This window comes from Actinopolyspora sp. BKK2, from assembly GCF_011291845.1.
Lineage (GTDB): Bacteria > Actinomycetota > Actinomycetes > Mycobacteriales > Pseudonocardiaceae > Actinopolyspora > Actinopolyspora saharensis.
Genome location: NZ_JAANTE010000001.1, coordinates 1 through 228,414 on the forward strand (window position 1 = coordinate 1; position 228,414 = coordinate 228,414).

At 69.4% G+C, this 228,414-nt stretch carries 206 protein-coding genes, 1 tRNA gene, 1 rRNA gene and 9 pseudogenes (1 of these 217 only partly in view); 125 read left to right on the top strand and 92 right to left on the bottom strand.

Annotation, left to right across the window (positions count from 1 at the left end):
- The first annotated feature begins 254 nt into the window (after positions 1-254).
- The 15 genes from rrf (at position 255) to G9Q41_RS00080 (ending at position 16,327) form a co-directional block, all read left to right on the top strand.
- Positions 255-372: ribosomal RNA gene (gene rrf / locus G9Q41_RS00010) — 5S ribosomal RNA — on the top strand.
- A 715-nt stretch (positions 373-1,087) separates the two neighbouring features.
- Entirely contained in the window at positions 1,088-1,834 is a 747-nt protein-coding gene (locus G9Q41_RS21655; RefSeq protein WP_242686989.1) for a hypothetical protein, read from the top strand.
- A 44-nt stretch (positions 1,835-1,878) separates the two neighbouring features.
- On the top strand, positions 1,879-2,913 hold the full coding sequence (locus G9Q41_RS00020; protein WP_165631673.1) for an HAD-IIA family hydrolase: 1,035 nt from the start codon (positions 1,879-1,881) through the stop codon (positions 2,911-2,913).
- 234 nt (positions 2,914-3,147) lie between these two features.
- A complete protein-coding gene (locus G9Q41_RS00025; protein ID WP_092521776.1) occupies positions 3,148-3,390 on the top strand; it encodes a hypothetical protein in 243 nt (80 codons plus the stop codon).
- Positions 3,391-3,394: 4 nt separating this feature from the next.
- Positions 3,395-4,267, top strand: coding sequence for a TlyA family RNA methyltransferase (locus tag G9Q41_RS00030; protein WP_245695647.1), 873 nt, complete (start codon positions 3,395-3,397; stop codon positions 4,265-4,267).
- Positions 4,264-5,157 carry an NAD kinase gene (locus G9Q41_RS00035; RefSeq protein ID WP_092521774.1) on the top strand — a complete coding sequence of 298 codons (894 nt, stop codon included), beginning with the start codon at positions 4,264-4,266 and terminating at the stop codon, positions 5,155-5,157. The genes G9Q41_RS00030 and G9Q41_RS00035 overlap by 4 nt, the downstream gene beginning before the upstream one ends.
- Before the next feature lie 118 nt (positions 5,158-5,275).
- Entirely contained in the window at positions 5,276-7,054 is a 1,779-nt protein-coding gene (gene recN / locus G9Q41_RS00040; RefSeq protein WP_165631672.1) for a DNA repair protein RecN, read from the top strand.
- A gap of 194 nt (positions 7,055-7,248) precedes the next feature.
- Complete coding sequence (gene steA / locus G9Q41_RS00045) at positions 7,249-8,445, top strand: putative cytokinetic ring protein SteA (RefSeq protein ID WP_165631671.1); 1,197 nt, start codon at positions 7,249-7,251, stop codon at positions 8,443-8,445.
- A 341-nt stretch (positions 8,446-8,786) separates the two neighbouring features.
- On the top strand, positions 8,787-10,493 hold the full coding sequence (locus G9Q41_RS00050) for a CTP synthase (protein WP_092521771.1): 1,707 nt from the start codon (positions 8,787-8,789) through the stop codon (positions 10,491-10,493).
- A gap of 252 nt (positions 10,494-10,745) precedes the next feature.
- Positions 10,746-11,414, top strand: a complete 669-nt coding sequence (locus G9Q41_RS00055; protein WP_092521770.1) for an NUDIX hydrolase — start codon at positions 10,746-10,748, stop codon at positions 11,412-11,414.
- Positions 11,415-11,724: 310 nt separating this feature from the next.
- On the top strand, positions 11,725-12,666 hold the full coding sequence (xerD, locus tag G9Q41_RS00060; protein WP_165631670.1) for a site-specific tyrosine recombinase XerD: 942 nt from the start codon (positions 11,725-11,727) through the stop codon (positions 12,664-12,666).
- Between the two features lie 165 nt (positions 12,667-12,831).
- A complete protein-coding gene (locus G9Q41_RS00065) occupies positions 12,832-13,779 on the top strand; it encodes a ParA family protein (protein WP_092521768.1) in 948 nt (315 codons plus the stop codon).
- 295 nt (positions 13,780-14,074) lie between these two features.
- Positions 14,075-14,899, top strand: a complete 825-nt coding sequence (locus G9Q41_RS00070) for a segregation/condensation protein A (protein WP_092522786.1) — start codon at positions 14,075-14,077, stop codon at positions 14,897-14,899.
- Positions 14,896-15,558 carry an SMC-Scp complex subunit ScpB gene (gene scpB, locus G9Q41_RS00075; protein ID WP_165631669.1) on the top strand — a complete coding sequence of 221 codons (663 nt, stop codon included), beginning with the start codon at positions 14,896-14,898 and terminating at the stop codon, positions 15,556-15,558. Before G9Q41_RS00070 ends, scpB begins: the two co-directional genes overlap by 4 nt.
- Entirely contained in the window at positions 15,542-16,327 is a 786-nt protein-coding gene (locus tag G9Q41_RS00080) for a pseudouridine synthase (RefSeq protein ID WP_092521766.1), read from the top strand. Before scpB ends, G9Q41_RS00080 begins: the two co-directional genes overlap by 17 nt.
- A gap of 56 nt (positions 16,328-16,383) precedes the next feature.
- Here G9Q41_RS00080 and G9Q41_RS00085 read toward each other — a convergent pair whose 3' ends face one another.
- Together G9Q41_RS00085 and G9Q41_RS00090 are read right to left on the bottom strand one after the other, a co-directional pair.
- Positions 16,384-17,562 carry a cation:proton antiporter gene (locus G9Q41_RS00085; RefSeq protein WP_165631668.1) on the bottom strand — a complete coding sequence of 393 codons (1,179 nt, stop codon included), beginning with the start codon at positions 17,560-17,562 and terminating at the stop codon, positions 16,384-16,386.
- Positions 17,563-17,599: 37 nt separating this feature from the next.
- Positions 17,600-18,082 (bottom strand): cation:proton antiporter regulatory subunit, encoded by a 483-nt coding sequence (locus G9Q41_RS00090; RefSeq protein WP_165631667.1) that lies wholly within the window; start codon positions 18,080-18,082, stop codon positions 17,600-17,602.
- Positions 18,083-18,285: 203 nt separating this feature from the next.
- Here G9Q41_RS00090 and cmk point away from each other — a divergent pair, with 203 nt between their 5' ends.
- The 4 genes from cmk to G9Q41_RS00110 all read left to right on the top strand — a co-directional run bounded on the left by cmk (position 18,286) and on the right by G9Q41_RS00110 (position 22,080).
- Positions 18,286-19,011 carry a (d)CMP kinase gene (cmk, locus tag G9Q41_RS00095; protein WP_165631666.1) on the top strand — a complete coding sequence of 242 codons (726 nt, stop codon included), beginning with the start codon at positions 18,286-18,288 and terminating at the stop codon, positions 19,009-19,011.
- 92 nt (positions 19,012-19,103) lie between these two features.
- On the top strand, positions 19,104-19,700 hold the full coding sequence (locus tag G9Q41_RS00100; protein ID WP_242686990.1) for a lysophospholipid acyltransferase family protein: 597 nt from the start codon (positions 19,104-19,106) through the stop codon (positions 19,698-19,700).
- A gap of 13 nt (positions 19,701-19,713) precedes the next feature.
- Entirely contained in the window at positions 19,714-21,159 is a 1,446-nt protein-coding gene (gene der / locus G9Q41_RS00105) for a ribosome biogenesis GTPase Der (protein ID WP_092521761.1), read from the top strand.
- An 87-nt stretch (positions 21,160-21,246) separates the two neighbouring features.
- A complete protein-coding gene (locus G9Q41_RS00110; RefSeq protein WP_165631664.1) occupies positions 21,247-22,080 on the top strand; it encodes an aldo/keto reductase in 834 nt (277 codons plus the stop codon).
- 96 nt (positions 22,081-22,176) lie between these two features.
- Here the strand turns inward: G9Q41_RS00110 and G9Q41_RS00115 are convergent, their stop codons facing one another.
- The 4 genes from G9Q41_RS00115 to cutA form a co-directional block, all read right to left on the bottom strand.
- A complete protein-coding gene (locus tag G9Q41_RS00115; protein ID WP_165631663.1) occupies positions 22,177-24,288 on the bottom strand; it encodes a prolyl oligopeptidase family serine peptidase in 2,112 nt (703 codons plus the stop codon).
- A gap of 97 nt (positions 24,289-24,385) precedes the next feature.
- Positions 24,386-25,666, bottom strand: coding sequence for a nucleoside transporter C-terminal domain-containing protein (locus tag G9Q41_RS00120; RefSeq protein WP_092521758.1), 1,281 nt, complete (start codon positions 25,664-25,666; stop codon positions 24,386-24,388).
- 301 nt (positions 25,667-25,967) lie between these two features.
- Positions 25,968-26,279, bottom strand: coding sequence for a hypothetical protein (locus G9Q41_RS00125; protein WP_092521757.1), 312 nt, complete (start codon positions 26,277-26,279; stop codon positions 25,968-25,970).
- 199 nt (positions 26,280-26,478) lie between these two features.
- Positions 26,479-26,796 (bottom strand): divalent-cation tolerance protein CutA, encoded by a 318-nt coding sequence (cutA, locus tag G9Q41_RS00130; RefSeq protein ID WP_092521756.1) that lies wholly within the window; start codon positions 26,794-26,796, stop codon positions 26,479-26,481.
- Between the two features lie 159 nt (positions 26,797-26,955).
- On the opposite strand from cutA, the gene G9Q41_RS00135 reads away from it, so the two are divergent.
- The 7 genes from G9Q41_RS00135 (at position 26,956) to G9Q41_RS00165 (ending at position 37,973) form a co-directional block, all read left to right on the top strand.
- Positions 26,956-27,171 carry a DUF2795 domain-containing protein gene (locus tag G9Q41_RS00135; RefSeq protein WP_092521755.1) on the top strand — a complete coding sequence of 72 codons (216 nt, stop codon included), beginning with the start codon at positions 26,956-26,958 and terminating at the stop codon, positions 27,169-27,171.
- A 66-nt stretch (positions 27,172-27,237) separates the two neighbouring features.
- Positions 27,238-27,525, top strand: a complete 288-nt coding sequence (locus tag G9Q41_RS00140; protein ID WP_092521754.1) for a 4a-hydroxytetrahydrobiopterin dehydratase — start codon at positions 27,238-27,240, stop codon at positions 27,523-27,525.
- Positions 27,526-28,538: 1,013 nt separating this feature from the next.
- Positions 28,539-33,110 (top strand): glutamate synthase large subunit, encoded by a 4,572-nt coding sequence (gltB, locus tag G9Q41_RS00145; RefSeq protein ID WP_165631662.1) that lies wholly within the window; start codon positions 28,539-28,541, stop codon positions 33,108-33,110.
- Positions 33,103-34,554 (top strand): glutamate synthase subunit beta, encoded by a 1,452-nt coding sequence (locus tag G9Q41_RS00150; protein WP_165631661.1) that lies wholly within the window; start codon positions 33,103-33,105, stop codon positions 34,552-34,554. The genes gltB and G9Q41_RS00150 overlap by 8 nt, the downstream gene beginning before the upstream one ends.
- A gap of 593 nt (positions 34,555-35,147) precedes the next feature.
- Positions 35,148-36,287, top strand: coding sequence for a S1 family peptidase (locus tag G9Q41_RS00155; protein ID WP_092521752.1), 1,140 nt, complete (start codon positions 35,148-35,150; stop codon positions 36,285-36,287).
- Positions 36,288-36,458: 171 nt separating this feature from the next.
- Positions 36,459-36,914: an Rrf2 family transcriptional regulator gene (locus G9Q41_RS00160; protein WP_092521751.1), complete on the top strand. Its 456-nt coding sequence runs from the start codon at positions 36,459-36,461 to the stop codon at positions 36,912-36,914.
- 138 nt (positions 36,915-37,052) lie between these two features.
- On the top strand, positions 37,053-37,973 hold the full coding sequence (locus tag G9Q41_RS00165; protein WP_165631660.1) for a sulfite exporter TauE/SafE family protein: 921 nt from the start codon (positions 37,053-37,055) through the stop codon (positions 37,971-37,973).
- Positions 37,974-38,081: 108 nt separating this feature from the next.
- Here the strand turns inward: G9Q41_RS00165 and G9Q41_RS21660 are convergent, their stop codons facing one another.
- The gene (locus G9Q41_RS21660) at positions 38,082-38,576 is read right to left on the bottom strand and encodes a MarR family transcriptional regulator (RefSeq protein WP_175455006.1); all 495 of its coding nucleotides are present in this window, start codon (positions 38,574-38,576) and stop codon (positions 38,082-38,084) included.
- Positions 38,577-38,742: 166 nt separating this feature from the next.
- Between G9Q41_RS21660 and wrbA the strand changes: the two genes are divergently transcribed.
- The 3 genes from wrbA to G9Q41_RS00185 all read left to right on the top strand — a co-directional run bounded on the left by wrbA (position 38,743) and on the right by G9Q41_RS00185 (position 41,224).
- Positions 38,743-39,357: an NAD(P)H:quinone oxidoreductase gene (gene wrbA, locus G9Q41_RS00175; protein WP_092521750.1), complete on the top strand. Its 615-nt coding sequence runs from the start codon at positions 38,743-38,745 to the stop codon at positions 39,355-39,357.
- 284 nt (positions 39,358-39,641) lie between these two features.
- Positions 39,642-40,610, top strand: a complete 969-nt coding sequence (locus tag G9Q41_RS00180; protein WP_092521749.1) for a ring-cleaving dioxygenase — start codon at positions 39,642-39,644, stop codon at positions 40,608-40,610.
- On the top strand, positions 40,607-41,224 hold the full coding sequence (locus tag G9Q41_RS00185; protein ID WP_165631659.1) for an alpha/beta hydrolase: 618 nt from the start codon (positions 40,607-40,609) through the stop codon (positions 41,222-41,224). Before G9Q41_RS00180 ends, G9Q41_RS00185 begins: the two co-directional genes overlap by 4 nt.
- Before the next feature lie 34 nt (positions 41,225-41,258).
- Here G9Q41_RS00185 and G9Q41_RS00190 read toward each other — a convergent pair whose 3' ends face one another.
- Positions 41,259-42,464: a hypothetical protein gene (locus G9Q41_RS00190; protein ID WP_165631658.1), complete on the bottom strand. Its 1,206-nt coding sequence runs from the start codon at positions 42,462-42,464 to the stop codon at positions 41,259-41,261.
- Positions 42,465-42,762: 298 nt separating this feature from the next.
- On the opposite strand from G9Q41_RS00190, the gene cysC reads away from it, so the two are divergent.
- The 9 genes from cysC (at position 42,763) to G9Q41_RS00235 (ending at position 51,730) form a co-directional block, all read left to right on the top strand.
- Positions 42,763-43,371 (top strand): adenylyl-sulfate kinase, encoded by a 609-nt coding sequence (cysC, locus tag G9Q41_RS00195; RefSeq protein ID WP_207630439.1) that lies wholly within the window; start codon positions 42,763-42,765, stop codon positions 43,369-43,371.
- Between the two features lie 633 nt (positions 43,372-44,004).
- Complete coding sequence (locus tag G9Q41_RS00200) at positions 44,005-44,826, top strand: CoA-transferase (RefSeq protein ID WP_092522780.1); 822 nt, start codon at positions 44,005-44,007, stop codon at positions 44,824-44,826.
- Positions 44,823-45,623 carry a CoA-transferase gene (locus G9Q41_RS00205; protein ID WP_165631656.1) on the top strand — a complete coding sequence of 267 codons (801 nt, stop codon included), beginning with the start codon at positions 44,823-44,825 and terminating at the stop codon, positions 45,621-45,623. The genes G9Q41_RS00200 and G9Q41_RS00205 overlap by 4 nt, the downstream gene beginning before the upstream one ends.
- Complete coding sequence (locus G9Q41_RS00210) at positions 45,620-46,801, top strand: thiolase family protein (protein WP_165631655.1); 1,182 nt, start codon at positions 45,620-45,622, stop codon at positions 46,799-46,801. Before G9Q41_RS00205 ends, G9Q41_RS00210 begins: the two co-directional genes overlap by 4 nt.
- A gap of 142 nt (positions 46,802-46,943) precedes the next feature.
- A complete protein-coding gene (gene pcaH / locus G9Q41_RS00215; protein ID WP_165631654.1) occupies positions 46,944-47,699 on the top strand; it encodes a protocatechuate 3,4-dioxygenase subunit beta in 756 nt (251 codons plus the stop codon).
- A complete protein-coding gene (gene pcaG, locus G9Q41_RS00220; protein WP_092521742.1) occupies positions 47,689-48,261 on the top strand; it encodes a protocatechuate 3,4-dioxygenase subunit alpha in 573 nt (190 codons plus the stop codon). The genes pcaH and pcaG overlap by 11 nt, the downstream gene beginning before the upstream one ends.
- Before the next feature lie 126 nt (positions 48,262-48,387).
- Entirely contained in the window at positions 48,388-49,734 is a 1,347-nt protein-coding gene (pcaB, locus tag G9Q41_RS00225) for a 3-carboxy-cis,cis-muconate cycloisomerase (RefSeq protein ID WP_165631653.1), read from the top strand.
- A complete protein-coding gene (gene pcaD / locus G9Q41_RS00230) occupies positions 49,718-50,908 on the top strand; it encodes a 3-oxoadipate enol-lactonase (RefSeq protein WP_165631652.1) in 1,191 nt (396 codons plus the stop codon). The genes pcaB and pcaD overlap by 17 nt, the downstream gene beginning before the upstream one ends.
- 21 nt (positions 50,909-50,929) lie before the next feature.
- On the top strand, positions 50,930-51,730 hold the full coding sequence (locus G9Q41_RS00235) for an IclR family transcriptional regulator (protein WP_165631743.1): 801 nt from the start codon (positions 50,930-50,932) through the stop codon (positions 51,728-51,730).
- Positions 51,731-51,775: 45 nt separating this feature from the next.
- Here the strand turns inward: G9Q41_RS00235 and G9Q41_RS00240 are convergent, their stop codons facing one another.
- Positions 51,776-52,057 (bottom strand): hypothetical protein, encoded by a 282-nt coding sequence (locus G9Q41_RS00240; protein ID WP_347567449.1) that lies wholly within the window; start codon positions 52,055-52,057, stop codon positions 51,776-51,778.
- Positions 52,058-52,240: 183 nt separating this feature from the next.
- Between G9Q41_RS00240 and G9Q41_RS00245 the strand changes: the two genes are divergently transcribed.
- Positions 52,241-53,056 (top strand): helix-turn-helix transcriptional regulator, encoded by an 816-nt coding sequence (locus G9Q41_RS00245; protein WP_242686992.1) that lies wholly within the window; start codon positions 52,241-52,243, stop codon positions 53,054-53,056.
- Positions 53,057-53,075: 19 nt separating this feature from the next.
- Positions 53,076-53,288 (top strand): DUF397 domain-containing protein, encoded by a 213-nt coding sequence (locus G9Q41_RS00250; protein ID WP_165631649.1) that lies wholly within the window; start codon positions 53,076-53,078, stop codon positions 53,286-53,288.
- Between the two features lie 125 nt (positions 53,289-53,413).
- On the opposite strand, the gene G9Q41_RS00255 is transcribed toward G9Q41_RS00250, so the two are convergent.
- The 4 genes from G9Q41_RS00255 to G9Q41_RS00270 form a co-directional block, all read right to left on the bottom strand.
- Positions 53,414-54,388 carry an NAD-dependent epimerase/dehydratase family protein gene (locus G9Q41_RS00255; RefSeq protein ID WP_165631648.1) on the bottom strand — a complete coding sequence of 325 codons (975 nt, stop codon included), beginning with the start codon at positions 54,386-54,388 and terminating at the stop codon, positions 53,414-53,416.
- A gap of 108 nt (positions 54,389-54,496) precedes the next feature.
- A complete protein-coding gene (locus G9Q41_RS00260) occupies positions 54,497-55,060 on the bottom strand; it encodes a TetR/AcrR family transcriptional regulator (protein WP_207630438.1) in 564 nt (187 codons plus the stop codon).
- 223 nt (positions 55,061-55,283) lie between these two features.
- Positions 55,284-57,254, bottom strand: a complete 1,971-nt coding sequence (locus G9Q41_RS00265) for an ABC transporter ATP-binding protein (RefSeq protein WP_165631647.1) — start codon at positions 57,252-57,254, stop codon at positions 55,284-55,286.
- A gap of 83 nt (positions 57,255-57,337) precedes the next feature.
- Complete coding sequence (locus G9Q41_RS00270) at positions 57,338-57,790, bottom strand: MarR family transcriptional regulator (protein ID WP_165631646.1); 453 nt, start codon at positions 57,788-57,790, stop codon at positions 57,338-57,340.
- Positions 57,791-58,188: 398 nt separating this feature from the next.
- Between G9Q41_RS00270 and G9Q41_RS00275 the strand changes: the two genes are divergently transcribed.
- From G9Q41_RS00275 to G9Q41_RS00290, 4 genes are read left to right on the top strand one after another with little or no spacing between them, the layout of a single operon-like run.
- Positions 58,189-58,773 (top strand): non-oxidative hydroxyarylic acid decarboxylases subunit B, encoded by a 585-nt coding sequence (locus tag G9Q41_RS00275; protein ID WP_092521737.1) that lies wholly within the window; start codon positions 58,189-58,191, stop codon positions 58,771-58,773.
- A 38-nt stretch (positions 58,774-58,811) separates the two neighbouring features.
- Positions 58,812-60,251, top strand: coding sequence for a non-oxidative hydroxyarylic acid decarboxylases subunit C (locus tag G9Q41_RS00280; RefSeq protein ID WP_165631645.1), 1,440 nt, complete (start codon positions 58,812-58,814; stop codon positions 60,249-60,251).
- A 35-nt stretch (positions 60,252-60,286) separates the two neighbouring features.
- The gene (locus tag G9Q41_RS00285; RefSeq protein WP_165631644.1) at positions 60,287-60,529 is read left to right on the top strand and encodes a non-oxidative hydroxyarylic acid decarboxylases subunit D; all 243 of its coding nucleotides are present in this window, start codon (positions 60,287-60,289) and stop codon (positions 60,527-60,529) included.
- The gene (locus G9Q41_RS00290; protein WP_092521734.1) at positions 60,526-60,828 is read left to right on the top strand and encodes a hypothetical protein; all 303 of its coding nucleotides are present in this window, start codon (positions 60,526-60,528) and stop codon (positions 60,826-60,828) included. The genes G9Q41_RS00285 and G9Q41_RS00290 overlap by 4 nt, the downstream gene beginning before the upstream one ends.
- Here the strand turns inward: G9Q41_RS00290 and G9Q41_RS00295 are convergent.
- Together G9Q41_RS00295 and G9Q41_RS00300 are read right to left on the bottom strand one after the other, a co-directional pair.
- Positions 60,810-63,272, bottom strand: coding sequence for a Tex family protein (locus G9Q41_RS00295; protein ID WP_207630437.1), 2,463 nt, complete (start codon positions 63,270-63,272; stop codon positions 60,810-60,812). The genes G9Q41_RS00290 and G9Q41_RS00295 overlap by 19 nt on opposite strands.
- Before the next feature lie 142 nt (positions 63,273-63,414).
- On the bottom strand, positions 63,415-65,232 hold the full coding sequence (locus tag G9Q41_RS00300) for a transketolase (protein ID WP_165631642.1): 1,818 nt from the start codon (positions 65,230-65,232) through the stop codon (positions 63,415-63,417).
- A 217-nt stretch (positions 65,233-65,449) separates the two neighbouring features.
- On the opposite strand from G9Q41_RS00300, the gene G9Q41_RS00305 reads away from it, so the two are divergent.
- The 10 genes and pseudogenes from G9Q41_RS00305 (at position 65,450) to G9Q41_RS00345 (ending at position 75,981) form a co-directional block, all read left to right on the top strand.
- A complete protein-coding gene (locus tag G9Q41_RS00305) occupies positions 65,450-66,334 on the top strand; it encodes a hypothetical protein (protein WP_242686993.1) in 885 nt (294 codons plus the stop codon).
- 17 nt (positions 66,335-66,351) lie between these two features.
- Positions 66,352-67,167, top strand: coding sequence for a PRC-barrel domain-containing protein (locus G9Q41_RS00310; protein ID WP_165631641.1), 816 nt, complete (start codon positions 66,352-66,354; stop codon positions 67,165-67,167).
- Positions 67,168-67,323: 156 nt separating this feature from the next.
- Positions 67,324-68,178: pseudogene (hpnC, locus tag G9Q41_RS22495) on the top strand (squalene synthase HpnC); the annotation flags it as partial.
- A gap of 3 nt (positions 68,179-68,181) precedes the next feature.
- Positions 68,182-69,093, top strand: coding sequence for a presqualene diphosphate synthase HpnD (hpnD, locus tag G9Q41_RS22500; protein WP_347567454.1), 912 nt, complete (start codon positions 68,182-68,184; stop codon positions 69,091-69,093).
- Complete coding sequence (gene hpnE / locus G9Q41_RS00320) at positions 69,090-70,448, top strand: hydroxysqualene dehydroxylase HpnE (protein ID WP_165631640.1); 1,359 nt, start codon at positions 69,090-69,092, stop codon at positions 70,446-70,448. The genes hpnD and hpnE overlap by 4 nt, the downstream gene beginning before the upstream one ends.
- A 3-nt stretch (positions 70,449-70,451) precedes the next feature.
- Positions 70,452-71,462, top strand: a complete 1,011-nt coding sequence (locus G9Q41_RS00325; RefSeq protein ID WP_165631639.1) for a polyprenyl synthetase family protein — start codon at positions 70,452-70,454, stop codon at positions 71,460-71,462.
- 146 nt (positions 71,463-71,608) lie between these two features.
- Positions 71,609-73,474, top strand: coding sequence for a squalene--hopene cyclase (shc, locus tag G9Q41_RS00330; protein WP_165631739.1), 1,866 nt, complete (start codon positions 71,609-71,611; stop codon positions 73,472-73,474).
- 8 nt (positions 73,475-73,482) lie between these two features.
- Positions 73,483-74,103 (top strand): hypothetical protein, encoded by a 621-nt coding sequence (locus G9Q41_RS00335; RefSeq protein ID WP_165631638.1) that lies wholly within the window; start codon positions 73,483-73,485, stop codon positions 74,101-74,103.
- Complete coding sequence (hpnH, locus tag G9Q41_RS00340) at positions 74,103-75,104, top strand: adenosyl-hopene transferase HpnH (protein WP_165631637.1); 1,002 nt, start codon at positions 74,103-74,105, stop codon at positions 75,102-75,104. Before G9Q41_RS00335 ends, hpnH begins: the two co-directional genes overlap by 1 nt.
- Before the next feature lie 175 nt (positions 75,105-75,279).
- Positions 75,280-75,981 (top strand): VC0807 family protein, encoded by a 702-nt coding sequence (locus G9Q41_RS00345; RefSeq protein WP_165631636.1) that lies wholly within the window; start codon positions 75,280-75,282, stop codon positions 75,979-75,981.
- Positions 75,982-76,063: 82 nt separating this feature from the next.
- Here G9Q41_RS00345 and G9Q41_RS00350 read toward each other — a convergent pair whose 3' ends face one another.
- The 4 genes from G9Q41_RS00350 to fdxA all read right to left on the bottom strand — a co-directional run bounded on the left by G9Q41_RS00350 (position 76,064) and on the right by fdxA (position 80,738).
- Complete coding sequence (locus tag G9Q41_RS00350) at positions 76,064-76,831, bottom strand: SDR family NAD(P)-dependent oxidoreductase (RefSeq protein WP_165631635.1); 768 nt, start codon at positions 76,829-76,831, stop codon at positions 76,064-76,066.
- Entirely contained in the window at positions 76,822-77,745 is a 924-nt protein-coding gene (locus tag G9Q41_RS00355) for a DMT family transporter (protein ID WP_092521725.1), read from the bottom strand. The genes G9Q41_RS00350 and G9Q41_RS00355 overlap by 10 nt, the downstream gene beginning before the upstream one ends.
- Positions 77,742-80,237 (bottom strand): WS/DGAT domain-containing protein, encoded by a 2,496-nt coding sequence (locus G9Q41_RS00360; protein ID WP_165631634.1) that lies wholly within the window; start codon positions 80,235-80,237, stop codon positions 77,742-77,744. Before G9Q41_RS00360 ends, G9Q41_RS00355 begins: the two co-directional genes overlap by 4 nt.
- A 177-nt stretch (positions 80,238-80,414) precedes the next feature.
- The gene (gene fdxA, locus G9Q41_RS00365) at positions 80,415-80,738 is read right to left on the bottom strand and encodes a ferredoxin (protein WP_092521723.1); all 324 of its coding nucleotides are present in this window, start codon (positions 80,736-80,738) and stop codon (positions 80,415-80,417) included.
- Between the two features lie 231 nt (positions 80,739-80,969).
- Between fdxA and G9Q41_RS00370 the strand changes: the two genes are divergently transcribed.
- Positions 80,970-81,764 (top strand): DeoR/GlpR family DNA-binding transcription regulator, encoded by a 795-nt coding sequence (locus G9Q41_RS00370; protein WP_092521722.1) that lies wholly within the window; start codon positions 80,970-80,972, stop codon positions 81,762-81,764.
- Between the two features lie 109 nt (positions 81,765-81,873).
- On the opposite strand, the gene G9Q41_RS00375 is transcribed toward G9Q41_RS00370, so the two are convergent.
- Complete coding sequence (locus G9Q41_RS00375; protein ID WP_165631633.1) at positions 81,874-82,272, bottom strand: DUF2267 domain-containing protein; 399 nt, start codon at positions 82,270-82,272, stop codon at positions 81,874-81,876.
- A gap of 99 nt (positions 82,273-82,371) precedes the next feature.
- Positions 82,372-83,028, bottom strand: coding sequence for a class I SAM-dependent methyltransferase (locus tag G9Q41_RS00380; protein WP_165631632.1), 657 nt, complete (start codon positions 83,026-83,028; stop codon positions 82,372-82,374).
- A gap of 154 nt (positions 83,029-83,182) precedes the next feature.
- Here G9Q41_RS00380 and G9Q41_RS00385 point away from each other — a divergent pair, with 154 nt between their 5' ends.
- Together G9Q41_RS00385 and G9Q41_RS00390 are read left to right on the top strand one after the other, a co-directional pair.
- Positions 83,183-84,841, top strand: a complete 1,659-nt coding sequence (locus G9Q41_RS00385) for a cytochrome bc complex cytochrome b subunit (protein ID WP_092522769.1) — start codon at positions 83,183-83,185, stop codon at positions 84,839-84,841.
- Between the two features lie 333 nt (positions 84,842-85,174).
- Positions 85,175-85,606, top strand: coding sequence for an SPW repeat protein (locus tag G9Q41_RS00390; RefSeq protein WP_092521719.1), 432 nt, complete (start codon positions 85,175-85,177; stop codon positions 85,604-85,606).
- A 94-nt stretch (positions 85,607-85,700) separates the two neighbouring features.
- On the opposite strand, the gene G9Q41_RS00395 is transcribed toward G9Q41_RS00390, so the two are convergent.
- Positions 85,701-86,144 carry a universal stress protein gene (locus tag G9Q41_RS00395; protein ID WP_092522767.1) on the bottom strand — a complete coding sequence of 148 codons (444 nt, stop codon included), beginning with the start codon at positions 86,142-86,144 and terminating at the stop codon, positions 85,701-85,703.
- A 299-nt stretch (positions 86,145-86,443) separates the two neighbouring features.
- Here G9Q41_RS00395 and G9Q41_RS00400 point away from each other — a divergent pair, with 299 nt between their 5' ends.
- Both G9Q41_RS00400 and G9Q41_RS00405 read left to right on the top strand, forming a co-directional pair.
- Positions 86,444-86,761, top strand: a complete 318-nt coding sequence (locus G9Q41_RS00400) for a hypothetical protein (protein WP_092521718.1) — start codon at positions 86,444-86,446, stop codon at positions 86,759-86,761.
- A gap of 194 nt (positions 86,762-86,955) precedes the next feature.
- On the top strand, positions 86,956-87,978 hold the full coding sequence (locus tag G9Q41_RS00405) for a DUF5914 domain-containing protein (RefSeq protein WP_207630436.1): 1,023 nt from the start codon (positions 86,956-86,958) through the stop codon (positions 87,976-87,978).
- Between the two features lie 52 nt (positions 87,979-88,030).
- On the opposite strand, the gene G9Q41_RS00410 is transcribed toward G9Q41_RS00405, so the two are convergent.
- The 8 genes from G9Q41_RS00410 to G9Q41_RS00445 all read right to left on the bottom strand — a co-directional run bounded on the left by G9Q41_RS00410 (position 88,031) and on the right by G9Q41_RS00445 (position 97,903).
- The gene (locus tag G9Q41_RS00410; protein ID WP_347567453.1) at positions 88,031-89,566 is read right to left on the bottom strand and encodes an NAD(P)/FAD-dependent oxidoreductase; all 1,536 of its coding nucleotides are present in this window, start codon (positions 89,564-89,566) and stop codon (positions 88,031-88,033) included.
- A gap of 71 nt (positions 89,567-89,637) precedes the next feature.
- Positions 89,638-90,450 (bottom strand): class I SAM-dependent methyltransferase, encoded by an 813-nt coding sequence (locus G9Q41_RS00415; RefSeq protein WP_242686996.1) that lies wholly within the window; start codon positions 90,448-90,450, stop codon positions 89,638-89,640.
- On the bottom strand, positions 90,422-91,000 hold the full coding sequence (gene idi / locus G9Q41_RS00420) for an isopentenyl-diphosphate Delta-isomerase (RefSeq protein WP_165631631.1): 579 nt from the start codon (positions 90,998-91,000) through the stop codon (positions 90,422-90,424). Before idi ends, G9Q41_RS00415 begins: the two co-directional genes overlap by 29 nt.
- A 3-nt stretch (positions 91,001-91,003) precedes the next feature.
- Complete coding sequence (locus tag G9Q41_RS00425) at positions 91,004-91,990, bottom strand: phytoene/squalene synthase family protein (protein WP_165631630.1); 987 nt, start codon at positions 91,988-91,990, stop codon at positions 91,004-91,006.
- Positions 91,987-93,516: a phytoene desaturase family protein gene (gene crtI / locus G9Q41_RS00430; protein ID WP_165631629.1), complete on the bottom strand. Its 1,530-nt coding sequence runs from the start codon at positions 93,514-93,516 to the stop codon at positions 91,987-91,989. Before crtI ends, G9Q41_RS00425 begins: the two co-directional genes overlap by 4 nt.
- Before the next feature lie 255 nt (positions 93,517-93,771).
- Positions 93,772-95,652 (bottom strand): helix-turn-helix domain-containing protein, encoded by a 1,881-nt coding sequence (locus G9Q41_RS00435; protein ID WP_165631628.1) that lies wholly within the window; start codon positions 95,650-95,652, stop codon positions 93,772-93,774.
- Between the two features lie 82 nt (positions 95,653-95,734).
- The gene (locus G9Q41_RS00440; RefSeq protein WP_165631627.1) at positions 95,735-97,078 is read right to left on the bottom strand and encodes an MFS transporter; all 1,344 of its coding nucleotides are present in this window, start codon (positions 97,076-97,078) and stop codon (positions 95,735-95,737) included.
- 45 nt (positions 97,079-97,123) lie between these two features.
- Positions 97,124-97,903 carry a 3-hydroxybutyrate dehydrogenase gene (locus G9Q41_RS00445; RefSeq protein ID WP_092521712.1) on the bottom strand — a complete coding sequence of 260 codons (780 nt, stop codon included), beginning with the start codon at positions 97,901-97,903 and terminating at the stop codon, positions 97,124-97,126.
- 383 nt (positions 97,904-98,286) lie between these two features.
- Between G9Q41_RS00445 and G9Q41_RS00450 the strand changes: the two genes are divergently transcribed.
- Positions 98,287-98,928: a DUF5134 domain-containing protein gene (locus G9Q41_RS00450; protein WP_165631626.1), complete on the top strand. Its 642-nt coding sequence runs from the start codon at positions 98,287-98,289 to the stop codon at positions 98,926-98,928.
- 267 nt (positions 98,929-99,195) lie between these two features.
- The gene (locus G9Q41_RS00455; protein ID WP_347567448.1) at positions 99,196-101,001 is read left to right on the top strand and encodes a cytochrome c oxidase assembly protein; all 1,806 of its coding nucleotides are present in this window, start codon (positions 99,196-99,198) and stop codon (positions 100,999-101,001) included.
- 166 nt (positions 101,002-101,167) lie between these two features.
- On the opposite strand, the gene G9Q41_RS00460 is transcribed toward G9Q41_RS00455, so the two are convergent.
- The 4 genes from G9Q41_RS00460 to selA all read right to left on the bottom strand — a co-directional run bounded on the left by G9Q41_RS00460 (position 101,168) and on the right by selA (position 108,106).
- Positions 101,168-103,708 carry an ATP-dependent Clp protease ATP-binding subunit gene (locus G9Q41_RS00460; protein WP_092521710.1) on the bottom strand — a complete coding sequence of 847 codons (2,541 nt, stop codon included), beginning with the start codon at positions 103,706-103,708 and terminating at the stop codon, positions 101,168-101,170.
- Positions 103,709-103,855: 147 nt separating this feature from the next.
- On the bottom strand, positions 103,856-104,869 hold the full coding sequence (locus tag G9Q41_RS00465; protein ID WP_092521709.1) for a Ku protein: 1,014 nt from the start codon (positions 104,867-104,869) through the stop codon (positions 103,856-103,858).
- A gap of 145 nt (positions 104,870-105,014) precedes the next feature.
- Entirely contained in the window at positions 105,015-106,787 is a 1,773-nt protein-coding gene (selB, locus tag G9Q41_RS00470) for a selenocysteine-specific translation elongation factor (RefSeq protein WP_092521708.1), read from the bottom strand.
- A complete protein-coding gene (gene selA, locus G9Q41_RS00475; protein WP_092521707.1) occupies positions 106,784-108,106 on the bottom strand; it encodes an L-seryl-tRNA(Sec) selenium transferase in 1,323 nt (440 codons plus the stop codon). The genes selB and selA overlap by 4 nt, the downstream gene beginning before the upstream one ends.
- Positions 108,107-108,295: 189 nt before the next feature.
- Between selA and G9Q41_RS00480 the strand changes: the two genes are divergently transcribed.
- The 3 genes from G9Q41_RS00480 to G9Q41_RS00490 all read left to right on the top strand — a co-directional run bounded on the left by G9Q41_RS00480 (position 108,296) and on the right by G9Q41_RS00490 (position 111,294).
- On the top strand, positions 108,296-109,081 hold the full coding sequence (locus G9Q41_RS00480) for a hypothetical protein (RefSeq protein ID WP_165631625.1): 786 nt from the start codon (positions 108,296-108,298) through the stop codon (positions 109,079-109,081).
- 127 nt (positions 109,082-109,208) lie between these two features.
- On the top strand, positions 109,209-110,600 hold the full coding sequence (locus G9Q41_RS00485) for a selenium-binding protein SBP56-related protein (RefSeq protein ID WP_092521705.1): 1,392 nt from the start codon (positions 109,209-109,211) through the stop codon (positions 110,598-110,600).
- Positions 110,601-110,754: 154 nt separating this feature from the next.
- Positions 110,755-111,294 carry a DUF1992 domain-containing protein gene (locus G9Q41_RS00490; protein ID WP_092522759.1) on the top strand — a complete coding sequence of 180 codons (540 nt, stop codon included), beginning with the start codon at positions 110,755-110,757 and terminating at the stop codon, positions 111,292-111,294.
- 36 nt (positions 111,295-111,330) lie between these two features.
- On the opposite strand, the gene G9Q41_RS00495 is transcribed toward G9Q41_RS00490, so the two are convergent.
- A tRNA-Sec gene (locus tag G9Q41_RS00495) sits at positions 111,331-111,426 on the bottom strand.
- 60 nt (positions 111,427-111,486) lie between these two features.
- Here G9Q41_RS00495 and selD point away from each other — a divergent pair.
- Both selD and G9Q41_RS00505 read left to right on the top strand, forming a co-directional pair.
- Complete coding sequence (gene selD, locus G9Q41_RS00500; protein WP_092521704.1) at positions 111,487-112,494, top strand: selenide, water dikinase SelD; 1,008 nt, start codon at positions 111,487-111,489, stop codon at positions 112,492-112,494.
- Between the two features lie 50 nt (positions 112,495-112,544).
- Positions 112,545-113,303, top strand: coding sequence for a nucleotidyltransferase domain-containing protein (locus tag G9Q41_RS00505; protein ID WP_165631624.1), 759 nt, complete (start codon positions 112,545-112,547; stop codon positions 113,301-113,303).
- Positions 113,304-113,336: 33 nt separating this feature from the next.
- On the opposite strand, the gene G9Q41_RS00510 is transcribed toward G9Q41_RS00505, so the two are convergent.
- A complete protein-coding gene (locus tag G9Q41_RS00510) occupies positions 113,337-114,023 on the bottom strand; it encodes a TetR family transcriptional regulator (RefSeq protein ID WP_092521702.1) in 687 nt (228 codons plus the stop codon).
- Positions 114,024-114,127: 104 nt separating this feature from the next.
- On the opposite strand from G9Q41_RS00510, the gene G9Q41_RS00515 reads away from it, so the two are divergent.
- Positions 114,128-115,828: an MFS transporter gene (locus G9Q41_RS00515; RefSeq protein WP_165631623.1), complete on the top strand. Its 1,701-nt coding sequence runs from the start codon at positions 114,128-114,130 to the stop codon at positions 115,826-115,828.
- Positions 115,829-115,873: 45 nt separating this feature from the next.
- On the opposite strand, the gene G9Q41_RS00520 is transcribed toward G9Q41_RS00515, so the two are convergent.
- The gene (locus G9Q41_RS00520; RefSeq protein WP_092521700.1) at positions 115,874-116,065 is read right to left on the bottom strand and encodes a DUF397 domain-containing protein; all 192 of its coding nucleotides are present in this window, start codon (positions 116,063-116,065) and stop codon (positions 115,874-115,876) included.
- Entirely contained in the window at positions 116,053-116,934 is an 882-nt protein-coding gene (locus G9Q41_RS00525; RefSeq protein ID WP_165631622.1) for a helix-turn-helix transcriptional regulator, read from the bottom strand. Before G9Q41_RS00525 ends, G9Q41_RS00520 begins: the two co-directional genes overlap by 13 nt.
- Positions 116,935-117,095: 161 nt before the next feature.
- Between G9Q41_RS00525 and G9Q41_RS00530 the strand changes: the two genes are divergently transcribed.
- On the top strand, positions 117,096-117,323 hold the full coding sequence (locus tag G9Q41_RS00530) for a hypothetical protein (protein ID WP_092521698.1): 228 nt from the start codon (positions 117,096-117,098) through the stop codon (positions 117,321-117,323).
- Positions 117,324-117,590: 267 nt separating this feature from the next.
- On the opposite strand, the gene G9Q41_RS00535 is transcribed toward G9Q41_RS00530, so the two are convergent.
- The 5 genes from G9Q41_RS00535 to G9Q41_RS00555 form a co-directional block, all read right to left on the bottom strand.
- A complete protein-coding gene (locus G9Q41_RS00535) occupies positions 117,591-118,373 on the bottom strand; it encodes an ESX secretion-associated protein EspG (protein ID WP_092521697.1) in 783 nt (260 codons plus the stop codon).
- An 85-nt stretch (positions 118,374-118,458) separates the two neighbouring features.
- Entirely contained in the window at positions 118,459-119,679 is a 1,221-nt protein-coding gene (locus G9Q41_RS22175; RefSeq protein ID WP_165631621.1) for a hypothetical protein, read from the bottom strand.
- Between the two features lie 12 nt (positions 119,680-119,691).
- A complete protein-coding gene (locus G9Q41_RS00545; RefSeq protein ID WP_092521693.1) occupies positions 119,692-120,270 on the bottom strand; it encodes a DUF3558 domain-containing protein in 579 nt (192 codons plus the stop codon).
- A gap of 45 nt (positions 120,271-120,315) precedes the next feature.
- A complete protein-coding gene (locus tag G9Q41_RS00550; RefSeq protein WP_092521692.1) occupies positions 120,316-120,897 on the bottom strand; it encodes a DUF3558 domain-containing protein in 582 nt (193 codons plus the stop codon).
- Positions 120,890-121,432 (bottom strand): hypothetical protein, encoded by a 543-nt coding sequence (locus G9Q41_RS00555; protein WP_092521691.1) that lies wholly within the window; start codon positions 121,430-121,432, stop codon positions 120,890-120,892. Before G9Q41_RS00555 ends, G9Q41_RS00550 begins: the two co-directional genes overlap by 8 nt.
- A 249-nt stretch (positions 121,433-121,681) precedes the next feature.
- On the opposite strand from G9Q41_RS00555, the gene fdh reads away from it, so the two are divergent.
- The 9 genes from fdh to G9Q41_RS00605 all read left to right on the top strand — a co-directional run bounded on the left by fdh (position 121,682) and on the right by G9Q41_RS00605 (position 133,009).
- Positions 121,682-125,023 (top strand): formate dehydrogenase, encoded by a 3,342-nt coding sequence (gene fdh, locus G9Q41_RS00565; RefSeq protein WP_139186517.1) that lies wholly within the window; start codon positions 121,682-121,684, stop codon positions 125,021-125,023.
- Positions 125,013-125,933, top strand: a complete 921-nt coding sequence (locus tag G9Q41_RS00570; protein WP_092521688.1) for a 4Fe-4S dicluster domain-containing protein — start codon at positions 125,013-125,015, stop codon at positions 125,931-125,933. Before fdh ends, G9Q41_RS00570 begins: the two co-directional genes overlap by 11 nt.
- A complete protein-coding gene (gene nrfD, locus G9Q41_RS00575; RefSeq protein WP_165631620.1) occupies positions 125,930-126,886 on the top strand; it encodes an NrfD/PsrC family molybdoenzyme membrane anchor subunit in 957 nt (318 codons plus the stop codon). The genes G9Q41_RS00570 and nrfD overlap by 4 nt, the downstream gene beginning before the upstream one ends.
- Before the next feature lie 128 nt (positions 126,887-127,014).
- Positions 127,015-127,626, top strand: a complete 612-nt coding sequence (locus G9Q41_RS00580; protein WP_092521686.1) for an N-acetyltransferase — start codon at positions 127,015-127,017, stop codon at positions 127,624-127,626.
- A 133-nt stretch (positions 127,627-127,759) separates the two neighbouring features.
- Positions 127,760-128,752 carry a ring-cleaving dioxygenase gene (locus G9Q41_RS00585; RefSeq protein ID WP_165631619.1) on the top strand — a complete coding sequence of 331 codons (993 nt, stop codon included), beginning with the start codon at positions 127,760-127,762 and terminating at the stop codon, positions 128,750-128,752.
- A gap of 106 nt (positions 128,753-128,858) precedes the next feature.
- The gene (locus tag G9Q41_RS00590) at positions 128,859-129,797 is read left to right on the top strand and encodes a DUF5996 family protein (RefSeq protein ID WP_165631618.1); all 939 of its coding nucleotides are present in this window, start codon (positions 128,859-128,861) and stop codon (positions 129,795-129,797) included.
- Between the two features lie 840 nt (positions 129,798-130,637).
- Positions 130,638-130,874 (top strand): hypothetical protein, encoded by a 237-nt coding sequence (locus G9Q41_RS00595; protein WP_165631617.1) that lies wholly within the window; start codon positions 130,638-130,640, stop codon positions 130,872-130,874.
- A gap of 15 nt (positions 130,875-130,889) precedes the next feature.
- Entirely contained in the window at positions 130,890-132,251 is a 1,362-nt protein-coding gene (locus tag G9Q41_RS00600; RefSeq protein WP_207630431.1) for a MurT ligase domain-containing protein, read from the top strand.
- Positions 132,248-133,009, top strand: coding sequence for a glutamine amidotransferase (locus G9Q41_RS00605; RefSeq protein WP_207630430.1), 762 nt, complete (start codon positions 132,248-132,250; stop codon positions 133,007-133,009). Before G9Q41_RS00600 ends, G9Q41_RS00605 begins: the two co-directional genes overlap by 4 nt.
- A gap of 287 nt (positions 133,010-133,296) precedes the next feature.
- Here the strand turns inward: G9Q41_RS00605 and murJ are convergent, their stop codons facing one another.
- Positions 133,297-134,937 (bottom strand): murein biosynthesis integral membrane protein MurJ, encoded by a 1,641-nt coding sequence (murJ, locus tag G9Q41_RS00610; protein WP_165631616.1) that lies wholly within the window; start codon positions 134,935-134,937, stop codon positions 133,297-133,299.
- A 196-nt stretch (positions 134,938-135,133) separates the two neighbouring features.
- Here murJ and G9Q41_RS00615 point away from each other — a divergent pair, with 196 nt between their 5' ends.
- Entirely contained in the window at positions 135,134-135,529 is a 396-nt protein-coding gene (locus tag G9Q41_RS00615) for a hypothetical protein (RefSeq protein ID WP_092521680.1), read from the top strand.
- A gap of 77 nt (positions 135,530-135,606) precedes the next feature.
- Here G9Q41_RS00615 and G9Q41_RS00620 read toward each other — a convergent pair whose 3' ends face one another.
- Positions 135,607-136,761, bottom strand: a complete 1,155-nt coding sequence (locus G9Q41_RS00620) for an acyl-CoA dehydrogenase (RefSeq protein ID WP_092521679.1) — start codon at positions 136,759-136,761, stop codon at positions 135,607-135,609.
- A gap of 160 nt (positions 136,762-136,921) precedes the next feature.
- On the opposite strand from G9Q41_RS00620, the gene G9Q41_RS00625 reads away from it, so the two are divergent.
- The 4 genes from G9Q41_RS00625 to G9Q41_RS00640 all read left to right on the top strand — a co-directional run bounded on the left by G9Q41_RS00625 (position 136,922) and on the right by G9Q41_RS00640 (position 140,504).
- On the top strand, positions 136,922-137,689 hold the full coding sequence (locus tag G9Q41_RS00625; RefSeq protein ID WP_092521678.1) for a TetR family transcriptional regulator: 768 nt from the start codon (positions 136,922-136,924) through the stop codon (positions 137,687-137,689).
- 264 nt (positions 137,690-137,953) lie between these two features.
- Complete coding sequence (locus G9Q41_RS00630) at positions 137,954-138,811, top strand: NAD(P)H-binding protein (protein WP_165631615.1); 858 nt, start codon at positions 137,954-137,956, stop codon at positions 138,809-138,811.
- Between the two features lie 87 nt (positions 138,812-138,898).
- Positions 138,899-139,096, top strand: a complete 198-nt coding sequence (locus tag G9Q41_RS00635; RefSeq protein WP_207630429.1) for a hypothetical protein — start codon at positions 138,899-138,901, stop codon at positions 139,094-139,096.
- A 619-nt stretch (positions 139,097-139,715) separates the two neighbouring features.
- Entirely contained in the window at positions 139,716-140,504 is a 789-nt protein-coding gene (locus tag G9Q41_RS00640) for a tyrosine-protein phosphatase (RefSeq protein ID WP_207630428.1), read from the top strand.
- A 308-nt stretch (positions 140,505-140,812) separates the two neighbouring features.
- On the opposite strand, the pseudogene G9Q41_RS22505 reads toward G9Q41_RS00640, so the two are convergent.
- Positions 140,813-141,278: pseudogene (locus G9Q41_RS22505) on the bottom strand (GNAT family N-acetyltransferase).
- A 410-nt stretch (positions 141,279-141,688) separates the two neighbouring features.
- Here G9Q41_RS22505 and G9Q41_RS00650 point away from each other — a divergent pair.
- The 3 genes from G9Q41_RS00650 to G9Q41_RS00660 all read left to right on the top strand — a co-directional run bounded on the left by G9Q41_RS00650 (position 141,689) and on the right by G9Q41_RS00660 (position 143,302).
- A complete protein-coding gene (locus G9Q41_RS00650) occupies positions 141,689-142,048 on the top strand; it encodes a hypothetical protein (protein WP_165631613.1) in 360 nt (119 codons plus the stop codon).
- Between the two features lie 273 nt (positions 142,049-142,321).
- A complete protein-coding gene (locus G9Q41_RS00655) occupies positions 142,322-142,672 on the top strand; it encodes a DUF4440 domain-containing protein (protein WP_175455002.1) in 351 nt (116 codons plus the stop codon).
- Positions 142,673-143,080: 408 nt separating this feature from the next.
- Positions 143,081-143,302, top strand: coding sequence for a hypothetical protein (locus G9Q41_RS00660; RefSeq protein WP_165631612.1), 222 nt, complete (start codon positions 143,081-143,083; stop codon positions 143,300-143,302).
- Positions 143,303-143,312: 10 nt separating this feature from the next.
- Here the strand turns inward: G9Q41_RS00660 and G9Q41_RS00665 are convergent, their stop codons facing one another.
- Positions 143,313-144,266, bottom strand: coding sequence for a tyrosine-type recombinase/integrase (locus G9Q41_RS00665; RefSeq protein WP_165631611.1), 954 nt, complete (start codon positions 144,264-144,266; stop codon positions 143,313-143,315).
- Between the two features lie 230 nt (positions 144,267-144,496).
- Between G9Q41_RS00665 and G9Q41_RS00670 the strand changes: the two genes are divergently transcribed.
- Entirely contained in the window at positions 144,497-145,993 is a 1,497-nt protein-coding gene (locus G9Q41_RS00670) for a potassium/proton antiporter (RefSeq protein ID WP_092521672.1), read from the top strand.
- A 235-nt stretch (positions 145,994-146,228) separates the two neighbouring features.
- Here the strand turns inward: G9Q41_RS00670 and G9Q41_RS00675 are convergent, their stop codons facing one another.
- The 4 genes from G9Q41_RS00675 to G9Q41_RS00690 all read right to left on the bottom strand — a co-directional run bounded on the left by G9Q41_RS00675 (position 146,229) and on the right by G9Q41_RS00690 (position 152,011).
- Positions 146,229-146,564, bottom strand: a complete 336-nt coding sequence (locus G9Q41_RS00675; protein WP_139186515.1) for a hypothetical protein — start codon at positions 146,562-146,564, stop codon at positions 146,229-146,231.
- Positions 146,565-146,744: 180 nt separating this feature from the next.
- Positions 146,745-149,837: a Tn3 family transposase gene (locus tag G9Q41_RS00680; protein WP_092521670.1), complete on the bottom strand. Its 3,093-nt coding sequence runs from the start codon at positions 149,835-149,837 to the stop codon at positions 146,745-146,747.
- 364 nt (positions 149,838-150,201) lie between these two features.
- Positions 150,202-151,101, bottom strand: a complete 900-nt coding sequence (locus G9Q41_RS00685) for a serine hydrolase (RefSeq protein WP_017974747.1) — start codon at positions 151,099-151,101, stop codon at positions 150,202-150,204.
- Between the two features lie 31 nt (positions 151,102-151,132).
- Entirely contained in the window at positions 151,133-152,011 is an 879-nt protein-coding gene (locus tag G9Q41_RS00690) for a LysR family transcriptional regulator (protein WP_165631610.1), read from the bottom strand.
- 109 nt (positions 152,012-152,120) lie between these two features.
- Here G9Q41_RS00690 and bla point away from each other — a divergent pair, with 109 nt between their 5' ends.
- The 4 genes from bla (at position 152,121) to G9Q41_RS00710 (ending at position 154,897) form a co-directional block, all read left to right on the top strand.
- Positions 152,121-153,011 carry a class A beta-lactamase gene (gene bla, locus G9Q41_RS00695; RefSeq protein WP_165631609.1) on the top strand — a complete coding sequence of 297 codons (891 nt, stop codon included), beginning with the start codon at positions 152,121-152,123 and terminating at the stop codon, positions 153,009-153,011.
- A 102-nt stretch (positions 153,012-153,113) separates the two neighbouring features.
- The gene (locus tag G9Q41_RS00700) at positions 153,114-153,626 is read left to right on the top strand and encodes a DinB family protein (protein ID WP_165631608.1); all 513 of its coding nucleotides are present in this window, start codon (positions 153,114-153,116) and stop codon (positions 153,624-153,626) included.
- A 132-nt stretch (positions 153,627-153,758) separates the two neighbouring features.
- Positions 153,759-154,127, top strand: a complete 369-nt coding sequence (locus G9Q41_RS00705) for a metalloregulator ArsR/SmtB family transcription factor (RefSeq protein ID WP_092521665.1) — start codon at positions 153,759-153,761, stop codon at positions 154,125-154,127.
- The gene (locus G9Q41_RS00710; RefSeq protein ID WP_207630424.1) at positions 154,124-154,897 is read left to right on the top strand and encodes a cation transporter; all 774 of its coding nucleotides are present in this window, start codon (positions 154,124-154,126) and stop codon (positions 154,895-154,897) included. Before G9Q41_RS00705 ends, G9Q41_RS00710 begins: the two co-directional genes overlap by 4 nt.
- 100 nt (positions 154,898-154,997) lie before the next feature.
- On the opposite strand, the gene G9Q41_RS00715 is transcribed toward G9Q41_RS00710, so the two are convergent.
- Together G9Q41_RS00715 and G9Q41_RS00720 are read right to left on the bottom strand one after the other, a co-directional pair.
- Positions 154,998-156,080, bottom strand: a complete 1,083-nt coding sequence (locus G9Q41_RS00715) for a hypothetical protein (RefSeq protein WP_207630423.1) — start codon at positions 156,078-156,080, stop codon at positions 154,998-155,000.
- 101 nt (positions 156,081-156,181) lie between these two features.
- Positions 156,182-156,799, bottom strand: coding sequence for a class I SAM-dependent methyltransferase (locus G9Q41_RS00720; RefSeq protein WP_092521664.1), 618 nt, complete (start codon positions 156,797-156,799; stop codon positions 156,182-156,184).
- A gap of 341 nt (positions 156,800-157,140) precedes the next feature.
- On the opposite strand from G9Q41_RS00720, the gene G9Q41_RS00725 reads away from it, so the two are divergent.
- The 3 genes from G9Q41_RS00725 to G9Q41_RS00735 all read left to right on the top strand — a co-directional run bounded on the left by G9Q41_RS00725 (position 157,141) and on the right by G9Q41_RS00735 (position 160,454).
- The gene (locus G9Q41_RS00725) at positions 157,141-158,580 is read left to right on the top strand and encodes a sodium/glutamate symporter (protein WP_165631607.1); all 1,440 of its coding nucleotides are present in this window, start codon (positions 157,141-157,143) and stop codon (positions 158,578-158,580) included.
- 238 nt (positions 158,581-158,818) lie between these two features.
- A complete protein-coding gene (locus G9Q41_RS00730) occupies positions 158,819-159,835 on the top strand; it encodes a GlxA family transcriptional regulator (protein ID WP_165631606.1) in 1,017 nt (338 codons plus the stop codon).
- A complete protein-coding gene (locus G9Q41_RS00735) occupies positions 159,810-160,454 on the top strand; it encodes a DJ-1/PfpI family protein (protein ID WP_165631605.1) in 645 nt (214 codons plus the stop codon). The genes G9Q41_RS00730 and G9Q41_RS00735 overlap by 26 nt, the downstream gene beginning before the upstream one ends.
- Positions 160,455-160,531: 77 nt before the next feature.
- On the opposite strand, the gene G9Q41_RS00740 is transcribed toward G9Q41_RS00735, so the two are convergent.
- The 4 genes from G9Q41_RS00740 to G9Q41_RS00755 all read right to left on the bottom strand — a co-directional run bounded on the left by G9Q41_RS00740 (position 160,532) and on the right by G9Q41_RS00755 (position 162,707).
- The gene (locus tag G9Q41_RS00740; protein ID WP_165631604.1) at positions 160,532-160,687 is read right to left on the bottom strand and encodes a hypothetical protein; all 156 of its coding nucleotides are present in this window, start codon (positions 160,685-160,687) and stop codon (positions 160,532-160,534) included.
- A gap of 132 nt (positions 160,688-160,819) precedes the next feature.
- Entirely contained in the window at positions 160,820-161,251 is a 432-nt protein-coding gene (locus G9Q41_RS00745; RefSeq protein WP_165631603.1) for an arsenate reductase ArsC, read from the bottom strand.
- A complete protein-coding gene (gene arsB, locus G9Q41_RS00750; RefSeq protein ID WP_165631729.1) occupies positions 161,248-162,294 on the bottom strand; it encodes an ACR3 family arsenite efflux transporter in 1,047 nt (348 codons plus the stop codon). Before arsB ends, G9Q41_RS00745 begins: the two co-directional genes overlap by 4 nt.
- A gap of 47 nt (positions 162,295-162,341) precedes the next feature.
- Complete coding sequence (locus G9Q41_RS00755) at positions 162,342-162,707, bottom strand: metalloregulator ArsR/SmtB family transcription factor (RefSeq protein WP_165631602.1); 366 nt, start codon at positions 162,705-162,707, stop codon at positions 162,342-162,344.
- An 85-nt stretch (positions 162,708-162,792) separates the two neighbouring features.
- Here G9Q41_RS00755 and G9Q41_RS00760 point away from each other — a divergent pair, with 85 nt between their 5' ends.
- The 5 genes from G9Q41_RS00760 (at position 162,793) to G9Q41_RS00780 (ending at position 167,871) form a co-directional block, all read left to right on the top strand.
- Complete coding sequence (locus tag G9Q41_RS00760) at positions 162,793-163,230, top strand: ArsI/CadI family heavy metal resistance metalloenzyme (RefSeq protein WP_165631601.1); 438 nt, start codon at positions 162,793-162,795, stop codon at positions 163,228-163,230.
- 181 nt (positions 163,231-163,411) lie between these two features.
- Positions 163,412-164,167: an SDR family oxidoreductase gene (locus tag G9Q41_RS00765; protein ID WP_165631600.1), complete on the top strand. Its 756-nt coding sequence runs from the start codon at positions 163,412-163,414 to the stop codon at positions 164,165-164,167.
- Positions 164,168-164,308: 141 nt separating this feature from the next.
- A complete protein-coding gene (locus G9Q41_RS00770; protein ID WP_165631599.1) occupies positions 164,309-165,184 on the top strand; it encodes a LysR family transcriptional regulator in 876 nt (291 codons plus the stop codon).
- Positions 165,185-165,435: 251 nt separating this feature from the next.
- Positions 165,436-166,716 (top strand): APC family permease, encoded by a 1,281-nt coding sequence (locus G9Q41_RS00775; RefSeq protein ID WP_092521658.1) that lies wholly within the window; start codon positions 165,436-165,438, stop codon positions 166,714-166,716.
- A 108-nt stretch (positions 166,717-166,824) separates the two neighbouring features.
- On the top strand, positions 166,825-167,871 hold the full coding sequence (locus G9Q41_RS00780) for a biotin/lipoate A/B protein ligase family protein (protein WP_165631728.1): 1,047 nt from the start codon (positions 166,825-166,827) through the stop codon (positions 167,869-167,871).
- A 10-nt stretch (positions 167,872-167,881) separates the two neighbouring features.
- Here G9Q41_RS00780 and G9Q41_RS00785 read toward each other — a convergent pair whose 3' ends face one another.
- From G9Q41_RS00785 to G9Q41_RS00795, 3 genes are all read right to left on the bottom strand, one after another.
- Positions 167,882-168,115: a DUF5703 family protein gene (locus G9Q41_RS00785; protein WP_092521657.1), complete on the bottom strand. Its 234-nt coding sequence runs from the start codon at positions 168,113-168,115 to the stop codon at positions 167,882-167,884.
- The gene (locus tag G9Q41_RS00790) at positions 168,112-169,113 is read right to left on the bottom strand and encodes a hypothetical protein (RefSeq protein WP_165631598.1); all 1,002 of its coding nucleotides are present in this window, start codon (positions 169,111-169,113) and stop codon (positions 168,112-168,114) included. The genes G9Q41_RS00785 and G9Q41_RS00790 overlap by 4 nt, the downstream gene beginning before the upstream one ends.
- A 110-nt stretch (positions 169,114-169,223) precedes the next feature.
- Positions 169,224-170,144 carry an aldo/keto reductase gene (locus G9Q41_RS00795; RefSeq protein WP_092522737.1) on the bottom strand — a complete coding sequence of 307 codons (921 nt, stop codon included), beginning with the start codon at positions 170,142-170,144 and terminating at the stop codon, positions 169,224-169,226.
- Between the two features lie 286 nt (positions 170,145-170,430).
- On the opposite strand from G9Q41_RS00795, the gene G9Q41_RS00800 reads away from it, so the two are divergent.
- The 6 genes from G9Q41_RS00800 to G9Q41_RS00825 all read left to right on the top strand — a co-directional run bounded on the left by G9Q41_RS00800 (position 170,431) and on the right by G9Q41_RS00825 (position 175,993).
- On the top strand, positions 170,431-171,279 hold the full coding sequence (locus G9Q41_RS00800) for an undecaprenyl-diphosphate phosphatase (RefSeq protein WP_217637729.1): 849 nt from the start codon (positions 170,431-170,433) through the stop codon (positions 171,277-171,279).
- Between the two features lie 79 nt (positions 171,280-171,358).
- Positions 171,359-172,045 carry a histidine phosphatase family protein gene (locus tag G9Q41_RS00805; RefSeq protein ID WP_092521655.1) on the top strand — a complete coding sequence of 229 codons (687 nt, stop codon included), beginning with the start codon at positions 171,359-171,361 and terminating at the stop codon, positions 172,043-172,045.
- Entirely contained in the window at positions 172,042-172,512 is a 471-nt protein-coding gene (locus tag G9Q41_RS00810) for a DUF6314 family protein (protein WP_347567447.1), read from the top strand. The genes G9Q41_RS00805 and G9Q41_RS00810 overlap by 4 nt, the downstream gene beginning before the upstream one ends.
- A 48-nt stretch (positions 172,513-172,560) precedes the next feature.
- Entirely contained in the window at positions 172,561-173,277 is a 717-nt protein-coding gene (locus tag G9Q41_RS00815) for a M24 family metallopeptidase (protein ID WP_207630422.1), read from the top strand.
- A 72-nt stretch (positions 173,278-173,349) separates the two neighbouring features.
- Positions 173,350-174,159, top strand: a complete 810-nt coding sequence (locus G9Q41_RS00820; protein ID WP_165631596.1) for an aminoglycoside adenylyltransferase family protein — start codon at positions 173,350-173,352, stop codon at positions 174,157-174,159.
- A gap of 649 nt (positions 174,160-174,808) precedes the next feature.
- On the top strand, positions 174,809-175,993 hold the full coding sequence (locus G9Q41_RS00825) for a macrolide family glycosyltransferase (RefSeq protein WP_092521652.1): 1,185 nt from the start codon (positions 174,809-174,811) through the stop codon (positions 175,991-175,993).
- Between the two features lie 17 nt (positions 175,994-176,010).
- Here the strand turns inward: G9Q41_RS00825 and G9Q41_RS00830 are convergent, their stop codons facing one another.
- From G9Q41_RS00830 to G9Q41_RS00855, 6 genes are all read right to left on the bottom strand, one after another.
- On the bottom strand, positions 176,011-177,426 hold the full coding sequence (locus G9Q41_RS00830) for a ferrous iron transporter B (RefSeq protein ID WP_165631595.1): 1,416 nt from the start codon (positions 177,424-177,426) through the stop codon (positions 176,011-176,013).
- The gene (locus tag G9Q41_RS00835) at positions 177,423-178,253 is read right to left on the bottom strand and encodes a FeoB small GTPase domain-containing protein (protein WP_092521650.1); all 831 of its coding nucleotides are present in this window, start codon (positions 178,251-178,253) and stop codon (positions 177,423-177,425) included. Before G9Q41_RS00835 ends, G9Q41_RS00830 begins: the two co-directional genes overlap by 4 nt.
- Positions 178,250-178,495 carry a FeoA family protein gene (locus G9Q41_RS00840; protein ID WP_092522730.1) on the bottom strand — a complete coding sequence of 82 codons (246 nt, stop codon included), beginning with the start codon at positions 178,493-178,495 and terminating at the stop codon, positions 178,250-178,252. The genes G9Q41_RS00835 and G9Q41_RS00840 overlap by 4 nt, the downstream gene beginning before the upstream one ends.
- A 244-nt stretch (positions 178,496-178,739) precedes the next feature.
- Entirely contained in the window at positions 178,740-180,200 is a 1,461-nt protein-coding gene (locus G9Q41_RS00845; RefSeq protein WP_347567446.1) for a glycosyltransferase family 39 protein, read from the bottom strand.
- Between the two features lie 194 nt (positions 180,201-180,394).
- Positions 180,395-180,799, bottom strand: coding sequence for a hypothetical protein (locus G9Q41_RS00850; protein WP_242686997.1), 405 nt, complete (start codon positions 180,797-180,799; stop codon positions 180,395-180,397).
- Between the two features lie 403 nt (positions 180,800-181,202).
- Positions 181,203-181,604 carry a RidA family protein gene (locus G9Q41_RS00855; RefSeq protein WP_165631592.1) on the bottom strand — a complete coding sequence of 134 codons (402 nt, stop codon included), beginning with the start codon at positions 181,602-181,604 and terminating at the stop codon, positions 181,203-181,205.
- Positions 181,605-182,001: 397 nt separating this feature from the next.
- On the opposite strand from G9Q41_RS00855, the gene G9Q41_RS00860 reads away from it, so the two are divergent.
- The 4 genes from G9Q41_RS00860 to G9Q41_RS00875 all read left to right on the top strand — a co-directional run bounded on the left by G9Q41_RS00860 (position 182,002) and on the right by G9Q41_RS00875 (position 184,800).
- Positions 182,002-182,478 (top strand): hypothetical protein, encoded by a 477-nt coding sequence (locus tag G9Q41_RS00860; RefSeq protein ID WP_092521646.1) that lies wholly within the window; start codon positions 182,002-182,004, stop codon positions 182,476-182,478.
- Positions 182,479-183,146: 668 nt separating this feature from the next.
- Positions 183,147-183,437: a helix-turn-helix transcriptional regulator gene (locus G9Q41_RS00865; protein ID WP_092521645.1), complete on the top strand. Its 291-nt coding sequence runs from the start codon at positions 183,147-183,149 to the stop codon at positions 183,435-183,437.
- Positions 183,434-183,631, top strand: a complete 198-nt coding sequence (locus G9Q41_RS00870) for a hypothetical protein (protein WP_165631591.1) — start codon at positions 183,434-183,436, stop codon at positions 183,629-183,631. The genes G9Q41_RS00865 and G9Q41_RS00870 overlap by 4 nt, the downstream gene beginning before the upstream one ends.
- Positions 183,632-183,777: 146 nt before the next feature.
- The gene (locus G9Q41_RS00875) at positions 183,778-184,800 is read left to right on the top strand and encodes a hypothetical protein (protein ID WP_165631590.1); all 1,023 of its coding nucleotides are present in this window, start codon (positions 183,778-183,780) and stop codon (positions 184,798-184,800) included.
- A gap of 34 nt (positions 184,801-184,834) precedes the next feature.
- Here G9Q41_RS00875 and G9Q41_RS00880 read toward each other — a convergent pair whose 3' ends face one another.
- Entirely contained in the window at positions 184,835-185,305 is a 471-nt protein-coding gene (locus tag G9Q41_RS00880) for a MarR family transcriptional regulator (RefSeq protein WP_092521643.1), read from the bottom strand.
- A gap of 319 nt (positions 185,306-185,624) precedes the next feature.
- Between G9Q41_RS00880 and G9Q41_RS00885 the strand changes: the two genes are divergently transcribed.
- Positions 185,625-186,143 (top strand): phenolic acid decarboxylase, encoded by a 519-nt coding sequence (locus G9Q41_RS00885; protein WP_165631589.1) that lies wholly within the window; start codon positions 185,625-185,627, stop codon positions 186,141-186,143.
- Here G9Q41_RS00885 and G9Q41_RS00890 read toward each other — a convergent pair.
- Together G9Q41_RS00890 and G9Q41_RS00895 are read right to left on the bottom strand one after the other, a co-directional pair.
- A complete protein-coding gene (locus G9Q41_RS00890) occupies positions 186,136-186,492 on the bottom strand; it encodes a MerR family transcriptional regulator (protein ID WP_092521641.1) in 357 nt (118 codons plus the stop codon). The genes G9Q41_RS00885 and G9Q41_RS00890 overlap by 8 nt on opposite strands.
- 53 nt (positions 186,493-186,545) lie before the next feature.
- Positions 186,546-186,992, bottom strand: coding sequence for an Hsp20/alpha crystallin family protein (locus G9Q41_RS00895; protein ID WP_092521640.1), 447 nt, complete (start codon positions 186,990-186,992; stop codon positions 186,546-186,548).
- Positions 186,993-187,492: 500 nt separating this feature from the next.
- Here G9Q41_RS00895 and G9Q41_RS00900 point away from each other — a divergent pair, with 500 nt between their 5' ends.
- A complete protein-coding gene (locus G9Q41_RS00900; protein WP_165631588.1) occupies positions 187,493-189,775 on the top strand; it encodes a glycoside hydrolase family 3 C-terminal domain-containing protein in 2,283 nt (760 codons plus the stop codon).
- Positions 189,776-189,842: 67 nt separating this feature from the next.
- Here G9Q41_RS00900 and G9Q41_RS00905 read toward each other — a convergent pair whose 3' ends face one another.
- From G9Q41_RS00905 to G9Q41_RS00920, 4 genes are all read right to left on the bottom strand, one after another.
- On the bottom strand, positions 189,843-190,661 hold the full coding sequence (locus G9Q41_RS00905) for an alpha/beta hydrolase (protein WP_347567445.1): 819 nt from the start codon (positions 190,659-190,661) through the stop codon (positions 189,843-189,845).
- 117 nt (positions 190,662-190,778) lie between these two features.
- Positions 190,779-191,795 carry an alcohol dehydrogenase catalytic domain-containing protein gene (locus G9Q41_RS00910; RefSeq protein ID WP_092521638.1) on the bottom strand — a complete coding sequence of 339 codons (1,017 nt, stop codon included), beginning with the start codon at positions 191,793-191,795 and terminating at the stop codon, positions 190,779-190,781.
- Positions 191,796-191,932: 137 nt separating this feature from the next.
- Positions 191,933-193,135, bottom strand: coding sequence for an MFS transporter (locus G9Q41_RS00915; protein ID WP_242686999.1), 1,203 nt, complete (start codon positions 193,133-193,135; stop codon positions 191,933-191,935).
- 536 nt (positions 193,136-193,671) lie between these two features.
- Positions 193,672-194,892, bottom strand: coding sequence for a GDSL-type esterase/lipase family protein (locus G9Q41_RS00920; protein WP_165631586.1), 1,221 nt, complete (start codon positions 194,890-194,892; stop codon positions 193,672-193,674).
- A 576-nt stretch (positions 194,893-195,468) separates the two neighbouring features.
- Between G9Q41_RS00920 and G9Q41_RS00925 the strand changes: the two are divergent.
- Positions 195,469-196,683, top strand: a pseudogene (locus tag G9Q41_RS00925) (glycoside hydrolase family 43 protein); the annotation flags it as partial.
- A gap of 96 nt (positions 196,684-196,779) precedes the next feature.
- Here G9Q41_RS00925 and G9Q41_RS00930 read toward each other — a convergent pair.
- Complete coding sequence (locus G9Q41_RS00930; RefSeq protein WP_165631584.1) at positions 196,780-197,826, bottom strand: LacI family DNA-binding transcriptional regulator; 1,047 nt, start codon at positions 197,824-197,826, stop codon at positions 196,780-196,782.
- Between the two features lie 152 nt (positions 197,827-197,978).
- Positions 197,979-200,780: a beta-L-arabinofuranosidase domain-containing protein gene (locus G9Q41_RS00935; protein ID WP_165631583.1), complete on the bottom strand. Its 2,802-nt coding sequence runs from the start codon at positions 200,778-200,780 to the stop codon at positions 197,979-197,981.
- A gap of 364 nt (positions 200,781-201,144) precedes the next feature.
- Here G9Q41_RS00935 and G9Q41_RS00940 point away from each other — a divergent pair, with 364 nt between their 5' ends.
- Entirely contained in the window at positions 201,145-201,951 is an 807-nt protein-coding gene (locus G9Q41_RS00940; RefSeq protein WP_092521633.1) for an SAM-dependent methyltransferase, read from the top strand.
- 288 nt (positions 201,952-202,239) lie between these two features.
- The gene (locus G9Q41_RS00945) at positions 202,240-203,100 is read left to right on the top strand and encodes an NPP1 family protein (protein ID WP_242687000.1); all 861 of its coding nucleotides are present in this window, start codon (positions 202,240-202,242) and stop codon (positions 203,098-203,100) included.
- Positions 203,101-203,202: 102 nt separating this feature from the next.
- Here G9Q41_RS00945 and G9Q41_RS00950 read toward each other — a convergent pair whose 3' ends face one another.
- From G9Q41_RS00950 to G9Q41_RS00960, 3 genes are all read right to left on the bottom strand, one after another.
- Entirely contained in the window at positions 203,203-203,481 is a 279-nt protein-coding gene (locus tag G9Q41_RS00950; protein WP_092521631.1) for a hypothetical protein, read from the bottom strand.
- Between the two features lie 590 nt (positions 203,482-204,071).
- Positions 204,072-205,199: a hypothetical protein gene (locus G9Q41_RS00955; protein ID WP_242687001.1), complete on the bottom strand. Its 1,128-nt coding sequence runs from the start codon at positions 205,197-205,199 to the stop codon at positions 204,072-204,074.
- A 714-nt stretch (positions 205,200-205,913) separates the two neighbouring features.
- On the bottom strand, positions 205,914-206,813 hold the full coding sequence (locus G9Q41_RS00960) for a sulfite exporter TauE/SafE family protein (protein ID WP_165631581.1): 900 nt from the start codon (positions 206,811-206,813) through the stop codon (positions 205,914-205,916).
- Between the two features lie 108 nt (positions 206,814-206,921).
- Here G9Q41_RS00960 and G9Q41_RS00965 point away from each other — a divergent pair, with 108 nt between their 5' ends.
- The gene (locus tag G9Q41_RS00965; protein WP_165631580.1) at positions 206,922-207,194 is read left to right on the top strand and encodes an Rrf2 family transcriptional regulator; all 273 of its coding nucleotides are present in this window, start codon (positions 206,922-206,924) and stop codon (positions 207,192-207,194) included.
- Positions 207,195-207,228: 34 nt separating this feature from the next.
- Here the strand turns inward: G9Q41_RS00965 and G9Q41_RS00970 are convergent, their stop codons facing one another.
- On the bottom strand, positions 207,229-207,420 hold the full coding sequence (locus G9Q41_RS00970) for a hypothetical protein (protein WP_242687002.1): 192 nt from the start codon (positions 207,418-207,420) through the stop codon (positions 207,229-207,231).
- Positions 207,421-207,444: 24 nt separating this feature from the next.
- Between G9Q41_RS00970 and G9Q41_RS21670 the strand changes: the two are divergent.
- Positions 207,445-207,555, top strand: a pseudogene (locus tag G9Q41_RS21670) (IS5/IS1182 family transposase); the annotation flags it as partial.
- A 210-nt stretch (positions 207,556-207,765) separates the two neighbouring features.
- Here the strand turns inward: G9Q41_RS21670 and G9Q41_RS00980 are convergent.
- Both G9Q41_RS00980 and G9Q41_RS00985 read right to left on the bottom strand, forming a co-directional pair.
- Positions 207,766-208,998, bottom strand: a complete 1,233-nt coding sequence (locus G9Q41_RS00980) for an alpha/beta hydrolase-fold protein (RefSeq protein WP_165631578.1) — start codon at positions 208,996-208,998, stop codon at positions 207,766-207,768.
- 240 nt (positions 208,999-209,238) lie between these two features.
- The gene (locus tag G9Q41_RS00985) at positions 209,239-211,263 is read right to left on the bottom strand and encodes a S9 family peptidase (protein ID WP_165631577.1); all 2,025 of its coding nucleotides are present in this window, start codon (positions 211,261-211,263) and stop codon (positions 209,239-209,241) included.
- A 296-nt stretch (positions 211,264-211,559) separates the two neighbouring features.
- Between G9Q41_RS00985 and G9Q41_RS00990 the strand changes: the two genes are divergently transcribed.
- Complete coding sequence (locus tag G9Q41_RS00990) at positions 211,560-212,777, top strand: helix-turn-helix domain-containing protein (protein WP_165631576.1); 1,218 nt, start codon at positions 211,560-211,562, stop codon at positions 212,775-212,777.
- Positions 212,778-212,818: 41 nt separating this feature from the next.
- Here G9Q41_RS00990 and G9Q41_RS00995 read toward each other — a convergent pair whose 3' ends face one another.
- Entirely contained in the window at positions 212,819-213,085 is a 267-nt protein-coding gene (locus G9Q41_RS00995) for a hypothetical protein (protein ID WP_165631575.1), read from the bottom strand.
- Between the two features lie 189 nt (positions 213,086-213,274).
- Positions 213,275-213,439 carry a hypothetical protein gene (locus G9Q41_RS01000; RefSeq protein ID WP_165638168.1) on the bottom strand — a complete coding sequence of 55 codons (165 nt, stop codon included), beginning with the start codon at positions 213,437-213,439 and terminating at the stop codon, positions 213,275-213,277.
- A gap of 297 nt (positions 213,440-213,736) precedes the next feature.
- Between G9Q41_RS01000 and G9Q41_RS22510 the strand changes: the two are divergent.
- Both G9Q41_RS22510 and G9Q41_RS22515 read left to right on the top strand, forming a co-directional pair.
- Positions 213,737-213,937: pseudogene (locus tag G9Q41_RS22510) on the top strand (Tn3 family transposase); the annotation flags it as partial.
- 88 nt (positions 213,938-214,025) lie between these two features.
- A pseudogene (locus G9Q41_RS22515) lies at positions 214,026-214,163 on the top strand (hypothetical protein); the annotation flags it as partial.
- Positions 214,164-214,318: 155 nt separating this feature from the next.
- Here the strand turns inward: G9Q41_RS22515 and G9Q41_RS01010 are convergent.
- The 3 genes and pseudogenes from G9Q41_RS01010 to G9Q41_RS01020 all read right to left on the bottom strand — a co-directional run bounded on the left by G9Q41_RS01010 (position 214,319) and on the right by G9Q41_RS01020 (position 216,679).
- Positions 214,319-215,023: an alpha/beta hydrolase gene (locus G9Q41_RS01010; protein ID WP_165631574.1), complete on the bottom strand. Its 705-nt coding sequence runs from the start codon at positions 215,021-215,023 to the stop codon at positions 214,319-214,321.
- Positions 215,024-215,164: 141 nt separating this feature from the next.
- Positions 215,165-215,410: pseudogene (locus tag G9Q41_RS01015) on the bottom strand (leucine zipper domain-containing protein); the annotation flags it as partial.
- Between the two features lie 696 nt (positions 215,411-216,106).
- The gene (locus G9Q41_RS01020) at positions 216,107-216,679 is read right to left on the bottom strand and encodes a TetR/AcrR family transcriptional regulator (RefSeq protein WP_165631573.1); all 573 of its coding nucleotides are present in this window, start codon (positions 216,677-216,679) and stop codon (positions 216,107-216,109) included.
- Positions 216,680-216,819: 140 nt separating this feature from the next.
- Between G9Q41_RS01020 and G9Q41_RS01025 the strand changes: the two genes are divergently transcribed.
- The gene (locus tag G9Q41_RS01025) at positions 216,820-217,557 is read left to right on the top strand and encodes an SDR family oxidoreductase (protein WP_092521624.1); all 738 of its coding nucleotides are present in this window, start codon (positions 216,820-216,822) and stop codon (positions 217,555-217,557) included.
- 169 nt (positions 217,558-217,726) lie between these two features.
- Positions 217,727-217,897: pseudogene (locus G9Q41_RS01030) on the top strand (transcriptional regulator); the annotation flags it as partial.
- A gap of 109 nt (positions 217,898-218,006) precedes the next feature.
- On the opposite strand, the gene nhaC reads toward G9Q41_RS01030, so the two are convergent.
- Positions 218,007-219,482 carry a Na+/H+ antiporter NhaC gene (gene nhaC, locus G9Q41_RS01035; protein WP_165631572.1) on the bottom strand — a complete coding sequence of 492 codons (1,476 nt, stop codon included), beginning with the start codon at positions 219,480-219,482 and terminating at the stop codon, positions 218,007-218,009.
- A 42-nt stretch (positions 219,483-219,524) separates the two neighbouring features.
- A complete protein-coding gene (locus tag G9Q41_RS01040; RefSeq protein WP_092521621.1) occupies positions 219,525-220,682 on the bottom strand; it encodes an aminotransferase class I/II-fold pyridoxal phosphate-dependent enzyme in 1,158 nt (385 codons plus the stop codon).
- A 268-nt stretch (positions 220,683-220,950) separates the two neighbouring features.
- On the opposite strand from G9Q41_RS01040, the gene G9Q41_RS01045 reads away from it, so the two are divergent.
- Entirely contained in the window at positions 220,951-221,673 is a 723-nt protein-coding gene (locus G9Q41_RS01045) for a VOC family protein (RefSeq protein ID WP_165631726.1), read from the top strand.
- A gap of 123 nt (positions 221,674-221,796) precedes the next feature.
- Here G9Q41_RS01045 and G9Q41_RS01050 read toward each other — a convergent pair whose 3' ends face one another.
- Together G9Q41_RS01050 and G9Q41_RS01055 are read right to left on the bottom strand one after the other, a co-directional pair.
- Positions 221,797-222,873 (bottom strand): hypothetical protein, encoded by a 1,077-nt coding sequence (locus G9Q41_RS01050; RefSeq protein WP_207630418.1) that lies wholly within the window; start codon positions 222,871-222,873, stop codon positions 221,797-221,799.
- Between the two features lie 182 nt (positions 222,874-223,055).
- Positions 223,056-223,445 (bottom strand): SdpI family protein, encoded by a 390-nt coding sequence (locus G9Q41_RS01055; protein ID WP_165631571.1) that lies wholly within the window; start codon positions 223,443-223,445, stop codon positions 223,056-223,058.
- Positions 223,446-223,663: 218 nt separating this feature from the next.
- On the opposite strand from G9Q41_RS01055, the gene G9Q41_RS01060 reads away from it, so the two are divergent.
- The gene (locus G9Q41_RS01060) at positions 223,664-224,491 is read left to right on the top strand and encodes a methyltransferase (protein WP_092521618.1); all 828 of its coding nucleotides are present in this window, start codon (positions 223,664-223,666) and stop codon (positions 224,489-224,491) included.
- A gap of 77 nt (positions 224,492-224,568) precedes the next feature.
- Here the strand turns inward: G9Q41_RS01060 and G9Q41_RS22520 are convergent.
- Positions 224,569-224,762 (bottom strand): annotated as a pseudogene (locus G9Q41_RS22520) (glyoxalase); the annotation flags it as partial.
- Positions 224,763-225,091: 329 nt separating this feature from the next.
- Between G9Q41_RS22520 and G9Q41_RS01070 the strand changes: the two are divergent.
- Both G9Q41_RS01070 and G9Q41_RS01075 read left to right on the top strand, forming a co-directional pair.
- Positions 225,092-225,733: a TetR/AcrR family transcriptional regulator gene (locus G9Q41_RS01070; protein ID WP_347567444.1), complete on the top strand. Its 642-nt coding sequence runs from the start codon at positions 225,092-225,094 to the stop codon at positions 225,731-225,733.
- Positions 225,730-226,431 carry a hypothetical protein gene (locus tag G9Q41_RS01075; RefSeq protein WP_165631569.1) on the top strand — a complete coding sequence of 234 codons (702 nt, stop codon included), beginning with the start codon at positions 225,730-225,732 and terminating at the stop codon, positions 226,429-226,431. The genes G9Q41_RS01070 and G9Q41_RS01075 overlap by 4 nt, the downstream gene beginning before the upstream one ends.
- A 66-nt stretch (positions 226,432-226,497) precedes the next feature.
- Here G9Q41_RS01075 and G9Q41_RS01080 read toward each other — a convergent pair whose 3' ends face one another.
- Positions 226,498-227,184 carry a hypothetical protein gene (locus G9Q41_RS01080; protein ID WP_165631568.1) on the bottom strand — a complete coding sequence of 229 codons (687 nt, stop codon included), beginning with the start codon at positions 227,182-227,184 and terminating at the stop codon, positions 226,498-226,500.
- A gap of 382 nt (positions 227,185-227,566) precedes the next feature.
- On the opposite strand from G9Q41_RS01080, the gene G9Q41_RS01085 reads away from it, so the two are divergent.
- A protein-coding gene (locus tag G9Q41_RS01085) for a Tn3 family transposase (protein ID WP_165631567.1) crosses the window boundary here: on the top strand, positions 227,567-228,414 show its 5' portion. The gene runs 2,080 nt beyond the window's last position; only the first 848 of its 2,928 coding nucleotides appear in the window; its start codon is at positions 227,567-227,569; the stop codon falls past the right edge of the window.

The window sequence follows — 228,414 nt, forward strand, 5'->3', positions numbered from 1 at the left end:
TGTGGGATAAGGCCCCCAGCAGATGACTGGGTTGATAGGCCCGACATGCACGCACAGCAATGTGTTCAGTGGACGGGTACTAACCGGCCGAACGACGAACCCCCCACACACCCACGCACACCCCCACAAAGGGGGGGCACGGGTCAGCACACAACGATGCCCGCCACCACACCCACCACCACCACACCGTTCCACAACTGGACACGGTCCAACCCCACCAACACATGCGGGTGTAATTCCCCCACTGTGTTTGGGTCGGTGGCTACAGCGGAGGGGACACGCCCGGTGCCCATCCCGAACCCGGAAGCTAAGCCCTCCAGCGCCTAAGGTACTGCACCCCCACGGGTGTGGGAGACTCGGACACCGCCGACCCAACCCCCCAAACTGTGCCCACCCCCCGACGCGAGGGGTGGGCACAAACGTGTGCCACGTCCACACGCCCACAACGTAGTGCGCCACCAGACCACAGTGAACTGGGAAACGATCGGCACTACCGGCGGCAACACTGCTGCTCGTATGCGGTTAAGCTGGTGTTGTTATTCGTATTGTTCTTCGGGGAGGTCCGGTGTCCGGTTCTGACGACAGGCGTGGTGCTCGGAGTCGTGGAAACGACACCGGTAGCGGACGTGAACAGGGTAAGCGTTCGAATCACGTGAGCAAACCCGAACGTGGCGACTCCCGTGCGCCGAAGGGGAGTCGCACGACTCAACAGAGCGGTCGGTCCCAGGGACGGGACGACAAGCGGGGGGATCGTTCGCGCGCGGAACCGAGACGTGATGACCGACGTCGCACCGAGCAGCGGGGCGACCGGCGACAGGATCGCGGCCCCGAGAGGGGACGGAACGGAAAAGCGGGGCACTCCCGCAACGATGGAAGACGTTCCGCGGGAGGTGGAAAACCTCCGCACGGCACCGGGAAGTCCGCTGCGGGTGGTGGGCGCGACGACGCCTCCAAGGGTGACTTCCGCAAGGGGCCTGCACGTGGACGAGGATCCGGCAAGAACGCCGCGCCCAACGCCGCAGCAGAGGGGCGAGCAAAGGCGCCGAAACTTCCGGAGGGAGCGGACGCGGCACATCTGGATCCGGAGGTGCGCCGGGACTTCCGCTCGCTGCCGAAGATGGTCGCGGAGGACGTCGGCGCCCACGTGGTGGCAGCGGGCATGTTGCTGGACTCGGATCCGGAACAGGCCCTGGAGCACGCTCGCTACGCGCGCAAGAAGGCGTCGCGAACACCGGCGGCCCGGGAGGCGAACGGGATAGCGGCCTACCACGTCGGAAACTGGAGCGAGGCGCTTTCCGAGCTTCGTGCGGCCCGCCGCATGGGCGGCCAGTCACACGTCGCCATCATCGCCGACTGCGAGCGTGCCCTGGGCAGACCGCAACGTGCTCTGGACTTGCTCCGTTCCGAGGACGTTTCGGAGTTGTCCAAGGACGAGCAGATCGAGTTGCGAATCGTGGGCGCGGGGGCCCGTCGTGATCTGGGCCAACTGGAGGCCGCCGTGGTCGCCCTCCAGATTCCCGAACTGGACCCGCAGCGCAAGGAGTCGTGGAGCGTACGGCTGTTCTACGCCTACGCCGACAACCTGGTCGCGGCGGGGCGCAACGAGGAGGCCTTCACCTGGTTCGTTCACGCGGCCAACGCCGACGACGAGGAGACCACCGATGCCCCGGAGAGGTTGGACGAGCTCGTCCCGGTGCTCGGTGGGCCGGAAGAAGCCGAAAAGCTGGTGGAGCAGGCCGACGCGGACGTCGCGACCGATACCGAGGGCTCGAACAGGGACGAGGACGGCCAGGCGGACACTTCACGTGACGTCGACCTCGGTGTTTGGGACTGACCGAACCGGTCGAGTCGTCTCCGAGGCCCGGAGAGGGAACGAGTATGTCGCAAGCACTCGATGAGGGCCACGACGCGCTGCTGCTCGATCTGGACGGTACGTTGTACCGGGGTGGTACCGCGATCCCCGGCGCGGAGGCCGCGGTCTCGCGAGTGCGCGCGAACGGGGGAACCCTCCGGTACGTCACCAACAACGCGTCCAAGCCACCGGAGGCTGTGGTCGAGAAGTTGAACTCACTCTCGATCCCGGCCACGCTCACCGAGGTGAGCACGAGTGCTCAAGCCGGGGCAGCGCTGCTCGCCGAGCGGATCGAACAGGGTGCTTCCGTACTGGTGCTCGGAACCGCCGCGCTGGCGGACGAACTCGCCGCGGTCGGGTTGCGCCCCGTCCGTGAGGCGGAAACGGGCCCGAGCGCGGTCCTGCAGGGGCACTCCGAGAGCACGAGCTGGGCCGACCTCGCCGAGGCCTGCCTCGCCATCCGCGCCGGAGCCGACTGGGTCGCCTGCAATCGGGACGCCACCCTGCCTACCGAACGGGGCCAGCTGCCCGGCAACGGCGCCCTGGTGCACGCGCTGGAGATGGCGACCGGACGGACTCCGGAGGTCGCGGGGAAACCGGAGCGCCCCCTGGTGGACAGGGCCGCGGATTCCGCTGGGGCGATCAATCCCCTGTTCGTGGGAGACCGGCTGGAAACCGACATCGCGGGTGCTCGACGTGCCGGTATGGCGTCGTTGTTGGTGTTCACCGGGGTGAGCGGGCCGCGGGAGCTGCTCGCCGCCCCCGAGGGGCAACGCCCCGAGCACGTGGCCGCCGATCTGACGGCGCTGTCCGCGCCGGCGGAGGAGTCGGTGGTCGCGGAGCAGTCGGCCTGGAACGTCGAAGTGGATGCGACCGGGCTGACCCTCACGACTGTCGGGGAGTTCGCGGCTGAGCCCGAAGCTCTCGGGGGAGGTGCGCTGTCGGCCCTGCGCGCGTTGTGCGCGGCCTGGTGGCGCGTCAGCAGTGGCGATGATGTCCGGGTGCGCGCCGGGGACGACGTGGCCAAGTCCGTCCTGCACGGGTTGGGAATGCAGGACTAGAAGCACGGCGTTGGTGCTGCGGCGTTCGCAGGCTTTCGCGCACGGTGGAGCAGTCCCGCGCGCCCCGTTCTCCGCGGCCGCGGGCCGCTGCGTCCCGACTTCGCTCGTGCCACGGTGCTCTTGTAGTCCGATAGCGTGGTAGTGACGTTCACGAAGCTCGAGCTCTTTTCGGCTGTGGCGTTCGACTGCTGTGATTGGTGTCACTTATCTTGGTGTGAATGAGGCGGGAAGGTAATGGCTTCTACGGGGCAGCCTGCGGGTGGAGAGCTCGGCCCGGCCGAATCCGCTGACGGGGTCACCAAGCGGGTCCAGGAGGCCGAAGAGGCCGTTCGGCGCTGTGTGGACGCCTTGGAAGGCTTGGACGACGTTCCGGTCTCCGAACACGTCGCGCGGTTCGACGCGGTGCACGAGGCTTTGACGCATGCGCTGAACCAGGCCGACGAGCTGTTGTCCGGATCTAGTGGTAGCGGGAGTTGAGGCGGTGCCTCGTAAAGCACGGTTGGACTCGGAACTGGTGCGGCGGAAACTCGCTCGCTCACGCGAGCACGCCGCCGAGTTGATTTCCGCGGGGCGCGTCACGGTACGCGGTTTCATCGCGCACAAACCCGCGACCTCGGTGGAGGAGAACGCCTCGATCGTGGTCGCGGAGGACGTCGAGGACCCGAAGTGGGCTTCCCGAGGGGCCTACAAGCTGTTGGGCGCTCTGGAGTCCTTCGAGAACGAGGGCCTCGAGGTCAAGGGACGCCGTTGCCTGGACGCGGGCTCCTCCACGGGCGGTTTCACCGATGTGCTGCTGCGCAGGGACGTCCGCGAGGTTGTCGCCGTCGACGTCGGTTACGGGCAGTTGGAGTGGAAGCTGCGTACCGACGAGCGGGTGGTGGTGCGCGAGCGGAGAAACGTGCGGAACCTGAGTCTCGCCGACATCGGGGAACCGGTCGACCTGGTGGTGGCGGATCTTTCCTTCATCTCGCTGCGCCTGGTCCTGCCCGCCATGAGCGAGTGCGTGCACAGTGAGTCCGATCTGGTGCTCATGGTCAAACCGCAGTTCGAGGTGGGCAAGGAACGTCTCGGGTCCGGTGGGGTGGTACGTGATCCCGCCCTGCGCGCCGAGGCCGTCGTGGGGGTGATCGGTGCGGCGGGCGAGCACGGACTGCGTCCGCGGGCGGTGGTTCCCAGCCCGTTGCCCGGGCCTTCCGGGAACGTGGAGTACTTCGTGTGGTTGAACCGGCGACCGACGGAGTCCCGCCCTGACGTGACCACCATGGTTACCGAGGCCGTGACCGCTTCCTCCGGGGACTCGGAGGACGGAGTGCAGGCCTCCGCGAAGGACCGCGAAGAGGGTGACGGCCTGTGAACCGCGACGTGCTTCTCGTGCTCCACACGGGCAGGCAGTACAACCTCGGCACGGCCGAGAAGGTGGCCGGCAGGCTGATCGGTGCCGGTATGCGGGTCAGAGTGCTCGCCGAGGAGGCACCGCAGCTGAGCCCGACCTGTTACAGCAGGGTCGTCGCTCCGGGACCGCTGGCCGCCGAGGGCACCGAGCTGGTGCTGGTCCTGGGGGGAGACGGCACGCTGCTGCGTGCTTCCGAGCTCGCCAGGATGGCTGGTGTGCCGGTTTTCGGGGTGAACCTGGGCAGGGTCGGCTTTCTGGCCGGGGCCGACTTCGACGCGCTGGATGAGGCCGTCGATGCGGTGGTCGAGGGGCGCTACCACGTCGACGAGCGGATGACCATCGACGTCACCGCGCGGCTCGGCAACCAGGTTCTCGCCACGACCTGGGCACTCAACGAGGCCAGCGTCGAGAAGAGCAGCAGGGAGCGCATCCTCGACGTCGTCGTGGAAGTGGACGGCCACCCGGTTTCGACGTTCGGCTGTGACGGGGTCCTGTGCTCGACGCCCACGGGATCGACGGCCTACGCCTTCTCCGCCGGAGGACCGGTGGTCTGGCCGGAGGTGGAGGCCCTGCTCGTCGTCCCGAGCAACGCGCACGCCCTGTTCGCCCGCCCGCTGGTGCTGGCACGCGATTCGGTGCTGGCCCTGGAAGTCGATCACAACGGTCACGACGCCGTGCTGTGCTGTGACGGCCAACGGCACTTCGACCTCCCGGCCGGGGCACGTGTCGAGGTGCTCGCCTCGGAGAAGCCGCTGCGTCTGGTGCGCTTGCACGACACCTCGTTCACGGACCGGTTGGTGCGCAAGTTCGAGCTGCCGGTGCACGGGTGGCGCGGTCCTGTTTCCGAGTAGGAGGGCGCGGCGGGGGCGCACGGCGAGTGCGCGGACCGAGCGGGTTCGCTGACCTCGAGGAGCTTGATCCGGGCGATGGGCCCCCCACGCTTCGACGCTTCCAGCTAGGGTGCGTGCTGTGTTGGCGGAGATGCACATCCAAGGGCTGGGCGTGATAGACGGCGCCACCCTCGAACTGCACCCGGGCTTGACCGTGGTGACGGGTGAGACCGGAGCGGGCAAGACGATGGTCGTCACCGGGCTCCACCTGCTGAGCGGGGGGCGTGCGGACAGCTCCCGGGTGCGAAACGGTGCTTCGCGGGCGGTCGTCGAGGGGCGTTTCGCGGTGGAGCTCGACTCCGGAGCCGCCGGAGTCGCCGGCGATGCGGGAGCCGAACCCGATGACGACGGCAGTTTGATCGCGGTGCGCAGTGTCAACGCGCAGGGCAGGTCGCGGGCGCACCTCGGGGGGCGTTCGGTGCCGAACTCGGTGCTGTCCGAACTCGCTGATCAGGTGCTGGCCGTGCACGGTCAGAACGATCAGCTTCGGCTGTTGCGTACTGGTGAGCAGCGTTCCGCCCTGGACAGGTTCGCCGGAGCCGCCGTCGAGAAGCCCCTGGCGGAGTACCGCAGGGTCCGTTCCGAGTGGATCGAGGTGGTCCGGGAACTCGCAGATCGCAGGCAGCGCTCCCGCGAGCTGGAGCGCGAGGCCGACCTCCTGAGGCACGGCCTCTCCGAGATCGAGACGTTGGCCCCGCAGCCGGGGGAGGACGCGGAGCTGACCGAGCGGGCGCGTCGGCTCTCCGACATCGACCAGCTGCGCGAGGTGGCCACTGGCGCTCTGTCCTCGGTGAGCGGTGCCACTGAGGAGGACCCGGACTCGACCGGGGCGGTCACGCTGGTCGGGCAGGCGCGGCGACTGCTCGGTTCGGCGGAGGACCCGCGGCTTCGCGAGTTGGAGGGCAGGCTCGCGGAGGCCGCTGCGGTGCTGAGCGATGTGGGTGCGGACCTGAGCGGCTATCTGGAGGACCTCCAGGCTGATCCGGCCGAGCTCGAACGGGTCCTGGCCCGCCAGGCGGAGCTCAAGCAGTTGACGAGGAAGTACGCCGAGAACGTCGACGGTGTGCTCGAGTGGGCCGAACAGGCCCGCGAGCGCCTCCGGGGGATGGACACCTCCGAGGAGGCCCTGGCCGAACTGGCCGCGCAGCGGGACCGACTGGCCGAGCAGCTCGTCGAGCACGCGCGCACGCTCACCGAGGCCCGTGTCGAAGCGGCCAAACGCCTGGCCAAGGCGGTCACCGACGAGTTGGCCGGGCTCGCCATGGCCCAGGCCGAGTTCGACGTGTCGGTGACCCCGAACAGGGCGGGCGGTTCGGACTCCGAGGCGATCACCTTGGACGGGGAGTCGGTGCACGCAGGCCCTGACGGCGTCGACGACGTGGAGATGTTGCTGCGCTCGCATCCGGGCGGTCCCGCGCTTCCCCTGCACAAGGGGGCTTCGGGGGGTGAACTCTCCCGGGTGATGCTGGGGCTGGAGGTCGTCCTCGCGGACGCCGACACCGTGCCCACGCTCGTTTTCGACGAGGTCGACGCGGGGGTCGGTGGTCGGGCTGCGGTGGAGATCGGTCGCAGGCTCGCGCGGCTCTCCCGCAGCCACCAGGTGGTGGTGGTGACGCACCTGCCTCAGGTGGCCGCTTACGCCGATCGTCACCTCGTGGTGGACAAGGCCGCGGGGACGAGCGGTTTCACGCACAGCGATGTACGCGTCGTGGCCGACGAACAGCGGGTTTCCGAGCTGGCCCGGATGTTGGCCGGACTCGACTCCACCGAGACCGGACGCGCCCACGCCGAGGAGCTGCTCGCGGTGGCGGATAGGTACAAGGCGGAGCACGCGGGCGAGGCCCCCCGGCAGGAGTGACCGGACCGCCCCGGACCGTCCCGTCCGGTGGAGCGGTTCTCGTGCAACCACGTGCGACCGTCCCCCGCCCGGAGGCCCTCCGGGCGGGGGACGGTCGTTTTTCGTCACCGCGGTTTCCGCGAGTGCACGGGAGCCGCGGGAGGTGCTCGGCGTGGCGCAACAGCGCTACGTGGCTGTTTTGTCACCATCGGTATATGCGACTCAGTGGCCTGCTCGGAAGTCAGCAGGAGACATTGCCGGGAATAACCGGGACCGCTCGTCTGCAGCGACGCGACGGTGCGCTTCCGCAACGTATCGCTGCCAGGGACATCGTTTTCCTCGATCGGGTCGATCTCGATCGTCGTACCGCGGAGACGCTGGTCGCCCACGAGGTCTCCGCGGTGATCAATGCCTCCTCCTCCATCTCGGGAAAGTATCCGAACCTCGGGCCGGAGGTGTTGCTGGCCGCTGGGGTCAAACTGATCGACGACGTGGGGCCCGAAGCCCTTCGCGGGCTCAGGGACGGTGCCACTGTGCGGCTGCACAGCGGTGGGGTCTTCCTGCGCGGGAAGCGCGGCGAGGAGCTGCTCGTGCACGGTTCGGAGCAGGACGCCGAGACCGTCGCCGCCCGCATGAGCGAAGCCAAGTCCGCGATGTCGGCGCGGGTGGCGGAGTTCTCGACCAACACCGCCGAGTTCCTGCGCAGGGAGCGCATGCTCGTGCTGGACGGCATCGGGGTGCCCGAGGTCCGGGTCGAGATGTTGGGGCGTCACGTGCTCGTGCTGGCTCCGGGTGAGGGGCACGCGGTCGAGCTCGGGCGGCTGCGCCGGTACGTGCGCGAGCACTGCCCGGTGCTGATCGGCGTCTCGGAGGGGGCGGACACGCTGCGCGCCCACGGCCTGACGCCCGATGTGATCGTGGGTGATCCCACACTGCTGACCGAGCGGACGCTCGGGGAAGCGGGCGAGGTGGTCATTCCAGCGGGACCCGACGGACACGCGCCCGGGACGGCCCGCGTTCAGGAGCTCGGGATCGGAGCGGTGACCTTTCCCGCGGGCGGGAATCCGGAGGACCTGGCCCTGTTGCTGGCTGACGTGCACGGAGCGGCGCTCGTGGTGATCGCGGGATCCAGGGCGAGCCTGGAGGAGTTTCTCGACCGTGAGCGGAGTCTGAGCAATCCTTCCACGTTCCTGACCCGCATGCGCCTGGCCGGAAAAGTCGTGGACGGCTCGGCGGCGATGGAGTTCGAGCGCAGTCGCCTGTCGAACATCGTGTTTCTCGTGCTGGCGTTCGGCGTGTTGCTGATGGGGCTCCTCGCGCTGGCCGCGTCCGGGGTCGGCGCTCCCTACCTCACCGTCCTCGGGGGGTTCGCGGAGGCGGTTCTCGAGTTCTGCACGGGGATGATCACCTAGCTCGCTGCTTGTGGTGTGCCGGGCGGCGTGCGCACGTGACAGCCGCCCGGCTGGACCCGGCGCGATTGGGGGAGGGAGCGTCGCACCGGGCCGGCTCGGTTGTACTTCGTCCCGGACGAGCATGCACGACAACTGCGCGTAGCGGCATAATTCGGAAGGCTGATTTTCTGGTTACCCAGCGTGTGCGCAGCGTGGAACCGGGCGTGCGACGAGTCCGGTGGGGTCAACTGCGCTCCGCCGAACCAGTGAGATATGCTGAAGTCCCGTGGGAGCGGCGGTGTCAGCGTTCCTGCCAGCACAAACACCTGCACGGTGACGGCATCGACCACGGGGAGCTTTTCTTGGTGCCGCAAGCACGGACGATCAAGCATGTATTCGTAACAGGAGGAGTTTCCTCCTCACTCGGCAAAGGGCTCACGGCTTCCAGCCTGGGCGAATTGCTCACCTCCCGCGGACTGCGGGTGACCATGCAAAAGCTCGACCCGTATCTCAACGTTGATCCGGGAACGATGAATCCGTTCCAGCACGGCGAGGTATTCGTCACGGACGACGGGGCCGAGACAGATCTCGACATCGGGCACTACGAGCGTTTCCTCGATCGGGCTCTGACGCGCAACGCCAACATCACCACCGGTCAGGTGTATTCCACCGTGATCGCGAAGGAACGGCGTGGCGAGTATCTCGGGGACACCGTTCAGGTCATCCCGCACATCACGGACCAGATCAAGGCTCGGGTTCGCGCGATGGCCGAGCCCGACGAGAACGGCCAGACGCCGGACGTCGTGATCACCGAGATCGGCGGAACGATCGGCGACATCGAGTCCCTTCCGTTCCTGGAGGCGTGCCGGCAGCTTCGGCACGACGTCGGTCGTGACCACTGCTTTTTCCTGCACGTTTCCCTGGTTCCCTACCTCGCCCCCTCCGGCGAGCTCAAGACGAAACCGACCCAGCACTCGGTCAAGGAGTTGCGCAACATCGGGATCGCCCCGGACGCGCTGGTGTGCCGGGCCGACCGCGAGCTGTCCTCCGAGCTCAAGAACAAGATCGCCCTGATGTGCGATGTCGACTCCGACGGGGTCGTGGCGTGCCCCGACGCCTCGTCGATCTACGACATCCCCCGGGTGCTGCACGGTGAGGGGCTGGACGCCTACCTGGTCCGCAGGCTCGGACTGCCCTTCCGGGACGTGGACTGGTCGGTCTGGAGCGATCTGCTCGAGCGCGTGCACAGTCCGACCGAGACGGTGCGGATAGCCCTGGTCGGCAAGTACGTGGATCTGCCGGACGCCTACCTCTCGGTCACGGAGGCGCTGCGGGCGGGGGGATTCGCCCACCGCGCCAAGGTGGAGATCAACTGGGTGCCCTCGGACGACTGCGAGGGCGAAGCGGCCGCGGCCCGCGCCCTGTCCGGAATGGACGGAGTGTTGATCCCCGGCGGGTTCGGGGTGCGTGGAATCGAGGGCAAGCTCGGCGCGATCGAGTACGCCAGGACGAACAGCATTCCCGTGCTGGGGCTGTGCCTGGGCCTGCAGTGCATGGTCATCGAGGCCGCGCGTGATCTGGCCGAACTGCCCAATGCCAACTCCACGGAGTTCGCGAGTTCCTGTCGGCATCCGGTGATCAGCACGATGGCCGATCAGCACGACGTGGTCAGCGGCGAGCGCGACATGGGCGGAACCATGCGGCTGGGAACCTATCCGGCGGTGCTGCAGGAGGGCTCGATCGTGGCCGAGGCCTACGACAGCCTCCGGGTGTCCGAACGGCACCGGCACCGCTACGAGGTGAACAACTCCTACAGGCAGCGTTTGAGCGACGCGGGGATCGTGTTCTCCGGAACATCGCCGGACGAACGTCTCGTCGAGTTCCTCGAGCTGCCGCGGGAGCAGCACCCGTTCTTCGTCGGAACCCAGGCCCATCCGGAGCTGACCAGCAGGCCGACCCGTCCACACCCGCTGTTCAGCTCGTTCGTGCGTGCCGCGTTGGACTACCGGGCCGCCGAGAGGCTGCCGGTCGAACTTCCCGAGTCCGCTCAGACGACGGCCGGCGCCTGAGCGGATCCGCTCCTCGAGGCTTTCCGCCCGGCCCGCACGAGGTGGCACTCGGCGGAGTTCCCGGTCGTTCCGTGATCGGGGCCCCGACATCGGGTAGCGTCGTGCTGCACGACGTCGGGGCCGCCCGTGCGGGAGCGCACGCCGGGGCCGCGGCGGGGCGAGTTGCTCGTGCGGGGTCTTCGGCGGCTGCCCGCGCCGAGAACCACACCGGTCGTCCGCACGCACGACAGGAAAGCACCAGTCAGGAGCGAGATGTCCGCGAACTCCGGGCCCGCGGAAGGGCCGATCAGCCGTACCAACGGTCGGCACCCGTTCACGACGCTGTCCACCTCCGACGTCTACGTCGGCAATATCCTGGCGTTGCGCAGTGACGAGGTCGCGATGCCCGGCGGAGGGCGCTCCCGCAGGGAGGTCGTCGAGCACCCCGGGGCCGTCGCGGTGGTCGCGCTGGACGAGTGGGACAGAGTGGTTCTCGTCCACCAGTACCGCTACCCGCTGGGGCGCAGGCTGTGGGAGCTGCCTGCCGGGCTGCTCGACGTGCGCGGGGAGTCCCCCCGGAACACCGCGCAGCGCGAGCTGGCCGAGGAGGTCGGTCTCGCCGCGCGGGACTGGTCGGTGTTGGTGGACGTGGCTGCTTCGCCCGGATTCACCGACCAGGCCGAACGGGTCTACCTGGCCCGTGGGCTGAGCGAGGTCGCTCGTCCGGAACCGGTCGCCGACGAGGAGGCCGATCTCGTCGTGGACAGAGTGCCGCTCGACCGGGCGGTCGAATCGGTCTTCGCGGGGGAGATCGTCAACGCTCCGGCCGTTTCGGGCCTGCTGGCGGCCAGGGCCGTGCGGGACGGGCACGTTCGCCCCAGATCCGGTGACGCGGAGTGGACGGACCGGCCGACCCGCTTCGCCGCCAGATCCGCGGACTGACCGGTGTGCTCCGTGCTCCCGCCGCGGGTCGGTCGTTCGCAGCGATTACCGGGGGACCCGCTCTGTCCCGTGAGTCCCCCGCTTCGGGAGCGGTTCCGCTGAGCGGGCGGGATCGTCCTCCCGGGAGCAACGTGGGACGCCCCGCGGTGGTGCCCGAGCAGATCGGGTGGTGTGCCGGTGTTGCCCGAGCCGGGAAATGACGAACCGGTCGGGTGGCTCGCCCGGAAAGGCCCGGTGAGGGCGCCAAGGACGCAGTCCCGTCAGAACGCGCGCCCCGGGCGCGGCCGGTCCCCGCAGCAGGAGCGTCCCGATGGTGGATCTCGACGAACTTCCGGAAGAGTTGCGCCGGGTGTTCGGTGCCTATCTGAATCATCTCGTGGTGGAACGCGGCACCGCTTCGAGTACCTTGGAGGCGTACACGCGCGATCTGCGTCGGTACGGGGGGTATCTGGTCGAATCCGGTGTCGGGACGTTGCGGGAGATCTCCCCCGAACTGGTGGGCGAGTTCCTCGCCACGCTGCGCACCGGGGAGCACGGCGGAGTCGCGTTGGCCCCGGCCTCGGCGGCGCGCACGATCGTGGCGGTTCGCGGGCTGCACAGGTTCGCCTTCGTGGAGGGACACGTCCAGCACGATCCGGCGAGCGAGGTCACTCCGCCCGCTCTGCCGCGCAGACTGCCCAAGGCGCTGTCCCTGGACGAGGTGCTGCGCCTGTTGGACAGCGGAACGATCGGCGGCCCCCGCGGGCTGCGGGATCGCGCTCTGCTGGAGTTGCTGTACTCCAGCGGGGCCCGCATATCCGAGGTGGTGGGGCTCGACGTGGACGATGTGGACACGCACGAGCGCACGGTGCTGCTCGACGGAAAGGGGGGTGGTCAACGTCGAGTCCCCGTAGGACGTCCCGCGTTGGAGGCGGTGGAGGCCTACCTCGTCCGGGCGCGGCCGAGTCTGGCGACGGGGAAAGCGCAGGCTGCTGCGCTGTTCCTCAACGTCAGGGGAGGTAGACTGTCCAGGCAGAGTGCCTGGAGCGTCCTGAAAGCGGCCGCCACCAGGGCGGGGTTGACGAGCTCGGTCTCGCCGCACACCTTGCGGCACTCCTTCGCCACTCACCTGTTGGAGGGAGGGGCGGATGTCCGGGTCGTGCAGGAGCTTCTCGGGCACGCGTCCGTCGCGACGACTCAGGTGTACACAATGGTCACCATGAACACGCTGCGCGAGGTGTACGCCACGACGCATCCTCGCGCCCACGACTGAGTCCGAAAGTATCCGGTGGCCCGTCGCTGACGGGTCGCGCGGCGACGTGAAGCTTTTCGCCGTGGCAACGGCGAGGCGCGTTGCCGCCGTGTGCGCGTGCCGCCTAGGCTGCGCACCGAAGAGGTTTCTCGAACGCCGTCGCACAACTAAGGAGTCACCACCGCCATGTCGACGCCGCAGCCCTCCGCCGGTGGGCGGTACCGGGGCGCGGTCGACCTGAGCATCACCCCGGACGCTTCGGAGCTGGCCAACGGGGAGGTCCCCGACAGCGATCCGATCGGTGGAAACGTCGGCCCCACCGGGAGGCCACGTCGGCACATTCCCGAGCCTTCTCCTCTGGAGACGCACGGCCCAGCCACTGTACTGGCGATGTGCAACCAGAAGGGCGGTGTCGGCAAGACCACCTCCACCATCAATCTGGGGGCCGCGCTCGCCGAGTACGGGCGCAAGGTGCTGCTGGTCGATTTCGATCCGCAAGGTGCACTGTCGGTCGGCCTCGGGGTGCAACCGCACCAGCTGGAGCAAACCATCTACAACGTCCTCATGGAGCGTTCGACGGGTCTGCGGGAAGTGATCAGATCGACCAGCGTGGCAGGTATGGACCTGCTGCCGAGCAACATCGATCTGTCGGCGGCGGAGGTTCAGCTCGTCGCCGAGGTCGGCAGGGAGCAATCTCTGGAAAGGGGGTTGCGTCCCGTGCTCGCGGAGTACGATTTCGTGTTGATCGACTGCCAGCCCTCGCTCGGGCTGCTCACGGTCAACGCCCTGGCCGCGGCCCACGGCGTGATGATCCCGCTGGAATGTGAGTTCTTCAGTCTGCGCGGTGTCGCGTTACTCATCGACACGATCGAGAAGGTGCGGGAGAGACTGAATCCGGATCTGGAGATCAGCGGGATTCTGGCGACCATGTTCGATCCGCGTACACTTCACTCGCGTGAAGTGATGTCCCGGGTGGTCGAGGCCTTCGGCGATATCGTGTTCGACAGCGTGATCAACCGCACGGTGCGCTTCCCGGAAACCACCGTCGCGGGGGAGCCGATCACCCGTTGGGCGCCGCGATCCTCCGGTTCGAAGGCGTACCGCTCGCTGGCCCGCGAAGTCATCGCCCGGTGAGCGGTTCCGGGCCGCGGGCTCGAATCCCTCCGGCCGCGTCGGCGGCCGGTGCGGTGCTTCCGGCTCGGGAAGTGCTGCGAGCACCCCACTGCGCGTGCGGTGCCGCCGCGGCCCCTTCCGCGCGGCGCTCGTGCGGGGCGGTCCCGACGTCGGTGGGCCGCTTCCCGGGCGGGCGCGCGGGGAACCGGCGGGAGGGATCGCCGACCGGGACGGAAAGGGCTTTGTGGTCTGGTAATGAGGAGATGTGAGCGAGGCACGAATCGCTGAGGGCGAGACGTCGCAGGAGCTTCCGGAGCTGGCGGAGGCGCAGGAGTCGCCCGGCGGGCGCTTCACGGTGCGGCTCGAGAATTTCGAGGGGCCCTTCGACCTGCTGCTGCAGCTCATCTCGCAGCACCAGCTCGATGTCACCGAGGTGGCGCTGCACCGCGTGACCGATGACTTCATCGCCTACACCAAGGAGCTGGGGCAGCGTTCCGACCTCGACGAGACGAGCGAGTTCCTCGTGGTCGCGGCCACCCTGCTCGATCTCAAGGCGGCTCGACTGGTTCCGGCTGCCGAGGTCGAGGACGAGGAGGACCTGGCACTGCTGGAGGCGCGGGATCTCCTGTTCGCCCGGCTGCTGCAGTACCGGGCCTACAAGCGGGTGGCCGAGTTGTTCAGACAGCTGGAGGCAGGCGCGCTGCGCAGGTATCCGCGCGCGGTTTCGCTGGAGCAGCGCTATCTCGACCTGATGCCGGAAGTGGTGCTCGGCGTCGACGCGGACGGACTGGCCGAGGTGGCCGCGGCGGTGTTCCGCCCCGCCCCTCCTCCGGAGGTCTCGCTCGAGCACCTGCACCAGCACCAGGTGTCGGTGCGCGAACACGCCGCCGTGCTGCGCGTGATGCTCGCGGAGCGGGGCAGCGCGAGCTTCACCGAGGTGGTCCGGGACTGCACGGCCACCATCGAGGTGATCGCGCGGTTTTTGGCCCTGCTCGAGTTGTTCCGGGAAACCGTTGTGATGTTCGAACAGTCCGCTCCGCTGGACGAGCTGCTGGTGCGCTGGGTGGGGGGCAGCGCGGAGGAGGCCCGCTCGGTTGCGGCGGAGGAGCGGGAGAGCGCAGAGGAAGAGGATTACGGGTGAACGAAGGGGAGCGGACCGGTGAGTCCGGCGTTCCGGAGGAGGACGCGTCCCGCGGCGGTGCGCAGGGCGGTTCCGCGAGCGCCACCGGGGGGAGCGAGTGGCCCGACCTGAGCTCCGAGCGGGCCCTCAGAGCGGCTTTGGAGGCGCTGCTGCTGGTCGTGGACGTGCCGGCCGGGGAAGAGCTGCTGGCCGAGAGCGTGGACCAGCCCGTGGAACGGGTGCGGGAGGCGCTGCACGGGCTCGCAGAGAGCTACGCGGCCGCGGGCAGCGGGATCGACCTGCGCAAGGTCGGCGAGGGGTGGAGGTTCTACACCCGCGACGTCTACGCGCCCGTGGTGGAGCGCTACCTGCTCGACGGGCAGCGTGCCAAGCTCACCAAGGCGGCGCTGGAAACCCTCGCGGTGATCGCCTACCGGCAACCGGTGACTCGCTCGAAGGTGGCTGCCGTGCGCGGTGTTAACGTGGACGGGGTAATACGTACTCTGTTGGCGCGTGGACTCATCCACGAGGCCGGTACGGATCCCGAATCAGGCGGCACCGCTTACTGTACGACGGAGTTGTTCCTCGAACGGCTCGGTCTGTCCTCGTTGCGGGATCTGCCGCCGTTGGCCCCGTTGTTGCCCGAAGTGGATGCGATCGATGATGTCTCAGAAACGTGATTCGACAGGCTCGAACACCGATACCCGGGAGAGGGAAGAAGCCGGTGTCCGGCTGCAGAAAGTGCTGTCGCAGGCCGGGGTCGCTTCCCGGCGCGCGGCCGAGGAAATGATCAACGAGGGGCGCGTGGAGGTCGACGGTGTTCCCGTGACCACCCTCGGAACCCGGGTGGACCCCTCCAGCTCGGTGATCCACGTGGACGGCACGAGGATCGTGGTCGACCAGGAGGCCACGCACCTGCTGCTGAACAAACCCGCGGGGATCCTGTCGACGATGTCCGACGAGCAGGACCGCCCCTGCATCGGTGACTACCTGCCCAAGCGGAACGGGCGGCTGTTCCACATCGGCCGTCTGGACTTCAACACCGAGGGGTTGCTGCTGATCAGCAACGACGGGGAGCTGGCCAATCGGCTCATGCACCCCTCCTACCGGGTGCCCAAGACCTACCTCGCCGAGCTGCAGGGACCGATTCCCAAGGACCTGGGGCGCACGGTCAAGGAGGGCATCGAGCTCGAGGACGGGCTGGCTCGGGTCGACTCCTTCAAGATGATCGACCGCAACGACAGCGGAACGCGCACCATGGTGCAGGTCGTGCTGCACGAGGGGCGCAAGCGCATCGTGCGCCGCTTGTTCAAGGAAGCGGGCTACCCGGTGCAGCGGCTGGTGCGCACGGGCATCGGTTCGGTGCGCCTGACCAACGAGCGCCCGGGGGCGATTCGTCCGCTGGACAACAAGGAGCTCGGATCGCTGTACCGCGCCGTGGGGCTGTGACCGCCGTGGGGCTGTGACCTCGGGCGCGTTCGCGCGCTCGTGCAGTCCGGAGGGGGTCACGTCCGCGCGTCGGCGCGCGAGTCGACCACCCGTTGCGCCACCGGCTCCACGAGCCGGGCGGCCACGGGGCCGATGACCGCCATCAGCAGTACGTAGGTGGTGGACAGCGCTGCCAGCTGACCGGTGACCGCCCCGGATCCCACCGCGAGTCCGGCGATGACGATGGAGAACTCGCCCCGGGCTATGAGAGCCGCCCCGGCCCTGGCGCGCCCCATCCGCCGAATGCCCTGCTTGCGCGCGGCCAGCCAGCCGGTGACGAACTTCGTGGTCGTGGTCAGCACCACCAGCAGCAGCGCGAAGGGCAGTACGGGCGGGATGGCCGAGGGGTCGGTGTTGAGTCCGAACACCACGAAGAACACCGCGGCGAACAGGTCGCGCAGCGGAGTCAGCATTCTGGTGGCGTTGGTCGCCGTGGACCCCGAGATCGCGATGCCGAGCAGGAAGGCCCCCACCGCCGCCGAGACCTGCAACTGGGAGGCGACTCCCGCCACGAGCAGTGCCGCTCCCAGCAGGCGCAGCAGGAACACCTCGGGGTCCGGACTGTCCACCAGCGCCGACACGTAGCGCCCGTAGCGCAGCGCCAGGACCAGCACCAGGCTGACCGCAAGCAGAGACACGCCGACCGTGCCGAGGCCTCCGACGAGACCGACACCGGCCAGCAGAGCGGTCAGTATCGGCAGGTAAACGGCCATGGCCAGGTCCTCGAACACGAGGATCGACAGCACCACCGGGGTTTCCCTGTTGCCGAGCCTGCCGAGGTCGCCGAGGACCTTGGCGATGATCCCGGAGGAGGAGATGTAGGTGACCCCGGCGAGCACGATGGCCGCCGTCGGCCCCCAGCCGAGCATGACGGCGACCAGGGCTCCCGGGATCGCGTTGAGCGCCACGTCGATCAAACCCGCCGACCAGGAGCGCCGCAGCCCGGTGACCAGCTCGCCTGCCGAGTACTCCAGGCCGAGCAGCAGCAGGAGCAGCACGACACCGATCTCCGAGGCGAGCTCGGTGAACGGCTCGATCCCCGTCAGCGGGATCACCCCGCCCTGACCGAAGGCCAATCCGCCGATCAGGTAGAGCGGAACGGGGGAAACACCGATTCGCCAGGCGAGCCGGCCGAGTATTCCCAGCCCGAAGAAGACGGCTCCCAGCTCGATCAGCGCGCTCGCCGTGTGTTGCACCTGCTTCCTCTCGCCGACCGGCCCGCGCCGGATCCGCTCAGCCGTTCTCCAGGATCTCGTTGGCCGCGCGGAGCCCCTCGGCGGTGCCGACCACGACCACGAGGTCGTCTCCGGCGAACACGAAATCCGGGCGGGGGGAGGGGTGCACCGAGCCGTCCCGGATGACGGCGACGATCGAGACCGAGGTCCTGCTGCGCATCTCGGTCTCGCCCAGGCTCCGCCCGTCGTAGGGGGAACCGCTCACGAGGGGCAACTGCCAGGTGGTGACCCCGGTGACCTCGCGCTGCTGCTCGGTCAGCTTGCCCACCAGCTGCGGCGCTCCGAGGAGGTTGGCGAGGGTGCTGGTCTCCTCCCCGGTCAGGTCGGTCGCGGCGCAGATCTTGTCCGGATCCTGCGGATCCGACACGATCAGTTCCATTCGACCGTCCCGATACGTGATCACCCCGATTCTGCGTCCCGAACCGGTGGTGAATTCCTGCTGCGTGCCCAGCCCCGGCAGCGGGGTCACGGTGACGTCCACGCCCTCGATCCTAGGATCTTGCCGCCGGGACGGGCACCCCCACCGGTCGGAATTGCGCGGATCGTGCTCGGCCCCGGCGCCACCGCGGAGGAGTTCGTGGGGACGCGATTGAGTGGTCCCGTTCGCGGACAGGCAGAATGAGGGGTCGGTCGGTTAGTCCGACCGAGCGATGCGATCCGGCACGGTAGAGGAGGTCGTCCGAGGTGTCCCAGCCCGAGCTCAACGGAATCGTGGCGGTTGACGGGCCGTCGGGGACGGGGAAATCCACGACCGCTCGCAGGCTCGCCGGCTCGCTGAGGGCTGCTTATCTGGACACCGGGGCGATGTACCGTGCCGTGACCTCGGCCGTGCTGCGTACCGGGGTTTCCCCCGAGGATCCGGAGGAAGTGGCCCGCGTCGTGCGGGATTCCCGCGTGGTGATGCGCATGGACCCGGAGCTTCCCGGGGTGCTGCTCGACGGCGACGACGTCGGCGATGAGATCAGGGGTGAGGCGGTGACCGGGGCCGTTTCCGCCGTCTCGGCGGTGTCCGAGGTGCGCGAGATGCTGGTGGCCGAGCAGCGCAGGTTGATCACCGCGGTCACCGGGTCCGGTGGCGGGGTCGTCGTCGAGGGGCGCGATGTCGGGACGGTGGTGGTGCCGGAGGCCGGGCTGAAGGTGTACCTCACCGCTTCCTCGGACGCCAGGGCGCAGCGCAGGTCGACGCAGGACGCCGCCGCGGGGCGCGCCTCCGATCCGCAGCGGGTGCACGCCGACGTGCGCCGCAGGGACGCGCTCGACTCGAACAGGCAGGTCGCGCCGTTGCGGATGGCCGAGGACGCCGTCCTGGTGGACACCACTGAGCTGGACGTCGAACAGGTGCTGGGGCGGTTGCACGAGCTCGTCGAGGAGCGGGGGCTGCTGGTGGCGTCGGAACGGACGGGCAAATGAGCTCGGCGGGGAGTCGTTGGCGACGCGGTCGGTCCGAACCGGGTATGCTGCCCGCGGGGAGTTCCGCCGGGTTGCGCCGATTCGGTCGCGCGATGGGCGGGGCCGTACTGCGGTCGGTCTACCGGATCCGCGTTCGGCACGCCGAGCGGTTTCCGGAGAGTGGCCCCGTGGTGCTCGTCGCCAACCACAGCTCTCTCGTGGACGGCCCCGTGCTGTTCGGTGTACTGCCGCGCGGTGCCGCGTTTCTGGTCAAGCACGAGCTGTTCCACGGCGTTCTCGGGTGGGTGCTGCGTAAACTGGGTCAGATACCGGTTCGGAGGGGAGCTCCCGACCGCGGTGCGCTCTCGGTCGCGACTCGGGTGCTGCGTTCCGGCGGCGTGCTCGGAGTGTTTCCCGAGGGGACTCGCGAGGGCGGAATGGCCGACGCACGGCACGGAGCGGCCTGGCTGGCACGTTCCACCGGGGCACGGCTCGTTCCGGTCGCCTGCAGGGGAACGGCTCCGGTGTCGGGGCGGCGTCGTTTCCGCCCCGAGGTGGACGTCCTGGTCGGCGAACCCGTCGATCCGCCCGAAGTTCGCGGCAGGGCCGGGCTGGCCGCGGCGACCGAACGAATACGCACCGAGCTGGCCGGACTGCTCGCGGAGCTGGACGGGCCCGGGTCCGGTTTCGACACCGAGACGACTACGTGAGAGGTAACGAGGCGTGAGCGAAGAGCCGCTTGCCGACGCCAGTGACGGCGCCGGCCTCGACGGCACCTGGTCCGACGAAGCGGACTGGGCCGATTACGACGATGTGGACGAGCAACACGAGGACGAGGAGTCGACGGCGGGGCAACCCGTGCTCGCGGTCGTGGGCAGGCCCAACGTCGGCAAGTCGACCCTGGTGAACCGGTTGCTGGGGCGTCGCCAGGCAGTGGTCAAGGACACCCCCGGCGTCACGCGGGACAGGGTGAGCTACGACGCCGTGTGGAACGGGCGCAGCTTCACGATCGTCGACACCGGTGGCTGGGACCCGGACGCCGAGGGCGTCTACGCGAGTGTGACCTCCCAGGCGGAGATGGCCATGTCCGCGGCCGACGCGATTCTGCTCGTGGTCGACGCGAACGTGGGGTCCAGCGCCACCGACGAGGCCGCGGCCAAGGTGCTGCGCCGTTCCAAGCGTCCGGTGCTGGTCGTGGCCAACAAGGTCGACGACCAGCGCGCGGAGGCCGAGGTCGCGGAGCTGTGGTCGCTGGGACTGGGGCAGCCTTATCCGGTCAGCGCGCTGCACGGGCGCGGATCGGGGGACCTGCTGGACGAGGTGCTGCGCGCGTTCCCCGAGACCCCGCGCGAGCGGTTCGGCGGAGGCGGTGGTCCGCGCCGGGTGGCCCTGGTCGGAAAGCCCAACGTGGGCAAGTCCAGCATGCTCAACAAGCTGGTCGGCGAGCAGCGCGCCGTCGTCGACGAGACCTCGGGAACCACGGTGGATCCCGTCGATTCGCTGGTGGAGCTGGACGGCGAGGTGTGGCGTTTCGTGGACACCGCCGGACTGCGCAGGCGGGTCAAGACGGCGGACGGGACGGAGTACTACGCCTCCCTGCGCACCAAGGCGGCCATCGAGGCCGCTGAGGTGGTCATCGTGCTCATCGACGGGTCGAACCCGTTGACCGAGCAGGACCTGCGCATCATCAGCATGGTCATCGAGTCGGGCAGGGCACTGGTGATCGCCTACAACAAGTGGGACCTGGTCGACGAGGACCGCAGGAGGAGCCTGGAGAAGGAGATCGACCGCGATCTCGTGCAGGTTCGCTGGGCCGAGCGGGTCAACGTCTCGGCCGAGACCGGTCGGGCCATCGGCAAGCTGGCCCCTTCGCTGCGCCGGGCCCTGGAGTCGTGGGATCAGCGCATCTCCACGGGCAGGATCAACTCCTGGATCTCGGACATCGTGGCGGCGCAGCCGCCTCCGGTCCGGGGCGGCAAGCAGTCCAAGATCATGTTCGCGACCCAGGCGCACACGCGTCCGCCCACCCTCGTGCTGTTCAGCTCGGGATTCATCGAGGCGGGGTACCGCAGGTTCCTGGAGCGCAGATTCCGGGAATCCTTCGGGTTCGAGGGATCGCCGGTGCGCGTGGTCGTCCGGGTCAAGGAGAGCAAGAGCATGCGGAAGTAGCGGCGGTGCCTGCTCGACCACCGTGTTCGGCCGGGAGGTGCACGCCCGGCACCGGCCGTTTCCGAGCTCGACGGAAGGTGTGCAGTGATGCGTTGTCTGCGGCTGCCCGGCGGGGAGGATCTGCCCGTGCTGGGCCAGGGAACCTGGGGCATGGGGGAGCGCGCCTCCGAGCGCGACGCGGAGGTGAACGCGCTTCGGCACGGCCTCGACCTGGGGATCCGGTTGGTGGACACCGCCGAGATGTACGGCTCGGGCGGTGCCGAGCAGGTGGTCGGTACGGCGTTGTCCGGGCGCAGGGACGAGGCGTTCGTGGTGTCGAAGGTGTTCCCGCACAACGCCGACCGCGCCGGTGCGGTGGCCGCCTGCGAGCGCAGTCTGCGGCGGTTGGGCACCGACCGGCTGGATCTGTACCTGCTGCACTGGCGTGGCTCCGTGCCGCTGGAGGAGACCATGGAGGCCTTCGAGGAGCTGCGCCGGAGCGGCAAGATCCGTTACTTCGGGGTCAGCAACTTCGATCCGGCGGACATGGACGAGCTGTTCGCCACCTCGGCGGGGACAGGAGTGCAGACCGACCAGGTGCTGTACAACCTGACTCGGCGCGGTCCCGAGCTCGACCTGTTGCCGTGGTCCCGCGATCGGGGACTTCCCGTCATGGCTTACTCCCCGATCGAGCAGGGCCGCGTGCTCGACGACCCGGTGCTGGGCCGGCTGGCCGCACGACGAGGGGCCACTCCCGCCCAGGTGGCCCTGGCGTGGGTGCTGAGCCGGGACGGTGTGTGCGCGATTCCCAAGGCAGCCACGATCGAGCACGTCGAGCGGAATCGCTCGGCCCTGGACATGGTGCTCTCCGCGGAGGAGCTGACCGAGCTGGACGAACGTTTCCCCGCCCCGGAGGGGCCGCAACCGCTGGAGATCCTCTGAGGCCCCGCAGCGGGGTTTCGCGTGAGTAGCTCCGGGTGCGGGCGGAGCCTCCACCCCGCCCGCACCCGCACGTGAGCCGAGGCGGGGAAACCCGCTTCAGCTCGCCGCCGAACCGTTCGGCGCCAACGTTCGGCGCAGGAAGTCCAGCTGCAGCAGCAGCAGGTTCTCCGTCTTGCTCTCCGAGGTGGGCATGTGGCTGACCCCGGGCAGCGGCAGCAGGGTGTGCGACTTCCCGGCCGAGGTGAGCGCCTCGGACATGCGCAGCGAGTGCGCGAACACCACGTTGTCGTCGACGGTTCCGTGGATCAGCATCAGATGCCCGTTCAGGCCTCCGGCGTCGGACAGCAGCGAGTTCGCGGTGTAGGTCTCCGGGGACGTGTTCGGGTCCCCGAGGTAGCGCTCGGTGTAGTGGGTGTCGTAGAGCCGCCAGTCGCAGACCGGGGCCCCGGCGATCGCCGTGTGGAACACGTCGGGGCGGCGCAGCACCGCGAGGGCGGCCAGATATCCCCCGAAGGACCACCCGCGGATCGCCACCCGGTTCAGATCCAGATCGGTGCGCTCGGCGGCGCAGGCGTGCAGCGCGTCCACCTGGTCCTGCAGCGGAGGGCCCGCGAAGTCCCCCGCGATCGCGCGGTCCCAGTCCGGGCCGCGCCCGCCGGTGCCGCGTCCGTCCGTGATCAGCACGGCGAATCCCTGGTCGGCGAACCACTGCGAGGTCAGGTACCCGTGCCTGCGGTGCAGCACGCGCTGGGCCTGCGGGCCCCCGTAGGGATCCAGCAGCACCGGAAGTCGCCCGTGCTCGGGAGCGTGCTCGCGGGGCAGCAGCAGGGCGCTGGACAGCTCGCGCTCTCCGAGGCGGAGCAGTTCCACCCGGGGAACGAGCGAGCTCTCCTCGGCGTGGGAGGCGATCTCGGCCACCGGGGAGTCCGCGCGCAGCACCCGCACCCTGGGGTGGAGCTCTTCCAGGTCCGCCGAGGACAGCACGGTGACGGGACCGCCCCGCGTGGCACCGTGGACTCCGGGCCTTTCGGTGCGGCGCTGCACCCCCCGGTCGCTCACCCGGTAGACGTGCACCTGGGACGGATCGTCCTCGGAAGCGGAGACCAGGACGTCGGTGTCGCCGATGTCCAGCACCGCGCGGACCTGCAGCTCCGGTCCCGTGAGGTCCTTGCCGTCGACCAGCAGCCGATAGGTCCCCTCCACCGGCGAGATCCGCACCAGCTCGCCCGCCGGGGTCCAGGCGGGCCAGCCGGTTTTGATCTCGACCCAGTTCCGGTCGGTCTCGCGGTGCACTTCGCGGGTGCCGCCGGTCCCCGGGTCGAGGGCGAGCACGGGGTGGCTGCGTTGATCGCGGCTCTGCACTGCCAGCAGCGGAGCACCGTGCTCGGACCAGTGGACGGCGACCAGGTAGGGGTGCTCGGCCCGGTCCCAGTCCACCGGGACGCGCCGGGTGACCCGCGTGCCGGTGAGTTCGAACAGCTCGAGCGCGACGTCGGCGTTGGCCTCGCCCGCCGCCGGGTACGGCATGGTGTTCGAGGACCGGGCCGGCTCGGCCGGGTCGGCCAGGCTCCAGCGGGCGACTTCCGACTCGTCCACCCTGGCGGCCAGGATCGCCGAGCCGTCCGGAGCCCACCAGTAGCCACGTCCCCGGTTCATCTCCTCGGCGGCTATGAACTCGGCGGTGCCCCAGCGCTCTCGCTCGTGCTCCGGTTCGGCGACGGGACGGTCGTCGCGCCCGTCGGAGCCGATCACGCGCAGCGCGCCGCCGGTGGTGTAGGCGATGCGGTCGCCGTTCGGGCTGAGCCTGGGGTCGGCGACGGGGTGCTGCGCGGGCAGCCTGGTCACCTGTCCGGTGTTCGTGTCGGCGACGAACAGCGACCCGGACAGCGCGAACGCCGCGGTGGACACTGCGCTGTCCACGGTGTACCCGGTGATTCCCGAGGCCCGTTCCCGGGCTCTCTCGCGCCGGGCCAGCTCCTCGGGCGAGGCGGCGTCCACCTCGTCGAGCCGGGCCGGGTCGGCCACGAGGTGCTCGGTGCCGTCCTCGGTGGTCAGCATCCACAACGCGTTGCTGCGGTCGGTGCCGCTCGCCGATCGCAGGAACAGCACCCGCAGGCCGTCCGGTGAAACGGTGAAATTGCGTGGCGCCCCCAAGGTGAAACCCTGGGTTCGGGCGCTGTGACGGGGAAACGTATCGGCTGCGGTCATGGCAGTAGCCTGCCAAACTCCGCTGCGCCCCGCGCGGGTGGGAGCGGGGCGACGGCCGGTCCGACTCCGCCGAGGTCGAGTCGGACCGGCCACCGGATCAGGCGACCACGATGCCCGCGATGGCGGCGCTCATCAGGTTCGCCAGGGTGCCCGCCAGCACGGCTCGTATGCCGAGCTGGGCGATCAGCGGCCTGCGGCTGGGAACTAGCCCGCCGAGCCCGCCGAGCAGGATGCCCAGCGAGCTGAAGTTCGCGAACCCGGTCAGCGCGAAGGTGACGATGACGGTGGTCCGATCGGACAGCTCGGAGGCCGCCGAGCCGAAGTCGGCGAAGGCGACGAACTCGTTGAGCGCGAGCTTCTGCCCGAGGAAGCTCCCGGCCTGCACCGCCTCGTCGAGCGGGACGCCGATGGCGGCCATCACGGGGGAGAAGACGTAGCCGAGGATGCGCTGGAAGGTGAGGTCCTCCAGCCCGAACAGACCGCCCAGACCTCCGACGATCAGGTTGAGCAACGCGATCAGCGAGATGAAGGCGAACAGCATCGCCCCCACGTTGAGCGCGAGCTTCAACCCGTCCGAGGCGCCGACCGCCGCGGCGTCGATCACGTTCCGCGGTTTCTCCGACTCGGCGGACTCCGCCTCGTTCTCGGATTCGGAGGACTGCCCGTCCGCGGCTCCCGCGGAGTCCTGCTCGGCGGAGTCGGTGCCCTTGGTGCTGGCCACCACCGCCTGGTCGCTTTCCGGCTTCTCCGTCTCGGGGACGACGATCTTGGCCATCAGCAGACCGGCGGGCGCTGCCATGAAGCTCGCCGCGATCAGGTGTGCCAGATCGACCCCGAGCAGCGAGTAACCGACCAGCACCGTGCCGGACACGGTGGAAAGTCCGCCCGTCATGACTGCGAAGAACTCGGAGCGGGTCATCCGCATCAGGTAGGGGCGGACCACGAGCGGGGCCTCGGTCTGACCCACGAATATGTTCGCCGTGGCGTTCAGCGATTCGGCCTTGGTCGTGCCCAGCACCTTCTGCAGGCCACCCCCGATGATGCGGACCACCCACTGCAGGATGTTCCAGTGGTAGAGCACGGCGGTCAGCGAGGCGATGAACACGATGATCGGCAGCACCTGGAAGGCGAACAGGGTGGTGTTCTCATCGAGGTTCTCGAGCAGGGGACCGACCATGAAGTCGATGCCCTCGTTGGCCGAGTCGATCACTTTGCCGACCCCGTCGGCCACGGCGCTCAGGACCTGTTGTCCCGTGTCCCAGCGCAGCACCAGAAAAGCGAATACGACCTGCAGGGCCAGGGCTCCGAGAACCGTGCGGGGACGGATGGAGCGGGGGCTCGTGGAGAGGGCGGCCGCGATCAGCAGCAGCACGAGCATGCCGCCGATACCCCATAGCACGTGCACGAAGACAGTCCTTTCCTACGGTTCGCCCGGTTCGTTGATCAGCGCGTTGTGCGAGCGGGAACCGTCGGCGTCGAGCTTGGTTCGATCACCGAATGTTGACACGTGTCTGATCAACTGGTCAGCGCGGGACACGTTTCGTCGTCGTGAAGAAACGAAGTCTTTCGCTGGGCGGAACCCGCGGAGCAGTGTGGATCTTCGAAGGTGGCGACCGGTACTGTGCGTGTTCCTCACGAGCCTTCCGGGACAGCCGCCTCCGGAGCGGCGCGGGCTCGGCTCAACCCCGTCGGTCGACCACGGCGGCGAGTTCGCGGATGAACACGAACACGAGGGGGAAGGCGCCCAGGACCGCCCAGCGGCCGTCACCGGACCACAACCACAGCAGGAGCCCGGCCAGCAGGGCCAGCACCCCGAGCCGCGTCGCCCAGCCCGCTCTCCGTAACCGGTTCAGCACCAGGCCCGTTGCGGCGAGGAGCACTCCTGTGACGAGCCAGTTCCAGTGCAGGGTGAACATCGCGAGGAGCAGTCCCGCGGCCGGTGGGGCCGTGGCCGTGTAGATGTCCGCGCGGGTGATGGTCGGTTGTTTCATCCGGGTGGGTCCCTTGCCTGTTCGTCGCTGGGGCGGCGCGCCTCGGTCGGGCGGTGCTGCGTCCCCAGCCGGGCGCAGGCCGGGAAGTGGATTCGGGACGATTCCACTTCACCCCTTCCGGGGAGCCGGCCCGCGCCCTCGTCCGTGTCGTTGATCGTGGAGTGCGCTTCTCGGGAACTGCGCTTTTCGGGGAACGGGGTCAGGAACCGGTTTCCTCGTCGATCCAGGAGAGGTAGTCGGAAGCGCCCGTGACGATCGGGGTGGCGATCACCTCCGGCACGTCGTAGTTGTGCTGCTGCTTGAGGTGCCCGATCAGCTCGTCGACGCGATCGCGGGAGGTTTTGATCTGCAGCTGCCACTCCTGCTCGTCCTGCACGCCCCCCTCCCAGCGGAAGAAGCTGCGAATCGGTGCCACTTGGACGCACGCGCCGAAGCGGCCCGCCACGACACCGCGCGCCAGTTCGGCGGCGGTCTCCTCCGAGTCGGTCGTCGTGATGACCTGTACGTATTCCGCCATGATCTCAGGCTAGCCGCAAAACGGCGAAAAGATCCGGCAGGCACGTTTACCCGTGTTCACCGGACGGTATCCCCGTGGCGGACAGTAGGCGCGCCGTTGGTCCCCCCGGGGGTGATCAACGACGCGCCCGCGGACGTACCTTGCCGCCAGGAGGGTGCCATGACGGATGCGGACGAACGCCGCGTGAACAAGGCCCTGCAGGGCTTGGAGTTCCCGGCCGACAAGCAGCGGCTGCTTCGCTACGCCGAGGACCGCCAGGCCGATCCGCGGACCCTGCGCGCGCTGCGGACGCTGCCCGAGGGGACGTATCAGGACAGTGCGGAGGTCGCCAGTGCCGTTCCGCAGCGTCCCGAGCAGGAATCGTCCTCGGGGTGAGTCCGTGATGCCGCCTTCCGGAAAGGCATATCCGCCGACGTAGAACGACAGTGAGGAGGGCCCGCAGTGCCCGAGTTGTTGCAGCAGGACACGATCGAGAAGCGGCTCGCTTCCGGCTGGGAGTACCGTGACGGCGCGGTGCACAAGACCTGGCAGCTCAAGGGGTTCCTCTCCGCGATGAGCCTGGCCAACGCCGTCGCCCACCTGGCGAACGAGGCCGATCACCACCCCGACATGTCCGTGCACGACTACAACCGGCTCACGGTGCACATCACCACGCATTCCGCGGGCGGTGTGACGGAGAACGATCTGGCCCTGGCCGAGCGCATCGAAGGGCTTCACCGCCAGGGGTGAAGCCCTCCCGCCGCGCGGGGAACCGGTTCTGCCCGCGAAGCCCGGGCCGTGATCTCCGCCAGTGAGGCCGCCCGGTAGTGATCCCTCCGGTCCAGCTGCGGGTCAGCCCGGGCAGTGGATCTGCGGGGAGGTGCCGTCGGTTCCGCCGAGAGCGCGGAACCGGCGGCACTCAGTTCTGCGGGGCCCGTGCTGCTCCGGAGGAGGGGCGCTCGCGGAAAGCGCCCCCAGGGGGTGCTTGGGTAGTGGTGGATTCGAGGGGGTGTGCGGGCGGCTGCCCGAGTTCCCGGGCGGGCGGAGCGGGCTTGCGCCGTCGAGCGGTCGTTGAGGCGCGTTTTCGCCCACCGGGTGAGGCGGAATGTTTCTTCGAGGGAACTTTTCTTCCCCGCTGCTTTGTGGGGAATCGATTTTCGGGAATGCTTTCCCGCGGGGAGGAACTTTTTTCGTCGGAAGTCCGCCCCGGCGAGGTTGGAACGTCGGCCGGGAGCGCACCACGGCCGCGCGTGGCTCCGGCAGGTTCGACGCGCATCGAAGGGACCGAGACGGGCGGGAGCTGCTCCGAAGGTGTGACCAGCTGTGTTCGTGGTGTTCGTGTTTTCAGTACTCAAAGAAATCATTGCCGTGTGGACGCGGATGGTTATCATCGAGTGCGGAGACGAGTGAGCGATCCTCACTCGGAAGTAAGCAACGGGATGGTCGTGGGGTTGACGGCGTCCCGGCTGGAGTGCGGTAGTGGTGGCGTCCGCTTGCGGAGGCGGTGACCCCGTCCTCGGCACCGGCAGCGTGCGCACGTGATCGCGGAACGTGAGCAAAGTTTTCCAGGATGTGGGACGCAGACGTGTAGGTGTAACACGTGTTACTTACTCGTAGTCGTGCACCCCGGAAATCTGTATAGTTCCGCAAACTGACCAAGAATGCAACGGCGCATCCTTCTTGTCAGCTCCGGAGAGGTTTTCACGGTCTCGCCTGTCGTATTCGCGCGGCTGAGATCGTTGCCTGACGACGGGAGGATCCGAATGCCGGTTTCCCAGAATGCGAGAGGTCGGATGCAACGGGGCGCCGACGGCGCGGGGCTTTACGACCCCGCCAACGATCACGACGCGTGCGGTGTGGCGCTGGTCGCCGACATGACCGGACGCAAAGATCGCGCGATCGTGCGCAATGCGCTGGAAGCGCTGCGTAATCTGGAACACCGGGGCGCGAAAGGCGCCGATCCGGACACTGGTGACGGGGTGGGAATCCTGACCCAGGTGCCGGACGCGTTCTTGCGCGAGGTTGTTCCGTTCGAACTGCCTCCCGCGGGGCACTACGCGGTGGGCAACGCTTTTCTCCCGGACGACGAGGCCGAGTTCGAGCGGGCCACGGCCGAGATCGAACGACTCGCCTCCGAGGAGGGGCTGAACGTTCTCGGCTGGCGCACGCTGCCGGTCGAACCGAGTTGTGCCGGTTCCCTGGCGCGGAGCGTGATGCCGCGCTTCCGCCAGCTGTTCGTCACCGAGGGGCCCGACGCGGACTCCGACGGGCGGGACGCGCGGATGCGGCTGGAGCGCCGCGCCTTCTGCCTGCGCAAGCGGGCCGAGCACGAGACGGACGTCTACTTCCCGAGCCTGTCGGCACGCACCCTCGTCTACAAGGGGATGTTGACCGAGGCGCAGCTCGACGCCTTCTTCATGGATCTGACCGACGAGCGCTTCACCAGCGCCATCGGGCTGGTCCACTCGCGGTTCTCCACCAACACCTTCCCCTCGTGGCCCCTGGCGCATCCGTACCGCTACGTCGCCCACAACGGTGAGATCAACACCATGCGCGGCAACCGGAACTGGATGCGCACCCGGGAGAGCATGCTCGACACCGAGCTGATCCCGGGGGACCTGTCCCGGATCTACCCGGTAGTCACCCCGGAAGCCAGCGACTCGGCCTCGTTCGACGAGGTGCTCGAACTGCTGCACCTGGGGGGACGGTCGCTGCCGCACTCCGTGCTGATGATGATCCCCGAGGCGTGGGAGAACCACGCGGAGATGGATCCGCAGCGCCGGGCCTTCTACGAGTTCCACAACAACCTCATGGAGCCGTGGGACGGGCCCGCCCTGGTGACCTTCACCGACGGGACGCAGATCGGCGCCGTGCTCGACCGCAACGGGCTGCGCCCCGGCCGCTACTGGATCACGCACGACAACATGGTCGTGCTCGCCAGTGAAACCGGTGTGCTGGACATCGACCCGGAGCGCGTCGCCCGCAAAGGCCGACTGCAGCCGGGGCGGATGTTCCTCGTCGACACGGAGCAGGGGCGCCTCGTCCCCGACGAGGAGATCAAGAACGACCTCGCCACGCAGTACCCCTACCGGCAGTGGCTCGACGAGGGACTGCTGCACCTGGACGAGCTGCCGCAGCGGTCCAGGGAGGTGCCGTCGCACTCCTCGCTGGTGCAGCGCCAGCAGTTGTTCGGTTACACCTCGGAAGAGGTGGACAGGCTGCTCAAACCCATGGCGAGCGGAGGTGCCGAGCCGGTCGGTTCGATGGGCAACGACGCCCCTCTCGCCCCGCTGTCCGAGCGCCCCAGGCAGCTGTTCGACTACTTCACCCAGCTGTTCGCCCAGGTGACCAACCCGGCGCTGGACGCCATCCGCGAGGAGATGGTCACCTCGCTGACCACGCACGTCGGTCCCGAGCACAACCTGCTGGAAACCGACCCGGCCGCGTGCCAGCAGCTCGTGCTGCCCTTCCCGGTGCTGGACAACGACGAGCTCGGCAAGCTCGTCCACATCAACGACGACGGGGACCGGCCGGAACTGGCGTCGGTGACCATCCACATGGTCTACCGCGCCTCGGGCGGTGGCCAGGCGCTGCGGGAGCGGATCGAGGAGATCTCCCGCGAGGTGTCCGAGGCCGTGGCAGGCGGCGCCCGGATCATCGTGCTGTCCGACCGGGGAGCCGACTCCGAGTACGCGGCGATTCCCTCGCTGCTGCTGACCGGGGCGGTGCACCACCACCTCGTCCGGGAGAAGACCAGGACCCAGGTCGGGCTCGTCGTCGAAGCGGGTGACGTGCGCGAGGTGCACCACGTCGCGCTGCTGATCGGCTACGGCGCCGCCGCCGTCAACCCGTACCTGGCGATGGCGAGCGTGGAGGAGCTGGCCGCGCGCGGCGAACTGTCGGGTGTGGACGGCAAGCAGGCCACCAAGAACTTGATCAAGGCCCTCGGCAAGGGGCTGCGCAAGACCATGTCGAAGATCGGCGTCTCCACGGTCGCCTCCTACACGGGGGCGCAGATCTTCGAGGCCATCGGGCTCGGCGAGGAGATCGTGGACCGGTGCTTCACCGGTACCACCTCCAGGCTCGGCGGTCTCGACTTCGAGACGCTGGCCACCGAGATCGGCGAACGGCACCGCAAGACCTTCCCCGCGGACGGGATCAAGGCCCACCACCGCGAACTCGACGTGGGCGGGGAGTACCAGTGGCGCCGCGAGGGCGATCCCCACCTGTTCAACCCGCACACGGTCTTCAAGCTGCAGCACTCCACGCGCAGCGGTCAGTACGACATCTTCAAGGAGTACACCAACTACGTGGACGAGCAGTCCGAACGGTTGATGACCCTGCGCGGGCTGCTGCGCTTCAAGGAGGGTGCGCGCGAGCCGGTCGACATCGACGAGGTGGAGCCGATCTCCGAGATCGTCAAGCGGTTCGCCACCGGAGGAATCTCCTACGGCTCGATCTCCAAGGAGATGCACGAGGTCCTCGCGGTGGCCATGAACAGGCTGGGCGCCAAGTCCAACACCGGTGAGGGCGGTGAGGACGCCGACAGGTTCACCGTGGACTCAAACGGGGACTGGCGTCGTTCCGCCATCAAGCAGGCCGCCAGCGGGCGTTTCGGCGTGACCAGTGAGTACCTGGTCAACGCGGACGACATTCAGATCAAGATCGCGCAGGGGGCCAAGCCGGGCGAGGGCGGACAGCTCCCCGGGCACAAGGTGTATCCGTGGATCGCCGAGACGCGGCACTCCACCCCGGGCGTGGGGCTGATCTCGCCACCCCCGCACCACGACATCTACTCGATCGAGGACATAGCCCAGCTCATCTACGACCTGAAGAACGCCAACCCGCGGGCGCGGGTGCACGTCAAGCTCGTTTCCGAGGTGGGCGTCGGTACGGTCGCCGCGGGGGTGAGCAAGGCCCACGCGGACGTGGTGCTCATCTCGGGGCACGACGGCGGCACGGGTGCCTCGCCGCTGTCCTCGATCAAGCACGCGGGTGCTCCCTGGGAGCTCGGACTGGCCGAGACGCAGCAGACGTTGCTGGCCAACGGATTGCGCGATCGGATCGTCGTGCAGACCGACGGCCAGCTCAAGACCGGACGCGACGTGGTGCTGGCGGCACTGCTCGGGGCCGAGGAGTTCGGTTTCGCCACCGCTCCGCTGGTGGTGTCCGGTTGCGTCATGATGCGGGTGTGCCACCTGGACACCTGCCCGGTCGGTGTGGCGACGCAGAATCCCGACCTGCGGGCCAAGTTCGACGGGCAGGCCGACTACATCGTCAAGTTCTTCGAGTTCATCGCCCAGGAGGTCAGGGAGCACCTCGCCGCGCTCGGTTTCCGCTCCATCGAGGAGGCCATCGGGCACACGGAGGTGCTCGACACCGATCCGGCCTCCAAGCACTGGAAGACCGAGGGCATCGACCTGTCGCCGATCCTGCACGTGCCCGAGGTCGCCGAGGGCGAGGCCAGGCACTGCACCGGCAAGCAGGAGCACGGGCTGGAGAAGGCGCTGGACAACACCCTGATACAGCTCAGCGAGGGAGCGCTGTCGGACGGGTCCCCGCTGCGCCTGGAGATGCCGATACGCAACGTGAACCGTTCGGTCGGCACCATGCTCGGTTCCGAGCTCACCCGGAAGTGGGGCGGGGCCGGGTTGGCCGATGACACGATCGACCTCACCTTCACCGGTTCGGCGGGACAGTCGTTCGGCGCCTTCGTGCCGCGCGGCATCACGCTGCGGCTGGTCGGCGACTCCAACGACTACGTCGGCAAGGGGTTGTCCGGTGGCCGGATAGTGCTGCGTCCTCCGGAGAGCGCGGGTTTCGCGGCCGAGCGGAACGTGATCGCGGGCAACGTGATGCTCTACGGTTCCACCGGCGGCGAGATGTACGTCCGCGGGATGGTCGGCGAGCGGTTCGCCGTGCGCAACTCGGGCGCCTTCGCGGTCGTCGAAGGAGTGGGCGACCACGGTTGTGAGTACATGACGGGCGGCCGTGTCGTGGTTCTGGGCGACACGGGACGCAACTTCGCGGCGGGCATGTCCGGTGGCCTCGCCTACGTTCTCGACCTGCGTCCCGAGCGGGTCAACCAGGAGATGGTGGATCTGGATCCGCTCGAGGAAGAGGACCGGCGGGAGCTGGCCGAACTGGTCGACAAGCACCGCGCGGAGACGGGCTCCACCGTGGCGCGCGACCTGCTGGCTGACTGGGACTCCGCGGTGCGGCGTTTCGTCAAGGTCATGCCGAAGGACTTCAAGCGCGTGCTCAATGCCAAGGCCGATGCCGAACGCGACGGCCGCGACGTCAACGAGGCGATCATGGAGGCCGCACATGGCTGATCCGAAGGGCTTTCTGACCACGCCGCGCGAGACCCCGCGGCGCCGTCCGGTGGACATTCGCATCAAGGACTGGCGGGAGGTCTACGAGGAGTTCTCCCAGCAGAACCTGCAGCAGCAGGCCGGGCGCTGCATGGACTGCGGGATCCCGTTCTGCCACCAGGGCTGTCCGCTGGGAAACCTGATCCCGGAGTGGAACGACCTCGTCTGGCGTGAGGACTGGCGCAGCGCCATCGAGCGGTTGCACGCGACCAACAACTTCCCCGAGTTCACGGGGACGCTGTGCCCGGCTCCCTGCGAGGCCGCCTGCGTGCTCGGCATCAACTCGGACGCCGTGAGCATCAAGCAGGTCGAGATCGAGATCGTCGACCGGGCCTGGGAGGAGGGCTGGGTTCAGCCGCAGCCCCCCGAGACGCGGACCGGCCACACCGTGGCCGTGGTCGGCTCGGGACCTGCGGGGCTGGCAGCGGCTCAGCAGCTCACCCGGGCCGGGCACCGCGTGGTCGTCTACGAGCGCGCCGACCGGATCGGCGGGCTGCTGCGCTACGGGATCCCCGAGTTCAAGATGGAGAAGTTCCGCCTGGACCGCAGGCTCGATCAGATGCGCGCGGAGGGAACCGAGTTCCGGACCGGCGTGAACGTGGGCGTGGATCTCACGGTCGAGCAGTTGCGCGCGGAGCACGACGCCGTGGTGATGGCGGGCGGCTCCACCCGGTCCCGCGACCTTCCGACCACGGGCCGGGAGCTCAACGGTGTCCACCAGGCGATGGAGTACCTGCCGCCTGCGAACCGGGTGCAGGAGGGCGACCTGGAGCGCTCGCCCATCGACGCCGCGGGCAAGGACGTGGTCATCATCGGAGGCGGCGACACCGGTGCCGACTGCCTCGGTACGGCGCATCGCCAGGGCGCGGCCTCCGTCACGCAGCTGGAGATCATGCCCACTCCTCCGAAGGAGCGGGTGGACAACCAGCCGTGGCCGACCTACCCGATGCTCTACCGGGTCTCCTCGGCGCACGAGGAGGGCGGTCAGCGGTTGTTCTCGGTGAACACCCAGGAGTTCCTCGGCGACGAGCAGGGCAACCTGCGCGCGCTGCGCCTGGTCGAGGTTCGCCGGGAGAACGGCCAGTTCGTTCCGGTGGAGGGCACGGAGCGGGAACTGCCGTGCCAGCTGGTTCTGCTGGCCATGGGATTCGCCGGCCCGGAGCGGGCAGGCCTGGTCGACGAGCTGGGCGTGGAACTCGATCCCAGGGGCAACGTCGCGCGAAACGACTCGTTCATGACCAGTGTGGACGGTGTGTTCAGCGCGGGTGACATGGGACGCGGGCAGTCGCTGATCGTGTGGGCGATCTCGGAGGGGCGGTCCGCCGCCGCGGGCGTCGACCGCTATCTGAGCGGACGCGATGTGCTTCCGGCGCCCATCGCTCCGACCGATCGGCCGCTTTCCTGAACTGCGCTCCACAGGGCGATCGAGAAGTGGGGTCCCGGAATCAGGGCCCCACTTCTCGCGCGTCGGGCGCGGTGCGGTGTGGGGCTTCCTCGCTTTCCGAGGTTCGTCGAAGCAACCTCGAGGCGGCGTGTCGCGTCCTTCCGGGAGGGACGGGCGAACGACGGGAAAGCAGGCCGGGTTTCGCCCTCGGCCGGGCACGTTCTTCATTGCCGTTTTTCGCGTTCTTCTCCGCTGCGGGGGTCGTTGGAGGGCGAGCGTCGCCACCCAGCGTGTTCGTCGTGTTCTCGCCATCGACTTCGACCGGTGAGTATGTTTCACGGACGTGAATCCCCAGGTCTTCCCGGTGGGAAGCAGCGGGGAAGCCGAATCACTCTAGCCGATTCCGGCGCGATGTCAACGCGGGAAAGAAAATGATCTTAATTTTTTCTTGATGGGCGCTCGGTGTTTTTGTGCTTTTTTTCACGCATCGTGATTGTTGGGGATTGCTCTTTTTGCGAGTGCTACTGCAAACGCAGTATTGTCGTCCTTCCCATTTCTCAGGAAACTTGCCGGTCACCGAAGACGATCCGTTTTCGCAGTTAGGGAGAACACGGATGCAACGGAAGAAGACCGGCCGTATGGCCGCGACCGCGCTGTTGGCGGCCGGCACGCTGACCGCCATGGCGGTTCCAGCCACGGCGAACACCGCGGCTGCTCCTGAGCAGAACAGTCCCGAGCAGGCGACCACGATGATGCAGGCCATGCAACGCGATCTGGGACTGACTCGCACTCAGGCCGAGCAGCGGATCGCCGACGAGGCGGCGGCGAGGGACATCGCCGATCGGGTCCGGGAAGAGCTGGGCAAGGGCTTCGGCGGCTTCCACTACAAGGCCGAGAGCGGAGAGCTCGTCGTAGGTGTCACCGACCGGGCCCAGTTCGACGAGGTGAGATCCAGCGGGGCGGTCCCGCGGCTGGTGGACGACAGCCGGGCCGATCTCGAGAGCGCCAGCTCCACGCTGGACGCGCACGCGCAGCAGGCACCGGAGTCGGTGACCGGCTGGTACGTGGACTCCACCAGCAACTCGGTGGTCGTGACCACCGGGTTCGGGACGGCGGACCGGGCGGAGCGGTTCGTCGAGTCCACGGGGGCCTCCTCCGAGGCGGTGCGCGTGGTCGAGTCCGGTGAGCAGCCGCGCACCTACGCGGACGTGATCGGCGGGCAGCGCTACACCATCAACGGCTCGACGATCTGCTCCAGCGGGTTCTCCGTGGCGGGCGGTTTCGTCACGGCGGGGCACTGTGGCAGCCCCGGGGACAGCACGAACAGTCCGAGCGGCTCGTTCGCGGGGTCGTCGTTCCCCGGTGACGACTACGCCTACGTGGAGACCGGAAACGACGACACGCCCCAGCCGCTGGTGGACACGCACGACGGGTCCACCCGCGTGGTTCAGGGCTCCCAGTCGGCCCCCGTCGGATCCTCCGTGTGCCGTTCCGGTCAGACCACGGGTTGGCACTGCGGCACCGTGCAGGCCAAGAACCAGACCGTGAGCTATCCGAGTGGCACCGTTTCGGGGCTGACCCGCACGGACGTGTGCGCCGAGCCCGGTGACTCCGGCGGCTCGTTCATCTCCGGCAACCAGGCCCAGGGGATGACCTCCGGCGGCTCGGGTGACTGCACCTCCGGCGGGACGACTTACTTCCAGCCCGTCAACGAGGCGCTGAACGCCTACGGGTTGAGCCTGGTTACCGGCTGAGTCCGCCGGGAGGCCTCCTCAGAGGGGTGACCACCCGTGATTCCTCGGGGCCGTCCGCCGAAGCAGGCGGACGGCCCCGATGCCGTCGTGCCCCTGCTGCCGTGCCCTCGGTGAGCGTGTCGGTCACGGGCTGGCGGCACTGTCGCTGTTTCGGTGATGAACAATCGAGTCATGCGAATTTCGGCCAAGGTGGATTACGCGCTGCGCGCGTTGGTGCAGATAGCCCGCGCGGAGACCGGCCCGGTCAGTGCTGAGGACGTGGCTCACGCCCAGCAGATCCCGCGCAACTTCCTGCAGGCGGTGCTGAGTGATCTTCGGCGGGCCGGTTTCGTGGCGAGTCGGCGAGGGCAGTCCGGCGGGTGGGTGCTGGACCGGGATGCGGCCACCATCTCGATAGCCGACGTGATTCGGGCGACCGACGGGCCGCTGGTGAGCATACACGGAATCCGGGCGGAGGACGTGCAGTACGATCCCTCGGTCTCCGTCCTGCAGTGGGTCTGGATCGCCGTGCGCAGCAGCCTGCGCGAAGTGCTCGAGAACGTCACCATAGCCCAGCTCGTCTCCGGCGAGCTCCCGGAGGACGTGGCGGCGCGGACCAGCGAGAGCGGGGTTTGGGAGTCGCGCTGAGCGGAGCCGCGACCGTCGGTCGTCCCGCGTGCTGGGAGTGGTTGGATCGATCCACTTGAAAGTGTACCGTTTTTATCAACTTAGTTGTAAATGCTGCCCGTGGTTACCGGGACGGGCGGAAACGGTCTGGAGGCATTGGTGCCCACTCTGTTACTCGTGGCGGTGGCCGGGTTTCTCGCCCAGCTGGTCGACGGATCACTGGGCATGGGATTCGGCGTGACGGCCACAACCGGACTGCTGGCTGTGGGAACCGCGCCCGTGATGGCCTCGGCCTCGGTTCACCTGGCCAAGATCGGTACCGGAATAGCTTCGGGGGCCGCGCACTGGGGAATGCGGAACGTGGACTGGCGGATGGTCGGTTGGCTGGCCGTTCCCGGAGGGCTCGGGGGCTTCCTGGGAGCCTCGACGCTCTCGTCCGTGGCGGCGGGAGCGGCCCGCCCCTGGATGGCGGTGCTGCTGGTGGTACTGGGCGGTTATGTCGTGCTGCGCTTCTCCGCCTGGTCGAAACCCGTCCGCGGATCGGGGTTCACCCCGTCCGGCAGGCGCTGGTTGCTCCCCCTGGGGGGCGTGGGTGGTTTCGTGGACGCCGTGGGTGGCGGCGGTTGGGGCCCCGTCACCACCTCCACCCTGCTGAGCACGGGACGGATTCAGCCGCGGCGCACGGTGGGCACGGTCAGCGCCAGCGAACTGATCGTATCGCTCGGGGCGACCTCGGGCTTCCTGCTGCACAACGGGGGAGCGGCCTGGAAGTGGTCGGTGATCCTCGGTTTGATCATCGGCGGAGTGGTGGCCGCTCCGCTGGCCGCGTGGCTGGTGCGCATGCTCCCGGTGCGCGTGCTGGGGGTCGGCGCGGGCGGACTGATCGTCTTCACGAACGTGCGGCTGCTGCTGGACTCGCTCGGCGTCCCCGCGCTCGCGGTCGGATTCGTCAGCGTTGTTCTCGGCCTGAGCTGGGTCGTGGGGCTGGTCTGGGCGGTGCGCGCCGAGCTGCACCAGCGCAGGATCGCCAGGTCGGAGGCGGCCGCCGCCGATCCCCGGAGCCTCTACGAGAAGGCCTGATCCGTCGAGGGAGATCCGCTCACCGGTTGTCCGTGGCCCCTGTGCCGCGCGTGCACCGCGCGGCACAGGGGCCACGTTTCGTTCGGTTGGGAGAGGGGCGGCAGGGCGTCACGCTTCCGTGTTGGCGGTGCGCAGCGTGCGCATCGCGTTGGCCAGTTGTTCCGAGTGCTCCGGCCCGAGGGGGTCGAGAACGGTGCGACGCAGGATCTCGGCGCAGGCGTGCTTGGCTTCCTCGGCCGTGGTGCGCCCGTGATCGGTCAGCACGACGTAGGTGACCCGGCGGTCGGTGTCGCACGGTTCCCTGCGGATCAGTCCCGCCGAGACCAGCCTGTCGGCCACCTTGGTGAATCCTCCGCTGCTCAGCGCGGCCTCCTTGGCCAGCTTGGTCATGGGCATGCGGCATTCCGGTGAGCGCACGAGCCTTACGAGGATGTCGAAGGCACCCGGAGTGAGGTCGAATCGTTCGGCGATCTCGGACATCAGTCGTTCCTGGGTGGTGTGGTAGCCCTCGATCACGAGCCCCCACCAGGTGACGATCTCGTCGTCGTCGGTGTCCTTGTCGGTCGCCGCCGGGGGTGTGGTGGCGATGTCCTCGGTTCCCACCTGGCCGCCTTTCTCCTCGTGTTTGTTTCGCCGCCCGCAGTCTAACCCCCGCCGCACTAACTCTTACAAGGAAAACTCTTGCTGGCAAGAGGTTTTGTGGTAGTCTTCTGGTGCAAGAGAAAAGGGTCGATCGGTTCGACCTCTCCGAGGGACAGGAGCTGTCCAGATGAGCACACCGGTGAAACTCACGGTCGTCTACTACTCGTCCACCGGGACCATCGCCGAGATCGCCAACGCGCTGGTCTCCGAAGCGGAGGCGGCGGGTGCCGAGGTCCGGTTGCGTCGCGTCGCCGAATTGGCCCCGGACTCGGCGATCGACTCCAACCCGGCCTGGCGGGCCAACCTGGAGGCCACTCGTTCGATCGCCGAGGTGACCCCGGACGACCTCCTCTGGGCCGACGCGGTGATCTTCGGTACGCCCACCAGGTACGGCAACGTCGCCGCGCAGCTCAAGCAGTTCATCGACTCGCTGGGGCCGCAGTGGCAGCAGGGGCTGCTCGCCGACAAGGTCTACAGCGGATTCACCTCGACCGCGAGCAAGCACGGCGGGCAGGAGTCCACGCTGCTGGCGCTGTACAACAGCGTGCACCACTTCGGCGGCATCCTGGTCGCACCCGGTTACACGGACGGCTCGAAGTTCGTCGACGGCAACCCGTACGGGACCAGCCACGTCGACGGGCAGGGCGAGGGCAAGGTGGACGACGAGACCCGGCAGGCCGCTTCGGTGCAGGCTCGCCGCGTCGTAAGCGTCGCCCGCGCACTGCGGGACGGCGCCGCCTGAAGCGCCTCCCGTCCGAGCGAGACGGCAGGGCACACCGCACACGTGCTGCTCGGGGCGCTGCTCGGGGTGCCCTGCCCGCGCGGCGAGGCGCAGTTCCACGCGCGGGCAGCCGACTCATCCGGGCAACCGTTCCGCCGGGAGCTCGCGCAGAGCTTTTCCGGCCGGATCGGCTCGGGGCCTCGACTTCGGAGGCGTCGAAACGATCACGCTGTCCACCGGCGCCGCCGGGGCCACGGGGCCGCCCGCGCGAACCAAGCCACCGACCCTCTCGTAGGAGGTCGAGCATGACCATCTCCACCAGCGGCCTGCACCACGTGACCGCGATAGCGGGTGATCCGCAGCGCAACGCCGACTTCTACCTGCGCACCCTCGGCCTGCGGATGGTCAAGACCACCGTCAACTTCGACGACCCGGGCACCTACCACCTCTACTACGGCGACGAGGTGGGACGCCCCGGCACGCTGATGACCTTCTTCCCCTTCCACGGGGCCCCTCCGGGCAAGCACGGGAACGGCCAGGCGACCGCCACCGCCTTCTCGGTGCCGGAGCAGTCCATCGGCTGGTGGCAGCGGCACCTGAACGAGGCCGGGGTCGAGGTCAGCCGGGTGCAGAACCGCGAGGGCGAGGACGCGCTGACCTTCCAGGACCCCGACGGGCTCGTCCTGTCGCTGGTGGCGCACCCCCATCCGGACCCGCGGGCTCCCTGGGACAACGGCGTGGTGCCCGCCGAGCACGGCATTCGCGGGCTGCACTCGGTCACGCTCTCGGTGGACAGCGAGGAGGACACGGCCGAGATGCTCGGTGGCATGGGGATCACGTTCTCCGGCCAGGAGGGCAACCGGCTGCGCTTCGCCGCGGGATCGGGCGGTCCGGGCGCGTTCGTGGACGTCGTCGTGCGGCCGGGCGCCGAACGGGGACTGGTGGCTTCGGGCACCGTGCACCACGTCGCGTGGCGCGCCCCTGACGAGTCCACCCAGGCCGCCTGGCGGAGCGAACTCGTGGACAGCGGGGTGTCGGTGACCTCCGTGCTGGACCGGCAGTACTTCCGCTCCATCTACTTCCGCGAGCCGGGCGGGACGCTGCTGGAGATCGCCACCGACGAACCGGGTTTCACCGCGGACGAGCCGCTGCTCGAACTGGGGCGGGCGCTCAAGCTCCCCCCGTGGTTGGAGCCGAACAGGGAGCAGATCGAGGCGACCCTGCCGCGGCTCGACTTGCCGAGCGAGAACAATCCGGAAAGGCTGGCCTCATGACCGCCGACGGGCTCTTCCTGCGCCACACCTTCACCGAGGGGGACCCCGGATCCCCGGTGCTGCTGCTGTTGCACGGTACCGGTGGTGGCCCCGAGGACATCGCCGTGCTCGGCAAGCGGATCGCTCCCTCGGCGCCCCTGCTCGCCCCGGCGGGCTCGGTTTCCGAGAACGGAGCGGCCCGCTGGTTCCGCAGGCACGCCGAAGGAGTGTTCGACGAGGCCGACGTGCGGGAACGCACCGAGGAACTGGCCGAGTTCGTCCGGCGGGCGCGCGAGCACTACGGGCTCACCGACCGCAGGATCGTCGCCGCCGGTTTCTCCAACGGAGCCAACATCGCGGCGGCACTGACCCTGCTGCGGCCGGACGTGCTCAGCGAGGCCGTGCTGTTCGCGGCCATGCTGCCGGTCGGCGATCCGCCGTGGCACGAGCTCACGGGCAGCAGGGTGTGGATGTCCAACGGAGAACGGGACCCGATGGCACCGCTGCCGGCGGTGGAGCGGCTGACCGAGACGCTCCGCCGGCGCGGTGCCGAGGTGACCGCGCATCGTCACCGGGGTGGACACGAGATCACCGGTGAGGCGCTGGAGCGGGCCGCGGCCTGGCTGAACACCTGAGCGGGCCTGGCGCGCGGGAGGACCGCCCGCGCGCTCACCGCGTCGGGCGGGAGCGCGTTTCCCGCAGCGTTCGCTTGCCCGTGCGGTAGAGCTGCAGGGCTTTCCGGGACGCGGCATGCTGCTCGCAGAGGTGCACCAGGCTCTGCCTGACTCCGGTGGGGGCGGGCTCCCGCGGATCCGGTTCCGGCTCCAGCACGCGGACGGGCGGATCGCCGATCAGCTCCGCCAGCAGCTCGACGGCCACCTCGGTCGTCTCCTCCGGATCGGCCGCGTCCGGGTGGGAACTCGGGGTGGCCGAGCTCTGCTCGGGGCGCAGCTCCGCCAGGTCGCCGATCACGTGGTAGCCGCTGCCGGCCAGCTCGGAGATTATCCGCTCGGACTGCTCGGAGAGCCACTGCCGGTGCTCGGCGGGCACCTCGAGCGGAGTCCGCGGTTTCCTGCTGCCGAGGATCCCGCCGGCTATGCGGGATTTGACCGTCTCGTCGTGCTCGGACCAGGGGATTCGCCCGTCCAGCCGCTGGTTGAGCTTTCTGAGGACCTCGGTCTCGGCCACGCCGAGCGACCGGTTGGGGCGCCGCACCGCGGTGTCGAATTCCTCCGGCTGCAGGCCGATGAGCTCCGCGAAGCGGTTCCAGACCGTGGTCGGATCGCCCCCCCGGGGCGGAACGGTGATCACATGCACTCGTTCCGCGGGGATGTCGGCGGCCCACTTGTCCAGGATGGCCGCGGTGTCCTGGCGCGGCCAGAACAACTCGCTGAGCGGGTTCGTCTCCTCGGCAGTCCCCCGTATGCCCCCGACGAACTCCTCGAAGGTCAGCGTGTGGCGGTTCTTGACGTCCTCCTGCCACACCGCGGGAAGCTGGCGAAGCAGGTCCCGCGCCGTGCACACGAGATGCACCTCCGCGGGAGCCAGGTCGTTCATCGCCCGCTCGATCTGCTCCGGAGTGGCGGTGCAGAACAGCTCGTGGGAGATGACGACGGTGCCCGACCACTCGGCCGCCTCCGCCACGAGACGGTCCCACGCCTGCGGGACGTTCTCGTCGAACCAGTCCGACTGGAACTGCTTGTTCTGCAGGTCCAGGGCCGCGTGGAAGTGCGCGTCGGGACGGTCACCCGGGTACAGCACCCCCGCACGGCCGAGGTCAGCCCGGTTGTTCCAAAGAACTTCCTGCAAGTACGTCGTCCCGGTCTTGGGCGATCCGAGGTGGATGTAGACCCGTTCGGGGCCTGCGTGGTTCATCGATTCTCACAGCTCCTGTCGGTGATGACTCGGGGCACACGCTGAACGGAGTGCGACAGCCTAACAATCCCGCGGGATCGCCCGGGGAAGCGCTCGCGGCACGATCGACGACGCCGCTTCCGCGACGGGAACGCGCGGGAAGGGTTTTCCTCTGCCAGGGGCGGACGTTCCGCTGAAAGAAGGACTCGAGTGATCCCGATTTCTGTACAGTAGCGACCACGTATGCGTACGGGTTGGGGCGTTTCGGGATGATCGCACCGCCAGTTCCACCTAAGTGTCGTACGGGAAGGGACCGACGATGGATTTCTCGGGAGCTACGCTCTGGCTGACCGGTTTACCCGGGGCGGGCAAGTCCACCATCGCCGAAGCCGTAGGAGAGAGCCTTCGCGGCCGGGGCGCGCGAGTGGAGATTCTCGACGGGGATCGCTTGCGCACCAACCTGTCGGCCGATCTCGGATTCAGCGCGGAGGACCGGGCTGAGCACGTCCGTCGCACGGGCTTCGTGGCCAGACTGCTGGCCGCGAACGGGGTCACCGTTCTCGTGCCGGTGATCGCGCCTTACTCGGAGGTGCGCTCCGGGGTGCGCGAGCAGCACGAGGCGCACGGGTGCCCTTATTTCGAGGTGCACGTGGCGACTCCGGCCACGGAGTGCATGCGCCGCGACCCCAAGGGGCTCTACCGGCGTGCCGCGTCCGGGGAGCTGTCCGGGCTCACCGGATACGACGCCGAGTATCAGGAGCCCAGCGACCCGGATCTGCGCTTGGACACCACCACCGCCGACATAGCCACGGCGCGGGACACCGTGCTGGACATGTTGGAGCGTGCCGTGACGTCACCGGCGCACCTGTCCTTCACGGAAAGCGACCAGGAGGTCCTGGACGGGGACAAGCGGCTGTACCCGCTGTGATCGCGGCCGGTGCTCGTTCTCCGGTGTCCCGTTCCGGGCCCTGGATGCGGGAGAGCGCGGAAGGTGGGCTGGAACTTCCGTGAACAGGTGGGACGGTTTTCGTTCTTTCTCGTTCGGAAGGTCGGTAGAACACTTCTGCCCGGACGTGCGGAGCCGGACGAGCGGCTCTCGCGCGGGGAGCGCGTGTGCGTGGTGAGCGGTCCCGGACCCGCCGAGTCGTGCGGGGTCCGGGGCCGGCGGCGTTCCCGTGGTGCCCTGAAGATCCGCTCGACGGCGGATTTCGCCCGGCGGGGCCGGAAGGCGTCGACTCGTGAGCGCTCCGGCCCCGCCGTTGTCCTCCCGGCGTGGATCACGCCGGTGATTCGGTTCTGTTCTTCCCACGATTCGGGAAGTCGAGTCGCGGTGCTTCCCTCGCGGACGGGGCGGTGCTCGTCGCGCCGCTGACCACTGTCCGCATCAGCTGCGTTTCCTCGCCGGGCGTCCGGCGTGGGGGGACGCGGACGTGCGGCGGTATTGACCGGAGGGGAACGCACGATTATGTTCGCATGAAGCACGTACGTTCTCTCAGCGAACAGAGTTGGCTGATGGCGATCCGTGCGGATTCTGTGCGAACACCGCGGAACGGAGTGGTCAGTGGCACGCATTCTGCAGCTCGACACGGCGGTGGCCGAGCTAGTCGACGACGGAGACACCGTCGCCCTGGAAGGATTCACGCATCTCATTCCGGTCGCGGCGGGACACGAGATCATCCGACAGCGGACCAGGAATCTGACGCTGGTAAGGATGACCCCCGATGTGATCTACGATCAGCTCATCGGGGCCGGGTGCGCGGACAAGCTCGTCTTCTCCTGGGGCGGCAACCCCGGTGTGGGCTCGCTGCACCGGTTCAGGGACGCCGTGCAGAATTCCTGGCCCGGGCCGTTGGAGATCGAGGAGCACAGCCACGCGGGCATGGCCAATCGTTACGTGGCCGGGGCCTCCGGACTGCCGTTCGCGGTGCTGCGTGGCTACGCGGGCACCGATCTGCCGAACCACACAGACACGATCAGCACGGTCCGCTGCCCCTTCACCGGGGAGGAGCTGGCCGCCGTGGCTGCCATCAACCCGGATGTCGGCATCATCCACGCGCAGCGCGCGGACCGGGCGGGCAACGTGCAGCTCTGGGGCATCACGGGGGTGCAGAAGGAAACCGTGCTCGCCTCGAGGCGGTCGCTGGTGACCGTGGAGGAAGTGGTCGACGAACTGCCTGAGCAACCGGGTGCCATGGTCCTGCCCACCTGGGCGGTCACCGCGGTGGCCGAGGTTCCCGGAGGCGCGCACCCCTCCTACGCGCAGGGCTACTACGAGCGGGACAACAGCTACTACCAGGACTGGGACGCGATCGGCCGGGACCGGGAGCGCTTCCGGGAATGGTTGGACACCGAGATCCACGGCGCGGAGAGGAGCGCACGATGAGCAGTCCTCGAGCCGAGTCCGCAACCGGGGGCGAGTTCACCCCGGACGAGATGATGACCGTGGCCGCCGCCCGCTCGCTGCGCGACGAGGCGGTGTGCTTCGTCGGGATCGGACTGCCGAGCACGGCGGCCAATCTCGCCCGGCGCACCCACGCGCCGGGGCTGGTGCTGATCTACGAGTCCGGCACCCTCGGGGCAGAACCGGAACGGCTGCCACTGTCCATCGGAGACGGCGTTCTCGCCGAGACCGCCGATTCCGTGGTCGGTGTTCCCGAGATCTTCAACTACTGGTTGCAGCCGGGCAGGGTCAACGTCGGTTTTCTCGGCGGTGCCCAGGTGGACCGCTACGGCAACATCAACACCACAGTCATCGGACAGGACTACGACGATCCGAAGGTCCGCCTTCCCGGCGCGGGTGGCGCACCGGAGATCGCCACCTCCTGCGGTGAGGTGCTGATCGTGATGCGGCACAACCCGAAGGCGTTCGTCTCCGCGGTTGACTTCGTCACCTCGGTGGGATACGGCCGGGACGGTCGTGCGCGCGAGCGGTTGGGACTGCCGGGAAGGGGGCCGGTGCGGGTGATCACCGATCTCGGCGTGCTGGAACCGGACTCCGAAACCGGGGAGTTGGTCCTGAGCCGGGTCGCGCCCGAGGTCGAGGTGGAACAGGTGCGCGCTGCCACCGGTTGGCCGCTGCGCACCGCTGACGAGGTGGGAACGCAGGAACCGCCCACCGAGCGGGAACTGACGATCCTGCGGGAACTGAAGGCAACCCTCGGGAACGGAGAGTCGTCTTGAGCAACGAGGTGTACGTACTCGACGCGGTGCGCACCCCGGTGGGGCGTTACGGCAAGGGACTGGCCGAGGTCCGCCCCGACGACCTCGCCGCGCACACCGTCAGGGCACTGCTGGACCGGAGTCCCGAGCTGGATCCGGCCCGGGTGTGCGACGTGCTGTTCGGTGACGCCAACGGTGCGGGCGAGGACAACCGCAACGTGGCGCGGATGGCCGCGCTGCTGGCCGGATTGCCCACCAGCGTCCCCGGGGCCACGGTCAACCGGTTGTGCGGCTCGGGGCTGGAAGCCGTCATCGAGGCGAGCAGGTTCGTGCAGACCGGTGACGGGGACGTGGTGCTGGCGGGCGGAGTCGAGTCGATGAGCCGCGCTCCGTGGGTGCTGCAGAAGCCGGAGCGCGCTTACCCGCGGGGACACGAGACGCTGCACTCCACGACGCTGGGGTGGCGCATGGTCAATCCCGAGATGCCGCCGGAGTGGACCATCTCCCTGGGGGAGAGCGCGGAGATCCTGGCGGACCGTTACGGGATCAGCCGCGCGGATCAGGACGCCTTCGCCGCGCGCAGCCACGAGCGGGCCGCCGCGGCCTGGCGCGACGGTCTCTTCGCCGACGAGGTGGTCCCGGTGCCCGGCACCGAGCTCACCGAGGACGAAGGGGTCAGGACGGACTCCTCCCCGGAGAAGCTCGGCAAGCTCAAACCGGTGTTCCGCTCGGGGGGAACGGTCACGGCGGGCAACTCCTCCCCGATGAACGACGGCGCGGCCGCGGTGCTGCTCGGCAGCGAGCGGGGAGCCGAGCAGGCCGGTGCGGAACCGTTGGCACGGGTGGTCAGCAGGGGAGTCGCTGCGGTGGACCCCGACGTCTTCGGTATCGGTCCGGTGCAGGCCGCGCGCACCGCGCTGGAGCGGGCAGGCATCGGCTGGGGCGATCTGAGCGCGGTCGAGCTCAACGAGGCGTTCGCGGCGCAGTCGCTGGCCTGCCTGGCGGACTGGCCCGAGCTCGACCCGGAGATCGTCAACCAGCGGGGCGGTGCGATCGCCATCGGCCACCCGCTCGGGGCTTCGGGAGCGCGCATCCTCACCACGCTGGCTCACCAGCTGCGTCGAGCCGGAGGCGGTTGGGGACTCGCCGCGATCTGCATCGGGGTCGGTCAGGGGCTCGCCGTCGTGCTGCACGCGTAACCGGTGACGTCCGCGGTGTCGGCGACCGCTCGGGTGGAGCCTCCGGCGCTGCCGCGCCGGAGAACGGCCCCGGTCCGGTCGACGTCCCGTTCGAAGAACCTTGTCGAGGAACGGAAGAACTCTACAGCCATCGGGAGTGAGCATGTCCACCGACTCGATCGCGGGGCGGGCAGACCGGCTGCTGTTGCCCAGCTACGCGCGTGACGACGCCAGTCACCCGGCCCTGGACACCCCCGAGTACAAGTCCACGTCACTGCGCCACCCGAGCAAGCCGCTGCAACGCTTACCGCAGAACCTCACCGAGATCACCGGACCGGTGCTCGGGCACGAGCGGGTGTCCGAGACCGACCACGACCTGACGATCCAGCACGACGGCGAACCGCTGGGCGAGCGGATCCTGGTCAGTGGCAGGGTGCTCGACTCGGACGGAAGACCCGTGCCGAACACCCTGGTCGAGGTCTGGCAGGCCAACGCGGCGGGCCGGTACCGGCACACTGGTGACCGGCACCCGGCTCCGCTGGACCCGAACTTCTCCGGCGTCGGGCGCTGCATGACCGACGAGCACGGTCGCTACCGGTTCGTCACCATCAAGCCCGGTGCCTATCCGTGGCGCAACCACGACAACGCCTGGCGCCCGGCGCACATCCATTTCTCCTTGTTCGGGCGCGCCTTCACGCAGCGGCTGGTCACCCAGATGTACTTTCCCGGGGACCCGTTGTTCTACCAGGACCCGATCTTCAACTCGGTGCGCGACCCGAAGGCGCGCGAGCGGATGATCTGCGAGTTCGATCTGGACAGCACGGTCCCGGAATGGGCGCTGTCGTACCACTTCGACATCGTGCTGCGCGGTAGCGAGGCGACGCCGTTCGAGGACGAGGAGGACGACGATGACGACTGAGCACGGCGAGCCCGCGACAACCCCGTCCCAGACGGTGGGTCCCTTCTTCGCGCTGCCGGACGGGTTGCCCTGGCCGGACGGTCCCGAGATCGTCGGTCCGGAGACCGACGGGGCCTTCCTGCTGCGGGGGCGTCTGCTGGACGGCGCGGGCGAGACGATCCCGGACGGGCTGATCGAGATGTGGCAGGCCGACGAGCACGGCCGGTTCGACCACCCGGACGATCCGCGAGGACCGAGCGCCTCCATACGCGGTTTCGGGCGGTGCCCCACCGACTCGGACGGGCAGTTCTGGTTCCGCACGGTCCGGCCGGGTGCGCTTCCCACCCCGGAGGGGGAGTGGGAGGCCCCGCACATCGACGTGACCGTGCTGGCCCGGGGCATGCTCGACCGGGTGGTGACCCGGATCTACTTCCCGGACGAGGAGGCCAACGCCACCGACCCCGTCCTGTCCACCGTGGACCAGCAACGGCGCGACACCCTGATCGCGGTTGCCGAGGACGGGGGATTCCGCTTCGACATCAGGTTGCAGGGCGCCGACGAGACCGTCTTCTTCGCGGTCTGACCGGTGCTGCCCGGCCGGATCGGTCGCTGCCCGCGAGCGGTCCGTCCGTTCGCGGGCAGCGGCGGACTCCGCTCCGACGGACCCGCGCCGACCCGAACAGCGAACACCAGTGAGGACGGGAGCGGTTTGTTCACCCCCACGTTCGTCAGCGAACGATTCGCCGCGTGCACCGACCGCCGCGCGTGGCTGGCCGCCATGCTCGAGTTCGAGGCCGCGCTGGTCCGCGCGCAGGCCGACGTCGGAGTGCTCGACCCGGGAGTCGCCGAGCGGATCGCCCGGGAGTGCGCGGCGGACGGCTTCGACGTCGACTCGATCGCCGAGCGCGCGGCTTCCTCGGCCACACCGGTCATCCCGCTGGTCAATGATCTGACCGAACGGGTTCCGCAGGAGGTCTCCGGCTGGGTGCACCGGGGCGCCACGAGCCAGGACGTCGTGGACACCGCCGCCATGCTGGTGGCCCGCACGGCCCTGGACCGGCTGCTGGAGGAGCTGCGCGGTGTGGCAGACGAGTGCGCGCGACTCGCACGGCAGCACCGGGACACCGTGATGACCGGCCGGAGCCTGCTGCAGCAGGCGCTGCCGACCACCTTCGGGCGCAAGGCCGCGGGGTGGCTCGGCGGGGTGGTCGACGCGACCGATCCGGTGGCGCGGTTGCGGCGGGAGCGGCTGGCCGTCCAGTTCGGAGGCCCGGTGGGAACGCTGGCCACGCTGGGCACGAGCGGGGTGTCGGTCGCTGCCGCGCTGGCCGAGCGGCTCGGGCTGGCCGAGCCGGTGCTCCCCTGGCACACCGAGCGCACGAGAACGGGCGAGCTGGCCTCCGCCCTGGGGACCGTGGCCGGAACGCTCGGCAAGATCGCCCTGGACGTCAAGCTGGGCGCCCAGACCGAGCTGGGTGAGCTCGCCGAAGGCAGCTCCGGCGGTTCCTCGGCGATGCCGCACAAGCGGAACCCGGTCCGGGCCGTCCGCGTGACGGCCGCTGCGCGCCGGGTTCCCGGCCTGGTCGCCACCTTGCTCTCGGCCATGCCCCAGGAGCACGAGCGGGGAGCGGGGGACTGGCAGGCCGAGTGGGAACCCTTCACGGAGCTGCTGCGGCTCACCGGCACCGCCGCTTCGCTGACCAGGGAGATGCTGGCCGACCTGCGGGTGAACACCACGGCCATGCGCACCAACCTGGACGTCACCGGAGGGGCGCTGCTCGCCGAGCGCGTCTCCGCGGTCCTGGCGCCGGAACTCGGTGCGCGGCGGGCCAAGGAACTGGTCACCGGGCTGGTGAGCGGGATCGGGGACGACGGCGGCGGGCTGCGTGCGGAGCTGCTCGACGACCCGACGGTGCGTTCGGTGCTGTCCGAGCAAGCCGTGCTGGAGGTGACCGACCCGGAGGGCTATCTGGGCTCGGCCGCCGAGTTCGTCGACCGTGCGCTGGAGAGATACACGAGTTGGAAGGAGACGAGTACCGGTGATTCCGGACTATGAACTGACCGGTCCGCCGCAGGCCCCGGTGTTGGTGCTGTCCAACTCGCTGGGCACGGACCGGACGATGTGGGACGCGCAGCTGCCGGCCCTGTCCGCGCGGTTCCGGGTGCTGCGCTACGACCAGCGCGGCCACGGCAGGACCCCGGCCACGTCCGGGCCCTACGACCTGGAGCTGCTGGGGCGTGACGTGCTCGACCTGCTGGACCACCTCGAGATCGGGCGGGTGCACTTCGCCGGTGTCTCCCTCGGGGGGATGACCGGCATGTGGCTGGCGAGCAACGCGCCGGAACGGATCGACCGGCTCGCCCTGCTGTGCACCTCCGCCGCCCTCGGCCCCGCGTCCAACTGGCGGGAGCGCGCCGAGTTCGTGCGGGCCAACGGCACCTCGGCGATGGTTCGGTCCGCTCTGGATCGCTGGTTCACGCCCGAGCTGGCTTCCCGGCAGGACGTGTTCGCCAAGTACGGTGCGATGATCTCGGCCACCGACGACGAGGGCTACGCGGGCTGCTGCGAGGCCATCGCGACGATGGGGCTGGACGATCGGCTGGGTGAGATCACCGCTCCCGCGCTCGTGGTGGCGGGATATGATGACCCGGCGACGCCGCCCGAGCACGCCGAACGCATCGCCGGTGGCATCGCCGGTGCGCGCCTGGAAGTCTTGGAAAACGCCGCGCACCTGGCCAATGTGGAGCGGGCCGAGCAGGTCGATCGCCTGCTGGTCGAGCACTTCGCGGGGGAGGAGCAGCGCATGTCCGTCGGTGCCGATCGGGCCGCCGGTGAGCGGGCCGCCCCGGACCGGACCGGGACCGGAACGGCCGTTCGCAGGCAGGTGCTCGGCGACGCCCACGTCGACCGGGCCAACGAGCGGACCACGGAGTTCACCGCTCCCTTCCAGGACTTCATCACCCGCTACGCCTGGGGCGAGCTCTGGGCCTCGGAGGAGATGGACCGGCCGACCCGCAGCTGCGTCACCCTCGCGATCCTGGCGGCGACCGGCAACCACGACGAGCTCGCGATGCACGTTCGGGCGGCTCGCCGCAACGGGGTCGCCGCGGGGACGATCAGGCAGGTGCTGATGCACGTGGCCGTCTACGCCGGTGTGCCCAAGGCCAACAGCGCCTTCGCGCTCGCCGATCGAATACTGTCCGAAGAGGACGAGCAGAGCGGTGCTTGAGATCCACGAGGGGGTGGCGTGATGGAGCCGGAGGCCGACTCCGGAGTGGGGCCGGTGCAGTCCTTGGCCCGCGGGCTCATGGTGATCCGCGCCTTCGACGAGACGCGCCCGGAGATGACCCTCAGCGAGGTCGCCCGCACCACCGGCCTCTCCCGCGCCTCCGCGCGTCGCTTCCTGCACACCCTCGTGCAGCTCGGCTACGTCTGGACCGACGGCCGGCTGTTCGCGCTGACCCCCAGGGTGCTCGAACTCGGGTTCTCCTACCTGTCCAGCCTGTCCCTGCCGGAGATCGCCCAACCCCACCTGGAGCGGTTGACCGCCCAGGTGCACGAGTCGGTGTCGGTGTCGGTGCTCGACGGGGACGAGATCGTCTACGTGGCGCGGGTGCCGACTTCGCGGATCATGACCGTGGCCATCAACATCGGCACCCGCTTCCCGGCCTACGCCACCTCGATGGGGCGGGTGCTGCTGGCCGGCCTCGACGAGGAGACGCTGGCTGAGTACCTGGAGCGCGTGCGCCCGGAGCCGTTGGCCCCCCAGACCGTGACCAGTGCGGGGGAGCTGCGCCGCGAACTGGAGCGCATCCGCTCCCAGGGTTGGGCGATCGTCGACCAGGAACTGGAGGCGGGGCTGCGCTCGGTGGCCGCCCCCATCCGGGACCGCTCCGACCGGGTGGTCGCGGCTGTGAACGTCTCCTCGCACGCCAGCAGGACCGGCCCCGAGCAGGCGCGCGAGCAGCTCCTCCCGCCGCTGCTGGAGACGGCTGCTCGGATCGAGGCCGATCTGCGGGTGGCTCCGCAGGCGGGCAGCAGCGCGCGGTGAGGCTCCCGGCCGGGACCGGTCCCCGGTGAAGTCCGGCAACGAACCCTAGGTCCACATCAGACGTGTTTCCCCGGTCAGGGCGAAGACCTCGGCGGCGCGGGTGGCCGAGCGGAAACTGCCGCGGCCGCCGCCGTCGCGGTCGACGACCTCCGCCCGGTCGGGCAGCTCCAGCCCCCAGGCGGCCACGTGGCCGTCGACGAGTTCGCCTGCCTCGTCCCGGGTGAGCTCGCAGAGGACGAAAACTCCGGGGCGGGTGGTCAGCGCGTTTTCGAGGACGGCCAGCTCTTCCGGATCCGGCGCGAAGTCGTCGGATGCTTTGAGTGTCACGAGGAGACTCCGTTCAAGTTGACGATATGACATCTATCACTGTAGCTAGAAATCTAGCTTCGTCGATAACCTGAACGGGTGGGTTTTCTCGGGGTGGGGGACGCACAGGCAGACTGTGTGCGGACAGTGTTTTCCAGGAGGTGAGACGTGTCCTCTCGGAGTGATCCGTCAGCATTGCGCTGGTTGATCGGAGTCGAACTGGCAAGCTACCGAAGAAGAGCGGGGCAAACTCTCGCGGCGGCTGCCAAGGCTGTCGGTTGTTCTTCCAGCTTGGTGGGGCACTTCGAGAAAGGCATGTATTTCCCGCAGCCGCAGCAGATCGCTGAACTGCTGGAGTTTTACGCGGCCCCGTCCTGGGACGTCGAGCGATTGGTATCGCTCTGCGGCAGAGCGGATCAACGAACGTGGCTCGCTCCGTGGGTGGACGTGATCCCCGACTGGTTGCGTACCTTCGTGGGACTCGAAGGGCTCGCTACGCGTGAGACCATCTACGCGCCTCTCGTGCTTCCCGCCTTGGTCCAGACAGAGGACTATGCGACGGGGATGACTTCGCCCAGCGCTCGGGTTCGCCCGGACCAGAGCGAGCGCCTCGTGAGCTTGCGTATGGAAAGACAGCAACGGCTGAGCTGCACGGAGGACCCGCTACGGTTGACGGCGCTGATCGAGGAATCCGTCCTGGATCGGCCGATCGGGAGTGCCGAGATCATGCGGGCACAGTTCGAACATCTACTCGAACTGGCGTGCTGGTCCAATGTCGAGATCCTGGTCCTGCCCACGAGCGTTGGCAGGCACGACGGCTTGGAGGGACGGTTCACCGTGCTGGACTTCGATGCGGCTCAGTCGATCGGATACGTCGAGATCCCGGACGGAGCAGTCTACGTCCAGGATCAGGACCAGGTGGCCGGTTACACCCGAAACGCTGAAGCACTACGCTCGATCGCGCATTCGCAGGAGGATTCGCTGGAAGTGATCAGGGCTCGTGCGCAAGCTCTGGTCTGAGTGGAGAGGTGTAGCGAGTATGGTCACTGCCGATCGTCGTTCGGAGTGGCGCAAGTCGAGTCATAGCAGCAACGGTTCGGATTGCGTCGAGGTGGCGCTGGGTGCCGCCACGGCGGCGGTGCGGGATTCCAAGGACCCGGAGGGTCCCACCCTGCGGGTGGGCGCCGCGGAGTGGGGGAGATTCCTGGCCGGGGTGAAGCGGTGCGCCTTCGACTCCGGCTTCGCTGGCTGACCCGGAGCGCCCCGCGTGGATCGACCTCGCCGGAGACGGGACCGGACACGGTGCGGTGAGGCCCACGTTCGTGACGGGCGTGCTCACCGCGCTCGTGTATCGGCGTGATCCGAGCTCTTTTTCGCTCAGGAGTTCTCCGCTGCCGACTGGGAGGCCAGGAAGTCGCGGTACCAGTCGAGAGTGGTCCGCAGCCCGTCCACGAGTGGGGTGGGCTGCCTGTCGAAGTGCTGCTCGAACGGTGCCGAGACCATGTTCTGCGGGACGAGGTGCTGGTAGAAGAGCTCGGCGTACTCGTTCATGAACCGCTCGTCGAACGGTCCCGCGGAGATGGGCCGGTCGAGTACTCGTGCGGTGATCTCGCTGCCGGTGATCCGCTCGACGAGGTCGTGGAGGTGTTCGGTGCTGACTGCGGGCACGGTGGGCAGGTGCCACACCCGACCGGTGGCGGCCTCGTCGGTGGTGGTGCCGAGATCGACGAGGCCACGGGCGATGTCCGGCAGGTAGGAGTAGCTGTGCGGCAGTGTGATGTCGCCGAACCCGAGCGCGGGCTCGGCGGTCAGCACGGCGGGGAAGAAGGCCCCGCCGAGGGTGGAGTTCAGCACGCGAGGGCCGTAGAAGTCGGCCGCACGGCCCAGCACGACGTCGGCGTGCCCGGCGTGGTGCGCGTCCAGGTAGGACTGGTCCAGCGCGGCGCGCATCCGTCCCTTGCGGCTCGTCGCCGCCCAGAGGGTGTCCTCGGTGATGGCAGTGCCGTCCGCCTCGCCGTACGGGTAGAGCGTGTCGAGCACCACGAGCCGGGCGTCGTTCCGGCCCGCGGCGGCGAGCACCGCTCGGCCGATCTCCGGCAACTGCTCGACCTGTAGGTGGTACGGCACGTTGACGGCGTGGTAGATCGCCGCGGCACCCGCGGTCGCGGAGACTGCCTGGTCGGCGGAGGAGACATCGGCACGTACCGTCTCGACCCCGACGGGGGCGCCCTCGATCGGACCGCGGCTGACGTGGCGCACCCTGAGCCCACGTGCGAGCAGTTCGTCCACGATGGTCTTTCCCGCCGGACCGGCGCCGAGCACGACGTGCGTTTCACCGGTGGTTGTGGTCATCAGTACTCCTTCGATTTAGTGAGTGACTGTTCATTCACTTTTGAGGGCAGGACAAGCGCTGCCCGTGCTCTCGGAGTCCTTCGACTGGGCGTGGAACCGTCGCGCGAGTCAGGAAGCCGGACTGTGCCGGAAGCCCTCCGTGAGCGTGGCCGCCCAGTCGGTGTCGGTGTCGAACGCGTCGATCGCGGTCAGCAGGTGGCACAGTTGGCCGCGAGCGAGGAAGTTCTGAGCCTGGGCCGCGTTTGCTCCGGCCCTGGAAACGGCCAGCGAGGTGATCCTGCCGATGCCGTCACGCACGGCCGAGGCCACTTCCGGGGTCTGGGTCGAGGCCAGTGCCTGTACCTGGAGCAGCAGCAGGTCGCGGTCGGCGATCAGCTCGGTGTACCGCGCTCCCATGCGGTCCAGCAGTTCGGCGCTGTCCGGGCTTTCCGCCTCGTCGACGGCCTCGGCGAGCGTGCTCACGATGCGGTCGTAGCAGTCTTCGATCGCGGCGACGAACAGGTCGACTTTGCGCGGGAAGAGCTTCATGACGTACGCCGAGGAGATGCCCGCGTGCTCGGCGACCCGGGTGACCGGGCTGGTGTCGTAACCACGGCGAGCGAACACGGTCACCGCGCTGTGGACGACCGCGCGTCGACGCTCCTCGGCCGTCGCCCTCGAGCCCGTCCTCATAGTGAGTGACTGTACATTCACTTCTGGCCGGGCGCAAGCGAACCCGCCGGAGCTTTCCACTCGGGCAGACCTCTCCGCCCGGAAACCGGCGGACGCTCGCGCGGTGACGAGCAGGGCACGGAGGTGACGCGAACTCGGGACGGGGAGTGGGCCGGCTCGGAAACGCCTCCGAACCGGCCGGCGGCCCCGGGGTGGTGCCGGGGCGCTCGCGAGCGTCCCGGAGTCAGCTCCGCCGTGCCGTCTGTTCGTCGTTCGGGAGGCTTCGGGCCCCCTCGGCGATCCCCACCGGCCCCGGAGCGGCCCCGTCCACCGCTGCCGAGGCGCGGGACTCCGCGCCGTCCGCGAACTGGGTCCGGTACAGCTCGGCGTAGTGCCCGTCCTGCTCCAGCAGCTCGGTGTGGGTTCCCTGCTCGGCGATGCGCCCCTCCGAGATCACCAGGATGCGGTCGGCCCGGCGGATGGTGGCCAGCCGGTGGGCGATCACCAGCGAGGTGCGCCCGTGCAGCGCCCCACGCAGCGCCCGCTGCACGGCGGCCTCGGACTCCGAGTCCAGGTGCGCGGTGGCCTCGTCCAGCACGACGACGGGCGGTTGCTTGAGCAGCAGCCTCGCGATGGCGATGCGCTGCTTCTCCCCGCCGGAGAGGCGGTATCCCCGGTCGCCGACGACGGTGTCCAACCCGTCGGGCAGTTCGGTGAGCAGCTCCTCGAGCTGGGCGGTGCGCAGCGCGTCGAGGAGTTCCGCGTCGGTGGCGGAGGGGCGCGCGTAGGCGAGGTTGGCCCGGATCGTGTCGTGGAACAGGTGCGCTTCCTGGGTGACCACGCCGATGGTGGAGTACAGCGAGGCCAGGGTAACGTCCCGGACGTCGTACCCGCCGACGCGGACGCTTCCCGAGTCCACCTCGTACAACCTGCCCGCCAGCTGGGCGATCGTGGTCTTGCCCGCTCCGGAGTGCCCGACCAGCGCGATCATCTCCCCCGGATCGGCGCGGAAGGAGACGTCGTGCAGGACCTGGTGCGCGGGCGTGCTCTCCTGGCGCGCCACCGATTCCAGCGAGGCCAGCGAGACCTCGTCGGAACCGGGGTAGTGGAACGAGACCGAGTCGAACTCCAGGCTGTTCGTCCCGGCGGGGAGCTCGACGGCGTCCTCCCGCTCGCGGATCATCGGCTCCAGGTCCAGCACCTCGAACACCCGGTGGAAGCTGACCAGGGCCGTCATCACGTCGACGTGGACGTTGGACAGCGAGGTCAGCGGACCGTACAGGCGGGTGAGCAGCGAGGTCAGCGCCACCAGGGTGCCCAGCTGCAGCGAGCCGCTTATCACCAGCGTGCCGCCGAGGCCGTAGGCCACCGCGGTGGCCAGCGCGGCCAGCAGCGTCAGCCCCACGAAGAAGACCCGGCTGTACATGGCCGACAGCACGCCGAGATCCCGCACCCGCGCGGCCTTGCCCGCGAACTGGGCGGTCTCCTCGTCGGCCCTGCCGTAGAGCTTGGTCAGCATGGCGCCGCCGACCCCGAAGCGCTCGGTCATCAGCGAACTCATCTCCGCGTCCACGGCCATCTGCTCGCGGGTGACGCGCTGCAGCTTCCTGCCGATCCAGCGGACCGGGAACAGGAACAGCGGGACCAGGGCCAGCGCGATCAGCGTGATCTTCCAGGACAGCGCGAACATCGCGGCCAGGACCAGCACCAGGCTCAGCACGTTGGACACCACGGAGGACAGCGTGCTGGTCAGGGCGCGCTGCGCCCCGATGACGTCGCTGTTGAGCCTGCTGGTCAAGGCCCCGGTCTGGGCGCGGACGAAGAACGCCAGCGGCATCCGCTGCACGTGGTCGAACACGTCGCGGCGCAGCTCGTAGATCAGCCCCTCACCCAGGCGGGAGGAGTACCAGCGCTGCAGCAGGGTCAGCACCGCCTCGACGAGGGCCACCCCGGCCACCGCCACGGCGAGCCAGAGAACCACCCCCATGCGCCCCGGCACGACCCCGCGGTCGATGATCGCCTTGAACAGCAGGGGAGTGACCACCCCGAGCGTGGCCGTGGCCGCGACCATGAGCAGGAAGGGCACGATCACGCCGAGGTAGGGCCGCGCGTAGGCCAGTATCCGTTTCGCCAGGCCGGGAGGGAGCCGTTGTCGGGTGACCGAACTGTCCCTGGTCAGCGACCGCATCGTCGCCCAGCTCACTCCGTTGTCCATGCCGGCACCTTTCTTCGTGGTGGGATCGGTGTCGTTCGATCAAATGACTTGAAGTTCACTGGAAGTCAATATTTTTCCGGGGGTCAATACGGCGGGGCCTCCTGCTGATCCGGGGTGGTGGAGCCGCCCGGCTCGTCGGCCAGTTTCCGCAGCAGGTGGCGCAGCTGTTCGCGCTCCGCCCCGGACAGGCGGGCCAGCATGGCCCCGTTGACGGACTCGGCGACCGAATCCGCCCGCAGCAGGACCTCCCGTCCCGGCTCGGTCAGGTGCAGCAGGCGTCGCCTGCGGTCGCCGCTGTCGACGGCGCGGGACAGCAGTCCGCGCTGTTCGAGCCTCGGCAGCAGCGAGGCCAGGGTGGCCTTGTCGATGGCCGCCTGCTGGCCGACGGCGGCCTGCTCGATGCCGGGGTGCTCGTCCACCGCGCGCAGCACCGCGTACTGCGGTTTGGTCAGTTCGGGGATTTGCGCCTGCCAGTTGGCGTTGTGCTCCTGCAGCGTGCGGCGCAGCAGGTGGAAGACGGCCGCGTCCAGTTCCACTGTGTTCTCTCGCAGTCGGTCGTCGTTGGGGCCCGTGCATCTTAGAGCCCGCGCGGATCGGGCGGGTATCCGCTCGGTCGGGGCGGTCGCAGGACGAGCGGCGGAGTCGCCTCCACCCGCCTGCGCACCCGGCACCGCCGGAGCTCCCCACGCGCGCACCAACCTCCCGAGCGGAGCAACCCGCGCTCTCCTGTCGGAGTTTTCCATTGTCCCCGGTGCGGGGTCCCGGACAGCGTGGCCGCTCCGCGCGGGTCCGACCTTCGGGGCGGTCGCCGGCTCGGCGGGGCAGCAGCGGGGCGGCAGCTGCGCGGAACCGGGAGGTGACCCCGTGCGTTCCCGTCCGGTCCAGTGCTAGTATTTACACGAACGTTCGTTCACGAACGATTTTTGGAGTGACAATGCGGTTGGTGGTGGGAGTCACGGGAGCCACCGGGGCTCCATTGGCCGCGGGGCTGCTCGAGGCGCTGCGCGGCGATCCGGACGTGCACACGCATCTGGTGCTCAGCAGGTGGGCCAGAACCACGATCGAGCTGGAGACCGGGTACGGAGCGCGGGAATTCACCAAACTGGCCGACGAGGTCCACGGACCCGGTGACCAGGCGGCCACGATCTCCTCCGGATCGTTTCACACCGACGGCATGGTGATTCTGCCCTGCAGCATGAAGACGGTCGCCGGGATACGCACCGGCTACGCCGACGGACTCATCGGTAGGGCCGCCGACGTCACCCTCAAGGAGCACCGCAAGCTCGTCCTCGTTCCCAGGGAGACCCCGCTCAACGAGATCCACCTGGAGAACATGCTCGCGCTGGCCCGCATGGGAGCCGTGCTGGTGCCGCCGATGCCCGCCTTCTACAACAACCCGGAAGTCGTCGGCGACGTGGTCGACCACGTCGTGAACCGGGTGCTCGACCAGTTCGGCCTGTCGAGCTCCTCGGCCGGACGTTGGCAAGGGCTCAACGCCGCGCGTCGAACGGATTCGTGACCCCACCCCACCGCGCTCGTACGTCAGGAGAACGCCACATGCCCTACGACGATCTGCGTTCCTACCTCGATGCCCTCGACCAGCAGGGACAGCTGCTGCACGTCGAGGAGCAGGTCGATCCGGAGCCCGACCTGGGAGCCGCGGCCAATGCGGCCAACCGACTCGGGGAGCAGGCCCCGGCGCTGTACTTCGACAACGTCACCGGATTCGAACACCCCCGGATCGCGCTGAACGCGCACGGTTCGTGGGCCAACCACGCGATCGCGTTCGACCTGCCGCCCAACACCTCGACCAGGGGGCAGGTGGAGGAGTTCATCCGACGCTGGGAGAACTTCCCCGCCCCCGTCGAGCGCAGGGACGACCCCCCGTGGGCCGAGAACTCCGTCAGCGGCTCGGACGTGAACCTGTTCGACGTGCTGCCGCTGTTCCGGCTCAACGACGGGGACGGGGGCTTCTACCTGGACAAGGCCGCGGTCGTCTCCCGCGACCCGGATGATCCCGAGAACTTCGACAAGCAGAACGTCGGTACCTACCGGATGGAGGTCAAGGGCACCAACCGCCTCGGACTCCAGCCGGTCCCGATGCACGACATCGCGCTGCACCTCAACGCGGCGGAACAGCGCGGGGAGGACCTTCCGGTCGCGGTCACCCTGGGCAACGAGCCGGTGATCTCCGTCGTTGCCGGAACCCCGCTCGGCTACGAGCAGTCCGAGTACGAGATGGCCGGCGCGCTGCGCGGGAGCCCGGAACCGATCACGAAGGCCCCGCTGACCGGGCTCGACGTCCCGTGGGGCAGCGAAGTCGTGCTCGAAGGGGTCATCGAGGGGCGTCAACGCGAGATCGAGGGACCGTTCGGCGAGTTCACCGGACACTACTCGGGCGGGCGCAACATGACGGTGCTGCGCGTGGACCGGATCTCCTACCGCACCTCCCCGATCTTCGAGTCGCTGTACCTCGGCATGCCGTGGACCGAGGTCGACTACCTGATCGGCCCCGCCACCTGCGTGCCGCTCTACCAGCAGCTGCGGGCCGACTTCCCCGAGGTGCAGGCCGTCAACGCGATGTACACCCACGGGCTGCTGGCGATCGTGTCCACCAAGAAACGCTACGGCGGTTTCGCCCGCTCGGTCGGTCTGCGCACCATGACCACCCCGCACGGGCTCGGCTACTGCAAGATGGTCATCGTCGTCGACGAGGACGTCGACCCCTTCAACCTGCCCCAGGTCATGTGGGCGCTGTCCACCAAGGTCAACCCGGCTTCCGATCTGGTCAACCTGCCGAACATGTCGGTGCTGGAACTGGATCCGGGCTCGCAGCCGCCCGGGGTCACCAACAAGCTCGTCATCGACGCGACCACCCCCGTGGCACCGGACGACCGCGGCCGCTACGGCCAGCCGGTCACGGACCTCCCCGAGACCGGTGCCTGGATCGACAAGCTGTCGTCGATGATCGCCGAACGAGCCAACGAGAAGCGCTGAACCACACCGAACGAGGAAACCGGAGGCAGCACACGATGTGCCCACGTTGTGCCGACGAGAACATCAGCGAACTCGCGACCTCGCCCGTGCCCGGGGCGTGGAAGGTGCTGCGCTGCGACCTGTGCCTGTACACCTGGCGCACCAGTGAACCGGCGCGGCGCAGCACCAGGCAGGCCTACCCCGAGCGGTTCCGGATGAGCAGGGCCGACATCGACAACGCCTCGCAAGTGCCCGCGATACCGGAGCTGCGCGCCGATGCGAAGGGGGTGACGTCGTGACGGAGGCCCTCATGTGGGAGGCCCGCGCCGCGGAAGGCAGGCAGGAGGAACTGCTCGCGTGGGCGGACAGCACCCTGGCCGAGATGAGCGAGCACGGCTCGTGCCGCGACGCGGCCGTCTACCGCGGGGGGCAGGACCGGGTGGTCGTGCTCGCCCACTTCGACGGTGCACCGGAAGAGCTCGCCGACCCTCCCGGAGAGCTGCTCGCTCGTCCGGTGCACCAGTGGCCGTTCACCAGGATCAGCGGTTACGGGTTCCGCCCCGGCCAGGCGGCCGGTGGTCAGGACCCCGCGTCGTAACCCGCGCGCCGCAGGGCGTCTGCCAGGGCGCCCTGCCGGCCCCCCGCGGGCTTGCCGTCCCGCTGCTTGCCCTGCTTGCCGCCCTTTCCGCTCCTGCCGTTCTTGCCGGTCCCACCGCCTGCGCCGTTGCCGTTCTCCCGGCGCGGACGTGATCCCCGACCGGAGGCCGAATCGCCGTCGGAGCTCGCGCCGTTGTCGCCGCCTCCGGCGGTGACCTCGTCCTCCAGCCGCATGGTCAGGGAGATGCGCTTGCGCTCCACGTCCACCTCCCGGACCTTGACGCGCACCACGTCACCGGGTTTGGCGACCTCGCGCGGATCCTCGACGAAGGACTTCGACATGGCCGAGACGTGGACCAGGCCGTCCTGGTGCACCCCCACGTCGACGAAGGCTCCGAAGGCGGCCACGTTGGTGACCGCGCCCTCCAGCACCATGCCCGGCTTCAAGTCGTTCAGCGAGTGCACCCCTTCCGCGAACCGGGCGGTGCGGAACTCGGGGCGCGGGTCGCGGCCGGGCTTTTCCAGCTCGGAGATGATGTCGGTGACCGTGGGGAGCCCGAAGGAGTCGTCCGCGAAATCGGCGGGGCGCAGCCCGCGCAGCAGCCGCGTGTTGCCGATGATCTCGGTCAGCGATCCGCCGGTGGAATCGACGATGCGGTGCACCACGGGATAGCTCTCCGGGTGGACGCTGGAGGAGTCCAGCGGGTCGTCCCCGTTGGTGATGCGCAGGAAGCCCGCGCACTGCTCGAACGCCTTCGGCCCCAGCCGGGACACCTGCTTGAGCCCCTGCCTGGAACTGAAGGGGCCGTGCGCCTCGCGGTGCCCGACGATGTTCTCGGCCAGCCCGGCGTTGATCCCGGAAACCCTGGTCAGCAGCGGGGCCGATGCGGTGTTGACGTCCACGCCGACCGCGTTGACGCAGTCCTCGACCACGGCGTCCAAGGACTGCGAGAGCTTCGACTCGGACACGTCGTGCTGGTACTGGCCCACACCGATGGACTTCGGCTCGATCTTGACCAGCTCGGCCAGCGGGTCCTGGAGCCTGCGGGCGATCGAGGCGGCCCCGCGCAGCGAGACGTCCACCTCGGGAAGCTCCCTGGAGGCGTAGGCCGAGGCGGAGTAGACCGAGGCCCCGGACTCGGAGACCGACACCTTGGTCGTGTTCTCGCGGGAGGCCACCACTTGCGCCGCCAGCTCGTCGGTCTCCCTGGAAGCGGTCCCGTTGCCGACGGCGATGAGCCGGGCCTGGTGCTGATCGACCAGCCGCTGCAGGGTCGTCACGGCTTCGTCCCAGCGCCGCTGCGGCTCGTGCGGGTGGATGGTGGCCGTTTCCACCAGCTTGCCGGTCCCGTCCACCACCGCGACCTTCACACCGGTGCGGTAGCCGGGATCCAGCCCGATCGTGGGACGTGGACCTGCCGGAGCGGCCAGCAGCAGGTCGCGGAGATTGCCCGCGAAGATCCGGACCGCCTCGTCCTCGGCCTGCTGGCGCAGCCTGCCGCGCAGGTCGAGGTCGATGTGGACCATGATCCGGGTGCGCCAGGCCCAGCGAACCGTCTCGCGCAGCCAGGCATCGGCCGGACGTCCCGCGTCGCTGATGCCGAACCTGGCAGCGATGGCCGCTTCGTAGTCACCGGGGCCCTGCGCGGGATCGTGCTCCGGATCCGGGTCCAGGGACAGCTCGAGGATCTCCTCCTTCTCCCCGCGGAACAGCGCCAGCACCCGGTGGGAGGGAAGTGTGCGCAGGGGTTCGGCGAAATCGAAGTAGTCCGCGAACTTCGCCCCGCTGTTCTCGGCGCCCTCCCGGACCTTGGAGGAGAGCAGCCCGCGTCCCCAGGCCCGCTCGCGCAGCTCGCCGATCAGGTCGCCGTCCTCGGCGAACCGCTCGACCAGGATCGAACGGGCCCCGGTCAGCGCGGCGTTGGCGTCGGCGATCCCGTTCTCGGAGTCGACGTAGTCCGCGGCCACGGTCTGCGGTTCCTGCTGCGGGTCGGTGAGCAGCGCGTCGGCGAGCGGCTCCAGCCCCGCTTCCCGCGCCACCTGCGCCTTGGTGCGGCGCTTGGGTTTGAACGGCAGGTACAGATCCTCCAGCCGCGCCTTGGAGTCGGCGGCGGAGATCCGGGCGTGCAGCTCGTCGTCGAGCTTGCCCTGCTTGCGGATCTCCTCGAGGATCGTGGTGCGCCGCTGCTCCAGCTCGCGCAGGTAACGCAGTCGCTGCTCCAGCGTGCGCAGCTGTGTGTCGTCGAGCGCGCCGGTGACCTCCTTGCGGTACCGGGCGACGAAGGGGACCGTGGCCCCGTCGTCGAGCAGCTGCACGGCAGCTGCCACCTGTTCCGCGCGTGCACCGAGCTCCTCGGCGATCCTTTGGTGAATCGACGTCGTCACGTTCCTGTTCAGCCTTTCGACCGACCTGCTGGCCCTTGTTGCGAGGGCATTCTCGCCCATTGTCGCCGTCCTGGTGGGCCAGGGCGATCTCGGCGTGGCGCGGCGGTGCCGGGTGCCGGAGCAGGGGCCGAGCAGCCGGCACCGCCGCGGAGGGGACCGCCAGGTCGATCGAGCCGGGTCACCGCGCTCTAGGCGAGGTGGCTCAACGTACGAGCCCGCGGGCGGCTTCGGCGATGGCCGTGGCGTCGATCCCGGCCTGTCCGAGCAGTTCGGCCGGTTTGCCGGAACCGGGCATGACCGACACGGCGAGCTTGCGCACCGGGGCGGTCGTTCCGGTGTCGGCGAGCGCGGCCAGCACCGCGTCCCCGAGGCCCCCTTCGGGCCAGTGGTCCTCGACCGTGATCAGCCCGGCCGTCTGGTTCGCCGCGGAGCGCAACGTCTCCGAGTCGATCGGTTTGATCGAGTAGAGGTCGACGACCCGCGCCCGGATGCCCTCCTCGGCGAGCCGGTCGGCGGCGGCCAGCGCCTCGTGGAGGGTCACGCCCGCGCCGACGAGCGTCACGTGGTCCCCGTCGCGGACCGTCTTGGACCCCCCGACGGGGAACTGCTCCTCGGGCCCGTAGATCACGGGGGAGGCACCGCGACTGGTGCGCATGTAGCAGATCCCGCTCCGGTCGGCCATCGGCTCCAGCAGTTGAGCCGCCTGGTTCCCGTCGCACGGGTACAGCACGGTGCTGCCGTGCACCGCGCGCATGGCGGCCAGGTCCTCCAGCGCCATCTGGGAGGGGCCGTCCTCGCCGATCGCGACCCCGGCGTGCGAGCCCATCAGGCACAGGTCGGCCCGGCTGACGGCCGCCATCCTGATGAAGTCGTAGGCGCGGGTCAGGAACGCGGCGAAGGTGGAGGAGAACGGCGTCCAGCCCCGCACCTGCATCCCCACCGCGGTCGCCAGCATCTGCTGCTCGGCGATGTACATCTCGAAGTAGCGCTCGGGGTGACCCTCGCGGAACTGCTCCGAGTGGGTGGAGTTGGACACCTCGCCGTCCATGGCGACCACGTCACCGCGCCGGGTGCCCAGAGCGCGCAGGCCTTGACCGTAGGCCTTGCGGGTGGCCACGGAGGAGCCGAGCTCGTAGCTCGGGAGCTCGGTCGCTGCGCTGTCGAAGCTCCGCGGCCGCTTGCCGCCCTCGGGAGCGGAGACCTTGACGTCGAGGTCGCGGTACCCGCCGAGCTCGGAGATGGCCGCCTCCGAGTCCTCGAGCGGCTTGCCGTGCTTACCGGTGCGGTCCTCGACCTCGCTCACGCCCTTGCCCTTGAGCGTGCGGGCCACGATGGCCGTCGGACGTCCCGTGGTGGACTCGGCCTCGTTGAACGCCTCCTCGATCGCGGAGGGATCGTGCCCGTCCACCTCGATGGCGTGCCAACCGATGGCGCGCGCCCTGGCCGAGTAGGCGCTCAGCTCCCAACCGTGCATGGTTTCCCCGGTCTGCCCGAGGCGGTTGACGTCGATGAGCGCGGTCACGTTGTCCAGCCGGTAGTGGGCGGCGTGTTCGAACGCTTCCCAGATCGAGCCTTCGGCCATCTCGCTGTCGCCGCACAACACCCACACCCGGTTGTCGAGGTTGTCCAGCGCGCTGATGGCCATTCCCAGGCCCACGCCTATGGGAAGTCCCTGCCCGAGGGAGCCGGTGGCCACGTCCACCCACGGCAGCACGGGGGTGGGGTGGCCCTCCATCCTGCTGCCGAATTCGCGGAAGGTCATCATCTCCGCGTCCTCGATGGCCCCGGCGGCCTTGAAGCAGGCGTAGAGCAGCGGGGAGGCGTGTCCCTTGGAAAAGATCAGGTGGTCGTTTTCCGGGTTGTCCGGGTGGGCGAAGTCCAATCGCAGATGGCCGTCCAGCAGCGCCGCCATCAGGTCGGCGGCCGACATCGACGAGGTCGGGTGCCCGGATCCCGCGGCGGCGGAGGACCTGATCGAGTCCACGCGTAGCTGTTGGGCGAGTTCGTGCCTGAATTCCATTCGTTCCACAGTCGCGGGGTTTCCCGCACGAGGAGGCGGCAAAACCCGTTGTGGCACCCACGAGTGGGTGTCGTCCGAAGGCCCTGCGCAGAGCGCGCGGTGAGCTCGGGGAGGGCGTGGGAGCTGCTGCGCGGAAGTGGGAACTGTTTGCATTTGCGCGTTCCGCGGTGCGGGGTTCCAATCGGCTGCACACGATGCCGGCAGTAGGAGGCGCGCCATGGATATGATCCTCGCGCAAGGAACCGGGTTCAACGTGTTGGACAGTCTGCAGAGCGGCTTCACCCAGCTGGTCGGCTACCTGCCGCAGCTGATCGGCGCGTTGCTCGTGCTGGTGATCGGCTACCTGATCGCCAGGATTCTCCGGGCGGTCGTCACCCGCGTGCTGCGCAAGCTGAGGCTGGACGACCGGATGTCCCGATCCGGCCAGGGAGCTCGCTACGTGGAAAGCCTCAGCCCGCAGGGCAGTCCGGCGAGGCTGATCGGCACGGTCGTTTTCGCTGTGGTCATGCTGTTCGTGCTGTCCTCGGCGATCGGCACGCTCGGCATTCCCGCGCTGACCGGATTCATGAACGCGGTGCTGGGCTACCTCCCCCGCGTGCTGGCCGCGCTGGCCATCTTCCTGCTCGCCGCGGCGGTGGCCGGGGCGGTCGGAACACTGGTGGACCGCACGATGGGCGACACCCCTGTGGGGCGGATGGCCCGGACGGCGGCCCCGACCCTGGTGATGGCCATCGGCGTTTTCATGATCCTCACGCAGCTGCGCATCGCCCCGGTGATCGTCACCGTGACTTATGTGGCGCTGGTGGGGGCCATCGCTCTCGGTTCGGCCATCGCGTTCGGACTGGGCGGGCGCGAGGCCGCCGCCGACATGATTAATTCCAGCTACCGGCAGACCGTCCGCGGCGGGCAGCACGCGAGCGCGGGCCCGGAGGCGACGGGGACCGAGGAATCGGGGCAGAGCTGGACGATGCGCGGTGCGGGCAGCACCACCCCGGAGCCGCAGGGAGCCCCCGAGGGGGAGCAGCGGTGGAGTTCCGGTGGAGCCGAGGGCTCCGGCGGGAGCACCGGTGAGAGCGGTGGCGGTTCCTATCGTGCTACGTGAGTGTGGAGGTGGTGGGAATGTCCACCGCACCCCACGGTCCCGAGCGCTCCGAAGGAGGGCGCTCGGGATCGGAGGACCTGTCCGGTAGGACCGTCGTCGACCGGGGCGGTTCGCGGATCGGGACCCTGGAACAGGTCTACTTGGCCCCGGACTCGGGGTCGCCGACCTGGGGGGTGGTTCGAGCGGGCCGGAACAAGCAGCGCTTCGTTCCGCTGCACGACGCGAACCCCGGAGAGAACGCCGTGCGCGTCAGTGCGAGCAAGCGTCAGGTCCGCTCCGCTCCCACGGCCTCGACCGAGCCCGAACTGCGGCCCGAGTTCGAGGGAAGGCTGACCGAGCACTACTCGGGAGCTCCGAACACCGCGCGCGGGTCCATCGTTGCCGTGCCGCGCACCCGCGGCGCGGTGAGCGGATCGTTGCTTGTGTTGCTGGGAGTCTGGACGGCGCTGGTTCCCTTCGTGGGTCCGTACTTCGGTTACGGGTTCGGTTCGGGACAGCCCTGGGTCTTCACGGCCGATCGGTTGTGGCTGTGCGTGCTGCCCGGGGTGGCGATCCTGCTGGGCGGGCTCGTGATGGGCCCGGCAGGTAACCGCTTCCTCGCCGCCATGGGAGGTTCTCTCGCGCTGCTGGGAGGGGCGTGGCTGTTGGTCGGCCCCAGCCTGAGCCGGCTGTGGGGGACCGAGGGGGTTGCCACCGCTATCGGTTCCCCGCTCGGCTCGCCGAGCATGTGGGTATGGGCCCAGCTCGGTTTCTTCTTCGCGGTGGGAGCGCTGGTCACGGCACTGGCCTCCTTCGCGTTGGGGCGGCTGAGCGTGCGATCGGTCAGGGACTGATTGCTCCTTCCGGGGTCGTTCCACTGCTCCGAGTGTTGGTGTCGACACCGTGCGTCACCTAATCGGATGAAGCCAGTAGGCCTGCGTCATGTCCATCAGCGATCTACGCTGTCGACAATGGACGCCCTCAACAACTGTGCGGGGTAGGAGGTGGACATGGCTGCGCTACCGGACCGTGCCCGCCCCGCTCGACAGCCTGCACGATCGTTCGAGGTGGTGTTGCCCGGCCAACTCCCCGAAACGGGTGACGTGTTGGCGCGTGCCCAGTCGGAGAACTTCACGGTCGCGGCCCGGGTGCTGCCGTACCGGATCCGACAGCACCTGATGGCGGTGTACGGTTTCGCCCGGCTCGTCGACTACGCCGGAGACGAGGCGTGCGGCCCTCGGGAAGGTCTGCTGGACCTGTTGGACTCCGATCTGGGCCGCGTCTACGACGGCAGTCCGCGCCTCCCGCTGCTCCGGGCCTTCGCGCCCACGGTGCACGAGTGCGGTATTCCCCGCGAGGTTCCCGCCCGGTTGATAACCGCCAATCGGCGGGACCAGTACGTGCGGCGTTACGAGACTTTCGAGGAGCTGCTGGATTACTGCAAGTACGCGGCCAATCCGGTGGGCGAGCTCGTGCTCTACATCTTCGGCAGGGCGGACCCGGAACTGACGGAACTCTCCGACCGGATCTGCTCCGCACTGCAGATACTCGAACACTCGCAGGACGTCGCCGAGGACTACCAGCAGGACAGGATCTACCTGCCGACCGAGGACCTGCACGAGTTCGGGTGCCGCGAATCCGAACTCGCCACTTCCGCGGCCTCAAGCGAATTACGCGGACTCGTCTGGTTCGAGGTGGACCGAGCGGTCGGGATGCTTCGCGCCGGGCAACCGCTGGTCGCGCGACTCTCCGGGCTGGCGCGGTTGGCCGTGGCCGGCTACGTGGCGGGCGGGCTGGCCACCGCGCGAGCGTTTCGCCCCGCAGGCCACGACCCGCTCGCGGTGCGCATCCGCCCCGGCCGGCTGCGGATGCTGGGCGAATGGGCCCGGCTGTCGTTGGCCCCGGAGAGCAGGGGCGAGCACGACCGGACCGCGAGCGCCTACGAGTACTGCGAGCAGATCACCAGAACGCAGGCCCGCAACTTCTCCTACGGGATCCGGCTGCTTCCCGCGGGCAAGCGCAAGGCCCTGTCAGCCGTGTACGCCTTCGCGCGCAGGGTCGACGACATCGGTGACGGGACGTTGTCGACCGAGCGCAAGCTCGAGCGGCTCGAGCACACGCGAACGAAGCTGCGGGAGGTCCACCGGGACTCCAAGGACCCGATGCTGGTGGCACTGGCCGACGCCGCGCGCGGGCTCCCGATCCCGCTGGAGGCCTTCCACGAGCTCGTGGACGGCTGCGAAGCGGACGTGCGCGGAAACGAGTACGAGACCTTCGAGCAGCTCGCGCACTACTGCAGGTGCGTGGCCGGGTCGATCGGCAGGCTCTCCCTGGGCGTGTTCGGTCAACCGGTCACCGGAGTGGCAGCCGAGCGCGCGGACGCGCTGGGAGTGGCTCTGCAGCTGACCAACATCCTGCGCGACCTGCTGGAGGACCGCCGTCGCGGGCGGATCTACCTGCCGCAGGAGGATCTGCGTCGTTTCGGGGTGACGCTCGAGCTGGACTCGCGGGGAATGTTCACGGACGACGCGTCGAAGGTGGCCGAACTGGTTCGCTTCCAGAGCCAACGGGCCGAACGCTGGTACGGGGAAGGACTCCGGTTGTTGCCGATGCTCGATCATCGAAGCCGAGCCTGTTGTGCCGCGATGGCCGGGATCTACCACGAACTGCTGCGGCGCATCACCGCCGATCCGACTCTGGTGATGCGTGGGCGGACCGGCCTGTCCGGTTGGCAGAAGGCCGTGGTCGCAGCCCGCTCCTTCGCGGGGATGTCCTCATGAGCCCTGGACGAGTGGTCGTCGTCGGGGGTGGTCTGGCGGGAATCTCGGCGGCACTGGGCTGTCGTGACGCGGGATTCGACGTCACCCTGCTGGAAGCGCGCGCACGGCTGGGCGGAGCCACCTACTCCTTCCGCCGGGGGGAGCTGACCGTCGACACCGGACAGCACGTTTTCCTGCGCTGCTACTCGGACTACACGGCCCTGCTGCGTCGACTGGGGACGCTGGACAAGGTGCGGATCCAACCGCGCTTCCACGTTCCCGTGGTCACCCCGGCGGGGGAGAGCTGGACGCTGCGGCGGAGCAGACTACCCGCCCCGGCCCACTTGCTGCCCGCTCTGATCGGCCACAAGGCGCTGTCCCCGCGCGAACGGTTCGCCGCCGCGCGCACGGCGCTGGCGCTGCGGAAGCTGGACCCGGACGACCCGAGCCTGGACCGGACCGACTTCGCCTCCTGGCTTCGTTCCCGCGGGGAGCCGCGCCGGGCCGTGACAGCGCTGTGGGAGCTGTTCTGCACGGCCGCGCTCAACGCGACACCGGAGAACGCCTCCCTGGCCCTGGCCGTCAAGGTGTTCCGAACCGGAATGCTGGACACCGCCGCCGGTGGCGACATCGGAACCATCGAACGACCGCTGAGCGAGGTGCACGGCGATCCCGCCAGGGAGAAGCTGCTCGAGGCGGGGGTGCGGCTGTTTCCGCGCAGCAAGGTCCTCGAAGTCAGCGGCGAACTCGGTGACTACCGCGTTCGGACCGGGGAAGGGGAGCGGAACCAGGAGATCACCGCCGACGCCGTGGTGCTCGCCGTGCCCAACGCGGCGGCGGGAAAGCTGCTGGAACAACGACGCACCCCCGAGCAGCCGGACTGGAGCGGTCTGTCGCGTGCCCCGATCATCAACGTGCACGTCCACTTCGACCGTCCGGTCACGAGACTGCCCATGGCGGCCGCGCTCGACTCGCCGGTGCAGTGGTTGTTCGACCGCACCGCGGTGGCCAACGCCGCGAGCGGACAGTACCTGGTGGTCTCGCTGTCGGCGGCACACGATCGAGTCGACACGCGCTCGGCGCGGTTGCGTGCCGAGTACCTGCCCGCGATGGAAAGCTTGTTCCCGGCAGCACGTGAAGCCGGGGTGCTGGACTTCTTCATCACCCGTGAACCCGCCGCGACCTTCCTGCCGGAACCCGGAACCCGACGACTGCGCCCTTCGGGACGGACGGGACGACCGGGTCTGGTGCTGGCGGGAGCGTGGACCGACACCGGCTGGCCCGACACCCTCGAGGGGGCTGTGCGCAGTGGGAACACGGCGGCCCGGGTAGTGAGCCGGGCCATCGACAGCCAGCGCAGCGTGGCGTGGAGGTGACGCATGACCGCGACGGTTCCCTCGGTCCTGGTCGGAGCCAGGGAGATGGTCGACCCGCACCTGCGGCGGGCCATCGGTCGGCTGGACCCGGACACCCGACGGGTCAGCGAGTACCACTTCGGTTGGACGGCCGCCGACGGAACTCCGGAGGAGCGCTCGGGCAAGGCGCTGCGTCCTGCCCTGGTCCTGCTCTCCGCACGCGCGGGGAACGGGACGGAGGAGGACGCGCTGGCCGGTGCGACCGCCGTCGAACTGGTGCACAACTTCTCGTTGCTGCACGACGATCTGATGGACGGCGACCTCTCCCGCAGGCACCGCCCCACCGCGTGGAGCGTTTTCGGGCGCTCCACGGCCCTGCTGGCCGGGGACGCGCTGCTGGGGCTGGCCAACGACGTGGTGCTGGAGGAGGAGTCCCCGCGAGCGCTGCGAGCGGCCCGCGACCTCGCGGGAACAGTGCGCAGCCTCATCGCGGGCCAGGCGGCGGACCTGGACTTCGAGCAGCGCCTCGACGTCGGCATCGAGGAGTGCCAGCGCATGATCGCGGGCAAGACGGCCGCGCTGATCGCCTGCTCGTGCTCCATCGGAGCTCTGCTGGCCGGGGCTTCGGAGCACACGGTGGAAAGGCTGCACGCTTTCGGCTTCGAGCTGGGAATGGCTTTCCAACTCGTCGACGATCTGCTCGGCCTCTGGGGAGATCCGGAGGAGACCGGCAAGCCCGTGCTCTCCGACCTGCGGGCCCGCAAGAAATCCGTGCCTGTGGTCCACGCGCTCAACTCCGGCACGGACGCGGGGCAGCGGCTGCGCGAGCTTTACGAGCAGTCGGAGCCCCTCACCGAGACGCAGCTGGAGCAGGCGGCCGAGCTGCTGCGCCGTTCCGGGTCCGAGGACTGGACCAGGGCCGAGACGGAACGCAGGTTGACCGCAGCGCGCCGCCAGCTGCACCGCGCCGAGTGCGAAGGCGTGACCGAAGGACTGACCGAACTCGCCGATTTCGTTCTCCGGAGGAATCAGTGACCGGATCCCTGCGTCGAACCGAGGCCGCCGATCCCGCCGCACACGGGACGGAGGCGTCTCCCGCTGCGGGAGAGCAGCCGCGCACCGTGCTGGTGGACCGGGGGGACGCGCGGTGGGAGGGCGGGGAGCCGGATTGGCTCACCGCCATGGAGGCCGCCCGCGACCACCTGCTCTCCCGCCAGCACGAGCACGGCTGGTGGAAGGGGGAGCTGCAGACCAACGTGACGATGGACGCCGAGGACATGATGCTTCGGCGCTTTCTCGGGATCCTCACGGCGGAGGAGGCGGCCGAGAGCGCGCGCTGGATACGCTCCCAGCAGCGCTCCGACGGAACGTGGGGCACCTTCCACGGCGGCCCCGGTGATCTCTCGGTGACCGTCGAGGCCTACGTGGCGCTGAAGCTCGCCGGTGACGACGTCGCCGAGGAGCACATGGCCAGTGCCCGCGACTGGATCCTGCGCCAGGGCGGCATCGAGCGCACCCGGGTTTTCACCCGGATGTGGTTGGCCATGTTCGGCCAGTGGTCCTGGGACGAGCTCCCCGCGATGCCCCCCGAGATCGTCTTCCTGCCGAGCTGGTTCCCGCTGAACCTGGCCGACTGGGGGTGCTGGGCTCGTCAGACCATCGTTCCGCTGACGGTGGTGAGCACGCTGCGGCCGCAGCGTGAGCTCGGGGTGCGGACCGAGGAACTGCGCACGGGAGGCCCGGTCGGGCGGCTGCGGCAGGGCGCCGACGGCTCCGCCTGGGACACCGTGTTCGACAAGCTCGACCGGGTGCTGCACGGCTACGGCCGTCACCCGATCCGCCCCCTGCGCAGGCAGGCGATGCGCCGGGCCGCCGAGTGGATCGTCGCCCGCCAGGAGGCGGACGGCTGCTGGGGCGGCATCCAGCCCCCGTGGGTGTACTCGATCCTCGCCCTGAACCTGCTGGGGTACCCGCTGGACCACCCGGTGCTGCGCACGGCGATCACCGGCCTGGAGGGGTTCCTGATCCGGGAGGACACCGCGCAGGGGCGGATGCGCAGGATGGAGGCGTGCCAGTCCCCGGTGTGGGACACGGTCCTGGGGATTCAGGCCCTCCACGACGCCGGGCTCTCGGGGGAGCACCCCGCTATGCACCGCGCGCTCGAGTACGTCCGCGGCGAGGAGATCATGGTCCGGGGCGACTGGGCCGTGCGCCGCCCCGCGCTGCCCGGAGGAGGCGGTTGGGCGTTCGAGTTCGAGAACGACGGCTACCCCGACATCGACGACACCGCCGAGGTGCTGCTGGCGTTCAACCGCACCGGATACGCCGAACAGGACCGGGTCGCTTCGGCGGTGTCCAGGGGGCGCCGCTGGCTGCGTGGCATGCGCTCCAAGGACGGGGGCTGGGCGGCCTTCGACGCGGACAACACCCGGTGGCTGGTCAACAAGCTGCCGTTCTGCGACTTCGGGGCCGTGATCGACCCGCCCTCCGCCGACGTGACCGCCCACGTCGTGGAAGCGCTGGTCGAGACCGGCGACAGCGACGACCCGGTCGTGCGCGACGGGGTGCGCTGGTTGCTGGAGAACCAGGAGGACGACGGCTCGTGGTACGGGCGGTGGGGCGTCAACCACATCTACGGGACCGGAGCGGCGGTCCCCGCTCTGGTGCGGGCCGGGATCCCCCCGGAGCACCCCGCGCTGCGGCGTGCGGTGCGTTGGTTGGAGGAGCACCAGAACCAGGACGGCGGCTGGGGCGAGGACCTGCGCTCCTACGACGATCCGGCGTGGATAGGCCGGGGCGATTCGACGGCCTCGCAGACGGCCTGGGCGCTGTTCGCCCTGCTCGCCGTGGGGCGTCACGACACGCGGGCGGTGCGCGGAGGGGTCGGTTTCCTGGTCGAGACCCAGCAGCCGGGTGGGTACTGGTCGGAGCCGCAGTTCACGGGAACGGGTTTTCCCGGTGACTTCTACATCAACTACCACCTCTACCGGCAGGTTTTCCCGCTCGCCGCGCTCGGCCGCTACCGGCGGGCGGTTCGAGGGGAGTAGGTGCGTTCATGAGGCCGGAGCTGCTCGTCTGTGCACCGCTGCGAGTGGAGCACGCCGCGTTGCGCGGCTCCGGTCTCAGGATCGTGCGAACCGGGTACGGCCCGCGCCGCAGTGCCCGTTCGGCCGGCGGCCTCGCCGCCGCCGACTTCGGGGCGCTGGCGGTGGCCGGGCTGGGTGGCGGACTCGATCCGACGCTGCGTGCCGGCGACGTGGTCGTGGGGACCGAGGTCTTCGCGGGGGAGCGGACTCACTCGCTGTGCGCTCCCGAGCTGCTCGCTCGCGAGCTGCGTCGAGCCGGCCTGAGTGTCCGCCTGGGGAGCGTGGTGACCACCGATCACCCCGTGACCGGGGATGAGCGTCTCGCGCTGGCACGTACCGGCGCACTGGTTGTGGACATGGAGTCGGGAGTGTTGACCCCGGTGGCGGGGCGGCGAGCCCGCGCGGTCGTGCGGGTCGTGCTGGACACTCCGCGACAACCGTTGATCGGCCCCGGAACGCCGTGGCGACTCGTCGGGGCGTTGCGGCGGTTACGCGAGACCGGTGACCCCTTGCTGCGGTGGTTCCGCACCGTTGCCGGGGCCGGTTCGCAGGACACTGTTCGATCTCGCTGGAGCAAAGAGGTTCCGTGATGGGTATTCCACCCCGCCAAGCCATCAGGGTCGGCGCTTATTTGGCCAAACAGAAGATTCTGAGGCGCAAGAAATACGCTTTGACTCTCGAACTGGAGCCGCTGTTCGCGTGCAACCTTGCCTGCGCCGGTTGCGGAAAGATCCAGCACCCCGCCAACGTGCTCAAGCAGCGCATGCCGGTGGACCAGGCCCTTTCCGCCGTCGAGGAGTGCGGGGCCCCCGTGGTCTCCATCGCGGGCGGTGAGCCGTTGATGCACCCCGAGATCGAAGTGCTCGTGGACGAACTGGTCAAGCGGAAGAAGTTCGTCTACCTGTGCACCAACGCCCTGCTGATGCCGCGCAAGATCGACAAGATCAAACCCTCCCCCTACTTCTCCTGGGCCGTGCACATCGACGGCCTCGAGGAGCGCCACGACGCCTCGGTGAACCAGCAGGGCGTGTTCGCCCAGGCCGTGGACAACATCAAGGACGCGCAGCAGCGCGGTTTCCGCATCACGACCAACAGCACCTTCTTCAGCACCGACACCCCGAAGACGGTCGTGGACGTGCTGGACTACCTCAACGACGAGCTGCAGGTCGACCAGATGATGCTCTCGCCCGCCTACGCCTACGACAAGGCCCCCGACCAGGAGCACTTCCTCGGGGTCGAGGAGACGCGGGAGCTGTTCAAGAAGGCCTTCGCGGACGGCAAGCGCAAGAAGTGGCGGCTCAACCACTCGCCGCTGTTCCTGGACTTCCTGGAGGGCAAGAAGGACTTCGCCTGCACAGCCTGGGCCATTCCCTCCTACTCGCTGTACGGCTGGCAACGCCCCTGCTACCTCATGGCCGACGGTTACGCGCAGTCCTACCGCGAGCTGCTGGAGGAGACCGACTGGGAGTCCTACGGCAGGGGACGGGACTCGCGGTGCGCGAACTGTATGGCCCACTGCGGATACGAACCCACCGCCGTCATGGCGACGATGAGCTCGTTGCGCGAGTCCCTGCGCGCCGTGCGCGGATGATCCTCGCCCGTTGTGGCTGTACTCACGCGCGACGGTTCGGTAGCGTGCCGGCGGGATACAGTGAAATTCCCGGCGAGTTTCCGCCGGGGCACTCGTCGCACGGCTGTAGCGCGATGAAACCGTCCACGGCACGAGTGCGGGACCGACCCTCCCGCACGTGCCGCGTGAGGTGCGCATGCATATATCGACCACCGTCCAGCTGAGCGGGCTTCGGACCCACTTGGTGCACGCGGGCAAGAAACTCCTCGAGACCACGCTCGTGCCGCTCGGGTTGTTCTACCTGCTGCTGAACCTGACCGACCTGACGGGCGGCCTGCTGGCCGCCCTCGGCTGGACGCTCGCCGCGGTGACCTGTCGTCTGGTGCTGCGGGCGCGGATTCCCGCAGTCCTGTTGCTGACGACCTCGCTGCTGGTCGTTCGGACGGTGGTCGGGGTGGTCTCGCAGAGCGCCTTCCTCTACTTCCTCCAACCGAGCCTGCAGAACTTCCTCATAGCTGCCGCCCTGCTGGTGACGGTGCCCTTCGAGCGGACCTTCATCGCACGGCTCGCGGACGACTTCTGCGTCTTCCCACCCCACCTGGTCGGGCACGTGGCCCTGCAGCGGTTCTTCAAACGGGTCTCGCTGCTGTGGGCGGCGGTGTTCACCGCCAACGGCGTGGGGGCGCTGTGGATGCTCGCCCAGCGCACCATCGGGGAGTTCCTGCTGGTGAGCACCGCCGGTTCCTACGGTCTGGTCGCGCTCGCCGCCGTGGTGTCGTTGCTGTGGTTCCGCAGGGAGCTGCGCGGCCACGGCATCCGGCTGCGGATCGGCGACGGCGGGAGCCCGCTGCCGACCGGGCTGCTGCGCCGGCTGCCGTTCCCGCCAGGAGCTCGCTGAGCGGATCGCGGCCGTGTCCGGGCAAGCTCGCGAAAACGGTCCCCGGGCGCGGCCGCGCCGGCCCGGTTCCGCGAGCCCGGGGTCAGCGGACCTGCCCGAACCTGCGCCCCAGGTGGTGGAAGGTCCCGGGCAGCGCCCCCTGGAACCGTGCGGCGAGGTCCAGCCACCCGGGCAGGAAGCTCTCCTCGCGGCCGCGTTCGACGGCCCGCACCAACCGCTCGGCCGCCGTTTCCGCGGACAGCATCCGGGGAAAGCTCCGCTCGTAGGCGAGACCGCGACGCTGGAAGAAGGGGGTGCGCACCGCGCCCGGCAGCACGGTGGTCACCGCGAGACCGTCCCCGGAGAGCTCGTAGCGCAGGCTGGCGGCGAAGGCTCGCAGCGCGGCCTTGCTCGCCGAGTAGACCGCTTCACCGCCGACCCCGACAGCGGCTATCGAGGACATGAGGACCACGTGCCCCCGGCCACGGGCGCGCATGGCGGGCAGCAGCATCCTGGTCAGCTCCACGGGAGCGGCCAGGTTCACCGCCAGCAGCCGGTGGACTTCCGAGGCCGGCATCTCCTCCAGCTGCCCGGACCAGCCGACGCCGGCGTTGTTGATCAGAACCTCCGCGTGGGAGGCCCGCTCGGCGACCCGCCGCAGCTCCTCGGGGGAACAGAGATCGGCGACCAGCGCCCGCGCCCCGGTCCTTTCGGCCACCCGATTCAGCGCCTGCTCGTCGCGTCCCGTGACGAGCAGGTCGCAGCCACGTCGTGCCAGCACTTCGGCGGTGGCCGCTCCGATGCCGGAGGAGCCGCCGGTCAGCAGCACCGTCCGTCCCCGCAGTTCGGTTCCCACCGGTCTCACCCCCATGCTTGGTCGTCCTCGTTCTCGGCGGGGTCGGCCTGCTCCAGCACCCGACGCAGAGTCTCCCCGCGATGGGTCAGCAGCACTATGCCCCCGACTATGGCGAGCGCGGCCACGGCCTCCCCGCCGAGTACGGCCGGTGTGGAGTTGACGCTCTCCCCGAACCAGTTGATGCCGATGGCCACACCGACGAGCGGATCGACGGTGGTGATCACGGCCAGCGCAGGCGAGATCAACTTGCCCTGCTGGAAGGCGTTCTGACTCAGCAGGAAACCGCAGGGGCCGATCACGCACACCGCGTACAGCACCCAGTGCTGGAACGGTGCCGCGATGCCGCCCGTGCGGAACTGGTCGGCCACGATCTTCATCAGTGCCGCGGTCACGCCGTACAGCACCCCGGTGGCCAGTGCCAGAGCGATCACACGGATCTCACCGGGAAAGCGGGAGGCGGCAAGCAGGCAGGCGACCGTGAGCGCCCCCAGCAGCAGCGCCAGCGGAACGGCCTGCGGACCGATCGTCTCGGTACCGCCCTTGGGACGGGCCAGCAGCAGGAAGGCGGACAGTCCGCCCATGCAGCAGAGCGCCCCCAGCACGATGAGCCGGTCCAGCCGCCTGTGGGCCAGCCAGGCGGCGTGCACCGCCGCGAACAGCACACTGGTGACCAGCAGCGGCTGCACCAGCATCAGCGGACCGTAGGCCAGCGCCACCACCTGCAGCGACAGCCCCACGATGACCGTGCCGACGCTGGCCAGCCAGACGGGCTTGCGCACGAGCTCGAACAGCAGCCGGGGGTTGAGCGTGCGGATGTCGGGGACCTGCTTGGTGGCGCGCTGCTGCACCGCGCTCGCCATGCCGAAACTGGCCGCGCCGACCAGCGCGGCAGGCACGGCCACCGTGAACCAGGCCCCGGCCGCGCTCAACCTCGTCCTCTCGGGGCAGCGCGCGAGATCTCCGGCTCGGCGGGCGAGCTCGCCAGCTCCTCCAGGATCTCGCGGGTTCGTTGCCCCAGCCGTTCGGCGTGGCGACCGCTGCGCGCGTCCACCGTGACCCCGACGCCGACCGTCTCCCCCCAGCTGATCATGCCCACCGCGGTCCCCACTCCCGAGGCCAGCGGCAGGACCGGGATCACCCCGGCCACCAGCGCCCCCCACACCCGGGGTGGCCGGGGCGAGCCCGGCATCGCGGAGACGATCGCGTTGAAGAACCGCCGCTGGTAGATGGTGCGGACGATCACCCGGTGCAGCGGGGTCGGCAGCAGCCCGAGAGCCGACATGACGATCCCGGCCGCGAGGGGTTGTCCGCTGCGCTGGCTGTCCTCCAACGCCCGTGTCACCCGCTCGAGCCGTTCCGCGGGGCTCATCGGGCCGACGGGGAGGTCCACAGAGACCGCGGCGGTGTGATTGCCGAAAACCTCGGCGCTCGCGTTCGCCCGCGAGGTGCGCGTGGTGCGCGGCACCATCACCCGCATTCGCTGTCCGCTGGTGGTGCCCTCGTGCTCGTCGAGCACCCTGTGCAGCGCCTCGGCGACCAGGCCGATCAGCAGGACGCTGCGCGGAACGCCGTGCGTCCTGGCCGTGTTCCGCACCTCCCGCATCGGGAGCTCGACCGAGTCGAAGGAACGCCCCGGTGTGCTCGGGCCGTTCAGGGGAGAGGTCGGGGCGGAGCCCGCCGTGGCCAGGCTGACGAAGCCGCGTGCCGCGGTGCGGACCTGTCGGAGCCAGGAGCGCACGATGCTGGACGGTCTCGATCCGGCCGCGGAGCTGCCCGCTCGCCGCGCGGTCGCGGCGTGCTGGTCGAGCTGGTCCCCGTCGTCGCGCAGCAGCCGGACGAGGGTGCTGGTCACGGCTATGCCGTCGCCGAGCGCGTGGTGGAGTTTGGCCAGGATCAGCGTGCTCTCCGGAGTGCGCAGCACCATGAGCTGCCAGGGCGGGCGGTCGGTGCGCACCGCGGAGGCGAAGAAATCCCGGATCGCTCCGGGGGCCGCGTGCTCGTTGACCTCCCGGTGCTCGAGATGCCACCGAGGATCGATCCGGGCTGCGGTGTACCAGCTCGGAGCCCGCAGCGGCCGTTGAACGAGCACGTTGCGCAGCAGGGGGAGCTGCCGGGCGCGTTGCTCGATCAGCCCGGCGAGGTGCTGCGCCCAGTCCTGCGCGGTTCTGCCCTCCGGGATCTCTTCCAGGCGCAGGATCGCTCCCGTCTGCTGGGGAACGGCCGACTCGGCGGCGTGCACGAAGAACCGGTCCTGCGCGCGCAGCCCGCGTCCTCCCCGGTGCAGGGGCAGCCGCGCGAGACGGCTCACCTGCTCGGTGAACTCCCCGGAAGTGGCGTGCTCCAGCACTTCGCGCTCACGACTCTCGAGCCGCTGCCCGTCCGTGGACAACTCGTGCAGCGTTTTCGCCAGTTCGCCCGTGTCGTAGCAGAGCTCGGCCAGGCCCGCTCGGGCCATGAGCTCCGCGTTCGCCCGCCCGTGCCCGGCGATCGGTTCGAACATGAGCACGGTGCGGCCGCAGGCCATCGCCTCGAGCGCGGTGGCGCCGCCCGCGTTGGACAGCACCACGTCGGCCGCGGCCGTGAGCTCGGGCATGTCGTCGCGCCAGCCGAGCGGGAGCAGCTTCCCGGCCGGGTCGGGGCGTTCGAGCAACCGCAGGCGGAGTTGTTCGTTGCGGCCGCAGGCCACCACGACGTGGTCGACCCCCGGTTCGGCCAGTGCCGTGTCGACGGCGCGTTCCACGGCACCGAACGCCAGCGAGCCGCAGGCGATCAGCAGCTGGAACCCCTCCACCGGAACACCGGCGGAGCGCCGGGCGCTGTCCTTGTCGACCGGGCGGAACTGCTCGCTGACCGGGGGCACGCACACGGCTCCGGCCGCGTCGGGCTGGGCCCGGTGCAGCTCCCGCAGGCTGGCCCGGCTCATGACGTAGTGCAGGTCGACCTCGGGGTAGACCCAGAAGGGATGGGGACAGAAGTCCGAGACGATCGCCGAGACCGGAACATCGGTCAGCTCCCCGCGGCGGCGAAGACGGTTCAGCCCGGCCGTGGCCATCGGATAGGTGGATACCACCACGTCGGGGGAGTGGTCCCGGATCCGCCGCCGCAGCAGCGGGCCGACCCAGGCCCCCACGAACCCGCGGGACGCGTCGGCGAACCAACGCTGACGCCACAGCGCGTTGTAGAACAGGTCGTACAACCACGGGGTGGACTCGACGTTGCGCACGTAGATCCACCTGAACAGCGGTCCCACCCCGGGCCCCATCACCTTCAGGGTGTCCAGCCGGAGCGTTTCGCACCCCGGCCACAGGCGTTGCAGCGCTTCCTCGGTGGCGTGGGCGGTCGCGTTGTGCCCCTCACCGATGTCGGCGCTGAGCAACAGCACGCGTTCCGGTTTCCGGTCGGGCGGATCGTACGGGGTCACCGGCCAATGTCCTTCCACCGATCGCGGTACTCGACGGCGGTGGTTCCGGCGCGTGAGTACCGGTGTGTGCACCGTTCGTCTCCGCGGAACGGTACCGCTCCCGTGTGCGTTTGGCGATCGTACTGTTGCTGTGTGTCGCCTCCTCGTCAGGTCGTCGGCTCCCGGAGCGGGGCCGGATCAGGCCTGCGGGGGCAGTTCGGAGACCGGAGCCACGTCCGTGCCCGTCTTCCCGACTCTGGCCGCCCCGCCGGGAGAGCCCAGGCCCGTGGCGCTGAAGAACTCCGCGTTGGCCGTGGTGTACGTGGCCCACTCCTCGGGGACGTCGTCCTCGTAGTAGATGGCCTCCACCGGGCACACCGGTTCGCAGGCGGCGCAGTCGATGCATTCGTCGGGGTGGATGTAGAGCATGCGGTCGCCCTCGTATATGCAGTCCACCGGGCACTCGTCGATGCAGGACTTGTCCAGCACATCCACGCAGGGCTGAGTGATCACGTAAGTCAAGGCAACCGTTCCAGCTACGGGGGAGAATTTCGCATCGGAATACCCACGAGGTGGCGACGCGACACGTGCGGACGCGGATCGATTGCGAAATTTCCTCCGCAGGGTTGGTAGATTGGCTCGGTCGGGTTCTCGGCAGCCGTGTCGGCGGTCGGCGGGACCACCTCTCGGCGGGGTCCGACACGTGCCGCGGTCGCCGGGAGCGCCGGAACGGCCAATGCGTAGGCGTGGGGAATGAGCAGGACATCCAAGGGGACGCGTTCGAGAGAGCAGCGTCAGCAGCAGATCGTGGATTACGTCCTCGACAGGAGTTCGGCCAGCGCCGCCGAACTCGCCGAACTGGTCGGCGTCAGTCTGATGACGGTGCACCGCGATCTGGACGAGCTGGCCAGACGCGGTCTGCTGCGCAAGTTCCACGGAGGGGTCTCGGCCCAGCCCTCCACGGTTTTCGAGGGCAGTTCCGAGTACCGGATGGGCGCCAACCGCGAGCTCAAGGACGCCATCGCCAAGGTCGCGCTCGGGATGGTCGAACCCGGCTCGTCCATCCTGCTCGACGACTCGACCACGGCACTCACGCTCGCGGGCCTGCTCGGGGGAGTCGGCCCGCTGACGGTGGCCACCAACTACCTCCCCGCCATCGAGGTGCTCAAGGGGTTCTCCGAGGTGCACCTGATGTGCCTGGGGGGAAACTACTCGGCCACGCACGACTCCTTCCTCGGGCTGCCGTGCATCGAAGCGGTCGGAGCGCTGTCGGTGGACATGGCCTTCGTGTCCACTTCGGCGATGAACGCGAGCATGACCTTCCACCAGGAACACGAGCTCGTCCAGGTGAAGCGGGCCATGCTCTCGGCCGCGGGCACCAGCGTGCTGTTGATGGACTCCAGCAAGATGCCGCGCAAGGCCCTGCACCGGATGGCCCCGCTGAGCGACTACGACAGGCTCGTCGTCGACGACGGGGCCGACCGGGAACTGCTCGCGGCGGCGGGCGACGTGATCGACGTGACGATCGCCCCCACGGACGGGACGTGACCGGAAGTCCCGCTTCCGCCTCCGGAGCACCCCCTGCCGAAGTCCTCACCGGGCCGGCACGAGCGGGCTCCTGCCGAGGACCGCCGCGGCGCGACAGCGGGTTCGGGCGTCAGCGGAACATCTCCGCGAGATCCGGGGGCAGCTGCGCGATGGTGTCCTCGATCTCCTCACCGGGAGCCCACTGCAGCAGCACCTCGAAGACGGCGCGGACCCTGCGCTCCACCTCGTCGATGTCCACCGTGTCCACCTCCCCGCTGACCTGGTCCAGGAAGGTGTCCCTGTCGAAGGAGACGGCCCGGCCGTCGAACCGGTACAACTCCTCGCGCAGCTCCGGCGGCAGCGCGGGTTCCAGATCGTTCAGCTGGCCCGCGGCCAGTCGCTCGGAGAGCGCCCGGAGCGTCGCACGGGTCAACCTCTCGGTCTCCGTGGCGTCGTTCAACCCGGTGCGCTGCTGAACCTGCTCCTGGAAGCTGGCCATCGTGCGGCCAGCGGACTCCGGCTGGGTCATGGACTCGCCTTTCGTCGTTCGAGAACTCGCAGTGGCGAGCTACCCGCACCGGTGTTGATCGAAACGCGTGGGCGGAGCACGGGCCGCGTCCCACCGCGATCAACGTCGGCGCGCCAGGGTGAGCCCGTCGCTGATCGGAAGCATCGTGAGTTCCACGCGGTGATCGCGCAGCACGTACCTGTTGAACTCGTGAATCGCGTGCGCGCTCTCGTCCCGCTCGGTGGCCAGCACGTTGCCGCCCGCCAGCACGTTGTCCACGACGACGAACCCGCCGGAGCGGGTGCGCGGCACTATCTCGTTCCAGTAGGCGATGTAGCTCGTCTTGTCGGCGTCGATGAAAGCGAGGTCGAGCTTCGGTTCCGCCTCGAGAGCACGCAGCGTGCTCAGCGCGGGGCCGATCCTGAGCTCGATGCGGTCGGTCATGCCGGCGCGGTGCCAGAAGTCCCGCGCCACATCGGTGTACTCGGTGCTGATGTCGCAGCACAGCAGTTTCCCGCCCTTGTCCATGCCGCGAGCCATGGCCAGGGCGGAGTAGCCGGTGAACGTGCCCACCTCCACCGCTGCGCGCGCGTGGATCGCCTTGGCGAGCAGGGTGAGCAGGCTGGCCTGTTCCGGAGATATCTGCATCTCCGCGCTGTTCGGCCACAACCGCTCGGTGTCGGTGATCAGTTCCCGCTGCAGCGCGTCCGGCCGTGCGCCGTGCTGCACCAGGTACTCGTGCAGTTGCTCGTCGAGCTGAGCCGACTTGCGGGTCACCTCACCGACGTTACTCGCAGCGGGTGCGCGCGCAACTCAGGACGGACCCGGTTCGGCGCAGTCGCGTAGCGTGGTCTGTCTGTTTACGCTTGCACGCGGAGGTTGCGGAAACCGCCGACCGGGGATCTCCCGAAGGGTAGGCGTGATCGTCGCGATGAGCAGATTGACACGGCCGACGAGGCAGTCGAGCAAGGCCTACCGGATTGCGGCGAGCCAGGCGAACGAAGTGGACGAACGTCTGCAGCTGGCTTCCGGGGCGCGGCGGCAGATGAACAAGGTCTTTCCGACGCACTGGTCCTTCCTGCTCGGTGAGATAGCCCTCTACACGTTCATCCTGCTGCTGCTGACGGGAACCTACCTCGCCTATTTCTTCGATCCCTCGATGACCGAGGTCACCTACAACGGGGTGTTCACCGACATGCGGGGCGTCGAGATGTCCCGCGCCTACGAGTCCACGCTGAACATATCCTTCGAAGTGCGCGGCGGAATGTTCGCCCGGCAGATACACCACTGGGCCGCGCTGATTTTCGTGGCCGCGATCGTGGCCCACATGTTCCGGATCTTTTTCACGGGGGCGTTCCGCCGCCCGCGGGAGACGAACTGGGCGATCGGGGTGCTGCTGTTCATCACCGGAATGTTCGAGGGATTCACCGGCTACTCCCTGCCGGACGACCTGCTGTCCGGAACCGGGGTGCGGATCGCGTCGGGGATCACGTTGTCCGTTCCGATCGTGGGGACCTGGTTGCACTGGCTGCTCTTCGGGGGCGAGTTCCCCGGTGACGAGATCATCCAGCGTTTCTACATGATCCACATATTCCTCCTGCCGGGGATCATCGCCGCCCTGATCGCCGTCCACCTGGCGCTGGTGTGGTACCAGAAGCACACGCAGTTCCCCGGAGTGCGCCGCAAGGAGAGCAACGTCGTCGGAGTGCGCATTCTGCCGGTGTTCGCGCTCAAGTCGGGAGGATTCTTCGCGACGGTGGCCGGGGTGGTCATCGTCATGGCAGGGATCTTCCAGATCAATCCGGTCTGGAACCTCGGCCCCTACGTCGCATCCAAGGTGTCGGCGGCCTCACAGCCCGACTGGTATCTGATGTGGACCGACGGCATGGGAAGGCTCTGGCCGCCCTGGGAGGTCTACTTCGCCGGCAAATTCACGCTTCCGGCTCCGTTCTTCCCGCTCGTTCTGGGGCTGGGTCTGGTGTTCACGCTGGCGCTGTCCTACCCGTTCCTGGAACGGAAGCTCAGCGGCGACGACGCGCACCACAACCTGATCCAGCGTCCGCGAGACGTTCCCGTTCGAACCGGCCTGGGGGCCATGGCCATCACGTTCTTCACGATCGTGCTGGTGAGCGGGGCCAACGACATCGTCGCCTTCAAGTTCGACATCGCGTTGGAGCTGATGACCTGGTTGGGCCGCATCGGCGTGCTGCTCGGCCCGCCCATCGCCTACTACGTGGCGTATCGCATCTGCGTCGGCCTGCAGCGGGCCGATCGGCACGTGCTGGAACACGGTGTGGAAACCGGCATCGTCCGCAGGTTGCCCCACGGGGAGGTGATCGAGGTGCACCAACCGCTGGGTCCCACCGACGAGCACGGCCACCCCGTTCCGCTGTCCTACCAGGGGGCGCCGGTCCCGAAGAAGATGAACAAGCTGGGCGCCGCCGGGCGCCCGCTGCCGGGGAGCCTGCTGTGGCCCGACTCCCCCGAGGAGACCGCGCAGCTGCGGGCCGCCGAGCAGGAGGAGCAGGAGCGGCAGGCGCGCGGCGAGGACGAGCTGACCAGCGGTCACCCGACGAGCTCGGAGGAGTGATCCGCCGGGGCCCGACTTCGAAGCGGTGCGCCTGCGCCGGCTCGCCCGTGCGGCGGGGACCGCCCCGCCGGGCTGCGCACCCGAGGGGTGAAGGGGCGCCGGAGCGGGTGTGCGGGAGCGAGCGCCCGTAGACGGCGTACCGGAAATACCCGGGGTTTTCCGGGTGATTTTAGCTGGACATTCGGGGTGAGCGGGGTCACAGTGGCGGTGCGGGCTCTCCGAACCGGCCGCGGAACGGAAACGAGGTGCCCTACGACCTCCGCTGGTCGAGCCGCGACCGCTCGAGGTGGCCGGAGCGGAGGGGGCCGTTTGCAACGGCGAGCGGTAAGGGGGATGGAGATGTCACAAGCCGGTCCGATCGAGAGGCATCCCGATCTCGTCGAGATGCGGGCGCGCTACGAGGAGGCCAGCGAGAGCCCGCAGGGGCAGACCCTGGAAGGGGGCACGCTGCTGGCCGGAGTGTATCTGGCGATCTCGCCCTGGGTGATCCAGTTCAGCGCCACGAGTTTCGACGTGGCGATGGGCAACCTGGTCATCGGCTTGACGGTGGCCGTGCTGGCGCTGGGCTTCGCCTCCGCGTACAGCCGCACGCACACCGTCTCCTGGGTGGTCCCGCTGTTGGGAGCGTGGACGATAATCGCTCCGTTCGTGATCGTCGGAGCCGGAGTCGGCCTCGGGATGATGCTCAGCAACGTGATCGTGGGTGGAGTGATCGTGCTGCTCGGTTTGGGGATGAGCTCCCTGATGCTCATGCGTCGCGGTTGACGGGAAGCTCGGACCGGTGTTGCGGGAGTCGCATCGGCCCGAGCTCCCCGACGAGCCCCGGGCAGGGGCTTCCGGGGGAGCGGAACCGTCCGGTTCAGCCGCGCTCGCCCTGGGCGTGCACGACCACCACGGGGCAGCGGGCGTGCTGGGTGCACTTGTGGCTGACCGATCCGAGCAGGGCACCCACGAATCCGCCGTGCCCGCGGCTGCCGACCACGAGCAGGTCGGTCGTGTCGACGACGTCCAGCAGCACTTGCGCCGAGTCGCCCTGGCACACCCTCGTCCGCACCCGTGGCGGGGAACTCCGGCGGTCGACCGCCTTGTCCACCGCGTCCTCGACGGTCACGCTGGCGGCGCTCTCGAACTCCCTCGGGGATATCGCACCCCCTTCCCAGCTGTAGAAGGCCGGGTACTCCCAGGCGGTGACGGCTTCGACCGCGCTCCCGGTGAGCTCGGCCTGGCCGAGCGCCCACTCCAGGGCGGCCAGCGACGAAGCCGAGCCGTCCACCCCCACGACGATCTTGCTGTCCTCGCTCATCGCGCACCGTCCGTTCCGGCGGTCCTGTCTCGCGGCTCTGTCGTGGTTGCCGTTCTCGCCACGACTGTCGCACGAATCCGTCGTGGACGTCGCGGTCACGTGAAAGCTCGCAGTGCCGATTTCGCATATACTTTTCGAAATCGGATTGTGATCTGACGGGCTCGTGACTATGTTCGCTAACACGGGCAAGGGAATTCTGCGCCGAGCGCGGTGTTTCGACTTTGGAACGGCCTCCGAAGGGAGTCCGGACGGTGACCCGACCCTTCCGCGGGGAGCGCGGTAATTGGGGGAAGACACTGATGGACAGAACCACGGAAACGCCAACCTGGAGCGTGGTGGCCCATGACGCGGATCGACTGAAGCAGGCCGTTCGTGAGCTCGACGCCGAGCGGGACACCGAGACCAAGTACGAGATCGCCTACGAACTGCTGCGAACGACCACCGTCATCGGGGAGCGGCTCGCCGCGCTGCTGGACGGGCTGGCCAAGCGCTACGAGAACCCGGGCATCCCCGAACAGCGCTCCGCGCACATCGCGATGGACCAGGCCGCGGCCGCCGCCGACGACCTGAGCGAGTGCGCGCGGCGCGCCGTGCAGACCCTGCGTGACGAGGACTGAAGCGAGCGCACCGCCGCCAGCTGGCACCCGCTCGCCGAGGGTGGAGACCCCACCGGGGCCCACCGACTCCGAATCAGCCCGACACGACGCGCGAAGTGGAATGGATCCGCGCGTGCCGGTTCCGAACGCGCTAGGCTCGCCGCCGTCCCGTCCGGTTGCCGCCGGAAGTCCCATGGCGAACGAAGGAGCCCGCGATGGTCGGGTACTCGGCAACGAACCGGGTGCGGAGTCGTGCTTTCCCGTTCCGGAGGCTGCGCACTCCGAGGTGGGCCGCGCAGCAGGGGACGTGGCGCGCGGCCCGCCCAGCTGCGATCGCGGCCGCGCTCGAGCGCGCCAGGGCACGTCCGGCGGGAAACTGGTTCGTGCTGGCCGGGAGCGGGCGGATCGGAAGCACCGAACCGTTCACCCGGACAGTGGGCGGGATCGAAGTGGTGGCCTGGCGGACACCGGACGGTCGGCTCCACGCGGGGCCGGGGATCTGCCCCCACCTGGGGGCGCCGCTCGGGGAAGCAGCGGTGGACCGCGGTCAACTCGTCTGCAGGTGGCACGGTCTGCGGCTGACCGAGCGCGGCGGTGCGGGGTGGTCGCCGTTCCCCGCGCACGACGACGGTGTGCTGGCGTGGGTGCGGTTGGACTCGATCGGCGGTGAGCAGCCGCTCGAGTCCCCGGTGGTCCCGCGGCGGCCCGCGCTGCGGGAGAGCATCGCCGAAGTGGCGACCGTGGTGGGCACGTGCGAGCCCGAGGACGTGGTGGCCAACAGGCTCGACCCCTGGCACGGATCCTGGTTCCACCCGTACTCGTTCGCCGAGCTCGAGGTGCGGCACGCCCCGGCGGTCGACAGCGCGGAGGAGAACGACTTCTTCGAGGTCCTGGTCACCTTCAAGGTGCTTCCCGGGCTCGGGGTCCCGGTCACGGCCGAGTTCACCTGCCCGGATCCACGCACCGTCGTGATGCGCATCCTCGAGGGGGAGGGCGCGGGCAGCGTGGTGGAAACCCACGCCACGCCGCTGGGGACGGATTCGGCGGGTGCACCGCGCACCGCCGTCGTGGAGGCCACCGTCGCCCACTCGCGGCGCAGGGGATTCCGCGCGGTGCTGCCCGCCGCGGCGCTGCTGCGTCCGCTGATCCGGCGGGTGGCCCTGCGGCTGTGGGCCGACGACCTCGCCTACGCGCAGCGGCGCTACGAGCTGCGCAGCACCGGTCGGTTCCCCGGCTGACCCCCGTCCCGACGTGCGCGACGGGCTGCCCGGCCGACCCCGCGAGGCCCGGTCACGCTTCGTCCGCGGTGGGAAACCCCCGGTGCCGTTCGCGGGAGAGCCCGCGCAACGCGGCCGAACGCCCCCGGTCGGGCACGCTCCACAGCGCGTGTCCGTGGATGCCCCAACCGCGCAACAGCTCGTTGGCCGCCTGCAGCCCGCTCGTGGCCGCGCGCTCCATCAGCGCGACCGGCAGGTCCACCCGGACCAGATCTCCCGCCACCACGAGGGCGGGATCGGGAGTGGTGATCGAGGGGCGTTCGGAGAAACCACCCGGCGGGAAGAGCGGGCAGTCCTGCCGCAGCTCGTGCCGCTCGTCGACGATCCCGGCCACAGCGGTCTCCGGGTATATCCTGGCCAGCTCCGCCAGCATCCTGGAGCGCAACCGGTCCACGCTCGGTTCCTCCTGGAGCGCGTAACCGTGCAGCTCGATCACGGACCCACCGCGCAGCCCGGCCCACCGGGCCGCGTCGCGCTCGTAGCGCTCCAGCACGCTGACGTTGTCCAGCGGACCGTAGCCGCTCGTGCCGAGGAAGCCGGGACGGTCCTTCCGCACCGGGCGGTCCAGCCAGAGCCGCGAGACGAGGAAGGGCGGCGCCCGGTGCAGCCTCCCGATCCGCTCACGCCACCAGGAGGCGCCACCCAGCCCGGGGGAGCGGTGCACGACCTCGCGCAGCCCCGCGGTGTCGGCGGCCAGCACCACGGCGTCGGCCTCCCGCACCTCCGAGTCGGTGAGCACCTCGAACCGCGAGGTCCTACCGGCAACCACGGAGGTGACCCGGGTGCTCGTCCGCACCGAGGCCCCCAGGGAGCCGAGATAGCTCCTCAGCGGTTCCCACAGCGCCTCCGGGAACGCGTCGGAGGCGACGTCGAACAGCAGCCCCTCGCTGGAACCGAGGAAGTAGATGTGGAACATCGTGGCGAGCTCCGCTGCGGACAGCTCCCGCGGAGCGGAGAAGAAGCTGCGGGAGAACACCTCGAAGGCCAGGTGCTTGGCCGCCGCGGGGAAGCGGATCCGGTCCAGCAGCGTCGCCGCGTCCAGGTGGTCCAGCCGGTGGTAGATCTCGGGCAGCGAAACCTGGGCCAGCGGAAGCGCGGCCCGCGCGCCGAGACGGGGCAGGTCCCGCCAGGCGAACGTCGGGCTCCGGGCCACGAAGGCGAACGCGTTCCACGGGGGAGTGCGCGGCAGCCCGGCGAAGGTGTCCCGGTACCCCGCGCTGTGCACCAGCGGGTAGTCGGGCAGCCCCACCAGCCCGGCCAGCGACGGATCGGCCCGGCGCAGCAGCGCGCGCAGGTTGTAGTACTGCCGGAAGAAGGCGTGGAACCCGCGGTTCATCCCCACGGTCGAACCGTCGGCCAGTTCGGTCGACCAGCCCCCGACCCGGCCTCCCAGGTAGGGCTCCCGCTCCAGCACGGTCACCGCGACGCCGCGCTCGGCCAGGCCGACGGCCGCGGACAACCCGGCGATGCCGCCACCGACCACCACCACCCGGGGCGGCGCGTCGAGACGACTCGCGTCGGCGTGCCCGCGCGGTGCCGGGTGCAGCACGGCCTTGGGGTCGCGGCCGGGCGGAGCGCCCTCCGAGTCCGCTCGCCCGGTGATCCCCTCGCGTACTCCGGTCAATCCTGCTCCCGAGGTGGTCGACGGCCGAGCACGGTGTGCACGATGCCGCGCTGCCACCCCGGCATCGCCCCGACCCGGACGTCGTGGAAACCGTTGCGCCGCATTCTTCCCACCAGCTCCGGGACCGAGTCGAACTCCAGCACGCTGCGCCACAGATAGCGATACAGCCCGGAACGTCCCGTCACCACCCGGCCGAGCGGGATGATCACTGCCCAGCACACCACCGTCCAGACCAGGCGGGCTGACGGGCGGCCGCGCACGGAGAACTCGTGCAGCGCCAGCGGCGCACCCGGGGCGAGCAGGCCACGCAGCAGCCGCACCCCGCGCTCCGGGGCGGGAAGGTTCCGGAGGAGGTAGCTCGCGAGAACACCGTCGAACGGGCCCCGCACGCCGGCCTGGTCGAGCTCGTCCAGGCAGGCGTGCACGAACTCGACCGTGGCGGGCCAGTTCTTCCGCCGCGCGCGGCGCAGCATCGCGGCCGAGGCGTCCACGGCCACGATCCGGGCGTGCGGGGCCACCCGCAGCAGCGCAGCGGTGGAGGCCCCGGTCCCGCAGCCCGCGTCCAACAACCGCAGCCCGCGTCCGCCGTCCGGGAGCCGCAGCCGAGCGGCCGAACGGAGCAGCGCCCCGTGGTAGCCGGGGGAGAACCCCACGAGCAGGTCGTAACGCCCGGCGGCCCGCTCGAAACCCCCGAGCACCGGATAGCCCGAGCAGTCGCCCCCGGCCGGCCGTGCCTGCCTCCGCCGGGATCGGACTCGCCACCTGCCGGGGGTGCGCTCGTCACCTCGCCCGCGGCTCTCCCGCGCCATCGTTGCCTCCGAGCTCCGGTTCGAGCAGTGGGATCTGTTCGGCCGCCCACGGGCTGATCGCCCACGGCGTTCGACGGGCGAGGCTGACGAAGTCCGCCCACTCCGTCCAGGCCGTGTCGGCGATCTCGGCCGGGTCCGGGCGCACCTGGTCGGTGGTGACCGCCGTGTACACCGGGCAGAACTCGTTCTCCACCGTTCCCGTGACGTCGACCGCCCGGTAGCGGAAGTCCGGCAGTCGAACCCGCAGGTCCTCGAGCCGGACCCCCAGCTCCTGGCCGACCCTGCGGTGCACGGCCTGGTCCACGTCCTCCTCGGGGGAGGGGTGGCCGCAGCAGGAATTGGTCCACACCCCGGGCCAGGTTCGCTTGCTCAGGGCCCGCCGGGTCACCAGCAACCTGCCCCGCCGGTCGAACACGTAGCAGGAGAAGGCCAGGTGCAGCGGGGTCGAACCGTGGTGCACCTCGGATTTGGGGGCGGTGCCGACCGGATTGGCGGTTTCGTCCAGCAGGACGACCAGTTCCGTGGCGGAGGCGGACGGAGCCGAGTTCATCGTCTAGGGGCCACCCAACGTCGAAAAGGACGACATGTGTTCGCGCGCTTCCGCCGACCGCGCGCGGAGTCGAGCGCTCGCGACCCCGGCCGCGCCCGCGAGGGCCACGCCGAGCCTGCGCGCTCCGGACACCGACACCCGGTTGGCGAAAACGTCGTAGTCCGACTCCACGATCCTGTCCAGGATCTCACCGTAAAGGGTGTAAGCGGTGGAAACACACGGTCGGGCTACCGGATCGAGCATTTCGATGCCGTTCGCGGCGTAGTGGTACAGGGCTCTGGTGCGGGCCACCTGATCGCCGAGCGCGCGGCGCACCTGCCGGTCGGGACGGCCGTTCCGCAGGCACCGCTGCAGTCGTTGCCGGTCGACGTCGAACACCGCGAGCTCGTCGGCGGGCAGGTACACCCGGCCGCGGCGCAGGTCCTCGCCGACGTCGCGGAGGAAGTTGGTGAGCTGGAAGGCGTTCCCGAGCGCGGCGGCGTAGGGGGCGGCCCTGCTCCTGGGGCCCTCGGTTCCGAGCACCGGCAGCACCTCCAGCCCGATCACCTCGGCCGAGCCGTGCACGTACTCGTCCAGCGCGCGGCGGTTCGGGTAGTCGGTGACGGTGAGGTCCTGTCGCATGGCGGACATGAACGCCGTGAAGTGCCGGTGCTCGATGTCGTAGCGCCGCGCCGTGTCGGCCACGGCGGAAACGACCGGGGACTCGCTGCGCCCACCCGCCAGAGCGGAGTCGAGCTCGGTGGACAGCTGGTCCAACCGCGCCCGCTTGGTGGCGGTGTCGAGCGTGTCCGAGGGGTCGTCGACGATGTCGTCCACCTGACGTGCCAACCCGTACAGCGCGTGGATCGCGGGCCGCCTCGCCGGGGGAAGCATCCGCGTGGCCAGGAAGTAGGTCCGGCCGTGCGCGGAGTTCAGCAGGCGGCAGTCGCGGTAGGCGGCCCTGAGCCCGTGGTCGCGGACGCCGGCCGCGTCCAGCTCGTGCGCGCTCATCGCCGGCCCGCTCCGAGACCCGCGGTGCGCGCGGCCGAACCGCTGCCGCGCTGCTCGCCCAGGATGCGCCTGGCCGCCAGCTTCCCCGAGATCAACACCGGCGGGACGCCCACCCCCGGAGTGGTTCCGCAACCCGCGAGCACCGCGTTGTCCAGCCCGCGCACCAGGTTGCGCGGGCGGAACGGGCCCGTCTGGGCGAAGGTGTGGGCTGCGCTGAACGGGGTACCTGCCAGCAGACCGCGCGCGGCCCAGTCCTGCGGGGTGACGAGGCGGCTCACCTCGATGGAGGAGCCGAACCCCGGCATGAGCCGGTCCTGCAGCAGCTCGATCGTCTCCTGCGCGTAAGCCCCGGCGACGCGTTGCCAGTCCTGGCCGGCCAGGTCCAGGTTCGGGCAGGGCACCAGCACGTGGTGCAGGTGCCTGCCCTCCGGGGCCAGCGACGGATCGCTGCGCGTCGGGTTGGTGATCAGCACCGAGGGGTCGGTCATCAACCGTCCCCGCCGGGTCAGCTCCTCGAAGGTGCGCTTCCAGGCCGTTCCGAACGAGAGCGTGTGGTGCCGCAGCAGCGGCTGCTCGCGGTCGGTGCCGGTGTGGATCAGCAGTGCCGAGGGCGAGGCACGCATCCGCAGGGGGCGTCGCGGCGTGCGCCCGAGCAGACCGTAGGACACGGGAAGGTCGGGGGTCAGCACCACCGAGTCGCACGGGATGCGCTCCCCGCGCTCGGTGTGCACGGCCGTGACCCGCGAACCCGCGCGCTCCAGCCGCTCGACCGCGCTGCCGTAGCGCATGGTCGCGCCCGCAGCGGCAGCCGCCCCGGACAGGGCGTCCGGCACGGCCCGCATTCCTCCGCGAGGGAAGTAGACCCCGCCCACGGTGTCCATGTACGAGATCACCGCGTAGGCGGCCAGGGCGTTGTGCGGTGCGACACCGGCGTACAGGGACTGGAACGAGAACACGCGCTTGAGGCGCTCGTCACCGAGGAAGCGTCCGATGGCCCGGTTCAGGTTGCCGAACCCGCCGAGCGCGGCGAGCCGGGCGAGGTTCGGTTCCACCAGGTTCAGCGGGGAGTCGAAGTTGGCGTCGATGAAGGTGCTGTACTGGGCCGCGTAGAGCCGGTGCAGCCACTGGCGCAGCTTCCGGTAGCCCGCCGCTTCGTCCGGTCCGGCGAGCTCGCGGACCTCCTGCTCCATCGCGTCGGCGTCGGTGCGCACGTCGATGCCGGAGCCGTCGGCGAACCAGGCGCGGTAGGCGGGGTCCAGCGGCATCAGCTCGAGCCGCTCGTGCACCGATTCACCGACCGCGCCGAGCGCCTCGTCCAGCAGCTCGGGCATGGTCAGCACCGTGGGACCGGTGTCCATGCGGTACCCGGCGAGATCCAGTCGCCCCGCGCGTCCGCCCGGTGTCGTCTCGCGCTCGACGACGGTGACCTCGCGTCCGGCTCCGAGCAGGTGCAGCGCGGCGGCCAAACCGGAAAGTCCAGCCCCCACGACGACTACGTGATCAGTGGGGCCGGTTACGGTCCGCATGCGACGTCTTCCTCCGGAGCGGGGCGGGTGCGTTGGGATGGGCTGGTCCTGACGGGTGATCGAAAAAAACCGTCCGTGTTCGCGCGATTCAGTCTAGAAAGCCGGCTGAATCCCTTCAAATTCTCGCCTCCGGTTCGTCCGGGCAGGACGCTGAGATCTCCGACACGCGGCCGAGGACACCCACCTGCCGGAAGCGGGGCCCCGTTCGGTGGCGAGTCGTCCCGCCGCTGACGGGCGCCTCCCGGAGCTCGGAGATCAGCTTCCCGCCCGCAGGCGGTGCAGCCGGAGAGCCAGCTGGATCTCCAGGGAGCGCTCGGAGCTCTGCCAGTCCGAGCCGAGTATGGCCGAGATCCGCTCCAGGCGCTGCCCGACCGTGTTCACGTGCACGTGCAGCTCGCGTGCCGTCCGGTTCGGACTCCTGCCGCAGTCGAAGTAGCCACGCAGCGTCCGCAGCAGCTCGGTCCCCCGCCGGGAGTCGTAGTCCAGCACGGCTCCGAGGGTGCGCTCCACGTACCCGTCCAGATCACCGCGATCGCCGAGCAGCACGCCGAGAAAGCCCAGCTCCGCGAGCGCGGCACCGGTGCCGGTCCGCCCCAGCGCGAGCAGGGCGTCCAAGCAGCGGCGGGCCTCCTCGTAGCCGCGCGTGACGTCCTCGAGCCCGTCCACGGGGCCGGCCGCGCCCACGGTGACCCGCCGGGAGGTCGAGCCGCCGAGTCCGCGGGCGAGCTCCCGCGCCTGGTCACCCGCCTGCGCTCCGGGCAGCAGCACCACGAGGTGGTCGAGGTGGACCCCGGCCAGCCCCGCGCGGCGCTCGGCGTGCCGGGAGGCCGCCGCGACCAACCGCTCCCGGTCGGCCACGTCGGCCGAGGCGACCAGCACCACCTTCTCACCCGTCGGATCGACCCCGACCCGACGCGCCCTGTCCGACAGGCCGACCCGGGCGCGGGAGGGGGCGCTGAGCAGTTCGGTGACCAGGTCACCGCGCACCCGCTGCTCGGCCTCGGCGGTGCGACGCCGGATCAGCAGCACCAGCGCGGTCACCACCCCGGCCCGCTCGAACAGTCGCCGGTCGGCGTCGCTGAGCTCGCCGCACCCGACGAGGGTGAGGCTGCCGAGCAGCTCGGGACCGGCCAGAGCCGCGCAGACCAGGTTCGCGCCCCACGGGACAGCCCTGCCGCTGCTGCCGGAGCGGTGCACCGCGGAACGCGGCCACTCCAGCGGAGTCGTCCCCGCGCAGGCCAGCTCGGTGCCCTCCGCGTCGTGCACCGCGATGCCGCCGCCCAGCACCCCGGCGACCGCCTCGGCCACGTCGTCGACCGTGCCCCCGCGCAGCACGAGATCGGTGAGCCGATCGTGGGCGCGCTCCGCGCGACGCATCGCGACGTTGTGCTCGCGGATCGTCTCGTGGGCGGTGTGCAGCTCCTCGAGCGCGTTCCGAGTCTCCTGCAGCAATCCGGCGTTGTCGATGGCTATCGCGGCGTGATCGGCCAGGGAGGACAGCAGGGCGACCTCGTCCCGCGAGAACTCGCGCCCGGTCCGCTCGGCCGCGTAGAGCACCCCGATCACCGAACCGCCCGTGGTGAGCGGGACCCCGAGTATGGCCACCAGGCGCTCGTCGCGCACGGCCTCGTCGATCGCCGCGGTGTGGGTGAAGCGGGTGTCGGCGAAGTAGGAACCGGTGGAGTAGGGCAGCGCTGTCTGGGCCACCAGCCCGCCGAGTCCCTCGCCCAGCCCCAGCCGCACCCGCTGGAACAGTTCCGAGACGCATCCGTCCGTGACCCGCATGTAGGTCGTGCCTGCGCTCTCGTCGTTGAGACTCAGGTAGGCGACGTGGGTGCCCAGCAGCGTCCTGGCGCGGTGCACGATGGCGCCGAGCACCGCGTCCGGGTCCCGCACCCGCGCCAGGTCCCCCGCGGTGTCGAACAGCGCGGCCAGCTCGGACTCGTGGCGACGCCGCTCCTCCTGGGTGCGCCGCAGCCGCAGGGCGAGCTCGCCCGCCCGCTCGACCAGCCCCGAGTGCTCCCGCCGCGGATCACGGGCCCGCGCGGTGGCGACCACCTCGGCGAGCCGTTCCTCGTCGGCGTCCTCCACGAGCAGTTCGAACAGGCGCAGCAGGTGCTCGGCCGGCTCGTGCATGGCGCTCATCCTCGGTGGTGCGGCCGTCGGGGAGCAATCCCGCCGCGATCACGGTGCCTGCGGGCGGTTCGCCCCGGCGTGCTCAGGAGCGCTGCTCGGCGGGCTGCTCCGCGTCCGCGGAGCGGAGCGAACTGCCCCTGGTCTCGGTCGCGAACAGGATCGCCACGGAGGTGAGCACGGCACCGGCCGCGACGTAGCACGCGATCGGCACCCAGCTGTCGAAGGAGACCAGCAGCCCGGTGGCGATCGAGGGAGCGAGCCCGCCGGCGACGACCGAGGCCAGCTGGTAGCCGATCGAGGCCCCCGAGTAGCGCACCCTGGTGCCGAACAGCTCGGACATGAACGCCGCCTGCGGGCCGTACATGGCTCCGTGCAGGATCAGCCCTCCGGTGACCCCGAGCGCGATCATGGCGAAGGCCCCGGTGTTGAGCAGCGGGAAGAAGACGAAGGCCCACACCCCGCTCCCGATCGCTCCGATGAGGTAGACGCCCCTGCGGCCGAACCGGTCGGACAGGGCGCCCCACGCCGGGATGACGGCGAAGTGCACCAGGGAGGCCAGCAGCACCGCGTTCAGGGCGGTCGATTCGGACAGTCCCAGCTGGTTGGTCACGTAGGTGAGCACGAACGCGGTGATCACGTAGTAGCAGACGTTCTCCACGAAGCGCGCCCCCGAGGCGATCAGCACCTCGCGCCACTGGAAGCGCAGCACCCGCAGGATCGGAGGTGGTTCCGGTGCGGCGTGCTGCCGCGCGCGGTCGGCCGCCTCCAGGAAGACGGGGGACTCGCTGATCGACAGCCGGATCCACAGTCCGACCAGGACCAGCAGCCCGGACAGCAGGAAGGGGACGCGCCAGCCCCACTCCAGGAAGGCCTGCTCGGACTGGAACGCCGACAGCAGGGCCAGCACCGCGGTGGCCAGCAGGTTGCCCGTGGGCACGCCCGCCTGGGGCCACGAGGCCCAGAAGCCGCGCCTGGCGGAGTCGGTGTGCTCGGAGACCATCAGTACGGCCCCGCCCCACTCGCCGCCCAGCGCGAAGCCCTGCACGACCCTCAGCAGGGTCAGCAGCAGCGGGGCGGCGAAGCCGATGGCTCCGTAGGTCGGCAGCAGACCGATCGCGAAGGTGGCCCCGCCCATCATCAGCAGGCTGATGACGAGCAGCTTCTTGCGTCCGAGCCGGTCGCCGAAGTGACCGAAGACCAGACCGCCGAGCGGGCGGAAGACGAACCCGATGGCGAAGCTGGAGAACGCGAGCAGCGTGCCGATCAACTGGTCCTCGGACGGGAAGAAGGCCTTGTTGAACACCAGCGCGGCCGCCGACCCGTAGAGGAAGAAGTCGTACCACTCGATCGTGGTGCCGATCATGCTCGACCCGACGATCCGGGCCAGGGCCCCTCTCGTGGGTGCGGCGGATCCCGTCGAGCTCATCTGCCACTCCTTCCGCGTCGTCGGACTCGGGACTTCGGTGCGTCGTCAGTGCGCCGTCCAGGCACCGTCGATCGGGACGGACGTCCCGGTGAGGTGGTCCGACCCAGGGCCGCAGAGCCAGCCGACCACGGCGGCCACCTCCTCCGGCTCGATCAGCCTCTTGATCGCGCTGTGCTGCAGGAAGACCCGGTCGGCGACTTCGTCCTCGGTGATTCCGTTGGTCTCGGCCTGGGCCGCGAGCTGGCCCTCCAGCAGCGGGGTCCGCACGTAGCCCGGGTCCACGCAGTTGCTGGTGACCCCGTACCGGGCTCCTTCGAGCGCGGTCACCTTGCTCAGCCCCTCCAGGGCGTGCTTGGCGGCCACGTAGGCCGATTTGTTCGGGCTGGCCCGCAGCCCGTGCACGCTGGAGATGTTCAACACCCGACCCCAGCCCCGCGCGTACATGTGCGGCAGGCAGTGCCGGATCAGCAGGAAGGGAACCGTGACCATGAGGTGCTGGATCCGGGTGAACACCTCGGTCGGGAACTCGTGGATCGGGGCCACGTGCTGGATTCCGGCGTTGTTGACGAGAATGTCCACCTCGGCGGGCAGTTGTCCGAGCGCGGTCTCCTCGGTCAGGTCGACCGCGTGCGGGTGGCCGTCGAGTTCGGAGGCGGCCCGCAGCACGGCAGGTCGGTCCAGGTCGGCCAGGTGCACGGAGCAGCCCGCCGCGGCCAGCCGCGCGGCGCAGGCGTAGCCGATCCCGCTCGCCGCTCCGGTCACCAGCGCCGTGGTTCCGGAGAGCTCGGCCGTGCGAGCGGGTTCGGCACCGGAGTCCGTCGTCATGTCGGATCACGCTAGCCGGTGAACCCGGGAATCACTATGTGCTCACCGGACACCTCCGCGCGCTGCGAAGTGTGCTCGGGACACGTTGTCGGCTTCGAGGGGTTCGGCGGAGACTCGTCGCTTCGGTCCGCGTCCTGCCCCGCCCGGTGGAGCCCGTCGGTTCAGCCCCGCCGGAAGCCCTCGATCAGCCGGTGCGCGCCTGGTGAAGCCCCGAGCGGTCCCGCCCGTGACCGCGGGTGGGCGCGCGGCGGGCCGGGCGCTCCTCCCGCGGCGGCACGCTGTGATCGTCGTCATCATCGCCCCCCGGTTCGGGGTGGACCGGGAACCGGAGCGGGGCGTGCGTCGACCAGCAGGGCGAAGGGTCGCGCTAGGAAGGAACTCGCATGGACGCGCCGATGGGCATGTCGCTGCTGCCGGACTGGTCCCGTCCGCTCTGGGCGCTGCTGCTGGTGGTGGTGTTCGCGCAGCACGCGCTGCACGCCGGGAGGATGTCCGGCCAGCCGAGGTGGTGGCACGTCGGCCACACGCTGATGGCCGCCGGGATGGCGGTGATGTACTTGCTGCCCCACATGCGCTACCCGGGGCTCTACCGGGCGGGACTGGTGCTGTTCGCCCTGGTGGCCCTGGTCGAGGTGGTCGCGGCGGGCGTGATCGGGCGGCGCGAGGGCGGGTTCAACCCGCTGTGGGGCACGGCGGCGGCGGGAATGCTGATCATGACCTACATGATGGTGCCCCTCCAGCTGCGTCCCTCCTGGCTGACCCTGGTGCTCGTCGCCTACCTGTGCTGCGAGACCGTGATCTGGGCCGGGGGACTCTGGCAACGACTCCCGAGTTCGCGCACCCCGCCCCGGCTGCCTCCTACCGGTGTCGAGCTCTCCACGGCTCCCGGAGCCGCAGGTCCGGCACCCGCGGGCGGCAGCGGGCGCGGTTTCGGCCTGGTCGCCCACCGCTCCCTCGGAGTCCGCCTCAGCCTGGCCGTCATGGCCGCGAGCATGGCCTACATGCTCACCGCGAGCGTTTTCTGAGATTTTCTGTTCACCTTTGATTCGGTGCTCGCTTGGCGGAACCCCTCGCGGGCTCTCGCTGCGGGTGCCCCGACATCGGGTAGCGACCTGCACAACGTCTCCGGCCGTCCTCGCGAGAGCACCACGCGAGAACCCGTGGCGGCGCCGGTGGGCAACGTGGTCGTTTCGGCGCCTCCGGCGCCGAAGCGCCACACCAACCATCAACACGACAGGAAAGCATCAGTCTGACGGTTTCTTCCGTCCGACGAGATGATGGGTGGGGTAACGGTGCCTGTCCGGGAGATGTTCGCGACGCGGGCGTTCGAGTTCGTGCTTCGTGCCCTGGGGGATCTGTCCGGGGCGGTGTGCGTCGGTTCGCTGGTGTTCGCCGTGTTCTTCGCCGCCGAGACCTGCGACCGCCTCGCGGAGCGGGCGCGCGGTCACGTGCGGCGTGCGGGCCTGGCCGCGCTCCTGTGGGGTTGCGCCGAGCTGCTGCGGGCGTTCTCCCCGGGGGCGTTCACGGCGGGTGAGCCCGCCGAGCCGGTGGCCGCGGTGCTCACCGCCGTGCTCGCCCTGCTGCTGGCCGTCGCCTGCCGGGTTGTGCGGGGCTGGCGGACGACCTCGCTGCTGGCGGGGGTGGCGCTGCTCGCGCTGCTGCCCACCGCGGTGGTCCGTCGCTCGGGGGATAACCCCGGGCACGACGTCGGCACGAACGCGATCGTGCTGCACGTCACCTCCGCGGCGGTCTGGCTCGGCGTGCTGCTGGCGCTCGGGCTGCACCTGTGGCGCACCGAGGAGCGCGCGCGGCTGCTGCTGCGGCGCTACCGGTGGCTCGCGGCCGGGTGCTGGAGCCTGCTGGCCGTGTCCGGCGTTGCCGACGTCCTCGTGGCCACCCGGGAGTACGGGGCCGGCGGTGCGGGACATCTCGCCGCGGTCCTCGGCAAGATCGGCTGCCTGGTGGCCGTCGCGGTGCTCGGCGTCCTCGTGCGGCGCCGCTTCACCCTCCCGACAGCGGGCGATGTCGGCCGGCGCCGGCGTGCGGTGCTCCGGCTGCTCGGTGCGGAGCTGGTGCTGCTGGTGGCAGGGTTCGCCGTCTCCGAGGTCATGATCGCTTCGGCCGCGGGGCCGGGTGGTTCGGAGGTCACCGCGAGCCAGGCCGTGCTCGGCTATGACCTCGCTGCCCCGCCGACCCTGTGGAACCTGCTGCTGGGGTGGCGGTTCGACCTGCTGTTCGGCGGCTGCGCCGTGGTGTGCTCCGCGGTCTACCTGCTCGGGGTGCGCAGGCTGCGGCGCAGGGGGGACGCGTGGCCGGTGGGCAGGACGGCGGCCTGGCTGAGCGGCTGGGGCTGCGTCCTGTTCGTCACCTCGTCCGGAGTGGGGGTCTACGCGGGCGGGGTGTTCAGCCTCCACATGTTCGCTCACATGGTTCTCAACATGCTTGCCCCGGTGCTGCTGGTGCTGGGCGGGCCGGTGACGCTCGCGCTGCGCGCGCTGCCCGCACGCGGACGCGGGAGCTCGGCGGGGGCGCGCGAGTGGCTGCTGGCCTGGTTGCACTCCCCGCTGACCGGCTTCGTGGCCGGTCCCGGGGTGGCGACGGTGCTGTTCGTGAGCTCCTTCTACGCGCTGTACTTCACCGACCTCTTCGAGCTCGGGATGTTCGAGTACTGGGGGCACCAGCTGATGAAGGCCCACTTCCTGCTGGTGGGCTGGCTGTACTACTGGACCGTGATCGGGGTGGACCCGGCACCACGTCCGCTGCCGCACGTGGCCCGGCTCGGGGTGGTGCTGGCGGTCATGCCGTTCCACGCGTTCTTCGGCATCATCACGATGAGCCTGTCGGACCCGCTGGCCGCGGACTTCTACCGGGCGCTGGAACTGCCGTGGCCGCGCGATCTGCTGGCGGACCAGTTCCTCGGCGGGGGAATCGCCTGGGCCATGGGGGAGGTGCCCCTGGTGCTGGTGCTGCTGGCGCTGCTGACCCAGTGGTACCGGTACGACACCCGCTCGGCCCGCAGGGCCGATCGGGACGGTGACGAGGACCTGGCCGCCTACAACGCGATGCTGGCCGAACTGGCCCGGAGCAGAGGCGGTTGATCCTCGCGCAGGCGGCGGACTGCCCGCGCCGCGGGCGACGTGGGGCGCGTGGTCGGCACCGTGCCGCGCCGGAAAGCAGCGCCGGAAAGCAGCTTCGGAAAGCCGAAAGCGGGGGCGCGGTGCACCGGGTGGGTTCACCGCGCCCCCGCGGGTTCGCCCGGACGGGTCAGGCGGTTGTTTCGGCCGGTGCGTTCTGCACCGAGAAACTCAGCTGGTCCTGCCCGGCCTCGACCACGACGCGCTGGCCGTGCGCCAGCCGTCCTTCCAGCAGCAGGTCGGAGATGGCGTCGTCCACCTCGCGCTGGATGGTGCGGCGCAGCGGCCGAGCACCGTACTCGGGCTGGTGCCCGTGCTCGGTGAGCCAGTCCACGGCCGAATCGGCGAAGGTGACGTCGATGTCCTGGGCCTGCAGCCGCTGCTTCGTCTCGTCCAGCAGGAGTTCGGTGATGCGCCTGAGCTGCTCGGACTCCAGCTTGCGGAACATCACGACCTCGTCGATCCGGTTGATGAACTCGGGGCGGAAGGAGTCGCGCAGCCGCACCATCAGCCGTTCCCGGGCCGATTCGCTGGTCTGCTCCTCCTCCCTGGTGGTGAAGCCGAGCACCCCGGAGCGGTTGGAGATGATGTCCGAGCCGAGGTTGCTGGTCATGATCAGCACCGTGTTGCGGAAGTCCACGGTGTGGCCCTGACCGTCGGTGAGCCTGCCGTCCTCCATGACCTGGAGCAGGATGTTGAACACGTCGGTGTGGGCCTTCTCGATCTCGTCGAGCAGGATCACCGAGTAGGGGCGGCGGCGCACCTCCTCGGTGAGCTGCCCCGCCTCGCCGTAGCCGACGTACCCCGGGGGAGCCCCGACCATGCGGCTGGCCGTGTGAGCCTCCTGGTACTCGCTCATGTCGATGCGGATCATGCGGTCCTGATCACCGAACAGCGACTCGGCGAGGGCGCGGGCCAGCTCGGTCTTGCCGACACCGGTGGGGCCGAGGAACAGGAAGGTGCCGACCGGCCTGTTCGGGTCGCCCATCCCGGTGCGGGAGCGCCGGACCGCGCGCGAGACCGCCTGCACGGCCTCCTCCTGCCCGATCACCCTGTGGTGCAGCTGCTCCTCGAGCCGCATGAGGCGGCCCTTCTCCTCCTCGGTCAGCTGGGTGACCGGGATGCCGGTGGCCCGCGAGACCACCTCGGCGATGTCGTCGGAGTTGACCACGGGGATCCCGTCCGGGTTGTTCCGCTCCTGGCGGATCCTGGACTGCACCTGGTTGATCTGGTCCCGCAGCTGGGAGGCCTGCTCGTAGTCCTCGTTCGTGACCGCCTGGGCCTTGTCCCTGCTCAGCTGCTCGGCCTGCTCCTCCAGCTCCCGCACGTCCGTGGTGGGGGTGCGGGTGCGCAGGCGCTTGCGCGCCCCGGCCTGGTCGAGCAGGTCGATCGCCTTGTCCGGCAGGTAGCGGTCGGTGATGTAGCGGTCGGACAGCTCGGCCGCCGAGTTGATCGCCTCGTCGTTGAACCGCACCTGGTGGTGCGCCTCGTAGCGGTCCCGCAGCCCGCGCATGATCTGGACGGTGTCCTCGACGCTGGGCTCGGCGACGTCGATGCGTTGGAAACGGCGTTCCAGCGCCGCGTCCTTCTCGATGTTCTTGCGGTACTCGTCCAGGGTGGTCGCTCCGACCACGTGCAGGTCGCCGCGGGCCAGCCGGGGTTTGAGCATGTTGCCCGCGTCGACGGCGCCCTCCGAGCCGCCCGCGCCGACCACGGTGTGCAGCTCGTCGATGAAGATGATCAGCTGCTCGCTGTGCTGGGTGATCTCATCGATGATCTTGTTCAGGCGTTCCTCGAAGTCACCGCGGTAGCGGGTCCCGGCCACCACGCCGGAGAGATCGAGCTGCACCACCCGCTTGTTGGCGAGCACGTCCGGGATCTCGCCGTCCACGATGCGCTGGGCGATGCCCTCGACCACCGAGGTCTTGCCGACACCGGCCTCGCCGATGAGCACCGGGTTGTTCTTGGTGCGCCGGGACAGCACCTCCACGGTCTGCTCGATCTCGGAGTCCCTGCCGATCACCGGGTCGAGACCGCCGTCGCGGGCCTTGGCCGTCAGGTCCTGGCCGTACTCGTCCAGGGTCGGCGTGGCGCTGCTCTGCTGGCTCTCGGTGCTCTGCGAGCCTGCGGGGGCACCGCCGCCGCGGGCAGCGGCCGCCCCGCTCTGCAGCGACTCCAGGGTGACGCGGGCGGCGGCGAGGATCTGGCCCGCCGTGGACTCCTGGTTGGCCGCGAGCGCGAGCAGCAGGTGGTCGGGGCCGATGTAGGAGGAGCCCACCGCCCGGGCCACCCGGTGCGCGTCCAGCAGCGCGCGCTTGGCCGCGGGCGTCAGGGCCGGGGGCTCCTCGGTGCTCTCGGTCTGCGGGAGTTGTTGTTCGATGCCCTGGGCGATCGTCGCGGGGTCGGCCCCGGCGCGCTCGATCATCGCCCGGGTCGTCTCGGTCTGCGTGGCAGCCCAGAGCAGGTGGTGCGCGTCCAGGTCGTGACCGCCGCGCTCGGCCGTGAACCGCGCGGCCGTGGCCATCAGTTCCTGGGCCTGCTGGGTCATCAGCCGGGTGATGTCGACGCGTTGCACCGGCCGCGGGGTTCCACCCTGCCCGCCGAGGAAGCGAGCGAGGAAATCGTCGAAGGGACTAGAACCGGGCCCGCCGGAACCGAAAAAGTTGGTCATTACTACCTCTTTCGTTCGCACGCTTCGTTGGAGAGCTCATCGCTTCCAACGTGAGCGATGCCGGTTGGCATTCCTGCGTCGGTTTCGCTCAAGGCTAACGCATCCAACCGACTCAAGGTTGTTCGGATCTTGTAGTTGTGGACCGGATCACGCGGAATCGGTGGTTCGGCGACTCCGGCTGCCGCGCACCTGCTCCTCCCGGTGCGCCGCGGGTTGCTCGGACACGGCCCTCTCCAGCTGCGCCCGGTTGAGCTTGGAACGCCCCTTGATGTTCAGCTCCCGCGCCCGACGCCGCAGCTCGTCCCGGCTTAACGTGGAAACCGACTCGCTCGCCTCCCGCGCGGACGACCGCTGCCCGCGCGCGGGCCCGGAAGCGGGCTCACCCGTTCGCTCGGCGCGCTCGGTGCTGCGGCGCAACGCCTCGGTGAGCTCCGGGGTCTCGGAGAGCTCGGCGGGTTCGGGCTCCGGGCGCGGAGCCCGGCCCGCGGCCTTGTCCGTCAGCAGCTGCTCCACCCGGGAGGTGTAGGTGTCGGTGTAGCGCTCCGGTCGCCAGGGCTCGCTCATCGAGCGGATGAGGTCGATGGCCAGCTGCAGCTCCCTGCCGCTGCGCGCGTCCTCGTTCGGAGGGCCCACCGCGGTCGGCGGGTCGCGCACCTCGTCCAGGAAGAACAGCGTGTTCAGGGCCAGCGCCCTGTCGGTGGCCCGGATCGCGGTGAGGTACTCCCGACCGTGCAGCACGAGCCTGGCTATGCCGGCCCGGCGCGTTTCCAGCATCGCCCGGTGCAGCAACCGGTAGGGGCGGTCCTGCTGTTCCTCCGTCGGGGCCAGCCAGTAGGTCCGGTGGAAGTGCACCGGATCGATCTCGGACAGTTCCACGAAGCCGTCGATCTCGATCGTCCTGGAGCGCAGCGGGACGAGCTCGTCCAGCTCCCGCTGCTCCACGGTCACCAGTGTTCCGCCGACGTCGCGTCCCTTGACGATGTCCTCGACGCGCAGCTGTTCCCCGGTGCGCTCGTTGATCCTGAGATGTCGCACGCGGTCGTGCGTGCCGCGCTCGTACTGGTTGAAGTGAACGCTGTGGTCCTCGGTCGCGCTGTAGAGGCCGACGGGGATGGTCACCAGCCCGAACGTGATCGACCCGTTCCAGATCTTCTGCGGCATGCCCTTCCTCCTACGGCCGATCGGCGAGCTCGCCGACACCGCGAGCGTCCGGCGCACCGCGATAGCCGCGCCGCGTCCCTCCGTGGATGCCCATCCGGCGGTGTCGTGCAAACCTCGCCTCCCGGGGCGCCGTGCGTGCCGCTGGTCACCGCGGGCGGCGCAGTCGGTGGGTGCCGTCCGGCAGCCGCAGCGTGTAACCCTCCTTGGCCAGCCGTTCCAGCAGCGGCACCACCACCCGGCGGGTCGTGTCCAGCGCCTCGCGCGCCTGGGCGGGGGTGAAGGGGGAGGGGAGCTCGGCGAGCCTGCGCACCGCCAGCTGCAGCGCCTCGGGCAGCAGGTAGACGCCCTCCCCGACGCCGAGCAGCTTCCCGGCCGTGGCGGCGGCCCCGAGCTGCTCGCGGTCCAGCTCCAGCTCCCGCAGCTCCTCCGCGGTGGGGGCGCGGAAGGGGTGTTCGTGCAGTCGCGCGCGCAGGGCGGTGATCCCCTCCGGCAGGTGCTGCTCCGCACGGGACTCGCCAAGCATCAGCTTCCCGTCGCGGGAGGTGATCCCGGCCGCCCGCGGGGAGCGCAGCACGAGATCCAGCAGCGCCCGGTCCTCGAGTCCCAGCGCGTGCAGCGCCTCCCGCTCCGGAACTCCCTCGGACAGCGGCTGCTCCCGACGGCGTCGCCCGAGCAGCTCGGCCAGCCGCGCGGCGCAGTGCTCCCGCGCCCGCGCGTCCAGCAGCCAGTCACCGGTTCCGCAGGCGTCCGGGGGAGCGGTGGCCCCCATGGCGCGCAGCCGCGTGGCGCGCAGCGCACCGTGCCGCGCCAGCAGCGCGCCGCCCGCCGTGTGCTCGTCGTGACCGTCCAGCTCGCGCGCGCGGGCGGCAGCGGCGCCGCGGCGGCGCAGCGGGGGTGGGCAGACGTCGAGCACGGTCACCCCGCACGGGACGTGGTGCCTGCCCGCGTCGCGCAGCAGGGCCCGGTCGCCGATGCGCAGCGGCAGCGGCCGGTCGAGGGACAGCCGCGCCGTGTCCGTGCCCAGGGGACGCACCCGCGTCCGCACGGCCGCGGAGCCGATGTGCGTGGTGAGCTCGCGTGCCAGTTCCGCCGAGCAGTGGTTCGTCAGCCGCACGTCGATCGAGTCGGTCGTCAACCAAGCCCGCGGCGTCAGCAGCGTGTCCCCGCGCTCGAGCTCGTCGACGTGCACGCCCCGCAGGTTCAGCGCCACGCGCGCGGTCGCCCGCGCCCGTCGGACCTGCTCGCCCAGGCTCCGCAGGTCCCGGACCACGACGCGTCGGCCGGTCCTGCCGACCACGAGCTCCTCGCCGACGGTCAGCTCCCCGGCGGGCAGGGTGGCGGTGACCACCGTGCCCGCCCCGCGCACGCTGAATACCCGGTCCAGCCACAGCCGGACGTCGCCCGCCGGGCGAGGGTCGGGAAGCGAGCCCGCCAGCGCTTCGAGCTCCACGCCCAGTTCGGACTCACCCAGGCCCGTGGTGGCGCTGAACGTGACGGCGGGGATCCCGGCCAGCGAGGTCTCGGACAGCCTGCGCCGCGCCTGCAGCAGCGCCCACTCGGGATCGGCGAGGTCCGCGCGGGTGACCACGAGGAGCCCGCGCGCGACGCCGAGGGCGTGCAGCGCCTGCAGGTGTTCCTCGGACTGCGGCATCCAGCCCTCGTCGGCGGCCACCACGAACAGCACGGCGGGCACCTCGCCGATGCCCGCGAGCATGTTGCGCACGAACCGCTGGTGCCCGGGCACGTCGACGAAGGCGATCGTCTCGCCGCCGGGCAGCTCGGTCCAGGCGAAACCGAGGTCGATCGTCAGGCCGCGACGCCGCTCCTCGGCCCACCGGTCGGGTTCGAGCCCGGTGAGGGTGCGGAGCAGGGTGGACTTGCCGTGGTCCACGTGCCCCGCCGTGGCGACGACCTTCATCCTCGACCTCCTCCGCCGGGGTCGGGGCAGGGGGACCCCGCCGCGAGGATCGCCGTGGTCAGCTCCGCGTCGTCGGCGGGGTCCAGCGCGAACAGGTCGACCAGGCAGCGCCCGTGCTCCACGCGGCTCAGCACGGGAGGGTCCGCCCCGCGGAGCGTGCGCGCGTAGTGCTCGGGCAGGGCCACCGCCGCGCTCGGCAGCGTCACCCCGGGGGCTCCGCCGCCGCCGACCGTCGCCGAGCTGGCCTCGGCCGCGGCCGGTACGCCCGCAGCGCTCAGCTTCTCCGCGATGGCTTCGGCGCGCCGTTCGGACTCGGCCCGGTCGCGCCGCAGCGCTCGGGCCGTGGGGGTGGCGGGCCCGTTCAGGGTGGCGTACAGCGCGGCGAGCGTGAGCTTGTCCACGCGCAGCGCCCTGGCCATGGGGTGGGCGCGCAGCGCCGCGGTGATCCGCTCGTCGCCCAGCAGCAACCCGGCCTGCGGGCCGCCGAGCAGCTTGTCCCCGCTGGCGGTGACGAGGTCGGCCCCCGCGGTGAGCACGCTGTTCGCGTCCGGCTCGTCCGGCAGGTTCTCGTGCGCGGTGAGCAGTCCGGAACCGATGTCGACCACCACGGGGGCGTCCAGTTCCGCGAGCTGTCCGACCTCGACGGTGGAGGTGAATCCGCTGATCACGAAGTTGGAGGGGTGGACCTTGAGCACGAGGCCGGTGTCCGGGCCCACGGCCGCGCGGTAGTCGTCGATGTTGACGCGGTTGGTGGTGCCGACCTCGCGCAGCCGCGCCCCGGTGGACTCCAGCAGCTCGGGGATGCGGAACCCGTCGCCGATCTCGACCATCTCGCCCCGGGCCAGCACGATCTCGCCGCCTGCGGCCAGCGCCGTGGCGGCCAGCGAGAGCGCGGCGGCGCCGTTGTTGACCACGTGCGCGTCCGCGGCCGCGGGCACCGCTTCGAGCAATGACCGGCGCACGCTCGCCGCGCGCCGACCGCGCTGGCCGGTCTCCGGGTCGAGCTCGACGTCGCAGGTGCCCGCGCTCTCGTGCAGCGCCCGCACGGCTGCCTCGGACAGCCGCGCCCGCCCCAGGTTGGTGTGCAGCAGAACCCCGGTGGCGTTGATCGTCCTGCGCAGCCCGCCGGACTCCCGGGGCAGGTTCGCCCGCACCTCGTCGATCACGTCCGCGGCCGCGATCTCACCGTTCCGGGCTCGGTGCTGTGCCGCCAGCACGGTGCGCTTGACGCGCTCCCGCCCGAAGCGCTCGATCGCGGCCGCCACGGGGGGATCGTCGAGCAGCTGATCGGTGGCGGGGATGTTGCGACGCTCGTCCACGCCGGAAACCGTACGAGCACAGCGCTGCGCGTTCGGTGTTCCTCGCTGCGCCTGTCGCTGTTTTGGCAAGAACAATCAGTATCGTTGTTTCAGTGTTTAATGAAATTAAATCGAGACAAACCAAGCTCGGCTTCACCGAACGAAACCGGCAATGAATCCGCGCCCCCGAACTCGGAGAGAATGACCGATGTGGACGAAGATTTCGTCCGGCCGTTCGACGAGCGCGGCGTGACCGTTGGAGGCGATTTCGAGGTGGCGGAGCCGGAGCTGCACCACGACGAGAGCTATCTGGGGCTGGTGCGGGATCTCGCCGCGGCGAGCATGAACGTGGTGCAGGGCAGGGGAGCCACCGTCTGCGTGGTGCTGCGGGGCGGGCCGGAGGAGTTCTGGGTCGGTCTGGCCCCGCACAACCAGCTCGCCCACCGCTACGCGCTGCGGATCTCCCGGGTGGACGGTGCCGGGAGGACTCGCCGCTACCACGACGTGCTCTGGCTGCTGCGCGACGGTGAGAGCAGGCGCGGGCACGATCGTTCGTGGTTCGAGGGCCTGCCGGTGGTCGGGTGGCTGCACGGTGCCCCGGTGCGCGACAGCGGGGACTTTCCCGAGTTGCCCCGGTTGGAGATGGTCCAGGACTCGCTGCGCACGACCCTGCTGAGCCTGGCCGGGGAGCCCGCCCCGCTGCCAGCCGAGCACGCGCCCAGGTTGGCGGGTTTCTCCTGGTTCGACTCAGAATCGGTGCGAGTGTACGTCACCACCCCGGCCGAGGGCGCCGTTCTCGGCGTCGACCTCGACCTGCCCGCGGGCACCGAGGTCGGTCCCCCGGTCGGTACCGCCGCGATTCCCGACCTGATGCGGCGGCTCGCCGACGGCGTCCCGGTGGAGTGGCGGTCCCGCGAGCACCGCGCCCCCGACGAGTTCTGCGACCGGCTGTTCGACCTGCGTCGCGACACCACGGAGCCGACGCGCTCGTCGTGAGCTCTCCCCGGTGCGCGTGACCTCCGATCGTGCTGCGACACGCCAGTCGCGGAACCTTCCCCGTGCGCACCGAGCGGAATATTTTGATCGCGCACGGTGATCGAACGACGCGGAGCAGGTGCACAGGATGGATCCCACTTTTTACCGCAGCCCGGCCGAGGCGGTCGCCGCTCCGGGGGAGGAGCTCGCCTACCTGGTGGCTTTCGACCCGACGCGGCAGCAGCCGGACGCGCTGGCCGTGCTCGACGTGAACCCGGAGTCGGAGTCCTACGGCAGGGTCGTCGGTTGGACGGACACCCCGGGGCACGGGGACGAGCTGCACCACTTCGGCTGGAACGCCTGCAGCAGCGCGTTCCTGCACGAGGGGCACGACATGGCGGGGCTGGCTCGCCGTTACCTGCTGGCTCCGGGGTTGCGTTCCGGTGACCTGCACGTCTTCGACACCTACTCCGACTCGCGCCAGCCCGCGCTGGTCAAGACCGTCCCCGGGGAGGAACTGGCCGAGCGTGCGGGCTACTCCCGGCCGCACACGCTGCACTGCGGACCGGAGGGGGTGCTGCTGACCTGTCTCGGGAGCGCGGGCGGTGCCGAAGGTCCCGGCGGGATCGCCGTGCTGGACCACGACACCTTCGAGGTACTGGGGCCTTGGGAGACCGACCGGGGGCCGCAGTACCTCGCCTACGACGCCTGGTGGCACCTCCAGCACAACACCCTGGTCAGCAGCGAGTGGGGGACTCCCTCGATGGTGGAGTCGGGCATCGTCCCGGAGCGGCTGCTGGCCAACGAGTACGGGCACGCGATCCACTTCTGGGACCTCTCCAACGGACAGCACATCCAGCGCGTCGACCTGGGTGCCCAGCACCAGATGCCGCTGGAGCTGCGTCCCGCCCACGACCCGGAGGCCACCTGGGGCTACGTGGGGGTGGTCGTGTCCACCGAGGACCTGTCCGCCTCGGTGTGGCGCTGGTCCCGCGAGGGGGACGGCTGGACGGCGGACAAGGTGGTGACCATCCCGGCCGAGGAGGCCGATCCGGACGTGCTGCCTCCGGTGCTGCGGCCGTTCGGGGCGGTTCCGCCGCTGGTCACCGACATCAACCTGTCGGTGGATGACCGGTTCCTGTACGTCTCGTGCTGGGGGACGGGTGAGCTCAAGCAGTTCGACGTCCGGGACCCGCGGCACCCGGTGGAGACGGGCTCGGTGCGGTTGGGTGGCATCGCGCGGGCGGCGGAGCACCCCGCCGAGCCGGGGTCGCCGCTGTCCGGTGGCCCGCAGATGGTGGAGGTCAGCCGTGACGGCAGGCGGGTGTACGTGACCAACTCGCTGTACGGCGCGTGGGACGACCAGTTCTACCCCGCCGGTGTCGGAGCGTGGATGGCCAGGATCGATGCCGACCCGGGCGGCGGGATGCGCCTGGATCCGGAGTTCTTCCCGAACGGGGCCGAGTTCCGCGGGCTGCGGGTGCACCAGGTGCGTCTGCAGGGCGGGGACGCCTCCTCCGACTCGTACTGCTACCGGTGAGCGCGGGCTCGTCGCGCGGGTGGCCGGAGGTGGATTCCGGGCGCAACGGTGGGCAGCATCGGGAGAGGACGGCCCGCGCGGCGACCGGGTGGTCAGTGCTCCGCGCGTGATCGTCCGGCCGAAGCGGGACGGAGACCACGGAAAGAGCCGCGCCATGACCGAACGCAAACCTCCGGGGATGAGCTTCGAGAGCTGGATCGACCGTCAGGTTCGGGTCGCCCGGGAGCGCGGGGACTTCGACGATCTGCCCGGAATGGGGAAACCGCTGCCGGATCCGAGCCCGGACGACGAGCTGGCCTGGGTGAAGAAGTACGTCGAGCGGGAGGGGCTGTCCACCGAGTCGTTGCTGCCACCTGCGGTGCAGCTGCGCAAGGAGATCGACCGGCTCCCGGAGCGGGTGGCCGAGCAGCGTTCCGAGCAGGCGGTGCGCGAACTCGTCGACGAGCTCAACATTCGCGTCGTCGAGTGGCTGCGCGCACCGAGCGGCCCGAAGATCAAGGTGGGTCCGGTCGACGTGGAGCAGGTGGTGCGGCAGTGGAGGCAGCAGCGCGCCGCCGACTCGGAGTGGTCCGGCGAGGGCGCTGCCGCGGGCGAGCCCGCCCGGATCCCCGAGGGGCCGGCAGGCCGGACGCGGGTGCGCGACAGGTTGCGCAGCTGGTGGCACGGGACCGTGCGTGGCCGGGGTGCGCGCTGAGCATCCCGGTGCCGGTGCTGGCCGGCCGTGGTGGTGTGGCGGAGGCGGACGGGAATCGAACCCGCCTGACCGAGTTGCTCGGCCACGTCGGTTTTGAAGACCGCGGGGGCCACCAGGCACCCATACGCCTCCAGCGCCGTTTCACCTTTTCGTGGAGTGCCGGTGAGCGCCCGATGTTTTAGGTTCACGTCCATGACCGACATCGAGGTTCCCATCGGCGAAACCTACCGGCTGACACAGTACGCGCACGGTGGCGGATGTGCCTGCAAGATCCCGCCGGACGAGCTGGAATCCATGGTCGGGGGAGTGAATTTCCCTCGACAGAGTGAGGTGCTGGTCGGTCTCGAGTCCGGGGACGACGCCGCTGCCGTTCGGTTCGAGGGCGACACCGCGATCGTGGCCACGACCGACTTCTTCACCCCGGTGGTGGACGATCCCTACGACTGGGGGCGCATCGCCGCGGCCAACGCCCTGTCCGATGTGTACGCCATGGGGGCGTCGCCGCTGGTCGCGGTGAACCTGCTGAGCTGGCCCAGGGGAGTGCTGCCCGTGGAGCTGGCCGAGCGGGTGCTGCGGGGCGGGGCCGATGTCGCCGCTTCCGCGAACTGCGCGCTGGCCGGTGGGCACAGCGTCGACGACCCCGAGCCGAAGTACGGGTTGGCGGTCACGGGGACCGCTTCGGCCTCGGGGCTGCTGCGCAACGACACGGGAAAGCCGGGGACGCCGCTGTCGTTGACCAAGCCGCTGGGCATCGGGGTGCTCAACACGTGCCACAAGGCCACCGGCGAGGTCTTCCCCCAGGCGGTCGAGACGATGACCACCCTCAACGAGGGCGCGGCTCGGCAGGCGGTGGCGGCCGGTGTCGACTGCGCCACCGACGTGACCGGCTTCGGGCTGCTGGGGCACCTGCGGAAGCTGGTCCGGGCCAGCGGGGTTTCCGCGGTGCTGGACTCGTCGGCCGTTCCGTACCTGGAGGGGGCGCGGTGGGCCGTGCGCAGCGGTCACGTCAGCGGGGGGACCCGTCGCAACCTCGACTGGGTGCAGGGGTGCGCCGAGCTGTCCGCGGTGGACGAGCACGAGGCGCTGCTGCTGGCCGACGCGCAGACCTCGGGCGGGCTGCTCGTGGCGGGCGAGATTCCCGGGGCCCCGGTGATCGGTGAGCTCGTGGAGCGCGCGGAGCACGAGATCACCGTGCGGTGAGCGGAAAAATCAGCGGCGCTCGTCGCCGGGTTCGTGCGAGCATCCTCGGGATGGACGAGGACTCCTTCGCGCAGCGCGTCGCGGATCGGCTGGCCGGGCTCCCCGGAGTGCGCGCGGTTTCGCTCGGTGGCTCCCGGGCGCTCGGCACCCACCGTGCGGACAGCGACTGGGACTTCGCGATCTACTACCGCGGCCGGTTCGACCCGCAGGACCTGCGGGACGTCGGCTGGCCGGGCGAGGTCTCCGAGCTCGGCGCGTGGGGCGGGATCTTCGATGGGGGAGCGTGGTTGCGGATCGAGGAGCGCCCCGTGGACGTGCACTTCCGCGATCTGAACGTGATCGAGCACGAACTCGCCGAGGCCCGGTCGGGGCGCTTCCGCCACGAGCCGCTGCTGTTCCACCTGGCGGGCATCCCGTCGTACCTCCTGCTGGCCGAGTTGGCGAGCAACCGGGTGCTGCGCGGCGAGCTCCCGCGGCCGGAGTTTCCCGAACCGCTGCGTGAGCACGCCCGCCGCACCTGGTGGGGCTTTGCCGAGATGGTCTTCGAGTACGCGCGGGCCAACCACGCACCCCACGGCAGGCTGGCGCAGTGCACCGCGCTGCTGACCCAGGCGGCCGCGCAGAGCGCGCACGCCGTGCTGGCCGCTCGCGGAGAGTGGATCACCAACGAGAAGCGGCTGCTGAGCAGGGCCGGGTTGAGCGAGCTGGACGCGATCGTGGCGCGGGCCGGGGTGGAGGATCTCGACGACACCGTTCGCCGGGCCTACGAGTTGTGCGCGACGGCGGTCGCGGACGCCGGGGCGGGGTGAGCCCGGCCGGTTTCCGCGGCGCTGAGGCGCGTTTCACCGCGCCGGGGTGGTGTCGGCGCGGGTGTCCTGGTCGCGTTTGGCCCGGTCCGCCGCCTGGGTCAGTCCCTGGGCGGTGCTGTCGAGCACCTCGGAGAAGATCTCGCGCAGCGTGGTCCCGTCCTCGCGGGCCAGCCAGGAGTGCATCGCGGCGCCGAAGCAGGAGACCATGGTCATCGACCACGCTCCGGGGCGCGGGTCGCACCGCTGGTCGGTTCCCAGGTACTCGGCGACGAGCTCGGCCATGTCCTGCATCCAGCGCTGCCGCATCAGGTGCATCTCGTACTCGCCGGTGGAGTCCAGCGCGTTGAGCAGTTCCGCGCGCATGAGGTGCTGCTCGCGGTCCACCTCGATGCGGTCGGTGGCGTCGAGCATCGCCACGGCGAGCGCGTGCATGGGGTGCTCGTCGCCGGTGCGCTCGTTCAGCGCTTCGCGCACGCGTTCCAGCTCGCCGCTGAGGTCGCCGAACAGCACCGCGTCCTTGCTGGGGAAGTAGCGGAAGAAGGTTCGCGGGGCTATGTCGGCGGCTCGGGAGATCTGCTCGATCGTGGTGGCTTCGAACCCCTGCTCGCGGAAGAGCTTCAGGGCCGCCGCTTCGATGCCCGCTCGGGTCCTGGCGGCCTTGAGCGCTCTTCTGCCCCGCACCTCGGGTCCTTCGGCCGGAAAGGCCGCAACGCTGGTCATGGTGTCAGCTTCCTGGAAGTCGCAGCGCAGCGTCAACTGTGCCTATTGTCACTTATGCCAAATGGCAGTACTGCCATATTCTGTTGTAGGAGAAAGGAGTGCGTATGTCCAACGGCGGAGCCGCCGCTGAATCGAAACCGAGCACGGGGGAGCAGGGGGCGATTGCCGAAGGTATCGACGTAACGGTGTACCGGCGCAGATGGGCGACACTGCTGGTGCTGTGCCTGGCGCTGTCGGCGACCATGCTCGCCAACACCTCGCTCAGTGTCGCACTGCCCCAGCTCTCGCGTGCGCTCGATGCCTCCACCGCCGCGCAGCAGTGGTTCTCCGACTCGTACGCCCTGGTCTTCGCCGGGTTGCTGTTCACCAGTTCGTCCATCGCCGACCGCTACGGGCGCAAGTGGATGCTGCAGGCGGGCATGGTGCTGTTCGGCCTGGTCTCGGCCTACGTCTGGCTGTTCGTCGGATCCAGCGCGGAGATGATAGCCGCCCGCGGGCTGCTCGGTGTGGGCGGCGCGATGATCATGCCGGTCACGCTGTCCATTCTGACCAGCGTCTTCCCGAGCGGGGAGCGCACCAAGGCGGTCGGGATCTGGGCTGCGGTCTCGGGCGCGGGCAGTGCTCTCGGCCCCGTGCTCGCCGGGCTGCTGCTGGAGTACTTCTCCTGGGAGTCCGTCTTCGTCATCAACGTTCCGGTCGTGATCGTGGGGGTGATCGCCGGAATCCGCTACATCCCGGCCCACACCGGAACCGAGGGCGGTCACGGCGGGCTGGACCTGCTCGGTGCACTGCTGTCCACGGCGGGCATCACCATCGCCGTCTACGCGCTGATCGAGGCCCAGCACGTCGGCTGGCTCTCCGCGCGCACGCTGTCCATGGTGGCGCTCGGCCTGGTGCTGCTGGCCCTGTTCGTGCTGTGGGAGCGGCGGCAGAAGGACCCGATGCTGGACGTGCGGTTGTTCCGCAGCAGCGGGTTCTCGGCCTCGGCCGTGGCGCTGACCCTGGTGTTCTTCGCCATGATCGGCGTGTTCTTCGCGCTGAGCCAGACCCTGCAGATCGTGTTCGGCTACTCGCCGCTGACGGCCTCCACCGCGATGCTGCCGATGTCGGTGATGATGGTCCTGATCGCGCCGCAGGTGTCCAAGATCGTGGGGCGATTCGGGCCGCGCAACACCATCGCGGGTGGGCTGCTGCTGGCGGCCGTCGGAATGGCCGGGTTGAGCACGTTGACCGCGGACTCCACCTACTGGCACATCCTGCTGCCGCTGTCCTGCACGGCTGCGGGCATGTCGCTGGCCATGGCCCCGGCGACCGACCAGCTGATGGCCAACGTGCCCAAGGAGCGCGCGGGCATGGGCTCGGCCACCAACGACGTCACCCGCGAGGTCGGAGCGTCGCTGGGTGTGGCGGTGCTGGGCAGCGTGCTCGGTGGCAGCTACGCCGCCCGCATCTCCGATTCGCTGACCGGGCTGCCCGAGCAGGCGCGCCAGACCGCCGAGGACTCGCTGCCGGGCGGGATGATGGTGGCCCGGTCGCTGGGTGAGCGGGGACAGCAGCTCGCCCAGGACGTCTCGCGGGCCTGGATGGAGGCCTCCCAGGTGGCCTACCTGGCCGCGGCAGGGTTGATCGCGGTCGCCGCGCTGATCGCCTGGTTCTTCCTGCCGGGCAAGGCGAGCACGACCACCGCGGCCTCCGCGGAGGAGACCTCCGATCAGGGGACGCAGGCCGCCTCGGAGCAGGCCGAGCCGGAGCAAGCCGACTCGGATCGGGCCGATTCGGAACAGGCCGCCGCCGAGCAGCGGTGAGGAAGTGGCACCGGGACCTGGAGTCGATGCCGCCTGCGAGCGGCTTCAGGTCCCGGGGTGCGCGTGGTCCAGGCTGCGCAGGAAGTCGTTCCACCGGGCACGGGGGAACAGCAGCGAATCGCCGTGCGGGTGCTTGGAGTCCCGCGTGGCGATGCCGTGCTCGGTGAACGCGACTTCCACGCAGTTGGCCTGGCTGCTGCTGCGGCTGCTCTTGCGCCAGTTGGTCACGGTGTCCACGTGCTCGCTCCTTCGCTGATCGCGGGGTCATCGGCGGAACGCGCGATGATCTCGCTGGAATCATCCGGGGAAAGCGCGAGTTCGCGCAACCACCGCAGGGACCTTCCCGTGGCCGCGACGTGCTCGGGCTCCTCCAGGAACGCGCTGTTGCCCCGGTGCTCCAGATACACCAGGTTCGGCTGCTGGCCGTACTCCAGCAGCACGAACGGCCCCTCCATGCCGGGGTGGATGCCCGCGCTGAGCGGGACCACCCGGACGGTGACGTTGGGGCGCCGATTGCTTTCGGCCAGCCGCAGCAGCTGCCTGCGCATGACGCCGGGGTCGGCCGTGGGGCGGCGCAGCACCGGCTCGTCCAGCAGCACCTCCAGCCGCGGCGCGTGCGCGCCGAGCAGCACCGCCTGCCTGCCGATGCGGGCGCTGACCAGGCGTTCGATCTCGTGCTCCGGCAGCTCGTGAGTGGTGCCGCGGATGACGGCCTCGGCGTACTCGTCCGTCTGCAGCAGACCGGGGACGAACTGCGTTTCCCAGCTGTGGAGCGCGGTGGCCTCCTCCTCGAAACGCATCAGGTCCTGCCACAGCGCGGGCAGGGCGGCGTCCTGGACCTGCCACCAGTTGCGGTCCCCGCCATTGCGCACCAGCGCCAGGATCTCCTCGCGACGCCGGGCCGGCACGCGGTACAGCCCGAGCAGGGCCGAGACGTCGTCGGCCGCCAGCCCGCGCGCCCCCGTTTCCATCCGGCTGAGCTTGCTCATCGAGATCCCCAGGGACTGGGACACCTCGGCGGCGCTGAGCCCGGTGCGTCCCCGCAGTTCCCGCAGCTCCCCGGAGACCCGTCTGACGCGTGCCGGAACCCCTCTGCGCTCTTCCACGATCGCTCCTTCCCTCGCCGGGCGCTGTCGGAAAAACCCTGGCGGGTTGCCCACTGGGCAAGGAACCGTGATCACACGAAAGTGTCGTTGCGTGCCCGCGGGGAGTCCGTCGAGCGTGCTCGACCGGGAAGCGATCACCGACCCGATCAGGAGGAGACGAGATGAACGCGCACTGGGTCGTGGCAGGCGAGCACGAGCACGCGCCGGTGTATCTGGCCATGTCCGGGCCGCGGAGGCTGGAGCTGCGCCAGGGGGAGGCCGTGCTGAGCGTGGGAACCGGCCAGCTGCACGAGCTGCTGGACACGCTGTTCTGGCTGGACGAGCTGTACCGCGTTGATCTGCAGGAGGCCGCCGCGCACCTGTCCGAGCGGGCCGTCGCCGCGGGGTGAGCGTCCCGCCCGGGGCTGCACGGATCGGGCGAGCCCCCGGTCGGTCGGGGCGGTTGCGGGACAAGCGGCGCCAGCCGCTTTCGCCCACCTACGCGGTCGGCACCGCCGGGGGGTCTCAGTCGCGGGTCTCGCGAGGACGGTCCCGACGTTGTGTAGGTCGCTACCCGATGTCGGGGCACCCGCAGCGAGGCCCCGACTGAGGTTCCCCTACGCAACCACCTGAGCAAACCAACCCGAGCACTCTCCAAGAGGTGCTTGCCGAAAGGATCAATCGACCACGATGGTCTTGCTCAGCTCGCGCACCCGCTCGGTCATCCGGCCGTGGTCGATCGGTGCGAAGGTGGTCCAGGCCTGGCCGCTGCGGCGGGTCTCCTCCATCAGGTACCAGCCCTTGGTGGTGGCGAAGCAGTTGCTGACCATGTCCGAGCGGAAGCGGTTTCCGCGCTGGTCCATCCGCGCGGCTCCGAACTGGGCGTAGCCCACGCGCTCGCCACCGGCCATGTCGACCAGCGCGCTCGCGTCGTCCCGGCGCACCCCGCGGCGCAGCAGCGCCTCGCGCATCGCGCGGTCGGAGTCGCCCGCCTCGGCAGCGGCGGCGTCGAGCTGCTCGCTCGGCACCGACACGGCCTTGCCCGGTCCGGGACTCAGCCCGGAGAGCACCTCCACCACGGAGCGGTGCGGTGCGTCGGCGGAACGCAGTTGACGCATCCGCACCACACCGGACTCCCGCACCACCAGCGCGGAGCTGCCCGGTCCGACCGCGGCCAGCGCGGCGCGGCGGTGCTCGCCCTCCTCGGTGAGGTAGCGGTGCACCAGGTCGAAGGAGATCCGGTAGTGGTTCAGCGGGAAGAACACCCCGGAGATGTCGTCCTCGGCGTCCCGGTCGCCGAAACCGAGCCGGCGCAGCTCTTGCCCGGCTCGCTGCTCGGTGTCGCGGCGTTCTTGTTCGGTGATGCCCTCCGGGAGGACGTTCAGCAGGAGCGGCTTGGTGCCGAGCCGGAAGTGCTGCCAGGCGAGGTGGAAGGCCTGCTCGGAAAGTTCGATGTTCATGGTCTCCGCGGGATACGTGGCGCCGGGGAGGATCCCGGCGCCGTGCTCGGCCGTGCGTGCGGGAAGCGCTGGCTCGTCGGGGCGCTTACTCGCCGATCACCGGCGGGGCCACGCGCGGCAGGTCGCCGTCGAAGTAGCCGTAGTCGCCGACGAGGTAGCTCGGCGTCTCGTGCTCCTCGTCCTCCTCGCCCTGCTGACCACCGCCGCGCGGGGCACCTGCAGCGCCGCCGCGGGCGCCTCCGGAGCCCGAAGCGGTGGCCCCTCCGGTGGGAGCAGCGGTCGAGGCGCGGCCGACACCGGACTGCCCACCGGGGCCGAAGCCGCGGCCGGCTCCCGAACCGGCACCGCGTCCGACTCCCGATCCCGTTCCGGCGCCCGCGCCGGAGCCGAGTCCGCGCACCGGGATCCGGCTTCCGGGGGCGCGTCCGGTGCCGCCCACGACACCGCTGCCGCCGGCCACGCGCCCGGAGCCCTGGGAAGCGCCGGGGGTGCCGCCCTGCCCGTATCCGGGAGTCCCGCTCGCGGACGGGTTCTGCCAGGCGGAGTGACTGCCCGCCGGGGGAGCGGTGCCCGCGCCGGGCCTGCCCACCGACTGTCCGGCAGCGCCGGTGCCCGCTCCGCTGCCGGAGCCGCTCGGGTCGAGAGTCCCGGACCAGGAGCTGCGGGTGCCCGCGGGGGTGCCGGTTCCGCCCGAACCGGTTCCCGGGCCGGTGCCGCCGACCTCGGGGTTCGAACCGGACCGCGTTCCGGTCTCCACTCCGCCTTCCGGGGGAGAGGTGAAAGTCGGGGTGGCGCTGATCGTGGTCTGCGAGGCGCCGTCATAGGACTTGAATGCGGTGACCGCGTCCTGACGCAGCTTCTCGTTGTGTGCCAGCGCCTGCTCGTTGTCGGTTTTGCCGCCGGTGAGCCCGGCCCAGGCCTGGCCGAAGAAGTTCTCCTCCGGGACCGGCTTCTCCTCGGACGCGGCGGGAACGGAGGACTGCACCTTGCTGAACGCCTGGGCCTGCTCCTCCATCCGCTCCGCCTCGGCCAGCGCGTTGTCGGCAGCCACCTCGGTCCACAGCACCACCGGCGACATGGCGTTCTGCATGGCTTCGTTGCCCTTGGACTCGGTCACGGCCCCGGCCCGCTTGAGCCGGTCCTTGACGCGGGTGGCGAGGTCGCGCATGTACTTCTCCTCCGCGCGCCACCGCGCGGACTTCTCGGACAGCGCCTCGGCGCCCTTGCCGCTGTTGACCCAGGAGCGCATCTGCTCCAGCTGAGCTCCGTCGAGGTTGGACGGCGGTAGTGTGCGTCTGTCTCCCATCTGGCATTCCTCTCAAGCGTTGGGCAGGTTTTCGATCGCGCTTTCGGCGAACTTGGTCGCGACTGAACAGGGTGCAGCGCGAGTCTGGAGTCGTGTCGTTCCGTTCACGAAGAGCGAGCCGGAGTCCGATACGTCCATTGCTACCAGGCATCCGTACTGCTTCTCGACTTGGTATGCGGGGTATTCTGCGATGCTGGCAACTTTTCCACTGGGACGTTTGTCGGCGAATTCTTGAGTCGTCCTGTCGGTGTCGGCAGCGACGAACATGGCCCATCCTCCCTCGGAGCCAGACTTGCCTCTCTTGTAATCACACCCGTGGTTATCGCTGAGGTTTTTTCCTTCGGTCGGTTGATCTACCTCAAGGTTGCTCTGCTGTTGTTGGGTGATGATGGAGCAGGGGTTGTCGAGTTTGAGTGATTTGGCTGGTGCGGTGCGTTCGGGCAGGTTCACTCCGGCAGCGTTGCTTGTGCTGGTGGGGGTGTTCGCCCCGGTGGTGGTGTTCTGCGCTGTTTGGTCGGTTTGGCCGCCGCAGCCTGCCAGCAGCAGGATCCCTGCGAGCAGGGAGATGCTGGTGGTGATGGTGTTACGCATTCTGGGCTCCTCGGTTGAAGCTGTCGGCGGCGTTCTCGTCGTGATTCAGGTGTTCTCCAGGTTCTGCACCGCAGCCTCAGCGAACTTGGTGAACAGCGGGCAAGCATCAGGGCGGTTTTCTTGAAGTCGTGTTATCCCGTTCACGAAAACTGATCCTGATTCGGCGACGTCAACAGCGATCATGCATGCGCTGCCATCGTCGGATTGATATGCAGAATACTCTCCTATATCCACGACATCCACATTCGTGTTGCTTGCTCCGAATTCTTGAGCTGTCCTGTTGGGGTCAGCTGCTACGAACGCGTACCATCCTCCGTTCGATCCGGCATCCCCCCTTTCGTACTTGCATCCCCGTTTGCCGTTGGATGTCTCTTCCTGAGGCGTGCGGTTCACTCCGAATTCGTTTTGTTGTTGTTGGGTGATGATGGAGCAGGGGTTGTCGAGTTTGAGTGATTTGGCTGGTGCGGTGCGTTCGGGCAGGTTCACTCCGGCAGCGTTGCTTGTGCTGGTGGGGGTGTTCGCCCCGGTGGTGGTGTTCTGCGCTGTTTGGTCGGTTTGGCCGCCGCAGCCTGCCAGCAGCAGGATCCCTGCGAGTAGGGAGATGCTGGTGGTGATGGTGTTACGCATTCTGGGCTCCTCGGTTGAAGCTGTCGGCGGCGTTCTCGTCGTCGATGCGGGTCTGCTTGGCACTGGAGCGCAGGCTCTCCGCAGTGCTTTTGAATACTTGTGCGAGTTTCACGTAGTTCTCGTAGTAAGCTTGGTCATCGCCTGCCCCAACCTGTCCGTGTTTGGATGCAGCCCCCGTACTGACTGGATCGGTTCCGGGGGGCGACACGTTTGCCAGTTCTCGAACTTCTAGTGATCGACTCTCCAACTTATCGGCCTCGTCCTCGAAGAACTTCGCGAGGTCGTCGACCTCGTCGGGGTCGACGACCATGCGCGTGTTGCTGCTCAGCGACTGGGCCAGCTCGGCCTTGGTGTTCGCGCGCTCGCCGATGCGCTGCATGTCGCTGGCCACCTCGGCGAGTCCGCCGAGCAAGGTCCCGCTGTTCGGCATCTGCGTCGCCGCGTCCAGTGCCGCCTGGTCCGTGGCGTCCAGCTCGCCCTGGCCGTCCCCGTTCGCGGCGTCCGCGCTGGACTGTCCACTTCTCTCGTCCGCCACACTTCCCCCTGTACTCACTCGATCGTGTCGCGATCACGCCCGCGGGCGTGATCACGTGCCCGGCGGGCAACGTATCGCACCGCTCACCCGCCGTGTGCGGACTTCGAACGTTTCACCGCACCGTGAGCACGGACACGCTCGACCGGGTGGCGACGCCCGCTCCCGCACCGGGCGAGGCGCGTCGCGGTTGCACCGGTCGCCGCGGGCGCCCAGCATTGCCCGTGAACGCGCCGACGGGGGTGAGACGAGATGCGGGAATGGCTGCGCTGGCCGGTGATCCGCCAGATCACGGGCGCGGACTCCCTCGGCCGCGGGCACGCGGCCCGCTCCGAGCGGACCGACACCGAGCACGCGCGGACCTCCGAGGCCGACTCGGTGGTCGGATCGATCTGCCCGTACTGCGCGGTGGGCTGCGCCCAGCGCATCTACGTCCGGGACGGCGCGGTCACCCAGATCGAGGGAGATCCGGACTCCCCGGTCAGCCGGGGCAGGCTGTGCCCGAAGGGGGCGGCGAGCCTCTCCCTGGTCACCTCCCCGAGCAGGCGGACCAAGGTGCGCTACCGGCGCCCCCACGGCACCGACTGGGAAGACCTCGACCTGGACACGGCGCTGGACATGATCGCCGAGCGGGTGATCCGCACCCGCGACGAGACCTGGGAGTCCTCCGATGAGGACGGTACTCGGCTGAACCGCACGATGGGCATCGCGAGCCTGGGCGGGGCGACGCTGGACAACGAGGAAAACTACCTCATGAAGAAGCTCTACACCGCCCTCGGCGCGATCCAGATCGAGAACCAGGCCCGCATTTGACACTCCTCCACGGTTCCCGGTCTGGGAACCTCCTTCGGCCGCGGAGGGGCCACAACCTTCCAGCAGGATCTGAGCAACTCCGACTGCATCGTGATCCAGGGGTCCAACATGGCCGAGGCTCACCCGGTCGGGTTCCAGTGGGTGATGGAGGCCAAGCGTCGCGGTGCCAAGGTCATCCACGTCGACCCCAGGTTCACCAGGACCTCGGCCATGTCCGACACCTTCGTGCCGCTGCGCGCGGGCAGCGACGTCGCCTTCCTGGGTGGACTGATCAACCACGTGCTGTCCGGCGGGCACTACTTCCACGACTACGTGGTCAACTACACCAACGCGCCGATGATCGTCGGCGAGGAGTTCGTCGACACCGAGGACCTGGAGGGGCTGTTCTCCGGGTTCGCGGAAGGAAGCTACGACACCACCACCTGGCACTACGAGGGAACGAGGGTCAACGCCTCGGCGGGTGAACGTGATCGCCTGGACGAGCTGTTCGGTGCGAACGCGGAGTCCCAGCCGTCGGGCAAGGAGAGCGCGGCCGGCCCCGAGCGGGCGGGCTCCGGCGGGCCGGTCTACCGCGGTGTCCCCGAAACCGATCCGACGCTGCAGCACCCGCGCTGCGTCTTCCAGATCCTCAAGCGGCACTTCGCCCGCTACACACCGGAGTTCGTGAAGCAGGCGTGCGGAGTGGACGAGCAGAAGTTCCTCGAGGTGGCCGAGGCCGTGGCCGCCAACTCTGGGCGGGAACGAACCACCGCCTTCGCCTACGCGGTGGGCTGGACGCAACACACCGTGGGGGTGCAGTACATCCGCGCCGCCTCGATCCTGCAGCTGCTGCTCGGCAACATCGGCAGACCGGGCGGGGGCATCCTCGCGCTGCGCGGGCACGCCAGCATCCAGGGGTCGACCGATATTCCGACCCTGTTCGAGCTGCTGCCCGGCTACATCCCGATGCCGAATGCCCACCCGAAGTTGTCCCTGGACACGTTCTCCTCCGCGGACAGCGCCGCGAAGGGGTACTGGGGCAACATGCGCAGCTACCTGGTCAGCCTGCTCAAAGCCTGGTGGGGGGAACACGCCACGGCCGAGAACGACTTCCGGTTCGACTACCTGCCCAGGTTGAGCGGTAACCACAGCACCTTCCAGACGGTGGTCAACCAGATCGAGCGCCGGGTGCGCGGTTACTTCGTCATCGGGGAGAACCCGGCCGTGGGCACGGTCAACGCGAAGCAGCAACGTATGGGGCTGGCCAATCTGGACTGGATGGTGGTGCGCGATCTGAACATGGTCGAGACGGCCACCTTCTGGAAGGACGGCCCCGAGGTGCGTGAGGGCGAGTGGAGCCCGGAGAACATAGGAACCGAGGTGTTCTTCCTGCCCGCCGCCTCGCACACCGAGAAGGACGGCACCTTCACCAACACCCAGCGCATGCTGCAGTGGCACCACAAGGCGGTGGAACCGCAGGACGACCAGCGCAGCGATCTGTGGTTCTACTACCACCTCGGCAGGAGGATCCGGAGCAAACTCCGCGAACGACAGGGCGAGCGAACCGCCGAGCAGCGGGAGCGCGACCGTCAACTCCTGGAGTTGACCTGGGACTATCCCACCGAGGGAGAGATCGCCGAACCCGATGCGGCGGCCGTGCTCCGCGAGATCAACGGTACCGACGCCGCGGACAACGCGCTGTCGGCCTACACCCAGCTCCGTGACGACGGGTCCACACGCTGCGGCTGCTGGATCTACTGCGGTGTGTACGCCGAGGAGGTCAACCAGGCAGCACGCCGCAAACCCGGCGACGAGCAGTCCTGGACCGCCCTCGAGTGGGGGTGGGCATGGCCCGCCAACCGCCGCATTCTCTACAACAGGGCGGCCGCCGACCCGGAGGGTGTTCCGTGGAGCAGGCGCAAGGAGTGCGTGTGGTGGGACTCGGAGCAGCAGCGCTGGACCGGGCACGACGTGCCCGACTTCGAGTCGACCAAACCTCCCGACTACGAGCCCAGCCCGGACGCGCTCGGCCCCGAGGCGCTGCGCGGCACCGAGCCGTTCGTGATGCAGAGCGACGGCCGCGCGTGGTTGTACGCACCGGCGGGACTGGTGGACGGTCCGCTACCCGCCCACTACGAGCCGCAGGAATCACCACTGGCGAACAGGGCGTACAGCAGGCAGCGCAACCCGGCTCGGCAAGTCTTTCCCAGGCCGGAGAACCGTTATCACCCCAGCGGGACCGAGCCCGGTTCCGCGGTGTTTCCCTACGTGTTCACCACCTTCCGGCTGACCGAGCACCACACGGCCGGTGGAATGAGCCGCTGGCTGCCGCACCTGAGCGAACTGGCCCCGGCGATGTTCGTGGAGCTCTCGCCCGAGCTCGCTGCGGAGCGGCAGCTGCGGCACCTGGGCTGGGCGACGGTGATCACGGCGCGTGCTGCGATCGAGGCCAGGGTGTTGGTCACCCAGCGCATACAACCGTTGCGGTTCGGCGACACCACCGTGCATCAGATCGGCATCCCGTGGCACTGGGGAACGAGCGGACTGACCACGGGGGACGCGGCCAACGAGCTGATCGGTGTGGCGCTGGACCCCAACGTGCACATCATGGAAACCAAGGCTGACACCTGCGATATCCGTCCGGGCAGGCGCCCTCGCGGCGCGGATCTTCGTCGGCTGATCGACGAGTACCGAAGCAGGGCGGGGATCACCGAGCGAACGGGGGTGGAACCCGTCGAGGGCGCGCCATACCCGTACTCGAGCGGGGACGACGGCGCCGAAGGGAGAGCGAATGAGTCCTGACACCGAGAACCGACTCAGCGGACCGCTGCCCGATCCCGCCCGCGAGGCGGGCTATCCCGCCGAGCACCCGCAACGGTCCGGGTTCTTCACCGACACCAGCGTGTGCATCGGGTGCAAGGCCTGCGAGGTGGCCTGCAAGGAGTGGAACCTCCTGCCGGAGGACGGGCTCAACCTGACCGGCATGTCCTACGACAACACCGGCGACCTCGGCGCCGACACCTGGCGGCACGTGGCCTTCGTGGAGCAGCGCATCGATCCCCAAACCCGCTCCCGGGTGGACATCGGCATGCCCGGCATGGGGTCTCCCGAGCCCGCCCAGCAGGAGGAGGGCGGCGACGCCACCGAGATCCGCTGGCTGATGTCGTCCGATGTGTGCAAGCACTGCACCCACGCGGCCTGCCTGGACGTGTGCCCGACCGGGGCGCTGTTCCGCAGCGAGCACGGCACCGTGGTGGTGCAGGACGAGGTGTGCAACGGGTGCGGCTACTGCGTTCCCGCCTGCCCCTACGGGGTGATCGACATGCGCCCCGACACCGGTGGCGCGGCCAAGTGCACCCTGTGCCAGGACCGGCTGGGGGAGGGGATGACCCCGGCCTGCGCCAAGGCCTGCCCGACCGAGTCCATCCAGTACGGTCCCCTGGACGAACTGCGGGAGCGCGCCGAGCAGCGGGTCGAGCAGCTGCACGAGCAGGGCATCACCGAGGCCAGGCTCTACGGCCACGATCCGCAGGACGGTGTCGGCGGGGACGGGGCCTTCTTCCTGCTGCTGGACGAGCCGGAGGTCTACGGGCTGCCGCCGGACCCGGTGGTGACCACCAGGGACCTGCCCGCGATGGCCAAGTACGCGGCCGCGGCCGCCGCGACCGCGGCGGTGACCATAGCGGGCTGCTTTCTGGGAGGTGGCAGGTGAGCACCGACGGGCAGCACGCGGAGGTCGCGAACACGGGCCGGGACGAGCACGCCGGAAACGATTCGGGCAGGGAACCTTTCCGGTCCTACTACGGAAACCCCGTGATCAAGGAGCCGACCTGGAAGGTGCCGGACGTGCCCGCCTACCTCTACCTCGGCGGCATGGCCGGGGCCTCGGCGATCATGGGTGTGCTGGCCGACGCGAGCGGGAACGGGCGACTGCGGCGGACGGGGCGCCTGTGCGCGGCGGCCGGTTCGACCGCGAGCGTGGTGGCGCTCATCCACGACCTCGGGCGCCCCGCCCGCTTTCTGAACATGCTGCGCGTGTTCAAACCGACCTCCCCGCTGAGCGTGGGCTCGTGGATCCTGGCGCCGTTCTCCGGGTTGACCGGTGCGGTCGCCGTCGCCGAGCTCAGCGGGATCGCCCCGCTGCCGGCGCGGCTGGCCGCGGGAGGTTCGGCCGTGCTGGCCCCGGGGATGACCACCTACACAGCGGTGCTGCTGACGGACACGGCCGTGCCCGGTTGGCACGAGGTGTATCGCGAGCTGCCGTTCGTGTTCGCCTCCAGCGCGCTGCTCGGGGCGGGCTCGCTGGGCACGGCGTTGACGCCGCGGTCGCAGTCGGCGCCTGCGCGGCGCATGGCCGCAGTGGGGGCCGTGGGTGAGCTGGCGTTCGGCGAGTTGATGGAGCGGCGGGCGGGCAGGATCGCCGAGGCCTACCGCACGGGCAGGCCGGGCAAGGTGCTGCGCGCGGCTCGTGCGCTGTCGGCCGTCTGCGCCGGGGCCGCGCTGTTCGCCGGGCGCAGCAGGGTGGCCGCCTGGGTGGCCGGGCTGAGCGGAACCGCCGCCTCGGTGGCCACCCGCTACGGTGTTTTCGAGGCCGGACGGGAAACGGCCCGCGATCCGTACTACACGGTGGTGCCGCAGCGCGAACGCGCTCCTGCGCGGCAGTGACACGCGCCGTCGGAACGGCGAGCTCCTTCGGACAAGATGCGGCGGGACGCGCCTCGTCCGGATCTCGGGAAACCGAGTCCGGATAGTATCGGAAGTGTCGTTGCCGCTCATCCGTGAAGGGGTCTCGCATGTCCGAGTCCACCGCGTCAGCCCGCCTCGCCACCGCCGAGGACGTCGAACCCGCCGTGCGCACGCTGCGCCGCGCGTTCGTGGACTACCCCTGGACGCGGCACGTGATCGCGGCAGACGCCCACGAGGAAAGGCTGGCCGAGTTCCAGCGCCTGTTCGTCTCCCGCATAGGTCTGGAGTGCGGGCGGGTGTGGGTGACCCCGGGCTGTGCGGCGGTTTCCGTGTGGACCACCCCGGACAGCACCGGCATCGACGAGGTCTTCGCCGAACTGGCGCCGCGGTTCGCCGAGCTGTCCGGCGACCGGCTGGAGCAGTCCGAGCGGGCCGAAGCCGCCCTGAACCCGCACCGGCCGGCCGAACCGGTGTGGTTCCTCGGCACGGTGGGAGTCGACCCCGGCAGTCAGGGAGCCGGAATGGCCGGGGCAGTGATCAGGCCCGGTCTCGTGGAGGCCGAGCGCGCAGGCAGGCCTGTCTATCTGGAGACCTCGCAGGAGCGCAACGTGCGGATCTACCGCCGGTTCGGGTTCGAGGTCGTCGCGGAGGTGGAGATCCCCGACGACGGTCCGCGAACCTGGGCCATGATGCGTCGCCCCGGAGCCGGCGCTCCGTGAGCAGCGGTGCCTGTCCACCCGAGCGGTCGTGAACTGCGAACCGACCGCTGATGCCGGACGATGGTTGCGGCAGCCAGTCGTCCCGCCGGGTGAGGGCGGCCGCGGCGGACGGCCAGCGAGGGAGGCCGAAAGCATGCCGAGCACACCCACCGGTTTGCACCACGTGACGGCGATCGCCACGGACCCGCAGCGCAACGCGGACTTCTACCGCACGGCCCTCGGGCTCCGGCTGGTCAAGCGGACCGTCAACTTCGACGCCCCGGACACCTATCACCTGTACTTCGGGGGTGAATCGGGGCAACCGGGCACGCTGATCACCTTCTTCCCCTGGCCGGGGGCGCCCAGCGGGCGGCGCGGGGCCGGGCAGACCACGGCGGTGGCCTTCTCGGTGCCGCAGAACTCGCTGGGCTGGTGGTACCGGCACCTGGACGGACTGGAGGTCAACGTCGGAACTCCGGCCACCCGCTCCAGCGAGGAAGCGCTGCGCGTCGCCGACCCGGACGGCCTGCTGATCGAGCTGGTCGGGCATCCGATGGCCGACCAGCGCGGGCCTTGGGAGGAGGGGACCATACCGCCGGAGTACGCGATCCGGGGGTTGCACTCCGTGACGGTCACCGAGATCGGGCACGAGCACACTGCCGAGCTGCTGACCGACACGCTCGGCTTCCGGCTCGTCGAGGAGTCCGGGTCCCGCTTCCGCTTCGCCGCGGGAAGCGAGGGCTCCGGGGCGCTGGTGGACGTGCTGTGCAGCCCGGAGGCCCCGCTGGGGACGGTCGCGGCGGGCACGGTGCACCACATCGCGTGGCGCACTCCCGACGAGTCCGAGCAGGTCGACTGGCGCAACACCCTGCTCGACCGGGGACTGGACATCACCCCGGTGCTGGACAGGCGCTACTTCCACTCGATCTACTTCCGCGAGCCCGGCGGGGTGCTGTTCGAGATCGCCACCGACTCGCCCGGGTTCACGGTCGACGAACCGCTGATGGAACTGGGCAGGGCGTTGAAGCTGCCGCCGTGGCTGGAGCCGTCCCGCGCTGAGATCGAGCAGTCCCTGCCCGCCCTCAGGGTTCCCGGGCCCGAGGAGGAGATCACCTTCACCCCGCCGCCCACGGGGGAACCCTCGTGACGGGGGTTTCGGGCCCGCCCCGGTCCGGGCGCCTGCCGCTGGCGGGCGGCGCGGCCGCTCGCGACCAGCCGATCGAACCGAGTCCCTCTCGTCGGGGAGGTAGTCGATGACCACCGAGTCCGTGCTGCGGGTCGAGCAGTGGCCCGCTCTGCGGGTGTCCGACTGGGTGGACACCCGCGACACCCTGCACATGTGGTTGCAGCTGGTGGGCAAGATCAAACTGGCCCTGAACCCGATGATCAACCACTGGTGGCAGATCCCGCTGTACGTGTCGGCCCGCGGGCTGACCACGGGGGCCATGGACCACAGCGGTCGGACGCTGGACATGGAGTTCGACTTCACCGACCACCGGTTGGTGATCCGCTCCAGCAGCGGGGAGCAGCGCGCGGTGAAGCTCGAGCCGAAAACGGTGGCCGAGTTCCACCGCGAGACGATGCGGCAGCTGGACCAGCTGGGGCTGCCGGTCGCGATCCGGACCAAACCCACCGAGGTGACCAGGGCGATCCCGTTCGAGCAGGACGAGGAGCACGGCTGCTACGAACCCGAGCACGCCCGGCTGTTCTGGGGGCAGCTGCGCTGCGCCCAGCGGGTCTTCGAGCAGTTCCGCTCGGGGTTCATCGGCAAGGTCAGCCCGGTTCACCTGTTCTGGGGGGCGATGGACCTGGCCGTGACCCGCTTCTCCGGCAGAACCGCCCCGCGCCACCCCGGGGGTGCGCCCAACTGCGGCGACTGGGTGATGGTCGAGGGCTACTCGCACGAGCTCAGCAGCTGCGGGTTCTGGCCGGGAGGCGGTCCCGAGGGGGCGTTCTACTCCTACGCCTATCCGCAACCGGCGGGGTTCGCCGAGTACCCGGTGCTGCCGGAGGAGGCGCACTTCGACAACGGCGAGTTCCTGCTGCCCTACGACAGCGTGCGCCGGGCGCGGGATCCCGAGGCCGTGCTGCTCGGTTTCCTGCGGGCCACCTACGAGGCAGCGGCCGAGTGCGGCGACTGGGACCGCGCCGCGCTGGAGGACGATCCCGCCCGACGGGCCGGCCCGCGCTGACCGCGGGAGCAGGGGGTAGCTGCGCTGCCGCCCGGGCGGGCGAGGGCGGGTGCTGATCCGGGAACCTGGCGCTCCGGGGGCCGGAAGGGCGCCGAGGTCGAGCTGACGACTGCTGTCTGGTGCGGATCGCGACTGGCGGGGGAGCGGTTGCCGTGCGGAAGCCGGAGCGAGGCGACGGGCGTTCTCGTGAGCACGTTCGATTTCCGTCGCGTGGTCTCCGGCTTTTCTTCCGCGCGGATCGGTTCACTGTCTGCGTCTTCTTCGCCGGTCGATGTGCAGGTCCCACGCCGTCCACAGGATTCCGACGACGACGAAGCTGGACAGCAGAATCAACACGACACTTTCCATTCCGATCCCCTCCTCGGCAGAGGGTGCGGCGAGCGGGCGAGGAAACCCTTGCCTTCGTTTTCCGCTTCCGGCAGCCGGAGGCCTCAGCGTGTGGCAGCTGTGCCCGCACGTCAAGTGAGGTCGGGCCACGGACTCGATCAAGCTCTCGACCGCCGAATCAGCGCTATCACTGAGCGTGGTTGTTGTTTTACTCGAACGTGTGTTGACCTTCTGCGCTGCGCAGCGGGAAACAGTGTTCAACGAAGCGCGATGCGTATTCTCGTGACGCACGGTGGCAAAAAAGTAGTGGCTCATTCTTTTGGATGACGTAAGATTTTTCGTGTTCGAATTCACATGACATCCCCCGTTTTCGGGTAGTCCGCTGTGGAGATAAGCGGGCAGTCGGTGGTGTTGTGATCGACATCCCGTGATCCCGATGTGAAAATCTTGCGGATTCGTTCGTGTCCGGCGAAAAAGCATCGCATCCATTACACTGAAACGACGCGAGGAATCATGGTCGCCGAACAATTGATCTCCGTTGTCGACACGGCGCAACTGATCACCACACCGAGGGAATGGGTCGGCACGGCCGCTGTCGTGGTCGGCGCGACGCTGACGGTCCTGCTGGGAGCGCGGCGCCTGCTGATCCGGTCAGCGGTGAACCGCTCCGCCGGTCACGCCCCCGGGCAGAGCCCGGGGCAGTCGCCGCCCGACTCGTTCCGGGGGGTCGCACGACGCCCGCTTCGCTGAGGAAAGGAACGGACGATGACGGACACGACCCGGCAGGGTGCGCGCGGGGGACAGCACCACGGTGGCGAGTCGTGTTCACGGCCCTCCGGACAGCGCTGGCGAATCGTGCCGCCGCGCGGCCCGGAAATCGGCCGGACCACGTGGCACCGGTTGCGTACCCGTCTGGCCCTGTTCGCGGGCAGGCTGGCCACGAACACCTCCAAACGACTGAGGCTGGGCAGCGGCGGCATCATCGGAGGCAGGGTGGCCCTGGCGCTGCAGCCGAACCTGCTGGGCGAGCTCGTCGCGGACAAACGCGTGGTGGTGATCACCGGAACCAACGGGAAGACGACGACCACGCACATGGTGGCCGAGACGCTGCGCGCCTCGGGGGAGGCGGTCAGCAACGCCACGGGGGCCAACATGCTCGACGGCCACGTGGCGGCGTTGATGACGCGCCCCCGCGCGGACTTCGCGGCCCTGGAGGTCGACGAGCTGCACCTGGCCCAGCTGACCGACCGCTTCCAGCCCGCGGTGCTGCTGCTGCTGAACCTCAGCAGGGACCAGCTCGACCGGGTGGGCGAGATACGCAGCGTCGAGGCCAGCATTCGGCAGGCCCTGGCGAAAGCCCCCAGGACCAGGGTGATCGCCAACGCCGACGACCCGAACATCGTCTCCGCGGCTTTCGACCACCCGGACGTCACCTGGGTCTCCGGAGGGTGCCGCTGGAAGCACGACGCGCTCAACTGCCCCCGCTGCGGGGCCTTCCTCGAGGAGGTCGACGGCGAGTGGAAGTGCGCGTGCGGGCTGCGCCGCCCCCGAGCCGACTGGACGGTGGACGAGACGGGGCTGGTCGCCCCGGACGGGACCCACGAGGAGCTGTCCCTGCCGCTGCCCGGCCAGATAAACCGGGTCAACGCCACCTTCGCGCTGGCGGCGAGCACGGCGCTCGACGTCGCGCCCCGCACGGCCCTGGAGCGGGTCCGCGCCGTGCAGGAGGCCAACGGCCGCTACGAGCACACGGTGCTGGCCGGGCGCGCGGTGCGGTTGCTGCTGGCGAAGAACCCGGCCAGCTGGCTCGAGATGCTCGACCTCGTCGCGAGCAACACCCGGCCCCTGGTGCTGGTCGTCAACAGCAGGGAAGCCGACGGGCACGACGTCTCCTGGCTGTGGGACATCGACTTCGAACGGCTGGCCGGGCGGACAGTGCTGGTCACCGGGGAACGCGCGCTGGACCTCGCCGTGCGGCTGCGCTATGCCGAGGTGCCGTGCGAGATCACCTCCGACGTGCAGCAGGCGCTGCACAGCGCGTCGATCACCGGATCGGACCAGCCCGCCGAGGTCATCGCCAACTACACCGCATTCCGTGACCTGTTCGCGAAGAGGCAGCGCCCATGACCGAAGAACCGAGCCCCGACACGCCACCGCCCGCAGGGGCACCGACCGACGAGTCGACGGTCCGCATCGCCCTCGTGGTGCCCGACCTGCTCGGCACCTACGGGGACAGGGGCAATGCCCTGGTGCTCGCGCAGCGGCTGCGCTGGCGCGGTTACCGCGCGGAGATCGTGACCGTGCTCTCCTCGGCGGAGTCCTTGCCCGAGTCCTGCGACATCTACCTGCTCGGCGGGGGAGAGGACGTCGCCCAGCAGGCCGCGGTCAGCTTCCTGAACCGGGGGAACGGACTGCGGCGCGCCGTCGACGCGGGAGCCGCCGTGCTGGGGGTGTGCGGCGGGCTGCAGGTGCTGGGCACCAGGTTCACCACCGGCGACGGGAAGAGCCAGGCCGGGCTCGGCCTCGTCGACATCGAGACTCGGCCGGGTGCAGACCGGGCGATCGGCGAGCTGGGAACCCGCTCCGAGCTCGCCGGGATCGGCGTGCTCACGGGGTTCGAGAACCACCTGGGGCGCAGCGAAGTGGGCGAGGGCGCACGGCCGCTGGGGCGGGTGCTGCACGGCATCGGCAACGGCGCCGCCGGGTTGGAGGGCGCGGTCACCGGCAGGGTGGTGTGCACCTACCTGCACGGGCCGGTGCTGGCCCGCAACCCCGCCCTGGCGGACACCGTGCTCTCCTGGGCCGTGGGCGCCCCGCTGGGCGAACTTGCCGAGTTCCCCGAACTCGAACAGCTGCGTGCGGAGCGCACGCGGGTGCGGGGGTGACCCGGTGCGTGTCCGCTCCCCGGAGTGCTCGGGCGGGAGCGGGTGGCGTGAACGAGGTCGGGCGTTCTTGCGGTGCTACGGAGTCGAGCTCGGTGCGTGCGCCCCGGCGGGTTCTTGAGCGGTGTTCCCGGAGGTGTGCGAGCCGGTCGGGCGAAGAGCGGCTCCGAGGGCGGCGATCGCCGCGGCGGTGAGGAACGATCCGGTGGGGCTGTGGAGGTCGCTGAGCAGCCCCACCAGCGGAGAGCCGAGGGCCTGGCCCGCTGCGATTCGGTCGTCGGGTCGCGGCCTCACGCCCCGCGGAGCCGGTCCAGCACCCGCCGCAGGCGGGCCCGGACCATCGACATCTCGGGAATCGGCAGCAGCAGCATCAGACCGAAACCGAGGCCGAGCACCAGCGCGGCGCGGATGGTGAGATCGCCCCAGGCCCCGGCGACCTCGCCGAGCCCGGCCAGCGCACCCGCCGCGGGGCGGAGGGTCAGGGTCGCGGCGAGGCACCCCGCTGCCGTGGCCAGCAGCGCCCAGCCGACCCCGACGAGGGTCTCGCGGGTCTGGGCGCTGCCCAGCCGCACGTGCAGCCAGACCTGGCCCACCACGGCACCCACGAGAAAGCTCAACGACATGGCCAGCGTCACCCCGATGACCAGGTCCCGGGGGTCGAGCACCATCAGCAGCGCGTAGCACAGCAGGGCGCGGAAGGCGACCATGCCCACGTTGATCAGCATCGGAGTGCGGGCGTCCTTCATCGCGTAGAAGGCCCGCAGCTGCAGCATGGTGATCGCGAAGGGCACGATGCCCGCCGCGGCCACCCCCAGGGTGACCCCCAGCCTGTCGGCGGCCCCGACGGTCCCCTGACCGAGCGAGAAGAAGGCCACGCCGATGGCCGACCCGCCGGTGAGCATGAGCGCGCTGACCGGCATCAGCAGCATCGTGCTCAACCGCGCGCCCAGGCCGACGTCGCGGACGAAGGACTCGGTGTCGCCCTGATCGGCGGACCTGCTGATCCTGGGCATGAGCGCCTGCAGCAGGGAAACGCCCAGCACTCCGTAGGGGACCTGCGACAGCAGCCAGGCGTAGTGGAAGGTCGCCACGCTGCCCGGGGTGCCCTGCCCCGCGACCCGGATGGTCACGATCATGCCGATCTGGCTGATCAGCGTGTACAGCACCACCCAGCCCGCCAGGGCGCCGAACTCGGACAGCCGCCGGTCCCAGCCCCAGCGCCAGCGGAAGCGGAAACCGGTGCGGCGCAGCGACAGCATCATGACCGCGCTCTGCGCGGCGATCCCGAGCATCGTCCCCAGTCCGAGCACGAGCAGCTTCGGATCGCTCATGCGCACCGGGTCCAGCGTGATCCGCCCCGGAACGGCGGTGTACAGCAGCACCGCGGTCGTGATGACCACGTTGTTCATGACCGGTGCCCAGGCGGGTGGGCCGAAGACCTGGCGAACGTTGAGGATCGCCATCAGCATGGCCGACATCCCGTAGAAGACGATGCCGGGCAGCAGCAGGAAGGCGAACGCCGTGGTCAACTCGCGGTTGGCCCTGGTGTGCGGTCCGAGGTAGAGCTCGGTGAGCAGCGGAGCGGCGAGCACGGCCAGCACCGTGGCCGCCCCCAGCAGCACCACGCCCATGGTGATCATCCACTGGGCGTAGGCCTCGCCCTCCTCCTCGCTGTTGCGTTGCGCGCTGACGAGCAACGGCACCGCCACGCTGGTGAGCACCCCGCCGAGCAGCAGCTCGTTGACCACGGTCGGCAGCGTGTTGGCCACGGTGTAGGAGTCGTTGACCACTCCCAGCCCCAGCACCCACACCAGCAGCAGCTTCGCGAACAGCCCGCTGATCCTGCTCACCATCGTGGCCAGGGCCATGGCGCCGCTGGCCCGGCTCAGCGAGGTCGTTCTCCTGCGCGGTGGGTCCCGTTGCTCGACCACGGATCTCCCGTCCGATGTGTGGTGTGACCGATGAGTGAGTCCGGTGGTTCGACGGTAACGAAACACCGGGAGGAACGCGTTCCCGAAAAGTTCCCACCGGCTCGTTCGCCGGGCGGCGAGCGTGGCAGTGCGCGCCGCCCACGTCGGGCCCATACTCGGATTCTGCACTGTTGTCGCAGCGCACGCGGGAGATGTGATGGGCGGTTCCGGGACTTCCTCCGGCGGGTTGCCGAGCGAGGTGCTGATACTCGATCGTTGGCGACACGCCGGTGTGGACTGCGCCGTGGGGGAGCTGCGGGGGCTGCTGTACGGCTTCGCGCTGCTGCCGGGGAGGCGGAGCGGCTGGAGCCGCTACAGGGACACCGGCAGGGACCTGCGTGGAGCCGGTGAACAGCTGCGGCCGGAGAGGCTGGGGGACTGGGTGGTGCTGGAGTTCGGCGCGCTGGAGCGGTTCTGGTCCCAGGAGGAGCGGGCCAGGTTCACCGCTCCCGCCGGGGAGCTCTCCTGCTGGGACCGGTGGGGCTGGGTCTGGGCGCTGCGGCGCGGCTACGACGGGGTCAACGACTTCGTCGAGCTCCAGTGCGGACGGTGAGGTCGAGCCGGTGCCTGCACGGCGGCTGCCGCCGTCGGGAGCCGGGAGGGGCGCGGGCCCTCCCGACTCCGCCGGTCTCACTTGAGCAGCGAGCGGGCCATGACCATGCGCTGGATCTGATTGGTGCCCTCGTAGATCTGGGTGATCTTGGCGTCCCGCATCATCCGCTCGACGGGGAAGTCGCGGGTGTATCCGGCGCCGCCGAACAGCTGCACGGCGTTGGTGGTGACCTCCATGGCCACGTCCGAGGCGTAGCACTTGGCCGCGGCCGAGATGAAGCCCAGGTTGCCCTCCTCGCGTTCGGCCCGGGCCGCGGACACGTAGATCATGTGCCGCGCCGCCTCGATCTTCATCGCCATGTCGGCGAGCATGAACTGCACGCCCTGGAAGTCGGCGACCGCCTGGCCGAACTGCTTGCGCTCCTTGACGTAGTTGACCGCCGAGTCGAGCGCCCCTTGGGCGATGCCCAGGGCCTGGGCGCCGATGGTGGGGCGAGTGTGATCGAGCGTGCGCAGGGCCGTCTTGAAGCCCGTGCCCGGCTCGCCGATGATCCGGTCGGCGGGAATGGTGCAGTCGTTGAAGTGGAGTTCGGCCGTGGGCGAGCCCTTGATGCCGAGCTTCTTCTCCTTACCGCCGACCTCGAAACCCGGGTCGTCGGCGTGCACCACGAACGCGCTGATCCCGTTGGGTCCCTTGTCGGGATCGGTCACGGCCATGACCGTGTACCAGCTGGATTCGCCGCCGTTGGTGATCCAGCACTTGGTTCCGTTGAGCACCCAGGTGTCGCCGTCGCGGTGGGCCCTGGTCTTCATCGAGGCCGCGTCCGAGCCGGCCTCCCGCTCCGACAGCGCGTAGGAGGCCGTGCTCTCCCCGGCGGCGATGGAGGGCAGCACCTTGTTCTTCAGGTCCTCCGAGGCGGACAGCAGGATCGGAACCGTGCCGAGCTTGTTCACCGCGGGAATCAGCGAGGAGGAGGCGCACACTCGGGCCACCTCCTCGATGACGATGCACGTGGCGACCGAGTCGGCCCCCTGCCCGCCGTAGGCCTCCGGCACGTGCACCCCCGCGAATCCGGACTTCGCCAGGGCCTCGAACGCTTCTCGGGGGTAGCGTTCCTGCTCGTCGCACTCGGCGGCGTAAGGTGCGATCTCCTTCTCCGCGAGGGAGCGCACGGCGTCCCGGAGGGCTTCGTGCTCGTCGGAGAGTTGGTAGGTGTCGAAGCTCGAGTCCACGAGTTTCCTCCTCCAGTCACGGAGTGGTTCGCGGGGGCGGCGGGCCCCGCGGATCGATTGCCGGACGCGTCTTTGGCATTCGGTGCCATTAGGCGCGATATGAAGTGATGCTAACGGCACTGCGTGCCAACAGCAATCGGGTCCTGTTACATTGCGGGTCATGCCCGAGGAAAACTCCAGCGGCTCCAAGTCCCGGGCCGGGCGCACCGAAGGAGGGCGGCGCAGGCTGCGCAGCGCTCTGGCCGTGGCGGCTCTGGACCTGTTCGCGAGCAAGGGCTACGACGCCACCACCGTGGAGGACATCGTCGAGGCCGTGGGAGTCGGGCGGCGCACCTTCTTCCGCTACTTCCGCTCCAAGGAGGAAGTGGTGTTTCCCGATCACGACGAGCGCCTCGCCGAAGTGGTCGCCGAACTCGAACGGTCCGATGCGGACGCGTCCCCGATGCGGGTGGTGTGCCGCGCCGCGGAGAGCGTGCTGGACACCTACCTGGCCGAACCGGAGGTCTCGCTCAAGCGCTTCGAGCTGACGCGGCAGGTGCCCTCGCTGCGGGACCGCGAGATCGTCAGTATCGACCGCTACCAGCGAGTGTTCGCGCGGTACCTGCGCCGGTGCTACGCGGATGGGCCGAATGCCGATCTGCGGGCGTCGGTCACCGCGGCCACCGTCGTCGCCACCCACAACCACGTGCTGCGTCGTTGGCTCAAGAGTGGGGGAGAGATCGACGCGCACGGCGCGTTGCGCGCGGCCCTCGACGACGCCGGGCTGGTGGACCGCGAACCGGGCGAGACGTCCGGGGCAGCGGGGGATCCGGAGAGCGAGGTCGTGGTCGGTGTGCTGCGGACCTCGGCACCGGCCGAGACCGTCCGGCACCGGATCGAGTCGGCGCTGCGGGACCTGCCCGGCGCGGACGGTCGGGGCGGTTCCTAGAGCCGCAGCGTCATGTACACGCTGTTCGGGTCACGTGAGTATTCGCCGAAGGGGTAGCGGGTCGACCTTCGGAGGCGGAGACCGCTTGGTACCGACGCGAGGTCCGCCGCGGGGTCAGGATGGACCGCAGCAAGAACGCGTCTCTGAACCCGGCTTCGTCGAGCAGGATCGGCCAGGGACGCCGGTACAGCACCAGACGCACCACTACGGACGTGCGAGCCTCGGCCATGGCCCGTTTCCGGGCATCCCAGTAGATTGTGGAGCATGGCAGCAGCGACTGAGCCGACGACACTGGTCCTCGCGGGGACGGGCAAGACCGGATGCCGCATCGTGTCCGGGCTCGCGGCGCGTGACGTGCCGGTGCGGGTCGGCTCGCGGCGTGCCGACCCGCCGTTCGACTGGGCCGACGAGACCACATGGGAACCCGCACTGCGAGGCGTGGACGCGGCTTACGTGGCCTACCACCCTGATGCGGCGTTCCCCGGCGCTGCCAGGACCGTGGGGGCCTTCGCGGACCTCGCGGTGGACTGCGGCGTCCGGCACCTCGTCCTGCTCGCCGACCGCGGTTCCGCAGAGGCCGAGCGGTGCGAACAGGCGGTGCGTGACTCGGGTGCGGAGTGGACCATCGTACGGGTTGGGTTCATCACCCAGAACTTCAGCGAGGCGTTCCTCGTGAACCTGGTCCGGGCCGGTGTGGTGGCGCTTCCGGCCGGAGACATCGCGGAACCGTTCACCGACGCCGAGGACATCGCTAATGTCGCAGTCGCGGCGTTGACCGAGAACGGCCACGCCGGCCGAATCCACGAAATAACCGGACCACGACTGCTCACCTTCGCCGATGCCGTCGGCGAGCTGTCGAAGGCGACCCGCAGGGAGATTCGCTATCTTCCGGTCACGCCCGAGCAGTTCATCTCGTCGCTGACCGAACGAGGTGTCTCTGCCGAGTACGCGACGCAGCTGACCGCTCTCATGGTCGAGGTCTTCGACGGTCGCAGGGCCCACGTGACCGACACCGTCGAGCGCGTTCTCGGCCGTCAGCCCCGCGACTTCGCGGAGTACGCCCGTGAGACCGCCACGACCGGAGTCTGGGATGCCCGTGCTGAGTCCTCTCGTGGAGCCTGACGTGCTCGGGAATTCAGGGCACAGCTCCCCGGGCACGACATGACCACCGGCGGCCACGGTCCTCATCGCCTGGGTCAGGTGTTCGTCATGTGGCTGTCGATCTACCCGGCCCTGATCCTCGTGCTGTGGCTCTTCGAACGCTTCGGCTTGTCGCAGCTCGCCCTGCCGCTGCGCACGCTCGTCCTGACAGCCGTACTCGTGCCCGCCACGGTCTATGTACTGGTCCCCGGAGTAACGAACGCGCTCAAGCGCGTGACGCGGGGCAAATCATCGGCGGAGTCGTGATGCGCCGAGCCTCTCATCGGGTGGTCGGCGCCCGCAGCACCAGCGACGTCCCACGAGCTGATCCAGCGTACCGCGTCGCTAGCTGATACAAGCCAAGAACGTGGGGCCCGGCCGCTTGAACGCAGTGAGGTCTCCGGTAGGTGGATCAACGCCCAAGAAGACCGGCATCCATCCGGAGACCGCGGTGGACAGCGCATCGGTCGGCGGGGGTGAGGATCTGACGGACCGGCAGCGGCGGCACGATGTTCTCGTCGGACGGTCAACGGTTCCCGAAGCATGGCAAGTCCCTGACCGCGGGGGGCATGACCAGGTTCCCGGTGGAGCAGGAGTCCGCGCGCACTGGTCACCGGCCGCTTGCCAGCCGGTCGACGACGCGTTGCTGTAGTCGCCGGTCCAGTCCTCAAACGTCGACAGGGCCAGTGCACGCGATGCAGGAACCGGTGCGGGGCGAAAAAAGGCGTCTCATGCAGGTGCGAGCACAAGCCCGAACCGTCGTTTTGCCCACATCAGCACCAATTCGTCGACAGGACGAACCAACCGGCGTGTCCAAACGTCAATACAGACGACACGGGCAACCATCGATCGCCGACAGCCTGATTGAGGAGGCAGCGCCCAGCTCATGAACACGGACAGCAGGGCAGTGGCCTGGGAAGGCTTCTTCAACACCAGGGACCTTGGTGGTCTGCCGACCAGGTCCGGCAGCACGACGCGCCACGGCGTGTTCTTCAGGGCGGCGGACCTTCGTTTCGTCACCGACGCGGGCTGGTCCCAAGCGTGGAAGTCGGGCGTCCGCACCATCGTCGACCTCCGCAATACGGACGAGATCAGGACCACGGCGGAATCGCCCACAGCGCAGCCGGGTTCGGCGCAGTTCACGGCTACCGGCACGGTCACGGCCACACCGTCGGGTATCGACCGGATCGAAGTCCCGCTCGACGACATCGACGATGTCGAGTTCTGGCAGCACGTCAACCAGGAACAACTCAACGGCAGTCCGCTTTACTACCCTGTCTTCCTCGAGCAGAACGCCGACCGCTGCGCTGCCGTCATCAAGGCCATGGCCCGCAGCAACCCAGGTGGTGTTCTGTTCCATTGTGGCGCCGGCCGCGACCGAACTGGGCTGATCGCGCTCCTGCTGCTCGCGCTGGCCGACGTAGACCCCGAGGCCATCGCGGCGGACTACACCATGTCGACCGAAGCTCTCACGGCGTTGTTCGCCGCTTTGGGCGTCGAGGACCAAGGCCCAATCATCGAGGCCGTCCTCGCGGAGCGGGGTATCACGACCGGAGAAGCCGTTTTGGCGACCCTAGACGGCTTCGACGTCGAGCGGTATCTTCTCGATGCCGGTGTCCGCAGCGACGAGCTCGTCCGCATCCGAAGCAGGCTCTTGGGCTCGCACCTCAACTGACGGACGCCGACACAGCCACCATCGAAAGACGGTGATCCATCGACACTCGGCGGGCATCGGCGCTTCCCCAGGTCGTCGGTGTCGATAACGCGTGTCGAGGAACAAGGAAGTGATCGCGTCGGCGCCGGGGCCAGGTTCCTCGGGCTAGGGGGAGCCCGTCCAGGCGCCGGCCGGTGTCGGGGAAGGCTCTCGGCTCGTTCGGGGCGAGCCGAGAGGAGCGAGGACGTCCCTGAGGAACAGCCACAAGAGCCGGTGCCGTCGCCCGACGCGCAGTTGGACCTGCCCGGCGCGGACGGTCGGGGCGGTTCCTAGAGCCGCAGCGTCATGTACACGCTGTTCGGGTCACGTGAATAGTCGCCGAAGGGCGCGCAGTCGGTGAAGCCGTGCTTGCGGTACAGCTCCCGCGCGGGGCGGAAGAACTCCGCCGAACCGGTTTCGAGGCTGAGTCGGTGGTAGCCGCCCTCCCGCGCCGTGTCGATGACGTGCCGCAGGAGACGGCTGGCCACTCCCGCGCGCGCGACGCGGTGAGCTGCGCATCGACTTGATCTCACCGTGTCGGTGGTCGAGCTCCTTGAGCGCTCCGCACCCGAGAAGCTCGGTGCCGTTGCGCGCGGTCCAGAAGGTGACCTCGGGGCGCAGCAGTCCCGCGATGTCGAGGGCGTGCCTGCTGTCGGGCGGGGAGGTGTGCTCCATGTCGGCGAGGTGTTCTTCGAGGAAGCCCGCGACCTCCGGATCGGACGGATCGTCCACGAGGATCCGCACTGTGCGCTGCATTACGCCAGGTTAGCCTGCCCGACTTCGACGGTGGAAGATCCGCGCTGAGAAGCCTCGGATCGACGAGAAGCCGCGAACGTGTTCAGTGTTCTGCAGTCACTATGTTTTCAGTGTTGACTAAAATAAACTTTCAAAGAAACCAACGGTCCAGTTACCACGAACACCCACAAGCAAGGAAACGGAAAGGGTTGCGGAGCAGAACTGTTCGATTGCGGGGGAGAAAGCACCCGAGGTCGTTTCCCCGTGTCCTCGTCGGGTTTCCCCGTCAGACACATTGGTCACGGTGACGGATCCGTGCGACGTGCTCGACTCGCGGTCCGCCGGCACAACCGTGCGGGGGCCTGGTTGATGATGCAGGCACTGCGGGTGCCGTTCGTGCGAACCCTGCCGCACCACCTAGCATCGCGGCCGTGCGCATCACGAGCGTGGACGAGCGCGACAGCAGTTGGGAGCGGCACCAGCCGAGGTTCCGCGTCTACTTCTTCGCAGGCGGCGACGCCCCGCCGGCATCGTGGTCCACCGACACCTACGACGTCACGGGAGCCGACGTGCTAGAGGTCGTCCAGTGGGCCCAGGAGCACGCCGGCTCCGAGTGGTTGTACGCGGTCGCTCTGGTCGACGAGGACCACACGCTGCCCGCCGGGCGGTGTCGCGGGTTGACCTGGCTGGTCGGCACGGACGCGAACGCTTCCCGGGAGGACGCGGACGAGCAGCGCCGTTTCGCGGCGATGCTGGACCGGCGCGGCAAGCGCGTGGTCGACCTCGGCTGACAACTCCGGGCATCTCAACTGCGCTCGACGGGATGCCCGACGACCTGCGGCTGTTCCCCGGCGGAGGTGCTCGGCGCACGTTGCACAACTGTCGGTGTCATCGCGCCGGGGAACGGCGTGGACCGAGTCGGGCGACTGGGGAAACGAGTTCATCCGCGTGGGGATCCGGCTGCGAGTTTTTCCGTCCTGGAGCGGTCGGGTGCTGATCACGGATTGACTTCTAGTTCGGTTGAACTCCTAGCGTTGGTGCGAATCCGGACGAGGAGGCAGGGAATGACCACAGAGGTGCGGCCACGGTTGAACGACCCGGCAGCTCAGGCGGCTGCCGAAGCAGCGGTGGAACGGTTCGCCGCTGAGCTCCAGGAGGGGCTCGATGCGGGTGAGGCCGAAACCTACGATGGTTCCTTCGCCGCCGACGTGATGTGGGGAAGTCCCTACGGGAGGACGCTGGGCGACGTCGAGGAGCTGTTGGACGTGCACCGTCGGCTCATGGCGGCCGCGGTCGCCCCGTCGTCGCGGTTCGAGATCGTCCGAGTGCTCGCGCCCGCCGCCGGTGTGGCGATCGCACACATCCGCAGGCAGGCCCTCGAGGAGAGCGGATTCTCCGAGATGGGGTCTGAGTAGTACTCGAACAGGATCCTCCGCCAAGCCATCGGTTGTAGACGCCAGACTGGGGTTGGGCTGGTAGCGGATGAGTGGAGAGGGGGCTTTTGGCTCGACAGCGTTGATCGTGGTCCGGGTTCGGCGAGTAGGGCGCGGGCGTAGCCGATGCGCGCGCCGCTCCGATCGTGTTGAAGAAGCCGCCGTCGAGGACGAGGTCGGCCGTGGTGGTGGCCCTCGGTGGGCACTTTTCACGATCGTGAGCGCGCCCGGCTGTACGACAAAGGGCCGTGATCGATTTGGTGGACACCCGGTTTTCCCAATGCTCGTGGGATGGGTCGGGCGGTGTGGACCACCGGTGTGGGGGTTGTGTTGACAAACGGTCGTTCCCCGACACATGCGGTGGATCGGTGGCTGCGGGCATACTGGGTTATGGATGTCACCACGGAGGTGTTGTTCGGGCACGGGACGCTGTACGAGTTCGTCACGGAGGCCGGAGTTGGTGTCGGTATTCACGCGACTCGGGACGGGTGTTTCGAGTTGTACACGCGTGAGCCGGACGATCCGGATGCGGCGCGGTTGTGGCTGCGGTTGACAGCCGGTGAGGCGCGAACGATCGGCATGATTCTCGCCGCGCGTGAGCGGCCCGGGTGAGGGTGTGGGGTTACGCGGTGGTCCGCGGTGGTTGTTCGGCGGCCGGTCGTGTGTAGATGCGGGCGGAGCTGAGTTTGGCGTGTCCCATCAGCGTGGCGATGGTGGCCGTGTCGAGGCCGTTGCGGGCGAGGTGGAGCCCGAAGGTGTGGCGCAGTGTGTGCGGGTGCACGCGTGCTTTGCCTGCTTCGGGGCCGGTGGTGTGGACGAGGTCGGCGGCTACGGCGAGTTCGCGGATGATGGTGTTGATGCTGCGCACGCTTAGTCGGCCGCCGTGTCGGTTGAGCCATAGCGCTGGGGTGTCGGTGGCATGGGGCCAGCGGGAGCGTTCGGTCAACCAGGCGGTCACCGCAGCGCGGGCGGATCCGGGCAGCGGTAGTTCGCGGCGGGTGCTGGGATTCCAGTGGGGTTGGGGGCGCACTCGCACCGTGCTGGAGGTTCCGGACACTGCTAGGTCGGTGTGGTCGAGGTGGGCGAGTTCCTCGGTGCGCAGTCCGGTGCGTAGCAGCATCAGTGCGATCGCCCGTTCTCGTGGGCAGGGGTGGGCGGTCACGGCCCGCAGGAACCGGCGCTGCTCGTCCCCGTCGAGGGGCTCCGGCGTGCTCGCGGGCTGTTGTTCCCGGCGAACGTGGGGTGTTCCCAGGCCGAGGTGGTGGGCGTAGAAGTGGTCCAGCGCGGTCAGTGCCGCGTTGATCGTGTTGGATTTCGCGGCGCGCTCGCCTGCGAGGTAGGTGCGGTAGGAGCGCACGGCCATGTCGCGGGCGCGGGGCTCGGCCAGCGGGTCGCCCGCTTCGGGCGCGAGCGTCGTGGTCGAGGTGAGCCAGTCGAGGAATCCGGCTACCCGTGAGGCGTAGGCGCGCCGGGCCTGCTCGGACAGTTCCGCACCAGCCAGTGCGGCCCGGTAGGCGGCCAATACGAGCTCGTGGGGCGAGCTGTCGCGGTGTGCTTGCGATGTGGTGGCAGGCACGAGCACCCATCCTCCCGGTCACGGTGATCAACCGCCGACGACCTCGGGGAGCATACATCACCGCCGGACGTGCTTTGCTATGATCACTTCCGATATTGGTCACCGTGGTTCGGTGCGCATTGCGCCTGCCACGGGCGCCCGCTGGGAACGGACGTGTTCGCGAGCCCGTTGCGCGCGTTTGCGCGGTGTCAGCCACCGGAACCGGTGACCGGCTACAGATCGGGGATCGGATGAGTCTGCAGCAGCTGTACGTGGTGCTGCTGGCAGGTACCGGTGTGCTGCTGGTCAGCATCGTCGCGACCCGTCTCGCCGCGCGGGTGGGGCTGCCGGCCCTGTTGTTGTTCCTGCTGGTCGGAGTCGCGCTCGGTGAGGACGGCATCGGACTGGAGTTCGACGACGCCCAGTTGGCGCAGAACCTGGGCACGGCCGCTCTGGCCGTCATCCTCGTCGAGGGCGGACTGACGACCGACTGGTCCGACATCCGCCGCCTGCTGGCTCCGGCAGGGATTCTAGCCACCGTTGGTGTCGGCATCAGCACCGTGGTCACAGCGGCGGGGGCGCACCTGCTGTTAGGAATGTCCTGGCAGTTGTCCCTGCTGCTGGGCGCGATCGTGTCCTCCACCGACGCGGCGGCCGTCTTCTCGATCCTGCGGGTGCTGCCGCTGCCGAAACGCGTGGCCGGGCTGTTGGAAGCCGAATCCGGCTTCAATGATGCCCCGACCGTGATCCTGGTGCTGTTGTTCAGCGCCACGCCGCTCGATATCGCTCCGGCCCAGATCGCGAGCAGCCTGGCCTACCAACTCGTCGTCGGAGCCATCATCGGGCTCGGACTGGGAAGACTCGGTGCCATGGCGCTGCCGCGCGTGGCGCTGCCAGCCTCGGGACTGTACCCCCTGGCCACCGTCGGGCTGGGCATCGCCGCTTTCGCCGCGGCCGGGGTGGCCCAAGCCAGCGGATTCCTCGCCGCCTACCTCACCAGCGTCACCCTGGCCAACTCCGGATTGTCCCACCGCGCGGCCACCCGCTCCTTCGCCGAAGGGCTGGGGTGGCTGGCCCAAATCGGCCTGTTCGTGCTGCTGGGACTGCTGGTCACCCCCAGCGAACTCGGCGGCGAGATCCTGCCCGCCCTCGGGGTGGGCCTCGTGCTGCTGTTGCTGGCACGGCCTCTGTCGGTGGTGATCAGCCTGGCCGGTTTCCGTCTCCCGTGGCGGGAACACGCCTTTCTGTCCTGGGCGGGACTACGCGGAGCCGTACCCATCGTGCTGGCCACCTTCCCCATCGTGTCCGGGGTGCCCGGCAGCGACCGGCTGCTCGACCTCGTGTTCGTGCTGGTGATGATCTTCACCCTCATCCAGGGCCCCAGCCTGCGCCCCCTGGCCCACCGGCTACGGCTGATCCCGCGCGAAACCACCCGCGAGGTCCAGATCGAAGCCGCCCCGCTGGAAATCATCGACGCCGAACTACTGACCCTGACCGTGCCGGAAGACTCGCGGCTGCATCACAGCACCCCCACCGGTCTCCGGCTGCCGGACCCCAGCGCCATCACCCTGATCATCCGCCGCGGCCACGCCTTCGTCCCCCAGCCGAGCACCTGGATCGAAGCCGACGACGAACTGCTCATCGTCACCACCTCGGCCCGCCGCGCGAGCACCGAACGCCGTTTGCGTGCCGTCAGCCGCAGCGGCACACTCGCCGACTGGTTCGGCGACACCGGCGCCCCCGCCTAACCCTCCCGCGGCCACGAACCCCACCCCGGCGGTGTTCGGGACCTGCCCCGGATCGGCGCCAGCAGCGTGCCAAGCAGCCACGCCGACCCGGGAACGCGCACATCATGACCGCCCCAAGGCGATACTCCGCACGCACGGCCCAGTATCGCCGATCACATCCCACACGAGCCACCCAACACCGCATGCCGGGGCACGGGGCCTGCTGTGCCCGTGGCCCACTCGGCGTCTGGACCTGTCACGACTCGATTCCGGCACGCACCCCCCGCCGACGTGCCCAGGACAGGGCCGGCAGCACAGCCAAGAACACCGCCGAGGCGACCAACCACATCCCCCCAGTCCGGTGCCCGGCAACGACGGGAACGAACACCGATACCAGCGCCAACAATGCTGCCCACGCCGACACCACCACCGCGACCCGCGGCCGCACGAGCATCGCCACCACACCGGGCACCAACATCCAGCCGATCGGTGCGCTGACACCGGCCAAGCCCATCACGACCGCGTTGACCATCACCACCGTCAACGCAGGTCGCGGCCCTCCCGAGAACACCTCATCGATCCGTCGTCCCATCACTGCCTGCCACACCACCCAGTCCCGGCCACCAGCACCGCCACCGGTGACCTGTCCACATCGCCAGCGGGCAACTCCCCGATCTGGTCACCACGCCACGTCCCACTCACCCGGAGCGAACCAGCTCCGCCTGCGAGCCTGTCTTGAGATCCACGACAACCACGATAGTCCAGCGGCGCGCTATAGCCCGTCTACCTTGACGAGCTCATTAAGATCCCGCAGTGGACGCAGCTCACCCGACGATGTCGGGGGGAACGTGTAGGTTCCGTGGACATTGAGGTGCGTATCGCCCAGCGGGGACAGACGGGCCGCGTCGGCGTCGTCGACGGGATAGCCTTGTTCGCGCAGCTGGCCGAGGGCCGCGTCAAGATAGGTTGTGTTCCACAGCACCACGGCGTTGAGCACCAAGCCCAGCGCACCGAGTTGGTCTTCCATGCCTTCCTGATAGCTCTGGCGCAGCTCGCCGCGGGAGCCGAAGCAGATTTTGCGGGCCAGCCGGTGGCGGGACTCAGTGGTGTTGAGCTGGGCGTTCAGCGCCCGCTGGTAGCTGTCGTCGTCCGGATCGCACACTGCCAGTAGGTGCAGCGTTTTGGCGATGCGGCCGTACTCGACGAAGGCTTGGCCCAGTGGGGTGGGGTTGCCGTCGCGGCCCAGAGCGCGGATGAGGTCGTAGGCGCGCACGGTGCCGGTGACCAGCGAGCTGGCCACCCGTAGCATCTCCGACCAGTGCGCGCGGATGCGCTCCGGTGTGATCCGGTGCCGGGCCAGATCGTTCGCCGCGCCGTAGTCCGCGTGCGCGTCCAAGCGCCAAAACCGGCTATCGGACAGGCTGGCCAGCCGCGGCGCGTAGGCCATGCCGCAGATCCGGTACAGCCCGAAGACCATGTCCGAATACCCCGCCGTGTCAGAGGTGACCAGCTCCGGGCGTTGGCCGTGATCGGGGTTGAGCAGCACGTCCAACTGATACAGCGAATCCCGCTGCGTACCCGGCACCACCGTGGCGCCGATGCCGGCGACCTGGTCGTTGATCGCGTTCAACCAGGTCGCCCCACGCCGACGGCCGAAATACCGCGGGTTGTGCCCGGCGTAGACCGTGTTGCCTGGCACCACGAACCGCAGCCCATCCACCGACGCGACCATGCCGCCGCCCCAAAGCCCGGCCAGGCCGATCTCGGCCTGAGCTTCAATCAGCCGCGCATTGGCCGCTTTCAGCGTCTCGGCCCGCAGGTAGTTCTGCTCCACGTGCGACAGCCGTGCCCGGTTCAGCGCCCGATGCCGCGACCGCGCCACGGGTTTGTAGCCGACGTTGGTGGCCTCAGCCACCAGCACCGCCGCCAGCGACAACTCCGCATCCTCCATGCGGGACTCGCCGCCGGAGGCGTGGGTGAACTCGGACAAGAACCCGGTGCGGGCATGGATTTCCAACAGCAGATCCGGCAGATCCACCTCGGGCAGCATCCGCTCGGTCAACTCCCACAACGCCACCAGCGACGGCGGCTCCTCCAACTTCTCCAGCGCGTCCACCCGCACCTGAGCCCGCCCATCTCGGCCCGGCTCGACGCGCACCCGCCCCTGGCCGGCAGTGGCTGACAAGCGCGTGCCCAAGTGCCGCCACGCCACATCCAACGCCGCGGCCTGCTCGTCCAGGTGCGCTCCGACATCCTCAGGCAGCTTGAGTCCGGTCAGCACACTCGGCCGAATCCGATCCCACGCGGCCCCGTCCAGCAGCCGAGCGCGGGGATCACCCCACCGCTGCGAATCGGTCGCGAAGACCTCGCGGTGCCGCAGCGCCCGGTGCAGCGCCTCCAGCACACACAGCGCGTAGGCGTGCTTGTCCACACACCCCGGTTCGACTCCCTCGCCACTGGTCACGAGCTTGCGCCACGAGCCGGTCACCACCTCTTCGCGGATCTCACTGACCCGGACCTTCTTACGACCGATCAGCTCCGGCAACTCGCGCACCGCCTGAAGCACCGGCTGGCCATGCGGGGTCGCACCGAACGGAATCACCTCGGCCAACAGCGGCAGAAACGGGCGCACCGTGGACCACCGCGAGACCAGCTCGGCCCGCCAGGCGGCATCGTCGTCGGCCTCCGGTGGGGCCAGCTCCTCGACGGTGTCCATCGCCGCCGCCAGCCGCGTGCGCGGCACGACCTCCTCGATCGCTGCCCATACAGCGGACACATCCAGCACCACATGCTCACCGCCACCGCCCTGGTCGGCGGCTTCCCGCATGTCCTCCAACACTCGAAACGCCGAGGCCAACGTCGCCGACGCCTGGGTAAGTTTCGGCAGCCGGGCCAGTTTCGTCTCGCGACTGGTGCGCTCGGCGGCCTTGATCAGCTTGGTGTTCATGAGTACGGAGAACACATCCAGCGCATCGTCGACCGCCGAGGCCGACAGGCTGCGCACCGCCGCGACCAGCGTGGCCGTCCGCCGCGGCGCCTCACGACGCGCGATGGCCTGGGCCTTGGCCGACAGCCCGTCGCGGGCCAGCGCCTCCAGCCGGTTCGCCGGCACCGCCGAGACATCCACCGCCCCCGCGCCGATCCCGGACAACTCCGAGGCCCGATGCAACGCCTCAGTCACCGACCGCCCCGACACTCGCGTCGGCCCGCGCCGCAACCGCTCCAGCTCGGAGAATCGCGAGCTCTCCGGCACCGCCAACAACCCCGTCAACCGATGCGGCAGTTCGGCATCCGCCTCGGCCGCCGCCTGGTGCAGCGCGGCATACAGCTGCTGGCTCGCCTGCTCGCGGTGCTCAGACACCAACCGCGCCAGCACACTCGCGCCCGGCAACAGCACCCGGTTCGCCCGCAGCCACGCCGCCACGGCCTCGAACAACGCCTTCGCCGACTCCACCCGCGTCCACGCCCGCGCCGACACAAACTCCGCGACCTCGTCGGTGGCGTCGGCGAAGTCGCGGTAGCCGCACTCGCTGCGGATCTCCGCAGCGTGCTCCCACTGGGTGGCCTGCCGCTGCGCATAGGACTTCACACACGACGGGTCAGCAATCTCCAACTGGGACGCCAGGAAGTCCACCACCTCGGTGGGCACCTCCAACGGATCCGGCAAAAACGTCCCCAGATACCGCACCGTGCCCAACTGGAGACTGAACCCCAGCCGGTTGTGCTGCCCGCGATGCCGCCGGACCAGCGCACGATCGGCATCGTCGAGGAAGAAGAACCGCTCTAACTCTGCCTGCGACGGTGCCTGGTCAGCGAACCGCCCGAACCGGGCCACCTGCTCATCGGTCAAGAACTCCACCGGCACAGGACGGATTCAACCAGCCACGTACCACCACACGATCAACACCCTCAACGCTTAGCGGAGGATCCTGTACCGCTGCTATTCAGACCCCGAGATGGCGCTGTACACGTTGGTCGAGCGGGACGGTCGGTGGTGGCTGGCCGCCGCGCAGAACACTCCGATCGACGAGGGGACGGCGTAGCTCCGAACCGAGTCGCTGCGCTGACGCGGTCGCTGCGGGTCGATCCCGTGGGGTCGCCGACTCGGCCGTCCTTCCGGCCCCGTCGGTGCGTTCGGCGGGGAGTCGGTTTCGAACACGTACGCGCTTTTCGCCCGGCACGCCGCTGCGGACGGTCGGTAACGGTCCACGTCGACGGGTGCGGCGGTGTCAGCGGCGCAGGTGGTCGCGCAGCGTGCGCGCGACCCGCGCCATCAGTATTTCGGCTTCCGGTTGGGTCGCGGCGGGAACGCGCGATTCGGTCAGCGCGGCGATGGCGAAGCACTGCCCGTCGGAGTGCTCGACGACTCCGATCTCGTGGCGCAGGTTCAGCAGCGTGCCGGTCTTGGACGACCACGTCGAGGCATCGGAGCTGAAGTCGGGGGCCAGTCGTTGCCGCAGCAGGTTGCTGCCCATGAGCTCGCGTGCTCGCGCGGCGACGGCGTGGTCGATGTTCGACGGTGTCCACAGTGCTTGCAGCAGGTCGACGAAGGAGCGAGCCGAGCCGGAGTTCGCCCGGGTGACGTCGAGTTGGGCGATCTCGTGGCCGCGTCCGGCGGTTCCGGCTCCGATGGCCAGCGAGTGGGCCAGGTGGGCCTTGTCCGGTTCGAGCCGTTCCTGGGGCGTGTCGGCGAGGTCGCCGAGCCGGTGCCGGGCGGTGATGCCGTTCAGCCCCCAGCCCCGCAGCGCGCGGGTGACCGCGGCGGGCGGGGTGAGGTCGAACAGCGCGTCGGCGGCCACGTTGTCGCTGATCGCCATGCTCAGGTACAGCAGGTCGTCGATGGACACCTGCGCGGGGTGCTGGAATCTGGTCAGCCCGGTCGGTCCGGGTGTGGTGACGCGGCCGGGTTGCACTTCCAACCGCCGGGACCCGTCGAGTTCGCCGCGGTGGATCCGGTCGAGCGTGGTGGTGGCCAGCGGCACTTTGATCAGCGAGGCGACGGGGAAGGCCAGCTCCGGCTCGATGCCGATCTCGTTGCCGGAGCTCAGGTCGCGCACCAGGAACGATCCGCGCAGCCCGCCGTCCTCGAGTTCGGCGACGAGTCCGCTGGTCAGCTTTTCGGCGGGCACGTGTTCTCCCGTTTCCGTGCGGGGGTTTCGGTCATGGGTTCGGGTCACCGCCGAGGCAGCGCGCGATGCCCGGCCACAGCAGGGTGCGGAGGCGTTCGGCGTCGTCGCCGACGTCGGCCGCGATGGTGAACCCGCGGGTGAGGCGGATCTCGGCGAGGGGGCGCCACTGCAGCCCGAACTCCTCGGCTTGGGCGGCTGAGCACAGCAGCAGGTCCGCGGAGCCGAGCACTTCGCCGACGGCCGAGGTCAGCGAGTCGGCCACGGCGACTTGGGAGGGGCGCAGCCCCAGGGAGTCCCGCAGGCGGGTCAGCCGGTCCCGGACGTGGGGGAGGTCGTCCTCGGGCTGGATCCACACCCGACGGCGCGGTGTGCCTCCGGTGCGGCCGATGCGCAGTGTTTCTAGGTGCACGGCGCCGGGGCGCAGGTTCACCGCGCTGCCCAGGCCCAGCGTCACCGTCCAGTGTGCTTCGTCGGGCGGCACCGCGGTGAGGGCGGCGCGCACGTCGTGGGTGTGCAGCAGGTCGAGGCGTTCGCCCGGTTCGGCGGGGCGGAACTCGAGGACGAGGTCGCACGAGCGGGCCTCGGCGTCGAGTTCGGCGAGGTCGCGGGTGGTGCAGTACGCGGGTACCGCCATCCGCAGCGGGCGTTGTCGGGCGCGCTGGGCGGCGTGGTCCATCGCGTCGGCGAGCCGCACCATCCGCCGTGCCCACGGCAGCATGTCCCTGCCGAAGGGGGTGAGGTGTGCTCGCCGGGTCGAGCGGTCGAACAGCCGTTCACCGAGGTGGTTCTCCAGCGCGGCGATCCGGCGGCTGGCCACCGGCTGTGCGATGCCGGCCGCGGCTGATCCGCGGGTGAAGCTGCCGAGTTCGCTGACGTTGACGAACGCCCTGCAGCCATCGACGAGATCCACCGCACCATTCTATGCGTTCTCGGCATGAAAGTGCCGGGGTGCGTTTTGGACGGCATGAGTTCCGGGGCACGAGACTGTGCGTGTCATTGCGACGAGGAAAGGATTTTCGGTGCTCGTACGTCGTTTCCAGCGGGTGGGCATCGCCCTGCTGGCTCTGTTCGCGCTGGTGGGGTGTGCCGGGGTCGAGGCCTCGCCCCCGAAGGCGGCCTCCTCCGCCGAGGCCAAGGATCGGTTCGCCGGGTTGGAGCAGCGGTTCGACGCCCGGCTCGGGGTGTACGCGGTGGACACCGCCACGGGTGAGGAGGTGACTCATCGGGCTGACGAGCGCTTCGCCCACGCCTCCACGTACAAGGCGCTGTCGGCGGGGGTGGTGCTGCGGCGCAACTCGATCGGTGGGCTGAACCGGCGGATCCACTACAGCCGGAGCGATCTGGTGACTTATTCACCGATCACGAAGAAGCACGTCGACACGGGGATGACGTTGCGCGCGGTGCTGGACGCCGCCATCCGCTACAGCGACAACACCGCCGCGAACCTGCTGTTCCGCGAGATCGGCGGCCCCGCCGCTCTGCAGGCCGCGTTGCGCGGGATCGGGGACACGACCATCCACGTCGACCGCACCGAACCCGAACTCAACCGCCGGTCCGCTCCGGACGACATCCGCGACACCAGCACTCCGCGGGCCATGGCCGAGACCCTGTGGAAGTTCACCGTCGGGGACGTGCTGGCGCCGGACAAGCGCGCGATCCTCAACGAGATGCTGCGCACCGCCAAGCTGACGGGGGATCTGGTCCGGGCCGGTGTTCCCTCCGGCTGGGAGGTCGGGGACAAGTCCGGGGCCGCCGAGTACGGGACCCGCAACGACATCGCCGTCATCAGGCCGCCGGGGCGGGCCCCGATCGTGCTCGCGGTCATGTCGGACCGGCAGAGCAGGGACGCCGAGTACGACGACGCGCTCATCGCGCAGGCGGCCCGGCAGGTCGTCGACGTCCTGCGTTGAGCCGGAGCGGGGTGGTGCCGGAGGTGGGCTTCGGCGCCGGGGCGTGCCGAGGCCGGGTGGTGCGCCCGGAGTGGGCCGTTGAGCGTGTGTGAGGATCTGCGCATGAATAGCATCGAACGTCCAGTGCCGCCCATGAACGCCGACGAGCGCGCCGTGCTCGAAGGCTGGCTCGACTTCCACCGGGCCACCCTCGAGACGAAGTGCGCGGGGGTGGACGACACGCAGGCCGCCACCGCCTCCGTGCCGCCGTCCGGGATCACGCTGACCGGCCTGGTCCAGCACATGGCCGAGGTGGAGCGCAACTGGTTCCGCCGGGTCCTGGCCGGCGAGCAGGCGCCGCCCATCCACGATTCGCGGGCCGACCCCCACGGCACCGAGGGTGGTTTCGAACTGGCCGAGGGGGCGAGCCTGCACGAGGCGCTGAGCACCTGGAAAGCGGAGGTCGTCGGTGCTCGTGAGTGCTGCGCCGACCGTGCCCTGGCCGAGACCGGTCATTTCGCGGGGCAGGAGGTCAGCCTCCGCTGGATCTACGTCCACATGATCGAGGAGTACGCGCGGCACAACGGCCACGCGGATCTGGTCCGGGAGCGCATCGACGGCACGACCGGTGTCTAGCTGCGTTCTTCCAGGCGTTCGCGTCGGGCAGCGGGATTTCCGGTAGCACCGGGCAGTCGGCTTTCGTCCTCGCCCGAGCCGATAACTGTTCAGCATTTACTGTAGTACAGCGAAGGCTGTACCGTTGGCGTCGTGCTCAAGAGCGAGACTCAGGAACAGGCGCTGGCCAGGCTGGGGCGCGCGTTGGTCGACCCGACGCGTTGCCGCATCCTGACCGCGCTGCTGGACGGGACGAACTATCCGGGGCAGCTGGCCGAGCGGCTCGAGTTGTCCCGCTCGAAGGTGTCCAACCACTTGGCGTGCCTGCGGGGCTGCGGGCTGGTGGTGGCCGTTTCCGAGGGGCGCCGGGTGCGCTACGAGATCGCGGACGCGCACCTGGCCGCGGCGTTGCGGGAACTGGTCAAAGTGGTGCTGGCCGTCGAACCGGAGGAGGCCTGCGTCGACGACGAGCGCGACTCCGCGGAGTCCTCGGACGTGACCTGGGAGGTGGTCTCCTCATGAGCGAGCCCACGCGGTCCCGCCAGGACCCGCCGGTCGAGCAGCACTGCGACGACGGGTGCTGCGCTCCGACCGGGGCGGCACCGCAGGCCCAGCGGGAGGAGCCGGGGCAGCGGCGCCGGGCGGTGCTGATCCGCTGGCTGCGGCTGCTGGTGGCGGCCACGATCTCCTACAACGTGATCGAGGCGATCGTGGCGATCGGCTCCGGAGTGGCGGCCTCCTCGGCGGCGCTGATCGGTTTCGGGCTGGACTCGGTGGTCGAGGTGGCCTCGGCAGCGGCCGTGGCCTGGCAGTTCTCGGCCCGGCAGGAGCAGGTGCGCCGGCTCCGGGAGCGGCGGGCGCTGCGGATCATCGCGGTCTCGTTCTTCGCGCTGGCCGCCTACGTGACCGTCGAGGCGGTCCGCACCTTGGCGGGGAGCGGGGATCCCGCGTCGTCGACGGTGGGGGTCGTGCTGGCCGCGCTGTCGCTGGTCATCATGCCGGTGTTGTCGCTGTCCCAGCGCCGCATCGGCGGCAAGCTGGGCTCGGCCAGCGCCGTGGCCGACTCCAAGCAGACCCTGCTGTGCACCTACCTGTCCGGGGTGCTGCTGCTGGGGCTGCTGCTGAACGGCCTGTTCGGCTGGTCCTGGGCCGACCCGGTGGTGGCTCTGGTCATCGCGGCCGTGGCCGTGCAGGAGGGCCGCGAGGCCTGGCGTGGTGACAACTGCTGCGCCCCGGGCGGGCTGGTCCTGGCCACCTCGGGCGAGGAACCGCACGACGACTGCTGCGACTGAGCCGAGCGGTTCGCCGGGCGGGACGGTGCGCTGCTGCCGCTTCCGCCCGGCCCGGGCGTTGCTCGAGCGCCGGTGGTGTCCGTCCCGCGAGCGTGCTGCTCTAGTCGGGTGCGGTCGGGTCGAGTTCGAGGGCGACGGACCCTACGGCGAGGTGGAACGGTGCGGGGACGGGGGGGCGGTGCAGGCGGGCCATCCGTCGCAGGGCCAACCAAGGCCACCGCGGGGTCCGGCGGGTCGCGGTGAACAGGATCGTCGACCGCGTCGAGGACGGGTCGGGGAACGTGAGCTCCGGTGCGTAAGTTCCGCGGGCGAACCACTCGGGCGTGTCCGCGGCATCGGTGTCGAGCAGCCGCCGAGGTGGTGACCACGCGGAGCGATCGGCGCTGGGCTGGTCGGCGGTCATCCACCACAGGCCTTGCGCGGGGAAGTCCGGGGTGCCGTGCAGGTTCGAACCGCGCGCCAGCAGCATGACCCACCGGCCGTTCCAGCGGGTGAGGGCGTTGTCGAAGAATCCCTCGGACTCGTCGGCGAACACGCGCGGAGCGGACCAGTCGGTGATCCCGTCCGCGCTGTCCGAGCACAGGATTCGGTAGTCCGGTTGCTCACCAGGACCGATCTCGTGGGGGTTGGCCTGGTACCACATGCGGTATCCGGTCCCGGTGGGGATCACTCGCGGTTCCAGCACCGAACTTCTCGAGCCGTGACCTTCGACGACCGGGGACTCGCGGCGGACCCAGCCGCCTTCTCGCCGTTCGAGAACGCCGATCGAGTAGCGGCTGCCCGCGCCGTACTGCTTGGAGCTCGCGCGGCCGGAGTAGTAGATCCGGGCTGCACGGCCGTTGTTGGCGGGGACGTAGCAGGGCGTGTGCATGCCACCGGCGTCCCACGCCCCGCGCGGAGGGTCGGCGACCAGCGGAGCGGCTCGACCGCGAACGTCGCGGTCCAGTTGCCACCGTCCCGAGGCCGGATCGGCGTGCTCGGCCAGCGTGGCCCGGTACAGCCGGTTCCGGAATCGGGTGGTGAACCCTCCGAGGAACAGGGTCCAGGTGCCGTCGAGGTGGTGCAGATCGGGGTCGCCGACACCGATGAGGCCGCGCGGCATCGGACCCTCGACCATGTCCCACAGCACCCGTGCTCCGGGTTTGCCCTGGGCTCGCCACAGATCAACGGACGACGTGTCCATGTGAATCGACCCCCAACCGGTCACACGTGCCTCGGGCGATGACTCCCCCGGCAGCCGGGTAGGTCGATCGGGCCCAGAGTACTCGGCGAGGCGGCTCCGTCTCAACCGGACCGGCTGGCCCACACTTCCACGAACACGTCCGTGGTGGTCCCGTCGACGTCGAAGCCGGCCTGCCGCACCGCCTCGGTGAACCTCTCCGGAGTCCAGACGGTGTACCAGCGGCGGGCGTCGGGTTCGTCGAGCCACCCGGTCTCGCCGACGGCCTTGACGCAGGCGTAGAGCTTGCCCGCCGGACGCAGCAGCGTGGCGAACTGGCCGAGCACGTCCCGCGTGTCCGCTGTGGGCAGATGCACCAGGCAGGCACACGCCCAGATCCCGTCGAACGTCTCGGCCGCGAACAGGGATCCGACCTCGCGGAGGTCGCCGAGCAGCGTGGGCGCGCAGGCGTTGGCCATGGACGCGAACTCCGGGTTCAGGTCGATCCCCTGGGCGAGGTGCCCTGCGGCGGTGAACCGGGCGAGATCACGCCCCGGTCCGCACCCCGCGTCGAGGATCGTCGCCGCGTCGGGCAGTGCGGCGGTGAAGCGCTCGACCCGATCGCGCATCTTGCCCGCGTGTTGGTGCGCGTAGTCGGCGGCGTGTTCGCTGTAACGTGCCACGGACAGCGCGACCGGATCGAGCTGGTGTCGCCCGTTTTCGGCAGCAGCGGGTGGGCACATGTTCGGCTCCGGAGAGGTGGGACTCGGTGTCCGGCGAGTCTACAGGGCTCCCGCCCCGCGGGGCCGGCGGCGTCGTGTTCGACCGGTGGCTGTTCGTGGTCGCGATCCCGCTGGGCACGGCCGTGCGGTCACCTCGTCCGAGCGGGTGTGCCCACCGCGGAACGGGCTCGGTGTTTTCGCAGGGCAGTCGATGTGCTTGCGGAAAATCCCCTGCTGTGTGCAGGTCCTCTCGGCCGGGGAAATAGGATTGCGCCGCCGATGAACAACAGCTCGGCTCTTGTCCGGACACCCCGGAAAACTCCGCGAGGGTGTCGTCCAACGCCGGTTGCCGAAAGGTGATCATGTCTTCCGAAACCATCGGTTTCGCACTCCTGTTGTTGGGGGTGCTGTTGCTCGTGGCCAAGCTCGTGCGGGTGAAGTGGCGATTGGCCCAGAAGTTGTTCCTCCCCGGATCGATCATCGGTGGGGGGATCGCGCTGCTGCTGGGGCCCGATGTGTTCGGCAACATCGCCGCGGCCCTGGGGACCGACAGGTTCACCGAGGGCGGGCTGTTCGGCGGCGAGGTCCAGCAGGTCTGGTCCGAGCTGCCGGGGCTGCTCATCTCGGTGGTGTTCGCGGGGTTGTTCCTGGGGCGACGCATGCCGAAGGCCCGTGAGGCCGGGCGGCTGGCCGGCCCGCAGATCGCCTTCGGACTGACGCTGAGCAGCGGGCAGTACGTGCTGGGGCTGTTGCTGGCCCTGCTGGTGCTGTCCCCGGTCTTCGGTCTGCCACCGTTGACGGGAGCCCTGATCGAGATCGGTTTCGAGGGCGGCCACGGCACCGCAGGCGGTCTGGGCAACACCTTCGAGCAGTTCGGGTTCGCCCAAGGTCAGGACCTGGCGCTGGGCATGGCCACCATCGGTCTGCTGTCGGGGATCGTCATCGGGATCGTGCTGATCAACTGGGGAGCGCGCAAGGGCCACGCCAAGGAACTGAGCGCGGACTCGGCGCCCACGGTGTCCGAACGCATGGGGCTGGTGGAGAAGGAGAACCGCCGGTCCGCGGCCACGCTGACCGTGCACCCCTCGTCGATCGAGCCGCTGACGCTGCACTTCGGTTTCCTGGCGCTGGCGATCATCATCGGCCAGCTGCTGCTGTGGGGCCTGCAGGCGGTGGAGAACGCGCTGTGGGTGGACACCATCGAGATCTTCGGCTATGTCCCGCTGTTCCCGCTGGCGATGCTCGGGGGCATCCTGCTGCAGTTCGTGATCAACCGTTTCGACCGGGCCGAGGTGGTCGACCGGATGATGATCGAGCGCATCCAGGGATTCGCCCTGGACATGCTGATCATCGCGGCGATGGGGACGCTGTCGCTGGAGGTCATTGCCGACAACATCGTCCCGTTCGTGCTGCTCGCCGCATGCGGGATCGCCTGGTCGCTGGGAGCCTTCCTGCTGCTGGCGCCGCGGATGCTGCCGGACTACTGGTTCGAGCGCGGCGTGGGGGATTTCGGCCAGTCGATGGGTGTCACCGCCACCGGGCTGATCCTCATGCGCATCGCCGATCCCGAGCTGCGCACCCCGGCCTACCCGGCTTTCGGGTACAAGCAGCTCGTGCTGGAACCGTTCTTCGGGGGAGGCCTGGTCACGGCCGCGGCGATCCCGCTGATCGTCCAGTTCGGAGCGATCCCCCTGCTCGTGGTGATGACGGCGCTGCTGGTGGCGGCCCTGCTGTCCGGGCTGCTGTACTTCGGCCGCCGCGGGCGGTCCGCCCCCGCCGAAGCGGAGTCGGTGGGCGAGTAGCCCCCGCCGCGCACTTTCGAGTGCCGCGGTGTGGGCCGCGCCGCCCACGCCGCGTTCCGATGTTGCCGCGGGCCGTCGCCGCCGATCGTTTCGACCGGTGGCGACGGCCCGCTCGTGTGTCGGCGGAAGTCGTCACGGAGCCCGTCGCCTCGGGGAGGCTCGATACCGCTCGGCGTGTCCGAAAAGGTGGGACACTCGACGTTGTGGCCATCAGCGGGTGCGGGCCAGCATGATTGCCATGCGAACCCGACCGGTGCTGATCGTGCTCTTCGACCAGGTGCAGAGCCTGGATGTGACCGGGCCGCTGGAGGTGTTGGCCGAGGCCAACACGTGGCTGCAGTCGCGTGGTGACCAACCGGTCTACGAGATCTCCACCGCGGGCCTCGACGCTCGTGCGGTGCGCGCCTCCAGCGGGCTGCGGCTCACCCCCGACGTCGACCTGAACCGCGCACCGACTCCCGACGTGCTGCTGGCCCCCGGCGGCGAGGGGGCGCACGCTCCCGAGCCCGATCTCGTCGCGTGGCTGCGCGAGCACGCCCCGCGGGCGCGGCAGGTGGTGTCGGTGTGCACGGGAGCGTTCCTGCTGGCCGAGGCCGGCATGCTGTCCGGACGCCGGGCCACCACCCACTGGGAGCACTGCGCGGACCTGGCCGAGCGGTTTCCCGACGTCGACGTGGCCGCGGAGCCGATCTACGTGCGCGACGGCAACCTCGCCACCTCGGCCGGGGTCACCGCCGGCATCGACCTCGCGCTCGCCCTGGTCGAGGAGGACCTCGGGCGCGAGGCCGCGCTGAGCATCGCCCGGCACCTGGTGGTTTTCCTGCGGCGGCCCGGCAACCAGGCCCAGTTCAGCACCCAGCTCGCCACCCAGACGGCGCAGCGCGACCCCCTGCGGCAGGTCCAGCAGTGGATCGCCGAGCACCCGGACGCCGACCTGTCGGTGGGAACCCTGGCCGAGCGGGCCAGCCTCTCGCCCCGGCAGTTCACGCGCGTCTTCGCCGAGCAGGTGGGCATCACACCGGGGCGCTACGTCGATCAGGTGCGGCTGGAGGCGGCCCGCCGCAGGCTCGAGGACACCCGCGACAGCGTCGAGGAAACCGCACTGGCCTGCGGTTTCGACACCCCGGAGGCGATGCGGCGCGCCTTCGTGCGCGCGCTCGGCGTCGCCCCGTCCGACTACCGGAGCCGGTTCCGGCCCGTCCCGTCCGGCTTCGCCGAGGAGGGCGCGGATGCGCATCGCGATCTTGCTGTTTGACCGGTTCACCGCGCTCGACGCGGTCGGCCCCTACGAGGTGCTCAGCCGCCTGCCCGGCGCCGAGGTGATCTTCGTCGGCGAGCGCACCGGGCCGGTGCGGGACCAGGCGGGAAGTCTGCACCTGGTCGCCCGGGCCGGTTTGGGCGAGGTGACTGATCCCGACATCGTGCTCGTGCCCGGCGGGCCCGGCCAGGCCGCGCACATGTCCGACGGGCCGGTGCACCGGTGGTTGCGCGCCGTCGACGAGACCAGCGGCTGGACGACGTCGGTGTGCACCGGGTCGCTGGTGCTCGCCGCGGCGGGGCTGCTGTCCGGGCGCCGGGCCACGTCGCACTGGTTGGCCCGCGACCGGCTGGCGGAGCTGGGGGCGTGCCCGGTGGGGGAACGGGTGGTCGTGGACGGCAAGTACGTCACCGCCGCCGGAGTATCGGCCGGCATCGACATGGCCCTGACCCTGGTCGGGCGCGTCGCGGGCGACGAGCTCGCCCGGCGGATCCAGCTCGGTATCGAGTACGACCCGCGGCCGGACCACGACGCGGGCGCCCCGGACAGGGCCCCGGCCGAGGTGGTCGACGAGCTGCGCGCCCGCAGCCGCTTCGCCCCCGGCGGGCAGGGGTGACCACCGGCAGGTTCGCGAGCCCGGCGCCGCCCGATCCGGACGGGCCCGGCGGCTCGGCGGAGAGCTCCGGACGGGGATCAGTCGTAGCCGCGCACCAGGTGGGTGTCCTCCTGCTCGTCGAGCCGCCACGGAGTGCTGGTGTCGTTGGGCCGGTGCCCGGGCTGGTGCGGGATCGGCGGGGCGGTGTGCTCGACCGGCTGCGCCGGGGCCGGGGTGTCGTCGTCGGGATGCACGGGCGCACTCCTCACTCGGTTTCGTGGAGTGTGTGTCCGGCCATGCTGCACCCGGCGGTGGCGGCCCGCACGGTGATCGCGGCCGGACTGGGGGTCGGCCGCGATCACCGTCGGTGGTCCGCGCTGGTGGCCTCAGCCTTCGAGGGCCAGTTCGGTCAGCAGGCTGCGCACCCGCGCGTCGATGTCGTCGCGGATGGGGCGGATCTGGTCGAGCGTCTTGCCCGCCGGGTCGTCGAGCTGCCAGTCGAGGTAGCGCTTGCCGGGAAAGACCGGGCACGCGTCGCCGCAGCCCATGGTGATCACCACGTCGCAGGTCCGCACGGTGTCCGCGTCGAGCTCGGTGGGCAGCTGTCGGGACACGTCGATGCCCAGTTCGGCCATGGCCTCGACCACGGCCGGGTTGATCTCCTCGGCCGGGGTGGTGCCGGCCGAGCGGACACCGACCCGGCCGCGGGCGTGGTGGTGCAGCAGCGCCGCGGCCATCTGCGAGCGGCCCGCGTTGTGCACGCAGACGAACAGTACTTCCGGCACGGACACGTCGTTCTCCTCGCGGGGTGTTGTCATCGATGCGGGGCTGTCGTGCTCTCGGGGGTGAACCGCTTTCGGGCGGCCAGGCTGACGTAGACCAGCGCGACCAGCACGGGGACTTCGATCAGGGGCCCGACCACCCCGGCCAGGGCTTGCCCGCTGGTGACGCCGAAGGTGGCGATGGCCACGGCGATGGCCAGTTCGAAGTTGTTGCCCGCTGCGGTGAACGCCAGCGTGGTCGAGCGTTCGTAGCCGAGTCCGATGCCTTTGCCCAGGGCGAACGATCCGGCCCACATGGCGGCGAAGTACACCAGCAGGGGCAGTGCGATGCGGGCCACGTCCCAGGGGTTCGCGGTGATGGCCTCGCCCTGCAGGGCGAACAGCACGACGATGGTGAACAGCAGCCCGTACAGCGTGAACGGGCCGATCTTGGGTAGCAGCCGGTTCTCGTACCAGGACCTGCCCTTGGCGCGTTCCCCGAGCCTGCGGGACAGGTATCCGGCCACCAGCGGGATGCCCAGGAAGATCAGCACCGAGCGGGCGATGGACCAGGCGGAGATGTCCAACCCGGCGGTGTCCAGGCCGAGCCAGCCGGGCAGCACGGTCAGGTAGAACCAGCCCAGCCCGGCGAAGGCGATCACCTGGAACACGGAGTTCAGCGCCACCAGCACCGCGGCGGCTTCGCGGTCGCCGCAGGCGAGGTCGTTCCAGACGATGACCATGGCGATGCAGCGGGCCAGGCCGACGATGATCAACCCCGTGCGGTACTCGGGCAGGTCGGGCAGGAAGATCCAGGCCAGGGCGAACATCACCGCCGGTCCGGCGATCCAGTTGATCAGCAGCGAGGAGAGCAGCAGCCGCTTGTCGCCGGTGACGGTGTCCAGCCGGTCGTAGCGGACCTTGGCCAGCACCGGATACATCATCACCAGCAGGCCGACGAAGATCGGCAGTGAGACGCCCGAGGTCACGTGCAGCGAGTTCAGCGCCGTGGTCAGCCCGGGCACGAACCGGCCCGCCAGCAGTCCCGCGATCATGGCCGCGCCGATCCACACCGGCAGGAACCGGTCCAGCGCCGACATGCGCGCCGCCACGGCCCTTTCGGCCGGTTGCGTGGTGTCGGTCGAGGTCACGCCGGCACCACCTCGTTGTCGGCCGGAAGCAGCACACCGGACAGCACGGCCAGCATCTCGGTGCGCACCCGGTAGTAGACCCACGTGCCCCGGCGCTGCCCGTCGATGACGCCGGCTTCGCGCAGCACCTTGAGGTGGTGCGAGATCGTCGGCCCGGACAGGTCGAACGCGCCGGTCAGGTCGCACACGCACGCTTCGCCGCCGGCGTGGGAGGCGATCAGGGACAGCAGGCGCAGACGGGCCGGGTCGCCGATGGCCTTGAACACCCGCGCCAGGTTCGTGGACTGCTGCTCGTCCAGCGGTTGGCGCATCAGCGGTGAACAGCACAACTCCTGTTCACCCTCCACCTCTTGATTCGACATGCCTCTATATTGACATTCGTCTAATCCGGGGGGCAAACTCGGCCGCTCCTACTGTTTCGACGAACATCTATCCAGGAGGTCGGGCATGTCCCGCGCTCAACTGGCCCTGCGCGTCGGCGACCTGCAGGGCTCGATCGACTTCTACACCAAGCTGCTCGGCAGCGAACCGGCCAAGCTGCGCCCCGGCTACGCCAACTTCGTCGTCGACGAACCACCGCTGAAGCTCGTCCTGCTGGAAGGGCAACCGGGGCAGGACACCGCCATGGACCACCTCGGCGTGGAGGTCGCCGACACCGCCACCGTGCACGCGGCCACCCGACGGCTCTCCGAACTCGGCCTGTTCACCGAGTCCGAGCAGGACAGCACCTGCTGCTACGCGACCCAGGACAAGGTCTGGGTCCACGGCCCGGGCCGGGAACCCTGGGAGGTCTACACCGTCAAGGGCGATTCCCCGGACTTCGGCGAGTCCGCCCCCGCGAAACAGGGCGAGTGTTGTGCGAACGACCACGACGTGAAAACCTGATCGCACCGAAGCGCGTTCCCCGCCGCGCGCGGGCAGCGACCCGCCTGTCACCCGGATATATCGGCCGCGTTTGTACGGCCACCGAAAGTCCGCGTTTCCCGTGCCCCGCGACGGCTCCCTAACATCGACGGTGCGGCCGTTGGCGAGACGCCTGTCGGCATCGACACCGAAGGGGGAGAGCATGTCCGAGAAGAAACTGCAGGACAAGGTCGTGATCATCGGCGGAGGGGCCAAGAACCTGGGCGGGCTGCTGGCCACCAGCTTCGCCGCGGACGGGGCGAAGATCGTGGTGCACCACCACAGCGACTCCTCGGCCGACGACGCCGCCAAGACCGTCGAGGCGGTCCGCGAGGCCGGTTCGCAGGCGGTGGCGGTGCAGGGCGATCTGACCCGGGTGGCCGAGGTGCGGCAGTTGTTCGACGCCGCCGTGGACACCTTCGGCGGGGCCGACATCGCGGTGAACACGACCGGGATGGTGCTGCGCAAACCGATCCTGGAAACGACCGAGGAGGACTACGACCGCATGTTCGCCGTCAACTCCAAGGCGGCGTACTTCTTCATTCAGGAAGCCGGGCGCAGGCTCAACGACAACGGCAAGATCATCAGTTTGGGGACGTCGCTGCTGGCGGCGTTCACCGACGGGTACTCGACCTACGCCGGAGGTAAGGCTCCGCTGGAACACTTCACCCGCGCGGCGGCCAAGGAGTTCGCCGACCGGGGCATCTCGGTCAACACCGTGGCCCCGGGACCGATGGACACCCCGTTCTTCTACCCGCAGGAAACCCCGGAGCGGGTGCAGTTCCACAAGTCGCAGGCCCTGGGCAACCAGCTCACCCAGATCGAGGACATCGCCCCGGTCATCGAGTTCCTGGCCACCGACGGCTGGTGGTTCACCGGGCAGACCATGTTCCCCAACGGCGGCTACACCACCCGGTGACACCGGATGGAAGCGGTGCGGGCGGCCTCGGAGCCCGCCGCCCGCACCGCGCACCGTGGCCGGGCACGGTACGAAAGGGGGCAGAGGCCCGCTCGGTGGGTCCGCCGACAACTCGACGAAACAGCGAAAACAGGACGCTACATGGCACTGGACCTGCACAAGCTCGAACACCTCGTGGCGGTCGCCGAAGAAGGCAGCTTCACCCGCGCGGCCGCGCGGCTGCACCTGTCCCAGCAGGCCCTGTCCACCTCGATCCGCGCGCTGGAACGCGAAGTCGGCGTCGACCTGCTCGACCGCGGCGGCAACGCGCTGACCGTGCTGCCCGCGGGCGAGGCGCTGGTCGCCGACGCGCGGGTGCTGCACGGCGTGTCCCGCTCGGCGGTGCTGCGCGCCCGCCGCATCGGACGCGGACAGCACGAAACCCTGCGCATCGGCCACACCCCCGCGGTGACCGGCGACGAGATCACCGCGCTGCTGCGCCGGGTCCACCGGCAGCACCCCGACCTGAGCCCGCAGGTCAACCAGCGCTACCCGGGCGAGCTGACCGAACAGCTGCTGTCCGGCCAGCTCGACCTGGGGCTGTGCCGGGCGATGACCCCCGCCCACGGGCTGACCCGCAGCACGGTGACCCACCAGCGCCTGCGGCTGGCCGTGTCCTGCCGGCACCGTCTGGCCGACCGCGACAGCGTCGAGATCGGCGAGCTGGCGGAGGAATCCATCATGGTCTGGGGCCATCCCGGCCGCTCCGGCTACACCGACCTGCTCGTCGACCACTGCCGCCGCGCCGGGTTCGAACCCAGGGTGCATCGCAATCCGATCCAGGGAACCCCGCCGGTGACCGCGGTGCTCGACACCGACCACGTCGCCTTCGTCACCGCGGCTGCCGGTCCCGCGGCCAACGGCCACGTCAGCGTGCTCGACCTGCAACCGCCGCTGTTCGCGCCGCTGCAGGCCCTCTGGTCCCGCCACGTCACCAGCTCGTCGCGGGACGCCTTCCTGGACACGGCGACCGACTGAAAGCCCGCGGCCCCGGCCGAACACCCCGTGCGGGGTGAGTGCTCAGCCCCGCGGCGAGGTGCTCGGCGGTGAGCGTGAGGCCGGCTGGGCCTGCTGCTCGGCGCTGTACGATTCCTCCCGCACGGTCGGTACCACGTGGCGGAGGAGCCCCGGCCCCGCGAGCGGGGACCTTGCCGCCTCGTGGTCCTTTGCGGTGGTGGTTTCCGGGCGTCGGGCACCACCACGTCGTTCCCACGAAAGGCGGCCCCTCGTTGAGTTCCACACCGCCGGCGAACTCGCCCGCGCTGGCCCGTCGGCTGGGCACCTTCGACGCCGTGGTGCTCGGGTTGGGCTCCATGCTCGGCGCGGGGGTGTTCGCCGCGTTCGGCCCGGCCGCGGCGGCGGCCGGATCCGGGCTGCTGATCGCGCTGGCGGTGGCGGCGGCGGTGGCCTACTGCAACGCCACCGCCTCGGCCAGGCTGGCCGCCCGCTATCCCGAGTCCGGCGGGACCTACGTCTACGCGGGCCGCAGGCTCGGCCCGGTGTGGGGGTTTCTGGCCGGCTGGGGGTTCGTCGTCGGCAAAACGGCCAGCTGCGCTGCCATGGCCCTGACCATGGGGGCCTACGCGTGGCCGCAGCAGCCGGTTCCGGTGGCGGTGGCCGCGGTGGTGGTGCTGACCGGGGTGAACTGCCTCGGGGTGGAAAAGACCGCCCGGGTGACCCGGGTGCTGGTGGTGCTGACCCTGCTGGCCCTGGCCGGTGCGGTGGCCGCCTGCCTCGGCGGTGGCCAGGCCGACCCGGCACGGCTGACCGGCTGGTTCCCGCACGGGTTCACCGGCATCACCCAGGCGGCGGCGCTGTTGTTCTTCGCCTTCGCCGGCTACGCCCGCATCGCCACCCTCGGAGAGGAGGTGCGCGACCCGGCCCGCACGATTCCGCGGGCCGTGCCGCTGGCGCTGCTGCTGGTGGTGCTCGTCTACGCCGCCGTGGGCGCGGCCGCCCTGCTGGCCGTGGGGCCGGGGGAGTTGGCCACTTCGACGGCCCCGCTGGCCACCGCCGCCCGCGCCGGCGGCCTCGCCGGGCTGGCGGTGGTGGTGCGCATCGGCGGTGCCGTCGCCGCGGCCGGTGTGCTGCTGTCGCTGATGGCCGGTATCGGCCGCACCGGGCTGGCCATGGCGCGCCACGGCGAACTCCCCCGGTGGCTGGCGGCGGTGCACCCGCGCCGCAGGGTTCCCCACCGCGCCGAACTGCTGCTCGGCGCGGTGGTGCTCGTGCTGGTGCTGCTGGTCGATCTGCGCGGCGCGATCGGCTTTTCCAGCTTCGCGGTGCTGCTGTACTACGCGCTGACCAACGCGGCGGCGTTCACGCTGCCCGGACCGCGGCGCGGCCTGCTCCGCCCGTTGACCGTGCTCGGCGGGGCGGGATGTGTGCTGCTGGCGGCCACCCTGCCCGCGCAGGCCGTGCTGGGCGGGGGCGGGCTGCTGCTGGCCGGGCTGGTGCTGCGCGCCGTCCACGTCCGGTGGCGCGGCGGGCGGGCCGGCGCGCGGAGCTGACCCCGGCGGGGCGTGGGGCTCGCGCGGGCTGACGTCGGGTCTGCGCTGCTAAGGCCTAGAGTTGTCCACGGCCGATTCGAAGCAGCGACAGGTGCGAGGTAGCTCGTGTTGCACGGGGAGTACAAGGTTCCGGACGGGAAACTGGTGGCCGCCGATGTGGAGGTCGCCGACGGCAGGCTGAGCCAGGTGCGCATCAGCGGGGACTTCTTCCTCGAACCCGACGAGGCGCTCGACGAGATCAACCGGTCGATGCGCGGGGCCGCGGTGAACGCGGACGTGGACGCGCTGACCGCCCTGGTGCGCGACGGGATGGACCCGCAGGCGCGGATGGTCGGGTTCGGGCCGGAGTCGGTGGCCGTGGCGGTGCGGCGTGCCGTGACCGGGTCCACCGGATGGCGCGACCACGAGTGGAGGGTGATCCGGGAACGGCCCAGGTCGCCGTTGATGCACATGGCCCTGGACCAGGTGCTGGCCGAGGAGGTGGCCGCGGGGCGCCGGTCGCCGACGCTGCGGTTCTGGGAGTGGGCCGACCCGTCGGTGATCATCGGCAGTTTCCAGTCGGTGCGCAACGAGGTGGACATGCCCACCGCCGAGCACTACGGCATCGAGGTGGTGCGGCGGATCACCGGCGGAGGTGCGATGTTCGTCGAACCGGGCAACACGGTGACCTACTCGCTGTACGCGCCGAAGTCGCTGGTGGCGGGCATGTCGTTCGCCGACTCGTACGCGTTCCTGGACGACTGGGTGCTGGAAGTGCTGCGGGAGCTGGGGCTGAACGTGTGGTACCAGCCGCTGAACGACATCACCTCCGACGGGGGCAAGATCGGCGGTGCCGCGCAGAAGCGGGTCGCCGGGTCCGTGCTGCACCACGTGACGATGTCCTACGACGTGGACGTGGAAAAACTCGGCCAGGTGCTGCGCGTGGGCGGGGTGAAGCTGTCCGACAAGGGGGTCGGCAGCGTGGTCAAACGCGTCGACCCGCTGCGCCGTCAGACCGGTCTGGAGCGGCAGACGGTCATCGACCGGTTGGAGTCCGGCTTCCGCAGCCGCTACGGCCTGGTCGCCGACAGCGTCGGCGAGGACGAGCAGCGGCGCGCCGAGGACCTGATCGCCACCAAGTTCGCCACCTCGGAGTGGTTCCAGCGCGTCCCCTGAGCAGGGGCGTTCACGGCAGGGGCAGCGGCTCCGGAAGCCCGGCGGTCGCGCGGCTGCGTTTGCGCCGCAGCCACACCTTGCGGGACCCGTCGGAGTACAGCAGCACCCGGGACAGTTCCCAGCCGGCGAACTCCGCGTGGATGCTGAGCCTGGTCGCCGCGCTCAGCCGGGACACCCCGGCGGGCAGCCGCAGCGGGTAGTACTCCCAGTCGGGGTCGGACTCCGCGGTGCCGCTCGTGCTCATTTCCTCACCACCTGTAGTCCTTCACCGGCGGCCGAAGCGATGTAGCGGGTGCCGGTTTCCGGGTTCACCGCGACCGATTCGGGTTGGCGAACCGTGGGCACGCGGTGGCTCTGCTCGGCCTGTCCCGTGGCCGTGTCGTAGCCGACGAGCTCGTTGCGCGCGGTCAGCGTGACCCAGGCCAGGTCCTGGGCGGGATCGTAGGCGAGCCCGTAGGGGGAACCGCCCGCGGGGGAACGCTGCTTCATGATCAGCGGTTCGGTCGAAAACGCCATGATCTCCTCGCCTCGGGTGTCGACGACCAGCACCCGCCCGAACCTGTCGGTCACCGCGCGGGTGGCTCCCTCGCCGGCGCGCAGCGCGGGCTGCTTGTCCCCGGTGTCGATGTCGAGCGGGGTCAGGGAGGTGGTCAGCCGGTCCAGCACGACCACGGTCGAGCCCCGGCGGAGCAGCTCGTGGGCCCCGGGGAAGCCGTCGACGCGGCGTTGGATCTCGCCGTCGCGGAGGATGGCCACGTCCTTGGCCTGCGGGCGGGCGACGAAGAGCTTGTCGGCGACGGGCAGGGCGTCGACGGGCCCGCCGGACACGGCAGTGCGGTGCACCCGCCCGCTGGCCAGGTCGATCTCGGCGACCGCGTTGGCCGCGGGCAGCGCGGCCAGCAGGGCTTGCCCGCCCCGCACGGGGCGCAGCGAGGCGGCGGGGGCGGGCAGGTCGACGGTGCGGGGTGGTTGTTCGATGGCGCGGGTGTCGAACAGGGTGATGCTCGCGCGGTCCGCCCCGGCCAGGGCGAGGGTGTGCTGCTCGGGCAGCACGACCGTGTGGTCGGCGGGCGGGGCCGGCACCACCCGGCCTGCCGGTTCGGTCGTCGTGGGCGGGGAGGTGGCCGGCGTCGCGGCGGTGAGCTCGTCGGTGACCTGCAGAGGGCGTGAACCGCCGTCGCTGTCGGAGCAGCCGGCCAGCAGCGCCGAGGCGGCCAGGCACGCGGCGATGAGGCGTCGCAACGGCGACCTCCCTGGGAAGACGAGTCGGGGCGTCGGTGTCCGACGTCCCCGCCAGGATCGCGCATCGGCTCGGTGCCGTTGTGACCGGGTTTTGCCCCGCTCGAGCGGGGTCACAAGGCGCTGACGTCGTCGAGGGCGGCCTGGATGGCCGGCGGCAGGGTCACGTCCTCGCACTCGAGGCAGCTTTTGAGCTGTTCGGCGGTGCGGGCCCCGACCACGGGCGCGCCGACGCCGGGCCGGTCGCGTATCCAGGCCAGGGCCACCGCCGCGGGGGAGGTGCCGAGCCCGTCGGCGGCCGTGCTCAGCGCGTGCACGATGCGTCCGGCGCGGTGGGTGCGGTGGTGCTCGAGGTAGTCGGCCAGCTCGGGGTCGGCGGCTCGGGAGTCGGCGGGGGTTTCGTCGCGGTATTTGCCGGTCAGCACGCCACGGCCGAGTGGTGCCCAGGCCAGCAGGGACAGGTCGTGGTGGCGCGCGGCGGGCAGGATCTCGGTTTCGGGGTGGCGCTGCAGCAGCGAGTACTCGGTCTGGGCGCAGGCCAGGGGGATGCGCCCCGGCACGGTGCCCTGCAGGGCCGCGGCGGTGGCCAGCTGCCACCCGCTGTGGTTGGACACCCCGATGTAGCGGACTTTTCCGCTGGTGACCGCCGTGTCGAGCGTGTCGAGGGCCTCTTCGAGGGGAACGGATGGGTCCCAGCCGTGCAGCTGCCACAGGTCGATGTGGTCGATGCCCATGCGGCGCAGCGAGCCGTGCAGCGAGTCCAGCAGGGCCGCTCTGGAGGGGTGCGGGCCCGTGGTGGTGGCGATGAGCAGCTGCTCCCGCGCGACGTCGGTGCCCAGCAGTTCGCCGAGCATCGTCTCGCTGCGCCCGTGCTGGTATTCGGGGGAGGTGTCGACCAGGGTCCCGCCGGCGTGGTGGAAGGTGGCCAGTTGGGCGGCCGCCTCGGTGCTGTCGGTGCCGTGCCCCCAGTTCATGGTCCCCAGCGCGAGTCGTGACACGCGCAGACCGGTGTTGCCGAGTTGTCGATAGCGCACGGTGGCACAGCGTATTCGTTCCCGGAACGTCCCGCCGAGTTTCGGGGTGAACACACTCGGTCCGCAAATTTTGTGTCACGAATCACTCGTTCCCCCGTTGAGTGAGTCGAGCGTGTTCATGAGTGGCGCAACGTGTCCGCGAGGAGGGGGAGTCGACCACTGACCTGCCCAGTTGGGGTCGAATTCACCGCGGACGGCCCGCCCCCACGCCTGTTCGGGGCATGCTGCAAGATTTCCGGCCGAGAAGGCCGTACGTGGTGCTCCGGACGGAGCGCGATATTCGACTGTGCTGGAGTGGATTCCGTTGACGTGGTTGCAGGCCGTGGTGCTTGCCGTGGTGCAGGGTTTGACCGAGTTCTTGCCTGTTTCGTCCTCGGGGCACTTGCGGGTCGTCTCGCAGCTGCTGTTCAACGCCGACGCGGGCGCGTCGTTCACGGCGGTCACCCAGATCGGCACGGAACTGGCCGTGGTGATCTACTTCTTCGCCGACATCGCACGCCTGATCGCGACGTGGTTCCGCGGCATGGTCAATCCCGAGGTGCGCCGCACCCAGGATTATCGCCTGGCGTGGTACGTGATCGTGGGCAGCATCCCCATCGGGATCCTCGGTTTCTTCTTCCAGGACCTGATCCGGGGGGCGCTGCGCAGCCTGTGGATCACCGCGACAACGCTGATCGTGTTCGGCCTGCTGCTCGGGTTGGCCGAGCGTTACGGGCCCCAGCTGCGCAAGCAGGCCGAGCTGCGGCTCAGTGACGGTGTGCTCATGGGGCTGGCCCAGTCGCTGGCCCTGGTTCCCGGGGTGTCCCGCTCCGGCGGAACGATCACGGCCGGGCTGTCGTTGGGGCTGGACCGCCCCACCGCCGTGCGGTTCTCGTTCCTGCTGGCGATCCCGGCCGTGTTCGCGGCCGGGCTGCTGGAGCTGGGACACGTGTTCGACCCGGGCGGGGCGGGGCTGCAACCGAGCGGTCCGCAGATGCTCGTGGCCACTGTGCTGGCCGGGCTGGTGGGCTATGCCTGCATCGCCTGGCTGTTGAGGTACGTGGAAAAGCACAGCGTCTACCTGTTCGTCTGGTGGCGTGTGTTGGTCGGCCTCGCCGTGTACGTGCTGCTCGGTTTCGGTGTGCTGCAGGCATGACCGAGTGACGACCAAGTGGACGCGGGAAGGTGCCGCACCGGATGTCCGGTGCGGCACCTTTCGTACGTATGCTCGAGGCGTGGCGACGGTGATTTTGCTGCGACACGCGCGTTCGGCGGCCAACGGCGCGGGAACCCTGGCCGGACGAACTCCCGGTGTCGGTTTGGACGAGACGGGCCGAACCCAGGCCTCCGGGCTGGTCGATCGACTCCACCCCGTCCCGCTGCGGGCGGTGGTGGCCTCCCCGCTGCAACGATGCGTCGACACGGTCGCCGACCTGGCCGGTCGGCGCGCGCTGCCGGTGGACACCGACGAGGGGCTGTCCGAGGTCGACTACGGCGACTGGACCGGCCGCTCGTTGAAGGAGCTTTCCGAACAGCCCCAGTGGCGTGTGGTCCAGCAGCACCCCTCGGCGGCGGTGTTTCCCGGCGGCGAAGGGCTGGCCCAGATGCAGGCGCGGGCGGTGGCTGCCGTGCGCGCCCAGGACGCGCGGGTGACCGAGCAGCACGGGGCGCAGGCGGTGTGGCTGGCCTGCACGCACGGGGACGTGATCAAGGGGGTGCTGGCCGACGCGCTGGGGCTGCACCTGGACGGTTTCCAGCGGATCGTGGTCGAACCGTGCTCGTTCAGCGTGATCCGCTACACCGAGACCAGGCCGTTCGTGCTGCGGACCAACGACACCGGCACCGACCTGTCGGGGCTGGTTCCCGCCGAGAGCGAGGAGTCCGCCGACGAGGCCGTCGTGGGAGGTGCCCGGGGAAGGTGAACGCACCGTGCGGCCGTGCCGTGCACGACCTGCCCGCCTTCTTCGGCGGGGACTGGTCACTGCGGCGGGTGATCTCGGACCCGGACGGGGCCGGGCTGGGCGAGTTCGAGGGATCGGCCCGGTTCACCCCGGACGAGGACGTGCTGCGCTACGAGGAGCGGGGGACGCTGCGGCTGGGCGACTACCGCGGGCCCGCCTCCCGCGCGCTGCGCTACCACGTGACCGGCCCCGGCCAGGCTCACGTGTACTTCGACTACGGGGACTTCTTCCACGCCCTGGACCTGCGGGAAGGCCACTGCCGCGCCGAACACCCCTGCCGGGACGACCTGTACCGGGGTGAGTTCGGCGTTGTCGACCACGACACCTGGTGGCAGCGCTGGGTGGTCTCCGGGCCGACGAAGAACCACGTGCTGTACACCGAGTTCTCCCGGGAGGCCGCGCTCTCGACCCCGGAAGGGACCACGTGAGTGCCGCGGGAGTCGGTCGAACTCAGATCCGCCGCCGAACTCGAGGCCATGCGTGAGGCGGGTCGGGCCGTGGCCGCGGCGCTGAACACCGTCACCACGCGGATCACCCGCTCGGCCACCGGCGTCGAGCTGGAGACCACCGCCCGCGCGGCGCTGGCCGAGCACGACGCACGCCCCGCCTTCGGCGGCGCGCGGCAGTCCGCCTCGTGCGGGCGGGCACTGGCCGTGTCCCGCCAACAGGTCGTCGGCGGGCGCGCTCCGGACGGCACCGGGTTCGCACCGGGCGAGCTGGTCACCGTGGAGTGCGCGGCCAGCGTGGACGGCTGGTGCGCCTGGTCCGCGGTCACCGAGACCGTCGACGCCGAGGACGAGCCCGCGCGACGTTCGGCCGGTACTGCCCGGGAGGCGCTGCGCGGCGCCGCCTCCGCGGCCACGGCGGGCAACCGGCTGGGAGACCTGTCCCACGCGCTCGGTCTGGTGGTGCGCGGAGCCGGCTACGGCATGCCCGTCTCCTGCGGCCACGGCATCGGACGCGCCCTGCGGGAACCTCCCGCGCTGCCACCGCCCGGCAAACGGGGCGAAGGGCTGCTGCTGCGCCCGGGCACGGTGGTGACGATCGTGGCGGCGCTGGCCGAAGGGGGAAGCGACGGCATCCGGCACGGTCCCGGTGGAGCGGTGGAAACCGAGGACGGCAGCCGCTGCTTCCTGCTCGGCGAGACGCTCGCGGTCACCGCACAGGGCCCGTGGATCCTGACGGTGCCCTGACCACGGCGTGGTCACCGTGGTGACCGGTACGGTGCTCGTGGCGGAACCGGAAGAACGGAGCGAGCAGGGTCGATGTCACAGGAGGAGGACACCGCGCGTCTGGTTCACGACGTGCTCGGTGCGGACGTCGTCGGGATCTACCGGCACGGCTCCGCGGTGCTCGACGGGCTGCGCCCGCACAGTGATCTCGACCTGCTCGTTGTCTCTCGTCAGCGTATGACGTGGCAGCAGCGGCGGGCACTCGTCGACGGTTTGCTGTGGAGATCCGGTGCTGTCGGGCGGTCCGGTTCTGCTCGGCCGGTGGAGTTGACGGTCACCGTCGAGAGCGAGCTGAAGCCGTGGCGCTACCCGCCGCGCTGCGAGTTCCAGTACGGGGAGTGGTTACGCGCGGAGTTCGAAAGCGGGGAACTCCCTGCACCGGTGACCAGCCCCGACCTGGCCCCGCTGGTGACGATGGTACTGCTCGGTGATGCCGCGGTGTACGGTCCTTCACCGGGACTGGTGCTCGATCCCGTGCCGCACGAGGATCTCGTTCACGCGTTCGCCGCCGCCGTTCCGGAGCTGCTCGACGAGCTGTGGTCCGACACACGCAACGTGGTGCTGACGCTGGCACGTATCTGGTCCACCCTCGTAACGGGAGTGATCAGTTCCAAGGACGTGGCTGCGGACTGGGCTCTCCGCCGTCTCCCGGAGGAGCACCGCCCCGTGCTCGAGCACGCGCGAGCCGTCTACCTCGCGCAGCAGGAGCAGAACTGGGACGACACGACGTGGCGGGTCCGTTCCTGTGCCGAGTACCTTGTCGAAGCTATCCGGGAGCTGCTCGCGCACGACGGCTACGAGTCCCCCGCTGTGTCCACCCCATCACCCCCGCCCTCTGGCTGATCCCGCGGACACCGGCGGACGAGATGCTCGATCCCGTGCTCACGCACGTCGTGGGCACCGGGACAGCTGTTGCGTTCAGGCCTTCGGCCAGCTGCTCGTCGCTCATGTCGAGGTGGGGCGGATGGCTGATCACCACATGGCTTTCCGGCGCGATGCGGTCGCGGTCGTGGGCCAACACCGTGGCCGCATCAGACTCGGTGCGAACGGCGGCACTCCCACGGTTAGCAGCTCAACGGGACAGGACAGGCCGAGGAAGGTCCTGTTGCAGCGTGCGTAGTGCTTGCCGGTCCGCCACGAAATTCGCCGATTCGACGAGTTCGTTGGTCCACGTGCACCTCTCGTCCGGGGGGACGTTGCCCCGAAGCCTCCGCGGAAGGCGCTCGGGGAGGATGTTGTTCGATTTTTCCCGTTTCCCCGTTTCCGGCGAGTGTTTCGACGTCCTGCGACGTGGAACCGGTCGGGGACGTCGCGGGAGAGCGCGGCGATGTTTCGCTCGACGCCGCCCGTTTTGGTTCTTTCGTGGGACTGATGATGTTGATGACGTCACTTTTGTGGGTGGGCACGGGCGTTTGCCGTGCGCGGGGCGGAATAATCGAAACGAAAGTGGCGACGAATGCCAAATTTTTCTCGAATGACGCTGCGAGGAAGTATGCCCCGCCATTTCGCGTTCATGGCGCCGCCCTTCGACGGGCATGTGAACCCGAACCTGCCGCTGGTGGAGGAGCTGAACAAGCGCGGTCACCGCGTCAGCTACGCCACCGGAAACCGCAAGTTGGAAACCGTGCGGGCCAGCGGTGCTCAAGGCGTCGACGCCGGCATGGATCTCGCCCCGCCCACGCAGTCGTTCGACCGGATGACTCCGGAGATGCTGGCGGAGATGATGGGCTATCTCCTCGAGCACGTGCGTGAGTCCTTCCCCGCGCTGCGCAGGCACTTCACCGAGGATCCCCCCGACGTGGTGTGCTACGACATGATGATGATGGCCGGCCCGATGCTGGCCGAGGTGCTCGGCGTTGCCGGGGTGTCGCTGGTGCCCAACTTCGCCGCGAACGAGCACTTCTCACTGCTGCGGACCTTCCTGCCCGAGGACTTCGACACCGAGCACCCCGCGCTGCGCGAAGTGGAACGCGAACGCGCCGAACTGGCCGAGCAGCTCGGAGTCTCCCCGCCGGAGTCGGCGTTCTCCGCGAAACCGGCCGATTTGAACCTGGTGTCCGTTCCCCGCCAGTTCCAGCCCGCTGCCGAGACCTTCGACGACCGCTTCCGGTTCCTGGGGCCTTCGCTCGGCAGCAGGGCCACGCGGGAGTCGTTCACCCCGCAGGACCCGCAGGCGCCGCTGCTGTTCATCTCCCTGGGCACCGCGTTCAACGACCGGCCGGACTTCTACCGCCAGTGCCTGGAGGCCTTCTCCGAGGGACCGTGGCAGGTGGCGATGTCGGTCGGCGAGCGGCTGGATCCGGACGAGCTGGGCCCGTTGCCGGACAACTTCGACGTGCGCTCCCGCTTCCCGCAGCCCGCCGTGCTCGAGCACGCCGATGTGTTCCTGTCACACACGGGGATGAACTCCACGATGGAGTCGCTGTATCACGGTGTCCCGCTGGTGGCCTACCCGCAGATGCCGGAGCAGCGGGCCAACGCCGAACGGGCCGAGCAGCTCGGGCTGGCCCGGGTCCTTCCCGACGAGGTGACCCCGGAACTGCTGCGCAAGACGGTCGATGACGTCGCCGGTGACGAGCGGATGCGGGCGGTGGCCTCGGCGACGAGTTTCGGGGTCCGCAGCGGTGGTGGCGCGGTGGCCGGTGCCGACGCGCTGGAGGCACACCTGGCGAGCTGAAGCGCGCTCGCCTTCGGTCACGCCCAGCCGGCCGAACGGGCCACGGCTGCGGTCAGGCTCGTGACCACGATGCCGAGCCCGACCGGCAGCAGCGTGGCCACGGTCGTCCACTTCACGCTCCGCGTCTCGTGCCAGATGGTGAGGATGGTGGTGCCGCACGGGTTGTGCAGCAGGCTGAACAGCATCAGGTTGACGGCTGTGAGCAGGGTCCAGCCTCCCGCCTGCACGAGCACGATCCGGGTTTCGGCCGTGCCCAACTCGAGCAGGACCCCGCTGTCGGCGCCGAACAGGCCGGGGCCGAGGGTCAGCGTCAGCATCAGGATGGTGGGAATGATGATCTCGTTGGCGGGGATGGCCACGACGTAGGCCAGCAGGATGATGCCGTTGAGCCCCATCAACCACCCCAGCGGGGCGAGCAGCGCAGCGAGGTGACCGGCCAGGCTCGTCCCGACCAGGGTGACGTTGCTGATCCCCCAGATGGCCGCCCCCGCGGGGGCGGCCATGGTCACCGCTCTGCGCAGCACCTTCAGGGTTCGGCCGATGAGGCTGGTGTAGAGGGTCCGCCAGATCCTGGGAGGTCGGTACGGGGGCAGTTCCAGCGAGTACACCGAAGTCTCCCCGCGCAGCACCGTTTTCGACAGCGCCCAGGACACCAGCAGTGTGACCAGCACTCCGAGGAAGGCCACGGTCACGACGCTGCCCGCGGCGACCACCCCCGCGAAGGCGGGCGGGACCAGTTTCCCGAGGAAGACGGTGCCCAGCAGGATGAGCACGGGCCAGCGCCCGTTGCAGATGCTGAAGTTGTTGGTGATGATGGCGATCAGCCGTTCGCGTCGGCTGTCGATGATCCTGGTGGCGGTCACTCCGGCCGCGTTGCAGCCGTATCCCATCATCATGGACAGAGCCTGCTTGCCGTGCGCCCCGGAGCCCGCGAAGAGCCTGTCCAGGTTGAACGCCACTCTGGGCAGGTAGCCGAAGTCCTCGAGGATCGTGAACAGCGGGAAGAAGATCGCCATGGGCGGCAGCATCACGGCCACGACCCAGGCGGTGGACAGATACACCCCGTCCAGTAGCAGTCCCGTCAGCCACCCGGGGAGGTGCAGCGGCGCCGCGAGCCGCGTCAACCACTCGTGGCCGTGCTCGACGAGCAGTGTGGACAGCAGTCCGGAGGGGGCTGCCGCTCCGGCGATGGTGAACCAGAAGACCCCGAACAGCAGCACCCCCATGACCACGAACCCCCACACGCGGTGGGTCAATGCCCTGTCGAGCAGTTTGTCCCAGGTCGCTCGAGCGGGGCCGTCCCGGCGGGAGAGGGTGGTGGAGGCGATGTGGGAGGCCTCGGCGTAGAGGGACTCGACGATTCCGTCCCGGAAGTCCTCGTCCAGCCCGGCACGCAGGCGCGCCGCCTCGTCGAGGATCGGCGAGCGGGTCATGGCGTGGTCCCGCCCGAAGACGCCGCGAGCGCGGCGGCGGACAGTTCCCTCAGCGTGCCGTCGGTGACCGCACGTTCGATCCGGGAGTCGGCTTCGAGCAGCCGCAGGGCGATCCACCTGGTGTTGGCCACCCCGGGGAACTCCCTTTCGAGCTGTTCGGCCAGCCGGCCCACCGCCTGTTCGAGCCGCTCGTCGCGGTGCCGGACCCGCCTGCCCCCGTTGGCGATCGCCCCCGAGGTCACCTGCTCCACCACCTCCAGCAGATCCGTCATGCCGGTGCCGCGGCGCGCCACCATCGGGACCACGGGCACCCCCAGTTCCCGGGCCAGGTGTCTCGAGTCCACCGCCAGCCCGTTGCGCTCGGCCTCGTCGACGAGGTTGAGGGCGCATACCACACGGTCGGTGATCTGCAGGATTTGCAGCACGAGGTTGAGGTTGCGTTCCAGCCGTGTCGCGTCGACGACCACCACGGTCACGTCGGGACGGCCGAACAGCAGGAAGTCGCGGGCGACGTCCTCGTCGTGGCTGGTGGACAGCAGCGAGTACGTGCCGGGCAGGTCGACGAGCTTGTAGCGGCGCCGACGGTACTCGAAACTGCCCTCCGCCCTGTCCACGGTTTTGCCCGACCAGTTGCCGACGTGCCGGCGCAACCCGGTCAGCGCGTTGAACACCGTGCTCTTGCCGGTGTTGGGATTCCCGGCCACCGCGGCGACGAAGTCGTCCCCTCCTGCGGGGTCCACACCCAGCTTGCGCAGATTGGAGGCGTTGTTGAGCACGCAGTCGCCGCAGGCGGGAGAGGTGCTGACCGAGGAGTCCGCCGCGGTCACGTCGGCTCCTCCTCGTGGAGGTCGACGTGGACCCGGTGGGCTTGTCCGCTCCGCAGCACGAGCAGACCGTCCCGAACCCGGTAGGCCGCGGGGTCGCCGAGCGGGCTGACGCGGTCGACCGAGACCGTGGTGCCGACGAGCAGCCCCATGTCCATCAGGCGTCGCCGTTCGGCGCCCTCGAGCTCCAGTGCGGTCACGGTGGCCGTTTGTCCCCGATGAAGCCGGTCCAGGGTGGTCGACATCTTCCGAACCCCCGCGCCGCTGATCTGCCGTCTGCACAACCGATTTTTAGGCTACCCAGCAAAGTCTGCTTCGGCACGTCGTCAAAACCGGTTCGGAGCGGCGGAGCGTGCTGCCTCCGGCCAGGGGCGGTTGCCGTGCACCCGGCCGCTGGTGGGAGCGGCCCGTGGCGAGGCGGGGTCAGCGACGGATTCGAGTCGGGTGTTCGCCGTCCGGGCCGTCCGGGAGCAGGTGGTCGCAGGCAGGTCACCACAGGCTCATGTGGTGCAACCGCGGCCACAGCTGCGACCAGGGTTCCTTCGGGTCGCTTGCCACCCAGATGCGCATGTCCTCGTAGTAGGTGGCCGAGGCGAGGTCGGTTTCGACGGTGTCGACCTTGCGGACGTCGCCGAACCACTTCTCCAACTGCCCGCGGTCGGCGCCGAGGTAGACGACGCGTTCGACGTCGTCGGCGGGGCGGTCGAAGTACCAGAAACCCCGGCTCGTGCTGTACACATCGGACAGCCCGTGCTCGGGGCCGAAGTGGTGCAGCGCGCTCGCCGACCAGTAGTCGCGGGTGACCACGGCGGTGGGAGTCTCCCCCGGCAGGGCGTGATACTGCTCGGCGATCTGGGCGGTGATCTGCTGCCAGCCCAGACTGGCCGTGGCCACGACGTTGCGCGGACTGATCTCCGAGACCGGGGCGATCGGCAGCGTGTTGATCGCCCCCTGGGCGCCCAGGGCGTAGCTAAGGGCCACCGCGAGCGTCCAGCCGCGGAACAACCAGCGATAGGTGACGGTGTCCGGACGCTGCTGCCACCAGTGCTGCACGACCACGGCGGCGGCGGCGAACAGCACCGCGTAGCAACCGGCCAGGTAGTAGGGGCGTCCGCTGCTCAACGCGAACAGCGCGGTCAGGGCCACGACGGTGACCCCGAGGAACCGGTAGGCACGCAGATGCCGCCGGAACAGCAGCCCGTACAGCCCCACGACCGTCAACACGCCCCCGACCGGTCCGACCTGGGTGAACAACACGCGCAGGAACGAAGCGGGCCCACCGGTCTCGGAGTCGACCACCTCGGCCATGTCCAGCTGGGGCCAGCCGTTGTCGATCTGCCACAGCAGACCGGGCAGCGCCGACAGCACCGACAGCAGCCCGGCCACCCACAAACCGGGCCGCAGCGGCAGCCGCCGCGGCCCGAAGACCACGGCGGCCGGAACCAGCACCAGCCACAACGCGGGCACGAGCAGCTTGAACTGCAACGTCACAGCGGTGATCAGCCCGGCAGCGATCAGCAGCAGGTCGCCGGACTCGCCCTGCTGGTACTTGCGCGTCCACCGGACCAGCAGCCACAGGATCCAGGCCCACAGAGCCTGATCGAACGAGTAGGTGACCAGCAGGTGCGCCGAGCCCACGAAGTGGGGCGCCAGCATGCAGGCACCGGCGACGCAGGTCTGCGCGAGCCGTTTTCCGCCGAGTTCCCGGGTGGTCAGCGCCGCGACGACGATGTATCCGGTGGTGACCAGTAGTGAGGGCAGGCGGAGCGCGACCAGCGAGTCGGGAAACAGCGTCTGCATGGCGCGCGCGACCAGCGGCACCCCCGGGGGCTGGTCCACGTACCCCGGGGCGAGGTGGTCGCCCGCGGCGAGGAAGTACAGCTCGTCGCCGAAGTAGCCGTACCGGGAGGCCACCAGCATCCCGACGGTGAAGAAGCCGACAGCGAGCACTGCGATCGGTACCCAGGCGAACCGGGGGAGTGCGGCGGAGTCGCCTTGGTGCGCTTGCCGGGGAGAGGTACCGACGGGCGCCGGCGGTGCTGTGGACATCACGCTCCGAAGGTCGAATGGTGAACAGCGTTCGGCACGCGGTCCGAGACGCGCTGCGGCGCCCCGGCGCGGTGCGGGGCGGAGAAGTCTCGGCGTCAGCGTTTCTTCGGTGCGGGGTCCTTGCGCAGCAGATCGGGCCCGAGGATGCGGCGAACGACGCGGCGCGCCAGGCTGCGCCGCTTCGGACGTTCCGCTGCGGAGGTGGCCGCCGTGTCCGGAGTGCGCGTGGTTCGTTCCGCGGCCGCAGGTTCCGGCCCCGACGTGTGGTGCTCGGTGGGCGCGGTCACACTCGTGAGGGCCTCCAGCGAGCTGTCCTCGGGGCCGTCCTCAGCGGGGGGAGCCGAGGTGGCCGGTTCCGGGTTCAGCTTCTTGGCGAACTCCGGGGGCTGCTCGCGGATGGCCGGGATGAACGGCTGGGTGACTTCGAGCCGTTCGCCCAACGGTGCCGGGGTGAGCGGTTGGTCCGGAGGGATGAGTTCACCCTCGATGCGGGTGGTCAACGGTCCGGCATCGTTCGAGAAGTCGCTGTGCGGTTGTTCGGTTGGCGCCAGTGGCTGGAACCAGGGTCGAGCACGGTCGTCTTGAAGTGTCATCCGTATCGACTCGTGATAGGAGCAAACGGCCAAGTCCCACCGGAGGGTGAAACCCGTCCGGCGAGACAGAGCCTACCGGTAACGCTGCGATTAAGCACCACCCGCCACGCCCCCGCGGCGAAACCGCGGAGCACACGGGGGGTTCCCGAATTCGTCACATCCCGGCTGCGCTGCTGCCGAACTCGGACAGCGGGGCGGGGAGTTGCTGCCGTGGCACGCCTCGCCCGGAAGTGTCGGATTCGTCCTTTGTGTTCGCGAGAGTGCGTAGCGTGCCCATCATGCGCCGTCCGGCCGGTTCTCGGGAAGGAGTTCACGGCAGGGTGGCCATGGCGTCGACTTCGACCAGCTGGTCGTCGTAGCCGAGCAGACTCACACCGAGCAGCGTGGCGGGAGGATCGTGGGAGCCGAATTCGTCACGTACCGCGCTCCACGCGGTACGCAGCCGTTCGCGGTCCCGAGTGGCGACGTAGACGGTGCACCGCACCACGTGGTCGAGGTCGGTTTCGGCCTCGCGCAGGGTCACCGCCAGATTGCGCACGCACTGCCGGGCCTGCCCGGCGGGGTCGTCGACGCACACGGTCGCACCGTGCTCGTCCAGCGGGCAGGCCCCGGCCGTGAGCACGAGCGGGCCGTTCGCACGGGCGGCGTAGGCGTAGTCGACCGAAGCGGTCAACTCCGCGCTGCGGACCAGCCGGGGACGTGACTCTCGCATCCGAGCAGGATAGTCGCCGCCGCGGTTGCCCGGAAGGGAGAACCGGGAGCTTCCGTGACCGCCTTTTCTCGGCTGCGGTGCCGCGAACGAGGCGGCCTCTGCTGCGTTCCCCGGGGAACGCAGCAGAGGAAAACGGGAGTCTCCGCGGCATCCGGGCAGGGAGCGTCGCGGCGAGCGCGAGGCACCCCCAGAAGCCTCACGTTCGCCGCGACCGACTCTATACTGAATATATTAAGCAATCAACATCGTCCCGCCACCGGGGGCGTCTTCCGCGCGGGGTCGGTCCTGGTGGCGGCTGCCGCACGTTTGTGACCTGGGACATGGTCGCACCGTGTTATTCTTGCGAGACCAGGCGATATCGGCTCGCACAAGCTCTGTTCGAAAGGACGTTCGGAAAGTGCGCGCGCGCGACGAGAACGCGACGAACGAGTCCAGCACACTGGCCAAACGGCTGCGCGCGCTCTTCGACACCGTGCGTTACCGCGACAGGCGCGGAAAGTGGAAGCCCTACAGCACGAAATTCGCCGCCGAGTCGATCAGTGCTGATCCCGAACACGCGACCACGATCGGGGCCAACTACCTCGACGGTTTACGCAACGGCAGGCACACCAATCCGTCCGCGGATGTGCTGCGGGCCATCGCGAAGTTCTTCAACGACCGGCGCCACTCCGAGACCGCACCGGTGACGGTGGACTACCTGCTCGGCTCGGAAAGCGACGCCGACCGCGTCCTGCGGGCGAAGCTGCAGGAGCACCGGGTGCGGGCCATAGCCATGCGTGCGGGGGAGCTCGACGCCGGGCTGCAGGATCAGGTGCTGGACATGCTGGACATGCTCGACGAGCCCCCGGAACAGCGCAGGCAGCGCTCGGACTGAGTGCCGGTGAACGACGCTCCCGGCGGGGCGCCGTCGCACCGGCGGAGGCAGCGGGGTAGAAGTCCGGCTTCTCGGCCGTGCCGGTTCGCTCGGTTCGGACACGGTGGGGCCCACGCGTCCTCGGTTGTCGGGGTCCGGTGGTTGCCCACTGTGCTGACGTGTTCGGGCCGTGTCCGTCGCACCGATCTCGTCGTGCCGACGCACTGGGCGCGGCATTCGAAAGCGTCCACCACTTTCGAATGCGGCTTCGACGCAGCAGAATTTTCGGGACGGACGGGGCGACATTATCAGCGCAAAAAACGGGAGCAAAGTCGCTCGAAAGTGGAGCTTTTGTCGTCGTGGTCCGGTGGTCAAGCGTGAGAATCACCGTTTTGTCCGCTTGTTTCGAACGTTGTGTGGTCGACAATACGCCTTTCGGTGATTGTTGGCGAACGAATGCGTGATGTCCGAAGGTGGAAGTGGCATCGCTGACGGTGTGCTGCAGCGATGACGCATCGGCCGATGCTGGCACGATCGGGTATTTCCGTGGAGGAGTTGCCAAAAAATAATTGCCGGATATTAGTGTCGGAAGGGGCTTTCGAGTAGTGGGAGCCGGGATGTCGGTAATTCCGAACGTGTGTCGGCAGAGGCGACGACGGTGAGAGGTCGACGCCGGAGAGGACGAAGCGGTGAAGTGGAATCTGCGGCTCGTGGCGGCGCACCGCGGCATCTGGAAAGCCGGTGAACTGCAGAGTCTGCTGGCCGAACACGGGTTGCACGTCTCCGCGGGGAAACTGTCGGGGCTGTGGTCCGGGACACCGATCAGTCTGAAATTGTCCGATTTGGATGTCATCTGCAGTGCCCTGGACTGCGAGATCGGGGAGTTGTTGACCCCGGAAACCGGCAGATCCAGCACGGAAGGAACCACCCGCGCCGGTCAGGACCCCGCTCACCTGAACCAGGGGGAGGGACGTGCATGAACCTCTACCTCAGTGGTTCGCTGTGGGGGTGCGCCGCCGCCGTCACTGCCGGGCTCGTCGGCTACTTGCTGCGCGAGTTCGGGACGGCCGAGAGACGTCCGGGCAGCACACCCACCAGCACCAAGCGGCAGTGGGTGCTGACCACGCCGTTGCTGGTGATCGGGGCGAGCGCGGCGGCACGGCGGCTGCGCTGACCCCTCGACGCCCCGCGGTCCCCCTGTAGCGTGAAAATGCAGCCGCACCTCCCCCTGCGGTGCGACACTGCTCGTCGGCGGTGCTGCTCACGTGAAGCTCCCCGTGGCCCACCTTGCGGACACGACGACGCCGGCGAGGAGAGAACATGGCAGAACCGGGGCTTCCCCACAGGTTCGTTCCGACCTCGACCTCGTGGACCAACGCCCACTGCGGCTGGGTCCTCGGGTTCGCCCAGGAGAACGCCACCACCCGAGCGGCCCTGCTGCACACCGTCAACGGTGGATTGACCTGGCGACGGCGGGCAGCCCCGGAGGTGACGGTGACCCCGTTCTCCGGGCACGTCCGAGTGCACGCGGCCAACGAGGAGGACGTGCTGGTCACCAACGGCGAAACCGTGCTGGCCACGCACGACGCCGCGGAGAGCTGGCACCGGGTCGAGCTCGCCGACACGCGGCCGCAGATTCTCGTCGGGGCCGTGGACTCCGGATCGAGCACCGCCTACGCCGTGATCACCTCGGGACCCGACGAGGACAGACGGACCCGGCTGTTCAGCTCCCCGGTGTCCGAGACGCGCTGGGAGCCGGTGCCGGGACTGGAAATCCCCGGGCCGAGCGGCGGCTCGGTGGTCGTCTCCGAGGAGGCGGCTTTCGTGACCCTCGGCGGTGGCGAGGCAGCGGGACGTTACTGGATCACCGAGGACGGTCGACACTGGCAGGAGAAGGCGCCACCGTGTTCCGAGGTGCACATGGCCCCCAGGCTCGCGCTGCCGCCCGGGGACTCCGCCGCGGTGTTCGCGGTGTGCGGCTACCAGGCGGACCAGCCTCCCGGGCACACCTACAAGGACCTGAAGTGCTCGGTCAACGGCGCCCCGTTCGAGACGCTCGGACGGGCTCCCGCACCCGGGACCACACGCGGTCTCGCCGTGCCCACGCCGTTCTCGGCGCTGCTGAGTTCCGTGGGAGGTGGATTCGGTTTCCTGTTCCGGTCCACCGACGCGGGCGACAGCTGGGAAACGGCGCTGCGTCGGGAGCCGCCCTCGCTGCTCGATCTGGACTTTCAGGACCCCGTGCGCGGAGTGGTCGTCCACGGTTCCGGCACGGGGGAACACGGGGTGGTGCTGCGCACCGTCGACGGCGGGGCCAGTTGGCAGGAGCTGCCGCTGGAGTAGGGGAACGCACCGCTCGCTGCGGGGCAGCAGTGCGTCACTCCGCCGCTCCGGTGGTGCCCGGTTTGTGCGCCGAGCGCGAGTCCAGTTCCGCGGTCAGTCGTTCCAGCGCGGGCACGGCCCGGGCCAGGGCGTCGCGGTCCTCGTCGGAGAGACCGGACATCGCCTGTTCCAGCGTGGTCCTGCTGGCCGCGTCGTAACGGTGCAGCAGTTGCTGTGCGGTGGTGGTTACCGACAGGTTCACGGTGCGCAGGTCGTTGGGCGAGGTCTGCCGGTCGATCAGTCCGGCAGCGCTCATCGTCCGCACGAGATTGCTGACCGTGGCGGGGGAGGTGCGCAGCCGTTCCGCTGCCGCTTTGGTGCCCATGGGGCCTTCGGCGGCCAGCGCGCGCAGCAGTTCGATCTGGGCTTCGGGCAGGTCGGGCAGGTCCTCGGCGGCTCTGGTGGAACGCAGCACGGCTCTGCGCAGGGGACCGAGCAGGCGACTGAGCGAGGTGGCGATGTCCATCGGTCCATCGTGCCACATCTAGTTTTGTGACAAAACTATTTTGCTGCAAGTAGAACTGTGGGCCAGATCGTCTCGAGCGAGTCTAGCTGTCTTGCGGAAGCCTCCTCGCGGCGCGTCCCCGTTCGCCGTGCCCGATAGGTGTCACCGTGACGAAATGATGCTTTGAAGAGATCCCTGCGAGGGGAGACGTGTCCGGGGGCGAGTGGGGGTGTGCTGCCTCGGGGTGGGCGGACCGCTGTGACGCAACTTAACTTTTCAGCAAAACTAGTTTGTAGCAAAATGAAAGTGTCAATGCAGCGGAACGAGAGGAGCAGAAACGATGACAGCCATGTCCTCGGCGGCCCCCACGCAGGACCTGGCCGGCATAGTCGGCAAGCACTTCATCTACACCTACGACAACGGCTGGCAGTACGAGATGTACGTGAAGAACTCCACGACGATCGACTACCGCATCCACAGCGGGATGGTCGGTGGTCGCTGGGTCAAGGATCAGCCCGTCGACCTCGTCCGACTCGGCGAGGACAGCTACAAGGTGTCCTGGAACGAACCCACGGGAACCTCGGTCAGCGTCAACGTGCTGCTCGCCGAACGACGGCTGCACGGCGTGATCTTCTTCCCCCAGTGGGTGCACCAGCATCCGGAGCGCACCGTGTGCTTCCAGAACGAGCACCTGGACGCGATGCGTCGCTACCGCGACCAGGGGCCCACCTACCCGATCTACACCGTGCCCGAGTTCGCCAGGATCACCTTCCTGGAGGACCGCGGCGACAACGACGAGCAAGTCGTCGCGGAAGCCCCCGAGGAACTGCCCGAGGGCTACGCCGCGCGCGTCAACTGAACTCGCTGCCACGCCCCGGAGGAGGGGTCTCGAACTCGGCGAGCCGCTCCCGCGTCTCCTGAAGATCACGTTCGAGTTCGGCGATGCGGGACGCCGCGCTCAGCAGCGTGTGCTTCTGGTCGAGAAGCTCGCGCACTCGAGCGGCCAGGCGCAGCTGCTTACGGCTGTAGCGGCGATGACCTCCCCCGGAGCGCGTGGGCGTCAGCAGATCCGTGGTGTTGTCCAGACTGCGCAGAAAGTCGGGGGTGACCCCGAGGATCTCGGAGGCGCGGCCCATGGTGTACGCCGGATAGTCGACGTCGTCGAACGCGCTGGCGGCGCGATCGGTGGGACCTGGGACGTCGGGCATGGTGCCTCCTGATCCTCGGAGCCGGTGTTCACGCCCGCCGCGGAACATCGGGGTCAGCTGTTGCCGCCCTCGATGACCCGACGGCCGCCCCCGTGCTCGACCTTGACCTGCCGCGGTTTCGCCCGCTCGGCCACCGGCAGCGTCACCGTCAGCACCCCGTCGGTGTAGTCGGCGCTGATGTTGTCCACGTCCAGCCCGTCACCGAGCGAGAGCTGCCGGGAGAACGTCCCCCGCGGGCGCTCCGCGGCCACGTAGCTGACCCCGGAATCCGAGCGGTTGTCCCGCTGGGTTTTGCGCTCGGCGCGCACGGTCAGCGTCCGGTTCTCGGCACTGACCTCCAGCGTGCTCGGGTCGACCCCGGGGAGATCGAACTCGACCACGTAGTTGTCCCCGGCGCGGTAGGCATCCATGGCCATCGACTGGGGAGCGCGGTCGCTGCCGAAGACCTCGGTGGCCAGCCTGTTCAGGTCACGGAACAGCGGGTCGAATGTCGTGGTCATTTCGATTGACTCCTTTCCCACTCGCAACCAAAGAAGCGTTCACAGCAGTGCTCGATCAGCAACTTGTGCGGAAGGTGCGGCCGGACGAGGTGACTGGGAGGAACTCCGTCACCGTCGAGCGGCCCGAGAAGGAAAGCGAGAGCGAAGGGGAAAGCTCGCGATCACCTCCCGGCTCGTCTGCTTTCTCCTAGCGCTTGCACCAAAAATTCTGGAACCACAGTCCTAGTTTTTCAAGGCTGCTGCGCCGATTTTTGGCGTTGATCACACGAAGAGGTGCCACGGGCACACCGGCTCCGCACGTCGACGCACCGCCGCACGCCCGAGCTCCCACCCCTGGTTCCACGCCGTATCGGGCTTGTCAGCACGACCCGCCGATTCACGACGCAGGCGCGGGAGCCGAATGCTATACGGTTCTGGTGGCTCACCGTCGCGCCCGAGGCAACGGCTCGCCAGGTGGACCGGGACCTCGACGTATCCGACCCCGGAGATCACGAATATCCATGACCGACACCACGAACGGCACCACCTCGTCGTCCGAGGAACTCGCGGCCGCGCTCACGCTCGAGGAGAAGGCCGCGCTCACCAGCGGGGAAGGGTTCTGGCACACCACCCCCGTCGAGCGGTTGGGCCTGCCCTCGATCGTGCTCACCGACGGCCCGCACGGAGTCCGCAAACAGGCCGGCACCGGTGATCACCTCGGACTCGGGGACAGCGTCCCTGCCACGTGCTTTCCCCCAGCCGTGGCCATGGGCTCCTCCTTCGATCCGGAACTGCTGGAACGCGTCGGTCGGGCCCTCGGCGCGGAGGCACGTGCCGCGGGGGTCCACGTGCTGCTCGGGCCCGGTCTCAACATCAAACGGTCCCCGCTGTGCGGACGCAACTTCGAGTACCTCTCCGAGGACCCGATCGTCAGCGGTGTGCTGGCGAGCGCGCTCGTGCGCGGCCTGCAGAGCCAGGGGGTCGGTGCCTCGCCGAAGCACTTCGCCGCCAACAACCAGGAACACGACCGCATGCGGGTCAGCGCCGACATCGACGAACGACCGCTGCGGGAGATCTACCTGCGCGGTTTCGAACGCGTGGTCACCGAGCAACAGCCCTGGACGGTGATGTGCTCGTACAACCGCGTCAACGGCGTCCACGCCGCCGAGAACTCGTGGCTGCTGGACACGGTGCTGCGGCGGGAATGGGGCTTCGACGGGCTCGTCGTGTCCGACTGGGGCGCGGTCAACGAACGCGCAGCCGCCCTCAGCGCGGGGCTCGACCTGGAGATGCCCGCAGGCGGCGCGGAATCCGACCAGCGCATCGTCACGGCCGTCCGGTCGGGGGAACTCGACGAGACCACGCTGGACACGGCCGCTTCCCGCGTGGCGGGCCTGGTCGAGCGCACCACGCGGCCGCAGTCCCACCACCCCTCGGAGACCGATCCGCGTACGCACCACGAACTCGCCCGCGAAGTGGCCGCGCGCAGCGTGGTGCTGCTGAAGAACGCGGACGACGTGCTGCCGCTGTCCGCCGAGACCTCGGTCTCGGTCATCGGCGAGTTCGCCCGCACACCGCGTTACCAGGGCGGGGGAAGCTCGTTGATCAACCCCACGGCCCTGGACAGCGCGCTCGAGGCGCTGCGCACTCGTGCCGGTGCGGAGCAGGTCACCTTCGCTGCTGGTTTCACCTTCGACGAGGCCGGCACCGACCAGGAGTCGCTGCGCCGGCAAGCCGTCGAAGCCGCGGCCGCGGCCGAGGTCGCCCTCGTGTTCCTGGGGCTGCCCGACTCCGCGGAATCCGAGGGCTACGACCGCGCGGACCTGCGGCTGCCCGCGACGCAGCTGGAACTGCTCGACGCCGTGCTCGACGTCAACCCGCGCACCGTGGTCGTGCTGTCCAACGGCGGCGTCGTGGACCCGGCGCCGTTCGTCGACCGGGTTCCCGCCCTGGTCGAGGGATGGCTGCTCGGGCAGGCAGGCGGCGGGGCACTGGCCGACGTGCTCTACGGCGACGTCAACCCCTCCGGGCGGCTCACCGAGACCGTGCCGATGCGTTTGGCCGACACCCCGGCCTACCTCGACTTCCCCGGAGAGCACGGCCACGTGCGCTACGGGGAGGGACTGTTCGTCGGCTACCGGTGGTACGACGCCAGGGACTTCGCCGTGCGCTTCCCGTTCGGCCACGGATTGTCCTACACGTCCTTCGCCTACTCGGACCTGTCGCTGCGCGCCCACGAGGCGGGCACAACGGTGCGTGCCACGATCACCAACACCGGACAACGCGCAGGGCGCGAAGTCGTGCAGGTCTACACCGGCGTGCCCGACTCCGCGGTGACCCGCCCGCCGCGGGAGCTCAAGGGATTCGCCTGCGTGGAGCTGCAACCCGGACAGCAGCGCGAGGTGACCATCGAACTGCCCAGGCACGACCTGGCCCACTGGGACACCCGGTTCGGCAGCTGGGTGGTCGAGGGAGGAGAGCACACCGTCGAGGTGGGCTCATCCAGCCGCGACATCCGGCTGAAGGGCACGGTCGAGGTCGCCGGCGACGAGACGCGCGCACCGTTGACCCTGCAGTCCTCCCTCGGCGAGCTGCTGCGGGACCCGCAGGCTCGGCAGGTGCTGCAGCGGATGGTCGAACAGGCCTCCGGGGCGGAGGTCCTGTCCACCGCGCTGAACGATCCGGGACTGGTGAGCATGATGGAATCGTTCCCGCTGGACCGGCTGCCCACCTTCCTCGGGGAGGAGTTCAGCCGCGAACGCATCGCCGAGATGCTCGAGGTCGTCAACGCGCAACGCCCCTGAAGCCGCACCGCCCGCTCCCGGCGCACAACCGGGAGCGGGGCTCGGTGAGCGGAGGAAGCGCTGCCGATCAGCCGGTGAGGAAGCCTGCCAGCGCGTCACCGATCTCCTGCGGGGAGTCCTCGGTGGGGATGTGCTTGCCGGTCACCCGCACCAGCTCGGCCTGCGGGAACTGGCGGACGAACCGCTCGGCGTACTCCAGCCGCTGGAACTCGTCGTCGGTGCCCCACACGAGCAGCATCGGCAGCGCTCGCGCACGCAACTTGTCGACCACCTCGGTGGTGTAGCGGGAGTCGGCGGCCGCGGCCATCGACATCCACGAGCGCACCCGGCGCTCGTCCCGCCAGGGATCCAGGTACTCGTCGAGCTCGGCCTCGCTCAGCTCCCGCACGGTCGTCCTGCCCATGGCCGTACGACGTGTCCGAAGCAGGTCCTCGACGGTGGTCTCGGCCCGGACCTGCGGGTCCTGGAAACGCTCCACCGCCGGGACCGGCCACGAATCCAGCACCACACCGTTGACCAACGCCAGCCGGGTCACCACTTCCTCCCGGTACGCGGCGAGGTGCTGGGCGATCGCCCCACCGATGTCGTGACCGACCACGGCGTACTGCCGGACACCGAGCCGTTCGGCGAAGCTGTGCACGATCTCGGCCAGCGCGGGCACGGTCGCCCCCTCCGGGGAGGACAGCTCACCGTCGGAGTAACCGAACCCCGGCAGGTCCATCGCCACGGGCCGGCACACCTGCCCGAGCCGGGCCATCACGGGCTGCCACACGCGACTCCAGAAAGTCCCGTGCAGCAGCAGAACCACCGGGCCGTGCTCCCCGGCGGCCAGATAGGACATCCGCGTGCCGTCGACGTCGACCTCTTCTCTGCGCACATCCACCATGCCCGGCCGGATTTCCGCGGCCGGCTTCCCCGAAACGTCACCGCGCGCGAAGCCGGCCCAGCCGGCCCCGGATGCCGGGCGGGACCGGGGACGGGCAGCGGAATCGCTGCGATCCGGCTACATCGTCAGCACGACGCGGAAACGGGCCTGGTTGCTCATCATCCGCTCGTAGGCCTGGGCGGCCTTGTCCAGCGGCACGGTGTCGATCATCGGCCGGACACCGGTCAACCTGCTGAACCGCAACGTGTCCTCGGAGTCCTTCGACGTGCCGGAGGGATGGCCCACGATCGAGGCGGCCGGCGTGATCAGGGAAGGCGGTGCCACCTCGAGCGGATCACTCGCCGCGCCGAGGACGAGCAGCTGCCCCCGCGGGGCGAGACCGGGCAGCACGCGGGCGGCCGCGGCCCCACTGGCCGCCGTGGCCAGCACCACCGTCGCCCCGCCGGTGGCGGCCAGCGCCTGCCCTGGATCCGTGGCGTCGCTGTCGATGTGCTCGTGCGCACCGAGATCGCGGGCGAGTTCCGCCTTCGCCGCACCGCGCGAGATCGCCACGACCTCCATGCCCATTCTGGCGGCGAACTGAATGCCGAGATGCCCCAGCCCACCCACGCCGAGCACGGCCACCCGGTCTCCCGGGCGGGCCGGGCTCTCCCGCAGCGCGTGATAAGTGGTCACCCCGGCGCACAGCAGGGGAGCCGCCTCGATGGCCGACAGCTGCTCGGGCATCCGCGCCAAGGCGTCGGCCGGCACCACCACCGCCTCGGCGTAGCCCCCGTCGAACGTGATCCCGGGAACCCTGCCGTTGGCGCAGGTGATGAAGTCCCCGCGGCGGCACGATTCGCAGTGGTAACAGGCCCCACCGAACCAGCCCACCCCCACCCGCTGCCCGCGCTGCCACGACCCCCGCACACCGGGCCCGACCTCGTCGATCGTGCCCACGATCTCGTGACCGGGAACGATCGGGTAGGGCGTGCTCGGCAGCACGCCCTCCTTGGCCCACATGTCGCTGTGGCAGATTCCGCAGGCCTCGACCCGGACTCGCACCTCACCCGCGGAGACCTCCGGTACTTGCCGGTCGACCAGCTCCAACGGCCCGCCGGGTTCGGCGACCTGTACAGCGCGCATCGAAGACATCCGAACTCCTCACCCCGTGCCGGAATCCACCTCGTGGAGCTCCCGCAGGGGACGGGTCGGTCTTCGACCCGGCGAGCGGACCGACCGATCCGACCGGTGTGACGCGGGAACTCCTCCCGCGCCACGGTGACGCTCGTTCAGCCGTTCCGCAGGGCGGCTCCGGCCGGTTCCGCGGGCTCGACCGCGTTCCCGACGGTCTCGGGCCGCCGCGCACCGTCCCGGACCCACCGCAGCAACAGCAGCGCCAGCAGCGCCACGACCGCGGAAGCCGGCCCGAGCGCGCCCCAGCCCCACCGGGCCACGACGGCACCGCCGGTGACACCGCCGAGTCCCATGCCGAGATACATCGCCGAGGAGTTGAAGGCGATGACCACGCTGGCCATGGCCGGTTTCAGCGCGATCAACCTGTGCTGCACCGCGGGCATGATCCCCCATCCGCCGAAGCCCCACAGGGCCAGCAGCACCGCGCTGGCCGCAAGTGAGGGCCCGGCCAGCGGCAGCAGAGCGAGACCGGCGGTGAGCACCAGCAACGAGCCGACGATCCCGACCGACGAGCCGAACCTGTCGGTGACGCGCCCGACCACCACATTGCCGGTCGCGCCCGCCGCGCCGTAGACGAACAGCAGCACACCGAGCGTGCCCGCGCTGACCCCGGTCAGCGCTTCGAGCATCGGCGCCGCGTACGTGTAACCGGCGAAATCGGCCAGCGAAGCCAGCGCGGACACGGCCAGCACCAGCACGACCGGCCGGTTGCGCAGCACACCGACCCGCTCGCCGAGCCGGATCGGTGGTGGCGCGGGAACCGCGGGGAGCACGCGCAGCGCGAGGGAGGCGATCACACCGAGTGCCGCGACCAGCCAGAACAGCCCCTGGTAGCCGAACACGTCGTTGAGCAGCACACCGGAGGGAACCCCGATCACCGTGGCCAGCGTCAACCCGGACAGCACCACCGAGACCGCCCGGCCACGCCGGTCCAGCGGGACCAGATCGCTGGCGATGACCACTGCTGTGGGCGTGAACAGACTCGCGCCGATCGCGCCGAGCACGCGGGCGGCGGTGAGGGTGGCGAAGTCCGGGGCCAGCGCCGTGGCCACGTTGCTGGCCACGAACAGCCCCAGCGAGAACCACAACAGCCGCCGCCGCTCCCATCTGGACACCATTGTGGACAGCACGGGTGCGCTGACCGCGTACGTCAACGCGTGCACGGTGACCAGCTGGCCCGCGACCGTCACCGACACGCCGATGTGGCCGGCGATCGCGGGCAGCACTCCGGCTACGAGATACGAGCCGGTGTTGACGACGAAGGTGCCGACAGCGAGCACCAACAGCCGGAAAGACATGGGCATCCTTCGGGCACGTTCGAAACGAACAGGGCACAACGGGGACACGCGGCCCCCGAAAACGGGGACCACGTGTCGTGGGAGAGAGGTGCCCACCGGCGTGGGCACGAGGATCCGCAACCGAGCCCGGTCGGCGAATGCGATGGACGAGCACCGGATGCGGCGAAGAATTGTTCGTTCGACCGAGGACCCTGCAACCGCGGCCGGCCGCTGGCCGGACCCGTTCTCGGCGTCGACTCGCGAACACGGCCCACCGCGGGGCCGCACCGAGAATTTCGTTCGGACAGCCGACGGTGTTACGCCACGTGTCCCGCTTCACAGGAGTTCGGACCGGTGGTGCGGAGACACCGCGTCACGAAAGCGGAAGGTGCACACCGGCGCGACCGCGGCCGGAGTCCCCGCGCCTGCGTCGTTCTGTCCTGTTCGGATCTGTTGCGCTGCCAGTGACCGAGGCCGTTCGCACCGGCCACGGCCCAGGACCGCGCGGTGGCCGTCCCAGGGGCGTTGCGCACTGTCAGCCGCCCGCCGCGGACTGCTCAGTCGTCGCCGGCGAAGGGGCCGCCTGCCCCGAAGACCCGTTCGGCGAAGCGGTCACCGATGCGGTGGTGCGTGGCTGCGTCCGGGTGCAACCGATCGGGCAGTGGCAGTTCCGCGGTGTCCGCTTCGCCGTAGAGCTCCCGACCGTCGAGGTAGTGCAGGCTCGGGTCCTCGGCCGCCCGCTGCTTGACGATGCGGGAGAGCTCCTCGCGAATGACGTTGAGCGTCAGCTTGCCCGCTGCACGTTCCGCCGGGTCACCACCGGCCCGGAAAGTCAGCTCGCCCGCCTCGAGGTTTTCGAACTCCGGCACGCTGGGGCCGGGGGTGTCCTCGTGAATGGGGCAGTGAATGGGGGAGACCACCAGCAGCGGGGTGTCGGGGTGGCCCTCGCGGACGGTGTCGAGGAAACCGTGCACGGCGGGCGTGAAGGCGCGCAGCCGCATCAGGTCGGTGTTGACCAGGTTGATGCCGAGTTTGAGGCTGATCAGATCGGCCGGGGTGTCGCGCAGGGCGCGAGCGGTGAACGGGTCGAGCAGCGCGCTGCCGCCCAGCCCCAGGTTGGTCAGTTCCACACCGCCGCGGGAGGCCGCCAGCGCGGGCCAGGTCGTGGTGGGGCCGGCCGCGTTGGAACCGTGGCTGATCGAGCTGCCGTGGTGCAGCCACACTCGCCTGCCCCGATCCGGCGCGACTTCGACGGGGGCGTCGCTGCGCAGCTCGACCAGTTGGGTGCTCTCGTTGTACGGCAGCCAGATCTCGAGGTCCTTCGCCTCGGCGGAAAGCCCGGAGAATCGAGCCGTGCCGACCGGGCCGGTCCGGGTCTCGACGGATCCGGTGCTCATGTCCACGATCCTGAGATTGCCACCGGCCACGCTGGTCCGAGCTGCCAGCTCGCCGTCGACCAGCAGGTCGTACACTCCGTCGGGCCGGGGCGGCGCGCCCCGGTAGGCCATCTTGGTGGGCAGCGTGTCCAGCTCGACGGTGGTGGCTCGGGTGCGCAGGACCAGTCGCACACCGGAGGGCTGGGACTCGGCCATGGACAGCTGCCCGTCGGCGCACTGGGCGCGCGCCCGGGCGGGGAGCCGGTGCGGCAGCACCCCGTGCTCGGTGCGTTCCAGGTCGAGCGCGCCGCGCAGCAGATCCGCGGTGATGGGGGTGCTGATCCGGTCCGCGTCCGTGCTCGGCTCCTGGCGAGCCGCATCGCCGCTGCTTCGGGAATCCATGGCCACCAGTCTCGCAAGCACGGCCTCGAGCCGCACACGAATTGTGCACCCCGCCCGGGGCGGAAGGGAGCGCTCTTCCCGCTAGCCCGTCGGAAGGGGCCGGGGACCGGGGAGGAACTGTGGGCGTGGTCGCGCTGCCGCTGATGAGCGAGCACTGACCACAGTGAAACCACGATCCAAAAGTGCGAACTTCGCATTCTTGACGCAGCGATGTGCAGATCGTATGTTAGCGCTCACTCGAGTGGTGCCGATCACTCACCGCCCCGCGCGGGGAGGAAGGCACGCACACGCCCGGTCGCCCTGCCCCGGCGCGTGCCGCACGGAGCACGCGCACGACGAGAGAGTACGACACCGATGGCGAAGAATCCCTTGACCAGCAGATATCGACACGCGCTTTCGCGCGTCGCGCTGACCTCGCTGCTGGCGCTGAGCAGCACACTGCTCACCCCGGCCGCCGCATCCGCCGAGGCCGGCGCGGCAGCACCGGTCCACCAGCGACAAGCACCCGGTAGCACGGTGGTGAACGCACCCCCGGGCCACAGCGGACACTCCGGTCCACTGGCGCGGAAGGTCACCGAAGCGGCCGAAGCGCTCGTGGTGCACCACGCCGACGACGTGCGGGGCAACATCACGCTGCCGACGAGCGGTCTGCACGGCACGCAGGTGTCCTGGAAGTCGAACAAGAAGAAGGTGGTCACCCCGACCGGCGAGGTGAACCGCCCCGAGCACGGTGCCGAGCCTGCCTCGGTGAAACTCACGGCGACCGTGCGGCTGGGGAGAGCGAAAACCAAGCGCAGGTTCGACCTGACAGTGCGGCCGCTGCCGGAGCAAAAACCGAAGGAAGGATATCTGTTCTCCTACTTCACCGGAGAGGGATATTCGAACGGTGAGCAGGTGTACTTCGCCGCCAGCCAGGGCAACGACGCGCTGCACTGGGACGAGCTCAACGGCGGCGAGCCCGTGCTGACCTCGACCAAGGGCGAGCAGGGCGTGCGGGACCCGTTCATCATCCGCTCCCCGCAGGGCGACAAGTTCTACCTCATCGCCACCGACCTGAAAATCCACGGCGACGGGAACTGGGACGAGGTCCAGCGGCACGGCAGCAAGCACATCGAGGTGTGGGAATCCACCGACCTGGTGCACTGGTCCGAGCAGCGCCACGTCCGGGTGGCCCCGGACAACGCGGGCAACGTGTGGGCCCCGGAGGCCTACTACGACGAGTCCATCGGGGCCTACGTCGTCTTCTGGGCGTCCAAACTGTACGCAGCGGACGACCCGGAGCACGAGGCCGACACCTACAACCGGATGATGTATGCCACCACCCGGGACTTTCACACCTTCAGCGAACCCAAGGTCTGGAAGGACCCCGGACACTCGGTGATCGACTCCACCGTCGTGCAGGAGGACGGCACCTACTACCGGTTCACCAAGGACGAGCGCAGCAATTCCCCCGACGCGCCGTGCGGCAAGTACATCGTCGAGGAGAAGTCCCAGCAGCTGCGCAGCCAGAACTACGAACTCGTCGCGGAGTGCATCGGCAAGGGCGAGGGTCCGGACTCGGGGATCAGCCGCGGTGAGGGGCCGACGGTGTTCGCGTCGAACACCACCGACAAGTGGTACATGTTCATCGACGAGTTCGGAGGTCGTGGCTACGTCCCCTTCGAGACCACCGACCTGGACTCGGGGGAGTGGCGCCTCGCCGAGAACTACGACCTGCCGGACAGGCCACGACACGGCACGGTCCTGCCGGTCACGAAGGAGGAACTGCAGCGGCTGCGGGCGAACATGTAGTCGCCCCGGCGCAAGGGCGCACCGCGGCGGCCGCCGGAGCAGTCGGGCTCGCCTCTCCGGCAGCCGCCGCGGACCAGCACACCCACCGCGCGGGGGCTAGCCCACCGGGCCGGAACCGTCCCGCAACCGGCCGACGGTGCTGTGCCGGGTGACCAGTTCGGGAGCGATGACGGCGCTGGAATCGACCTCGTCGGAACCGTCGATGCGCTGCAGCAACAACTCCATGCTGCCCCGACCGACCGCGTCGAAGTCCTGCGCCACGGTGGTCAGGGGAGGGGTGAAGTAGGCGGACTCCGGCGCGTCGTCGAACCCCGCCACGAGCACATCGGCCGGAACCCGGACCCCTCGCTCGTGGAAGGCGCGGAGAGCACCCAGCGCCATCTGGTCGTTGGCGGCGAACACGGCCCGCACGTCGGACCGCTCGGCCAGCAGCCGGCCGCTGGAGTAACCGGATGCCGGGCTCCAGTCCCCGCGCAGCGGCTCGGGCGGTTTCACACCCGCCCGCTTGAGCTCGGCCTTCCAGCCGGAGAGCCGCCCCTGGGCCTCCAGCCAGTCCGACGGGCCCGCGATGTGCCAGACCGAGCCCGCTCCCTGCTCGAGCAGATGCCGGGTGACCAGCCGTGCCCCCTCGGCCTGGTCCACGCACACCACGGGACGCCCGCCTCCGTCCCCGCCCTCGACGACCACCAGCGGCAGTTCCGCGGGCACGTCCCGCAGCGCCTCGACGGCGGCCCGGCGCGGGGCGATGGCCACGATCCCCTCGACGAATTGGCTGCTGAGGCGCTCCACCGCCTGTCGGACAGCGGCACCGTCGACGTCCTTCACGCTGGCCACGCTGACGAAGTAGCCCGCCTGGCGCGCCGCTTGCTCGATGCCGTACAAAGTGCTGGCCGGGCCGTAGAGCGTGCTGGCCGGGCTGATGACGCCGATGACTCTCGTGCGCCGGGTGACCAGGGCCCGGGCCGCCGAGTTCGGCCGGTAGTCGAGCTGTTCGATCGCGGCGAGGATCCGGCTGCGGGTGCCGGGAGACACCGACGGGTGATCGTTGAGCACCCGGGAGACCGTCTGGTGGGAAACGCCGGCCAATCTGGCGACATCGGCCATCACGGCACGACGCTGCGTCGAGGTCGCGTTCCGGGGCATCGACACCTCCGCTGTCCGGGCGTTGGCACGACCGTATCGTTGCCGCTGCCATCCCGTGCCGAGTGTGCCGATTCGCGAGGGCACCCGGATTCGTCCCGCGGCAGCCGCGGGGGATGCCGAGCGGCATCCCCCGCGCAGGTGCCGTCGCGCGGTCAGTCGGCGTAGGCGGCCCGCCCCACGGCGGACAGGATCCGCTCCCGCTCGGCAGCGGTGAACACTCCCCGCTGGAGCCAGCTCTGCGAGACCCGGGCCACCCGGCTCGTGAGCTCGCCCTTGTTGCCGAACGGAGCTTTCGCCCAGACCTCGTCCAGGAAGGTGGTGCCGTCCGCGGCACGGCGGTTCGCCACACCCGCATCGACCGAGTCGAACACGATCCGGGGCTCCTGCCTGCGGAAGTAGGCGTGATAGGCCTCGGTGGTTCCCTCGAAGAACGGGGCCAGCCGCACGTCACCGATCCGGAAGTGCAGCCCGGCGTCCGGTACGGGCTCCAGCGCCCTGGACAGGTCCCCGGACAGCCGCGCCGTTCCGTACAGGGACAGGGGGATGAACTCGGTGCGCCCGTCCCGGGCGATCAGGTTGACCGGCCCGTACATCAGGTTCTGCACCGTCGGATCGTCCGGGGTGCCTTCCGCGCGCAGCTGGAACGGCAGGTCGACGTCGACGATGTCGCCGGTGCGCCAGCTGCGCGCGAGAGCGACGTACTCGCCCGGCCGCGCGGAGATCGGCTGTCGGCGGCCGTTGATCCGCACCGAGAACCCGTTTCCGACCCAGCGCGGCACGCGCAGGCGCAGTTCGAAGCTCGCCGAGCCGTGCACCCGCAGTCTGCTGCGCCCTTCGTGCGGGAAAGTCGTCTCCTGCTCGACGCGCACGCCGCGGGCGCGCCAGCGCAGCGTGGAGGCGAGGTAGAGGTTGACGTACAGCGTGCTCTGGTCCTGGCTGACGAAATAGGCCGAGTCCTGGTACTTCGTCGCGTTCTCCATCCCGGTGCCCTCGCAGCAGGTGGTGCCCTCCTTCGGGGTGAAATCGCGGACCGCGCCGGGTTGCAGACCGACGAAGTAGGTGGTCAGCGGCTTTTCCGGATCGTCTTCATCCTGTTTGGACCCCAGTATCTGGTTGAGCAGGGTGCGCTCGTAGTACTCGGCGTACTCGGCACGGCCCTCCCGCAGGAACAGCGAACGGGTCAGCTTGAGCATGTTGTGGGCGCAGCACGTCTCGACGGTTTCCGGGCCCAGCAGCTCGGCGACGGCGCCGGACTCGTGGAAGAACTCGCCCTCGCTGGTGCCCCCGATGCCGAACATCCTGGGCGGTACGACCATGCGCCAGAAGTTGTGCGCGGCCTGCCGGTACCGCTGCTCGCCGGTGTGCTCGTACAGCATCGACAGGCCGGTGAAGATCGGGATGTGCTGGTTGGCGTGCTTGCCGTCGAGCACGTCTTCGTCCCGGGCACAGGCATCGATCAGCGAGTCCGGGTCGAAGTAGCCGGCCAACCGCAGGTGCTGTGGTTTGCGGGTGTGCTCGTAGGTGCGCAGTATCGCCTCGACCACGCCGCCGTACTCGCCGCTGGAGAAGATGCCCCACATCCGCTGCAGAACGGTGTCGCTGAGCTCGCTCAACCGGGAGTGCATCCAGTCGCACATGCCGGAGGCCAGGTCGAGGGCCCGCTGGTCGTTCGTGGTCTCGTAGGCGTCCAGCACTCCCTGCAGGATCTTGTGCGCGGTGTAGTACGGCGCCCACACCCGGTGGTAGTCGCTGGTGGTCATCGACTCCAGCAGGATGAACTGGGTTTCCGGGTACGCGGCGAGGAAACCGGGGTGGCTCGGCTCGCCCCAGCTTCGCGCGTATCCCGCGTGCCGCCCGGACCCCGACCGGTCGTGCAGCACGGTGCCGCCCTGCTCGGCGCAGTCGTAGGAGAAGCGGTCACCCGCTCCGGCGGCGGTGTCGGCGGCCCTGGCGTGTTGCAGCCGGGCGATCTGCTCACCGGTGAGAGCGGTCGACCACAGGTTGATGTCGTCGTAGCCGCCGGCGTGGACGGGGTCGTCGTGGTGCGACCGGCCGAGCCAGCAGTGGGAGAGCGTTCCGAGCTCGGCCGGGGTCAGCGACATGCTCGCGTTGCGGCCGACCCGGCGGCCGTTGACGTACAGCGCCCCGGAGTCGCCCGCGAGGGTGACCGCGACGTGGCTCCACTCGTCGAGCGGCAGTGGCTGCTCACCGACGATCCGCTGCTCGGCCGCACTGCCCGCACGGGTGATCGCGAACCGCGGAAGACCGTCCCCGTCGCAGGGGGTCAGGAACAGGTTCGTCTCGGTGTCGTTGCCGAAGTCGAAGACCCTGGTCCACGGTTCGGCCACGACCGGTCGGATCCAGGCCGCGAACGTCATGCTCGACAGGCCGTTGACCGCCTCCGCCGGGGCGTCGAAGTAGAGGTGGGAACCGCGTCGCACGGCCACGGCGCTGCCGAAACGTCCCGCGGTGCTGCGGATGCTCGGGGCGCGGTTCAGCGCCTGGCGGCACTCGTGCAGCGCGGCGATCATCGTGCGGAGCTTGCGGTCGAAGACCTCCTCGCCGGTGTTGGCGTGGGCCTGGGACAGCATCGTCATGAAATGTCCGGTGAAGTGCCCGCGGAGGTTGCCGTTGGCCTCGCCGTCCAGGCTTTCCCAGCCGTCGGGGGCGACCGCCCCGTGGGTGGGCAGGTCCGCGTTGGCGCGGAACACCTGCAGCAGCCGGTCCTCGTCGTAGCCGCGGGCGAAGCGCAGCATCCGAGCGCGCTTGTCGGCCGGCAGGCCCGGGCCGAGCGTCACGTCGGACAGCGGGAAACCCCGTAATCGCGCGGTTTCGGCGAGTGCGCCGGGAGTGCTGGGGGAGTCGGCCGCTGATGTGGGGGAAGTCAGGAGCGGGAGGGAAGCGCTCGCCGCCCCGATCCGGAGTGCGTCCCGGCGTTTGAAGTGACGTGCCATGAAGTTTCCTGCCCTCGCAGTAGGACTGATCGCGCACCGAGTTCCTGTTTGTGTGAGCGATCACACAAACCGGGGAGGAGGTTAGCAGTGGTGCGGGTCACTATCCATGGTTCAGGCGGGTTTTCGTCGGGCACCGCCCGGAGGGCCTCGGATGCTTCCGCGCTGAGGCGAGTGGTCAGCGCGCACATGCTGTCGGTGCCGCATCCGGCGAGCCGAGCGGAACGCACCCGAGAGCGGCCACTCCGGAAGTGGTCACCATCGGACATCACGGTGCCAACACGGCCCGACACGGGGCAGACATGCGCGCGGGTGTCTTGACAGGATGATTGTCGATCAATTGTCAGCTCTTCTGGGAGGCGCACCCGTGGGCCAGTGGTTCGACAGCAGCGTCGGTAGCGTGGACGAGACGACCCCGAACATCGCACGCATGTACGACTACTTCCTCGGTGGCTCGGCGAACTTCGCCGCCGACCGCGCGGCCGCCGAGGAGTTCCTGCGGGTGTATCCGGGCAACACGGCGTGGGCACAGATCAACCGAGCCCTGCTGGGACGTGCCGTGCGGCATCTGTGCGCCCGCGGGATCGACCAGTTCCTCGACCTGGGGTCGGGAGTTCCCACCGTGGGCAACGTGCACGAGATCGCTCAGCGGGAAAACCCCGAGTCGCGGGTGGTCTACGTCGACATCGAGTCCGTGGCGGTGCACCACGCCCGGCACATCCTGCAGGACAACGCCCAGGCGGGCGTCGTGCAGGCCGACATCCGACAACCGGACGAGGTGTTGCACGCACCGGAGGTGACCGAGCTGCTGGACTTCTCCCGGCCGGTGGGGATCCTGGCGGTGGCGATTCTGGACATCCTCCACGTCGAGGACCCGCCGGGGCTGGTGAGCGCGTATCGCGATGCGTGCGTTCCCGGCAGTGCGCTGGTGATCACCAACGGGGCACAGCTGAGCATGACCCCCGAGGAGCGCGCGGGCATCGATCAGGTCATGAGCCAGACCACCACTCCGCACGTCACCTTCCGCAGCCCGGAGGAGGTGGCTGCGCTGTTCCCCGGCTACACCCTGCTGGATCCCGGTGTGGTGCCCAGCGCGCAGTGGCGTCCCGACGAGCCGATCAGCCAGGAGCAGGCCCTGCGCTCCAACGGCTACGCCGCTGTCGGCGTGCTGTAGTCCCTCGGGGAGTGCGCCGGTGGTCTGCTCGGGTGGTTTTCGCGGGGCTGAGCTCGGGCGGGGGTTTGCTGCGGGAATCCCGAATTCGGGAATCCCCTGCACAGCGTCGGGGCCGCCCTGGCCAAGACCCGCGCCTGAGCCCCGGGCGGTGGAGGTGGGGGTCCGGTGGGGTGTTCCTGTCCGGACAACGATCTTTCACATTCGGTTGGGGTGCGTGTACGTTGCCGGTTCGGTCCGCGCACTACGCTCGCCGATCACCAGCTACCTCACCGAGGTGAAGGGATTCGCATGTACGGAACCGCAGCGCGAGGAACCACCGGAATCGAGACCTCCTCGGCCCCCACAGGGGAACGGCAGTCGGCGTGGTCGGTTGTCAGACCGGGTGGGAGTCGTGGCCTGCCCAGAGTTGTGCTGGCCCTGAAGGCGGCGTTGCTGCTGCTGATCGCCTTTCCGGGAGCGGCCGCGGCCGAGACGGTCCCTCCGGAGATCCCGGATAGCTCCGCACCGGCGGACGCGAAGTGGCTGCCCGCCTTCGACTACGACGGGGACGGCTGCTACCCCAGCGTGGCCATCGGCAGGAACGGCACGTTGAACCCGGGATTGAACAACTCCGGGGCGCTCGACGGGCAGTGCCACGACCCGTCCGATCTCGACAACTCCAACGTCTACGCCCGCGCCAAGCGCAACAACGGTTGGCAGGCGTACCTCTACGACATGTACTTCCAGAAGGACCAGGCAGTTCCGGGGGTGGATGCCTTCGGGCACCGGCACGACATCGAGCACGTCGTGGTGTGGGTCCACGACGGCAGCGCCCGGTACGTCTCCACCTCCGCCCACGGTGAGTACAACACCCACGCCGCCTCCGCGGCCGGTTGGCACGAAGGCACCCACGCGAAAGTCGTCTACCACAAGGACGGGGCCGGTACCCACGCCTTCCGGCTGGCGGGCAAGGACGAGCAGCCGGAGAACGATTGGGGAAGCTGGCACTATCCCACGCTGGTGAGCTGGAACAACTTCCCCGGTGACACCCGGGCGAAGTTGACCGGGGCCGACTTCGGCAGCGCCAGTCTGGCCATCAAGGACGGCGCCTTCCAGGACAACCTCGACAAGGCGAAACCAGACGGGATCCCGTTCGACCCCTACGCGTGATCCGAACATCGCCGCATCGGAGCCGTTTTCCCGGAATCCGTCCGGGGAAACGGCTCCGCCGGGTGGCGCCCCGGGTGCAGTGACGACGAGGATGCCCGGAGTTCAGCCACGCTGGTCGTTTTCGAGGGCTTTGCGGATGTCGTTGAGCCAGCCGGTGAACTCGAGGGCGTTCAATCCGGCCGCCCGGCAGACCTGGTCGGTGGCCTGCTCGAAGTCGTAGCCCAGGGTCTCGAGGTGGTTGCGGTCGCGCAGCACCAGGGCGACCGCGAGCTGCTCGTCGAGGGACCACTCGCCGGAAGGGTGCTCCTGGTTGTGATCCCGTGCCCACCGGCACCGTTCGGTGATCTCGTCGATGTGCATGTCGTTGTCCTCCGTTCCCACGCCGTTTCTCCGCTCTTGGACATGCTAGTGACGACCAGTGCTGGGCGGGGGAGTCGGGCGCACGGGACGTTACCGGCGGGGTTGAGCTCCCCGCGGCGGTGGGCCGGCCGCGGAATGCACGCGAGGCTCGATGTCTCTCCCGTGGCACGGCCCCGTGCCGGCCGGAGGGTTTTCCCGGAAACCGCTAACGGTCCTTGTTGTCCGCCGGCAATGGGACTCCGCACCCAGCGAGGCTGCGTGCGGAGTCGTGCTCCCACGAAACGCGCGAGAACGCGATGCGCGGAATGAGAATTTGTTTCAGCACGTCCTGCCGACGTACGAGGCGAACGGGTCGCCACGACGAGCGGCGTGGGGGACGAGTGGGCAATACCCTGTGGGCACGGCCGGATCGTTCCTGCCACGCATTCGACGTTGTGCCTCGGCGCTTTCCCGCGGCGCGAAGAAGAAACGGTAACTTTCGCTCGATCGAGTAGCTCTCTTCCTTTCCGGCAGGACGTGACGATTTCTCGTGTCGGCCGGTCGTGCCGAGCGATTCGCACGGAATTGACACCCTTCTGCCCGACTGAGTTGACCCGATCGCGGGAGTACGTTCAGGCATCACGCAACAACTCGCGGAGCCGCTCGGTCAGCGAGACTTCGGAAGGTGCCCCTTCCTCCGCGGTGTCCTGCTCCTCCAGCGCCCGTTCCAGTGCGGAACGCCAGTTGGCGAGCTCGGTCGCGCTGTCTTGGTGGGCTTGCTCGGCACTGGCCAGTTGATGGCGCAGCCCCCCGATGGTCTCGTGCAGTTCGGCGAGTTGCCTCGCGTGCTGCTGCTGCAGTTCGTCGCGCAGCCGCTGTTCGGCTTCGGTGTGTTGCGTGCGGGCCGACTCGAGTTCGCGGTGCTGCTGCTGCTCGAGTTCGCGGATGCGTTCGGAGTGCTCACTGCGCAGCCGGTCGAGTTCGGCGGAGTGCTCACCGCGGAGTCGCTCCAGGGTCTCGGTGTGCTCGCCGATGAGCTGGTGGTTGCGGTTGGTGGCCTCCTCGAGCTGCTGGCGAACCTCGGCCAGCGTGTGCTGCGTGCTGTGCAGTTGCGCCCGGACCTCGGCCAGGGTCTGCTCGGCCTCGTCGCGGCGTTGGGTGACCGCGGCCAGCCGTTGTTCGAGCTCGGTGAGCTGGGCGGCGTAGCGGTCGCGCTGGCCTTCGGCGTGGGACTGGGCGTGTTCCGCGGTGTGGCGGGCCTGCTCGGCCTGCTGCTGGGCCTGTTCGGCGACCTGGCGGGCCTGCTCGGCCTGGTCGCGTTCGGTTTCGGCGGTTCGGCGGACCTGTTCGGCCGCTTCGGCCTGTCCGCGTGCTTCGGCGGCGTCGGCTTCGGCCTCGGCACGGGCCGTGCGCGCGGCGGCGACGTCCTCGTCGAGCCGCCCGTTCACGGTTTCCAGGGACTCCACCAGCTGGGTCAACCACGGTTGGACACCGCTCAGTCCGTTCAAGGCCGTGGTGATCTGCTCGCCGAGCACGGCGGTGTCCAGCGTGGCCGCGGGGGAGTCCTGCTCACCGTGCGCCGAGTTCAGCAACCGCTCCGCTCGTCCCAGCTCGGCGCAGGTCACCGCTCGTCCGTCCACTGACCAGGTGCGATCCCGCTCGTGGCAGAACTCGCGTTTGCGTCCGGTGCGGGCTTCCGGCAGCACCGCGCGGCAACGGCTGTAGCCGCAGCGACGCGGTTCAGCCGTTGACCTGGACAAAGATTCGTCACGAGTTCCGTCATGACCGTTTTTTCCTTCGGGTGTTCCCTCCGACGAGGCAGGGGAGGGGTGGGGGGTTGTCTCGCCTCGGGCGGTGCTCGCCGGGTCCGCCGGTGCGGTTTCTCCCTCGTGGTCGCGCATACCTCCATGCTATCAGTTTTGTTTTGTTAAGTTAACTTGGTATGTTTTGTATAGAGAAGTATTTAGAAGATATGTTGTTTAGTAGTCGATAATGCCGCTTATCTACTACTAAGGGGGTGATGGGCCGAGCGCGGGAGCCAGGACCGCTGGGCTCGCTTCGGGGAAGCAAACCGAGACGGAGCAGAGGCAGGCAGAGCGCCGTCGGTCGGGGCGGGGCGAGGACGAGGCCCTCGCAGCGGGTGTCGCGTTGCTCGGCCCAGGTGTGCTGGGCGAGCAGTTCCACTGGGGGCGTGCTCCAGCTGCCGAACCGCGTCCCAACCGGGTCACCGGATCGCTGCGGCGGTTCACCGGAGCCAGATCGGGGTCACCGGGGTGCGCGATCCGGTAGAGCCAGTACCCGATCCGGCCCGGCGGGGAACGCGGCACGGGCGCTCAAGTCAGCTGGGGCCGCGATCCTTGTCCGACGAAGTGGTGGCGGTTCTTCCGCGTGGCGCGGGTGGGGGAATGGTGTTGGACAGCACCGATGGCTTGGCGACGGTGCATCGGGGTCGGGTGGCCCCGAAGCGAAACGGATCAGGTCTGGTGCACCAAATTGGCGGACTTGGACTGCTGGTCGGTGCGGTCTCGGCGGGCCGAGTGGACCGCGATGGCCAGCGCGGCGAGCCAGCCGACGGCGAGCGCGATGTACACCGGGAGACCGGCCACATCATCGAATCCGATGGCTCGCAGGAAGGTGCGGGTGTTGGTCAGCACGATGATCCCCCCGACCAGGGTGCCCATCACGCGCGCGTTGAGCAGTCGCACGACCCAGGCGGCGAACGGGGCCGCCACGGCGCCGCCGAGCAGCAGCGCGGCTACCACCTGCAACGGGATCTCGGAGGTGCTTAGGCCGAGCAGGAATCCGGCACTGGCGCCGACGGTAACCAGGAACTCGGATGCGGCCACGGTGCCAACGACCTTGCGCGGCTCCATCCGGCCGGAGGCCAGTAGGCTCGAGGAGCCTACCGGGCCCCATCCACCTCCGCCGACGGCGTCCATGAACCCGGCCACCACGGCCAACGGGGACAGAAACCAGCGAGGGACGTGCCGCACCCGAACCGCCCCAGTGCGGGTGAACGCGAACCGGGCCAGGATGTAGACCCCCATGCCGAACAGAATGATCGCCACGACTGGTTCGGCAGCCTTGGCGGGGATCGAGGTCAGAAACGTCGCCCCGACGAACGCCGAGACCGCGCCCGGCACGGCAAGCCACCCGATCTTGGGCCAATCGATGTTGCCGAATCCCCAATGCGACACACCGGAGGCCAGGGTGGTGCCCAGCTCGGCCAGGTGTGTACTGGCCGAAGCCACCGCCGGTGCGAGACCCACCGTGAGCAGCATCGTAGTCGAGGTCAGTCCGAACGCCATTCCCAGCGCCCCATCGATCAACTGGCCTGCAACACCGGCCAGCGCCAGCAGGACAAAGCTCGGCATCAAAGTCTCCTTAGTCTATAAATTTAGTAGACTTTAGTATCGACACTTCGGGATGCCGAGGTCAACGAATCTCGCTTGTTGAGACGGGGCAGCGGAGGAGCGCGCTCGGTGCCGCTGTCGCACCTGGTCCACGCCTGGACGCCTCACTCGCTGTGCGGGTCGAGAACCTGGGGCAAAATCACGGGTATGCGGATCACCTCCAAGGCCGACTACGCGGTGCGCGCGATGATCGAACTCTCCTCCGCGGACGAGCTGCTGACCGCCGAAGATTTCGCCGACCGGCAGGGAATCCCGGTGCGGTTCCCTGGTCACCGTCCTCAACGGCCCCGTACTCCTGAAGCTGTCCTGAGGGGCAGAGTGGGGCGGGTTATTCGTCGGTGAGGAGCGCGGCGTTGAGGGCGCGGGACCTCAGTGGTCATCGAGCCTTGGCTGAGGTCTGGTCCCGGTGCAGGGTGCGGTAGACGGTGAAGACCTCGGCGAGGTCGGCATCAGGAAGCTCATCATCGAGCCCGGTCGCCAGGACGATCGACCTCGTGGCCCACTGGCCGTCGTCGGTGAACCCCTTGAATCGAGGCGACTCATCGCCGATGGCTTCGACATTCGTCACGCGCCCCTGTACGAGTTGGACGTCATACGCGACGGCTTCATCGCCCGCGCCAACGCCGTCATCATCGTCCGCCGACTCCTCCGCGCCGCCTGGACCACCCACCGCTGGGACGTCCGCCCCGGCTGTCGAGCATGACCCTATCCGCGCGACCTCTAAGCAGACTCTCGTCCGCGAGCGTCATGACGAGTGATGCGGTGAAGACCTTCGTGATGGAACCTGCCGTGAACAGCGTCTTGGGCCTCACTCGGGCACCGGTCACGAGGTTGGCGATCCCCGTGGCCGCCGTCACCACGTCATTGTCTTTTGAGACGGCAACCGCGGCGTCGGGAACAGCGAAACGGTTCATCAGATGTGATCACGATTGGCTCGTCTCAGCTCGCGCTGGCGGGTGCGCAGGGCGGTTGCCAGTTGAGGCAGCCATCCAACCACGTCGTGGCCCCCGGAGTACTCCTCGAAGTGCACCTCCACGCCCCGCTCGCGCAAGATGTCCACGAGCTCGCGAGTGTCGGGGATGAGCAGGTCTTCCGTGATTCCTACGCTGACGTCCACGCGCGCAGGCAAGGATGAAGCGGACCGCAGGAACTTCAGGAACCACGCGGGCTCGCCGGCGTGCTCCACATACACCGCCGGCGACATCGCGACCGCGCGGCCGAAAGTCTGGCTGGCGCAGGTACTCACATAGCACGCGGCGCTACCTCCGAGGCTGGCGCCAGCCACGATCCTGTCCCCTTCCCAGGGGCTGAGGTTGCACTGTTGCTCCGCCCAGGGCACGAGCTGGGTCTGCAGGAAGGTGATCAGCTCATCGTTGTACAGCAGATCCGATACACGGGTGACCGTGCCACCCGAATCGACCAGCACAAGAGCAGTCGGAGGGACCTCCCCCGCGTTCTGCATGCGGCTCAGCGTTTGCGGCAGCCCGAGATGGACAAACGCCTGGCCGTCCAGCACCACGAGCAGCTGCGCTCTCGTGCTCGCATCGCGCGGTCTGCTCAGCCAGACCCGGCGGGTCTGCTCCGAGCCGAAAGGCAGCTCAGTCTGCATGAGTTCATCCTCAGCCTGCCCTCCACCGATGGGGAGCAGCGCATCCAGAGCCGGCGCATCGGGGCCCCGCAAGACCGACGCAGAAACAACGACGTCACCCATGTGGAGGCCGACGCTCCAGGGGTTGAGGGGGTCGGGAACCAGTCGTGCGGCTATGTCCCTCATGACGGCCGACGTCTCCTCCAGATTGCGGGTGGCCTCGTCGTCGGTGAGAGCCTCTGGAGCCGGCTCGGGCAAGTAGGCGTACGAAAGGTGGAGATCCGAGGGTGCCTCGACCGTGGCGACCCAAAGGCTGTCCTCAGAGGTATCGAGCCGCATCATGGGGCGCGTGTAGGCGTTATCGGCTTGAGGCGCGCTCAGATAGACTCCCACTGATGGGGCGACGGAATCTTCGAACACAAAGGTGTACGAGCAGTACCCATTCTTACCCTCCACGGGCTCGATGAGCGGACCGTCCCGTCCCACGAGCGCTTGCCTGGACGCCGCACCCCGGCGGATGGCCTCTACGGTCGGGCTGAGCCCGTCGGGCAGCACCATGGAAACTCCTGACTGACTTGGAAGGAACAAGGACCGGCGGCCGCAGCTGCCGGGGTGGACATTCGGAAGGGGCAACTGGAACGGGCTTGCGGGAGGTGCTGTTGCAAACTCGATGCCAATACCCCATGTATTTAAGCGAACACGGCTGATTTTCCCGTTGTGGAGCTGACAGGCCTGGCCGAGCCAAATATGGGTAGGCGATTTCGCGCCAGTTCGCCACTTTGCAACAGCACCTGTGGCCTACCTCCATCCCTGTGATGACGGTTCGTGCTTGTGCGGCCGTTCACCGTCAGGCGGCATGTGTTGCGTGAACCACATGACGATGCGGGTGAGCACGTCGGTGAGCGCGGGGTAGGACCGCACGCCGTGGCCCTCTTCGGGGTAGATCACCAGCGCTGATTCGACACCGTGGGCACGCAACGCCTGGTGGAACTCCCGGGCCTGGCCGGGTGGAGTGCAGCGGTCCCTTGCTCCCGCGACATTCAAGCAGGGCGTCCGGGCCTTGCTTGCGTGCAGCGTGGGGCTGCGTGCGTGCGCCAGGGTGCCAGGCTGCTCGGGATCTGCGCCGAGGAACGCGTTGCCCCATCCGGCGATGTTGCTGGTGAAGGACTGGCTGTACCAGTCGGTGACCGGCGAGATCGGCACGGCGGCTGCGAAGCGCTGGTCCTGGGTGATCAGCCAGGATGCCATGTACCCGCCGTAGCTCCCGCCGAGGACACCGAGCCGCTGGGGGTCGGCGACACCTTGCGCGACGAGCGCGTCGATCCCGGCGAGGTAATCGCCGGTGTCCGCACCGCCCATGTCACCGACGACGTGCCGCGCGAACCGCTGGCCCCGTCCGCCGCTGCCGCGCGGATTCGGGTTCAGCACGGCATACCCGCGGGAGACAAGCAGCGGCACCCACGCATAGTTCATCGACCAGGTGTTGCGGAAGGCCCACACCGGACCACCGTGCACATTGACGACCAGCGGAAACGGCCCGTCACTGGACGGTGTGCACAAGATCCCCTCGATCCGCAGTTCGTCCGGCGCCGACCACGAGACGGCTCGCGCCGTCCCGGCCACGGAACTGAGGTAGTCGGTGCCAGCGTGTGCGACCGAGGCGAGCACCTGATCCTTGTCCCCGTCGGTGATGACCACTTGCTGCGGAAGCTCGTAGGACTCCTGGATCGTGACCACCCGACCGTCCGCGGTGAAGGCCCCGTCGGGATAGAACCAGCTGCCGCCGCAGGCGAGTTCGGTCGAGAACACCTCGTGCACGTGGTTGGTGGCGACATCGACGATGCCAGCCACCGAATCCAGGTGCCGCTGCCCGAAGTAGCCGAGTTGCGTCGCATCGATCCACTGCAGGCCAGTGATGTCCGTGCCCACCGTGTCCACCATGGTGTGCGTCCCGGAGTTCACCTCGATGATCGTAAGATCGCCCGCGACGACCCACCGATCACTACACACCGCCTGCACGACCGCGGTGTACCTTCCGTCCGGGGCGCCCGTAGGCAACCCCAGTTGGACGCTGCTGCGGAAAATCTCGCGGCTGGCGCCGTTCGCCACGTCGATGAGCGTGAGCGCTGCACCATACCAGGAGTCTTCACTCGGATCGTCGGAGGCGACGGTCACCACCTGCCCCGCGCCGCACCAGCCTGCCTCCCAGCAGTTCATGCCGTCCGGCGACAGCTGCGACATCCCGCCGGTCTCGACTGTGTACAGCCACAGGCTTCGCCAGGCACAGGCGTCGTCGATCTCGACCCGGGGCTGCCAGCCGGGCCGATCGCTGTCTGCCTCGACCGGAGTCGTACCTGACCCTTGGCCGCCCGCCAGGTCGGCGCCGTGACCGGCGACTCCGAGCAGGAGCTGCCGCCCGTCTGGAGACCAGTGTGCGTATTCGATCGTGCCAGGCACCTCCGCCGTGGTCACAGCTTCGCCGAGGCGGTTCGCAGACAGCAGGAAGAGCTGGAACACGCCCGGTTTGGCGCGGTCAGACAGGAACGCCAGCATGGATCCATCCGGGGCGAACCGTGCTCCCCGGGCCGAGCCACACGCCGCCGACACCGGCTGCAGTTCACCAGCCTGGCTGGCATACACGGCCGTACGCGGGATCCCTGAGAGTTCGTCGAACACGAGCCCCGTGACCACTACGTGCGCACCATCACCCGTGACATGAGGTTCGCGCAGCGCGTGCGGTCGTCCGAACGCGGGTTCGTGCAACCTGCGCAAGTGCTCGACCACCGCAGCGTGTTCCGGGGTATCCGTCAGGTTTACCTCCATAGCGCTGTCCTCTCGGAGCAGGAGCGGTCAACCGATCATGTTGCCGGAGAAGTTCTGCTGCACCTCACGCTTAGGGGGACGATGCCTCAAACCGCTGTCAACATGCTTGAAGTCTCCCCGACGGGCAGGTATTGGCACGATCGACAACTGTCGGAAGATTTGGCCCCCGTTTGCGACACACCCGAATCGGGGAAGGTTAATGCCAAGTGAGTCGAACGGCTTCGTCAGGTCCGCCGAGCTCGCGTACCGGCAAGTGTGTCGGCGACAGAGCAGAGGCGGGGTTGTAGAGTGATCGGGTGCTCTCCGAGCTGCAGCGGCTGATCGATCATCTTGGCAACCGTCTCGGCAGGTCGGTCGCGATCGATGACCCGCACGTTCGCCTGCTCGCCTACAACGCCCACACTGCCGATGTTGACGACGTTCGGGTGGGCTCGATCATGCGCAGGAGCGTGCCCTCAGCATTGACCGACTATCTGCACGAGCTCGGCGTGCACAAGTCTGAGGATGTGTTCACCGTTCCGGCCCGCCCGGACCTCGGCCTCACTGTCGAACGCGTTGGTATGCCCGTGCGTCACGAGCAGCTACTGCTGGGATTCCTCTGGCTGGTCCGCTCGGACGGGCCGGTGACCGATGAGCACGCCGCGGCACTGCGGGAGGTGGCCGGCCGCGCCGCGCTGATCATGTACCGCGAGCACCTGGTTGGCGAGCTGGTCAAGGGCCGGGAACGAGAGCTGCTCCGGGATCTTCTTTCCGAGGACCCGGAACTGCACGCCGATGCCGCCGAAAAACTCGTCGAGCAGGAGCTCGCCGTCGCGGGTCAAGCGACCGCCCTGGTGGTGACCGTGTCCCAAGCTCCGGGCGAGCCACTGGACGAGCACGACCGGGTCGCTCTCACCGCAGCCGTCGACCGCGGCAGGCGACGGCTGTCTCCACGCACGGCGTTGACCTTGGAACGTCCTGGCCACGCGCTGCTGGCCGTCATCTCGCCGGGTCACGGTGGGGTCGAGAAGACGGCCGAGGAGCTCGCTGCCGCGCTGCACGAGCGCTTGGTCACCGAGAGCGGCCGGACGCACGAGGAGTGCTGGGTCGGTATCGGTAATACCCGGCGAGGCCTGCCCGACCTGCGGTACAGCTATCAGGAAGCGTGCCGCGCCGCCGAGGTCGCCCGGGTCACCGGAGCGCTCGGCCCGATCGCGCACTATGCCAACCTCGGTGTGTACGCACTGCTCAGTCAACTGTCGCCGCAGCAACTCATCGAGGCCCTGCATCCGGGCATCCGCCCCCTGCTGTGCGCCGGCGGCGGGCACGAGGACCTGGTCGAAACGCTGACCGCTTATCTGGACAATGCCGGCGACGCGAAACGCACCGTCGCAGCGCTACACATCCACCGTGCCACCCTGTACTACCGCCTACGACGCCTCGAAGAACTGTCCGGACTGGACCTTAGCGACGGCGACGACCGGCTCGCCGCACACCTGAGCCTCAAACTCGCCCGCTTGCACAAACCAACCTGACACCTCAAACACGGAATCCGCTGCAGATTACCTGCCGACCATTAACCGATCACCGTGCCTGAGCTTGCCGTGTTGACCGAGCGTAACCGGGAGAATGTGGTCATATCGACGACATGACCGGTGTGTGGCAGCGGAACTCCGACCGGTGCCCGGTCGTGATCGGCTCCGCCTTCCACCGCCTGCACAAGGGTGTTCATCAGTAGTCCAAGCACAGGGGCGTTCTTGAACTGGCTGCCGCTGGTGCCGATGGCGACGTAGAAGCCGGGAAGGTCGGTGCGATCGTAGATCGGGGTCCAGTCATCAGCCACGTCGTATATCCCGATCCCCCTTTTGGCTGTTCCGGCACGCCCATATGCGGGAAGCGTCGCGCCACTCGCGCGACCTGCAGGTCGAACCGCGCCTTGCTCGGGTAGTACCCGGCTTGATCTGGGTCGTTCAGCCACTCCAGCGGGTCACATTCCGGTTCTGTGCCGCCGATCACGAGTCCGCCTGCCCCGTCAACCACGCACATAGGTGCCCAGATCGATGTCCGCCACGACAGGCCCTGCGGTGCCGTTGTCGTCGTAGCCCGGCGGCGCCGGAACATGGTGCACCTCCTGACGCAACGGCCGGACCCACATTCGGAAATCATCGCCGACCCCAGCAGCTCTGTTCAGCTGCATCGATGTCCGCGCCCCGCGTGGCGAGGGTGTCGGGGCCCACTGCTCGTACGGAACGGTCCGTAGTTGTTGGTGACGTGGGGGACACCGCCCTGCGTCGGTGCGGCGTCGGGACCTTCGAGCTCGTAGCGAATCCGGAGCGGGTGGCGACGGGACGCTCGATCGGCTTCCTTTTGCATCTGCTTCATCACCTTGTTCCAGTTTTGCCTGTTCGACGGCATCACACACTCCTAGCGCGCCAACCCCATCTGTCGGGTGTTCAGTGTCGGCAAGACACTACATGTTGTGTCCGACAAGGACGTGACTCGACGCTATGACGAGCTGGCCCCTCAGGGGACGGTCAAATACGCCACCGCGCTGCGACTCGGGACGGCCGAGTCGGAATCGATCCTGCGCCGGTTCACCCGCGGTGGGCCCAAACATCCCACCTACCAAGCCCTGGAAGAACTCGGCCGGGCGGTGCGCACGATCTTCGCCTGCGACTACCTCGCCGACCCTGAGCTTCGCCGCGAGATCCACGGCGGGCTGCAGGTCGCCGAGAACTGGAACTTGAGGCAACGGCGTCATCTTCTACGGCAAGGACGGCGACCTGACCGGCCCCGACCGCGAGTCCGCCGAAGTCTCCATGCTCGCCCTGCACCTACTCCAGTCGGCGCTGGTGCACGTCAACACGCTGCTGCTGCAGAACGTCCTCGACAGCCCCGATTGGGCCGAACTGCTCGGAGAACACGACCACCAGGTGCTCAGCCCGCTGTTCTGGTCCAACATCAACCCCTACGGACGCTTCCGACTCAACATGGACACCCAACTCGACCTGACCACGGTCACCAGCCGAACCGAGCACGCAGCCGTCTCACCGACGATTGCTTATCGGGACTCGACTCAGGAGTGTGAGTCGCCGGCGACGGCGTTTGCGATGATGTCGGCAAGTCGCTGTGGTTGGGACAGGAACGGGTGGTGGCCGGTCGGGATCTCGACGAGCTGTCCCGCCCTGGTCGCCCAGCTGGCCTGCACCGCGGGTGCTGTCGCCTGATCGTGGGTACACAGGACGAAGGTGGAAGGTAGCGAGTGCCAGGCCACCGCGCGCGGGGGTTGGGCGAGAGCCGCGGACGATTGCGGCACCAGCCGAGCCCGCGCTCCCCGGGCGGCGTCCTCGTCGCAGTCTGCGGTGAAGTGGACGTGGAAGTCCTCCTCACTCAGATCCGCCCGGACCGCCAGCCTGTCGTCGTCGCCGGTGGGTTCGAGCCAGCCCGGCGACTCAGGGTCGGCCAGGGCCGCGAGTGACTGCCCGGTCTCGGGCAGCCCCGCCGTGACATAGACCAGGTGGCGAACCGCGGGATGCGCGCCGGCGTCGGTGATCACCATGCCGCCGTAGGAGTGCCCGACCAGCACGGCTGGTTCGTCGCTCTCGTCGAGCACCGCCTGAACCGCGTCACCGTCGGCATGCAGATCACCCCCACTGGTTGAGCAGCTGGGCAGCTCGACGGCGACCGAACTGAACCCATGAGCCCCGAGCGGCTGTCGCATGCGCTGCCACCACCAGGCGGAGTCTGTGACTACGGCCCCGTGCACGAAGATCACTCGCATGACTCCAGTCAACACCGCCACCAGAGAAGAGAAAAGCGAGTTCGCCACCGGCTGACGCATTCCCCGTCAGTACGCTCGGGGGGTTGAGACTGCTACTCCGTACCGAGCGGCCAGACGCACCGATCCGATCTGATGGTCACACCGTAATGTCACCACACGCCTTTCGGTGCGATGGTCGGTACGGGCGGGACTGTGATGCGGGCGGCTGGAACGGTCGACCATGCCGACACTGCCGTGGTCACAATAGCGATCTGCCCACCGCTCGGCCGTGGTCACCGCGACCTGGAACCGTTTCGCGGCCCGGCGCAACGGCCAATACTCGTCGACGACACACCGGGCCGACCTCAGCCGGCCAGTCGGAGTCAACGGCGCGTTCGTGTGGACCACGAGGGCCTCCTGGTCATCGGCGTCGATGTCGCCATCCACACCGAAACCAGCAGGCCCTCCCTCATATCAAGATCATCGATCCCGTGTCGCCCCGTCACCAACGTCCCCGAACAACACACCTAGGGCGCCGACACCGACGCGAGAGGCACCCGGCCAGGCCCGCTCGGTCTCCCCGGAGTCCCGCGCGGTTTCGGCGTCCGACTGGCACTGCCGGGCGCGGGCCGGGCACCTCGCTTCGCCGGGCCTCGGAACTTCTCACCTCGCGGGCAGGGGATCCGAACGGGGTGGATCCCCCCATCCCACCCGAGAAAGGAGAACGTCCCAACATCGCCCGCAGCGACACCCCCTACCTACGGCCGTCGCGGAATTCTCACGGCGGGCAGCGGACTGCTCGTCATCGCTGTGCCGACTTCGAAAACCCGAACTCCGATTCGAGGATGCGCTGCTCACCGGCTGCGTACGTTGTCGCACCCGTGGCGTGCCGCGATGGGGGTGCGCAGGATTCCGCCGCGGACAGCGTCCGACACTGACGGGCGGGTGTGGCGCTGCTATTCGTGGTTATTCGTGGGACGGCTTCCAGCTCGTCCCGTCGTGGACCAGCTGAGCTGACTGAAAGGTCTCCCGGCAGGAGTAGCGCACATCCCCGGCAACCGGAGAATGCGCGAGCACCTGAAGTGACGAGGCTGAAACGCGTGCTCATGGACGTGGTTGCAGGCCGTCCAGGGTGAGATCGAGCAGGCGTTCCGCTTGTTGCCGTTGTTCGGGGCTCGCCGAGGTGAGGGCGATGCCTTCGAGAGCGGCGACCATGTCGGCGGGAGTGATGTCGGTGCGGATCGTCCCGGCGGTCGCGCACGCCTCCATGAGGGTGCTCAGGGCGTCCTGGATCATTTCCCGGCTGTGACCGTACGGATTGTTCCCCCGTGCGGCGATGGCGCGCAGGGCGTCGATCATGCCGTACTTGGTGGTCACGTAGTCCAGGAAAAGGCGGGTCCAGGAACGCAGGGCCTCGAAGGGTGGCTTCGTTGCCAGCAGGTTCGGGGCCGCGTCGCACAGCTGGGCCACCTCGTTGCGGTAGACGGCCTCGACCAGCGCTTCGCGGGTGGGGAAGTTGCGGTACAGCGTGGCGCTGCCTACCCCGGCCTCTTTGGCGATGCGCTCCAAGTGGGCCTCGACCCCCTCCGCTGCGAATACACGTACCGCAGCCGCGAGGATCTTTTCCCGGTTACGCCGCGCGTCAGCCCGCAGCGGGCGCTGGGGGTGCTGGTCCATAAACCTGTGCCATCCCTGCTCAGACTCTTCAACTTGCCAAGTGGGGGCTCCTCCACTTATGCTCATTCAACTGAAGGCGCCTCCACTTGCACTGTAGGTAACAAGTACTTACCTGCGCACGCCCCACGAAAGGTCTGATCATGTCAGGGATCAGGGGCAAGGTCATCGCGCTCACGGGCGCCAGCAGCGGCATCGGAGAGGCCGCGGCAACCTATCTCGCCGAGCGAGGAGCCTGCCTGGTACTCGGAGCCCGCCGGCAAGACCGGTTGAACGCGGTGGTGGAGCGGATCACCGCACAGGGAGGTTTGGCCGTCGGAGTCGTCGTCGACGTCACGCGCCGCGACGACCTCAAGCAGCTGACCGAGACGGCACTCGACCGCTTCGGCCGACTCGACGTCCTGGTCTCCAACGCCGGAACCATGGCGGTCTCCTCGTTCGACGAGCTGCGCCAGGACGACTGGGACAGCATGGTCTCCACCCACATCACGGGTCTGTTGAACGGCATCGGGGCGGCGCTGCCCGTTTTCCGACAGCAGCGCTCCGGGCAGTTCGTCAACATCGCTTCCACGGCGGCCTATGTCGTGAAGTCCCCCCAAACCGTCTACGCGGCCACCAAGACAGCGGTGAAGGTGCTGACCGAAGGGCTGCGCCAGGAATCCGGTCCCGACTTGCGCGTCACTCTTGTCTCACCGGGTTTCACCGACACGGAGGGCGTGGGCAAGGGAGCGCCGGAGCCCGCGGCGGCGGCGCTGGCCCGGAAGCGCGACGAGATCGCCATGCCGCCCTCGGCCATCGCCTCGGCCATCGGTTACGCGATCGAGCAGCCCGACGGCATCGACGTCAGCGAGATCGTTGCCCGCCCCACGGTGCAGGCCTGACGAGCCGCGCGGAACGGGGACGGGCCCGCCGTCGGCCAACGGTCCTCGCCCGCGTCCCCGCCGGCCAAACCGGACACCCGATACGTGACCGAACAGGATGACGGGGCGAGGTGTTGCCCCCGCCCGCCACCGACACCGGTTCCCGCGGCTGTCTGCGTGCTCCGTCGGTCCTCTGGTCGGCGACCTCACCGTCACCTACCAGGCGCTGACCCCCGGCGACGCCCCGGACCAGACGCTGTTCGTCTACAGCACCCCACCGGGAAGCCCGTCCGAGGCAGCCTTGCAGCTGCTCGCCAACTGGGAACAGTCCACTCCGGACGGCGAGATCTCACACCACTGAGCGAGAAGGAACTCCGACGAACCCGAGCACCACACCGGACCGGGCAGGAGATCTGCTCCGGGGCAGCGGGAATTCGCGGGGGCGACCGGCGGCCGACTCCGCCCGCCGGTCAGCTCCTCGCCGGTTCCGCTCCGGTGTCCGGCTCCCGGAGCCGAATGCCGAAGCCGCGGGTGACGGGGGAGAGGAAGGCGAGCAGGGCGGAGAAGACGATGCCGCTCCAGCAGAACACGGCCCACGGCAGGAAGTCGAAGTTGGCCACCCCCAGCGTCGAGGCGAAGAAGACGCCGGAGACGGTCCAGGGCATGAGGACCTCGGTGATGGTGACCGAGTCCTCCATGCTCCGCGAGAGGTTGACCGGATGCAGGTTCCGCCGCGCGAAGGCCGTGCCGTAGAGGTCGTTGATGAGGAAGTAGGTGACCAGGGCGTTCGAGGTGCCGTTGATGACGGCGAAGCCGGACAGCAGCGTGGTCGTCACCAGACCGCCGGTCGAGCGCAGCCTGTCGATGAGCCTGCTCAGCAGCAGCCGCAGCACCCCGGAGTTCTCCAGCGCCGCGGCGAAGAAGAACGCGCAGAAGACGAAGAACGCCGAGCTGTACATCGCCTGCAGCCCCCCGCGGTCGAGCAGTTCGGCGAGGGTGTTCGAAACGTCGCCGGGCAGCATGTCCGTGGTGAAGCCGGACACGGCTGCCGCGAAGGCCTCCGCGGGGCTGAATCCCTGGACGAGCACGGCCAGCACGATCGCGGTCATCGCGGAGACGAAGAGCACGACCAGCGGCGGCTTGCGCATGATCGAGCCCGCCAGGACCACCGCAGGCGGCAACAGCAGCACGGGACTGAGCGTGAAGAGTCCCCGCACCTCGGCTGCGGTGCTGTCGATGACCTGCAGGTCGACCGATCCGGCGTCGATCGGGAGGCCGGCGAGCAGGAAGACCACGGTCGCGACGACCGAGGAGGGCACGGCCGTGTAGAGCATGTGGCGGATGTGCTCGTAGAGGTTGGCACCGGCCGCCAGCGAGCTCATGTTCGTGGTGTCGGACAGCGGCGAGAGCTTGTCCCCGAAGTAGGCGCCGGACACCACGGCGCCCGCGGTGATCGCCGGGGAGATGTCCATCGTGGTGGCCACGCCGAGCAGCGCGACTCCGATGGTGCCTGCCGCGCCCCAGGAGGTGCCGGTGAACGTGGCCACGATGGCGGTGACGAGGAAGGACAGCACGTACAGGTACGACGGGTCGATGAGCTCGAGACCGTAGTCGATCATCAGCGGGATGGTGCCCGCCGCCATCCAGGTGCCGATCAGCATCCCGATGCTCAGCAGGATGAGGATGCCAGGAAGGGCGCGCTTGATCTTTGCGCCCATGTCGGCCAGGACCCGGTCCAGCCCGATGCCGTGGCAGGCGGCGAAGACCGTGAACACCACGGCCGCGAACACCAGCATCAGCTCCGCGGGGTACTCCAGCACCCCGATGCCGCCGACGAGGATCACCAGGGTGATCACCACCGGAACGAGCGCGACGACGACCCGCGGCCGGGCGGACGTGATGCTGCCCTCCTGGTCCGACGCCCCCGTGTCCGGTCGAGAGTTCATCGTTGCCTCGCAGACGTGAGTCGCCGTGGGCGGGGGGAGGGGTCAGCCGGCGAGTGCGGCGAAGCCCCGGTCGAGGTCCTCGAGCTGGCTCCGGGCCCCTTCGAGCCCCACGGACAGCCGGATCAGCCCGGGCCGCGACACCGGCCCGGACTCGTCGTCGGGGCGCACCGGCGAGGTCACCAGGCTCTCGTAGCCGCCCCAGCTCGGTCCGATCCGGAAGAGGGTCAGCGCGTCGACGAAGCGGGACACCCGTTCGAAGGTGCCCTGCCGCAGCTCGAAGCTGACCAGGCCGGAGAACCCGCTGAACTGGGTGGTGATCAGCTCCTCGTCCGGGTCGTGCTCGGCGTGGGGATGGTGCACCGCGAGCACCTCCGAGCGCGCGCGCAGGTAGTCGATGACGCGGAGCGCGTTGTGCTGGTGCTGCTCCATCCGCACCGGCAGCGTCCGCAGCCCACGCAGCACCAGGGAGGCCTCCAGGGCGGACATGACCGCACCGAACAGCTGGTGGCCCCGGTGGAAGAGCTCGTCAACCGTGTTCCGGGAACCGATCACCGCGCCGCCGAGGACGTCGCTGTGCCCACCGATGTACTTGGTCAGCGAGTGCACCACCAGATCCACGCCCGCCGCGAGCGGCTTCTGGAACAGGGGAGTGGACCAGGTGTTGTCCATGACCGTGCGGATGCCGCGCTCGCGCGCGAGCGCGGCCAGCCCGGGAAGGTCGACGACCTTCATCAGCATGGTGCCCGGGCTCTCGACGTAGATCAGGGCCGTGTTCGCCCGGATGTGCTCGGCGACGTCGCCGGCCGGATCGGCCAGGACCGTGTGCTCGATCCCGAACCGCTCGAGGTGGTCCGCCAGCTCGAGCGTGGGCCCGTAGATGGTGTTGACGAACAACACGTGCTCGCCGCTGCGGAGCAGCCCGGCCAGCACGGCGCCGATCGCGCCCATGCCGGAGGCGAAGCACTTCGCGGTCTCGCCCCGCTCGAGCAGCGCGAGACGCTCCTCCAGGAACGCCACCGTCGGATTGCTGCCGCGACTGTAGACGAAGTTCTCGTGCTCGGCGGCCTGCTGCCGCACGAACTCCGCGAAGGAGGGCTTGGCGAAGAGGCTCGTCTGATAGATCGGGGGAGCCACGGCACCGGGTTCCGAGCCCGGACCGTCCCAGGGACCCGTGCAGATCTGCCGATCGGTGTCGTTCACCTGCGCCTTCCGATGTGGACGTGCCGGAACTCGGCGGATCTTCTGTTGATCCACCGAGCGGCGAAAGCCTGGAATACGAGCTGCCTGCCCGTCAACACGTCCCGGGCAACCGGAACGGGCCGCGCCGGGCGTGGCCGCTGACCGGCGCCCCGGCGCAGGCTGCTCACGGCGGGCAGGACAGCGCCTCTCCGGAACACGCTGCGGGAATCGCCCCGCAAGGCGGAAACGAATGATCGACTTCGGTGTGTGCGGCGGCTATGCTGCGCTCATGTATCTGGAGAACGTGATCGTCGACACGGTCGATCCGCAGCGGCTGGGACGGTTCTGGGAGGCGGTGGTCGGCGGGCAGCGGCTCACCGACGAGCCGGACATCGTCGAGACCCGGCTGGCCGTCGAGGGCGGCCCGGTGCTGGACCTGTGCTTTCCGGGGGTGGCTTCCGCTGCGGCCTCCGAACCGCCGCGGCTTCACTTCGAGCTGCGCGGCGGAGCCGACCAGGCCGAGGAGGTCGAGCGGCTGCTCGAGCTGGGTGCGCAGCAGCTGGACGTCGACCAGGGCGAGGGTGCCCGGGTGGTGCTCGCCGACCCGGAGGGCAACCCCTGCTGCGTGCTGGAGGAGCGGGCAGCGCACGTCGACACCGGACCGATCGCGGCGCTGTCACTGGACTCCGCCGACCCGGCCCGGGACGGGCAGTTCTGGTCCTGGCTGTCCGGCTGGACCGAGGTGCCCGGACACGCGCCCCGCACGTTGCAGCACCCCTCGCGGCGAGGTCCCCTCCTCGAACTGCACCCCGCAGCGGCCTCCACCGGCGCGAGCAAGAACCGGATGCACCTCGACATCCGCCTGGAGTCCGGAGACGATCCCGACGCGGTAGCGACAGGCATCGTCGAACGCGGCGGCCGCGAGCTGCACCCCGACTGGGGCGAGCTGCCGTGGCGGGTTTACACCGACCCGTCGGGCAACGAGCTGTGCGTGCTGCCGGCCCGGTCGTGAGGACCCGAACGTGCGGGAACGGTCCGCGATCCCGCGACGAGGGGCGCTTCACGCGAGGGGACCCGCTGCCGGGTGGGACACGAGCACGAACCACCCGGCAACGCGATCAGGGGCGGGACCCCTTCAGGAGAGCGCGGCCGGGTCACCGGCGAACGCGGTGACCATCTCCCGGTGCTGCCGCATCGTCTCCGCACCGTCCTCGCCCGGCTGCCTGCCGAACCCGCAGTACATCGACAGCCCGAACTCGTCGAGGTACTTCGAGGCGGTGCGCACGCGACGGCGCAGCCCCGGAATCCCGTCGAGGGGCTGCACCAGGCCCAGAAAGACCCGCGTGTCACCGACGTCGAGGTCGGACAGCGGCCGGAAGAAACGCTCGTCCTCACTGCGCAGCGAGCGCGGCCCCGCCATGTGCAGCCAGTCGATCCGCCGTCCGGACTCGGCCACGGCGTGGTTGGCCATGCGCACCACCGTGCTCATGTCCTGCGGCTCGTACATGGGCCACTCCGGGAACGTGCCGTAGCACAGGTGATAGCCCACCAGCACTTCCTCCGGCAGGAGCCGCGTCAGCCGGGACACCGGTCCCGCGAACCGCTCCCAGGCGTCCCCGGAGGTCCAGGGCAGCACCCCCTCGATGTCCTGCGTGTCGTAGGCGGTGTCCCACTGGACGGCCAGATCGGCAGGCGGTATGGCCTCGGTCAATCGTTCGAGCTCGCCGGCGACGAGGTCCTCGAACCCGCGCGCGGCCCTGGGGTAGTCCCGCCCGAAGTCCGCCTTGAACGCGTTCATGGCACTCGCCGGGAGTGGCAACCCCACCTGGAACCGCAGATGCGCCGGGATCGTGCCCTGCTCGCGCAGCTCGCGAAACACCTCGTAGGAGGCGATCGCGTCGTCGATGCGCGGCCAGCTGTCCCAGCGCACCCGCTCGACGCCCTCCCGCACGGAGAACACGGGCGTGTCGTGGACGTGCCGCGGAACCCCGGTCGGGGAGTCCGTGTCCTCCACCACGACCACATCGGAGTTGGGACGCACCAACCGCTCGCGCTCGTAGCCCACCCAAGGGGCGCGCGGCCCGGTCTCCCCGTCCGGAAGCGCGGCGACCAGATCGCCGAACCAGTGCGCACCGGATCGGAACGCCTGCTCGGTCGACCCGGCAGGCAAACTCCCGACCAACAGCAGATCACTCGCCACACGTGGGCTCATCGCCGCATCCCCTTTCCTCGGTTCATCGCGCAGGCGGGCGCTGCCCGCCGTGAGCTCCGGCGGAGCCCCCGCCGCGCCCCGGCCACAGTCGCCCGACACGGGCACCGAGCATGCGTGCGCTGCCGTCCGCAGCACCACGCCGTTCTCATTCAGCGAGAGAAAAATCGGCAACCAAGCAGGGATCAGTCGGTGTGCAGCTCGCGCAGGGCGCGGCGCTGGCTGCGCACGCTCCCGACGATCACCAGGGACAAAGCCACCGCGAGCGCCACCGACACCGTCACGGCGCGAGCGCGCCAACCGGGCAGCAGCAGGAACGGCGGCACGGCCGCGAACAGCAGCACCCCGGCGAGCCCGAACCAGGCGGCCGCCAGCCGGTGAACGCGGTACCACACCGCGGAGTCCGCCAGGGTGGCTCTCGTGCGCACCCCGCACGCGTGACGGGATCGAAGTCGACCGCGAAGGCCGCCCACGGCGACCGCGGTGAGCAGACTCGCCAGCCCGAGCAGGGCGCTGGTGAGCACGACCAGCGAGACCGGGTCGATGCCCTGCGGGTTGATCATCTCGTCGATCACGGGAGGAACCGTTTCCGAACGGATCGGGCCGCCTCCGGACGGCGCTCAACCACCGGCCCGGTTCGCCTGTCTCCGGGCACACCACCCGTTGTACCCGACGGGACCGTCCACTCGGGGCCGCACATCGCTCCCTGTCGGACGTGCCCCGGGGATGTTGTGCCGGCACCGCGGGAAAAACGAGTTGCCCGCGCGCGGCGGAACGCCTCTATGATCACCACGTGAACCACGCTGACAGCGACGCCGAATCGGTCGAGGACAACCGACGACACTGGGACGAGCGAGTCCCGCTCCACACCGCGAGCTCGTTCTACGACCTCGACGGGTTCCGCGCCGGCGACGAGGTTCTCGACCGTTTCCAGCTCGCCGAGCTCGGCGACGTCACCGACCTCGACCTGGCACACCTGCAGTGCCACATCGGTCTGGACACGCTGGGCTGGGCCCGTCACGGAGCACGCGTGGCGGGGCTGGACTTCTCGGAACCGGCCATCCGCACGGCAATCGACCTCGCCGCCGACACCGGCCTCTCCCAGCGGTCCCGCTTCGTCGCGGCCGAGGTCTACGAGGCGGTCGAGCAGCTCGGGGCCGGCGCCTTCGACGTGGTCTACACCGGAAGCGGGGCGCTGATGTGGCTGCCCGACATCGACCGCTGGGCGCGCACCGTGGCGGGGCTGCTGCGCCCGGGAGGACGGCTCTACCTGGCCGAGTTCCACCCGCTGACCGAGGTCCTCGACGACGAGCACGGTGCCACCGTGGCCCGCGACTACTTCACCCGCGGGGCGCGCACCTACGACGCCCCCGGCTCGTACGCCGACTGGGAGGCCCAGACCACGCACAACACCGCCACCGAGTGGCACCACACCCTCGGTGACGTCCTCAGCGCCATAGCCGCGGTCGGACTGCGGATCGAGTTCGTCCACGAACACGACACCATCCCGTTCCAGCGCTACGCCGCGCTGACCGTCGACGGTGCCCACTTCCGCTATCCCGACCGCTCGTCCCGGCTGCCGCTGATGTACTCGCTGGCCGCCACAGCTCCCACCCGCTAGCACGCGAGAAGCACCGACGCTCGAGCGCGAGGTCCTCGTTTGCCGTGCACCACGCGACGACCGCGCAGGTCGCGCCCCACGTCATCGACCTCCACGCTCATGTCCGGCGTGAGGGAAGCGGTCTTGTCGCTGGCCATGAAGTCGGACTGGGCCGCAGGAGTGGACGGTCAGGCAAGAGCGAAGATCCAACCGAGGTCCATGACCTGCTCGAAGCCCAGCAGGCCGTAGAACTCCTGGCCCGCTGCGCTGTGTTCGACTGGAGGATGGGCATGACGCGGCGAATGGTCGTCGACGACTCCAAGTGAGCAACGGCGTCCCCTCGGACTGCCCGGAGCACCACCGCATTTCCTCCCCGCACGCACCTTCGCGACGGAGCTTCCCCTCAAACAGAGCGCTGTCCCCCTCCGCAATCACCCGGATCAGCGACGGGGTAGTGGGCCAGTTCGCTTCACCGAGATCCCTGGGACGCGGCCGCGGCAGTCGAGTCGGGCCTGGGAAGAACTTCGTTGACGCAACACGAGAGCAACCAGCCGCACGCTGCACGGGGCGGTCGACCACCAAGCTCTTTAATAGTTCGACTGGTCGGTTTAAGATTTGGTCGTGGCGCGCACCGTCAATCAGCAACAACACCAGCAACGTCGCGAAGCCGTCACCACGGCGGCCGCGAACCTGTTCGCCCGGAACGGTTTCGCGAAGACCACCACGGCGGCAATCGCCAGGGAAGCGGGCATCAGCACGGGAAGTCTGTTCTACTACTTCCCGGACAAGCCCGCGATCTTCCGTGCGATCTTCGAGCAGGACATCGCTACCTCCCGAGCACTGCTCGACGAGCACGCCGAAACCGAGGACCCGGTCGCGTCGCTGCTCGCCGTCGTGAGCGCGCTCGCCACCCCTGCGCGTGACGAGCGGGCCCCCGGGCTGCTGGTCGAGCTGCTGCGCCAGGTCGGCAACGACCCGCAGCTCGGGGAAGTCGTCGCGACCAACGACGCGATCGTGCGGGACGGACTGGCGGCGCTGCTGCGGCAGGCAGCCACCGAGCAACGCGCCGACCCCGACCTCAACGCGGAACAGGCCGCAGGCTGGATCCAGACGATCATCGACGCGACCTACCTCCACGGCGGGGACAGCTCCGCCGCCGATCCGCTGCCGATGCTGCGTCTGATCGTCACCCGGTTCCTGGGCATCGACGCCGCCCCGGCAACAACGACCGAGGACGACCCGAATGCGGAGGCGAGCCGATGAGCGGACACCCCGAGCACGTGCGCATGCCCCGTGGCTACCTGTGGTTGTTCTGGCTCGGCTGCCCTCTCCTCGGATTCGGGCTGGCGCTCGTGGTCAAACCGCTGACGCGGTGGATGATCGAGACGCTGGACTCCGCACCCGGCCCGTTGCGGCTCGCCGCCGGAATCCCCACGTCCTGGGCGATCCCGGTCCTGGTCGTGATCGGTATCGGAGCGGGCTGCTGGCTGTCGCACGAGGCCGAGCGGGACAGTCTCGCGGTGACCGTACGTCCCGACGGCGTCATCGCCGCCCAGCGCGACACCGAGCGCTACATCCCGCGTTCGAGGATCGGGACCGTGTTCACCGACCCCGAGGAACTCGTCGTGCTCACCCCCGCCGGACGCGAGATATTCCGCTCCTCCGCGACCGACCTGTCGAAAACGCAGCTCACGGAGGCGTTCCGACACCACGACTATCCGTGGTGGGGAACCCGCGACCCGCACGAGGAGCACTACCGGAGCTGGAGGGACGGCGATCCCGACCTCGACGAGGGAATCCACGCCCTCCTGCGGACACGGCAGGAGGCCTTGCGGTCCGACAACCGCGCGGAGACCGAGCGGGTCCACACCCAGCTCCAGGACGAGGGCATCGCCGTCCGCGACCGGGGCAAGAAGCAGCAGTACCGCCGAATCACCGATCACGACACCACCACGCCCTGACAACCGTAACCGTGGTCACCACGCGAGGCAGACAACCGCCGCCGAGACGGCTGCGGCTGCTTCCGGCTACGGGTGCGGGCGCTCGATCGGGCAGTCGGCCAGCACGGTCGAGATCCGACAGCCTGCGGTGACCCAGTCGACGAGGTCCTCGTCGATGTAGCCCAGCAGGGTGAGCACATCGTGATGGCGAGCTTTGAGCGGCTGGTTCCAGACCCTCTCGTGGTGGGCCAGCCGGTTCCGGAACTCGTGCAGCCGCGTGACCGGCTGCTCGACGGTGGTGCGCGCCCGGTCGGGAGCGGCGGGGAAGCCGCCGGCGAGGTCGGGCCACAGGGTCGTGGCGTAACGCTTGGCCAGCAGGAACCGCCAGAAACCGAACCCCAGCTCGGTCAGCGTCTGCCCCTCGTCGGCGACCTTGCCCTTGGCCCGCACCCGCTGCCGGGCCGTGGCGATGTCCCGACGGGCGCGCTTGTCGAGCTCGCCGGCGGTGTCGTCCAGCCAGGAGCCCACCCGCCCGGCCGCGGCGTGGCGCGCGGCGAGCCGACCGGCCAGCACGTTGCGCAGCACCACCTCCAGATGCCCCAGGGTCTCCCAGAACGCCCCGCTGATCCGCGCGTTCCACCGGTACAGGTCGAGCGCGGCGGCCGGATCACCACCGCAGGCGTCCAGGTAGCCCTGCATCCGGGGGACTCCGAACAGCGACAGCAGGGCGCTGTCCGGCGACTCGGTGGCGTGCGGGTTGTGGACGGGGCTCACGAGCGGGTACTGTAGTAGACGAAGATCCCAGGTCGGTCCCTGGTAGTCACCTTCGGTGACAGGTCATACCGCTGGGGTTACGAGACGAGGAGGCGCCGCCCGCCCCGGGCGGCGCCTCTTTCACGTCCGCAGCCCACCGGATCAACGCCCCACCGGATCAACGCGGGGGCGAAAGAGCGCCTCCGGAGGAACTTGCCGACCCACTCCGGCGAGCCGGACGCAGCGGAGTGCTCACTTCGCCACGCCGACCGCGCCGCATCACCGGCCGATGTCAGGGCCTGGCTCACCTCACGAGGGGGCCCAGTTCTCCGGTTGCTACGGCCAGCCGCAAAGTAGGCGGCCATGTGATCGTCGTCTCTTGCTGTGGCGATAGCCTTCACGCGTGCGGCAGAGCTGGGAGTCTGAGGAGCTGATCGGGTCGTGGACGCTGGTCGGTGAGGACTGGCGGTTGGTGGGCAACAAGACCGGCGCCACCCGGCTCGGATTCGCGCTGGTGTTGAAGTTCTTCGAGATCGAGGCGCGGTTTCCGGCATATCCGGAGGAGATCCCGCAGCAGGCGGTGGATTACGTTGCCACGCAGGTGCAGGTCGTTCCCTCCGAGTTCGCCAAGTACTCGTTTACCTCCCGCACGATGGAGTATCACCGCCGCCAGATCCGCACGGCGTGGGGTTTCCGCCCGGCGACCGAGGCCGATGAGCAGCGCTGGTCAGCCTGGTTGGCCGAGGAGCTGGTCGGGGTGGAGATGGATCGGCAGCGGCTGGCTTCAGCGGTGCTGACCCGGTGCCGGGCCGAGCAGGTCGAGCCGCCGAGCGCGGGGCAGGTCGAGCGGGTGGTGGCCAGCGCGGTGCGGCAGTTCGAGGCCGTGTTTTGCCAGTGCACGGTCGATCGTCTGGGGCCGGCGGCCGCACGACTGCAGGATCTGGTGGCCGAGGCGGACGGAACTCGCGGCGGGTTGCTGGCTGAGTTGAAGGCCGACCCGGGTCCGGTCAGCCTGGACACGTTGCTGCGCGAGATTGACAAACTGACCGCGGTGCGCGATCTCGGTTTGCCTGCTGGGCTCTTCGACGACGCGTCCGAGAAGCTACTCGCCGCCTGGCGAGCCCGCGCCGCCCGCTCGTGGCCGTCGGACCTGCGGGATAGTCCGCCCGAAGTGCGTTTGACGCTGTTGGCCGCGTTGTGCTGGATGCGCCAAACCGAGATCACTGACGCGTTGGTGGATCTGTTGATCGC

Bases quoted from the DNA above. Each gene is read 5' to 3' on its own strand.
- G9Q41_RS00945 (WP_242687000.1), top strand. From the start codon at position 202,240: ATGTACGGAACCGCAGCGCGAGGAACCACCGGAATCGAGACCTCCTCG.
- G9Q41_RS00055 (WP_092521770.1), top strand. From the start codon at position 10,746: ATGTCCGCGAACTCCGGGCCCGCGGAAGGGCCGATCAGCCGTACCAAC.
- G9Q41_RS00660 (WP_165631612.1), top strand. From the start codon at position 143,081: ATGGATGTCACCACGGAGGTGTTGTTCGGGCACGGGACGCTGTACGAG.
- G9Q41_RS00310 (WP_165631641.1), top strand. From the start codon at position 66,352: ATGTCCACCGCACCCCACGGTCCCGAGCGCTCCGAAGGAGGGCGCTCG.
- G9Q41_RS00875 (WP_165631590.1), top strand. From the start codon at position 183,778: ATGGCAGAACCGGGGCTTCCCCACAGGTTCGTTCCGACCTCGACCTCG.
- G9Q41_RS00160 (WP_092521751.1), top strand. From the start codon at position 36,459: ATGCGAATTTCGGCCAAGGTGGATTACGCGCTGCGCGCGTTGGTGCAG.
- G9Q41_RS00580 (WP_092521686.1), top strand. From the start codon at position 127,015: ATGTCCGAGTCCACCGCGTCAGCCCGCCTCGCCACCGCCGAGGACGTC.
- G9Q41_RS00930 (WP_165631584.1), bottom strand. From the start codon at position 197,826: ATGCCCCGGAACGCGACCTCGACGCAGCGTCGTGCCGTGATGGCCGAT.
- G9Q41_RS00445 (WP_092521712.1), bottom strand. From the start codon at position 97,903: ATGACGACGGACTCCGGTGCCGAACCCGCTCGCACGGCCGAGCTCTCC.
- G9Q41_RS00460 (WP_092521710.1), bottom strand. From the start codon at position 103,708: ATGACCAACTTTTTCGGTTCCGGCGGGCCCGGTTCTAGTCCCTTCGAC.
- G9Q41_RS00980 (WP_165631578.1), bottom strand. From the start codon at position 208,998: ATGGTGCTGCCCGACGGGCTCAGCCCGACCGTAGAGGCCATCCGCCGG.
- G9Q41_RS00630 (WP_165631615.1), top strand. From the start codon at position 137,954: ATGGCAGCAGCGACTGAGCCGACGACACTGGTCCTCGCGGGGACGGGC.
- G9Q41_RS00135 (WP_092521755.1), top strand. From the start codon at position 26,956: ATGACGGATGCGGACGAACGCCGCGTGAACAAGGCCCTGCAGGGCTTG.
- G9Q41_RS00725 (WP_165631607.1), top strand. From the start codon at position 157,141: ATGTCTTCCGAAACCATCGGTTTCGCACTCCTGTTGTTGGGGGTGCTG.
- G9Q41_RS00260 (WP_207630438.1), bottom strand. From the start codon at position 55,060: ATGAGGACGGGCTCGAGGGCGACGGCCGAGGAGCGTCGACGCGCGGTC.
- G9Q41_RS00505 (WP_165631624.1), top strand. From the start codon at position 112,545: ATGGACGAGGACTCCTTCGCGCAGCGCGTCGCGGATCGGCTGGCCGGG.
- G9Q41_RS00825 (WP_092521652.1), top strand. From the start codon at position 174,809: ATGCCCCGCCATTTCGCGTTCATGGCGCCGCCCTTCGACGGGCATGTG.
- shc (WP_165631739.1), top strand. From the start codon at position 71,609: ATGGAGGCCGCCCGCGACCACCTGCTCTCCCGCCAGCACGAGCACGGC.
- G9Q41_RS00595 (WP_165631617.1), top strand. From the start codon at position 130,638: ATGGTCGCCGAACAATTGATCTCCGTTGTCGACACGGCGCAACTGATC.
- G9Q41_RS00535 (WP_092521697.1), bottom strand. From the start codon at position 118,373: ATGAACATCGAACTTTCCGAGCAGGCCTTCCACCTCGCCTGGCAGCAC.
- G9Q41_RS00715 (WP_207630423.1), bottom strand. From the start codon at position 156,080: ATGGACACGTCGTCCGTTGATCTGTGGCGAGCCCAGGGCAAACCCGGA.
- G9Q41_RS00125 (WP_092521757.1), bottom strand. From the start codon at position 26,279: ATGAAACAACCGACCATCACCCGCGCGGACATCTACACGGCCACGGCC.
- G9Q41_RS00205 (WP_165631656.1), top strand. From the start codon at position 44,823: ATGAGCAGTCCTCGAGCCGAGTCCGCAACCGGGGGCGAGTTCACCCCG.
- G9Q41_RS01025 (WP_092521624.1), top strand. From the start codon at position 216,820: ATGTCAGGGATCAGGGGCAAGGTCATCGCGCTCACGGGCGCCAGCAGC.
- G9Q41_RS00745 (WP_165631603.1), bottom strand. From the start codon at position 161,251: ATGACAACACCCCGCGAGGAGAACGACGTGTCCGTGCCGGAAGTACTG.
- G9Q41_RS00855 (WP_165631592.1), bottom strand. From the start codon at position 181,604: ATGCGAGAGTCACGTCCCCGGCTGGTCCGCAGCGCGGAGTTGACCGCT.
- G9Q41_RS00150 (WP_165631661.1), top strand. From the start codon at position 33,103: ATGGCTGATCCGAAGGGCTTTCTGACCACGCCGCGCGAGACCCCGCGG.
- G9Q41_RS01020 (WP_165631573.1), bottom strand. From the start codon at position 216,679: ATGGACCAGCACCCCCAGCGCCCGCTGCGGGCTGACGCGCGGCGTAAC.
- G9Q41_RS00585 (WP_165631619.1), top strand. From the start codon at position 127,760: ATGCCGAGCACACCCACCGGTTTGCACCACGTGACGGCGATCGCCACG.
- arsB (WP_165631729.1), bottom strand. From the start codon at position 162,294: ATGTCGGCGCTGGACCGGTTCCTGCCGGTGTGGATCGGCGCGGCCATG.
- G9Q41_RS00350 (WP_165631635.1), bottom strand. From the start codon at position 76,831: ATGGGGGTGAGACCGGTGGGAACCGAACTGCGGGGACGGACGGTGCTG.
- steA (WP_165631671.1), top strand. From the start codon at position 7,249: ATGCGACTCAGTGGCCTGCTCGGAAGTCAGCAGGAGACATTGCCGGGA.
- G9Q41_RS00545 (WP_092521693.1), bottom strand. From the start codon at position 120,270: ATGCGTAACACCATCACCACCAGCATCTCCCTGCTCGCAGGGATCCTG.
- hpnH (WP_165631637.1), top strand. From the start codon at position 74,103: ATGGGTATTCCACCCCGCCAAGCCATCAGGGTCGGCGCTTATTTGGCC.
- G9Q41_RS00985 (WP_165631577.1), bottom strand. From the start codon at position 211,263: ATGGAGGTAAACCTGACGGATACCCCGGAACACGCTGCGGTGGTCGAG.
- G9Q41_RS00190 (WP_165631658.1), bottom strand. From the start codon at position 42,464: ATGAACCACGCAGGCCCCGAACGGGTCTACATCCACCTCGGATCGCCC.
- G9Q41_RS01075 (WP_165631569.1), top strand. From the start codon at position 225,730: ATGAGCGGACACCCCGAGCACGTGCGCATGCCCCGTGGCTACCTGTGG.
- selB (WP_092521708.1), bottom strand. From the start codon at position 106,787: ATGAAGGTCGTCGCCACGGCGGGGCACGTGGACCACGGCAAGTCCACC.
- G9Q41_RS00840 (WP_092522730.1), bottom strand. From the start codon at position 178,495: ATGTCGACCACCCTGGACCGGCTTCATCGGGGACAAACGGCCACCGTG.
- gltB (WP_165631662.1), top strand. From the start codon at position 28,539: ATGCCGGTTTCCCAGAATGCGAGAGGTCGGATGCAACGGGGCGCCGAC.
- G9Q41_RS22175 (WP_165631621.1), bottom strand. From the start codon at position 119,679: ATGGGAGACAGACGCACACTACCGCCGTCCAACCTCGACGGAGCTCAG.
- pcaG (WP_092521742.1), top strand. From the start codon at position 47,689: ATGACGACTGAGCACGGCGAGCCCGCGACAACCCCGTCCCAGACGGTG.
- cysC (WP_207630439.1), top strand. From the start codon at position 42,763: ATGGATTTCTCGGGAGCTACGCTCTGGCTGACCGGTTTACCCGGGGCG.
- G9Q41_RS00635 (WP_207630429.1), top strand. From the start codon at position 138,899: ATGTGGCTGTCGATCTACCCGGCCCTGATCCTCGTGCTGTGGCTCTTC.
- selD (WP_092521704.1), top strand. From the start codon at position 111,487: ATGACCGACATCGAGGTTCCCATCGGCGAAACCTACCGGCTGACACAG.
- G9Q41_RS00180 (WP_092521749.1), top strand. From the start codon at position 39,642: ATGACCATCTCCACCAGCGGCCTGCACCACGTGACCGCGATAGCGGGT.
- G9Q41_RS00395 (WP_092522767.1), bottom strand. From the start codon at position 86,144: ATGAGCGAGGACAGCAAGATCGTCGTGGGGGTGGACGGCTCGGCTTCG.
- crtI (WP_165631629.1), bottom strand. From the start codon at position 93,516: ATGCGGACCGTAACCGGCCCCACTGATCACGTAGTCGTCGTGGGGGCT.
- G9Q41_RS00590 (WP_165631618.1), top strand. From the start codon at position 128,859: ATGACCACCGAGTCCGTGCTGCGGGTCGAGCAGTGGCCCGCTCTGCGG.
- G9Q41_RS00115 (WP_165631663.1), bottom strand. From the start codon at position 24,288: ATGACCGCAGCCGATACGTTTCCCCGTCACAGCGCCCGAACCCAGGGT.
- G9Q41_RS00510 (WP_092521702.1), bottom strand. From the start codon at position 114,023: ATGACCAGCGTTGCGGCCTTTCCGGCCGAAGGACCCGAGGTGCGGGGC.
- G9Q41_RS00655 (WP_175455002.1), top strand. From the start codon at position 142,322: ATGACCACAGAGGTGCGGCCACGGTTGAACGACCCGGCAGCTCAGGCG.
- G9Q41_RS00400 (WP_092521718.1), top strand. From the start codon at position 86,444: ATGGACAGAACCACGGAAACGCCAACCTGGAGCGTGGTGGCCCATGAC.
- G9Q41_RS00770 (WP_165631599.1), top strand. From the start codon at position 164,309: ATGGCACTGGACCTGCACAAGCTCGAACACCTCGTGGCGGTCGCCGAA.
- pcaH (WP_165631654.1), top strand. From the start codon at position 46,944: ATGTCCACCGACTCGATCGCGGGGCGGGCAGACCGGCTGCTGTTGCCC.
- G9Q41_RS00785 (WP_092521657.1), bottom strand. From the start codon at position 168,115: ATGAGCACGAGCGGCACCGCGGAGTCCGACCCCGACTGGGAGTACTAC.
- G9Q41_RS00760 (WP_165631601.1), top strand. From the start codon at position 162,793: ATGTCCCGCGCTCAACTGGCCCTGCGCGTCGGCGACCTGCAGGGCTCG.
- G9Q41_RS00295 (WP_207630437.1), bottom strand. From the start codon at position 63,272: ATGGGCGAGAATGCCCTCGCAACAAGGGCCAGCAGGTCGGTCGAAAGG.
- G9Q41_RS00405 (WP_207630436.1), top strand. From the start codon at position 86,956: ATGGTCGGGTACTCGGCAACGAACCGGGTGCGGAGTCGTGCTTTCCCG.
- G9Q41_RS00265 (WP_165631647.1), bottom strand. From the start codon at position 57,254: ATGGACAACGGAGTGAGCTGGGCGACGATGCGGTCGCTGACCAGGGAC.
- G9Q41_RS00155 (WP_092521752.1), top strand. From the start codon at position 35,148: ATGCAACGGAAGAAGACCGGCCGTATGGCCGCGACCGCGCTGTTGGCG.
- G9Q41_RS00890 (WP_092521641.1), bottom strand. From the start codon at position 186,492: ATGCCCGACGTCCCAGGTCCCACCGATCGCGCCGCCAGCGCGTTCGAC.
- G9Q41_RS00100 (WP_242686990.1), top strand. From the start codon at position 19,104: ATGGGCGGGGCCGTACTGCGGTCGGTCTACCGGATCCGCGTTCGGCAC.
- G9Q41_RS00185 (WP_165631659.1), top strand. From the start codon at position 40,607: ATGACCGCCGACGGGCTCTTCCTGCGCCACACCTTCACCGAGGGGGAC.
- G9Q41_RS00720 (WP_092521664.1), bottom strand. From the start codon at position 156,799: ATGTGCCCACCCGCTGCTGCCGAAAACGGGCGACACCAGCTCGATCCG.
- G9Q41_RS00485 (WP_092521705.1), top strand. From the start codon at position 109,209: ATGGATCCCACTTTTTACCGCAGCCCGGCCGAGGCGGTCGCCGCTCCG.
- G9Q41_RS00250 (WP_165631649.1), top strand. From the start codon at position 53,076: ATGGTCACTGCCGATCGTCGTTCGGAGTGGCGCAAGTCGAGTCATAGC.
- G9Q41_RS01000 (WP_165638168.1), bottom strand. From the start codon at position 213,439: ATGCAGCTGAACAGAGCTGCTGGGGTCGGCGATGATTTCCGAATGTGG.
- xerD (WP_165631670.1), top strand. From the start codon at position 11,725: ATGGTGGATCTCGACGAACTTCCGGAAGAGTTGCGCCGGGTGTTCGGT.
- G9Q41_RS00710 (WP_207630424.1), top strand. From the start codon at position 154,124: ATGAGCGAGCCCACGCGGTCCCGCCAGGACCCGCCGGTCGAGCAGCAC.
- G9Q41_RS01010 (WP_165631574.1), bottom strand. From the start codon at position 215,023: ATGCGAGTGATCTTCGTGCACGGGGCCGTAGTCACAGACTCCGCCTGG.
- G9Q41_RS00275 (WP_092521737.1), top strand. From the start codon at position 58,189: ATGCGGTTGGTGGTGGGAGTCACGGGAGCCACCGGGGCTCCATTGGCC.
- G9Q41_RS00550 (WP_092521692.1), bottom strand. From the start codon at position 120,897: ATGCGTAACACCATCACCACCAGCATCTCCCTACTCGCAGGGATCCTG.
- G9Q41_RS00605 (WP_207630430.1), top strand. From the start codon at position 132,248: ATGACCGAAGAACCGAGCCCCGACACGCCACCGCCCGCAGGGGCACCG.
- G9Q41_RS00335 (WP_165631638.1), top strand. From the start codon at position 73,483: ATGAGGCCGGAGCTGCTCGTCTGTGCACCGCTGCGAGTGGAGCACGCC.
- G9Q41_RS00280 (WP_165631645.1), top strand. From the start codon at position 58,812: ATGCCCTACGACGATCTGCGTTCCTACCTCGATGCCCTCGACCAGCAG.
- G9Q41_RS00735 (WP_165631605.1), top strand. From the start codon at position 159,810: ATGCGCATCGCGATCTTGCTGTTTGACCGGTTCACCGCGCTCGACGCG.
- G9Q41_RS00625 (WP_092521678.1), top strand. From the start codon at position 136,922: ATGCCCGAGGAAAACTCCAGCGGCTCCAAGTCCCGGGCCGGGCGCACC.
- G9Q41_RS00465 (WP_092521709.1), bottom strand. From the start codon at position 104,869: ATGCCGCAGAAGATCTGGAACGGGTCGATCACGTTCGGGCTGGTGACC.
- G9Q41_RS00615 (WP_092521680.1), top strand. From the start codon at position 135,134: ATGGGCGGTTCCGGGACTTCCTCCGGCGGGTTGCCGAGCGAGGTGCTG.
- G9Q41_RS00675 (WP_139186515.1), bottom strand. From the start codon at position 146,564: ATGGGACGACGGATCGATGAGGTGTTCTCGGGAGGGCCGCGACCTGCG.
- G9Q41_RS00425 (WP_165631630.1), bottom strand. From the start codon at position 91,990: ATGAGCGCGCACGAGCTGGACGCGGCCGGCGTCCGCGACCACGGGCTC.
- G9Q41_RS00755 (WP_165631602.1), bottom strand. From the start codon at position 162,707: ATGTCGAATCAAGAGGTGGAGGGTGAACAGGAGTTGTGCTGTTCACCG.
- G9Q41_RS00730 (WP_165631606.1), top strand. From the start codon at position 158,819: ATGCGAACCCGACCGGTGCTGATCGTGCTCTTCGACCAGGTGCAGAGC.
- G9Q41_RS00370 (WP_092521722.1), top strand. From the start codon at position 80,970: ATGAGCAGGACATCCAAGGGGACGCGTTCGAGAGAGCAGCGTCAGCAG.
- G9Q41_RS00640 (WP_207630428.1), top strand. From the start codon at position 139,716: ATGAACACGGACAGCAGGGCAGTGGCCTGGGAAGGCTTCTTCAACACC.
- G9Q41_RS00670 (WP_092521672.1), top strand. From the start codon at position 144,497: ATGAGTCTGCAGCAGCTGTACGTGGTGCTGCTGGCAGGTACCGGTGTG.
- G9Q41_RS00870 (WP_165631591.1), top strand. From the start codon at position 183,434: ATGAACCTCTACCTCAGTGGTTCGCTGTGGGGGTGCGCCGCCGCCGTC.
- G9Q41_RS00935 (WP_165631583.1), bottom strand. From the start codon at position 200,780: ATGGCACGTCACTTCAAACGCCGGGACGCACTCCGGATCGGGGCGGCG.
- G9Q41_RS01045 (WP_165631726.1), top strand. From the start codon at position 220,951: ATGTATCTGGAGAACGTGATCGTCGACACGGTCGATCCGCAGCGGCTG.
- cutA (WP_092521756.1), bottom strand. From the start codon at position 26,796: ATGGCGGAATACGTACAGGTCATCACGACGACCGACTCGGAGGAGACC.
- G9Q41_RS00345 (WP_165631636.1), top strand. From the start codon at position 75,280: ATGCATATATCGACCACCGTCCAGCTGAGCGGGCTTCGGACCCACTTG.
- G9Q41_RS00385 (WP_092522769.1), top strand. From the start codon at position 83,183: ATGAGCAGATTGACACGGCCGACGAGGCAGTCGAGCAAGGCCTACCGG.
- G9Q41_RS00120 (WP_092521758.1), bottom strand. From the start codon at position 25,666: ATGCTCGTGCTGCTGCTGATCGCGGCCGCCCTCTCCACGAGCCCCCGC.
- G9Q41_RS00450 (WP_165631626.1), top strand. From the start codon at position 98,287: ATGGACGCGCCGATGGGCATGTCGCTGCTGCCGGACTGGTCCCGTCCG.
- G9Q41_RS00700 (WP_165631608.1), top strand. From the start codon at position 153,114: ATGAATAGCATCGAACGTCCAGTGCCGCCCATGAACGCCGACGAGCGC.
- G9Q41_RS00885 (WP_165631589.1), top strand. From the start codon at position 185,625: ATGACAGCCATGTCCTCGGCGGCCCCCACGCAGGACCTGGCCGGCATA.
- G9Q41_RS00375 (WP_165631633.1), bottom strand. From the start codon at position 82,272: ATGACCCAGCCGGAGTCCGCTGGCCGCACGATGGCCAGCTTCCAGGAG.
- G9Q41_RS00815 (WP_207630422.1), top strand. From the start codon at position 172,561: ATGCGTGAGGCGGGTCGGGCCGTGGCCGCGGCGCTGAACACCGTCACC.
- G9Q41_RS00020 (WP_165631673.1), top strand. From the start codon at position 1,879: ATGTCGCAAGCACTCGATGAGGGCCACGACGCGCTGCTGCTCGATCTG.
- idi (WP_165631631.1), bottom strand. From the start codon at position 91,000: ATGAACTCGGCTCCGTCCGCCTCCGCCACGGAACTGGTCGTCCTGCTG.
- G9Q41_RS00285 (WP_165631644.1), top strand. From the start codon at position 60,287: ATGTGCCCACGTTGTGCCGACGAGAACATCAGCGAACTCGCGACCTCG.
- G9Q41_RS00830 (WP_165631595.1), bottom strand. From the start codon at position 177,426: ATGACCCGCTCGCCGATCCTCGACGAGGCGGCGCGCCTGCGTGCCGGG.
- G9Q41_RS00255 (WP_165631648.1), bottom strand. From the start codon at position 54,388: ATGACCACAACCACCGGTGAAACGCACGTCGTGCTCGGCGCCGGTCCG.
- G9Q41_RS00895 (WP_092521640.1), bottom strand. From the start codon at position 186,992: ATGACCACGACATTCGACCCGCTGTTCCGTGACCTGAACAGGCTGGCC.
- G9Q41_RS00435 (WP_165631628.1), bottom strand. From the start codon at position 95,652: ATGCACGAGCCGGCCGAGCACCTGCTGCGCCTGTTCGAACTGCTCGTG.
- G9Q41_RS00065 (WP_092521768.1), top strand. From the start codon at position 12,832: ATGTCGACGCCGCAGCCCTCCGCCGGTGGGCGGTACCGGGGCGCGGTC.
- G9Q41_RS00110 (WP_165631664.1), top strand. From the start codon at position 21,247: ATGCGTTGTCTGCGGCTGCCCGGCGGGGAGGATCTGCCCGTGCTGGGC.
- G9Q41_RS00490 (WP_092522759.1), top strand. From the start codon at position 110,755: ATGACCGAACGCAAACCTCCGGGGATGAGCTTCGAGAGCTGGATCGAC.
- G9Q41_RS00960 (WP_165631581.1), bottom strand. From the start codon at position 206,813: ATGCCGAGCTTTGTCCTGCTGGCGCTGGCCGGTGTTGCAGGCCAGTTG.
- G9Q41_RS00080 (WP_092521766.1), top strand. From the start codon at position 15,542: ATGTCTCAGAAACGTGATTCGACAGGCTCGAACACCGATACCCGGGAG.
- G9Q41_RS00920 (WP_165631586.1), bottom strand. From the start codon at position 194,892: ATGGATTCCCGAAGCAGCGGCGATGCGGCTCGCCAGGAGCCGAGCACG.
- G9Q41_RS00305 (WP_242686993.1), top strand. From the start codon at position 65,450: ATGGATATGATCCTCGCGCAAGGAACCGGGTTCAACGTGTTGGACAGT.
- G9Q41_RS00880 (WP_092521643.1), bottom strand. From the start codon at position 185,305: ATGGACATCGCCACCTCGCTCAGTCGCCTGCTCGGTCCCCTGCGCAGA.
- G9Q41_RS00300 (WP_165631642.1), bottom strand. From the start codon at position 65,232: ATGGAATTCAGGCACGAACTCGCCCAACAGCTACGCGTGGACTCGATC.
- G9Q41_RS00415 (WP_242686996.1), bottom strand. From the start codon at position 90,450: ATGGCGCGGGAGAGCCGCGGGCGAGGTGACGAGCGCACCCCCGGCAGG.
- G9Q41_RS01050 (WP_207630418.1), bottom strand. From the start codon at position 222,873: ATGAGCCCACGTGTGGCGAGTGATCTGCTGTTGGTCGGGAGTTTGCCT.
- nhaC (WP_165631572.1), bottom strand. From the start codon at position 219,482: ATGAACTCTCGACCGGACACGGGGGCGTCGGACCAGGAGGGCAGCATC.
- G9Q41_RS00765 (WP_165631600.1), top strand. From the start codon at position 163,412: ATGTCCGAGAAGAAACTGCAGGACAAGGTCGTGATCATCGGCGGAGGG.
- G9Q41_RS00325 (WP_165631639.1), top strand. From the start codon at position 70,452: ATGACCGCGACGGTTCCCTCGGTCCTGGTCGGAGCCAGGGAGATGGTC.
- G9Q41_RS00905 (WP_347567445.1), bottom strand. From the start codon at position 190,661: ATGGTGGATGTGCGCAGAGAAGAGGTCGACGTCGACGGCACGCGGATG.
- G9Q41_RS00820 (WP_165631596.1), top strand. From the start codon at position 173,350: ATGTCACAGGAGGAGGACACCGCGCGTCTGGTTCACGACGTGCTCGGT.
- G9Q41_RS00390 (WP_092521719.1), top strand. From the start codon at position 85,175: ATGGAGATGTCACAAGCCGGTCCGATCGAGAGGCATCCCGATCTCGTC.
- G9Q41_RS00530 (WP_092521698.1), top strand. From the start codon at position 117,096: ATGAACGCGCACTGGGTCGTGGCAGGCGAGCACGAGCACGCGCCGGTG.
- G9Q41_RS00570 (WP_092521688.1), top strand. From the start codon at position 125,013: ATGAGTCCTGACACCGAGAACCGACTCAGCGGACCGCTGCCCGATCCC.
- hpnE (WP_165631640.1), top strand. From the start codon at position 69,090: ATGAGCCCTGGACGAGTGGTCGTCGTCGGGGGTGGTCTGGCGGGAATC.
- hpnD (WP_347567454.1), top strand. From the start codon at position 68,182: ATGCTGGGCGAATGGGCCCGGCTGTCGTTGGCCCCGGAGAGCAGGGGC.
- G9Q41_RS00915 (WP_242686999.1), bottom strand. From the start codon at position 193,135: ATGTCTTTCCGGCTGTTGGTGCTCGCTGTCGGCACCTTCGTCGTCAAC.
- G9Q41_RS00910 (WP_092521638.1), bottom strand. From the start codon at position 191,795: ATGTCTTCGATGCGCGCTGTACAGGTCGCCGAACCCGGCGGGCCGTTG.
- G9Q41_RS00515 (WP_165631623.1), top strand. From the start codon at position 114,128: ATGTCCAACGGCGGAGCCGCCGCTGAATCGAAACCGAGCACGGGGGAG.
- G9Q41_RS00235 (WP_165631743.1), top strand. From the start codon at position 50,930: ATGGAGCCGGAGGCCGACTCCGGAGTGGGGCCGGTGCAGTCCTTGGCC.
- G9Q41_RS00600 (WP_207630431.1), top strand. From the start codon at position 130,890: ATGACGGACACGACCCGGCAGGGTGCGCGCGGGGGACAGCACCACGGT.
- G9Q41_RS00900 (WP_165631588.1), top strand. From the start codon at position 187,493: ATGACCGACACCACGAACGGCACCACCTCGTCGTCCGAGGAACTCGCG.
- G9Q41_RS00440 (WP_165631627.1), bottom strand. From the start codon at position 97,078: ATGAGCTCGACGGGATCCGCCGCACCCACGAGAGGGGCCCTGGCCCGG.
- wrbA (WP_092521750.1), top strand. From the start codon at position 38,743: ATGAGCACACCGGTGAAACTCACGGTCGTCTACTACTCGTCCACCGGG.
- G9Q41_RS00025 (WP_092521776.1), top strand. From the start codon at position 3,148: ATGGCTTCTACGGGGCAGCCTGCGGGTGGAGAGCTCGGCCCGGCCGAA.